Below are 230,686 nucleotides of genomic sequence, written 5' to 3'. Positions count from 1 at the left end.
GATTCAAGAAAACCACGCTTTAAAAAATCATCTCCATGATGTGATTATTGAAACAGAACAATCACGCACTACCGCTCGAATTCAATTAAAACTAGTTGAACAAATGAATCAAACCTTTTCAGCAATTGTTTCTAATAATCTAAACAATATTATGAAAATTTTAACTTCTCTAACGATCATCTTAACGATCCCGACCATCATTGGTAGTCTATATGGAATGAATATCAAGCTTCCTATTGCAGGAAGGGACGATGCGTTTTTATGGATTATTCTACTGATGATTTTTATCAGTATTGCTACTGCTTATTATTTAAAAAAGGGAAAGTTTTTGTAACCGTCCCCTTGTGAAGAAAAGTAAAAGGAGTTAAACTAAAGACAACTAAAAAATTTCGAGGTAAAAATTATGCGCGAGAATAAACAAACAAGTACTTTTTCAAAAATCACTAAATTCGTTGTTTGGACCATGTTGATCTTAACGATTGGTTCAGTTGTCTTGACTGCAGTTATGAGTGTCATGTAAGAATGGCTTAAAAACCAACAAGTCCCGCACTTCCCAAAAAGAAGTGCGGGACTTGTTTTTTACCTTGCTAGGAAAGAATGTTCGCTTGCTAATGGTTCGTTTTTTATAAGAAAGCCAAGTGTCGTTTTAGTTGCTGCCATACAAGTAGCATCTCTGAGTCAAATAACTGTTCATTCTAAGATATCCTCTTCTCTTAGACTGCTCAGGCTTCTACCTATTTTTCTATTTACTTGCTAAGCGTAATAATTCTTTGGCATGCTCGACTGTTAGTGGGGTAATTTCACTTCCTGCTAACATTCGGGCAATTTCGGTCTCTCGTTGTGTGGGTTGTAGTTCGGTAACCGATGTTTGGGTACGCCCATCAATGACTTCTTTTTGAATATAGTATTGAAAATCGGCAACTGCAGCGACTTGCGGTAGATGGGTGATACACAAAACTTGTGAGTGACATGAGATCTGTGAGATCTTATCTGCAATCGCTTGGGCAACTCGACCGCTTACTCCTGTATCCACTTCATCAAAAATGATACTAGTCACACCTTGTTCTGAAGAAAAAATAGTTTTTAACGCCAACAACATACGTGATAGTTCCCCACCTGAGGCAACTTTTACTAATGGCTTCAATGGTTCTCCAGGATTTGTGGTTATGTAAAATTCCACTTGGTCCAATCCATTAGCATCTAATTGTCCATTTTTTTCAGATGAAAAACGGACTTCAAACTCCGTGTTTTCCATATATAGACTTTTTAATTCCGTTAAGATTGATTTTTCTAGTTCTTTAGCGATTTTTTTTCTTGTTTTATGCAGTGCTAATGCTTGTTCTTGCAAGAACGTTTCTTTTTTAGTTAATTCCAGTTGCATTTTTTCTAGTTGACCTTCTGAGAAATCAGAAGAATCCAGTTCTTTAGTGATTTCTTCGTAATAATCAAGGATTGCTTCCACTGACTCCCCATATTTGCGTTTCAACTGACGAATCAATTCAAGCCGTTGATTGACTTCTTCTAATCGGTTTTCATCCAATTCCAGCAGATCGATTTGGCGACTCATGTCACCAATGGCATCTTGAAGTAAATAATAAGCACTTTGAACATTCTCAACGATTGCTTCATATTCATTATCTAGATGAGCAATGCTTTGTAGTTCAGAAACAGCTAAACCAACGTTATCCACACTACTGGGTTCTCCCGCACTCAATGCACTATAACCACTAGCAAAACTATCCACGATCTTTTGATAATTGCTTAATTTTTCTCTTTCCTCGCTTAACTGTTCCTCTTCGCCAACTTGTAAATCAGCTGCTGCGATTTCTTCTTGTTGAAAATGAAGCATGTCGATCCGTTGAACAAATGATTTTTCATTTTGTTGGACTTTCCGCATTTTTCGTTCGAGCTCACGATAGATAGCATACTCTTTTTGATATTTTTTCTTTTGTTGTTGAAAAGTACGATCACCAAAACGATCCAATAAATTTAAATGGGCTTCTGGTTGTAATAGCTCCTGGTGTTCATTTTGTCCTTGAATATCAACTAGATAACTTCCGATCCTTCTAAGGTTTGCCAGCGTAACAATATGTCCATTGACTCGGCAGACATTTTTACCCGTTAATGCCATATCACGACGAACAATCAAGTTATCACCATCTGATTCGATGCCAAGTTCTTCCATCAATTCAGTAAATCCTTCTTGACTTGGCCATTCAAACAACCCTTCTAAGATACACTTATCGGCTCCTTGGCGAATATAATCACTGGAGCCTCTACCACCAGCCAGTAATCCAAGGGCATCAATGATAATCGATTTACCTGCCCCGGTCTCTCCAGTTAGAGCTGTCATTCCTTTATGGAAAGACAAATGCAATTCCGGAATAATCGCAAAATTAGTAATACTGATCTCTTGTAACAAGGCAATCACTCCTCAACTCAAAGGTAATGTAAAAAATCCATTTTCAATGCAACTGCATCTTCTTCTGTTCGTGTGATCATCAACACATTATCGTCATCATTAATGATGGAAAACAATTCTTTTTTATATCGTTTATCAATTAAATTAGCCGCAGCAGAAGCGTTGCCTGGTAAAGTTTTTAAAATGACGAATTTTTCCATTTGATCAACAGCCACAAATGCATCTTTCAATAACTTTTCTAATTTCGTACTAACGTCTTCAGTAGTTTCTGCAGGAAGACTATAGCGATAACCTCCATCAGCTGCAGGAACTTTGATGAGTTTGAGTTCTTTGATATCTCTGGAAATCGTTGCCTGCGTCACTGAAATCCCTTTGTTTTTCAGGATCTCCACAAATTCTTCTTGTTTTCTGATATCATTTTCATTTAGTAGCCGGGTAATCAAACGATGCCGATCTTTTTTTCGCATACGTTCTTCGCTCCTTTACGTATTCTTCCTTACTATGATAGCTTATTTCAAACGCTTAATAAAGAAGAATCCGCTGTCTTCTTTATTGCTTGCCCGTCATTATTTGTGGTTAAACTGGTTGTGGGCTTCTTGGACGATCTTTTCAGGTGCCACATCTGGAGATAACGTTCCTTGATCAGAAACTTTTTTCAAATGGGCTAAAAATTCAATGTTCCCCTCTCCACCGGTTATTGGTGAATAACTTAAATCTAATACATCATACCCATGCATCGCAGCAAAGTGTAAAATATCCTCAATCACTTGTACATGCGTTTGAGGGTCACGAACGATCCCATTCTTGCCAACTGCTTCTTTCCCCGCTTCAAATTGTGGTTTGATCAAAGCAATCACTTCGCCACCGTCAACTAAAATTTCGTGTAATGGCACTAACATCAAACGTAAAGAAATGAATGATACATCGATGACGGCAATCTCTGGGGTTCCTTCTTGAAAATCTTCTGGTTTGGCATAACGAAAATTCGCTCTTTCCATTACTACAACTCGTTCATCTTGTCTGATTTTCCAAGCTAATTGATTATACCCAACATCCAGAGCATAACTCATTTTTGCACCATTTTGTAAAGCCGCATCGGTAAAACCACCCGTTGATGCTCCAATATCCAATAATATTTTACCTTCTACAGATAAATCAAAGACCTTTAGCGCCTTTTCTAATTTCAATCCTCCACGAGAAACATAAGGTAATTTTTTGCCTTTGATCTGTAATTCACTACTTACAGGGATTTTTTCCCCTGGCTTATCGAAACGTTCATTTTTTTCGTTATAGATCAAACCAGCCATAACTGAACGTTTGGCTTGCTCTCTCGTTTCAAACAAGCCTTGCTTGACTGCTAAAACGTCTACGCGTTCTTTTTCCATTTTTTTCTCCATTTCTATACACTGAATTGCTGAACTAATTGACGTAAAAGTTGTCCATCGAATGAACATACCGTTTGTTCTAACTGATCAATCATTCGATTCGCCGCATCAATCTCATTTTCAAGTGCGCTTTTTGTTTCTTCGATACCTAATAAACCTGGATAAGTCGTTTTTTCCATTTTAGCATCTTTACCAGCTGTTTTACCTAATACTTCAGTCGTGCTAACCACATCGAGCAGATCATCACGAATTTGAAAAGCAAGGCCTAGATGACTGGCTAATTTTTGTAGGCTAGCTAAAACTTCCTCCGGTTGGTTTGCTAATACTCCTCCCGCTAATAAAGCGTAGTGCATCAAGCGACCAGTTTTTCTTTCGTGGATAAACATTAATTCCTCTAATGTTAATTGTTTTGTTTCTCCCTCGATATCCGCTGCTTGACCAGCAATCATCCCTTGGGTACCAGCATTGATTGCTAATTGTTGCAGCAGTAAAAGTTTTGGTGAGTTCGCTAAATGAGCCATACTGATGAGTTGAAAGGCACCTGTCAATAACCCATCTCCTGCTAAAATAGCCAGTGCTTCCCCGTAGACTTTATGGTTTGTTGGTTTTCCGCGGCGTAGATCATCATTGTCCATTGCCGGAAGATCATCGTGAATCAACGAATACGTGTGGATCATTTCCAAAGCAGCTGCTACTTGATAAGTTGTTGTATTGATCGATTCGCCAAACGCAGCTACTGTACTAAGTAAAAGCAAAGGACGAATCCGTTTGCCTCCAGCGCGAACGGAATAAAGCATACTTTCTTTCAACTGTTCATCAGAAGTGTAGTCATTTAGAAAAGAAACAATTTCTTCTTCTACAGAAGATAGATGGATCGTTGAAAAATCAGCCAACTTCATTATGCTTCCTCATTTCCTTCAAAAGTAACTTCTTCATTTGCCTCTGACATCATTTTCGTCAAGGTTTTTTCAGCTTTAGTTAAAGTATCTTGGCAATGCTTACTTAATTCCATTCCTCGTTTAAAAGCATCTAAAGCAGATTCTAAAGGTACATCACCTTGTTCTAATTCCATGACAATTTTTTCTAATTCTTGTAATGATTCCTCAAATGTCGGATTTTCCATATTGATCATTCTCCTTCTTCTACTTCTTGTACCGTAGCATTCACTTGTCCGTCTTGGTAATGGATCGTGATCGTATCCTCAGGCTTCATTTCTGTCACACTTTTCACGACACGACCTTCGATTGTTGTGTAATTGTATCCTCGCCCCATGATTTTTAACGGACTAAGCAAATCTAATGATTGAATCGCTTGTTGGAAACGTTGCTGCTGGCTCTGCATATATTGTTCCATTTTTTCAGCTAACCGCTTCTCTAAGTAGTCTGTTTCTTGCTTGGCAGATTTCACTCGATAAGTCGGTGCAACTTGTGCCAACTGATGGTTCAAACGAACCGTTTGTTTTTCTTTCAAATGATAAATTTGTTGTGTCGCTTGGAACAAGCGCTGTTTGAACTGATCAAGCTTAATTGTTTGTCCTTCATACAGACGTTCCGGTTGACGGAAAACATATGATTGTTTTGCTCGTTCAAAACGTTCTTGTTTGCGTTGAATTTGACGCAAAAAGGCCTGTTCAAGCCTTGCTTGCCGTTCTTTCAGCTTCAATAATACTTCAGATAAAACAGGAACAGCTAATTCAGCTGCCGCCGTCGGTGTGGCTGCTCGTACATCTGCTGCTAAATCAGCAATAGTAGTATCCGTCTCATGTCCAACTGAAGAAATCACAGGTGTTCGTGCCTCAAAAATGGCACGTGCTACTCTTTCTTCATTAAATGGCCACAAGTCTTCAATCGATCCGCCGCCACGTCCAATGATCATCGTGTCGAAATCTCCCAGTTCTTCAACACGACGGATATTTTCAACGATATTGTCAGCTGCTTGATTTCCTTGCACCACCGTTGGGAATAGGACGAGTTGGGCGATGGGGTAACGTCTTTTGACAGTTGTGATGATATCTCGGATAACTGCACCGCTTGGACTGGTCAAAACTGCAATTCTTTTTGGAAAACGTGGAAGAGCTTGCTTATGTTCCGGCTTAAAAAGACCTTCTTTTCGCAATTTTTCTTTTCGTTCTTCTAATTCTTGATATAGCGCTCCTACACCATCAGGTTCCATGTGTTCAACGTAAATCTGATAAGAACCAGAAGCTTCATAAAGAGAAATCCGTCCGACAACTAATACTTTCATCCCTTCTTTAGGTTGAAAACGTAATTTTTGAAATGCACCTTTGAACATGATTGCTGAGATTTTCGCATGGTCATCTTTTAAACTAAAATATTGATGTGCATTTGCTCTCAAACGAAAATTCGAGATTTCACCTGTTAAATAGACCCTTTCAAGATAAGGGTCTACATCAAATTTCCTTTTTAAATACTTGGTTAATGTGGTTACTGTTAAATATTCTTGTGTCATCTACTCACCTGCTTCAGCAGCCAGCACGGTTTGATACATCAGCATCGTAATCGTCATAGGTCCTACTCCTTTAGGCACTGGAGTGATATAGCTTGCTAAAGGTTCTACTTCATCAAATTTTACATCACCGATCAATTTCCCATGCTCATCACGATTCATACCAACATCGATCACCACTGCGCCTGGTTTGATAAATTCCTTAGTAACAAAATGGCCTCGCCCAATCGCTACGACTAAAATATCAGCTTCTTTTGCAAGTTCAGCAAGGTTAGCCGTTTTTGAATGAGCAATCGTTACTGTAGCATCTGCCATCAATAATAATTGTGCCATTGGTTTCCCTACAATATTGCTACGTCCGATCACCAGCGCCCGCTTCCCTGCCAAATTGATATCATAAGCTGCGAACATTTTCATGATGCCATATGGCGTACAAGGAATCTTATCGGGGTTACCAGCTAATAATCGTCCTAAATTCATTGGATGAAAACCATCTACATCTTTTTTAGGATCAATTGCTAATAAGACTTTTTCTTCATCAATGTGTTTTGGCAATGGCAACTGAACAAGAATCCCGTGAAAATTTGGGTCTTGATTATATTTTTCGATTTCAGCTAACAACGTTTCTTCAGAGATCGTGCTTGGGTAACGTTCAACTTTTGAATGGATCCCGATTGATTTTGCGGAACGTTCTTTATTACGTACATAAACCTGACTGGCTGGATTTTCTCCTACTAATAAAACGACCAATCCGGGGGAGATCGATTTTGTTTTTAATTCGCTCACTTTTATCGCAATCTCTGCTTGCATTTTTTCAGCTAGTTCTTTTCCATTAATCAATTCTGCCATACGATCACTCCCAGATTTTTTTGTGCTTTCATTCTACCATAGATAAACAAGCTTTTAGAACCCGTTTCCTTGTTTTCATAGAAAAAAGCTGGGACTATGCCCCAGCTTCAATCTCTTTTAAAACATTAGATAATACACCGTTGACAAACTTACGTGATTGATCATCACTAAAAGTTTTGGCTAATTCAATGGCTTCATTCAATGCGACTGCGGATGGTACATCTTCAATGTACTTCATTTCAAAGATGGCGATACGCAAGATGATCAAATCCATCTTAGAGATACGATTGATGCGCCAGTTTCCTTTGAGGTGCTTCTCAATGGTTTGGTCTAATTCGCCTTTTTTCGCACACACACCGCCAACCAATGTATCTAAATAAACAGGAACAAACTCTGACTCCTCTTCATTGATCATTTCTTTGTGATCCAACTCAATTGCATGGAAAATTGCGTCTTCTTTGGTCAAATCAGCATTAAAATCTAATGGAAATAATGCTTGTAAAGCCATTTCACGAATTTCGTGTCTTGATAATTCTTTATTCATTTTCTTCCTCTTCGTCTTCAAAAAGTTCTTCAATTGCTGGTTGTTCTAGTTTTTCCGGTACGACTGCTACCACATGAACATTGACTTCTGCTAAAGCAATGTCTGTCATGAAAAGAACTTGCTGATTCACGCGTTCTTGCATTTCCATCGCTACTCTGGGAACAGAAACCCCATATTCTAAATAGCAATAAAGATCTACTTTTAACCCATCTTCATCATTTACTAAATAGACACCTTTACCATGCGCTGCACGCCCTAATAATTCCGTTACGTTGCTGGCAAATGTTCCACGCATCCCATAAACGCCTTCTACTTTTGAAGCAGCGATACCAATAATCACTTCAATGACTTCTGGCGCAATGACAATTTCACCAAGCTCTTGAGTCGCATTCAAAACTAAATTTTTGTCCTCTGCCATTTTATCTATTCCTCCTTTTGCCTCTACACAGATTGTTGCCTACGAATGAACCGTTCTTTCACTTATTCTTCATTCGAAACGTATAAAGGTAAACTGTTCACTTGCCTATTTGAGAGTCTTTTTCTCAAACAAATTACGCTTTGTTTTCAAAGCTTGCTGTCTTCTATAGTGTATCATTAAATCAAGTGATTTTCTATAACAAAGTCTGAGTGAATGATGCTTTAGGCTACGCTCATCATAAAATAATCAACTCTTTTGGTGAATGCGTCAACACGCGATTTCCATCAGAAGTAATCAATAAATCATCTTCGATTCTAACGCCACCGATACCTGGTAAGTAAATGCCTGGTTCGTCGGTAATAATATTTCCTGGAACAAATTGTTTCTCAGCTCGAACTGAAACATTGGGTCCTTCATGGATCTCTAAGCCAATTCCATGTCCTGTTGAGTGTCCAAAAGCTTCGCCATAACCATGTTTCGTAATGTAATCTCTAGCTACAGCATCTAGTTGCTTACCGGTAACTCCTGGTTTAGCTACTTCCAGAACTGCTAGTTGGGCTTCAAGAACGATTTGATAAATTTCTTTTAATTGTTCTCCTGGGTCACCAATCGCAAATGTTCGTGTCATATCAGAAACATAACCTTCATAGTAGCATCCAAAATCTATTGTGATCAAATCGCCTTGTTCAATGATTTTTTTGCTAGCAACTCCATGCGGCATAGCTGAGCGTAAACCACTAGCAACGATTGTTTCAAAAGAAACACCTGACGCTCCAAGTGAACGCATATAAAAATCTAATTGGTTGGCAACTTCGATCTCTGTCATTCCCGGTTGAATCATCTTGAGAATATGGTCATATGCCAAATCTGCAATACTACAAGCTTTTTCAATAATCGCAATTTCTTCTTCGTCTTTGATTTCTCGAAGTTCTTCAATCATGCCCGAAATAGGAATCAGTTGCGCATCAATGATCTCTTCTAATACCGAATATTCTAAGAAGGAAACAGTTGTTTCTTCAAAACCAAGTTCACGTAGTCCTTCTTTTTGAACTAAGTCAGCTACTTCTTCAAAAATCGGTCCTACATTTTTGATGATCTCAAATCCTTGAGCTTGAGCTGCTGCTTGCTCGGTATAACGAAAGTCAGTAATAAAAAAGGCTTTTTCTAATGTGATGACCGCTAAGCCTGTCGTACCAGTAAAATTAGTCAAATAACGAAGATTATATGGACTAGTGATCAAAAATGAATCTAAATTTTCTTCTTGCATTTTTTTACGCAATTTTTCTACTCGTAGCATCATAAATGAAATTCCTTCTTTCTTTGCTCTCTTTTTTCTATTATAGCAAATTTTCTTTCTGACACAGCAGATAAAACAAATTTTCTTAATAAACTTAGTAAAACAAAAATAGTTAAGACAAATCAGTTTCAGATTTGCCTTAACTATTTACTTCTATCTGCAAAACTATTGGCTAAGCGTTAATCTATTTGATTATGATCGTTTCCCAAAAAAGAATGAAACAACTGCCACTAAAATAACTGCGCCTAAAATTGATGGAATAAGTGCCATACCAGCTGCATGTGGTCCCCAGTTACCAAAAATTGCTTGACCGATACTTGAACCAATCAATCCAGCAATGATATTTGTGATACAACCCATAGAATTTCCTTTACTGGTAATTGCTCCAGCAATGGCTCCGATGACTGCACCAACGATTAAAGTCCATATCCAACCCATACTAATAACCTCCTTCTTTACAGTTTCATTCTAGCATAGGAAAATTATTAGGAGCAAATGATTGAACCAGTGTTGAAGCTGACCTAGATAATGACACCGCACGCAAAAGAAAAAGCGAAACACAAAACAAAACACGAATGACATGCTGCGAAGAGCATCCATTCGTGTTTTTCTACTTGCGTTTGAAGATACTTTTGACACCACGTTTCACTACATCAAAAAAGCTCAAGGATTGAACCATACGACTAGGATCTACGTATTTTCTGATAGCGCGAAGTACTTTTTTGGGTTCTTTAGAAGAAAATGTATATGTACCATTTTTCTTTGTTTGAATGGCATAGCGCGGAATCCATTTTCCTTTGAACATAACGGATGCGATGACGTAATCAATCTCTTCCCAAGGGATTTGAACAAATTTCCGAGTGTCTCTTGCATGATAAAATTCGAATCCTCGGTCTCCAATCATGATTTTCCCATAATCAGTCAAACCAGTAAACGCAGTGGCATCAATTACCAAATCAACTTTTGTATTGATTGATTGAACCATTTAATCACTCCTATTATTTTATCTATCTAGTATACTATCGTTTCAATGTTGAAATCTCAAGCAGCATCCACTTTTTGATAAAAAAAGCTCGGGGCTACGCCCGAGCTAGATTCTTATTATAAAAGACCAACAACATGGCCAACTACACCGACAACGAATAGACCTAAGATAATGACAATTGGAGAAACTTTTTTCTTCAATAACCACATGCATAGTAATGTCAATGCTAAAGCAGCTAACCCTGGGATCAATTGATCTAAGTTATCTTGTAAAGTTGTTACTTTTTCAGGACTAAGTGCTAGACCACTGTTTACTTGTTCAAAAGCACTCTTGATTCCTTCGCCACCAGCAGGTAATTTATCCCACTCAATGTAAGCACCTTTATCTAACTTAACAGTTGATACAACTGGCAAGAATTTAATCGATACCCACCGCTGTACTAAGGCGGCTAATACGAACATCCCTAAGATAGATGCACCTTTTGTTACGTCTTGCAATAATCCACCAGATAAATCATCTGTGATTTTAGAACCAGCTTTGTAACCAAATTCTTGTGTATACCACATGAATGACCAACGAATAATGTTCCAACCTAAGAAGAAGATGATTGGTCCAAGAATATTACCACCCATTGCTAGAGAAGCACCAAGAGCTCCTAACATCGGACGAACAGTAAACCAGAATACTGGGTCACCAACACCAGCAAGAGGTCCCATCATACCAACTTTAACCCCTTGGATCGCTACATCGTCAACAGGAGCGCCATTTGCGCGTTCTTCTTCTAATGCTAGCGTAACACCCAAGATAGGTGAAGCAATATATGGATGTGTGTTGAAAAATTCTAAGTGACGTTTAAGAGCTGCTGTGCGCTCTTCTTTCGTTTTGTATAATTTTTTGATTGCTGGGATCATTGAGAAAGCCCAACCACCATTTTGCATACGTTCATAGTTCCATGAACCTTGAATGAAGGTAGAACGCCATGCAACAGCTAAACGGTCTCTTTTAGATAAAGTAATTTTTTCTTCTGCCATTTTTATTTTCCTCCTTCAAGATTAATAGTCATTCAAAATGTCGCCTAGAGGGTCACCTGAGTTGCTTCCTCCGCCACCATTTGAAGAGCCTCCCATTTTAGAAAGGTTCAAGTAGATAAGAGCTAAAGCAACACCTAAAGCACCTAGGGCAATCAATGTTAATTGAGTAATTGCAGCTACAACAAAACCGATAACGAAGAATGGCCATACTTCTTTAGTTGCCATCATGTTGATTACTAATGCGTAACCTACAGCAACAACCATTCCCCCACCAATAGCCATACCGTCTGTTAACCATGCAGGCATTGATTCTAAGAAAGATTGAACAGTTTGAGCTGGGATGAATAATAATGCTCCAGCAGGAATTGCAATACGGATACCTTGTAAACATACTGCAATGATGTGCCACATTTCAACTTTGCGGATGTTACCTTCTTCAGCAGCAGCATCCATCAAGTGAACGATAGGAACAGCGATTGTACGTACGATCATTGTTAAGAACAAACCAGCAACAGCAAGTGGTACTGCGATAGCAATAGCTGATGGAACGCCTCGAACACCTTGACCACCTAATACTAAAATAATTGCAGATGCAACTGATGCCAATGCAGCATCTGGTGCTACAGCAGCTCCGATATTTGCCCAGCCAAGAGCGATCATTTGAAGAGTACCACCTAATACGATACCTGCTTCAAGGTTACCTGTTACTAAACCTATTAATGTACATGCCACTAGAGGTTGATGAAATTGGAATTCATCCAGAATCCCTTCCATCCCTGCTAGAAAGGCAACGAATACGACTAAAATCATTGAAATAATAGACATGATAAGCCTCCTATAAATATTAGTTTTTTGAATTATGCTTTAGATAATTCAGACTTAGCTTTTTTAAGAATTTCGTCCATATTGTCGCGAGAGTCATTTGGTACTTTACGTACATCAAATTTAACTCCTTTGCTTTCTAGTTTTTCAAATGCCTCTACGTCTTCAGGGCCCATTGATAAAACTTTACTTACGACAACTTTCCCAACTGAGTGGGCCATTGAACCTACGTTTAATTCTTGGATGTCAACGCCGCCTTCAACAGCTGTCAACACGTCTTCAGGATTTTCAAACAATAGCAAAGCTTTTGTATTCCCAAATCTTGGATCTTTAGCAACTTCGATCATTTTAGAAATTGGGATAACGTTTGCTTTAACCCCTGGAGGAGCAGCTTGTTCGATCAATTTCTTACGTAAATCATCTTTTGATACAGCATCTGAAACAACGATGATCCGATTTGGTTGAACAGCTTTTGTCCATGCAGTAGCAACTTGACCATGTAATAAACGTGAGTCAACACGTGCTAAAACATATTTAATCTTACCGTCGCCAACTACTGTTCCTTCAGGTAATGCACCTTTAGGTTGTCCATCAGAAACTTCTGCTTTTGGTGCTTCTTGTGGTTCAAGCTCTTCTGGCTTCACTTTCACACCATCTTTTGCTGTTTCAATGATATGTGCTGCAATTTCTTGAGCAGATTCCATTGAAAAACGTGACGCATAAGCTTCGATCAACATAGGCAAGTTCAAACCACTAACAATTGCCCATTTGTCTTTGTGTTCTTCAAACAATGTGTTTGATTGATTGAACGGTGTTCCGCCCCATAAATCAACTAAGAACAATACTTCGTCTTGATTATCAAAAGAAGCAACAGCCTCTTCTAATTTGGCTCTCAAGTCATCTGGACCTTCGCTTGGTTTTAAAATGACTGCTTTGACGTTTTCTTGTTCGCCAAAAATCATTGAACCTGATTGCAAGATACCTTCAGCAAATTGTCCATGACTTGCAAGGATAATCCCTACCATATTTATACCTCCTACTTCTTTTTGTTGTAACAAATCAAATATTAAAATAATTGCTAACCATTACAACAGATGAATTTGACCATTTTCCAACAACAATATTATGCCTTTTTGGCTTTTGCTAGTAATTCCATCAAAAGGATCTTTCTATCTGCGGGTACTTTGCGAATTTCTAATTCTACACCTTGCTGATTCAAGAATTGGAACGATGCAATATCTTTATGGTCGACTGACACAAAATTTGTGATCATCGTCTTCCCCTCAGAAAAACTCATCCCACCGATATTCAATGAATCCAGCTGTACACCACTTAAGACAATTTTCTCAACGTCTTGAGGATTAGTGAATAAAAGCATCACTTTCGTCGTTGCTAGTAAACCGCTTTGATAAACTTGAATCATTTTTTTCACCGTGATCACATTTGCGATGATTCCCGGTGGAGCAGCTTCTTTTAAAAGAAACTTTCTCAATTTATCTTGGGCTACTAAATCACTAATAACAATGATGCGTTCCACGCCGGTCAATTTTGACCAGACCGTTGCAACTTGTCCATGGATCAAACGATCATCTATACGCGCTAACCGAATATCCATCAGCAAATCTCCTTTTGTTAAACTACTTCACAGAAACCCCTCTCATTTTCTGTGTGTATAACCATCTATTGGCACATTTATATAAAAGCAAGAACCGTGCCAACTTTTTATCAATACACTAAAGGGTTTTAAGGCGTTTCGAAGCAATACACAAAAAAGATACACTAATAACAGTGTATCTTTTTTGTGTATTTTTCATTTAGTGTATTCATTTTTTGCCAATTCATTACGAATCAGCTTTAATGAATAATAAACTTCAGATGAAGGTGTTTCAAATCTGATGGTCTTTTCCAACAGGGATAACAATTGTTGGATAGACGAAAACAATGGATCTTCCATCGCTTTTTCCAGTTCGTCTGATTCAACATTCAATGGCTCGTTTAATAAAATCCGTTCAATCATCCCCACTGTGTGTAAAACTAAATTGATTTTAAAACTATATCCATGATTCTCAATCGATAGCTTCTCAGACACTTGATCACTAAAATTCCATAAAGGATCAATCAATTTGGTTCCATTGATAAATGTAAAATTTTGTTCAATAAATTTCACACAAGTCTGTTTTGCAGTTTCTTCACTCAATGGCACTTCTTCTGTTTCATCTAATTCTGCCTCAAGTAATAATTGATCTAAAATCAACTCGATATTTTGATCGATAAACCGCTCCAATGGAATAAACGGCGCAGCAATCTGCGGATCTGTAATTCCAGTAGTCGCAATGACTTGGTAATTTTCGATTAATTTAGGCAATTCTTTTTCCAATTCTAAAACAGAGAGTGCCAAAACAGTCAACTCGACATCTTGCCGTTTACTTACAGAACGTTCGATCAATTCTTTGATTCGTTGTGCGGTTCCTTCACCAGATGCACAAATAGCTAAGATGGCTTTTTTTCTGAGTGCGGTCGGTTCAGGTGTTTTTTCCATCGAAATTTCTGCATAACCACGGAAATTTTTCAAGGAATCGTATAACATATCTAAATCCGTACCTAACACAGAAACTTTGCGAACCGTCTCTAATACCAAAGAGGTCGTCACCATGTCAACTGTCCGCACAGGAATTCCTGTATCTCGCTGAATCTGAGAATTAAATGAAGCAAGCGAACCCATATCCACTAATAAGATCGTTCCACTGCCTTCATCTACCTCTTGCACCATTCGTTCGATCCGACTAAGCGCCGTTTTAGGATCCATATCCAATGGCATATCGACCGCTCGTACATTGTCTGCATCTAATAATTGTTGGACCACTTGAACCATGCTGCTTGCTGTACTATTCCCATGAGCTGCCACGACTACCCCAATACGACCGCTTGCTTGATTTGCCCTTAGCGACACAAGCAAGACAGTGAGATAGTAATCTTCGCTATCTGGAATCGTTACTTGGAAATACTCCTCAATATACTTTCTAACTTCTTTCGCTACTTCATATTCCACTGGAAAATCAATTGCCATTTCACGTATATTATCATTCGTATGGCGCTCTTCACCGATATTGATTCTTTTTAAAAAAGAACTGATATGCAGACTCATTGCGTAGATAAAATTTTGCTGAAACTCATATGGCAAGGCATTTTTTACCATTATATATATTTGATTGGTGACTTCGATGATTTTAGGATCAACAAACTCAGCTAGTTTATTATCGGCATTGAATGAGAATCCATGATCCTTGTAAAAAGATTTCAAATGGATGTTGATATCCGTTGAAATAAAATGATTGATGGCTTCTTGATCTAATCCGTCAGACTTTAATAGCGCTGCTTTGTCCCCAATAATGTCATAAAGATTATAGGGTAGTTCATAAGAATCAGATTGAATCTTCATGATTGTGTCGTTAGGGTACACCGTAATTTTGGGCTCCAATAGCTTCGATAGTTCGGACATCGCTACTCGATTACTTGCTAATTGGATCAATCCACTTCTAATCCCTTCCGTCAAATCATCGATCGTAATCGAAATTTCTGGAGAATTGATATGATTTAAAAAACCACGAGCGCAAATCAATTGGATATTCGATTTCAACTGACCGATGTTCCCATAGGTTACACTACCGATCAACGCTTTAACAACATCTTCAGTTAGCGAAATTTGCCGCTGGATACGGTTGGCTTCATGGGCGATCATAATTTTAACCAGGTCGATTTTTTCATTTGCAGGGCGTTTTTCAAAAGATGGCAACTTGATATTGATCGGTATTCTTCGAACAAAGGTCTCTAATAGAGAAGAACCAGGATCCTCAGTTGTTGCACCCACGATCCGAACATTTGCTTCATGAGATTTTGTTGTTTCTCCTAATCGACTATAGGTACCATGATCCATGAAGTAAAAGATCATTTCTTGCCCTTCAGGTGGTAACCGGTGAATTTCATCTAGGAACAACATTCCTCCATCTGCTTGGTCAATGATTCCGGTTTTTTCCTCTTCTGCTCCAGTAAAAGCACCTTTGACATACCCAAACAAGTGACTCATCAATAATTCCGGGTTATTAGCGTAGTCGGCACAGTTAAAGACGATCAACTCGTTGTCTTCACTAATGACGTGATTGGCTTTGGCAAAATGAAACATCGCATGTGCAAAGTAGGTTTTCCCCGATCCAGTTGGTCCAGTGATCAAACAATTCAGACCTCTCGGCGGATATAAAATGGCGGCTTTCGCTTGCTCAACCGAGTTTTTCATACTCCCATTTGCGCCAATGATCTTAGCAAAAATATCTTTCGTATCAATCTGAATCCTTGCTTTTTCTACTGGTACTCTTTCTTCTTTATAGCTTATGACATGTTTGGCGGTCGGTTGTTCATAGGCAACATTTTTTTGATATATGTAACGTACAGGTCGTCCATCGGTTTTCAACAATTTTCCTTCACGTACCAACTGATTCAAATCTTTACTACTATTGGTCCGTTGGATTCCTAAAACCTCAGCTATCTCTTTCGTTGTGACCCCTTGATCATATTCAATCGGTTTTAGATGAGCCGTTTTTTCTTTGACATACGTATAAATTCGATCAATGCGCTTCGCCATTTGGTTTCGCCCCTTTTTCATTAACTGGCTTCAAAACATAATACTATAAATTTAATTCCATTTCGTCAACTATTTACAGTAAATATCTCTTATTAAAAGAAGTATTGACTGGATCAGCTACTCTTTGTCTCATTAGAATTATCCAAAAACGTCCCCTTCAACTTAAAGCTTTTCTTTAAAATGATCGGATCGAAGTGCTTGCGCCGATAAACCATTTTATCTATTGTAATGAAACACAGACAAAAAAAGCTCTCCTCTTAATCAACAAGAGAGAACTTTTTTCATTGAGTTTAGTTCATTGTTTATTCAATTTATTCTGTTTATTGAGTGCTCGGATAAACAATCACTTCCAATTCAATATTTTCTAGTGAACTTTTATTAACTCCGATCGTATAACCGAAACACTTGTCTTCTATAATAATACGCTCATCATACCATCTAATTATTCTTCATTTTTACTATCAAGTATGGTCAAAGTACGGTCATAAAAAAAGCTTTTAAAATACCCATTTCCTTTTACCAAATTATCTGTTTTTTCAGGAACATTAAAATAGAGAATTTTGTTTAACGGCTTATGAACCCACTCCATTCTGCACAAAAAGAAAATACATATAGTTACTATTAGAATCGTAATACTCTGCGGTACACCAAAACTTTTAATAAACAAATCCAAATGAAGTTTATCATTCACTATTCTGACGATAGGTATATGCAACATATATATGATCAAGGATAATTCTCCAAAACTCGTAATAAACAGTCGTTTATTACTTATCAAAGCAACCAAACTACTGATTATAAGGAAGACTGCAATATAGTAAATAAATCGGAAAAAACCACCATAAAGATCTACTAATTCGCTTACATTCGCATAAGCATTTCTACCGGTCAAAAATCCCATCGTCAGTGAGGTGCCATATAACTTAAAATAAACGACAAAAAAACTTCCTGACAAAAGGAACAACGCGCACAACTTGATCTTAAAATTGTTTAGATAATTTGACATTTTTTGATAATCAATTAAGTATCCAGCATAAAAAAATGGAAAGAAAGTTAAGATTCTTGAAGAACATAGAAAATCTCCCAAATTTGCATCATATCCTGCCAAACAACCAATTACAACAGCTATGCCTAGCACCCAGTATTTGTCATATCCATCAATAACCATGCTGATTAATTGAAAAGCAAAAATAGCAAAACAGTACCATGGCAGTCCGCTTTCTGTTAAAAAGGAAAAGCTTAAAGAACCTGAAGAGAGAAAAGTGCTAATCAAAAATATAATTTTTAAAATGAAAAACCATTTGAGATATCTAAAACTTTTTCGGAAATCTTTGTTGCGAATTGTATTCTTGCTGAATAGACCAGAAACAAAGATGAATGCTGGCATATGAAACATATATATCCAATAGTTAATTTTCATTAACAAGTCGCTCTTTTGATTCGCCCGATCAATTAAATGACCTACTACAACCAGGAAAATTAATAAAGCCTTTAAATTGTCCCATTTGTACAAACGCTTTGAAACGTTATTTAAATTCATTTTTTCATTCATCACTCCTTCTTAAATCCCAGTATACAATACAACATTCACAAATAGTAGTGATTTTTTCTAATCATATGTTGTTATACTTCAAATGAGAAACGTTTTTTATTTTTTTCAAACCGATCATTTAGAATGACGTTCGTTTTTTAATATGTAATTTCCATTTTAACTAATGATAAGCACAGGATTTTGAATAAAAAAATAAAGAATGGTATTGATTCTTATGTTTAAGCACCTTTTTTGTCAACCGTTTTCATTAAAAGTCATAAAAAAAGCTCTATCCTTTACGTAATAAGGGATAGAGCAAACTGTTCATTAAGCTTCTTGAGCTACTGGATAAACAGACACTTGTTTTTTGTCGCGGCCTTTACGTTCGAAACGTACTACTCCGTCAACTTTAGCAAATAAAGTGTCGTCTCCACCAATACCCACGTTCACACCTGGATAAATTTTTGTACCGCGTTGACGGTAAAGAATTGATCCACCTGTAACTGTTTGTCCGTCAGCGCGTTTAGCACCTAGACGTTTTGATTCTGAGTCGCGTCCGTTAGATGTAGAACCGCCACCTTTTTTGTGGGCAAAGAATTGTAGATTCATTGATAACAACATGGTCTGCACCTCCTATTTATCATTAATTGTTTTAATTTGGATATATTCTGAATTTTCAGCTTCTATCGATTGTAATCCCAACAAGAGATTTTCTAATAGAATCTCGGCAATATTGTTTTGCTCTTGTGTCAATCCTGAAGTGACTTCGGTATATAAATAACCGCCCTCTTCTTCATTCATTTCGACAATTGGTTCAAAACCAGCTAATGAGGCAATCCCATTGACAGTACTGATCGCTAATGCAGAAACTCCTGCACAGACGATATCACTCCCATAAGGACCAGCATCAGCATGCCCTGTCAAAGTAAATGAAACGATTTGACCAGCGTCATTACGTTTAAATGTTCCTTTGATCATTATTCAGGCCTTCTTTCTCAAGCGCTAATTAAGCGTTGATCGCGTCGATAACCACTTTTGTGTATGGTTGACGGTGACCTTGTTTACGGTGTGAATGTTTTTTAGGTTTGTATTTGAAAGTAACGACTTTCTTTTGTTTGCCGTGTTTTTCAACAGTACCTTCAACAGTTGCACCAGAAATAATTGGAGCGCCTACTTTTGTAGTTTCGCCACCTACTAAGATAACTTCGTCAAAAACAACTTTTTCACCTGCTTCAACGTCAAGTTTTTCAACGTAGATTGCTTGTCCAACTTCAACTTTTACTTGTTTACCACCAGTTTTAATAATTGCGTACATGCTATAAAGCACCTCCTTATAATAGACTTAGACTCGCCATCCAGAGTGACAGTTACCTGTACTTACAAACTCGTTCTGTGCGGTTGTAGCTGTGGAGTCCACAATTACAACAGTACTAGATTACCAGAAACTAGCGCATTCGTCAACTCTAGATTCTAGAACTTTTCTTAAGTCAATCAATCGCAATTTTCACTTTTGCTCATTATAATGTTAGTGAAGACGAAGGAGGTAAACGAATGATCTATCCTGATGAATTGGTTCAAGAAGCAACGATTCGTATGCAAGGTCGTGCGGTAGAAGGTTTCGTTGCTGGTCAAGGCCCACTCCACCCAAAACTCATGCTGGTAGGTGAAGCTCCTGGCAAAACAGAAATCGATAATCATATTCCTTTTAGCGGACAAGCAGGCAAAGAACTAATGCAAACTCTTGCTCTAGCTGGTTTGACAAGAGAAGATGTTTATATTACTAGTGCAGTCAGAAGTCGACCTTATCGGACAGTCCAACGACTCAATAAACGAACTCAGCAAGCAGAAACTGTTTATCCGAATCGGACACCAACAAAAGCGGAAGTATTCGCTCATGCGCCGATCCTAGATTATGAAATCGAACATGTCGAGCCCCATTTGATTGCTACATTAGGCAATATCGGTTTGCAACGGTTATTAGGTTCTGCTTATACGATCTCTAAAAATCATGGTCAGCTTTATACTGGGCCTATTTTAAAACTGAATCAACAAAAAGATGCTTACGAGTGGAGTGATAAAAGCTACCAGATCCTCCCGCTTTTCCATCCTGCAGCTATTTTTTACAATCGAACATTAGCTGACGTGATCCGCAAAGACTGGCTTACCTTAGCAAACTATCTCGAGAAAGATCCTAGCAATCAATAGCCACAGCTTCCATAGGTAAAAAATCCCGAAACAGAAAAAAGCTGTTTCGGGATTTTTGAATTTTTATAGCTTATTTTAATTAAACACTGCAAAAAACACTTTGTTTGCCCTGCTTCTCAAAAACATTTCTCCTGCTCATGACTGATTACGTATATTGTTCATGCAGCGCTGAGAGTGCATGCGCTACTGTTTGGTGTTGCTCAAAGCCAGCTTTTTGCCATAAATGCTGTAGTTGTTTTTCTACTTCTGGTTGTAGCGAGGTGTAAATAATTGTTTGTTCTCGCATTTCAGCTTTTTCTTGAAACTCATCAAAAACAGCTCGGGCAGTTAAATCAATACTTGGAACACCACGCATAGAAAAAATGATCCCCTCTTTTTGATTTAGATCAGCTAATGTATTTTTTAATTTTTCAGCAGACATAAAAAAGAGTGGTCCGCTAATATAGACAACTGTCCAATTATCTAATTTTTTCGTTTCTGGCAAATCCATTCGTTCCCAATCGATTGTTTCAACCGAGATCGTGATTGCCGCACTTTTGATCACAAAGAAAATACAGCCACCGATAATACCGATGACGATCGCAATACTTAAGTCAAAAATCACAGTACATCCCATAGTAATCAAAAATAATAAGATGCCAGACCAATATCTCTTAGTGAACAAGACGTTGATCGTTTCCCATTCATTCATGCGCCAAGCAGTAACAATCAACACTCCTGCCAAAGCTGGCATAGGAATGTTTGACATAATTGGTGCAAAAATAATCATAGATAAAAACAAAACCAAAGCATGAATGATACCAGCTAAACGAGTCTGTGCCCCTGATTTAATTGCCACACTTGTTCGGGCAATCGCAGCTGTCGCTGGAATGCCTCCAAAAAATGGTAAAACTAGATTTCCGATTCCTTGCGCAACAAGTTCTTGGTTGCTGTCCAATGGTTTGTTTGCCATTCGTCCCGCAGAAGCACCACAGAGCAAACTTTCCACCATGCCAAGCAAGGCAATGCTAATCGCTGGCACCATCACTTCTTTTAAAGAATCAAGATGAAAGGCTGCAAACGTTAAGCGATCGCTACTGATCAACGTCTGTGGGATTTTTCCCACGGTTGCTATCGGCAAGTGAAACAAGAACATCGCAACCGTTGCAAGAATAATTGCCATCAAAGAACTTGGTATAGTTTGAGCCCATTTTTTGGGGTAGATAATCATTCCGATGATCACTAATAATCCCATAATAAAGGAGGAAAAATTTATCGAAAAGCCAAAGGTCTGATAGCTGAGAAACTTCTCAATCACATTTGCACCTTCTGAATGGACACCAAACAAGTTATCCACTTGACCCAAGGCAATGATAATAGCAATTCCCGAAGTAAATCCAGTAATCACTGGAGCTGGAATAAAAGAGGTCAATGTTCCTAATCTAAAAATGCCTGCCACTAGCAATAATAGTCCTGCTAAAAATGTCGCCAGTAACACCCCAGACATCCCTTGAGTAGCTGCAATCGACATCAAGATCGCAGCCATTGCGCCTGTTGGTCCTGAAATTTGATAAAAACCACCTGACAAGCCACCAATAATAAGTCCAGCAATAACCGCTGTAATTAATCCTGCCGCAGCATTTGCACCACTGGACACGCCAAACGCCAACGCTAAAGGTAAAGCTACTGCAGCTACAGTAATACCAGCTAATAAATCTTTTTGGAATTTTTGACGATCATATCCGTCAAATTCTTCATTTAGTAAAAAAATATACTTTTTGAACAACCTAGAGACTCCTTTTTTATAAAAATTTTATGAAACACGCAACTACTAGAATAGCATATTTTTCTAACTCATGTCAGCTTTTTCACAAAGTTATAGGCGTTTTCATGAAAATTTTTATAAAATAAGATTAACTCAAATCAAAAGAGTCAGTAATCCAATGATTGCCAGACCACCTTGTTTCAAAATAATTAGTTTGTCACTAGTGATACTACCGTAAGCTGCGACCAGTACAATATAAATCAATAACAAACTTGCCATTTCTTTTGGTGCAGACGAAATATAAATGGCATAAAATAAACCAATACCTAACAATCCATTATAAACACCTTGATTTTTAAATAACGTTTGTACCGACGAATTACTTAATTCTTTTTGACTCATTTTAAATACTCTGCCAGTTGCTTTAGAAGTTGTAGCAAAGGTTTCTAAATACATGATATAAAAAAATTCAATTGCAACTAATGTAATGATAATTTGTGAAATAATTGACATATTTTCTCCCCCTATTCATTTCTGCTTATCGGCTTAGAATAAGTATAGCCGAACCGTTCAAAAATAAAAAAACAAACACACTTGTAGCGATTAAAAAAGCCTTGGATCCCCTGATACCAAACATCATCCACCTATAGAGGATGGACTGATTTCTGCTTAAACGAAGTTAAAATACACGAATGTATGAATTTGTAGAGTAAAAATTTTACCTACTCCTTTTACTTAGAAAAACATCCAATATATTCTTTTTTAACACATACCTAGGTCCTACCTGATTAGACTGCGTATCATAAGAATACTTGCTACGTACCCATTTGGTCCAACTACCAGAACAAAGAAAAACCGGTAGAAACTTTCGTTTCTACCGGTTTTGGTTTTTTTTACGTCACAGGAGGGATTCGAACCCCCGACCGTCCGCTTAGAAGGCGGATGCTCTATCCAGCTGAGCTACTATGACAGCTTTTTCGGAACAAAAATAATTATATAGAATCATTTTGGTTCTGTCAATATGAAATAGTTATTTTATCAATAAAAAAGATTGCTCAATAGAAAGCGTTCCTCTTTTACCTAGTGTCCGACAAAAAGCAAGCTTTTTGTCGTAACAAGGTAAATACTCTTAAGGTAGATGAATTTGCTCTTTTTCTTTAGTTATCAAGATCACACCATCACCTAGCGGCACTAATGTGGAAGTCAAGTCTGGATGGGTCATGACGACCTGTAAAAATTCATTTAATTTACGATGAATGGCACGTTTGCCTCTAGGAATCTCTTCATCAGGCAATAAAATCGTTCCGCCTTGAAAAATATCATCAACCATCAATACGCCACCTTTTTTTAGCAGACGTAAACATTCTGGTAAAAACTCAATATATTTCGATTTGGCACTGTCCATAAAAATAAAATCATAAGGCCCAGTTAGTTCTGGTAAAATATCAGCCGCTTGCCCTTCTAGTAAAGTAACTTTTTCGGTTAAGCCAAGTCTTTCATAAGTTGCCTTGGCCTTTTTGATCATAACATCAAAACGATCGATCGTCGTGACGTGACCTTTTTCACTGATTAATTGAGCCATCAAACTAGAAGAAAAACCAATAGCTGCACCAATTTCTAAAACATTCTTTGGTTTTAATTGCCCTAATAAAAACTGCATGAATACGACTGTTTCATGGGGAATGATCGGTACTTCCGCTAAATGGGCTTCTTCTTCAATCAAACCAAGCTCTCCAGACAGTTTTTTCTGTTTTGTCCGCATAAAATCAACTAACTCTTCTTTTACTACCGGACGATGCATCATTTCATTACGCATAATCTGCCTCCTCTTCCAAATTATTATACGAAGAACCTGACAAATCCACAAGTTGCAAACAAATTTACACTCACTTTCCTTTTCGTTGGCTATGAGTAAAAAACCGATTGAAACTTTTCTTTTTTTCAAATTCATCTAACATGTTCCAAGCTGTAATACCGGTCAAACAAAAGGCGATGGTAAAAAATAGCCAGCGCATCCAAGTAAATGCTGACTTTGATAAAAGAATGCCAATATAGGGAATCTGAAAAATGGGCGTTCCAATGATGTATCTTCTCCCCACTACACCGGATTCGGTCTGCGTAGAACTATCTGCTTTAGTATAAAAGTCTTGATGGTCTTTTTCCACTGCGATCACTCGTCGGGTGGTTATTTGCTCTCCTGAGTTTTCATAGTACGTAATCACGTCACCAACCAACAATTCTTCTGGTTTCTTCGGACGTACATAGATCAAACTTCCTTGGCTATAGTAAGGACTCATACCACGATCTTCAATAATATGGGTTGATAGACCAGCTATTTTAGGAAGTAAAATAATGCTCAAAATGATCGCTAAAATAACAATCAGTGTAATTGAACTAATATAGGTTATTTTTTTATAAAATGGCACTAGTTTCCACTCCCTTTACTCATTTCTTCTTTCCCATCATATAATAACGATTTAATTTTATCAATTTTAACTCTATTTCTTCTACAACGAATTGAAAGAATTTTAAAAAAAATCTAAAAAAATAACTCTGGTTATCTAACTTTATGCAGGTTTATGATTGACTAGAAAACAAAAAACGTTTACCCTAAAAAAAATGTTACTTTTAGAAAGGACACATTATGAACTTTTTTAATAACATTGAATATTTTAAAAAAGCGAACTCATTAAAGATAAAATGGTTTTTCACTATTCTATTATCAACGTTATTTTTAATGATAACAGTATATTTCTTTTATTATATTTTTACTCCTTCTGATAGTGGAAAGGTCAAAGAAATAAAAAATTCATGGGAATTTTACTTAAAAAATGAACCTGATTTTCGTTTTGATAGTCATTATATTAGTTACCTTCCAACAGTTGAAAGAAATGAAACTTTTGTGATGGAAACTATATTAAAAGAAGAGATGGATGATTCGAATTTAGTGATTCGGGGAAACAACCAATGGATAAAAGTTTATTTAAATGATCAACTTTTATATGATCGAACAAATGAACAAGACCAACTTCATCCTGGTTTATCTTTGGCAGTTATTGATCTGCCTACACATTATGCTGGTGAACACTTAAAAATCGAAGTTACTTCACCATATGAAAACTATTCGGGTATTCCACCAAAAGTTTATGTTGGAAATACGGGACCAATCATCAGCTTTATTTTTTCCCAATCTGTTCCTCAAGTAGTTACCATGATCATTGCCATCTTTTTAGGAATTGGGATATTGGTGTACGCCATTTTTAAGCTTTACAAAAAAAAGACACTAGATATTTCATTGATCATTCTCAGTTGTTTTGCGTTAGTCTTAGGGTTTGAATCAATCTCTGAAGATATATTAAGCGGCATCCTTTTTGAACCAATCGTCCATTCGATTTTATCTGATACATTTACTATTTTAACTTCAGTATTTCTGGTATTGTATTATTTATCCCGAATGAAACATTATCAAAAAATATATGGTCTCTTTTGTTTTCTGCAAGTCTCCATCCAAATAGGTGTCCTTATTTATTCATTGATGACAGTAGGAGAATTAACTGAACTAATGCCCATTGTTAATGCGGTTAGTGTAATCAGTACATTAGTTACTTCGCTTGTCTGTGTTGGGGAAGCCTATCGGAATAATCGTTTTTTCATTGCTTGTACACCGTGGATTGTGCTGATTGCCATTTTCCATTGTATGCTTTATATCCAACCATCATTAGGTATTTATAATGCAAATATTAATTGGTCTACTATTCTATTTATGATTATTCTGATTATTATCATTTGTTATAATATTATCGAGTACATCATCAGCTTTGATAAGCATCAGCGAACTGTTAATTTCTTGAAAACAAAATCGGATTTACTTGAACAGCATTATGATCAGCTACGTGATCACATTCAAGAAATCAGTACATTAAGAACTGAGTTTATCCAAACTATGGAAAACTTAGAACACTTGGTCAAGGAAGAAGAAACCGATGAAGTACAAAATTATGTGCAAACTATCTTAACTAATGCTCGAAATTTTGAATTTATTTTCTCTTACTCCTCTCACCAACTCACTAATCTTATTTTAGCTCGTTATCAAGAGATTGCATCAAAGCGAAATATCAAAGTGAAGTTTCAAGCCGAACTACCAGAAGTATTGACCGTCAATGATGATGACTTGACCCAAATACTGATTCATGTCTTAGAACATTCTTTTAGAGAAACACATGCCATTGAAGATCCAATGCATCGAAAAATTTATTTATCGATGCAGGAAAAAGAAAATCAACTATTGATTCGTTGTGAACATAGCGCAAACTATGAAACGAATCTCTTTTCACAAGGAATTACAGAAAACTTTGCTGAACAAGAACAGTTTGATTTAAAAATAATCCAAGATGTGGCGGAACGTTATGCAGGAACGTTGACTCAGGAAAAAGATAGTCAGGTAGATCGTTTAATCATCCAATTGACTAAAACAAATCCCAAGAAAAGCATATAATGTCTTTGGCAGATTGGAAAATTGATTCATTGAATGAAGGTTTGAGCGGACAAAATAATATTCGTTCTCTTTCTCAAAAAAAGATAAAAAACAGGGAACACCAATCATTGGTGTTCCCTGTTTTTGACTAATGACTAACATTCGATCAATATAAAAGAGCAAGAAAATCTTCAGCTTCGATCGCACCAAAATACTTTTTGATATCAATCGTTTTTACTACATCACTTAAAACTGATTTATCATATCTTTGTCCAATCAGTTTCTCTTCGACGTCCTTTATCTCTCCTAACCCAAAGAAGTCACCAAATATTTTCACATCATCAATCAAACCATGTGACACATTCAGATGGACTTCGATCGAACCAATCGGATACCGCTTTTGTCTCGAAAAGTTAAAATCAGGTGATTTCCCATAATTCCAATCCCAATTACGATAATAGCGATCAGAGATTTCGTTGATTTTGATCCAGTCTTTGTCTGTTAGCTGATACGTATTAACCTCTGCCAGCGTTGCTACTCCAAATATTTTTAATAGAATTTCATCACGAAATTCTTCTGTTAACATCTCTTGTTTTTCTTTAGGTAAAAATGGTTTGATATTGGTCACACGAGAACGAATCGATTTGATCCCTTTGGACTCGATTTTATCTTTTTTTACTTTTAACGCATTGACCACTTCATTGATGTCAGAATCAAACATGATAGTTCCATGGGCAAACATTCGACCATTCGTTGCATACATTGCATTACCAGAGAATTTCATACCATCAATCACTAAATCATTTCGGCCTTTTAACTCTGCTCCAGATACCCCTAATTCGTGAAGAGCTTGAATAATTGGCTTAGTAACTTTAGCAAAATCACGGAAAGAATCGCCATCATCAGGCATGATAAAACTAAAGTTTAAATTTCCAAAGTCGTGATAGACGGCTCCACCGCCACTTAAACGACGAACGACATGGATGCCCTGTTGTTCAACGTAATCTCGATTGATTTCTTCGATCGTGTTTTGATTACGCCCAATAATGATAGATGGTTCATTGATATAAAACAATAAAATCGGTTCATCAACAGGCATTTCTTGGAGTAAAAATTGTTCAATTGCTAGATTGATACGTGGATCATGCTTGTCATTCGGTACAAAAATCATTGTCTTCCTCCTAGATATCAAATACTTTATCGACTTTTGCTAGTGCTACTTCTACTGTATCACCCGCAGCTTGTTGCGCTTCGTTCTGTAATTGTGTAAGATCCCCAAATTGAGGTAAATGGGTCAATACTAGCTTTTTGACTTTTGCTGCTTTCGCAAGTTCCCCCGCTTCTTTTGACGTAAAGTGCGCTTTGTGTCGTTCATTACCAGCAAACAGATAAGTATCTGCTAGAAATAAGTCTGCATTTTCAGCAAATTCTACAAAACTTTCCAAATAGCCGGAATCACCTGTAAAAACAAAGACTTTGCCAGTCGCTTCTTCGACGATCCGCATGGCATAGCACACCACTGGATGGATGGTTTCCATAAACGTGATTAAAAAAGGACCTACTTTCAATTCTTCTGCCTCAAAATAGCCACGTCCTTCTGACACGTTCGGCATTGTTAACTCATCAAAATGAAAAGTGTCTTTAGTATGTCCATAGATTGGCAAGATAGCTCCTGGTTCTTTTTCAGGATGTAGTTGCCAATAATATTGCAATACACCTAGATCAGCGATGTGATCATGATGGTAATGGCTCAAGATAACCGCATCAAGTTCTAACGGTTCAAGATGCTCTTGTAATTTTATCAAGGTGGCGCTACCAGCATCGATCAGTAGGTTAAAGCCAGCTGACTGCAATAAATAGCTAGTCGTTCCTTGATTTTTATATGGATAGGCGCCTAAGCAACCTAATACAGTTAATTTCATGATCGTTCTCCTTTCAGAATCAATGTAATAGAATCCTGTTTTTTCTGTGAAACCTCTCTCATATTTTATGAAAAATAAGTAGCTGGGGGTTCTTTTTCAAGTCTTGCTTGCTCGTAAAAACCTGCAATGGTCACATTGACATAGGCGATAACCCACAATAAACCAAAGAACAAGGCTAGGGCTCCAACAAGGTACCACCCGATAAATGAAAGTTGTAATAGGATATAAGTACCTAAACGATCTTTTAATAAATACCACGCGTATTGCAAACACTGGATGATTGAAAGTTCTGGGTAATCAAATTTAGTCCAAGCCGCAAATTGAAACAATCCGCCCACAATACTCATCAACAAAAGAGAAACAAAGGTCATGAGCAGGGTGGTCAAAACGTAACTAATGTCCAAAGCATTCCCTGATAACACATCTGTTGAAATTGTGTTTGAATTAAATAGTAATTGTGTATAAGTATTGACACCACCAATCAAAAAACCTGGTAATAAAACAAGGGCATTAATGATCCAATTGATCACAACATTGATCAAATTAATCACTAAAATAGGTCCAAAATATTTTTTTTGAAAGACGGCAAACAATAAATTACTTTTTGCTCTGCCGCCACGAACGACTACTAGCGCAATGTAATATAAGGCATATGAAAAAGCAAATAAAAGGAAATTCTCTAGTAAAAAGCTAACTATTTGTTGTTGCGTGCTATCTACGAAAAAAAATCCCTCAAAAAACATTTGAATCAAACCCGCAACAAACATCGAAAGAAAGACTAGCCAAGCATTGATTCCCCATTGTTGCGCAAGGCTAGCTCGAGCTTTTTTGCGATAATCTGAAAGTGATAACTTTGTTTCCATTAATCATAACTCCTAATCTTTTCAACTGTTTTGTGGTCTAATCGCTTCACTAATTCCGTCACTAATTTCACAGTATTCAAATAATCATCTTCATGGATCACTGAAGTATGTGAATGCAAATACCGCACCGGAACAGTAATCGCCACAGACGGTACCCCATCTCTTGTCAAATGCATCTGTCCTGCGTCTGTCCCACCACCAGTAATGACGGTGTATTGGAATGGTATATCCATTTCTTCCGCCACATCAATCACAAAATTCAACAGTTTTTTATGTGGAATCATTGAAGCATCAAAAATCAAGATTTGTGGACCTTTACCCAAAATCGAATCCGCTTCTTTTGGCGTCATCCCCGGTGTATCTCCAGCTGTTCCTGTATCTAAAGCAAAGGCGATATCTGGATTCACTAAGTGTGTACTTGTGCGTGCCCCTCTAAGGCCAACTTCTTCTTGCACATCGCTCCCTGCGAATAAAACATTGGGATGTCCTTCTTTTGCTAAATTCTCAAGAACTCGTAATGAAACAGCTGTACCGATGCGATTGTCCCAAGCCTTAGCTAGTAAAAATTTACCGCCATTCAACCGTTTATACTCAATATATGGGGTTACCATATCGCCAGGGCGAATACCCCATTCTTTTGCTTCTTTATCGCTTGTCGCTCCAATATCAATAAACATATCCTTGATATCATACGGTTTATTTCTTACTTGTGGGGTTAAAACATGTGGCGGTTTCGAACCAATCACGCCATGGATCACTTTCCCATCTTGCGTTTTGATTTCCACTTGTTGGGCTAACATCACTTGTCCCCACCAACCACCTAATGTTTGAAATTCCAAAAAACCTTTATCAGTGATCTTAGTCACCATAAATCCCACTTCATCCATATGACCGGAAATAAAAATCTTAGGTCCACCACCAGAACCATGTTTGGCGATAATACTACCTAAACCATCATAAAAAATATCTTCCGCAAAGTCTTTTGCATACTTTTTATAGACTTGTCTCACTTCTTCTTCATTGCCTGGTACTCCTTTGGCTGAAGTCAGATCAATCAATAACTGTTCTTCTTTTTTATCCAAAACGTCTCCCTCATTTCTCGTATTGATAGCTAGATTATACCATTTATTAGGTGTGCTTTTCAGCAGAACGATTTTTTCAGTTAGAAAAAAGCCAGGATTCCTCGAAAGTTTACCGAATAACTTTCAATAATCCTGGCTTTTTTGCATAATGCATACGATAGCAATCGCTATTTTCTCTTAAATGGACTGACAGCAGTAAACGAGCGTTTCTTTTATGCACTTCGTGTTCGAAACTCCATTACTGTTGGTTTTCTTTTAAATCATTTGGTGAATGTTTTTGCCAGTCTTTACTATAAAATGATGGATCCAATTGATAGTGACTTGGTTGTTGTTGGTTTTCTAAAAACGGTCTAATCCGTTGATCTGCTGCTAGCCACCCTTTCCAACCTAAATGAATGGTGTCTTCCATAAAATAAGGTTGATCAGCCATTTTTGTAAAATCTGCGATCCGATCAAAGCCTTGACTCTGCAATTGAAATTTGATTTTCTTTGCAAATCCTTGAAGCATTTCTTGAGATAACCCAGTATAATCACTCCATTTTTGATTCACAGGTGGAATGATGAATAATGCTTCTGCCTGTTCCTGGGCTAATTGCTGTAGGACTAATTGAAAATCTGAAAATTCAGGTGAAAAACGATAATCCCAATTTTTTTGAGAATTTTTCAGCTCTTTTAAGTGGTGACGAATGCGCTCTTTATAAAAATCATTTTTTAACTCAAAAGAATTGTCGCTTGTACTTTTTCTCCCAATATTTTCCGCTAGGTTTGCCAGAACTTTTTCTTGATAATTAGCAGGCAACGGCTTCATTGCCTGATCAATTTTGTCTTGTTTACTTTTCAGACCAATATTGCTGAACATTTCATCTTCTCTTTTTAAAATATTCCAGTTCAAGCGCAATTGATTTCGTTTTTCAACAGAAGGAAGTTGACCTTTTTTGATCATTTGTAACATTTCCGTCAATTTTTCATCTTTTTTAACGATAGAAAAATGTAAAAGTCTTCTAGCTAAATAACGATCAGCAGGAGTGATTTTTTTCAATGAGAACAGCCAGTCAAGGGTTTGTAACTGTGAATAATACGTATCAAAATAATCTTTTTTTACGCCATCTTTGACAAACCATTGTGGAGAAATGATAAAAACGATTTTCTTATTTTTCAAATCATCTCCTGCAGAGCGCATCATCATATACTGACTTAATGATTGTGTCCCAGGTGCCCCTAATAAGAAGGGACGATAATCACGATGGTATTTCTCCGCCAAGACGGATGGGTGAAACGGACTGATCCGACTGAGTTCACTTGAACCAAAAAAAGGAACATATTTTTTTTCAGCTAAGGCTTCGTTTTTGATGATATCTCCTTTTAACACATTTTCGGACATGGATGTAGAAGCTTTTTTTATGACTGTTGGGTCGGTTAGATCCACACGATACGAAGAAGTGAAAAAAACTGCTATCAATCCAAAGGCTAAAAGGATTGGACCGAAAATAGCAAATAATTTCTTTTTCATTCTCATCCCTTCAATTCTTGTACTTGTGCAATGATTTTATTCGGTGTGCCCCACTGTTCACGATCAAATTCAGAAACAGGGACTTGAACATCTAATTGTCCATCTAATTCGACTAATAATTGAACAGAAGCAAGTGAATCTAGCAATCCTTCACCAAACAAATCAAGCTCTCGATTTTCTCTTATTTCATCTGTTCCTGTAATGTCTTCTAAAATAGTTAAAATTTGTTCTTCCATAATATAATCTCTCCTTAAATAATCATAATGTAAAATAAATCATTTTTAAGTCTTAGATAATCATCTGCTTTACTTAAACAAAAGTTGGTCTAAAAAGCCCGAAAATATCAATAAACTAAAACAAACTGCTTGGAAAGTCATAAAGACAGCAAAAGCGTGAGTAAACCAATTGGATGGTAGTTGTTTTTTATGTTTTTTCTTGAATCGTAGCCAAACGTCGGTTAAGCAAATCAAAGTAGCATGATACAACCCATACACGATGTAATACCAAGTTAGACCATGCCAGATTCCCATCAATAGGAATAATGCATAATAACCAATATTCGAGGTTACAATTTTACTTTTGAACCATTTTTTCTTCATCAAGAAAAACATCAAGCGCATATAAACATAATCTCGAAACCAAAATGATAACGTCATGTGCCAACGATTCCAAAATTCTTTGATATTCCAAGACAAGAATGGTTTGTTAAAGTTGATTGGTGTTTGGTACCCCATCAAGTAACTCGTTCCCACCGCAAACAAACTATAGCCTGCAAAGTCAAAAAACAGATATAAACTATACACATAGGTATATCCTACTAATGACCAAGAAAAACCACCATGTTGCAAGGCAGCTTTAGAAACGATTGGTAACAACACTTGACCCAAATAATAGCCAATAATAAATTTGTATAAAAAACCTAGAAAAATATTTTGGATACCTTTTTCTAATAATGTCAGATATTTCTCAGTTGCAGGCGGCTGACATTGATCCTTTTCAAATCTTCTATAGCGATCGATTGGTCCAGATGAAATCGTTGGAAAAAAGAGTAAAAATTGAATATAACGAAAAGGCTGATAGTTCTTGATCAATCCATCCCTAATTTCCATGATCATCTGAACAGATTTAAAGGTTAGATAGGAGATCCCTAGAAAAGCTAGAAAAGATTCTTTCCCATGGGCAAAAAACGGTGTGACTTTTGTTAAAAATAATGGGAAAATCGCTAGGATCACCGCTAAGTAAAACCAAATACCTTGATTTTTCTTTTGACGGTAAACGAAGTAAGCCCAAACTAATAATGTCTGCCAAACAACATATGCAATCAAGGCTACACCTTGTTGCCAATAGACACCACCAAAACTGATGAATAAGAAAAGCAAGGTGATGAGTGTTTGATAAATTGGCAATCTTTTCCCTCGAATCAACAATGATAGCACGATCGGTACTAAACCGATGATTAACAGCAGAAAATAATAAGGTTCTGCGTACGGGATCATATGTGGAAAGGTCATTGAGGATTCACCTCAGCTATTAATTTTTTCCGATCGATTTTCCCGTTCACCGTTTGTGGTAAAAGATCAATGTAATTGATTTTTTGAGGGACCATGTAATCCATGACCGAATGTGCCAATTTTTCCTTAATTGATTTAGAGAGTTTAAAACTTGGTTCTGGCGAATTTTCTTCTAATACAATAAAAGCAACTAGTTGTTGAACTTTAGTTCCTTGGTATTTTGGAACAACTATCGCTTGTTTAATCCGTTCATCTAACAAAAGCCCGTGTTCGATATCTCCTAATTCGATACGATACCCATGAAGTTTTATCTGTTGATCCATTCGTCCCTCATAGAACAAAAGACCTTCCTCATTAAGAAACCCAGCATCGCCAGTATGATAACTTTGTTGATCCTGTTTCTTGAAAAAAGCAGCTTTGGTTTTTTCTGGATTATTCAGATACCCCTTGGAGACACTAGGACCCAAGATAATAATTTCACCTGTTTGATTGACCGGTTGCACTTTTTGATCATTCACAATCTGAACCTCGGTATCTTCTTTGATATAACCAATCGGTAAACGTTCATAGCGATCTAAAATACCTTGAGTGATTTGGATACTTGAAATAGCAACCGTGGCTTCCGTTGGTCCATACGTATTATAAATACGGGCTTCAGGGAATCGTTTTAATAATTCTTGCGCTGTTTTTTTGGTTAATTCTTCCCCACAGAACAAGAAAGTGGCTAGATCTGGTACATGTTCCGCATCAAAAGTGGGTTCCATCAAACAGATATCGATAAATGAAGGAGTTGACACCCAGACATCTAATTTCAACTTTGCTAAAGTAGAAAATAATTGTCTAAAGTCTTGAATAACCGCTTTTTCTAAGGGTTTTAACATTCCTCCTGTCACAAGTGCTGGATAAATCGAAAAAACAGATAAGTCAAACGAAAATGGTGCTTGTGCTAAGAAACGTAGACCCTGTTCAAGATGAAATTCCTGGATCGTCCAACGAACAAAGCTCAATAAGTTATCATGACTGATTTGCACACCCTTGGGCTCACCTGTAGTACCAGAGGTAAAAATGATGTAATAATTTTCGTCACCTTTAACTGGATGTGTTGCTTCGTATTGACTCTCTTTTTTCGTGATCGTTGCTAATTCTTCCCGAGAAATCACTGGGATACCATCTGTTTCCATCTGCCAGTCACCGACACTAATGATCAAAGCTGGTTTTGCTACTCGAAGAATTGATTCAATTCGCTCATTCGGCGTATGTTCTTCAATCGGAAGATAGGCATGGCCAGCTTTGGTGACACCAAGAAAAGAAACGATCATTTCAAACTCTAGATTTCCAAAAACCACGATTGGTCCCTGTTTCTGTAGATTTCTGTCTAAATAAGCTGCTAAAGCATCGGACTTTCTTTTTAGCTCACCATAGGTATGCTCTGTGATTTCTGTCTGATAAACGACCCGATCTGGTTCCGTTTGACCAAAAAAATCAATTGATTCAACGATTGTTTGAATATCCATCGTCTTCCTCCTAAAATTCATTATAGATAAAAGATCCGCCTTGGACATTTTTATAATGGTACAAATAAATCAACATAAAAATAATTGCACTATACAATAATGTTCGTACCACAAACGTGCCCCAGTACCTAAATTGAGGATTATTCCACCAATTTTTCAATTTATATTTCCCTCCTAATCGAATCTCAAAACAATTTTACCCATTCTTTTTAAAAAACAACATTTGTTTTCCTAACAGTAATCGCTTTTCTGCTAACAATTTTGTCACAATTTAGATTAACTACAAAAAGACGGTTATTATAATATAAGCATCACCTCAAATAAATAAAGATTTTTTTTAAAAAGCTAAAAAGACTTAAACGATCTATGTAACCAATCGTTTAAGTCTTTCTTCATTCAAATAAAAAAAACAGAGTACTAACCTTTTGCTCATTTAAATATAGCTTGATTTACTCCTCAATAATCCTGCAATATAAGACACTTGTGATGTAATAAAACAAGATATAGATCAAGACAAGTGAGCCACAAATCAGATATGCTAACCCATAATTTGCTGTATCGACATATTGAGTAAATACTTCAATGGCAAAAAAGGTATGCATACTCCCCAAAATAATTGGTGGGAAAAACATGATCGCATTTTGCCCAAAGATGACTCGCTTCACTTTTTTTCGAGAAATCCCTAATTTCGTTAATAATTGATAATTCTCTCGTTCTTCTTCTGCTTCTGCTAATTGACGAACCATCAGCATGCTTCCAGTCGTGACAATAACAATTATTCCAATAAAGATCGAAACATACGACATTAAACCAATTCCTTGTTCAACTGTCCGTTTAAATGGGAAACGTGCAGAAAAGTTAAGACGTGAATCTTCATTATTGTATTCATCAGAAGATTGATCTGAAGCTGCTTTTTCTTGGTGCGATTCATTTTTATGAATCGTTCCAGTTATAGACTCTCCTTTGATCTCATAATCATAATAAATGATGTTCTCATAACTTGTAGGAATCTCTTTGGAAATACGTTCAATGATTTTTTCCTGATCTCCCCCTTGCACATTCCAATTGACCACTTGATAGTTTAGTCCAGATGCTTTAGCAAAATAATCATCACTGACAACGAGTGTCGGACCGAAATACCTCAACGAACCATCTCCTAAAAAATTAGGTAAGGTTGCTTGAATATCTAAAGTTTGATCGGGCAAGTAGAATGTTGAATCATACATTGAAAAATTTCTAAAGATATTTTTCATACTATCTAATACCACAGTGCTGTTATCCGATGTTAAATCAATTTTAGGCATTTTAGGATTGAATTGTCGAAAGGCATGATATTCTTTTTCTGGAATCAAATTTACCAATTGAAATACTTTTTCCTCAGAAATCCCGTCTAACTTATCATTATAGTAACTTCCAATTACTTTGTAATTGATCGTCATTTCTTTTGTGATCGTTTGCCCTTCACTTGCAAGAAGCGGTCGCAGCTTGTCGGCTGTTGCCTTATCCATTTGATAAGATACCGGTGAGACCATCTCCACATTTCGAGACATGATGACAGTCGCACTCATCATTGCGCCAATCATCGTTAAAGCTAGAGCCATGATCAGTGTGATCAACGAATTGATCCGCCAGCTTTTCAGCAGATGGATCTGCGTATTGCCGATCAGCAAGAAGTTGATCCCTCGATACTTAATTCGAGAACGACTCACCAAATCGATTAACACACGTAGGGAAAAACAAAAGAACAGATATGTCCCGATCACACAAAACAGCAGGATCAGAACAAATAATAAGAAAGGAAAGCGAAGATCTTGCGTAAAAATAAAAAGTTTAGCAGCAAATTCCCGATAGTGGACCGCAAAGAAATAACCACTAGAGATCAGCAATAAACCCAATGTTCCTAAAAAACGATGGCGTGTCCGAACTCTTAACTTGCTACTTTCCAAATGATCGTATTCGCCAAAATTTCGAATCGTCGGATAGCGCCAGATTTTCCATAATGAATACAAAGAAACAACAGATAAAATCAAAAAAAACAACAGAAATGTTTCAAAAATCGATGGCACGGAAATGAAGAAAAGACTCGTGATTTGCAAGTTCATCATGCGAATCAAGATCATAGAAAATAATTTTGAGAAAATGATTCCTAAAATAATCCCTGCTGTACAGGCGAATAATCCAATAGCCATTGTTTCCAATACATAGATCAGTGAGATTTGGGTTTTTTTCACACCAAACAACTGATAGATCCCAATCTCTCTTTGTCTGCGGTTAAAGAAAAAACGATTTGCACTAATAACAAAAAAAAGTAATACGATTAAGATAATCCAACTACCCATACCAAAAAAAACATTGAATAAAGAATCTTGCTGTGTCCTTCGGTTCAATAATTGATCATAAGAAATCGTACTAAAAGAATAGTAGATCATCGTTGATAACGTTAGACTAAAAAAGTAAACGAGATACCCTCTTGACTGTCGCAGAAAACTTTTCGCAGCCAACTTATAAAGCATTGAGTTTTCCACCTCCCCCAATGGTCGCCTGCATATCAATCACCCGTTCAAAAAATTCGTTTCTTGAACCTCTGCGAACTACTTCAGAGAAAATCACCCCATCTTTGATAAATAAAATCCGATCACAATAACTGGCTGTATACGGATCATGTGTTACTAATAAGATAGTTGATTTTTCTACTCGGTTCATCGTTGTTAAATAATTTAGTAACTCGGTGGCTGATTTCGAGTCCAGAGACCCGGTTGGCTCATCAGCAAAAATGACTTGTGGTTGAATAACTAATGCTCTAGCAGCCGCAATCCGTTGTCTCTGACCAACTGATAATTCATCTGGATAACGTTTTAAGATTTCTTCGATCCCTAATAATTGAGCAACATGCAACACACTTTTTTCCATCTCTTCTTTCGAGATTCGTTCCACCGCTAATGGTAGTAAGATATTGTCCTTCGCATTCAATGTATCGATCAAATTAAATTCTTGAAAAATAAATCCTAATTTTTTGCGACGGAAGTCACTCAATTCATTATTTTTCATTTTAGTGATCTCATTTCCTTGGATCAACACACTTCCCATCGTTGGTAGATTGATCGTCGAAAGAATATTCATCAAAGTCGTCTTTCCAGCACCACTCGGACCCATGATGCCAACAAATTCTCCTTTTTCTACTGTAAAAGAGATATTATCAAGTACTTTTACCGGCGAAAGCTTATTTCCATAGCTTTTACTTACATGTTTTACCTCGATCATTTTATCCATGGCTTTCCTCCTTGGGTTTTGCTTACTCGCCACACTGACACACTTACCAGCATATTAGCATATTCTTTGGTTTTTTTCTCTTATCTTTACAGCATTTGAGCATTTCTTTTTAGATTTTTATCATTTCACAGACATAACCTTTTTTTAAAAAAATTTTTATTCATCTATTTTATTCACGAAAGCGATATATTCAAAATAAAAATCCTATAAACTTACGTTTTCACTTTTTTTCACAAAGAAATATATACAACATATAGTATAGTTGTTCGTTTATACACCTGTTTGCATACTATATATAGCTAGTATTTAGTTGCTCCTTCGTGGATTTTGTTTTATGATAGACAAGAAGAATTTAGCAGGAGTTGAATAAAATGAGTGTACAAATTGAAGAAAAAGTAACAGATCCCCTTCATTCAGAAGTATCAAACATAACAATCATTAAACGAGATGGTCGACGTGTCGAATTTGATGAAACAAAAATCAATGAGGCTTTAGTCAAAGCTGAAAAGAAAATTCATGGCTCATTGTCTCCACTTACTTATGAAAAAATTCAAACGATCGTGGATTTAGTCGTTCAAGAAATCAAACGACGCTTTACCGACAACGTTAAAATATATGAGATCCAAAATATCGTTGAACACATTCTTTTAGAAAAAAACGAATATGAATTAGCAGAAGAATATATCAATTACCGCACAAAACGTGATTTTGCCAGAAGCAAAGCGACAGATATCAATTTTTCGATCAAAAAATTGATCAATAAAGACCAAACAGTTGTCAATGAGAATGCAAATAAAGATAGTAATGTCTTCAATACTCAAAGAGATTTAACCGCTGGTATCGTTGGAAAATCCATCGGTTTGAAAATGTTGCCCCCACATATCGCAAATGCGCATCAAAAAGGCGACATCCATTACCATGATTTAGATTATCATCCATACACACCAATGACAAACTGTTGTTTGATCGATTTCAAAGGAATGTTGAACAACGGATTCAAAATTGGAAATGCTGAAGTGGAATCACCAAAATCAATTCAAACTGCTACTGCTCAAATTTCACAGATTATTGCAAATGTAGCTTCCAGTCAATATGGTGGTTGTTCTGCTGACCGAACAGATGAATTACTTGCTCCTTTCGCTGAACTGAATTATCAAAAACATTTAGCGGATGCAGAAGAATGGATCGAAACACCTGAACGTCGAGTAGAGTATGCGAAATCAAAAACCAAAAAAGATATTTTTGATGCGATGCAAAGTCTAGAATATGAAATCAATACTCTTTTTACTTCAAATGGTCAAACACCATTTACTTCTCTTGGCTTTGGTTTAGGAAAAAACTGGTTTGAGCGAGAAATTCAAAAAGCAATCTTACAAAATCGGATCAATGGCTTAGGTAGCGAAAAGCGGACAGCTATCTTCCCTAAATTGATTTTCACATTAAAAGATGGCATAAACTTGAACCCAACTGATCCTAATTATGACATTAAACAATTAGCTTTGGAATGTGCAACTAAGCGGATGTATCCTGATATTTTAAACTACGACAAAATCGTTGAATTAACCGGTAGTTTCAAAGTACCTATGGGTTGTCGTTCATTTTTACAAGGTTGGAAAGATGAAAATGGCCAAGAAGTGAACGTTGGTCGAATGAATCTTGGTGTGGTCACACTAAACTTACCTCGTATTGCCATCGAAGCGAAAGGCGATCAGGAAAAATTCTGGCAAATCCTCTCTGAGCGCTTAGCCATCATGAAAGATGCTTTAGTTTATCGTGTCGATCGTTGTAAAGAAGCGATCCCTGCTAACGCACCAATCTTATATATGTATGGTGCATTCGGTAAACGTCTCTCAAAAACAGATGCTGTCGATGAATTATTCAAAAATCGTCGTGCAACGGTTTCTTTAGGTTATATCGGTCTTTACGAAGTGGCTTCTGCTTTTTATGGTGGGGAATGGGAAAACAATCCCGAAGCAAAAGATTTTACCCTTGATATCGTGAAAGAATTAAAAGCCAAAGCAGATGCTTGGGGTGACGAATATGGATATCATTTCAGCGTTTACTCTACACCTAGTGAGAGCTTAACTGATCGTTTCTGCCGTTTAGATACAGAAAAATTTGGCGAAGTCGAAAACATCACTGATAAAGAATATTACACGAATAGTTTCCATTATGACGTTCGTAAAAACCCAACTCCGTTTGAAAAACTAGATTTTGAAAAAGATTATCCGAAGTATTGTTCTGGTGGTTTTATCCATTACTGTGAGTACCCAATGCTTCAACAAAACCCGAAAGCATTAGAAGCCGTTTGGGATTATGCTTACGATAAAGTTGGCTATTTAGGAACGAATACACCAATTGATCATTGCTACAAATGTGGCTTTGAAGGTGACTTCAAACCAACCGAACGTGGCTTTGAATGTCCCGAATGCGGCAATCATGATCCAAAAACTTGTGACGTCGTTAAAAGAACCTGTGGCTATTTAGGTAACCCACAAGCACGTCCAATGGTTCACGGTCGTCACAAGGAGATCTCTTCACGTGTCAAACATATGAAGTAATCTTTCTCTACTATTTCGTTCTAATTCACTCTAAAAAAAAGATAGAGCGATCAGTTATTCCTTAGAAAACAATCCCCTTTCACAGCGTGACTACGATAAATCGAACGGTGTGTGAACCGTGACCGTTCGATTTATTCGCATTTTTTTGAGGCTAGTCCATTATCTTTTCTGAGACTGCTTGCTGTGAAACTGGTTTGAGTTTTAAGTAAATTTTTCATACTTTGATGTTAGAAAGAAGTTTTTTTATGCGAAATCCTAAACCTAAAGAATGGCTGGCACAAGATTACAGCCAAAATTACATTGCTGATTACAAACCATTTAACTTTGTGGATGGCGAAGGTGTAAGAAATAGTCTTTATGTGAGTGGCTGCTTATTTGCTTGTGAAGGATGTTTCAATAAAGCAGCGCAAAACTTCCGCTATGGTAAACCTTTCACACCAGAGCTGGAAGAACAAATCATTACCGATCTCCGCCATGATTACGTTCAAGGACTGACCCTTTTAGGCGGTGAACCTTTTCTAAACACGGACGTCTGTCTCCAAGTCGTTGAGCGTATCCGACAAGAATTTGGACAGACAAAAGATATCTGGTCGTGGACCGGTTATACTTTTGACGAACTACTTCAAGACTCCGAAGACAAGTTAGCTCTTTTAGCAAAAATCGATATCTTAGTTGATGGACGTTTTGAACTAAGTAAAAAGGATTTAAAACTACAGTTTCGCGGTAGTAGTAATCAACGCATCATCGATGTCAAAAAATCGCTAGCCGAAAATAGAGTAGTGATTTGGGAAAAATGCAGCGATGCTACAGAATCGTATGAACAAATCAAAAAACAGGAGTTCATTTAGGTCCTCCCACTCCTTATTGAATAAAAAACAGTAGAAACATATGTTGATTTCCAACACGTTTTCTACTGTTTTTTCATTCCCACAAAGGTAACACAATATTCTCATAAGTCATGGGATCTAAATTCGTTAACGTGATCCCCAAGAGACGTATGCCTTGTTCAATCCCTAAAATTTCTTCCCAAATCAAACTTGCTTGATAAAAGAGCGCTTCTTTCTTATAGATATACTCAGGTAAAGTGACTCTTTTCGTGACTGTCGTATAATCCGTATATCTCACTTTTAACACTACGGTTTTTCCATGTTTTTGGACTCTTTTCAACGACTCTTCGACTTTCTCAGCTAATTGTCGTAATTGTGCTAATACCGCTTCTTCCGTTTGTAGTGGCTGACCATAAGTATGCTCTTTTCCTACAGATTTTCTTTCTCTTGTCACATTGACTGGTGCATCATGGACACCTCTTACTTTTCGATAAAGCGAATAGCCCATCTTTCCAAATTGTTGGATCAACATCATCTCTGTACAATTATAAAGATCTTCTCCAGTGAAAATACCAAGTTCATGCATCTTAGGGACGGTTTTTTTTCCTACCCCATGAAATTTATCAATAGGTAGTGCCTTTAGGAACGTCAATGCGTCTTGAGGTGCAACGATAGTAATGCCTTTAGGTTTTTGAAAATCTGAGGCTAATTTCGCTAAAAACTTATTATAGCTCACACCTGCCGAGCAGGTCAGTTTTACCTCTTCCCAAATGTCTCTTTGGATCAAACGAGCAATTTTGATTGCTGATTTACAATTGCGTTTATTGTTCGTCACATCAAGATAGGCTTCATCAATACTGACAGGCTCAACGATATCCGTATATCGGTAAAAAATCTCACGAACAATTTGTGAGATCTCACTATATTTTTGATGATCGCCTGGTTTAAAAATGGCTTGCGGACATAATTCATATGCTTTTTGCGCACTCATCGCTGAATGGATGCCATACTTTCTTGCTTCATAATTCGCTGTAGTAACCACTCCTCGACCACCAGTATCACTAGGATGTCTGGCAATAACTAAGGGTTTCCCTCTAAATTCTGGATGATCCCGTTCTTCGACAGAGGCAAAAAAAGCATCCATATCGATATGAATGATTTTTCTAGATGTATCATTATGTAAAGGAAACTGTAATTCCATCTCACTCACCCCTATCATGATTATATAGGAACTTTTGTTCGGTGACAAGAAGATGGTTACCCACCGAACGGACCACAAAAAAGAGCCGAAATTTCACAAAAACTGAGACATCAATTTCGGAAATCACGACTTCTAAAATGATCATTCATCACTTGAGACTGTTTAGTAAACCAACCAGGTCATCTGAATCATTCGTTACTCAGTTTCTTCAGTCGCTTGCAAGGATGCATCAGAATGAAGAAAATAAATCAACGTTTGTAATTCATTCGTTAAGTCAACATTTTGAATCAACACGTCTGCTGGCGCATTTAATCGAGCAGAGGTAAAATTCAAGATACCTTTAATGCCCGCTTCAGTCAACCGATTAACTACTTCTTGTGCTCGCTCAGCTGGTATCGTCAATATTGCTACTTCGATTTGTTGGATCTTGATTTGTTCAAACATATCTTCCATAGGGTAAACGGGAATCCCATCCACGATCCGTCCAACGATTGCTTCGTTGACATCAAATGCACAACTTACACGGATACTGTTACTTTGATGGAATTTATATTTTAAAAGGGCACTTCCCAAATTACCGACACCGATCAACGCCACATTAGTCAATTGATCATCATTCAATGTTTTTGCGAAAAAATGCATGAGGTCTTCAACATCGTAGCCATAGCCTCGTTTTCCTAATTCTCCAAAATATGAAAAATCACGGCGAATCGTTGCACTGTCAACTTGAACAGCCTCACTTAATTCAGTTGATGATACTTTTTTCTTACCAGCATTATTTAAGATTCGTAAATAACGGTAATACAAAGGTAGCCGTTTGGCTGTTGCCTTTGGAATAACATGATCTTTCACTTAATTACCTCCACTTTTACTTTAAGTTTACTTTGATTTATCCATCATATCAGTATATATAGGAAAAAATCAATTTGATTGCTTGGATATTGTGAAATTTTATTCTTTATTCATTTTTTTATCATTTCTTTGAACCTCGCAGTATCAAGGAATTTATGGTAGACTACTAGTTGAAAAAGAGATTTATTCTTAGAGAATTCACAAAGTAGAAAAGAGGATTCCATGATATTATTACAAGCCAATCAAATTGCTCGTCACTTCGGTGCAGAGATCTTATTTGAGAATATCCATTTAGAAATCAGCACAGGGGCTCGGATCGCATTAGTCGGCCGTAACGGAGCAGGAAAATCAACACTTTTGAAGATCCTTGCTGGAATTGAACGCCCCGATGAAGGAACAATTGCTAAAAATAAAGCTGCTACTTTAGGCTATCTGGCACAAGATACTGGGTTAGATTCAGCAGAAACAGTCTGGAATGAAATGCTTAAATCATTCGAAACAATCCGTCAAATGGAAAATCGAATGCGCGAACTTGAAATCTTGATTAGTGAAGGAACACCTGATACACCTTCCTATGAGTCACTTTTGAAAGAATACGATAAATTACAACACGATTTTTCAGATAGAAACGGTTATGGCTACGAAAATGAAATACGCTCTGTTTTGCATGGCTTTAAATTTGATCCGTCTTTTTATGATCAAAAAATCAATGAATTGTCTGGCGGACAACGCACTCGCTTAGCGTTAGCAAGAATGTTGCTCCAACATCCAGATATACTGATTTTAGACGAACCAACCAACCATTTAGATATTGAGACTCTCTCTTGGTTAGAAGGCTACCTGCAAAGTTATACTGGTGCCTTACTGATCGTCTCCCATGACCGATATTTCTTAGATAAAGTCGCAACAGAAGTTTACGAATTAAGTCGAAAAAAAATGCGCCACTATAAAGGGAATTATTCGAAGTATCTTGATATGAAAGCTGAACAATTAGCAACTGAATGGAAAGCTTATGAAAAACAACAAACTGAGATCCATAAATTGGAAGATTTTGTCGCACGCAACTTGGTACGCGCTTCTACGACGAAAAGAGCCCAAAGTCGCAGAAAAGTCCTTGAGAAAATGGATCGGATTGACCGTCCTCAAGGAGACGAAAAACAAGCTCACTTTCTTTTCAATGTAGCAAAGCCATCAGGAAATGTCGTATTACAAATCGAAGATGCTGCGATTGGTTATCATAATGAAGTTTTGTCTGAACCGATCAATCTTGATATTCGGCGTCAAGAAGCCATTGCACTGGTCGGTCCCAATGGTATTGGTAAATCCACCCTTTTAAAATCGATCATCCATCAGTTGCCTTTTATCCGTGGAAAAGAACATTTAGGAACCAATGTGACGATCGGCTATTACGATCAAGGTCAAGCGGACTTACACACCAACAAAACTATTTTAGCTGAATTATGGGATGAACATCCAACGACTCCCGAAAAAGAAATTCGTAGCGTTTTGGGTGCCTTTCTATTTTCTGGTGAAGATGTAGAAAAGACCATCCCCTTGCTAAGCGGTGGTGAAAAAGCCCGAGTCGCCCTTGCAAAACTCGCAATGAATCAAGAAAACTTTTTGATTTTAGACGAACCAACCAACCACCTGGACATTGATAATAAAGAAGTATTAGAAAATGCCTTGATTGATTATGATGGTACTTTGTTGTTTGTCTCTCATGACCGTTATTTCATCAATCGGATTGCCACAAAAGTCATCGAATTATCGGAAAACGGTAGTAAAGTTTATTTAGGTGACTATGATTATTATTTAGAAAAGAAACAAGAAGAAGCGGAGATAGCAGAGCTGTTAGCTGAAAAAACACCAGAAGAAGAGCATATTTCTACGAACAAGAAAACCTATTTCCAAAGTAAAGAGCAACAAAAGCTGATACGTAGTTTACAACGTAAAATCACTCAAATTGAAGAAGAATTAGCTATTTTAGATGAACAGATCGAGGCACTAGAACAACAAATGGTGTCCCCAGAGAATTTGGATGACCATCTCAAATTAAATGAATTGAATCAAACACTCGAAGCAACTCGCCAATCTCAAGAAACGAAACTTTCTGAATGGGAAGATTTGAGTATTGAGCTTGAAGAATATGAAAATGAATAAAAACAGATAAATGAATATTCATTTCTGCACTAGAAACGCTCTCAAAACAGTACCCGCTGTTCCGAGGGCGTTTCACTTATCACAACGCACACTATCAAAGCAATCTCAAAGTGCTTGTTTATTCTCTACCTAAATTTTCTTGAACTTTTGTCTCACTAGATTGTGCCTTTGTTTCGATTAAACTGGGTTCCTTTATTTTATCAGTTATACTTTCCATCGTTTGGCATCCATTCGTTTGAGTTTTTTGGTTTGTCTGACTCTCCATCTGATCCCTCCCCTTATTCAATGAGAAATCAGTGATCTTCTTTGTTACTTGAAAATCAATTACCACTTTGTTTCTTTGACAGCCTTTAGGATTTATTCGCCCGAACATTTCTTGATAAGCTTGTTGATTTAGCCGATAATTAGTAATTTCCCCTCCCAAACACCGCGATAAAATTTCACTTTTTATCTTTATATCCTTCGCTAGTTCTTCTTTGATTTCCTTTAAATTTCCTTTCTCGAACATTGTATCCAACTTATATTCCTGTAATTTTGCTTCATTTATTTGTAGCCAGATATTTAAATAATCTGTTAGATAAATCTTTTCTTGACTATGGACTTGTATTTCTTTATGAAAGGCTTCAGTATGAGATTCATAACTGGTTTCACCTTTATTTATTTCTTTTGCATTTTTTTCTCGGTCATACAAGCGGATTAATGCTGTAGTCGCCGGACAAAAGTCTTTCGGTTCATGAATTTTTTTATTTAGCTTAAGTAGCATTTCATTGACTTCTTTATCTTGATTATTTGAAAAATTTTTTCTAAGCCATTGAAACAATCCCATTCTAAACACTCCTATCTATCGCTCTTTTACAAGAATTATATCTGTTATTCTTTTTATTAATAGGTCACTTTATTCCTTTCAACCTAAAAAAAACGACTATTACTAAAAGAGAGACTGAGTAAAAATTTCCTCAGTCTCCTCTATTCATTTCCTACTCATTCATACTAGCTGAACCGAAATTCTGTTTGTTTAAGATACTTGATTGAATTCTTGATTTTTCAGTTCATACACCACATCGCAGCCTTTAGCGACATCCTGTTCGTGGGTGACTAAAATAATACATTTCTTTTGCTCATGTGCAATCTCTTGGAAAAGTTTAACGATCTCGCTGGAAGTTGCTTCATCCAAGTTTCCAGTCGGTTCATCCGCAACGATTAGATCGTGTTCACAGCATAGGGCTCTAGTGATTGCTACTCGTTGCTGCTGACCACCAGATAGCATCGTAACTTTTTTATCTGCTAAATCCTTAGTGATTCCGACTTTTTCCAAGTTCGCTAAGGCGTAGGCTTTTTTATCTGTCTGTTGGCTTTGAGCAATCTCCATCGCTGTTACCACATTGTCTACTGCCGATAAATACGGCAGTAGATTATAGGCTTGGAACACAATTGATACATCTTTACGACGATATTCCCGCAATCCAATTTTTTTCAACGATTTGTCGTCATAGAGAATTTCTCCGCTTTTTGGTGTATCTAATCCTGCGATCAGGGATAAAAAAGTCGTTTTCCCTGAACCGCTCGTACCTAAAATTGCATACATTTTGCCTTTTTCAAAAGTTAAATTAACATTTTCGAATAATCGTCGGTTGTCTTCATACCAGTAACCTAAATCTTTTGTTGATAGTGTCATTAAAAATTCCTCCTTTAATTAGGAAATCAATATTTTCTTCGGATTCAGTCGTAGAATTCCTGCTGATGAAAGGACAATTGAGAATAAACTAATCCCCAGCCCAATTCCTGCAAGACTTAAAATCTCGGTTGGCTGCATTGAAATATTTAGTTCTTGAATTTCTTTTGATTGTGTAAATGGATTGCTTCCCATTTGACCACCACTAGGACCACCGTTTCCGCCACCAGGTGCTTGTCCTTGGTTACCTTGATTTGGACCGCCGTTTCCTGCCGTATTCGCTTCTTGTCCATCTGCATTTTGCGAAGTTGTTTGCTGACTTAACAACTGATTGCCGACTGCATTGCCAACAACATTTCCGCTAGCTGCAGCGATCCCTAAAGCGAAGATCATGCAGACAAAAATCTCAACGAAAAATTGTGAAATAACTTTGACCCGTGATTCACCTAATGAAAGTAATACACCGATCTCATATTTACGTTCACGAATCGACAGCATAATAATCAATGTCAAAATAATGACTCCGGCTACTGCTACTAAAATCACGATATTCTTCGCAAAGCTTGATACATTATTCAATGGTTGAAGCATTTGCTGATACATTTGATCATTGGTTTCTAAGCTGAATGTATCCGTATCGATCAATTTATTCGCTGCTTCTACAAAGCTGTCCATGTCTTTGGGATCATCTAAGTTATAAACTGCCGAATCGATCGTTTTTCCTTCCGATCCAGTTAAGGTGTTAACCAGTGTATAAGAAGAAAAAATCGTGTTCGCTGGATTCATAAAGTTGAAGCGAGCACTCATACTGTTGCCAGAATCACTTGTTTTGTAAATACCTTTAATAGTAACTTCAACATCTTTATCATCGGTATCTTTAATCTTAAATTTGTCCCCGACACTTAGATCGTTTGCTTCCGCTAAACTTTGCTCGATCAGTACATTATTCGTCCCTTCATCATCCGAAGTGATTGCCTTGCCTTCAACTAGGCTAGCTGTTCCTGATGAAAAATCACTGTAAGAATTACTTTCGGAAACACCTTTAATTTGGAAATCCCCTTGACTCATCCCACCAGGTGCTTTCTGTCCACCAAATCCAACAGCTTGTTCATCCGAAGATTCCTCTTCACTGTCACTATCACTCGAGATCGGTGTAATCCCTGTGCCTTTATCCGCTGAAGTACTTGCTTCAAATGAATACGATTTAACATTCGCTAATTCTGCGATTTTTTTTGCATCACTCAAGTTGACGGGTGTCTGTTCAAAGCTACCTGGATCTGGACGACTGCTTTCATCATCTGAATCTGAATTTGATTGCTGTTTGAACATTGCCTCTCGGTTCGTTGATAAGGTGACGGTTGCCCCGACACTTTTTTTCGCATTCGTGGTCGCCAGTTCAGCGCCGCTGCGGATCGTTAACCCCGCTAATACAAAAATTAATATGGCAGAAAAGACGGTGATCATAATGATGCTGCGTCCTTTTTTGGCCCAAAGGCTTTGAATCGCCCGTTTGATATAATTCATTTTGGTTCCTCCTTCATTTGTCTGTTTATAGAATAGGCAAATTGGCTTAACCGAAGCTTAAACGAGATAAAAAAGTTTTTAAGGTTGTTTTAGGAAAGCGTGGTAAACTGAGTAAGTAATAGATGAAAAAGGAGAAAATCAATGATAAACCTTTTAATAGTAGAAGATGAAGCGACACTTTCAGATAATATAAAAGAAATCTTGTCGGATTTAGGTGAGATCACACAGATCTATGATGGGGAAGAAGGCTTATTTGAAGCAGAAACTGGTGTTTATGATCTAATATTGCTGGACCTGATGCTGCCAGGGAAAAACGGCTACGAAATCTTAGCAGAATTACGAAAAAAAAATATCCAAACCCCTGTGCTGATTCTAACTGCCAAAGATGGCCTAGAAGACAAAATCAATGGATTTCAAAAAGGTGCAGACGATTATTTGACGAAACCTTTTTATCGCGAAGAACTGATTATGCGGGTCAAAGCGTTATTGAAGCGTTCGTTAGGATTGTTTTCTGAGAATCAAATCGTCTATAAAAATATTACCTGCAACCTTGCGACGAAAGAAGTAACCATCGACGATGAGATCCTATCAATTCAAGGAAAAGAATTTGATCTCTTGGTTTATTTCATCCAAAATAAGGGCGTGATTTTAACAAAGGAGCAAATCTTCGATCGGATTTGGGGATTTGATTCCGATACGACCATTACAGTTGTAGAAGTATATATGAGTCACTTAAGAAAACATTTGAAGCCGTCAGGTGCAGATCAGCTCTTTAAAACACTGAGAAATGTCGGCTACATCTTACAAAAGGATTAATGCTATGAATACCGAAATATCAAGAAAACAACGATTAAAATTTTTCTTCTTAAATGTAGCCGCTTTTGCAAGTATCTTCCTATTATTAGGATTTATAACTCTACAACTGCTGCAAAGCTCGGCCTACCGCCAAACAGACCTGTCACTAACTCAAATGGCGGAAAATGAACATCTTATTCAGATGGAAATCAACCGGTACCAACAAAGCAATCCCTTTCTGGCACAAATGCCGGGCGAGCAGCTGAGAGAGAATAGACCAGAAGGCAATAATCAGTTCAATACTCAGATCATTTTATGGTCAAAAGAAGGAACGATTCTCAACAAAGACACGATTGGTGGACGGTTCACTGAACTGGAAAATTTAACCTTAGATAAGAAAAATCTCGATTCTGTTCAAGCATTAAGTTTAAAAAATGCAGGCTATTCTAGCCAAAAACTTTCCTTTCATTCGTATACAATCAAAGCAGATAAAGGAGGAGACATCGCCTATATTCAATTTTTAGCCAATACCAATCAAATCGCAGACTCCATGAAAACCTTCAAGACAACACTAATTATCTGTATGGTCGTTTTTTGGCTGATTTCGATTGGAATAAGCTTTTACATTTCAAAAATGAATATGCAACCCATCATGCTCTCATGGCGCAAACAACAGGAATTTGTTGAAAATGCCTCTCACGAATTACGCACGCCACTAGCAATCATTCAAAACAGCCTGCAGCAATTGTTCACCCGACCCAATCACACCATCTTGGAAGAGTCTGAACCAATTGCCCAAGCCCTGAATGAAACACGGCGAATGAAAAGCCTGACTGAAGACCTGCTAACCTTGGCACGCAGTGATTCCAATCAGTTGCTTCTGCAGAAAGAATCAGTTAATCCCAAAGAATTTATTCGTCAATTAGCCCAGCCCTTCCAGGAAATCGCAGAAATAAACGATCAATATTTTGTCTTGGAAAACTTTGCCGATCAACCAGTGATAGTCGACGAAAAACGTATCCACCAAGTTCTAGTTATTCTGCTGGACAATGCGCTAAAATACACAGAAGCTAAAGAAAAAATCGTCCTGCAATCTGAAATCTCCAACGATAATTGGCTGATTGAAGTCAAAAACAACGGGCCATCTATTAGCGATGAAGACAAAAGACGAATTTTTGAACGCTTCTACCGCGAAGACCGCTCTCGTTCTAAAGAAACTGGTGGCTATGGTCTTGGTCTCGCAATTGCCAAACAAATCATCACTCAGCATAAAGGCAAACTGTCCGTAAGAGACTGGGAACCTAGAGGAGTCGTTTTTCAAATACAATTGCCAATGAAATAGATGACAAAATGACTAAAATTGCGATCAGATGACAGAGTTTTTATACCTGTATATAATTCCTTCTCTTTTGTTTCTATACTTTGTGTGACTGAGCCAAAACTTGTCTCAGTCTCTTCTAGTATCTCTAAAAACGAATAAACGCTGAAAAAAAGACACCTTGAATTCCTTTATAATTAGTTTAACGAACCAATTCATAGGAGGATTCAAGATGTCTGATACTCAGCTTATCAAACATATCCTAAATATTCTAAACCTGATTATCGATTTCGCGGAAAATTGTTTAACCAAATAAAAAGAACAGAAAAAAGTATTTCTTCTTTCTCTTAGATTCTTCGCATTCTTTCAGTAAGATAAAAGGATTCAGCTTTTTAACACTTAGGCAATTTGCAATGTATCAACTTTAAATTGTTCGTCTACGTATTTGGCATAGGTTTTGTGTTTTTGAACAAGCTCAGCGTGTTTTCCTGAACCGGTTACTTTTCCTTTTTCGATAAAGTAGATTTTATCAGCATCCACGATCGTTGATAGACGATGTGCGATCACTAATGTTGTCCGACCTTTCATCAGATTTGTCAAGGCTTGTTGGACTTTTGCTTCTGATTCAGAATCAAGACTTGCTGTTGCTTCATCCAACATCAAGACCTTTGGATCTCTTAAGAACGCTCGAGCGATTGCCAGTCGTTGCCGTTGGCCTCCAGAAATTTTCGTACCACGTTCGCCCACTTCTGTATCTAAACCATTGGGCATCTCTTCCACAAATTGACGTGCATAGGCTAATTCTAACACTTCCCAAAGCTGCTCATCTGTGTAAGTATCCGCTAATCCATAAGTTAAATTATAACGGATCGTTCCTGCCATAATAGCAGAATCTTGGGAAACATAGCCAATTTGACTACGATAATTGGACAACTTGATCTTTTGGATCTCCGTTGTGCCAAATTTGATCGTACCTGCTGTTGGCTCATAAAAACGTTCTAATAAACTGAATGTAGTCGATTTCCCTCCACCAGAAGGACCCGCAAAAGCAATGATCTCGTTAGGTTTAGCTTCAAAAGACACATTCGTTAAAATCGGTTCCTCAGGTGCATCACTATAAGCAAAGTCCACGTTAGAAACACACAATGTTTTGTTCGATAAATCCACTTCTTCACCAGATTCAAAGTCTTCAGGTACTTCATTCAATAATTCTTGTACACGGCGTGTCGAACCAGCAGCTTTTGCCATTTCAGAAAACAATGTGGCAATCGTTGGCATCGCGCCGATCAGATTGAAGAGATACATGAGAAAACTCATCAATACCCCGATCGTCATCGCTCCAATCGCAATACGATGCATTCCATAAGCTAACAAACCAAAGACCATGCTCATAAAAACCATCATCATGATCGGTTGCATTGCAGCATCAAAGACTGCTTCTTTTTTACCAACGCGAAACAAACGATCGACTTCATTTGCTGCCCGCTCTTGTGCTTGTTGTTCGGCATTCGACGTTTTTACTAAACGAATTTCTGACAACGTTTCTGTTGCGATTCCATTGAAATGACTCATAGCATCTTGACGGATATGACTGATCTTTGAACCAAAGGTCATCACAGGAATCATCAATAAGATAACGACGGGAACAGCAATAACCATGGCTAGCGACATATGCCAATCCATTCTGATCATCATATAAACCGTTCCGATCACGGTAATGATGCTCGCAATCGTTTGTGGAAATGTCACAGCCAACAGCTGTTTTACCTGGGACGTATCATTCGTTACTCGGCTGGACATCTCACCCGCCTTCACCGAATCAAAATAGGTGACTTTCAGTATCGTTAATTTATTCCATAAACGTTTTCGCATATTTTGAATGACGTTTTCGCCAAAAATTCCTAAAATCGTCCCACCAATCGCTGAAATTACAGCTGAAAAAACGAACATCCCCACGACTCTTCCTAATAAAGCATAATCGATCCCCTCTTGAAAATGATTAACTAAATTAGCAGCCAATTTAGGAACATAAACTTGCACAGCTGATGAACCTGCTAATAAGATCATCCCAATCGCCAGTAAGGGATAGCGCGGTTTTGTTTGTTTGATTAAACTAAGAAATTCTTTCAAAGAAAATCTTGTATTCGTTTGTTTCATCGAGATACTAACGGGTCTTCCGCCTCCACCTTGTGCCATTATTTTCTACGCCCTTTCTTCCATCCTTCAAAGCCACCGTAATGTCTATCAAATCGTCCATCGAAGGCATCTCGATCAAAGCCACCTCGACCAAAACCACCGAACCCACTGCGATCCATCATCTGTTCACGTGCTCTGCCAAAATGCGCACTCATCTTATTGAAACGTTCCCAGCGTTGATCATCGCCGAAAACTTCAGCTAATTTTTCTTGAAATTCAGGACGATTGATATTTTCATTCATTCGTTCAAGATAGGTATTCAATTGTGCTAACTCTTCTTCTGCAAAACCTTTAAATAAGACATCTTTTAACGTTGTACTGATTGAACCACGCTCTTGCAGACTTTCTCGACCTTTATCAGTAATCTTGACCAAAGTCACTCGGGAATCCGTTGCTGATTTTTCCCGCATGACCGCCCCAGCCTCTTCTAATTTTTTGATGATTTGTGTCACACTAGACGGTTTAATATCTAGCACTTCAGCTAACCGTCCTGCCGTCACATCGTCCTCAGCCACTAAAATTTTTAATGTTTCAAAAGCATTGTCTGTCTTTTCTTCCACTTGATAAGCAAAAATCAAAAACGGTTGATGCGCAATCTCTAACAGATTTTCTAAAATTTCATGATTATTCATAAGATGACCTCCAAAATATTTACTTAGTTTATATCGATATCAACAAAATAAATGATAAACTATTTATTTTGTTTGTCAACAGCTAAACTAATTAAATAGTTAAAAAAATAGTTAGCCAAAAAAATCTAAAATTGACTAACACTTGATAAGTGAGTTGGTTTGTTTTTTTCAATACGCATTATCCCTTCTATTTTTTTATTTTCAAACAAAAAAATAGACTCAGTTCTTTTTGGATTTTCAAGAAAATAACTAAGTCTATATGCTATAATCATTTGTGACAGTAAAGTTTAATGACGGTGGCTTTCCATTCTGAAAGCGAGGTGGTGCTTATGCACATAATCTCACACTTTAGAGAAAGGAGATGCCTTTTTGTCCGCATACGAGACAATTCAAACCATTCTTGGGTTTGGTATGTTTACCATTTCTTTGATTGGCTTGGTTGTATCTATGCTTAAACATGACAAAAAGAAATAGCCGTCACTTTAGCGAGACGACTGGCTATTTCTTTTTGAAATATTTAGTTTAATTGCCACCGTCTTTAGCGGTGCTGTCAAAAGGGAACTGTTGACGCAGTTCCTTTTTTCGTATTTATTATAGCATACCTCTATTCTTCTATTCAATAAAAAACAAAAGAACGGTTATTTTTTAAAGCAATGATCCCTAAGTCTATATGCTATAATCCTTTATGACAGTAAAGTTTAATGACGGTGGCTTTCCATTCTGAAAGCGAGGTGGTGCTTATGCACATAATCTCACACTTTAGAGAAAGGAGATGCCTTTTTGTCCGCATATGAGACAATTCAAACCATTCTTGGGTTTGGTATGTTTACAATTTCTTTGATTGGCTTGGTTGTATCTATGCTTAAACATGACAAAAAGAAATAGCCGTCACTTTAGCGAGCAGACTGGCTATTTCTTTTTGAAATACTATTAAATTCGCCACCGTCTTTAGCGGTGCTGTCAAAAGGGAACTGTTGACGCAGTTCCTTTTTGCACGATTATTATAGCATGACTCTATTCTTCTGTTCAATGTTAATTTCTAGCATCTTGATGAAAGATTAAAATTGACTTCTATCAATTCATATAAACACCAAAAATTCTGATATCAAGGCATTTTTGAGTAAATAGCTTACTAGCAAACCCTAACTGATCACAGTAGTACGATAGTCAAAGAGGATATTTTTAACTAAATTGATTTATCGTATAGTGTGATAGAGGGAACTAGTTCTATTTACTTATGCAATAAAACATATCTAAAGAGTTTTATTTGAAAAAAATATATTGACATTTTATACTTGAATTATCAAATAAAAAGGACGTGAAGATAAATGTCAAATTTAGAACATAAAGAAGAAAAAACTTTAGACAAAATTATTGCTACGGTTAATAAACTGGATAAAGAATTAGACGAACTTGATACGTTATCTGAAAATCCAGAAAAAAAACATAACCTAAAAAAATGGTTAGTTGAACGAAAAGCGATTCATGAAATTAAAAAAATCCTTCATGAAGCTGGTAAATATGAGAAATATGATGAAAAAGAACTTGATAAAGAATTTAAAGAAATTAATGATTTATTACAATAATTGATTTATACGACTCATTTTGAGTCGTTTTTTATTTATAATAAAGCATTCCTTTCAAGAAGATAAAACAAATGAGAGTCATTGTTTAAGTTTAGTTTGTATATAAAGTCTATAGCTATTTTTAAATTCAATATCTGCTATTTTCATTACTTTTTTCATTGCTTCATCTGAAGAGCCAAAATGGTACCTGTTCTTTTCGAATCCATCTTCAACTATCGTGTATCGTTCTTGGTCATAACAAATAAATACATAGCGATCTTTTTTGAATGTAAGAATTTTTAAAGCGAAACAGTTCTTTGACTTAAATGTTTTTTTCAAATATTGTTTTAATTGCTTTTTATAAATCATGTTCATTTTACGGCACTTCTACTTTCTTCATCGACTAGCCATTGATTTTTGTTGAATCGATTAACCAACTTATTTACTTCCTTATCAAATAAAAATTTTTTCAACGTTCGACTAATATAAAAAACTTGCACCTTTTTGCCATCTATTCTAAAAGCAATTCGAAAATCTTCCTTTCCTAAATGGATTTTCATTTCATAAATAGAGTATTTTGCAGATGAATGGACAGGTTTGATGCGATAAAAATTATGTGTCAAATACTCATTCACTTTATATACGATTATTTCTTGGTATTTTTTTGATTGATTCTCAGAAAATACATCGGAAAATTCCTTGCTGAACTCTACAGAGTACATAACTATACCTTCTTTGTTAGATGATTTATGTAAAGGATAGGATAGAATACAAATACAATAGAATGTCTCATACATCACAATATAATTATAGTTGATAAAACAACCTATTTCTATTCATATTCATTATATCAACTATAAAAAATAGCCACCAAAAGGCGACTGAAAAATAGGCTTTTATTTGTAAGTTACCTTACAGGCATTAGACTAATCCAACCAATGCCTATCAAAAACATATCATACTTGTTGCATCACTATTTCGTCTATTTTCTCTGGTAGAAAATCGCTGGTAGAAAAGATAAAATAACACAAAAAAAGCGCCTAAAAAGACGCTTTTGGTAGAAAATTGGAAAACTGAGTATCAGAAAGTACGTGAAATAGGCTATTTTAAGATTGATTTTCTCCCAATTTCACTAAGTTTTACCAGCTTTTCCGATACATCTTGAACTCTAAGAACAAGTCGTTATAGATTCCTAAAAACTTAGGTCCAAGGTCTTCATAAACTTCTAGATGAGAGATGGTTTCATCAGAGGGATAGAATTGTTCATCTTGGGAAATTTCTTTTGGTAAAAGAGCTTTCGCTTTTTTGTTAGGTGTTGAGTAGCCAATGTATTCAGCATTTTGGGCAGCATTTTCTGGTTTCAACATAAAGTTGATGAAATCATACGCACCTTTTTTGTTCTTGGCTGTTTTCGGCATCACAATATTATCAAACCATAAATTCGAACCTTCTGAAGGGATCACATAATGAAGATGTTCATTTTCAGACATCATGTCTGCTGCTTCTCCAGAAAAAGTTACTGCGACGGATGCTTCTTCATTGATCATATACATTTTGATTTCATCAGCTACGATCGCTTTGACATTAGGGGTTAGTTTGTTCAGTTTATCTGCAGCTGCATTCAATTGATCCATCTCTTTGCTGTTCAACGAATAGCCCAAACTGTTCAACGATAGCCCCATCACTTCTCTGGCACCATCGATCAACATCAAACTATCTCTTAATTTCGGTTTCCAAAGATCATTCCAGTGCTGGATTTCCTCTTTATTGAAAACTTTATCATTATATACGATCCCCAAGGTTCCCCAAAAGTATGGAATCGAATAGGTATTTTGGGGATCAAAGTCTAAATCCAAAAAACGCTCATCAATGTTCGCTAATCCTTTGATCTTGGAATGGTCTAAAGGAAGCACTAATTTTTCTTTGATCATCTTTTGGATCATGTATTCACTAGGAATGGCTATATCATAATTTGTGCCACCTTGTTGGATCTTAGTAAACATGGCTTCATTGGAATCAAACGTTTCATAATTGACCTTATACCCATATTCTTTTTCAAATTTTGTGATCAAGCTAGGATCAACGTAATCGCCCCAATTATAGATCGTAACGATTTTTGCTCCACTCATTCCGCTTGCTTGTTCTAATTGCCGTACACCAAAGAGCAAGACCAAGATGATCACAACGATACCCACAAACAGTGATTGTAATTTTTTCATCGTAAGCGTGCGACCTCCTCACGTCCTCGGCGATTTTTTCTCAGTTTTTTGGAACGATTTTCTTTACTAATAAAATAATAACCGATCACTAAAACCATCGAAAATAGGAACACTAATGCACTTAACGCATTGATTTCTAAACTGATTCCTTGACGAGCACGAGAATAGATTTCTACTGACAACGTAGTGAATCCATTACCTGTCACGAAAAAGGTCACCGCAAAATCGTCTAATGAATAAGTAAATGCCATAAAGTAGCCTGCAATGATGCCAGGAGACAGGAATGGTAAAATAATATTTTTTACGACTTGAAAATTATTTGCACCTAGATCTCTAGCGGCATCAACCATCGAATCATTCATTTCTTGTAATTTAGGTAATACCATCAATACAACGATTGGGATACTAAAGGCAATATGAGAAAGCAAAACACTTTGGAAACCTAATCCAAAGCCTAAAAAAGTAAAGAAAATCAAGAAACTGGCACCAATAATTACATCTGGTGAAACTAATAAAATATTATTCATACTTAGTAATGTCGTTCTTGCTTGACGTTTTTTAGTATAGTAAATCCCCATTGCCCCAAACGTTCCGATAATCGTTGCGATCAGTGCCGATAAAAAAGCTAACATAAAGGTGTTCAATACAATAATGATCAATCGTGTATCTTCAAAAACTGCCTGATAATGGTCCCAAGTAAAACCGGTAAATTTGTTCATGGTACCACCGTCATTAAAGGAGTAGAAAATCAAATAAAAGATAGGCAAATATAATAGTAGAAAAACAATAAAGAGGTAAAGGTAAGACCACTTAAATTTTTTCATCATGCGCGGCCTCCCTTCTTCTTCTCACCTGTCAGCAACATCACAATAAACATTGCAATAATCAAAATAACTCCGATCGTCGAACCCATCCCCCAATTTTGAGTCACGAGAAAATGTTGTTCAATTGCTGTTCCTAAAGTGATCACACGATTTCCACCAATCAGTCGTGTCAACATGAACAATGACAGTGAAGGAATAAACACTGCTTGAATCCCACTTTTTACACCATTCAATGACAATGGGAATACTACTCGGCGAAATGTTTCAAAATTATTAGCTCCTAGATCACGGCTAGCACTGATCAATGACGGATTCATTTCTTCCAATGCATTGAATATCGGCATAATCATAAATGGAATCTCGATATAAGTTGCCACAAATAAAAAACTAAAATCGGTAAACAAAATTTGTCTTGGAGCAATCCCTAAAAATTCAAAAAATTGATTCACACTTCCATGGATACTAAAAATACCAATAAACGCATAAGCTTTTAGTAATAAATTCACCCATGTTGGTAAGATGATCAGCATCAACCACAACTGTTTATGTTTTAATTTAGTTAAAAAATAAGCAGTCGGATAGCTGATGATTAATGTAAAAAAGGTAATCAAAAAGGCATACCAAACAGAATTTAACGCCATGAAAAGATTCGTTCTAGACGTCAAAAAAGTAGCATAATTATTTAAAGTAAAGTGTCCATTCATATCAAAAAAAGATTGGTAAATGATCATCAAAACTGGTGCGATCACGAATAGACCAAGCCAGAGTACATAAGGAACAGAGTAGATTCTACGCATTGCTTTCATTGACTATTCCTCCTTACTCTTCATAACTATCAAGTCGTGCATCAAATTCTTCTTCTGATTCATTAAAACGCATGACATGGATATCTTCTGGATCAAAGGCTAGACCAACTTTGCTACCCTCTTTTGCTTTTTTCGTTGAATGAACCGTCCATTCATTTTGTTGCTCATCGTAACAGACAATTTCATAGTGGACCCCACGAAACAGTTGCGTATCAACAGTCACAACCAGTTTTCCCTTATCAGGGGTAGTAATCGTTAAATCTTCAGGGCGCAAGACGACTTCAACTGGTTCATTGGGACGCATTCCACCATCAACACATTCAAATCGTTTGCCAACAAACTCTACAAGATTATCGTCGATCATCACACCATCAACGATATTGCTTTCACCCACAAAATCAGCCACAAAATGATTGATCGGTTCATCGTAGATATCGACAGGTGTTCCACTCTGCACGATTTTCCCCTTATTCATCACAAAGATTTCATCGCTCATCGCTAAAGCTTCTTCTTGGTCATGTGTCACAAAAATAAATGTAATTCCCAAACGTTGTTGCAGCTCTCTTAATTCATACTGCATATCCGTTCGCAGCTTTAGATCCAGCGCAGACAGAGGTTCATCTAACAACAATACTTTAGGTTCATTAACGATAGCCCGCGCGATAGCCACACGTTGTCTTTGTCCACCAGACATTTCGCTAATTTCTCGATTTTCGTACCCAGGAAGTTGCACCATGCGAAGTGCATCTTTGACTTTTTTCTCAATATCGACTTTATTCATTTTTTTGATTTTCAATCCAAAAGCGACATTGTCGAATACATTCATATGAGGAAATAAGGCGTAATCTTGGAAAACCGTATTTACTTGCCGTTTATTAGCTGGCACATCATTTAATCGTTTTCCCTCAAAATACATTTCGCCTTCAGTAGCATCTGTGAAACCAGCAATAATTCGTAAAATCGTTGTTTTTCCACAACCCGAAGGACCTAATAAGGTATAAAATTTCCCTTGTTCGATCTCAAAACTCACTTTTTTCAAAATCGTTTCATCATCATAGCGTTTGACCACCTGATCAAATGAAATAATTGGTTTTCCCACTTTTTAACCCCCTAAAATTACAAGTACGATTCAGTAGCGACAATCAATGCCCTCGTACGTTTTGATTGATGATTCTTCAATTGGTGGTGCTTTGTTGCTTGGTAATAGATCGATTGACCTGCTTTGGCAATATATCGCTCTTCACCTAAGCTTAACTCTAATTCCCCCTCTAACACAAAAATAAACGTTTCTGATAAAGAAGGTTCAAATAATTTATACTCTCCTGCTTCATTGAATGTCAGTAAAACAGGTTCCATTTCTTTTTCATTCGAATCAGAGACCAACCATTCAAGTTGATAACCATTTTCTTCATCTAAATAAACGGTATGATCTTCTTTAGAATAAACAACTTGTAGATTCACTGTTTCTTGATGAAAAAATTCTTCAGGGGAAACACCTAATACTTCAAGAATCGAAAAAAATGTTTCCATGGATGGCGAACTCAAGTCACGTTCTAATTGAGAGATATAGCCTTTTGATAAATCCGTACGTTCACCTAATTCTTCTTGTGTCAAATTTTTCTGGATACGTAAATTTCTTAACTTCTCACCTATTTCCATCTCATTCCTCCTCCATGAAGTTTTCTAATAGTAAACATCAAGTTTACTCTCACTCGTACTAGTATACAAATTTTGATCAAAAACACAACCCTTTTTATTTTAAATTTCACGAAAAAAATCTTTTTTATTTGAAAGAATAAGTTTCACTTTTTTTAGACACTAATCATCAGCAAATCACCATAAAATAGATTGATTTATGGTATGATAAAAGAAAAATTTTGAGAGGAGTTCTGTTTTTACATGAATAAATTTAAAGCGTTTCAAGTAAATAATGTTCCGCATTTCCATACTTCGATCATCGACCAGGAAATGCCCCATTTATCAGCGAATGAAGTGTTAGTCAAAGTTGCTTATTCTGATGTTAATTATAAAGATGCACTAGCTAGTAGTGAATCTGGTGGCGTCATCCGCTCTTACCCTATGACACCTGGGATTGATCTTTCAGGAACCGTTGTCGAAAGTCGAGATGAGCGTTTCAAAACAGATGATTCTGTTCTCCTAACTGGTTATGGCTTGGGCGTCACTCAACCTGGAGGCTATAGCCAGTACCAGAAAGTTTCTGGTGATTGGTTGATCCCACTTCCGAAAACCTTGTCACTTCGTCAGGCAATGGTATTAGGAACCGCTGGCTTTACTGCACTTTTATGCGTGAACGCCCTCATATCAAAAGGGATGAAATCGAGTGACCGTATTGTTGTAACTGGAGCATCTGGCGGAGTAGGCAGTACCGCTGTAGCAATTTTAAAAAAAATGGGTTTTACTTCGATCATCGCTCTTTCACGCAAAAAAGAATCGGTGGAATGGCTGAAAAAATTAGGGGCGAATGAAGTCCTATCCCCAAATGAATTTCTTCCTGAAAAGACAAAACCTTTAGGAAAGCAACAAATCGATTATGTCATTGATACGGTTGGTGGTGACTTATTGACCCAACTCCTTCCTTTGATCGCCTATGATGGTGCTGCGGCATTATGTGGAAATGCTGGAGGAATCCAATTGACCACTACTGTATTACCGTTTATTTTGCGCAATATCCAGTTGATCGGTATCGATTCAGTCAATGTTCCGCATGAAAAACGTTTCTCTTTATGGCAACAATTAGCTGATCTTGCTATTGCTGATGATCTTTTCGTTAAAGAAATCGCCTTGGAGGAATTGCCCAAAGTGATTCAACGATTGTTAGCTGGGCAACATCAGGGAAGAACACTAGTTAATGTAGGTGAAATGAAATGAAGATATTGATTACGGCTGGTGGCACAAGCGAAAAAATTGATCAAGTCCGTTCAATCACAAATCATTCGACTGGGCAGTTAGGTAAAAAGATTGCTGAAACATTGGTAGCTGATTCAACAGTAATGATCGACTATGTCACGACAAACAGTGCTGTCAAGCCAACGTCACAGGACAATATTCGCTTTCATCTAATCGAGTCCACTCAAGATTTATTTGAAACTTTGGAAAGATTACTGACAAGTGACTCTTATGATGCCATCATCCATAGTATGGCAGTGAGCGATTTCACTCCTGCTTTTAGCCTATCTGAAGAACAATTGGCACAGAGCATTGACCAAACACCGCTAACGCCAGAACACCTTTCTTCATGGTTCCGAGACCATGAAATAAATCCTAATAAAGCTGAAAAAATCTCTTCTGACACAGAACACTTGTTAATTGCCTTGAAAAAAACGCCTAAGATCATCAGCTATCTAAGAAAATGGCAACCAGAAGCAACCATCATCGGCTTTAAGTTATTAGTCGATGTTTCAAAAACAGAACTTTTAGCAGTCGCCAAAAAAAGCATCATGAAGAATCAGGTAGACTACATCCTTGCGAATGATCTGACACAAATCGACGGAACAAACCATCACGGCTATCTATTAGGGGCAGACGGAACAATCAAAGAAGCTCAGTCCAAGGAAGAAATTGCTAAATTATTAGCATCGGTTATAATAGAACCAGTTTCCTTTAACCAATGAAACGCTGAAAAGAATTCTCTGATTTATTTCTTAAAACACAAAAGTTAAGCTTGATTTTAGCAGGGAATGAAAGGAGTAAACAATTATGAAAAAAATTCTATTGGGGGTTACTGGCAGTATCTCTGCTTATAAAAGTGCGGATATTACCAACCAACTCGTGAAACTTGGCTACCAAGTAGACGTAATCATGACAGAAAGCAGCACTCACTTCATCACGCCTCTTACGTTACAATCCTTATCAAAACGTGCCGTCCATACCGATGTCATGCAAGAAAAAGAACCTTCAGTGATTAATCACATCGAACTGGCAAAACAAGCAGACTTGTTCTTGATTGCTCCTGCTACGGCTAATATTATCGGTAAATTAGCAAATGGATTAGCAGATGATCTGCTCTCAACAGTCGCAATGGCACTCCCTGCAGATACTCCGAAGTTGATTGCTCCTGCAATGAATACAAATATGTATCAACATCCACTCAATCAAAGGAATTTAAATACGTTAAAATCAATCGGCTATCAAGAAATCGAGCCAAGAGAGTCGTTGTTGGCTTGTGGTGATTTTGGCAAAGGTGCTTTAGCTGATACCCAAATAATCATTGATCAAACGGTACAATTGATTAATGAAAGAAACGCTTAATATAAAAGGAGTCATTATGAAAAACACACGTACTTTTGCTTTGACTGCTATGTTTTTAGCAATCATGATTTTATTAGCGGTCACACCGCTTGGGTTTATTCCTATTGGTCCAATCAACGCTACGACCATGCATATCCCAGTGATCATTGCATCAATCGTTTTAGGCCCACGTTTAGGTGGCTTTCTAGGAGGGACATTCGGCTTGATTAGTATGATCCGTAGTACGGTCATTCAAACGCCTTTATCATTCGTCTTCTCCCCATTCATCCCAGTGATTGGCACAGACCACGGAAGTTTGAAAGCATTATTGATTGCTTTTATTCCAAGGATATTGATTGGTGTTGTTCCCTACTTTGTCTATAAAGGAATACTACGGCTAAGTAAAAACAAGTTTCAAGGTGTTTCTTTGTTTCTAGCAGGCTTAGCTGGTTCTTTCGTGAATACGATCCTAGTGATGAATATGATCTATTTCTTATTCCAACAAGATTATGCTCAAGTGGTCGGAAAAAGTATCCATGCGTTATATACTGCTATTTTAGCTGTTATCTTTACGAGTGGTGTTCCAGAAGGAATCATCGCTGGAATTGCTACAGTCGCTGTTGGTAGTGTCTTGCTTCGTTTGATGCATGCGACACCCCAACCTAAATAAGACAATTAGCTGATAGCGAACATGATCTTCTTTGAATCAAAACATCCATCCCAATTTTTGTTGAAATTGGTAGATGGATGTTTTTTACTTAAAAATCATCAATAGTATGAAAGCTTCTACTCCTTGGAGCAAGCCTGAATTTGTCCCATCTAAGTTCCCCATGCTGTTTATTATCCTATCCACGGCGTTCTCAGAGCTGACCTTCGGCAATAAGCCTGAATTTTTCAAAATATGTGAAGCTATTTTAAAAAATTCTTTCTTATTGTCTTCGGAGCTATCGATGCTTTCATAACCTCTTTCTCGCATTTTTTTTGTTTAGTGTTATGATTGATAGTGATTATTATAAGAAAGGATGATTAAAATGAAAATTTTTGTTGTAGGTGCTAATGGCCAAATTGGTCGGCATTTAATCAAAGACCTTGCAACTACTAGACATCAAGTGACAGCAGGTGTTCGCGAGGTTGCAACACAATCTTTAGTAAAAAAAGATAATGTCACTTATGTTTCTTTCGATCTTACTTGGACAATTGAAGAAATGGCAGATGCTTTTAAAGGTTGTGATCTCGTTATTTTTGTTGCGGGTTCGCAAGGGAAAAACTTATTGCAGATCGACTTAGACGGTGCGATCAAGACAATGATAGCAGCCGAATCAGCACATGTTTCTCGCTACTTTATGATTAGTGCTGTTTTTGCCGAGGATCGCAGCAAATGGCCAGATTCTATGATTGATTACTACATTACGAAACATTATGCTGATGAGTGGCTGAAACAACAAACAACTTTAGATTATGTAATCATCCAGCCAGTGTCATTAACAAATGAAGAAGTCACTACAGTCCAACTGGCAAAACCAACCGAAGCCACTGCTAAAACCGTCTCTCGTCAAACGGTAGCTGCTGTTTTGACAGCTTTAGTGGAACAACCAACTATAACTAAAACAACGCTAGTACTATCTGAAGGAACGCAGGAAATTTCAACTGCGTTGCAGCAAATAGTCGAGGAGGAATAAGAAATGCGAGCCATCACGATCAAACATCCCGGTTCTGCCGAAGTACTACAAGAGATCGATGCACCAAAACCAATAGCGAAAAAAGGACAATTACTCATTAAAGTCCACACAGCGGCAATCAATCGAACGGACATCATGCGGCGAGAAACAACGAATCAACAGACTCCTTACCCAATTCTTGGCGTAGAAGTAGCTGGAGAAGTTGTTGAAAACCGAAGTGATAACCCAGCTTTTGTACCAGGTACAAGAGTATGTGGGTTAGTCAATTTAGGCGGTTATGCCGAGTACGCAGTGATGCCAGCTGACCGTGCAATTTTACTGCCTGATACATTGGATAATGTTGCAGCGGCTGGTATTGCAGAAGTTTTTCTAACAGCTTACCAAACACTCTATTGGCTAGGAAATTTACAAGAAGGTGAAACTGTTTTGATCCACGCTGGAGCGAGCGGTGTGGGAACGGCAGCCATCCAACTAGCAAAACAACTTACTAAGGCAACCGTCATCGTCACTGCTGGTTCATCAGAAAAACTAGCTTTTTGTCAAAAACTTGGTGCAGATGAACAGATCAATTACAAAACACAGGATTTTTCAACCGAAGTAGCAAGAATCACCAATGGAAAAGGTGTCGACGTCATCTTAGATTTCATCGGAGCTTCTTATTGGGAGAAAAATTTAGCTTCTATTGCTATTGATGGACGTTGGGTATTGATCGGAATGTTAGGTGGAACAATTGTACCAGAGATTAATTTAGCTACCTTGATCACCAAACGAATCCAATTGATCGGCACTTTGTTGACTCCTCGAAGTGATCAGTACAAAGCTCAATTGACTCAAGAATTTATGCAAGTAGTTGGACCTTATCTAGCTGACCAACGAGTCAAACCGATTATTGATCGTACCTTTACATTGGCGCAAGTCCAAGAAGCTCATGAATATATGGAAGCGAATAAGAATATCGGAAAGATTATTTTGACGATAACAGAATAACCAACTTTTAAATGCAAATAGCAATCAAAAAAAGCCGTAGAATCTCAAAAATAGGAGCAACTATTTTTGGATTCTACGGCTTTTTTTATTTAGCTAGTTTATTATGACTGCTTTATTTCTTTCTGTTTAATAGATGCAACTAATTGATTTTCCTTTTTTATTCGTAGATAGAGACAGAGACTATAAGGAATAATAAAAATAATGAGTGTCACATAGGCGTGAAAAAGAAGCACGACTCCAATCAATTCAGGTAAAATATTTAAAAAATAATTGGGGTGCTTGACCCGTTGGAACAACCAATGTTCAATCAATTGATGATCTGGTTCAAAAATCAATTTCACTGACCAATATTTTCCTAATAATTTCATGACCCAAAAGAGCATGATAAACGAAAATAGGATGAGACAAAATCCAATCCAGCTGACCCAATTAATTTGTGTTTTTTGAATGCTTCCCTCAAAGAAAGCAGAAAAATAAAACAGCGTATGTAAGATAGCTAACCATTTCGTAGTTGTTTTTCCATACTCAATCGCTCCTTCATGTAATAATTGGTTCGCATGCTTACTTGAAATTTTTAATACATACAATCGTACGAATGCGATTATCAAAAAGAAATAATATAATTGTTGACTCATTCGTTTCACTCGTTTCTATTTTTATTTATTATCATCTGGAATGACCTGCAAAAGTCACTTATTTTCTATCAAATAATCATTTATTCAAAGTAAAGGAGTAGAACCATGATCGCATGTTCTTCACAGTTTGATAAAAAATATAGGAGAAAACTAACTTTTGACATGCTAGTTTTCTCCTAATTGACCGTCCATTTACTTTATATTTACGTTCTTAATTTTCACTGACGAATTTTGCTGCCTGTTGTCCAGCTTGTCGTCCAAAGATAATAATCTCAGCAACCGAATTACCACCAATCCGATTATTCCCGTGTAGCCCACCAGTTACTTCACCAGCAGCATACAAACCAGTGATCGGCTGATTTTCTTTATTCAACACTTCTGTCTTCGTATTGATTTTCACGCCACCCATTGTGTAGTGGATACCTGGTGCAATTTTGATCGCATAGTATTTAGGTTCTGTCAGCCCATTATCCATCGCTGTCGTCCGATTAAAAGCGTCATCCTTTTGAGCATCGACTGCTTTATTCCAGGATTCAAGTGTTTGAGCCAAATTGTCTGCAGGCACATTTACTTTTTCAGCTAATTCTGCCAGATCGTCTCCTGAAGTCACGTAACCCTTTTGCTCATAGAAATCAATTGCTTTTGCTCGATCTCTTACTCCTTGATCAAAAATCAAATAAGCAGATTTTTCCGGTAAAGCTGTAATAGCTGCGGAAACTTTGTCTCTTGTATCTAATTCATTCACAAATCGTTGTCCTTCTTGGTTGACTAAAATAGCTCCCTCACCTCGAACAGCTTCACCAATCAAGACGCCTTCATCTTGTTGGACTGTTGGATGTATCTGGATTTTATCCATGTCAACCGTTTGACCACCTAATTTTTCAATCATCGTGATTCCATCACCAGTTGAGCCTACTTGGTTAGTAGTGACATAGCCTGCTAAATCAGGACGGTATTTTTCAATCACTTCTTGATTGGCACCATACCCGCCAGTTGTCACTACAATTGCGTTCCCTTTGATTTCCTTTGGCTCTTCGCCTTGGACTTGTACAGTCACCTCATTGACTTTACCACTATTTTCTTTGATATCAGTTACATCTGTATTCACAAAAATAGGAATTTTACGTTCATGTACATTTTTTAACAATCCGTCAACTAAGTAACCACCAATAGCTGAGCCATCTGAAGGACGGTGGGTTCTTTTTTCACTCATTCCCCCAGTAATTGTTAAATTATCCAATTTGATTCCATTTTGATCCAACCAATCAATCGCAGCGGCTGAATGATCAACGAAGTAGTGGAGTAATTCTTGATCATTGGTGCCACCTCCGCCTTTTAATGTTTCTTCGTAGAACGCTTCATTGGAGTCATTGATTCCGTCAGCTTGTTGGAATTTAGTGGCTGATGCATTCATTCCACTTGAAGATTTTAAGGTATTCCCACCTGCTACTGGCATTTTTTCAAAGATGACTGGGTTCAATCCAGCATCTTTTGCTTCAATCGCTGCTGTCATCCCTGCTCCACCTGCACCAACAATGATAATATCATAAGAATCTTTCATTTCAGCTGGGTTGGTATACGTTTGTTCCGATGCACCTGAAGATACCTCTGTTTTTTCAGATGATTTCGTGCTTGTCGTCGTTTTTTCTTTTGAATCTGCACTACAAGCTCCCATTGTTAAAACTGATGTAATAACCACCAAACTTTTTAGCACTTTTTTCATTCTTTTCCTCCTAAATTTTAGTACTCCTTTATTTTAAGTGAAAAAATTCACAATTCCAACTATTTTTTTATTCTTTTTATCAATAAACAATGACTTTTTCATCTAGCATCTCTAGATAACTACTTTTGCTATTTTTTGTTGGCTGTTTTCTTATTCATTTAGGCGTTTTGGTACAAATAATTTTGGTTTGCGCTTTTACCCTAGTATAATCTTTACTATAGATAAAGGAGTTATTTTATGAACTATCTGAAAATGTTTTTTATGAATGGTACCAAAACCGCTGGAAGAATTACCCATGCGTTTTATATTCTTCTACGGGTCATCGTTACAGTAATGTTAGTCGATCAAATTTTTCAGCAAAACATGGGAAATACTTTTCTCTTATTGCTAACTCTAGTTTTATTTGAAATTCCTTATCTTCTAGAAAAAATGTTAAAGATCGAAATCCCGAATATGTTAGAAATCATTATTATTTCATTTATTTTTAGTTCAACTGTTTTAGGAGAATTAAGTGACTTCTACGGGTATTTCTCAATGTGGGATACTATCTTACATGCTTTAACTGGTTTTTTAGCTGGTGGGGTTGGTTTTTCACTTGTCTACTTACTGAACAAAAACACGAAAACAATGAATCTAACACCATTATTGTTAGCTATCGTTTCATTTTGTTTTTCAATGACAGTCGGTGTGATGTGGGAATTTGTTGAATTTTCAGCTGATCATATATTTCAACTGGACATGCAAAAAGATAGCCTTGTCCAACAAATCAATAGTGTGGAGTTAAGTAAAGATGGCAATACTGTCCACTCGATCCCTAATATCGAGCAAACCATCGTGGAATATAAAGATTCAGCTGGAAATACAGAAAAATATGTGATTTCTGGTGGTTATCTTGACATAGGGATTATTGACACGATGAAAGACCTATTCGTCAATTTTATTGGAGCCTTGACGTTTAGTATCTTTGGATATCTTTATAGTCAGAATGATTATCGGAAGTTTACTTTTATCCGTAACTTCATCCCCAGAAAAAAGAGAGAATCACGAACTGAAAGAAGAAAAGCACCTTCGAAATAAGAAAAATAGTCTACTATATAAAAGCGGCTCTTCGTCAAATGATTTTGGTAAAGAGAAATCTTAGAATAATTTGAGCAGAAAGAAGAAAAACTTCTTTCTGTTCTTTTTATTTGGTTAAAATAGTTTTACCGTAGCAGATCATGATTCGTCGTTTGAAATGATAAAAATTTCGAAACCCATAAGCATTGCGTTTTAATACTTTAATATGGTTGTTTAAACATTCTAGTGGTCCGTTTGAATAACTGTAGCGGAGGGCATTTCGGATCTGTGGCAGAAACTTTTTAAATGTTCGCAAAGTTGTCGAATAAGTTTCAGGTAGCTGGCTGACTTCTCTGGATAAACAGTCCTCAAATAGGGAATGTTCTCTTTTCTTTACTGCATAAAAAACATCTTGATATAACTGATAGCCTTGTCGCAAGTTGGGACAAGTGGCTAACAGTCGGTCGACAATCTCACTTTCAGTTAAGTAATCTTTGAAACTGGCACGCCAAACCCGTTTTCCGTAGTTCAACTTTGCTTCTTCTTTTTGACTGAGCATTTGGGAAAAGCTTTTTAACCAATAAAACATAAGGCACATACCTATCAATAACAATGAATTCAACAGCTTTTCGAGTCGCTAAGGACAATCGAGAAAAATAGCGTTCTAAATAAGGCAATCGTCGGTTTGAGACAATGTGGATACTCTTCGGGCGTGTATTGAAGAGTACCTTTGTAAATCAAGCAAATTTGCCCTTTATATCTTTTTTTGGTTAAACAATTTTCCTCCAAATAGATAGTTAGGTCTAGAATATTTAGGGAATCTTTGATAAGCTGAGTATAAGACATCTTGAATCCTCCTATGAATTGGTTCGTCAAATTAATTCTAAAGGATTTCAGGGTGTCTTTTCTATGTTTTTACATCAAAAAGTATAGAGCCCTTTATTTCAATAAATTAGATGGGTGCTTTTTTGTGGAAATATTTTTGCTCAACTTTTTAAAGTAAAAGAAAAAAAGAAGAAAACTATATTTCAAAATTTATGATAAAAATGTTTAATACAAAATGGAAGAAACAAATTTTGTTAAATCACTTAACATTTTATTTCCAAATTTCGAACCTTTTTTCATACTAGAAATATTACTTTTCCCTAATATACACTTTTGCCCCCCACTTACTGAGATATTGCTAATCCCAGAAATTGCAGCTTGTGCTGCTCCTTGATCTGACGCAATTTTCCCCATCTATCCCTCTCCTCTTTTTCTGAAATAATAAAAGGGATCTTCATTCTTTATTATCCCTGTATCTTCTGTTTCCGTATTTTCTTCAACTTCAGATTCAGGATTTTTTAGTGGAACAGTTGATCTACTATTTATTTGTGAGAGTAAATTTTCTAAAAATTCCTTGTCTGTTTCATTAGAAAAACCTTCAAATAAAACCTCAACTATTTGCTCTGGGCCAATTGAAAAAACCTCTTGAGAGGGCACATCACCAAACGGATGTGGCGCAACTTTATAGCGAGAAAAAATTTCTCCCTTGTCATTTTTTGAAATTGCTCGAGCAACGATAAAATAATATAATGAGTCGTTTTCTGTTTCTTTTAATTTTAATACACTTCCCAATGGTAAAAATGGTGTTGTCAATTCTATACTCATTTAGTCACCTCTGTTGGAACTACAATTTTATCCAATGTTTCCTCTTTCAAACTATGCAAAACATTTTTAGGTACAGAAACAGACTTGCCACTTCTAAAAAATAAATGGAGTGATATTCACAATTTTCACTTTCATCCAACTTTTCTCCTAAAAAAGATCGTTAGCACAATTCCTGCACTAACGATCTCTTATTTACTAATTAGAATCCGAAAGAGCCCGCATCTTGACGGTCACGTTCTGCTACAGTCTCTGCATATTTGTTCAATTGTTGGTTAATACTTTCCAATAATTGTTCCAGCTGTTTGACATTACCTTCTAATTGATTATATTGTTCTAGATAAGCTTAACTTTACTATAAATAACGAATGTATTTGATTCAGTTTTCGTGTTTTATTCTAATTTTTTTGAGTTTTTAAAAAAATGAGAATAAAACAATTCGATCCTTACATAAATTTATTTTTCCTTAGTTTACAGAAACTGTTTGGTTTTCAGCCAATAAGTTGCCACTTCCATCATAGAAATTCATTGTTACTTGATCATCAGCTTTGATTAGGTCTGGCTTCACATAATAACTGATTGCCCCATCCTTAAAGCTCCCACCTTTACTGATCAGTTTACCATTGACAAACAAGTGTCCTTGGTGGACTTGGGTATCAGAGCCATAGGCTCCTTTGATCGTTTGTGTGCCGATTTTATAAGTCAGTTCGTTGATTTCAGCTGTTGGTGTTTGAATAGTGACATCAATCTCTGATCCTGGAATTTGTTGTCCTCGATTGTTGGCACCCATCAAGACTACCTGATCATCTTCTGATACTTTAAGGTTTCCTACATAATAACTGAACTTGCCATCTTTGAAGCTACCGCCTTGACTAACTTTTTCGCCATTGACCAACAAGATTCCTTGGTAAACATCGCCTGTGTAGCTTCCTTCGATCACTGTACTGATTCCCACACGATGGGCTTCTGTTAATTGACCCAGTTGTTCTCCTATAGTTACCGGTTGTGGGTCCCCTAGTGGTGTATTGAATTTATCATAGCCTTGAATCGTTGCTTGATCCCCTGCTTTGATGATTTGAGAGTTCACATAATAGCTAAACTTACCATCTTTATAGGTTCCGCCCCAGCTAACGACTTCTCCGTTCACTACTAGTTTTCCTTTATGGATATCCCCCGTGTAAGTTCCAGTAATCGTTGAATCCCCCAACTGATACGCGTCCACTTGATCAATTGATCCTGAAGATTCGGAAATCACTTCAATCTCTTTGGAATCCATCAATTTCTTCTCTTTGTTGTAGCCATCTAATACGACTTTGTCGCCGACTTTTAATTTGCCAACACCGACATAATAGCTGAACTGACCATCTTTGAAGCTACCGCCCCAGCTGACCACTTTGCCATTAACGGTTAATCGGCCGAGAGACATATCCCCTGTGTAGGTTCCAGTAATATTGACATCTCCTACATGATATTCTTGTGGTTTCAACTCACTTTTCACTAGTTCTGCCACATAAGTTCCTGCCGTTAAATCCCCAGTGCCGTAATTTGTCATAAAGTCAGCAGGTGAATAGCCTTTGGACTGACCATCTTCACGAATCCAATTTCCTGTCAGCTGATCTCCATCGTTCAATGCTTTCGGTGCTGATAAACCAGTGTCTCCAACCGCTTTAAAGTGATCGCCTAGTGTTAATTTATTAAGTGAAGTATCAGCAAACATATAACCCATATCTGTTACTTTGCTAGTGTCAAAGTTGCTTAAATCTAGACTTGTTACGCTACCCATACCTCTAAACATATAACCCATATTTTTTACGTTACTGGTATCAAAGCTACTTACATCTAAACTTGTTACACTGCTAATATTGCGAAACATATAACCCATATTTGTTGCTTTACTAGTATCAAAGCTACTTACATCTAAACTTGTTACACTGCTCATACCATAAAACATATAACTCATATCTGTTACTTTACTGGTATCCAGTTGACTTAACCCTTCGATTTCAGTTACATTCGTAAGATCCTTTCCAACGGTACTTGTACTAAATAAGTATCTAGAATCTTCCGGAGCAACTACTTTCCCAGCCAAGACAATTTTTTTGATTGCTTCATAATCCACTTTTCCACTGTTCCATGGTGATTCTTTATAGCCACTTAACTCACCTGCTCCGATTGTTAACGTTCCTGTATCTTCATCAAACATATACGGACTAGTACCCCACGTGTCTGTTTCAACGGAAACATACGTGCCAGCAGTCAAATCACCAGTGCCATAGTTTTTCATGAAATCTTTTGCTGAATAAAACGTCCCTTTGCCATCTTCTCGCTTCCAAGCAGAAGTAAGACCTCCTTGTCCATTAACAAATTTAAATGTGTCTCCTAGTGTTAATTTCTTAAGTGGAGTACCAGCAAACATATTACCCATATCTGTTACTTTGCTAGTTTCAAAGCTGCTTACATCTAGACTTGTTACACTGCTCATACCATAAAACATATAACTCATATCTGTTACTTTACTGGTATCAAAGCTACTTACATCTAAACTTGTTACGCTGCTCATACCGTCAAACATAGAACCCATAGTTGTTACGTTACTAGTATCAAAGTTGCTTACATCTAAACCTGTTACACTGCTCATACCATAAAACATAGAAGCCATATCTGTTACGTTACTGGTATCAAAGCCACTTACATCTAGACTTGTTATGCTACTCATATCTTTAAACATTTTCCACATATCTGTTACGTTACTGGTATCCAGTTGACTTAACCCTTCGATTTCAGTTACATTCGTAGGTTTTTCAGCCGTGGTATTTCCACTAAATAATAACCTAGAATTTTCTGGAGCAACTACTTTTCCAGACAAGACAATTTTCTTGATTGCTTTAGCATCTACTTTTTTGTTTTCGAACCATGGCGATTCTTTATAGCCACTTAATTCGCCTGCTTCAATCGTCAATGTCCCTGTGTTTTCATCAAAATTATACGGACTGGTACCCCACCATCCTGTAGCAGAAACGTACGTGCCAGCAGTTAAATCACCAGTGCCATAGTTGTTCATGAAATCTTCTGCTGTATAAGCCTTACCTTTGCCATCTTCTCTCTTCCAAGCAGAAGTAAGAGCTCCTTGTCCATTTACAAATTTGAATGTATCTCCTAGAATTAATTTCTTAAGTGGAGTATCAGCAAACATATTACCCATATCTGTTACTTTGCTAGTGTCAAAGTTGCTTAAATCTAGACTTTTTACGCTACCCATACCTCTAAACATATAACCCATATCTGTTACGTTACTGGTATCAAAGTTACTTACATCTAGACTTGTTAAGCTACTGACAAAATTAAACATAGAGTGCATATCTGTTACATTACTGGTATCAAAGCTACTTACATCTAAACTTGTTACACTGCTCATACCATAAAACATATAACTCATATCTGTTACGTTACTGGTATCAAAGCTACTTACATCTAGACTTGTTATGCTACTCATACCGTCAAACATATCTCCCATATATGTTACTTTACTGGTATCCAGTTGACTTAACCCTTCGATTTCAGTTACATTCGTAGGTTTGTCATCCGAGGTATTTCCACTAAATAATAACCTAGAATCTTTTGGAGCAACTACTTTCCCAGACAAGACTATTTTCTTGATGGCTTTACCATCTACTTTTTTGCTGTTCCATGGTGATTCTTTATAGCCACTTAACTCACCTGCTCCGATTGTCAATACTCCTGTATTTTCATCAAAAGTATACGAGCTGGTACCCCATGTTCCTGTTATCTTGGAGGCAGCTGCCACGTTCGCTTTTTGCGCTACTTTTGGCGCTTCCGCTGTTGGATTAGTTGCATCCCCTTCACTTTCAGCAGTCGCTGCTGTTGCTTTCTCTTGTTCTTTTGCTTGTTCCTGGGTGTTCTCAGTTGTTTCATCCGTTGTTTCATCCGTTGCTTCATCAGTTGTTGCTAATGAATCACTAGCTGTAGTTGTTGAATCCGTTGGGTTTACTAACGGATCTGTGACGTTTTGTATCGTTTGATCGATGACTTCTTTTGCTTCATTCGCCTGTGTTTGTTCAGTAGCAGTTTCAGCTGTTGGTGTCAAAGTATCCGCTAATGCCATCGTTGGTGCAATTCCAGTATTTCCCATCACACCAGCCACCGCAAACATCGTTAATAGCTGTTTTTTACGTTTTGCTGTTAATTTTTTCTTACTCATATTTACTCCTTTTTTTCTCTTATTTTTGATCATTACTTTCTCGTCAATACCACTTCATCAGCTTTAGGTGTTTCCCCTGTTTTCAATTGATGTCTCTTTCCAATGTCCATTTTGTTACCGAAGCTGACAAAATCGTATTAATCATCTCCCCTGTAGCGTTTATTTTACTTGTTCTAAGCAAGCATAAACGCTCAATATTCCCAATTAATATTCTTGAATTTTGAGCGTTTACCATAACGTTTTTTTGTATATATTTCTTTCATTGATCGAGGAAATCAATCAAGCTTCTTCTACTACTTATCATCTGAAGAAATATTTCACCTACATGTTACGCTTTATGTAAAGGTCAATAGGTAAAAGAAAAAAGTCAGACAAAAATGTCTGACTTTTATTTACTCAACTAATTTTACTACTCTAAGGTGTCACTTTTCTTTTTAAATGGCAAAAATTTTTAGTAATAAATGACAATTTAGAGAGTGTCTTATTCTCCTTGTTTAACCAACTATAGGGCTGATTAACTCAAAATGATCTTAAAATCGTTATATGAACACTAAATACTATATTATTTTCTACATTCTACATAGATTCTCTTACCTGGAATAATTGATAGTCCGAATTTCTGCTTTGCTGGATCAATATATTTGAGTACGACTTGATCTAAGTTTACAAGTTCTAAATTATTTAGTATCCATTGCTTAAGTATCTCTTTTCCTTCTTCAAAAGTTCCAACTTCTTTTTGCGATTGAACAGACCAATTATCTTCTTCAATAACAAAAAAGCGTTGTATGGGTTCTTTTCTACCAGTTAAAGCTTCCATCCCCACTCTAGTTATTACTAAAGTTTTTCCAAATAATCTGATTTCCCCTTCAGGTATTTTGTTAGGATATTTTTTCTTCATTTGTCTTACATATCCTGAATCATATCCCCATCTTAAACTAGCTTCAGTCGCAGTCATCAAATCGTTGTCATGTAAATCATATTTCATTTTCGACATGTTACTCTCCTTTTGTACACTATAAAGATTATTAATAATGATATTCTTTATAGTGTATAAAAACAAGTGTTTAATTTGAGTGTACCCTAAATAGACACTGACGTATCATTGAAAAATCTAGTTTCTAAGTGTGTGATTAGGGTGTATTTTAAATAGATCGAGAAAGTAGGTTAAAAATTGAAAGTTGCTTATATTCGAGTGTCATCGATTGATCAAAATGAACAACGACAAATTACAGAAATGAAAAAGTTCGGTGCAGAAAAAATTTTCATCGAGAAACAATCTGGAGCAACGATCACCCAACGACCGATTTTTCAAGAAGCTTTAGAGTTTGTCAGAGAACAAGATATTTTTATTGTCGAAGCCATCGATCGATTAGGCAGAAATTATGACGAAATCATTGATTCAGTCAATTACCTCAAAAAGAAAAATGTACAACTAATCATCACTAGTTTGCCAATCATGGCTGAAGCAATCGGAAATCCTCTCCTAGATAAGTTCATCAAAGATTTAATCATTCAGATTCTAGCTATGATTGCAGAGCAGGAACGTACGGAGTCTAAACGACGCCAGGCACAAGGAATTAAGATTGCTAAACCGAAGGGAGTTTACAAAGGACGCCCTAAGCTCTATAGTGCAGACACAAAAGATCCTCAACGGCGCCTTGTTTATAAAAGCATCGTTGAAGATCTTAATAAGGGAGTTGCTATTTCTAAGATTGCTAAATACTACAATGTGACGAGACAAACCGTGTATAGAATAAAAAAAAACAGCATGATCAATAATGAATAGTTAATCATACTGCTGTTTCTATTTTATTTAGTTACTTTTTGAAATACTGTTCTAACTTTCATTAATAACTCCTCAACCAAACTATCATGTGCTTTTTCCAAGAAAATACACTCTCTGGCTTCATAATCAATTGTTGTTAGTTGATCTAATAATACTTTTCCTGTTGTCTTCATTTCATATTTTGAATTAATATTTATATATAATGGATAATTTCTAGTTGTATTAGAAATCGGAACAACTGTAACAACGTTACTATAATCTGCAATAATATCATGACTTAAAACAATATAAGGTCTTTTTCCTGTTTGTTCGTGTCCAGATCGAGGTGCTGTATTCAATAATAGAATATCACCTTGTCTAGGTTTTCTCACCATTTTTCATTACCTACTGCTTCACCTAAGTTTTGAATTGTCACATGATTTCTTTCATCAGTGTAATTTTCAAATAACTGTTCAATTGTTAATTCATTTTCTAAATTAGCCGCTTCGATGATTAGACGCTTTTGACCATTTACTTCTTCTTGTATTATCTTCACTTTATCTTCTGTATGAATTCCAAGATATTCCATAATATACTTTGGTAATCTAAGAGCATTACTATTTCCCCATTTTTTTATAGGTAACATTTCCATATTAGACACCTCTTTCTGTATATACATAGTATAACATATCCAAGAAATTATGTATATACATAATTATCCTTCCCAGTTAAATTAGATTAACATTCTATGAATTCTTGAACCGATAGAAATCTTACTTTTATAGAGATTTCTTAAGTATCAAAAACTCTTAAGTTTTTGATACTTTATCTTTTATTTCTCTTAATCAACTTCAATGGTCTTTTCTAAATTAAGTTTTTCAGCAGCTAAACAGAACGGACAAAAAAGCATACCCTATCAGGATTTTTGTATACTTTCCTTAATCACTAGGAAGAGTCTGTCCAAAATTCGAAAACAAACATATTGCTTCCCCTAGCATTGCTCCTGATCGGTTACAAGTCTTTTTTTGATTTTTTAGTTAGAAATTACTTAAAATAAAACTTAAAAACTATTTAGTATCGTTATTTCAAATATGGAAGATTAGTGGTATATCAGTTTTTCAGAACAAATAAATAGGAATGATTTTTTATTGCAATTATGCTTTCAAAACAACTTTTTATGATATAATTATCAAATTTTTCTAAAAATTATTTATAATTATTTTAGAAAAAGGTGGTATTGATTTATGAGAAAAAAAATATTTAGTTTAGCTCTTATTGGAATATTTGGGTTAGTTGTGACAAATTTTGGTACAAAAGTTGATGCAGCTACGCGTTCATATGGTAATGGTGTTTATTGTAATAATAGTAAATGCTGGGTTAACTGGGGAGAAGCTAAAGAGAATATTGCAGGAATCGTTATTAGTGGCTGGGCTTATGGCTTGGCAGGTATGGGACATTAATACTATGAAAAGTAATAAATCTTTCAACAAAGTTCTAGAATTAACTGAAACAGCATTAGCCACCCCAGAAATTAAAAAAGATAAAAATCTATGTGAAATTTTAGAAAAAATAAAAGATAGTGCTGCTAAAGGTGAATTTTATTATGATTACAAGAAAGAATTTCAACCTGCAATTAGTGGATTCACTATTAGAAACGGCTTTTCCACCCCAAAGGTTTTATTGGAGTTACTTGCTGAAGTAAAAACTCCCAAAGCATGGTCGGGACTTTGAGTTGTAATAAGTGCCATTATATTTTTTTGTAAGAGTATCTAATTGAGTCTAGGTACTCTTACTATATATGTTCAATTATTTATTTTTGTAATATCTATGTTTTTATATCTTTTGTTTTTGACTATAAATTATTGTGAAAAATACAATTAAACAGAAGATGATTTTAGTTTTTTGATTTATTATGATAAATTCTAAAAATTGTATTTAGTAGATAGTTGGGTTCCTTTTGAAAATAAAGCGAATGATTTAAGAAAAAAATGTGGTGTATCTTTAGATGAAAATGAATTAAAAAAATTAATTACGATTTTGATTTTAATGATTTCAAAAAATCAAAAGGTTATGAAGTTGTTTATAAATCAGGAAAATTTGCAGAGTAGAAAAGAGCCATTAACAGCTATTTGGTTGTTAATGGCTCTTTTTTAGTCTTTGTTTTTTGCTCAGTTTATTATTTCTTTATCAGTTATTCATTTATGTCCATATAGAAGAACACTTTAGGGGACTGGGACAAAAGTTGTCTCAGTCTCTTCTAGTATCTCTAAAAACGGATAAACGGCGTTCAAAGAACTGACCTTCGGCGATAAGTCAAAAAATCTCAAAACATGGGGAGCTGTTTCGAGATTTTCATCCTTAATGCTCCTGCGATTACTCGTCGCAGTTTTTACTTGGTGAGCGCTCAGGTCAAGGCGCTCTTTTCACGACCTCTTGTTCACGGTGAGACAAAAGTAGCATCTTCGGAAAATTTGCCAAAATTTACCAAAAATTTGAGAAGCACCAAGTAGGTAACAATCAACATCAAAAACTAGTTTTTGTGTTTCTTGTCAATTTTCGGAAATTTCTTCTTATTTCTTGATGCTGAACACGTTTGTCTCAACCTTTTTTTGTTGGGTATAAAAACAAATAAAATGTGTTCAGGAATTGTACTACTTACACTTATTAAAGAGATCAGATAAACCAGCTAGCAGTGGTTCCACGCTTCAGGGGATATTTATTGAAAAAATGGTCCAAAAGCGATAGGCGTCGAAGCTAATCCTCGACCTAATTCTTGTTCAAATCGCCCTATCGTAGAAATTTTTAAATAAAAAGCTGCGACTGGTGGTGTCAATTGACTATTGATTGCTAAAGGGCGTAGTTGATATTCCAGATCTTTCATTACTCTTGGAAAATATTCTTGTTTTTCTAGTTTGTTTTTAGCCTCGATTAATGATACTCTTTCCCTTTCTTTGACTTCTTTATTAAGAATCAAGTCGTATAATTCTACTATAATTTGATTGATTTCTTCTGTTTTCTTCATGATATCGCTCCCTTTAATATCATTTGGCACATCTTTCTCAAAGCTTTAATAAATATTAAATGTATTATAGTCTAGATTTACCTCTTCAGGTCATTCATTTCCTAAATAACTGTTTTCCATTCATAATTGTATCCTATAATTATTTTGATATATATTCTTACATTTCAGCCTAAACCTATTTGAAATGAAACCAGTAGGTCGGAAAAAAGAAAGCCGAAATAACCATGATCACAGAAAATAGCTGATTCTACTTTCCATTATCACGGTTATTCCACAAAAAGAATGTTAGTCTTTTTTAGCTTTTATATTCAATTTTTCCAAAGTGTCCATTGCTAAGGGATACTCGCTATTGGGACGTCCATCAAAATTCTCAGCGATAATCGTAAACCCTAGCTTTTGGTATAGTTGAATGGCAGGATGACTCCAAGTTTGCGTATGCAGATACACTGGTCCATGAGATGCCAGCTTTTGGAAAATACGCAATACTTCGATCGTTAATGCTTTGGCAATCCCTTTTCCTTGATGCCTCGGATCTACTGCCAGCCAATGAAAAAGCGGATAGCTTCCATCCTTCCGTTTTTTGAACCAAGCGGTACAAGTCGCGATTTTTTCACCTGTATCAGTTACAACGAAAAGCATTCGTTGCTGAAGTTCTTCTTGATAAGGTAAAAAAGCTCTCTGAAAGTAAGCAAGTGCTTCTGTTTCTGTTACGAACTCTCCGACTGATTGTTCGATTCTTGACCATTCGGTTTCATCGCCTAGACGGTAGTACTCAAAATGATACCCAGTCGCTAAAGATTGCGTAGGGAGACTGTCACTTAATGGACGAGTCATCCAAATCTCGGCATAAGGAACATGTTTATCTAGCATGAGCTAACTTCCTTTCTAAACAGAATAGCTCTTTCTATCTGTTTTATCACAAAAATTTGAACATCTCACTGTAGTCATTGATGGCTAGTTCATTCAACTAGCAATGGTTACATGCTTGCATCCACTGTTTTTGCTTCGCCAATGATCCGTACTTCTGTTTCCAAAGACACATCAAATTTTTCTTTGATCACTTCTTGGATATGCGCGATCAATTCTGTATAATCCGTAGCGGTCGCATGATCAATATTGACAATAAAGCCAGCATGTTTTTCAGAGATTTGAGCGCCACCCCATTTTAAGCCTTGTAATCCAGCTTCTTGGATCAATTGACCAGTAAAATGCCCCACAGGACGTTTGAATACACTCCCACAAGAAGGATATTCCAATGGTTGTTTCGATTGACGTAATTCAGTCAGCTCGTCCATCCGCCCTTTGATTACTTCATGCTCTCCTGCAGTTAATTGGAAACGTGCTTCTAAAACGACTGCATCCATTTCTTGGATTTTACTATGTCGATAAGAAAACGCCATTTCTTCGTTGGTTAGAGTTTTCAACGTACCATCTGCTAATAAAACATCCACTTCTGCTAATACGTCTTTGATTTCACCGCCATAGGCACCTGCATTCATATAAACAGCGCCTCCGATACTTCCAGGAATGCCACAAGCAAACTCAAACCCGGTTAAAGAAGTATCTAACGCCGCATAGGTCGTATCGATCAATTTTGCTCCAGCTTCAGCTGTGACCATCGTCCCAGAAACTCGGATTTGTTTCATCTCAGTCAACATGATCACCATGCCACGAATCCCACCATCTTGAACAATCAAATTACTGGCATTACCTAAAACCATCCAAGGTACATCATGGGTTCGGCAATAATCCACTACTTCTTTTACTTCATTTTGTGTTTTTGGGAAAACGAGAACATCCGCTGGACCGCCCGTTTTGGTAAACGTGTAATTCATCAATGGTTCATCAAACAATAGATTGAGTGCTGGTAAATTTTTAACTAAGTCTTCTTTATTCACTGAGGATTTTCCTTTCTATATCAAACATCCCCATTATTCTATCACGCTTAAAACAAACTTGCCAGTTTCCCTCACATTTGTTGTCTTGTATGTTTACGTAGCATTTCTTCACAAAGTGCATGACTTTGCATGATCTCCTGTTGCTTTAATCCTTCCATTGAAGGTTTTTCTTTGCTGATCTCTGCGAAAAATGTTTGAACCATTGGCTCAAAACCGCGTTTGACTAACGTACTTTCCCAATCGCCAAATTTTTCTATTTCGATACCAGATGCTCGTTGGATCGTCATATCCGTTAATTCCGCCACTTCATAAGTACCACTTTTACTAGTGATCTGATAGTTCTCGCTATTTGCTCCACTTAAAAGATCCATTGTTAAAATTGCTGTTTGATGGGCTGTTTCCAATTGTAAAACCGCAAATTCCAAAAATTCTTTTGTTTCACGGATCTGATATTTCGTACGCAAGATCGGTTCGTCCAAAAGATATACCGCCGTATCAACAAGATGTAAAAACAAATCATAGATCACAAATTCCGTTGTTTCCTGAGCTGCAATTCGATTTTTTTGTAACTGGATTAGCCGCTTCTCGGGGACTTGTTTCAAACGTTCGACCATTGGAGCAAAACGTCGATTGAATCCAACCATTAAGACAACTTGATTTTTATCTGCCAGTTCTTGTAATTCGTTGATTTCATTAAGGTCAACACTGAGTGGTTTATCGATATACACATGCACCTGATTTTCAAGACATTTTTTGGCTAATTCATAATGTACCTTTGTGGCTGCATGAATCATACAAGCCTTGATATCCTGAGACAGTAGTTCATCAATTGATTCATATAGATGGTCAAATCCATACATTTCATGGATTCGTTTTTTCGTTTCTTTGTTTCTAGTCGCAAAGTAGAAATCAATCTTTCCTTGATTTTTTGCATAAGTAGGTAAATACGCTTTTTCTGCAATATTACCCACACCAATCACACCAATTCGCATGTTCGTTCCTCCAATCCATTCATTACTCTTATCTTACACTATTTTTTAGTAAAATAAGGTACAATAGAACCACAAATGCTAATCTAAGATCCAAAAGAAAGGATGCGTATTTAATTGAAATTTATCTCCTGGAATGTGAATGGCCTACGTGCAATCGTCAATAAAAATTTTTTAGACGTCTTTCATGAATTAGATGCCGACTTTTTCTGTCTTCAAGAAACCAAACTACAAGCCGGTCAAATCGAATTAGACTTACCTGGCTATCATCAATATTGGAATTATGCAGAAAGAAAAGGCTATTCAGGCACAGCGATCTTTGCCAAAGAACCCGCACTAAATGTCTCTTATGGAATGGGCATTGATTTACATGATCAAGAAGGACGTTTGATCACACTTGAATACCCTGAATTCTTTCTAGTTACTTGTTATACACCTAATTCCCAAAATGAATTAAAACGCTTGGACTACCGTTTACAATGGGAAGAAGCCTTTTACCATTACTTAGAAGAACTAAAAAAACAAAAACCAGTCATTGTGTGTGGCGACTTAAACGTTGCCCACCAGGAAATTGATTTGAAAAATTGGAAAACCAATCAAAAAAATGCTGGCTTTACGATGGAAGAACGAACTGCCTTCTCACACTTGTTAGCAAATGGCTTTATTGATACCTTCCGCTATTTCTATCCTGAACAAACTGGTATTTATTCTTGGTGGAGTTATCGTTTCAATGCTAGAAAAAACAACGCAGGTTGGCGTATCGACTATTTCCTAACTAGTGACGAGTTGAAGTCACGCTTGGTGGATGCAAAAATCCATACCTCGATTATGGGAAGCGATCATTGTCCCGTAGAACTAGACTTGAAATAATCTCATTGTTAGCCATCGTCATCCTAGGCAGGGCTGAATATTTTTATTAAAAAGAATGAAGAAAGATCAGCAAAGATGCTTCTTTTTTGAGCGTGGTCTTTCTTCATTTGATTGATTTTTTTTACATATCCATCACTTTCTTTTCTTCACTTTTTATGTTAGTGTTTATTTTTTAAGGAGGTTTTATGCACATGAATTTTGTTGCAATGGACTTTGAAACAGCCAACCATCAATCCCACAGTGCTTGTTCATTAGCATTGGTTATGGTCCAAAATAGCCAAATTGTTGATGAATATTACACACTCATCCAGCCAGAAACACCTTTTTTCTGGAGAAATGTTCAAATTCACGGTATTCATCAAGAAGATGTTCGTACCGCACCCAAATTTCCTGAAGTTTGGCAAACGATTCAACATTATTTCCAAAAAAACCGCTTAGTCGTCGCTCATAACGCAGCTTTTGATACGAAAGTTCTAGCTGGTTGTTTAGATTATTACAATTTGCTCCAACCTCATTATTTATCTTTATGTACGGTAAAAACCAGTCGTCGTTTATTTCCAGAGATGCCAAATCATCGATTGAATACTGTCTGTGAAAATTTAAATATCACTTTAGCGAATCACCATGATGCATTAGAAGACAGTCGTGCCTGTGCAGAGATTTTACTTTATCAAGAAAAACACTTTGGAACAGATCCTTTGAAAAAATTAGTTACCCTAAAATGAGCTACTAAAAAACAGGTAGACAAAAAATCCATGGTTGCTTTTTACAGGTAACCATGGATTTTTTGATCGCCTTTTTTAACCTTTTCAAGAACCTTTATCCCCTTCATTCCAACCATTCACCAATTTTTTCTGATTATTTGAAAAGATGTCCTCCTAAATCTAAGATCAGTCAATCAATAAAGACATCCTATAGACATCCAAAAAGTCCCCATCATCTGTTCGGGCCCCTCTTTTCATAAGCGCTTCGATTTCAAAACCCATTTTTTGATACAAGTGAACCGCTCGTTCATTTCGAGTTTGCACATCTAGTTCTAGTCTAAAAAGTACACCATTTTCTTTCACCCAAATCAATACTTCTTCAAGCAACATCGTTCCTAATCCCAAACCCCAATAGTCCTTTAAGATGCTGATCCCAACCTCTCCCACATGAGAGATGCGGTATTGTTCGCCTGCTTTAACAGAAACAACCCCGATGATTTTTTGACCCATACAAGCTAAGAGTAAAAGATTATTGTTGCTGTCTTGTAGATATTCGATGGATAAAGCTAAGGCTCCAGGTGTTAGCTCCATTCCTTGTTCATCCATAACCAAAAAGTCAGTCTCTTCCTCTACTTGTTGCATCATTGCTAATAATTCACTGGCATCATTTGGCTGAGCTTCTCGAATGGTCAATGAGATCTCTTCACTCATTGTTTTGTCTCCATTGTTCCATGATCCGTTGTTTGAAAGCTTCACTTTGCTCCCCATATGCTTGAAATTTCACATATCTATATTCTAAATCTGTATCACTTTTTTCTAAAATCAGTTCCAAATAGTCTTCTGGTAAGGCTTCTTCTAAAAGATTCCCCCATTCAATGACAGATAAACCCTCTCCTTCAAAATACTCATCTAAACCAAGATCCGCGCCGCTAGTTGCTACACGATAAATATCCATATGATAAAGCGGCAATCTACCTTGATCATATTCCCGAATAATTGTATAAGTGGGGCTCTTGATCATTTGTTCGATTCCTAATCCGCGAGCAATCCCTTTGGTCAGCGTTGTTTTTCCGGCTCCTAAGTCACCAGTTAATACTAAATTATCCCCAGGCTGTGCCACTTCACCGATGACTTTTGCCAATTCTTCTGTCTTATCTAAACCACTTAATTCAATCATTCTAACTTACTCCTTCATCTAGCCTTTTGTGACAGTATATCGTGGATGCAAAATTTTTTAAAGCAAAAAAAGCTTGGGACAAAGGTCGTCCCTAGCTTTTTCATATGTGTCAAAATGAATAAATATTTTCCAATCATCAGCTCCTTGCAATAAGTCTAAATTTTTCAAAACATGAAAAATATTTCAAAAAAATCAGCGCTTATACGTTCGGAGCCGATCGCTTCTTTCACGAACTCTTATTCATTTAGTCTTAGATCTTAATCTAATAATGTTTGGGCTGCAGTAATGATTGCTAATTTATACACATCTTCTTCGTTTGCTCCACGAGATAAATCAGAAACTGGCTTATTCAATCCTTGTAAGATCGGTCCGATCGCTTCAAAGTTACCAAAACGTTGAGCAATTTTGTAACCAATGTTTCCAGATTGCAATTCTGGGAAAACAAAGACAGTTGCTTGTCCAGCTACATCAGAATCAGGTGCTTTTAGTTGAGCCACTGAAGGAACATAAGAAGCATCAAATTGTAATTCGCCATCAATTACATATTGAGGCGCTAATTTTTTAGCAATTTTAGTTGCTTCGACCACTTTATCCACTTCTGGTGCTTTCGCAGATCCTTTAGTTGAAAAACTCATTAATGCTACTTTAGGATCAATATCGAATAATTCAGCAGTCTTTGCTGATTCTACAGCGATTTCTGCTAATTCTTGGGCATTGGGATTGACATTGATAGCACAATCTGAAAAGACATATTTTTCTTGGTCACGTCCACGTACCATGATCATCGCACCACTTGTTCGGCTGACGCCTGGTTTTGTTTTGATGATTTGTAACGCTGGACGAACAGTATCTCCAGTTGAGTGAATCGCACCAGAAACCATCCCGTCAGCAATTCCCATATATGTCAACATCGTACCAAAGTAATTGACATCTTTTAAGATGCTTTCTGCTTGTTCCTTGGATGCCTTTCCATTACGACGTTCCACAAAAGCTTCAACCATTTCATCCCATTTATCATAACGATTTGGATCAATGATCGTAAAACTTGAAGTTTTAATTCCACGAGCATGAGCAGCAGCTGTGATTTCTTCTTCGCTGCCAATCAAAATAGGTTCCACTAATTCTTCCGCTTTCAAACGAGCTGCTGCACCTAAAATTCTTGCATCAGTTGCTTCAGGAAAAACGATTTTAATGCTGCGACGTACAATTTTGAATCTCAAACTATCAAACAATTCCACAAGATGACCTCCAGATATTTTCTATGTATCCATCATACACTATTCCCAAAAAAAAGAACAGTTTATTTTATCTGTATCAGTCAAAAAACCATTAGTAATGAAGTCTTTCACATAACATACAATCTGACATATAACAAGAAAACGCTGTCTTACTACACTGTTTCAGGTAATTGCCAATCGATCGGTGTTTCCCCTAACGCCATCAGTGCATCATTGGTCTTAGAAAAAGGTTTAGAGCCTAGGAATCCTCGATGAGCTGATAATGGACTAGGATGAGCAGATGTTAAAATGATATGCCGACTTTTATCAATCATTTTCATTTTTTCTTGAGCTGGTTTCCCCCATAAAATAAAAACGATTGGTTTTTCTCGTTCGTTTAATTTTTCAATGATTTTATCCGTCAATATTTCCCAACCTTTGCCACGATGTGAGTAAGCTTGACCTTCTCGGACCGTTAGTACCGTATTTAATAGTAAAACGCCTTGCTTAGCCCAAGAAACTAAATTGCCATGTTTGACCGGCGAAATACCTAAATCACTTTGCAATTCTTTATAGATATTGTTTAATGATGGTGGAATTTTAACCCCTGGTTGCACAGAAAAAGATAAGCCATGTGCTTGATTGACACCATGGTAAGGGTCTTGACCTAAAATCACAACCTTTACTTTTTCGTAAGGAGTCAATTCCAACGCTTCATAAATATGATACATATCTGGATGAATTTTCTGAGTCGTATATTCTTTTTTTAAAAAGTTTCTTAACTTTTGGTAGTATTCTTTTTCAAACTCATCTGTTAAAATCGTTTGCCAACTGTTATGAATGATTTCTTTCAATCGTTCCACCTCCAACAATCAGGATAACTCACAAATTCTTTCTTAACAAGGGGCAATCTTCGCACGCAGTGTCATCTGGATATGGTAAACTAAGAAGAAGAGAAAGAAAGGAACGATGAGAGTTATGATCAAATTAATCGCATCAGATATGGACGGTACTTTATTAGATGCCCATATGAGTATATCACCCGAAAATGCCGAAGCGATCCGCTTTGCCAATGATGCAGGGATTGAATTTATGGTTGCGACTGGTCGCAATTATCAAGAAGCACGTGCGGCTTTAGATGAAGTTGGCATTGATTGTGCCATGATTACGCTAAATGGTGCGCAAGTTTTCGACAAAACAGGAAACTCCTTGTTCACTGTTCCAATACCGACTCTAAAAACTGCAACTGTCTTAGATATCCTTGATCAAAATGAGATTTATTATGAAGTATCGACCAATCGAGGGCTTTATTCTGAAAGCCAAGCCAAAAGAATTGAAAGCTTTGCCTCAATGATTGGTAGTCATCTCCCCCATTTAACATATAAAATGGCGATTGCGATGGCTTCAGCCAACCTTGAACTTTTGCATATCAATTATGTTGATAGTATTCGTGACTTGCTCCAAGACGAAACATTAGAGGTATTAAAAGTGATTTGTTTCCATACGGAAGGTCCGCGAGTATTGGGTCCAGTTGGAAAAGAAATCAGTGAACTGGGTGACTTAGCTGTTACTTCGTCTGGTCAAAACAATATCGAGGTCAATCACAAAAATGCCCAAAAAGGAATTGCTGTGGCTCATGTCGCACATGACCGAGGAATCGAATTAGACGATGTCATGGCGATTGGGGATAATTTTAATGACGTTAGTATGTTACAAGTGGCTGGTGTTAGTTTTGCGATGGGAAATGCTGAAATCGAAGTCAAAGATTACGCAAAATTTGTCACTGATACTAACTTGGAGTCTGGGGTCGGCAAGGCAATCTTACGGGCAATTTCCGAAAATCTATAATTTTCGAGAAAAGAGGGAGAAAGATGTCAGAATTTTTCATTCAAGAAAAGCATCTCAGTCGTGTCACGAGGACTGTTGTTAAAAATGAATCTGGTAAATCCATCTTCTTAATGGTTGGTCGTTGGGGAACAAAAGGAGATGCTTTGTCTCTTTATGCAATGAACGGAAATCTTGTGGCACATATTAAACAAACGAGTCTAACTTTCGGAACCCGTTTTGAACTTTATAAGGATTTTAAAAAAGTAGGAACGATGCAAAAAATCTTTAACTGGCCCGGGGATTTTTACTATGTACGTCGTCTTCATTGGACAGTTCAAGGAGATATCTATAACCATCAATATCAAATCCATCATTTTAATCAACGAATCATGAAAATGGATAAAGCAACGCTTTTTTCTGGAGATTATTATGTACTTGATATTCCAATGGAAGAAAATGCGCCTATCTGTATCTGTATCGCAGCTGTATTAGACTACTGGTTATATCGTAAAAACCATGACAAAGATACACCTCTTTCTTACCGATTAGACACAAATTAACTTGCTCCTTCTTATAATCAGAATAACTTCAAGAAAAAATAAGCCATCCTCTAGGAAACAAGACCCGCTAGTCAGAGCAAACGAACTTAGCAGATACGCTTCATGTAGGAAGGCTTATTTTTAGTTGGCTCAGTCAAACACTTGATGAGCCTTTATTTATTCTTCTTATTTATGCTTCTTTCTTCTCATAAATCCCACAATAACAACTAACACAATAATCATTCCACCAACAATTGCTAACCATTTATTGGAAGCACTATTTGTTTTTGGCAAAACTTGCGAATCTTGATCTTGAAAATCCATTGACCGCGATTCATCGGTTACGTTAGTTGTTTCATTTGTAGAACTGTTAAACTCATTTCTATCTAAATCAGTACCCTTCCCTTGTTGTGGGATGGTGCTATTCATTCCATTTGATTGATTAGTTTTATCATTATTATTAGGATACACCTGATTGGTATCCTCTCCGCTCATACTTGGATCAATATGAAATGGAGTTGGCGTGTCAGTATCACTATTACCATTTGTTGGGTTAGTACTACCGTCACTGCTTGTTGTGTCCGTACTGCTGTCACTGCTTGTCGTATCGGTATCACTGTCACCACTTGTTGGGTTAGTGCTACTGTCACTGCTTGTCATATCCGTACTACTATCACTGCTTGTGGTATCTGTACTGCTATCACTGCTTGTTGTGTCGGTACTGCTATCACTACTTGTCGTATCCGTACTGCTGTCACTGCTTGTCGTATCCGTACTGCTATCACTGCTTGTGGTATCAGTATCACTGTCACCACTTGTTGGGTTAGTGCTACTGTCACTGCTTGTCGTGTCCGTACTGCTGTCACTGCTTGTTGTATCCGTACTGCTGTCACTGCTTGTCGTATCCGTACTACTATCACTGCTTGTCGTGTCCGTACTGCTATCACTGCTTGTCGTGTCCGTACTGCTATCACTGCTTGTGGTATCTGTACTGCTATCACTGCTTGTTGTGTCGGTACTGCTGTCACTGCTTGTGGTATCTGTACTGCTATCACTGCTTGTGGTATCTGTACTGCTATCACTGCTTGTTGTGTCGGTACTGCTGTCACTGCTTGTCGTGTCGGTACTGCTGTCACTGCTTGTCGTGTCCGTACTGCTGTCACTGCTTGTTGTGTCCGTACTGCTGTCACTGCTTGTCGTGTCCGTACTGCTGTCACTGCTTGTCGTGTCCGTACTGCTGTCACTGCTTGTCGTGTCCGTACTGCTGTCACTGCTTGTCGTGTCCGTACTGCTGTCACTGCTTGTCGTGTCCGTACTGCTATCGCTTGATCCAGAATTATCTGGATTATCAGCAAGGAAAATTTCGTTAGGGTCCCAACGATTGGTTGCTGCATTTAGCGTAACATTTTTTCCGATGATTGTTCCATCCATATTTTGATTGGCTGTGACATCTGCTCGTGGCGCAATAATGGTACCTTGAAAAGGTGCATTTATCGCCAAGTTCGTTACATTACTTGGAAAATTCCATGAAATATTTGCGTCAGAAAAATCTTCCGTTTCATGATTTGCTCGATTATTGTAATGAATTTGTGACTGGATCGTGAAATCAGTTGGTGCATTGATGACATTCATAACCAAAATTTTATTTTCAGAATTTACAATATTCAGTGGTGTATTCATTGATAACACTGAAGCATCCACATTGATGATTACAACATCTGAACTTCCCATTCCTGTTACATCAATCGTTCGATTATTCATATCAGGAAAATCACTTGAAAGATAGGTTTTAGCAGGAGTAATCGACATCAAACTTTCCGAAGCTCCTTCTAATTTTGCAAATTCCGTGTCAAAATCAATATAAGTATTCCCAGGTCGATCTTGATAAAGTTCTGAAGCAGATAAATGGTCGATCCTTGAGCCATTCACCACTGCCCGATCATTTTCGATCCCTGTACTAATTGAAGAACCTACAACAAATTTATTTACTCGGTTACTATCTCCCGAAGTAAAGGATGAGCCAATCAAAGAATCAGTTGCTTGAACATAGTTGATTTCTAGTTGGAGGTCACCCGTGATGATATCTGTCCCAAAATTATTGTTTGCATCTAGCTCTTTTGTTGCAACATTACCATTTGTATGCGCGTTTATCGTCGTTTTTTCTTTTGCGAATATATGGAATTGAGAAGCAATCCCTAATATTCCATAATCACCAGTTAAATCATCATAGATGCTACCAGAATCTTGAGGCGTATAAGTTTCCGCTATTGCAGGTAGAGCAACAAAGAGATTTAAAAATAATAGCATAACACCAAATATATTCCCAATTTTACTTCTTAACATTTCAACGGTCCTTTCCTGTCTCCAAGCCCAGTGACGAGCGATAGAGCATATTTTAATACTTAAAAAAAGACCCGTCATTACAGAATAATTGAAAATAAATGAAAAATATTTTCATAAAATAGAGATTATAACAACTATCATTTAATATATACAACTGACAATTATGAAAACAAAACAAAAAAAGAGTGAAAAACCTTGTTTTCACTCAACATTTTATCAAATAATAGTTACAACAATTTAAATGTCTTTATTAAAAAATAATAAGTTTGGTTTAATTAAGAAACCATTAAATTTCCTTTTGCATGTGATCATAGAGATGATCACTGATTTTCCTTTTGCCTACTACTTTAAATCCGTGACGTTCATACAATCTTTTGGCGTTAGGATTTTGTTCATCTACACTTAAACCAATAACATTTCGCCCAGTTTTTTTAGCTAATTTAGGTAAAGCTTCAAGTAAGTGTGAACCTATTCCTTGTCCTCTAAAAGCTTCCGAAACGGAAATGGAATCCAAATACCATTCTTTAGGAAATGTTTCTTGATCTACAAATAATTGTTCCTTATCTGTAATTCCATGTTTTTCTAAAATTACTTCTAAGGGTTTATCGATAAATGGCTCTTCTTCATCTGTGTAGCCAAATGCTACACCAGCTATCTTGCCATCAATTTCTTCAACAATCCCTCTTGTATAACTGTAACGATAATCGGGATCCATAATGGCTTCTTCTAAGATTTCAATTGTTTTTTCTTTCCCATACTTTTGTAAAAAAGGTAATTCCATATCATTTAAAATAACTAAAATAAGCGGAGCAATCGCTTGCGCATCCTCTTTTTTTGCAAAACGAATCATTTCATTCTCTCCTTTTTTTCATTCTATCACTGAAAAATAAAGATCAAAAGAGTTATTTTAAATAATCCTCGATTTTTTGGGTAACAAAATAACCATGTGAAACGATGCGAGCAGCTTCTGTCCGGCAATAAGGACAAACGATCGGCATTTCTTTATCAACATGTTCAACTACATTGTTGACTTCTTCATAAGTAAACTTTTTCCCGCAATTTGGGCATTTCATCTTTTCCATAGCAATGACTTCCTTTCTTTTTTACACATTTAGCTTACTCTTATATTGTAAAAAAGAAAAATGATAGCTATTGATTTTTAGGCACGAATCAACAAAACAGATTCTTCATTATCCTCTGCTAATTTGATCTCATAGTATAATTTGTCGCTTTTCATTAGCAAAACCCAACTTCTTACTTTAGCATTGCGCTTTCCACTTTGTTTAACAGCTTCTTTCATTGCCTTTTGAGGAGATTTGCTTGAGTAGATCTTTTTGATGTCAAAGAATGGTTGGTTTTCAGCTAATTTACTCGAACGAACAGCTGGCTTTCCGGTTGTAGGATTGACAACAAGCGTTTGTTCAGAATCTACGAAAAGATATTGAAAGGTATTGTTTGTTTGTTGTTGGACATCCTCTTTTGGTACAAACTGAACCATTTGAACTTTTGTTTTATTTGTTTCTTTTTTAAAGATTCCCACTGCTTTTTTCAGTGAGATTTGATATTCTTGTTCACTAATATCATCATAACGAAACGTAGCAGTCAATAATCCTAACGAAGCCGTTAGCCCAATAAGTATGAGAATAGCTGACCCAAATAAAATTTTTTTCATCTTCATCAGTGTCTCCCTTTTCCTTTTTTTACTAGCATACCAAGATTTTTTATTAAAAAAAATCGAATGACAGAAAGAAAAAGTGACAATTTTGTTACTTATTCATGTAATTCTAACGGCAAGCCATCTGGATCAAAGAAAAAAGTCATTTTTTTCCCAGTAAATGTATCGATTCGAATTGGCTCAGTTTCGATCCCTTTTAAACGAAGCTCTTCAATGACAGATTCAATCTGTTCCACTTTAAAAGCCAGATGTCTTAATCCACATGCTTCTGGATAACTTGGACGTTTAGGCGCATTAGCTACCCCGAATATTTCTAATTCAGCTGTTCCAAGCTTTAAATCTAATTTATAATCTTCTCTTTCCGCGCGATAATTTTCACGGATTACTTCAAAGCCTAACTTATCAACGTAAAATTCCCGTGATTTTTGATAGTCAGATACAATAATTGCGACATGATGGATAGCAGATAAATTCATTTTTTTACTCCTTTAATCTTTTATTCTTTTTCATATTTTAACATTTTCTTTGGTCAAAAGTTTTTTATAAAGAAAAAAATGGAAAGTTCACCTACGTCGGTTGACTTCCCATTCTTTCATCAATTCAATGTAAAGTTTTCATGTTTCCAGAAAACAAAGCAAAAAGTATCATAACACATATTATTTTAAATTGAAAGACTAGAAATATTTTTTGAAAGTAATACAATAGGTTGTGTCAACAAATCGAACACATACTATATTTAGTGTTTAAAGGAGCTTTTATCAATGATAAATTATTTTCGCTTTTTAGCACACCAACTCAAAGGTTGGCCTCAACAAAATTACTATCTTTTCTTTTTTAGTCTTGGGTGTCAGATTATGACCCTTGTGAATAGCCCTATTACTTGGTTAGCGGTGATCACTTTTATCGGTACTACACTTGGTGTCTTGTGTATCTTATCAATCAATGCAGCGAAATCTGTTAATGGTATTTTAGGAATTTTATCAGCTATTTGTTTCATCATCGTTGGTTTTTCTGCTAAAAATTACTTGAGTATCGGCGAACAAATCGCCTATATGATCACCTTAGATATCCCTGTTTTATTAAGTAAAGAATGGAATCATAATATGGCAGCAAAAATCCGTAAGTTCAATGGAAAAACATGGTTAGTTGCAATTTTTGCTACGATCTTGGTTTATGCTATTTCAGGTTTCTTGATTGGGTGCTTAACAGACGATCCACGTCCTTGGATCGATGCTATTGCCTTTTCAATCAGTTTGACAGCTGGTGTGATCAGTTTCTTGCGTTACAATAACCAATATTATTGGTGGTTGGCTTCAGGATTAGCACAGATGGTTCTGTGGTACATCTCATTTAGACATGGTTCAGCTAGTTTAGCTATGTTTGTCAATAGTTCCGTTTACCTATTGAATGATGTCTTGGCTTTCACAGTTTCTCCTTGGTATAACCAAAAAGAACGTGAACGAATGCTAAAAATGGAAAAAGAATATGATCAAGAGCATGAAAAGAGTGTGCTGATTTAAGACCGTGCCATGATCATTTTGATCTGAATATAATCGACAGACTTCTGGTAAAGCATGTTTCGATGTTCCCTTTTTCTTGGTACTTATCTAAATAAGCTAGCTGCCGCCAACAATTGATTGGTGGTAGCTAGCTTATTTTTACCCTATCGACTTTCACAATAGTCTTTTTAATAATTGCTTAGTTTTTGAATTTTCTGTTTGCAAAACTTTTTCTAATTGTTGGAAATATTGTAACGCATGTTGTTGTTCTTTCGATAAGGAATAGTCATTTTCATTTAGTTCTGTTAAAATGGTCATCACTTTTTTCGTTTTCAACTCAACAGCAATTTTATCCCATACTTCCTCGGTGACTACCTTTTTCTGTGACACATTTTCGTTGGCTATCACTGTTTGCTTCATTTCTTTTTCTTTTCGTAAGACCTTCAAGAAACCATTTCTCATGACTCTAGGAATACTATCAAAGAAGCCTTCTGTGAAACCATAACGACAATATTGCTGCCAGATGAAAAGATACACCTCGGATTGGATAAATCGCTGCTTGCGTGCATATTCGGTCATTTTACTCTGTTGTTCTGGAGTTTGTTGGCGTCCAGTTGCTCTTAATTGCTGGATGAATGTTTCAAAGAAGGTCAATGATAGTTGTTCACCCCCGTCAACAGCGATCAACGCCCAGTCTTTTTGCAAAAAAGTTCGGTAATTCGTTAAAAAAGTCTCGACATCTTTCACTAATTCTTCTGAAAAATCTTCAAATAGTTCTTTCTTCCCACGAATTTTTTTAGGGGTTTCCTCTAATTGCGTTGCAATACGTGAGATCTCTTGTTTCAGCGCTTGATAATCAGCAAGATAAATTGGCATATCTGCTTCACGAAAATCCACAACCCTGGCAACTAGTTTTTGATCAGGCAAATAGGGATTTTTTAATTTTCGATTTTGGTAGAGCATAAAACAATATTCTTGCCATAAATCTTCTGGAAACGCCACGTTTTGCTGTTTCAGCCACAATAATTCGTCTAGTGCTAAATCGACTTTAGTCATCCCTTGATTGATAGATGTTGCGATTTGCGGGCTTACGTGTAAATGTTCAGCAAAGTGATTGATCCCTAAAGAAAGGCTCTTACCGGTCTTTGGTGAATGAACGATATATTGCACTTTTAATTCACGACCGCATTCGCAATATAATTTTTGTTGTCGCCGTTTGGTACGAAAAAAAGGATTGATTTTAAAATCGGAAAAGACCCAATCAGTCGCTGCTAAATAATTTTCTTCTATAAATTGGGAATTGATCAAGTAGCGTCGATGTTGATCAACTAATTGACGTTGTTTCGTCGTCAACTTTTCATAGATTTCCCAACGCTGATTACTTGTATACTGTTTTGATATCTTAATTGGATAGACTTGATTGATTTCTTTGGGATACCATTCTTTAAATACCTTTTGCCAGTCGTTCATTACTTATGTTTCCTTTCAAAAAAAGAATCGACTGGTCTGATTCGACCAGTCGACACAATGATTTGTTTTTCACTACATTATTTGTAAAAATTAGTGAGTTGTTCCTGCATTGCCAGCAATGTCATGATCATTTGTTACGGCTGCTTCTACTGCATAAGTCAAAGAAGCGGCAATATCATCTAATGACATTGATGGTGTGCCTACTGGACGATCAATCACTTGATCAGGTGAAAATGGCACATGGATAAATCCGCCACGAATCGTTGGGAATTTTGTCTCAATCAAGTGAAGCAAACGATACATGATGTCGTTGCAAACAAAGGTACCAGCTGTATACGAAATGTAAGCAGGTAATCCATGTTCATGGACATTTTTTGTCATTGCTTTAATCGGTAAAGAAGTGAAATAAGCAGCTGGTCCATCTGGTTCTAACGCTGTATCAAAAGGTTGGTTTCCTTCGTTGTCAGCAATTCTAGCTTCTGCTAAATTGATTGCTACTCGTTCGAATGAAACAGCTGAACGTCCACCAGCTTGTCCAACACAGATGACGATTTCCGGTTGATGTTCTTCGATTGCTTTTTCCACAACTTGGCTGCTTTTAGCAAAAACCGTTGGGACTTCCACTTTGATAATTTGTGCTCCAGCAATTTCATCAGGCATTTTTTTCACTGCTTCATAAGCAGGATTCACTTTATCTCCACCAAATGGATCAAAACCAGTTACTAGTACTTTCATTTTACATTCCTCCATTATTCTCAATATAAACTAACTATTATTATAGAGTTTTTTCTTATTTAAATAAAATCATATAAACGATTTGGAACACTAACATGAAGATCGCTACGAATAATTGGTTCTTGATCACGCCGTATTTGTCTTTCATCTCTAACATTGCCACAGGCACGACATTGAAGTTTGCAGCCATCGGTGTTAACAAGGTTCCACAGAACCCACAGGTCAGAGCAACCATTCCCACTAGTGCTGGATTTGCGCCGTGACTGAATACAAACGGTGCACCGATCCCTACAGTCATTACCGTAATCGCTGCAAAGGCGTTCCCCATGATCACCGTGAAGATAACCATACCCAATGCATAGATTATAATACCGACATTCACATTACCTTCGGGAACGATTTGCCCGACTGCATTAGAAATAACTGTCCCTACTCCTGCACTTGTAAAAACCGCTCCTAATGATGCCAAGAGCATTGGTAACATACTTAAAGGTCCTACTGTTCCTAGCATATCCGCAGCATCATCTAAGAAAGTAGTTGGTCGATTGTCTCGTGAGAAGAACATCATGATCACCATCGCGGCAAAAACACCGACACCAACACCAACTAATGCGCCAAGCTTAGTAAAGAGTGCGAACAAGATTGCAAAGATCCCAATACTCAATGCCGGAATAAAGATTTTCATTCCTAATTTATCAGACATTTTTTCCATGTATTGTTTAGAAGGTAAGCGACTTTCTCCTTTGCTGACTTTCTTTGCAATCGCTGGAACTGTCATGGCAAAAATCAAAAGACCGTTGACGATCGCAGGTAACCATCTTCCACCAGCAATTACGATTCCTAATACTGTCCAGAAAAAAGCAGAACCGTATCGATGAGGATTCGTTTTATCGTTAATATTTCTGATTCCTGTATAAATCAGAACTAACCCCATGATGATATATAATATTTCTAATAATTTATCCCCTAATAAAATTTCAGGATCTGTAAAAAAGCTCATATTATTGCCCCTTTCCTGAATAATATTTTTTCGCTAATTTTTTCTCTCTTAAGTAGAAATAAATACTTGCAACAATCAGTGCAACGATAGCAACTGGTACTTCAACCAAAGCAAGTTGTCCTAGTGTCACTTCATAACCCAGACCTTTTAAAGTCGATTGAACTAACAACGCACCTGCTCCACCAACGAATAATACTTGACCAAAGAACCAACAAATATTTTCCATCGCAGAAGACATGCCTTTTAATTCTTCCTCATGTTGTGGATCAATTTCCAGGCCTTTTGATTCGACTGTTCCTAAAGCCATTGGCATGATGATTGGGCGAACAAAACCGGCAACTCCACCAAAGCTGACATTGAACGCTGCAAAGATCATACGGAAGACCCCATAGATATCAATGATCATCCCAGCTGATACTTTCTTAAAGCGCTTAATAAGCGAAGCTGCTGATTCTTTCAAACCATTACGTTCCAGTGTACCTGTTGCCAACATAATAATGATAAAAATAGCCATTCCTCGATTATTGACAAAACTTGTTCCTAAAGTTTCTAACATTCCTTCAATTCCTAAACCGCCTGTCAATGCGGTGACAATCAGTGCGACCATTACGATCAAAATTGAATCTAATTTTAGTGCAAAACCGATAATGACGATCAAGACACCTAAAAGACTAAGATAGTTCTCCATTTGACTTCCTCCTTAAAATTACAAGATATTTTTTTATTATAAATCAAAAAGCCATGAAAATATAGATAAAATCCAATTATCTCATTGTATTTTTTAAAAATTCAGTCAATTCAATAAAAAAATTAGAAAAATCACTTACGATTGAAACAACTCGTTTACAGTTCAAATTTATTGAGATCTTATTTTTGTTAACTAACAAATGAACAAAAAACAAACAAAAACGTGCTTCATTATCTAAAATAACACTTTAGCGTAGGTGTTTTCCTCCAAAAAACGACTTCTAAATCGAATGGCCGATTCAAATTGGTTCACGTTTTAGCTTATCACTACCCTTATTTTTTATTCTGTGTTATCCTTTCAATTAACAAAATAATGACACAACTATCGCCGGGTAGTATTAAGAGGATAAGCATTCCATTAGGTCTTTGGAGGAATGCTACTCCTCTTTTTTGTGTAAATGGAGTGATTAATATGGCATGGTTTGAATTAATCTTAGCGGGAATCTTGGAAGTTTTTTGGTCTACGATGATGAAATGGAGTGATGGTTTTTCTAAATTGAATTATTCTTTCTACACAGTCATTGGCATGATCGCCAGCTTTTATCTCTTATCAAAGGCGATCAAACAGTTACCAATGAGTTTATCCTATCCTATTTGGACCGGAATCGGTGCCGTTGGTTCAGTGATCATTGGTGTCGTCTTGTTTCATGATAAACTGACATTAGCCACTTGGTTTTTCGTTGGCTTATTATTGATTAGTCTTGTCGGAATCAAAATAACCAGTGGACATTGATCCTACATTATCAGGAATGGTTAATCAGACCAAAACAATAGTAGGTGCATGAACACATCAAAAAAAGCCAGATAACCGGTTTTGCTAACGATTCTTTTATTAGAATCATGAATTACCGTTTATTTGGCTTTTTTAATGACTTAATTTAACATATTTGTGTATTTAAACATGTAAAACGCCTGTAGCAAATAGAATCATTGCTGTTAGTCCGATCATTGTGACACCGACTAATAAAAATTTATCTAAGTGAAGATGAGGGATTGGCTCATTTTGTTCTTTCCGGGCTCTTAAATAAAAGAAGATCCCAGGTAAGAAGAGTACTAACACTAACATCACTTCATTGAAAGCAACCACGAGCATTGCCCAGACTTGAAATGCACTGGCTAAAAAGCCAATAAAGAATTGCCCCCATTCTTTTCTTTGATAAGATAGTTTCATCTGATAAAGACCTAAGAATAACCAAGTAAAGAATATCGCTGCTGTCCCAAGTGTGTAAGCAAAATTATACGCACTATCCGTGAACAATAAAGAAAGTAAGAAAACATTAGTACAAATCGTCGTTAAGACAATAGCATATGTTGGCGCACCTTTTTTATTGACTTGACCCCAGCGTTTCGGTAATAAGTTAGCATCTGCCATATTCCTCATGGTTTCAATCGGTAAAATCGTCCAAGATAACCAGACACCGACAAGCGAAATGATCAAACCACCGTTGATCAAGATTGCTCCCCATTTTCCTACCATCATTTCAAACACATAGCCCATCGCTGGCTGTGTTTGGATTCCTTGCAATTCTTTCATTGACATTGTCCCATAAGGTAACATCGAAACTAAAACATAAATGATGATTAAACCAAAAATACCAAGGATCGTTGCTTTCCCTACATCTGATTTTTTCTTTGCACGAGAACCAACCACAGAAGCTCCTTCGATCCCAACAAACACCCATAACATCACCATGATACAGCTCAATATCTGACTAGAAAATGGCACGGGCTGGCCATTCGCACTCAATATGATATCACTAGAAAAATTATCGATAAATTGTTGCAGTGAAAAGGTACTGATTGCTACAACAATAAATAAAAATAGTGGGACAAGTTTACAGATCGTTACAATAGCGTTCACATAACTTGCATTTTCGACCCCACGATTGACTAGCCAAGCATATCCCCATAAAAACAAAGTGCTCATAACGATCGAAGCGATATTCTGACCTCCGTCGAATACTGGGAAAAAGTAACCTAAAGCACTCATTAGCAACGTAGCAAAGGCTACGTTCCCCAACCAACAAGTAAGCCAATAACCCCAACCACTGATAAATCCAGCAAAACGTCCGAAACCAGCTTCTGCATAGCTGAAAATACCACCTTCCAGCTCTGGACGTTTTTTATTGATATTATTGATTGATAACGAGAGCATCAACATAGCTGTTCCAACTAGCACCCAACTAAAAATAGCTGGGGCACCAGCCGATCCGGAGATGTCCGTCATAATACCAAATACGCCACCTCCTATCGCTGACCCAATCACTAAGGCCGCTAGTGGAAACAACCCTATTCCTTTGTTCTGTTGCTCTGTATCCATTTTAAGCATCCTCCAAAATAAACCGCTTTTACCAAAAGTATAACAAATCTTCACCTGTTTTACTTTATTCATAAAAATTCTAATAGAAATATAATTGTAACTATTTTTTTCTAATTATACAAGAATCTTGCATATTCATTTAGGGAAAACCTTTTCCAAAAATTGATAAAAAAATGCTATACTGGAGACAAGAATTGGAGGAAATGTAATGAACATTCTATATATATCGATCTCTGGAAACACACGAGCTTTCGCTAAAAAACTTGCTGAATATGCTGCGAACCAACATGAGTTAAATCCTCAATTACCAGAAATCACGCTAAAAGAAATTCATGAAAATAGTGACTTTCAACAAGAGAGTGAACCTTTCTTAACTTTTGTACCCACTTACTTAGATGGAGGAAATGGGTTAGATAACGGTGATACAGAAATTTTAACAGAAACCATGCGTGAATATCTGGAATACGAAGACAATCATACGCTTTGTCTGGGTGTCGTAGGGAGTGGAAACAAAAATTTTAATAATCAATATTGCTTAACCGCTAAACAATACGCCAGCCGATTTGGCTTCCCTTTCCTCGCCGACTATGAATTACGGGGAACCCCAGCAGATGTTGAGCGAGTATATCAAAAGTTAGTCGAAACAGCTAACCAATAATTTCTAAAAAATTCGATCAAAACAGAGAACAGAGAGGAAACTTAGTTGGTAAGTTTCCTCTCTATTTTTCTTTTTTAGGCTTTATACTCATTCAGTAATCCGCTTATCGAATATCCTTCATCCATCACTTGCGACTATTTTACATTACAATAGAAGTAAACTGTGTCACCTCCAACACTGTGATTTATTGTGTGAACTTGTTACGAAGCTCTGGCTAAGATAAAACACTCGTCATCCACATGATGCCCCATTCATAGACTTCCGTTATAAAAAGTTATCGTATCAGATTCTAATTCTATTTCAATGGATCTCCCCTTCATTTAGATTACTTTTGTCAGAAAAATTTGTTATCAAAAACTTAAACATAGACAGTTCGAAAGAGAATCACTAGTCAAAATGGAAGAAATAAAATTCCCCATACTCTTTTTAAAGCTATTCAGTTCAAATAATCTTAATATAACCAAGCATATTGCAAACGTTAACTTAACAGAACAAAAAGGAAAAGGTATAATAAAAATAGAAATATCCAGATTTTTTATATGTTATTTTATATTTTTTGACACTAGATTATAAACAAGGTGGTGAAAAAACATTAAAAAAAAAGAAATTTCTTGTTGTGTTATTTTCAATGTTTTATTTATTATTTTTAGGTGCTTGCAAGCAAAAGAATGATCCTGTGGTTTCTTTAGAAGAAGTCGATAAAGCAGTGATTTTTGTTAAAGATGACGAAGGAAAAGAAAAAAGTTGGAAAGCTACAGACCCCAATTTTTTAAAAACATTAATAGGAAACCTTAATGTTCTGTTTAATAAATCGGATCAACATGCTCAACGTTATGATATGAAACTGACATCAAAGCAAAAAAGATGCAACTATCAAATAAAGTTTTATAAAAACAATAATGTTGTACAAGAGATTCAGATTTCAAAAGTAAATAAGGTAACTATAGACAAAGAGGAATTCATGATTGGAAAAGAGAAAGAAAACGAACTAGATAGTTTGAAAAATCATTTATTACTTGTTGCTAAATAGATAGGCGATGTTGGGACAATCATCTACCAAAAATGAAATAAGCCTGATTTTACTTTTAGTACATACCATCAAAATCGGGCTTATTTTACTATTCTAGCCACTTTGTCTTCGTGTATTTCTTCTAATTTCTCCAATTGAACTTTTAGCTTGGTTCACCAGTGATTTATCGTCTTAAATGAATCAAACTGTTTCTCTTACAATTATTTTTCCCTCTTATTAATCATAGAAAAGAGCCTGAGACCGCACTTGGTCCCAGGCTCGAATTTTCTCTATTCTTTATCTGTTTTTACTTCGTTCAATTTTTTGTAGCTTCAACAGTCATGACCTTCGCTTTGGCTTTTGTCTCACCTGTTTTTTCTAAAACGAAATTTTTTACTTTCTCCATATTGGTAATTAAAACCATCATCGAAGTTTCTTTACCGGCAGCTTTGATTGCTGCTAAATCGACTTGAGCAACAAGTGTATCGGGTGTCACCAACTGACCTTCTGTTACCTTCACCTCAAATGGTGCACCACCAAGGTCAACTGTATTGATCCCCATGTGAAGTAACACTTCTAATCCGTTAGCGGTTGTGATGCCAATCGCGTGTTTAGTGGGGAACACTGAACTGATTGTTCCACTTACTGGTGAATAAATCTGCCCATTGATTGGCTCAACAAAGTAACCTTCTCCCATCATTTTTTGAGCAAATACGGGATCACTTGCCTTTTCAAGTGATTCAACTACTCCATCAACTACAGCAGCTAATGAAATTTCACTTGTGCTGACTGCTCCTGTATTTTCCGTCATTGGTGTCATTTCAGTTGTTGTTTCTTCAGCTAATTCTTCTTTCTCCAATTGCTCTTTAGGAATACCAAAGAAGAATGTTGCTAGGAAACCACCTGCGTAAGCAGCGAGTAGCCCTAAGACATACCCTAACCATTTTCCATCTGAAATCAATGGGATCAAAGCAGCACCAGAAGGCCCGATCGCAATAGCACCTACATTTCCAATCATCCCAACAACAGCACCACCAATACCACCACCGATACAAGCGGTAATGAACGGACGTCCTAACGGCAGTGTCACACCGTAGATCAATGGTTCACCGATTCCTAAGATTCCTACGGGTAACGCACCTTTGATCATTTCAGTCAATTCTTTATCTTTTTTACAACGAACCCACAATGCTAATGCTGCTCCGACTTGTCCGGCACCAGCCATCGCCAAAATAGGTAATAATAGTGTTTTTCCTGTTTCATCAATCATTTGGACATGGATCGGTGTTAAGATTTGATGCAATCCGAACATAACCATCGGTAAGAATAGTGTCCCCAAGACAAATCCTGAAAAGGCACCACCTACACCTAATACCCAGTTGATTCCGCCAACCATTCCATCTGAGATGAAACCAGCGAGTGGCATGATGAAGAAAATTTCGACTAAGCCAATAGCAATCAATGATAATGTAGGGGTAACAATAATATCAATGGAATCTGGTACAACTTTATGCAATTTTTTTTCAACGATTGCTAATAACCAGACAGCAAAAATAACTCCTAAAATCCCACCTTGACCTGCAGCTAATGCTTCACCAGTGAATAAGTTTTTAAGTGGCGCTTCTGGATTCATGCCTGTTAATAAGACTACCGCACCGATAACTCCACCAAGAGTTGGTGTTGCACCAAAAACTTGAGCTGCATTGATCCCTGTATAAATCACTAAGAAACTGAACATACCATTTTTTAGAATGTTCATGATATCAATGTATTGTTGCCAAGTTGCTGCATCTAATGTACCCGCTGTCACTAAGTTTGCTAGTACCGCAGCAATCCCTGCCACAATCCCAGTACCGACAAATGCTGGGATCATAGGGACGAAAATGTTCGAAATATCTTTCAAGATTGATTTGATTTTTGATGGTTTTTGTTTATTTTTTTGAGCAGCTTTCATCGCTTGCGCTCTCTCATTTACCAAATCTTTTCCTGAGGCTGACGACTTATCAGAAGTTCTATTTCCTGAAGAAATCTGTTCTCCTAATTTTACACCTGCTTGATCTACCATCGTTTGTGCTACTTTGTTCACTTTACCAGGACCGATGATCACTTGCAGTTGTTCGTCCTCAACAACGCCTAATACACCAGGTATCGCTTTCAATTTTGCAACATCGACAAGCTCATCATTAATGATCTTCATTCGAACACGGGTCATGCAGTGGACAATGCTTTCGACATTGCCCATTCCGCCTACACCAGCATAGATCCGCGTTGCTAGTTCTTCTAAAGTCAATTCATTTTTAGCCATTGGTTCTTCCCCCTCATAAGGTTCCCTTTACAAAGCCGTTTGCTTCAACTAATTTTTCTTCTGCTGTCGCTTTATCACTATTGGTTAAAATCATCACGATCGCTAATTTCACATTTTTATCTGCTTCATTAAAATACTTCTCAGCGGTTTGATAGTCAACCTCTGTTGCTTGCATAATGATTCGTTTTGAACGCTCAATCAATTTTTCGTTGGTCGGTTTCACATCGACCATCAAGTTATTGAACACTTTGCCAATCCCGATCATACTAATTGTTGAGATCATATTCAAAATCAATTTTTGTGCTGTACCAGATTTTAGACGAGTTGAACCGGTTAGAAACTCAGGTCCTGCATCAACTTCGATCGGATAATCGGCATGTTGACTGATTTCAGCATTTTTATTACAAGAAATTGTAGCAGTAGTCGCTCCGATTGTACGAGCATAATCTAAACCGCCAATCACATACGGTGTACGACCACTTGCGGCAATCCCGATGACCATATCATTTTCAGTTAATCCTAAGTTTACTAAATCTTCTTTCCCTAACTCTAAAGAGTCTTCTGCTCCTTCAACCGCAACTGTCATGGCTGCTTCACCACCAGCAATCAAGCCAATGACCATCTCAGGTTCTACACCAAATGTTGGTACACACTCTGCAGCATCTAGCACACCTAAACGGCCACTTGTACCGGCACCCATGTAGATCAATCGACCACCTTGTTGGAAAGATTTAATCGTCTGTTGGATCACTGGTTCGATGCTAGCCAATTCTTTTGAAACGGCTTCGGCTACTTTATGATCTTCTTGGTTCATTAGCTGAACTGCTTGGGTAACACTCATTTCATCAAGTCCAAATGTTTGTTGATTTCGTCGCTCTGTTGTTAGATTTTCTAAATTAATTTGCTTCATTTGTTTTTCCTTCTCTTCTAATTATTTTAAAATTTACCCCTGCACGGATTTGCTCAAGTAGCGGTAACTCGGCTTCGCTTATTTGAGCGACCCGATTCACTTTTTCATCTGCTGGTAAATCCTTTTTAGTAATTTGAATTTCCCCCATGTAACGAAGATATCGTTCATTATCTAAAGTAATCGTTCCTTTTGCTCGTTCTTTCGTATCACGAGGAGGAATTTGAGGGATGTTTCTAAACCGTGCATCTGCACTGCGGATAACATCTCTTGCCTCATCTTGCCGATTCATATGGTTTCCTAAAATATACTCGTAAAACTGGGCATCAATTACTTCAGCATGTAGTAAAATTGTTTGTTCTCTTTGATACATGGCAAATTGTTCTTGAACTTCTTCTGAAAGTCCGCCATCACCGATATAAATCAAATCTGTATCGCATGACATCAAATCTAGCGCAGCAGCTAAAGGATGGACATGTCGATGACTTTCTAAAGTAGGTAAACCTTGATATAACGGACCACGTAAGGCTTCGTCGCCTGCCACAAAACCTTGGATTGTAAAGCCTTGTTCTTTTAGCCAATGATTTTTTTCTTGATACCATTTCCGATCTAATCCGGTTTCGGGACGCGGATAGTAATTATGCCATGCTTCAAGTTGAGAAAAATCTGCATTAGCGACTTGTAATTCTGTGACATCTTGTGGAGTGATCGTGCTGGCGTTTAAACTGATTTTGATTTGATGGCTCCAATTCGCAATTTGTTCATTTGAAAGATGATAATCCATTCGTAACCCAGTAACGCCAATCTTTTTTAATGGCTCTAAATCTGCCATCGAAAACCCAGCATGTTTTAAAGCATCTCCAGAAATATCTACCATTAGATCCAATTGATTTTCTTTGGCACATTCGCCTAGTTCTGTTAACCGTTTTTTATATAAACTAGCATCATCTTCAGGAATATGCATAGAAGTAAATATCCCATCAAACCCATTCTTTGCCATCTTTTGGATATAAGCTTTTTTTTCTATCGTTAAAGCTTCATTCATAAAGATCGAAAAACCAAACATCTGTCTCCCCCTCACGCGATGTATCCGTATTCATTTCTATGAACAGAGTATACCTCTTGTGAAATAAAATTTCAACATTTTTATAAAAATAAATTAATTTTATTTCTAAAAGCGTTTTCGTTGATTGATAATGATAGGCGATTTCAAAGATTAATGGCTAATTATATAACTAAAGAAAGAACAACACACCGACTAAAAAGTGTTTCATGCGCTGAATGACAGAACAAAAATACGCATCAATCATTGGTTCATTCTGACCTCTATTTGATTTTATACAACTCATCAGTCCTTATTGACAAAAAGCCACGTAAATAAACGGAAGAATGACAAAAATAGCAAAAACTATTTTTGTCATTCTTCCGCTTATCGGTTTCAGAAATCAACTATTTTTTTGATTCATGATACGAATGTTTGACTCCGCTGCTACCCGCCAAAAATGAGTTAAGACTTTATAGTGTTCAGCTCATGTTTACTGGGAAAAGTAACTAATTCCGTATTTTCAACAAAAAAATCAAAGAATGTCTCATTTGGCATAGGATGGAAATAAGCGTTCATGATACGAATCAACGCATTATGACAAACTAATAGGTAGACATTCTCTTCATCAGCAAGACATTCTTCGATCAATGGAACAACTCGAGCATAAACATCTAACACTGATTCACCATTTGGAAAACGCACCGCAAATTCTTGTCGTGCTTCTTGAAAGATTGTTTCATGACTTGGCATCCCGTCGTATTCCCCAAAATCCATTTCGATTAATCGTTCATCTACTTCCATTGGCAAGTGAAGTTTATCGGCAACGGCTTGCGCTGTATCTTTTGCACGTTGTAAAGGGGAATGGATAATCTTCGTGACTGGGATTTGTAATTCTGAAACTTTTTCAGCCAATTTCTCCGCTTGTTTTTGCCCTTTTTCTGTTAATGGGGCATCCGCTCTCCCGCAGACCCGTTCTGCTGCATTCCAAGTTGTCTCGCCATGTCTAGTTACATATAACATTATTCAACGCTCCTTTGTTTGTTCTGGCTCGATTGTAACATAACTAATGAGCAAAACAAGTTTCACTACTTATTGATGACAATGAGTTATTTGAGTGAAATGAGTCGATCAGCTATTTTATTTAAGAAGACTTGGTCATGATCCACAACCAACATTGCAGGTTTAAACGATAAAATCAGTTGCTCCAACTGGACTTGATTGAAGACATCTAAATAGTTCAACGGTTCATCCCAAATATATAATTCCGCTTCTTGAGAAAGTGACTTGGCTAGTTCAACTTTTTTGCGTTGCCCCATACTCATCTGTTCAATTCGGTTATGAAAGACTTCTCTTTCCATCCCTAACTTGCGGAGATTATTTAAAAATGTTTGATAATCAACTTTTTGCTTTTCTGCAAATTCACTGAGCGTACCGCGATTATCTTCATAATTCTGACGCACGTAACTGATCGTTAGTTGATTAGGCTTATGGATCGTACCTGCAGTTATTCCATCAAAATCGTCTAAAAGATAATGGATGATCGTAGATTTCCCTATACCGTTTGCCCCTGTCAACGCCACACATTCGTTTTGGTCGATCGTAAAATTAACGGGCGAAAAAAGCAGCTGTTGATACCCCAACTGTAAATTCTCCACAGTCAGCAATCGTTTATGATGTGTTTTTTTGACATTCATTGTCAAAGGCTCTACATATTCGATATCCTTCAATAATTTTTCTTTTTCCCCGATTTGCGTTTCCATCCGATTCACGATTGCTTTCGAGCGTTTCATCGTTCGAGCGGCATCCGCACCAATTGCACCACGATTCACTCTACGATTTTCAGTATCGATAAACCCAACGCTTTTTTTCGTCTTATCTCCCTCACGAGATCGGGACCACTCTGCTTTTTCTGCTGCAGTTTTCTTCAAGCGCGTGACTTCTTTTTTGATTTTTTCATTTTGGGCAATCTCAAACTCATTTTTTAACTGCTTTTGCTCTTCATATACTGAAAAGTTCCCCTGATACAGTTCTAATTGGCTTTTTTCAATGGCTAATACATGATCGACCACTTCATCGATAAATCCGCGATCATGGCTGATCACGATAAATCCTTGATTTTTTTTCTGCAAGTAATTAGCTACTTGTTTTCTTCCGACTAAATCCAAATGATTCGTCGGCTCATCGATCAAAGGAAAATGCTGATCATCAACAAAAAGCAGTGCTAAGAGTACTTTTGTTTTTTCACCACCAGACAGTGTGTGAAATGGTCGCCACAAAATCTCTGGGTCAGTTTCCATTAATTGTAGTTCTCTTTCGATTTCCCAAAGTTCGACATCAGCTATCTCATTCAACGCATCATAAGTAAATTGTGCTTCTTCTCCAATTTCTTGAGGGAAATAGTTAAATTCTTGCTGATGGATAATCTGTCCTTGATAAGGTAGTTTATCTTGTAAAATGTTCAATAATGTCGTTTTTCCACGTCCATTCCGACCGATCAATCCTAATTTCCAAGTGGTATCAAAATTCAACGTCGCTTGATCAAATAAGGGTAGCACTTGATTGTCATAACCAAAAGTTAAATTTTTAATTTCTATCTTCGACATTTATATCCTCCTATAAAAAAGACCAGTCCTATTTTCAGAACTGGTCGCCAAAGAAGGGATACAAAAAGAGACCCCACCAATGAAAACTCGCCAATTCTGAAAATCTGCCTGCTACTTTTTAATGAGTAAGTGTTTTTTACATTATTTTCTGCACAAGAAAATTTCAACGGACAATCGTTAGACCGTTTCTCTTCACTCAAACATCGTGCTTAATGTAATTTATGCACTTTTCTCATTAATAAAATAGCCTTAATGCAGCTTTCAATCATTGACTTAGTTTTTCAATGGCAAGATCCCTCACTTCGTTTTATTTGTCATTAGGTTAACATAATTATTTTTAAACTGTCAACTAAGATAAATCATCTTCCACTAATCGGCTGAGATTATGTGTCATAATCGCTACTTTTTCGAGGGTTTCTTGACGATTTAAGGCTTTTTTCAATTCAATCGGTCCTAGCTGGATACTAAAAACACTTGGCAGAAATTCATCTAATCGTCCAAGATTTTTTTCGCGACTGCCACATAACGCAATGACTTTTTTCCCATGTTTCTTTGCCAGTTTAGCTACACCATATGGTACTTTCCCATTGATCGTCTGCTGATCGATTCGTCCCTCACCTGTGATCACGAGATCTGCTTGTTTGATGGCTTCTTCTAAACCAATCAGTTGAGCAACAAGTGAAAAACCAGAAACCATTTTACCACCGACAAGCAATAACGCTCCACCGATTCCACCAGCAGCCCCACTTCCAGAAACAGCATTTAAATCAATATTAGTCGTTTGTTTTATCTGTTCGGTTAAATTCGTTGCCTGTTTGTCAAGAAATGCTAAAGTTGTTTTTGTACCACCTTTTTGCTTACCGTAAATTTGAGCTGCTCCTTGTGGGCCACTGTAAAAACTTGTCACATCAGCAGCAACTAGCAATTGAACCTTTTTGAATTTTTCACGGCTTTTGCCCCACTCGATTCGTTTCGTCGTCAGCAGTGGATTTCCCTCTGTAGCCCCAACTAACTTGGCTCCTAGCGACTGCAACAGACCTAAGCCACCATCTGAACAGCCACTCCCACCTAATGTGACAATCACCTGATCAACCTCTTGTGTCAAAGCATCTTTCAAAAGTTCTCCCAAGCCAAAGCTAGAAGCTGATCGAATCGTTTGATCAGTTGGCTCCTTTAATAAATCAAGACCGATTACTTCAGTTGATTCAATCACTGCCAGGCGTTTTCCCGCATAAACCGTGAGTAAATATCTGCAACTTACTTTTCGAAAAAGCAGATCTACCCCTTCGATTACCCGCCATTGACCACCTAAAGCATGATAGATCGCCTCTGCTGTTCCTTCTCCTCCATCAGCAATCGGGCGATTGATTTTTTCTCCTTTTTTTGAAAACCAGCCGTTCAAAGCTGCTTGATTTAATTCAAACGATGAGGCACTTCCTTTAAATGAATCAATGGCTGCTAAGATCGTCATTGTCGTTCCTCCTCTGTACGTTGCTCTCATTACTAGTAAGACATGTTTCTCTTTTTTTGACAACCAATACAAGTTGAAAATTTGCAAAAAACAATACTCGGATGGAACTTAGAAACCATTGATGTTGTTTTCTAAAAACAGAAAAGTGACGTTCAAGAATTCACTTCCTTCTTGAACGCCCACTTTCGATTATTGCTATTTGATTCTTGCTGTTTATAAGTGCTTTTTATTTGAAACAACCGACCATGTGGTATTAAGATGCTCATATTTCCTGTTCAAAGAAATTGGTATCACCCTCGTGTTTTCAGTGTCAAATCCACATTGATATACAGTATAATCACAATACACGATTCTGTGCGTAAAATACAAGCATTCATCTGGTAATTCTTCTAACGAATGATAAATCATTGGATTCAATTCAGTATATTCATTCATTTCGGACATGAGTAGTTCACGATAAAAAATTTGCTTTACAACACTAGGAGCCACAATGAAAATTTCAGTAGGTTGTTCTTCTTTTTCGTCTGTAATCAATGTCATACTTTTGACAAATTTTCTGATCAAGTTGTGATTCCATCTTACTTTTGGATAGTATGTTTCCTTCCAATCATTGAGAATAACTATGATATCCTCATACAGTTTTTTTTCTGCAGTAGTTAATAAATAGATTTGATCAGGGAGAAATACTTGACCATCTGCCCAGATCGTACGAATAAACTGTAAAAATGATTTTTTTAAAATAAAATCATTTTTACAATTTTTGTCAATTCTAGTTACAATTTTTTCGATTAGCTCATGGAGACAAGGCGTGTTTTCAATGAAACTGGTATAAACAACTTCAAAATCTTTTTTCAATAATTCCATATTTTCGTTCGTATAATTTCGTGTGTTAAATAACGAAAAAATATAATACACGTCTTCTTCTTGTATATCTAAATGTTCTTTTTGTTCAGCTAACCCTTGGCTAACAATATGAAATAAAGGCTTTTTTTCAGCTGACTTTTTATCTTCTTCATCAAAATAAAGAGGATATTCTTTACGTCCAATCGCTATTTCAATTCCTCGAACAATCAAAAATCTATCTTCCTCAGAATATCTTCGTTTGAAAAAATGTGTTTCGACAAAATCAATCAATTGGTGACAAGCATCTATTACTTGATGATTTTTATTTTCATACCCTTCCCAATTAATGTATCTCACTAAGGAAAGTAAAAGATTTCGCACGTCAAATTCAGGAATGATAATTTGTTTATTTCTTAAATAGGAATTAGCTTTAAAGAAATCTAAGACTGTCTTTTTGATCGTATAAACTTTACTTAAAGAGATAAACTCAAGATCTGATAATTCCGTACTAGTGAATTGCCCTCTAAAATAATAACTTAAAAATTTTAAAAAATACGATTGTCCATATAAAAACTGTGTTAACTCTGATAATTCAATACCATGTTTAAATATGACTCTATAGATATGCTTTTCTCGCTTAATGTCTTCGATACAATATTCTAAACATTCGGTGATACTTTCAAGATCGTGTAACACAGTAGGCATTGTCACACCTAACATTTTGGCAATATATTCGATATCTATTTCTTGAAATTCAAATAATTGCTCACAAAGATAGACTTTTCTCGAAATATTCCGCTCAATGTAATTTTCCAACATGCCTTTTTCGCTCCTCTAATTTATATATATACTTATTTAAACATATTACTTAAAACCCATTTTTTTTATTTCCTTAAAAGGAAAACGTTTACAAAAACAAAATAAAAAAGTCTGAGCTGGGAAAAAGCTTCTTCCCAGCCCGAACAAACCAATCATTAACTATAAATAAATGACAGTGAAGCATTTTTTGCATCGAGTAAAAAAGATTCAACTAAGGAGGAATCTGTCTTTCATCATTCTGCTTAATACTTTCTCGCTAATTTTAGTCAAAAATATCAACATCGAGTTTTTCGACAACATCTTTTAAAAGTTGGATTCCGGCTGCGCTATTACCAAAAGCATCTAATGCTGGGCTGAAAACACCCATGCCATAATAATTAGGAACAGCTACCATTAGGCCCCCACCGACACCACTTTTAGCTGGAACACCGACATGAACAGAAAATTCCCCTGATTCATCGTACAATCCTGCAGTTGTCATAATTGATTTGACAATCGTTGCGCTTTCTTCTGTAATGATTTGTTGTCCACTCCAAGGAGCAATACCTTTATTCGCTAAGACAGCGCCTAACTTGGCAATCCCTTTAGCAGTCACATTTACTGAACATTGTTTAAAATACACATCGAGGATTTCTGATACATCTCCGTCGATCATTTGATTACCTTTCATGTAATAAGCCAAGGAGCGATTAATATCCCCAGTTCTTGATTCAGAACGATAGATTTCTTCGTTCAATGTAATTTGAGGATCATCACAAATTTCTTTCATAAAAGCTAAAATACGATTGAATTTGTCCTCTGGATCTTTTCCGGCAATCAAAGAAGTGGTTGCAATCGCACCAGCATTCACAAATGGATTCATTGGATGATGACGATGATTGAGTTCCATATTCAAAATCGAGTTAAAAGCAAAACCTGTTGGTTCTGTATTGATCGTTTGAAAGACTTTATCGATGCCATTATCTTGGATGGCTAATAATAATACGGGTACTTTTGACATGCTTTCAATCGCAAAACGAACTTGCGAATCACCCGCTTCGATTAATTGATTTTTCTTCAAATCATAAATTGCCATTCCTAATTGTTCCGGATTTACTTGCGCAAGCGCTGGGATATAATCTGCTACATGTCCTGTTTGATAGTAGTGGAAATTTTTCCCAATCAATTGTTCTAATTCTTTGACATCCATTTTAATAACCAGCTTTCAATTTTTATTTATTATTTGCATGTTGAAATTTATGACGACATGCATAAATCGTAAAAGGAATAACTGCAACAATGAGATATGAAATGACTAAAATCGTTTCATAGATTCCATGTTGTCCTGCAGCAATACTTGAAGGTGGTACAAAAGAAATACAAAAGGCAAATAGTGAAGTCAATAATCCTAAACAAGCGACAATAGTTTTGACAACTTTTCCACCTGGCACTTGATAAGCCCGTTCTAATGAATCATCTTTGTAAACTAATTTTAAATAGCCAATAAAAAACATAAAATACAGCATCAAATAGATAACTACTGTTAGTGACATAGCTGCAAGGAAGGATAAATTATTTCCGCCACCACTTAATGTAAAGACAGTTGCCCAAATGGATGCAACGATCCCATTAGCAATCATTAAGTTTGCCGGTACACCATAAGCATTTTCTTTCGCAAAATGTGCGGGTAATAAACCTTCTTCGGCAGCCACATGTAAGGCTTTAGATGGTGAAGTGACCCATGATGCAATTTCTCCAATAACCCCTAAGCACACTAAGATAGCAAGAATTTTTGCAATCCAAGCAAGACTGGGATCAATGTGTCGCAATAAAAATTCAAGAGATTGAATAACCCCTGTATTGAGTGATAATCCTTGTTGAGGAACAGTTGTTGCCACTGTCAATCCACCAAACGTATCCAAAATAATCGCTAATATAACTAATACGAACATCGCTAGTGGATAATTCTTTTTAGGATTTTCCATTTCATTTGCATGACTAGCAGAGGTTTCTACCCCCATATACGCTAAAATAAATGAAACAAAAACGACTAATGTTGGTAATTTTGAGAAATCAGGTATCAATGTTTTCATTGATAGTGTCGTTTGTAAGGGTGCGCCAGAAGCCACATAGTGGATACCTAATCCGAATAGAACTAGTGCTGGTAACAAGATCCCTGCAATAAACCCGATCCGAGCAATCAATGAAGTATATTTTGTCCCTCTTAATTGAGACAATAAAATAGCCCAAAAAATAATTAAAAGAATCGCTAATTTCAAAAACTTATTATTTTGAATCGCAGAGATTCCTGTTGCATAAGATAATGCTCCTGTCAGGAAATACAGCATCGTTAAGTAACCAACTGTGATTTCAAACCATTGGAAAAAGATAGCAGCAAATCCAAATCTTTTACCTAGCGTGCGACTTACCCAAGTGTAGACACCGCCTTTTTCCCAGCCTTTAACAGTTGCCATTTCAGCCGCACATAATGCTACCGGAATAAACCATAACAAACCGCCTAGCAACAGGAAGAAAACCAAACTAAAGCCCGATGTCGCAAATGTTGGGTACTCATAAAGTGAGACAACCATTGAGATCGTCATGGCTAAAAAGCCAAAAAATGTTAATTTCTTCGCAGGAATTTTCGCTTTGCTTTCTTGCATGAAACTTCCTCTTTTCTACTATATTTAATTTATTTATTTTCAAAAAACGTGAAATCTAATCCTTCTTCTTGTTCTTCTTTCGTCGTCGTGATGATCGTTAGACACATGATGCTCTTTAAGATACCTGCTGTGAGCGCATAAGCGTATAAGGCAACTAGACAAACACCGATGATTTGAACACCTAATAGGAACCAGCTGTGTGAATCAGAGAGCAAATGAGCATTTGTAGCAAAAAGCCCAATTAAGATGGTTCCAGTAAAACCACCCATGCCATGTACACCCCATACATCAAGTGCATCATCCCAATTTTTCTTCTTACGAAATGCAACAGCATACTGACAAACAATTCCGGCAATGATTCCGATGATGATGGCACTTCTTGGATTAATATAGCCTGCACACGGTGTAACTGTTGCAAGTCCAGCGACAGAACCAGTTAAAATGTCGACAAAATCAAAACCATTCCCTCTGATTTTCGCTAAGATCAACCACGTCATCATCGCAAATGCCAACGCAACAAAAGTTGAACCAAAAGCATTGACCGCTTGGTAATCTGCTCGGAGTGCCCCTCCAGCATTAAATCCAAACCAGCCAAACCAAAGAAGACCTGTTCCAATAGCTGCTGCCATCAAACTACTATGTCCTGATCGTTCAGAAGCAGGAATCTTTCTTTGTCCAAGTGTCAAAATACATGCCAGCGAGCCGAACCCTGCAGTCGTATGGATGACAGCACCACCAGCAAAATCTCGGAAGCCTAATTGTGCTAAAAATCCGCCTCCCCATATCCAGTGACAAACAGGGAAATAAATCAGAAGATTCCAAAAAATCAAAAGCAAAACATAACCTTTAAGATTCAATCTTCCAGCAAAGGCCCCCGTCATCAATGGAACGGTGATTACGATGAACATCAATTGATATAAAAAGAACATCAAAAAAGGAATCGTTGCTCCATGTAATAAATTAGGTGCGTTAGAGACATGCTTCATTAAAAAAAAGTCAGCTGGATTACCAATTAGTCCACCGATATCTCTACCGAAAGCTAATCCAAAACCACCAAATATCCACATCAAAGTTGTTATTCCTACTGAAAGAAACGACTGTGCCATAATGGTTGTTATGTTATTTTTCCGTGCCAGCCCGCCATAAAAAAATGCCAAGCCAGGAGTCATCAAGCAAACCATTGCGGTACATAAAATCATAAATGCTGTATCACCTGTATTGATAGGTAAATGATTCATTCGTTTTCACCTCTTTTCTATGGTTTGAGTATAAGAAATTTTAACATCTGTTTTTTGTTTATCTTTTTGCGTTTTGTATCGTCAAATCCGAAATAAACTAAAATATTGGTCTAATTACTTCTTAAAAGTCTTACCTTATTTAATATGTATCCGTTTTTTTAATCACTTTATCTAGCTGTCTGATGGATTTCCAGAGAAAATCCGCACAAAAATAATGCTGTTTTTTGTTTTTTTATTTTGTTATCGTTCAACTTTTTGAACAAAAATAAACTTTCTCTTTATTTTTTTCATTAAACTGAATCATTAGTAAACAAAACAAAAAAGAGTCTGGATATCAATCCGACTCTTTCTATGTAATACATATAAATATGATGTTCGATTTGCACAGAATTGCTTCACACGTTTAAACTCTATTCAATTGCTTTAGTGTTAATCCAAAGATTGGTCCAATCGCTAGTACACATAGAAGTGTTCCGATACCAATAGGGGCACCTAATAATACGCCTACAACGACCATTAGTGCATCTAAACCGATCCGAATAAAAGTTAAACTGAATCCCGTAAATTTATAAAGCAATTGAGTCAGTGCTTCTAGTGCGGCAGATCCTTTATTTGAAGAAACATATAATCCCGCTCCAACCCCAAATAAAATAGGAGCTAAAAGAACTGCCATGATCGAATAGCCAGTCATGTTAACTGAAAGTTTATTTAGCCATGGTTCAATCTGTCCAATCAGTAATCCCAATCCAAAACCATTGATTAAACTACCGATCCCTAATTCTTTTCGATTGAAGATAGCAACGATTCCTAACACTACTGCATTAAACAACAAACTAGCTACCCAAAAGGGAATATCGATCAACGTCAACATTCCTAATAAAAAAACACTGATCGTATCTGCGCCTTTATGTGCAGTGATCAATAATGTGATCGCTAATGCAATCATACTGGTCCCTAAAATCACTTGTATTATTTTTTTTCGTTCTAATCTATTCATTTTTCCTCCATCAAACCAAAAGATCCGCTTGTTGAACGATCAGATATTAAACAAATGACGATACATTTATTATATCTGATACGCCAACTAAACCTATGGAGCCTATTTTACTATTAAATAGGAAGAAATAACTATCAACTATTACGGCTACCACTGAAATAATTAACGTAAAAGGAAGCGATTTATCTGGTATAATGAGAAAAGGTTTACATCGTTAAAAGAACGACTGTTTTTCTAAAAATTTCCCCCGCTTTTTCACCCATACATTCTTAATCTTCTTTATGATACTCATATTTTTCAAAGTCTACTTTATCTAGCCATAAAAACCTTTGAGCCCAATTATTGACATCAAAAAAGTTTAAGATGTTCGGATCAACTGGCTGAAAAGGTGAATGCAGGAATTCCGGCAATTCATCCAAATTTCGTTCCTGAAGTAAAAAGATATTTTGAGGATTATAAAAATAGTAGCTTTTAATTGCTTCATTGTCAGTCACTAACTTTTTCTCAAAAAAACTAGATTCAAAAGTTCGTAAAGTGACTCCTTTTTGTCCTGCTCTCATGAGTTCTAAAATTCCTTGTGATTGTGCGGTCAATGCTAAATAATCTGCGTAAGAAAGATAATTCGCCTGCTCATTTCCTCGTGAAGGTAAAATATAATAATTGGTTGTAAGTCCACGTTGTTCAAATTCCTTGCGATAGCTCTCTGCTAGCTCCTTACGACCATTATCAGTGGCACCAAAAAACAAATCAGAAGTGACTTCCACCTGAGGAATCTTCATCTTTTTAGAATAAAATGAACTATTGTGGCGTAATCCAAGTTTTTGCGCCTCTATCCGGTCAAAATGGTATATTTCATCGACGGCCGATTCGTTTTGTGCTTGTTGAAGCATTCTAAAGTGTTCCTCTTCTTTCAAATGATTCCAAAAGTATAAAACGATTTTAGCTGTTGTATAAGGGCGGATCTTCGCAGCTATTTCCGTTTCGAATCCATAATCTAAAAAAACGATCAATTCATATTCTTTCAATTTGGGGTGGAAAAAATTAAAATACACTGGATCTAATAAATCTTTTCCCGAAATGACATCTAATGAATCAATCGAGGGTAAAAAATACAACGCTTTATCTTTTGCAACCAATAAGATAGGCAATTTTGACATTCTGGTTTCCTCACTTTCCTATGACCATTATGGTTCATTTGATTAATTCAATAGTAACATGAAAATTAGTGATTTTTTGCTATCATAATTTCTTCCCTTAGGAAAAGACAAACAAAACGCTCTCTTATTAGGGTTTGCTCCTACTATCAAGTTTTACGCTTACATAGGAAATTTATGACAAACATATGATGTTTTCATTAAAGTAGAAATTTTTATTTACAGAATTGTTGAAATTGTCAGATAATTTGCTATGATATAAAAAGTTATTTTTCTACTTAATATAGTTATCAATCATTTGACTGCGATTGTTTCGTCGTCAATAGTTTAGTCTTAGAAAAGGGGTTGCTTATGGAGAAAACTGAAACAAACAAACTAAAAAAACAACTAAGTTCCAGACACATCACGATGCTAGCACTGGGGGGTGCTATTGGTGCGGGACTATTTAAAGGAAGTGGCGAAGCTATTGGGATTGCCGGTCCTGGTGTCTTGATTGCTTTTTTGATTGGTGGGGCTGTTTTATTCATCGTAATGAATGGTCTTGGTAAATTAGTTTTAGATGACGGGGATACCCAGCATGGATTATCGGGGCTTGTTCGACCTTTTTTAGGTGCCCATTCTGCTGACTTTATCGACTGGGTTTACTATTCATTATGGACGATCAATATTATTGCCGAAGCTGTAGCGGCAGCATCCTTCTTACAATTATGGTTTCCAACGATTCCACCTTGGACCTTTGTCTTAATTCTAGCCGTGTTGACAACGTTGATTAATTTATATTCTGTGCGGTTATTTGCTGAAACTGAGTATTGGTTGGCATTTGCTAAAATCAGCGTAATCATATTGTTGATTATCTTCGGGATATACCTGGTAGGTCATCAAATGTTTGACATTGGGGTCTTTCCTACACTAAACAGCATTACAGATCATGGTGGCTTTGCCCCTCATGGTATGAAAGGAATCGTCAACTCGTTACTCGTAGTTATTTATTCTTATGGTGGTTCAGAATTGATTGCGATCACAGTAAGTGAAGCCGACAATCCCAAAAAAGCGATTCCTAAGGCAATTCGTGGAGTAATGGGACGAATCATTTCATTTTATATCATTCCATTGTTCTTGTTGTTAATCATTTTCCCTTGGGATACCTTGGCAAACTCATCTGCTAGCCCATTTGTGATGGTATTTGAAAAAATGCATATTCCATTTGCCGCTGATCTTGTAAACTTTGTGATCATCTTAGCGCTCTTTTCATCCATCAACTCAGGTGTATATGCTTCTTCACGTTTGCTGTATTTCCGTTTAAAAGACAAAAAAGGTGCAGCAAAAAAACTATCTGTTTTAAATAAACACCATGTTCCACAACGTTCCGTATTATTTTGCGCAAGTGTTTTATATTTAGGCGTTGTTCTTTCTTACTTTGTTGGTGACAAACTATTTGGCTATTTGGCTGGTTCTCTTTCCTACACTGTCTTAGTCATCTGGCTTATGATCAGTATTGCAGCCTTTATCCTTGCATTAAAGAAAGGTTCTCTTTTTGAAAAAGGGGTAAACTTATTAGCAATCGTAGTTTTAGGATTGATCTTTGTGGGAATCTTCTTCACTAATTCAATTGGTGTGACATTATTGACTGCCCTTCTTTACTTGGTGATTTTCTTTAGCTACCGCAAGAAAAATGATATCTTTGCTTAAAAGCCCTATAAATAGCTTGAGTTCCTTAAGCCAAAAACAAGCAACTAAGTTGTACCAAACAATTTAGTTGCTTGTTTTTTTGTAAGCTGAGAAGATAAAAGTTGGGGGAAAAATAAAAGGAGTGTTTTTAAATGAAAAAGTATTGGAAATTTTTATTAATGATTGGGGTATCGACCGTCATCATGTTTGGTATGATGTATTTGAATGTCTACTCGATCGATCATCTTTTCTTTAGTCGTACACGGGTGTTCATGGCATTGATGATGGGCGCTGTAATGGCGATCATCATGCTCTTATTTATGTGGAAAATGTATGAGAATAAAACATTGAACAAAATCATTTTAGGGGTAAGTGTCTTAGTATTTGCCGGTTCTTTGTTTATGGTCCGTAGTCAAACAACAGTCAGTGATGTCGCTTGGATGAAAGCCATGATCCCTCATCATTCGATTGCTATTTTAACCAGTAAACGTGCCAATTTGAAAGATCCTGAAGTCAAGAAATTAGCAAACGACATCATCGAAGCGCAAGAAAAAGAAATCGAACAAATGAAGAAGTTGATTGAAGAACAAAAATAAGTATATCGTAAAAAAACGCCCGAAACATTGCTGTTTTGAGCGTTTTTTTGATTCAAATATTCCGAGAGTTTATTCGTTTGTATCGATACCAAGCGTTCCATTCGGCTTTTCGTCTATTTTTTCGATCCCTAATCCAGTAAAGGCGCTAACCATTGAAAAAACTGGTGAGAGTAAACTGAAAAAGACAAATGGTAAGTATGTGAGGGTTGGAATCCCAAAGGTACTAGCTACAAAGCTGCCCGCAATTCCCCAAGGTACAAGGTAATTGATCACTGTGCCACCATCTTCTAACGTTCTACCTAAAACAGTTGGGTCAAACCCAGCTTTCTGGTAAGTTTCTTTGAACGCATTCCCAGGTAAGATAACTGATAAAAATTGTTCTCCAATAAAGAGATTGACACCAATACTTGTCATCAATGTGGTGAAAATCAATTTTGGTGTATTGGTCATTTTCTTAGAAACGACATCCATAACAGTTGAAATCAAACCGAATTCAATGAGTAATCCACCAAGTGATAATGTTAAAATGATCAAAGAAACAGTTGGCATCATACTTTCGATCCCACCACGACTAAGTAATGAATCAATTTGTTGATTGCCAGTAGTTGCAACGAATCCAGATTCAATCACTGTCGCTAAACTACTAAGAGAAGTTTGCGGATTCTGAATAAAGATCATCCCCACCGCCACAGCTATATTTAATAGAATAGTCAAGATAGCTGGTACTTTTTTCCAAGCACATAATAACATTAAGAACAAGGGAATCAACGACCAAAAAGAAATTGTAAAGTTTGCTTCCAGAATATCAGTGACTTCTCGGATAGCCGTTAGACTAGTTTCTCTATTTGTGTGTCCAAGAACCATGAACAAAAAGAAGGAAACGACAAAAGCTGGAACCGTAGACCACATCATATGTTTGATGTGCTTGAATAAATCGGCATCAACGATTGCTGCGGCTAGATTGGTTGACTCTGACAAAGGAGACATTTTATCTCCAAAAACAGCACCTGAAACAATTGATCCCACGACTAACGCTGGATTAATTCCTAATGTCGTACCAATACCGAAAAATGCGATCCCAATCGTTGACATGACAGTAAAAGCACTCCCTACTGCACTACCGACGATAGCACAAACAACAAATACAGAAGGAACAAACCACTTGACACTTATCAATTTAAAACCAATAACCATAAGTGTCGGGATAATTCCTGCTTGGATCCACACCGCAATCAGTGCGCCGACTAATATAAAGATAAAAATCGGAATGATTCCCGGTTTGATTCCATTGATAATTCCTTCATGTAACCACTCTGTTGGGTATCTTTTCACTACAGCGTAAAGCATGATCATTCCAATTGCTGCTAAGATCGTAATGTTTGGTGATAATTTTAATCCGACAACCCCAATTGCTATACTTGCCACAATCACCAATAAGACAAATACAGCTTCTTTAAAACTCGGTTTTCCTTTTTTCTTCATAATCATTCTCCTTTTTTAGTTAATCGAAGTACTAAAAAAGAATAGATATCGAATGACTCCGCCACAATTCATGGGCATTTCCCCCTCTAATCAAACAAAAAGAACTATTTTCAACTAAGGACGAATGACTCCGCGGTACCACCTTAATTAAAAACAGTTCTGTTTTTCACTTTGATTTAACTATTTAGTTTTTATTCCTTTTCATGTAATTCGACATTTCGGCTTGATCGGTTCGCAGCTACCACCGACTTTCTGAACAAAACACCTGAAACGCTACTATGTGAAAAGTTGACTTTCATGAAGTTTACCTTCTGCGAGATTTTTTGTCAATACAAAATGACTATTTTTTTTCAAATCATAAATCATTATTTATTTAAAAAGTCGAACCAGTTAACTGACTTTTTTCTAAAAGTTGTTGGTGTTCTTCCTGAATCTTTGTCAATAAAGCTGGTTGTTCGAATAAATCTAAAGCGGTAGCCGCTAATAGTTCTGCTGCAATGGCGATCGATGCCAACCCTTTTTCACTTTTTGCGGCTGCTTTAAACTCTTCCGAATGTCCAGCGATATACTCATCTGAAATCGAAATAGTTGGTTGAATCGTCGGAATCACTTGACTGACATTCCCTACATCAGAGGACCCTAAGCTGGTCTTTTCTGTTACATCGATTTCCGTTTCTGGAACTCCAGCTGCTTTTGCATGTGTAAAAAACAACTCATCGAAAGAAGGTGTCGGAATCATATGATCTACCGCATTTTGAAACAAACCAAATTCATAGCTTGTGCCCGTACTTAACGCAGCCCCTTTCACGATTTGTTCCACTTTTTTAAAGACTATATCTAATGTTTGGCGATTGCCAGCACGTAAATAAAAACGTCCTGAAGCATATTCAGGGATGACGTTAGCAGCAACTCCGCCGTTAGTGATGATCCCATGGATATTGACATCTTTAGGTAATTGTAATCGTAGTGCGTTGATACCATTAAAAACTTGGATCAGTGCTTCTAATGCGTTTACTCCCTTTTCGGGTGCTGCAGCAGCGTGAGAAGCAACTCCATAAAATTTGATATCAACTGGATCATTAGCTAGCGATTCGGTTGTTTTTCCGTAACGGTAAGCTGGATGAGCACATAAAGCAGCCGCCACATCGTCAAATAATCCCTCACGAACAAAGCTCCCTTTCGCTGAACCATTCTCTCCTCCTTCTTCCCCTGGTGTTCCATACACTCGGATCTCACCACCAATTTCGTCAATTTGTTTCTTAATGATACTCGCGGCTAATACGGAATACGTTCCAAAAAGATTATGTCCACACGCATGTCCAATTCCAGGAAGTGCATCAAATTCAGCTAAAAATGCAATCGTCGGACCTTGTTTATCTGAGCGATAGCTAGCAGCAAATCCTGTACGGTGTCCAGCGACCTCCTTTTCAACTGTAAAGCCTTCTTTTTCTAACTGGCGAATCAATGCAGCAGATGAATAAAATTCGTAATTGCTCACTTCTGGATGTTGATGGATATCCAAGGCAAGTGCTTGATATTCTGGTAATCTTTCTTGGATCGCTTCTTTCAATAAACTGGATCGATTCGTTGAAATAGTTGATGTAGTCATAAAAAAATTCCTCCTTGTATGCTGGCTTCCGATAAAAATTTCTAGTTCATTTGAGCTGTACTTTCTGATGATGCTCATTTACGACCAAAGGTTTTCCATGCTGGAACACTCGAACCTTTTGACGTTTCTTCAATGACTTTAGCAGTTGCTTCAGTTTGATAAGTATCAACGATTTTTTGATACGTACGGTTTGTTACATCTTCTTTTCGGGCAACAATGATGTTGACATAAGGGCGGGCACGATCATCCACTGGTTCTAAGAAAATTGCATCTTTCGTTGGTGTGAACCCTGCATCGACTGCTACCCCACTATTGATGACCGAAAGACTCACATCGTTTAGCGCACGTGCTGTTTGCGAAGCATCCAATTCTGTGAGCTTAAGTTTTTTATCGTTTTCTGTCACATCAGAAATCGTCGGAGTCTGTCCCTTCGATGGATCAACTTTGATCAGCCCCGCTGATTGAAGAAGAAGTAAAGCGCGTCCCCCATTGGTTACATCATTAGGGATGGCTACTTTTGCACCTTCTTTTACTTCCTCAATCTTTTTGATCGTATTGGAATAGATTCCTAATGGGGCATTTACGGTGTTTCCGATTGAAACTAGATTTGTGCCATGTTCTTCATTATAGTTATCTAAAAAGAACTGGTGTTGAAAGGCATTCAAATCAATTGAGCCATCAGCTAAGGCCGCATTTGGTTGATTATAATCGGTAAACTTTACATATTCTAATTCAATATTCTCCTTTTTTAGACGTGCTTTTACATCGTCCCAAACATCTGTATCTTCACCAATCACCCCTAATTTGACAGTTGTTTCTTTTGTTTTTGTATCTGCCTTTCCTTGACTACAGCCTGCCAACCAAAATAATGCGACGAATGTCACTACAGCAAATCGAATCACTTTTTTCATTTTTTCTCCTCCATTAATGTGATATTTTTTTAATTAGAAAATTACTGATAAATTGACTTAAAAACACCAATGCCAAAATCAATAATGTCGCAACAACCGTTACGTCTGTTTGAAATCGATTATAGCCCCGAGAAATAGCTAAATTTCCTAAACCACCAGCTCCTACAGCACCTGCCATTGCGGTTAAGCCAATAACATTGATGATCGTTAAAGCTGAGACACGAATGATACTAGGTAGTCCTTCCAGTAAATAAACACGAAAAATGATACCCAATGGACTCGTTCCCATTGCTTGTGCAGCTTCGATAACACCGGGATCAACTTCAAGCAAGGCATTTTCGATTTGTCGAGCAAAAAAAGGAACGATGCCGGCAATCAAAGGAACTAGTGCTGCCGTTGCTCCAATTGTTGTTCCGACAATAAAACGAGTCGTCAATGCAAGTAAAGAGAGTAAAATGATAAATGGAATGGATCGTACGATATTGATCACCTTATCAAAAAGTTCAAAACATAAGCGGTTTTCAATTAATCCTTTAGGGCGGGTAACGACTAAAACCACCCCTAATATAATGCCCAAGATTCCCCCAATCAAAGCAGACCAGAAAGTCATATATAGTGTTTGCTTTGTTGCTTCAATGAATTCATCTGGGATCAAATAAACATTTGGCAGATAGCTTTTGAGCCATTCGTTCATCTTAAACGCCTCCTTCAACGAGTTTGCTTCTTTCTTGTGTTTCATGTTTTTGTAAGAGATTGACTTTGACACCTAATTGGATCAAATAATCTAGAGCTTTTTGTTTTTGAATGCTATCTCCCGCTAAAGTTACCACCAAGCTACCTATCGGTGTTTCTTGCAGCCATTCGATATTGCCATAAAGAATGTTTGCTGTTACTTGGTATTTGCTATACAACTGGGCAATCAATGGTTCATTCGTTTGGCTCCCCACATAACTCAGTTCAACTAGCCATTTATCCGTAAGCTCTTCTGCAAAGCCTTGCTGTCCAGTAATCTTTTCCAATGCTTGATCTAAGTGAGTCGCTGTACGTATAAAATCTTTCGTTAGTTCTTCTTTTGGATGACTAAAAATTTGAACACTACTTCCACTTTCGATGATTCGTCCAGCTTCCATCACCGCCACTTTATTACAAATTTCTTTCACTACTTGCATTTCGTGGGTGATCAAGACGATCGTTAATCCTAATTGGCGATTTAATTTTTTGAGCAACGCTAGAATTTGATGAGTCGTTTTTGGATCAAGGGCACTCGTCGCTTCATCACAAAGCAATATTTTGGGATCATTTGCTAAAGCTCTCGCAATCGCTACTCGTTGTTTCTGTCCTCCAGATAATTGGTTGGGATAGGCAGAAGCTTTTTCCTTTAACCCTACTAAATCCAGTAAGTCACTTACTTTCTGACGACGTTCCTGTTTTGATTTCCCAGTATACTTTAAGGAGAAATCAACGTTGTCAAAAATTGTGCGACTTTCCATTAAGTTGAAATGTTGAAAAATCATACCAATCGTTTTCCGTTCTTTTCTTAATTCTTTTGGTGTGAGATCACCTAAATTCGTCTGTTGGATGATTACTTCCCCCTTCGTTGGTTTCTGTAAGAAATTCATCACACGAACTAATGTGCTTTTTCCTGCCCCAGAGTAGCCCACAATGCCATAGACATCTCCTTGAGCAACTGATAAATTCACTTCATTGACAGCTGGGATGTCTTTACCTTTTTGCTCAAAATGGACACTGATATTTTTTAACTCAATCATTCGTTCTCCTCCTTGTTGTATAATAAAAAAGGCATCCTCAAGAAAATGAACTCAATCATTTCCTTGAGGACGCCTTTTTGCGTGTTACCACCTCATATTCAAGCCACATTCACATGTCGCTCCTCTTCAAGTACAAACATACTCTAGCGAGATACCGGTCGCAGCCGTTACCGCCTCACAAAATGCTTGGGGTAAAATGCTCAGTAGCCATTTTCCAATCGTTCCTCTTTGCTTCTTCTCAGCTCCCGAAGCTCTCTGTTAAAAGATTTCCAACTGTACTTACTACATCATTGCAAAAAAATATATAAAAAAAATCCTCTTACCAACAAAAAATGTTAGTAAAAGGACGACGAATCGTGGTACCACCTTTATTCGGAAGTTTCCTTCCCTCTAGCCAACGTCTCATTCCTGAGAGATTGGGGTTCAGTTTAACGGTTGAACGACGACCGAATTTATCTACTTATCGACAAATTATTCTCCAAGGCCATTTTCAACTTTGCGGATTTGACTCTTTTCACCAAACAGAGCCTCTCTAAGAAATCGTTCAAGTTTACTTTCCTTATCAACGAATAAACTTATTTAGTTGTTGCGAATAATTTACCGTACTCATAATTAAAAGTCAAGGAAGAAGTTTACAAAAAAATGATTGAATTATTTTGTTGTTTTTTTATCTAACATTTCAATAACAGTTCGTAAGTCGTTTCCTTCAGCAAGTAAATTTAATTTTTCTTTTTCTTCTGCTGTATAATTTCGTTCAAAACTAGTATCTGGAATTAAAACAACGCCCATCCCAGCTCGGGAAGCAGAAGTAGCTCCAACTAAAGAATCTTCCACTGCAAATGCTTCTGAAGCAACTAATTTTGTTCTTTCTAAAGCGGTTAAGTAAGGAACAGGTGAAGGCTTGTTTTCACTTACTTCATCACCGAATGTCATCGTATCAAAATAATTAGCCAAATCAAATTGGGCTAAGATATCAGTCGCTCTTTTAGTAACTGTCGTTGTTGCTAATCCAAGTCGTAAGTCTCGTTTTTTTAATTCAGCTAAAACTTCTTTCGCATAGGGTTTTAATTGTATCCCACCGTTATGAAGCTGTTGATAAAAATATTTTTCACGCTTGGCACGAACTTCTTGAACTTTTTCAGGGCTTCCAGCTGCTTTCACTAAAATGTCAAAACTTTGCTTCCAGTTTTTACCTCCCCAAGCATCTACTACTTCTTTGGGAATCGCTAAATCATACTGTTGGAATCCCCATAACCAACCATCACGATAAGTTTTCTCCGTGTCAACTAATAGTCCATCTAAATCAAATATTGCGCCTTTCATTTTTCACTATTCCTTTCAGAAAACAATATCCATAGTTTAGCATGTTTCATTGTTATTTGCACAGAACGAATCATATTTTCCTTTCATAATAAAATGAAAGGTGTAGAAAAAAATGAGTCCGAGGCACTTTTGAAGTGCCCCGAACTCATGATTAGAGGTGAGAACGGACGGGTAAACGGTGTTCATTCATCAACTCCTTGCAATAAGCCCGAATTTTTCAAAACATGAGAAGCTGTTTTAAAAAAATTCTTTCTTATTGTCTTCGGAGCTAACCGATGACTTCACAACCTCTTTTTCACGGTGTTCATTCATCAACTCCTTGCAATAAGCCTGAATTTTTCAAAACATGAGAAGCTGTTTCAAAAAATTCTTTCTTATTGACTTTGGAGCTACCCGATGACTTCACAACCTCTTTTTAAATGGTATTCATCAACCATTACAATAGTTCACCAAATTTTTTAATATAGAATTTTTTGACCATTGTCACTAATGTCAAGTAAGCTAAAATCGTTACGACTAACCAAGTCCAGTAAGTTCCTGGTAACGGCATCAAACCTAGTTCTGCACCAAAGCCTGTAAATGGCAGAATCGAACCTACAACGATTCCTAATGTCGTAATCGTAAACATCGCAAATGTCGCATTGCTTTGAATAAATGGAATCTTTGGTGTCCGTAGTGCGTGTAGGACTAATGTTTGTGACCATAATGATTCAACGAACCAACCTGCATGGAACAACGCAATAAATACGATCTTTTGTTGTGCATCTAATGTATGGAAATCTCCACCTACAACTGCTGGACAAATGATAAAGTACATCAATAAGTAGGTAGTGATATCAAAAATCGAACTCGTAGGTCCAAAATACACCATAAATTTCCCAATGCTTGATGCTTCCCATTTTTTAGGCTCATGTAGATATTCTTTATCCATTTTATCCCATGGAAGTGAGATACAAGACACATCGTAAATCAAATTCAAAAAGAGAATTTGCAGTGGCAACATTGGTAAAAATGGTAAGAATGTGCTGGCAACTAAGACAGAGAACATATTCCCAAAGTTTGAACTTGCAGTTGCCTTGATGTATTTCATGATGTTCCCAAATGTTTCTCGACCAGATAAAAGACCTCTTTCTAAAATCGTTAAATCTTTTTCTAGTAAGATCACATCGGCTGATTCTTTTGCGATATCTACTGCTGTATCAACCGAAATACCGATATCCGCTACTTTCATTGCCGGTGCATCATTGATACCATCACCTAAAAAGCCCACGGTATGGCCATTTTGCCGTAAAGCAGTCGTTAAACGAGCCTTTTGTTGAGGATTCAATTTAACAAATACTTCATGATTTTCAGCAACTTGTGCTAATTCGCGATCATCCATTTCTGAAATCTTTTCGCCAGTGATCAATTCATTAATTTCCAGACCCACTTGACGACAAACCGAACGAGTGACTAATTCATTATCACCAGTTAAGACTTTGACTGCGACACCATGATCTTTCAATGCTTTTAGTGCTTGTTTCGTCGTTTCTTTTGGAGGATCAAGGAAAGCAAGGTATCCAATCAATACCATATCTGATTCATCTTTCACTGAAAATTCGCCAACTACGCTTGGGTTTGTTTTTTGGGCCACTCCGATTACACGTAGACCATCTTCATTTAAATCTCTCACTTTTGCAAGAACTGATTCTCTTTTTTCATTGGTTAATGGACTAACGATCCCATCAATGTCGATGTAATTAGAGATACTCAACATCTCTTCGATCGCACCTTTGGTAATCATTTGTGTTTTACCTGCGGTGTCCTCTACAACGACACTCATCCGACGACGTTCAAAGTCAAATGGAATTTCATCCACTTTGCGGTAATTGATTTTATCGGTTGCTAATGTTTGTTTGGCTTCATCAATAATTGCTACATCCAACAGATTTTTTAATCCTGTTTGATAGTAACTATTTAAATACGCATGGCGTAAAACACGATCATCTTCTTTACCAGAACAATCCATGTGGTATTCTAAAATGATTTTATCTTGAGTCAATGTCCCAGTTTTATCCGTACATAACACGTCGATCGCACCAAAGTTTTGGATCGCATTCAAATTTTTGATGACCGTTCCTTTTTTCGCCATCACACTAGCACCTTTAACTAAGTTCGTAGTAACAATCATTGGTAACATTTCAGGTGTAAGACCGACTGCTACAGATAAACCGAATAGAAAAGCTTCCAGCCAATCCCCTTTAGTCAACCCATTGATAACGATAACTGTTGGTGCCATTAAAGCCATGAATTTGATCAATAACATGGATGTTTTATGAATACCAATTTCAAAGCTTGATTTGATCGGCTTTTCAGAGAGCGTTTGAGCCACATGTCCAAATAATGTTTCATTACCAACAGATACAATAATACCTTCAGCACTCCCGCTGATAACGTTACTTCCCATAAAAGCCAAATTTTCATAACTAGTTTCACTCAAAGTCTCATCATCGTAAACAATCGCTTGCTTTTCGACAGGGTAACTTTCACCAGTTAAGGCAGCTTGTGAAATAAATAAATCTTTGGCTGACAACAGGCGCATATCTGCAGGAATCATATCACCTGCTGATAATCGAACAAGGTCTCCACAAACGATTTCTTCCATTGGAATCTCAGTATAATCACCGTTACGTTTAACTGCTGCGGTTACTTTTACCAATGATTTTAATTTTTCTGCGGCTTGGTTAGAGCGAACAGATTGAACCAACGTCATCGTTCCACTGACGATGACCATCGTAAAGATGATAATTACTCCAAATAAATCTTTATCCCCAGGAGCGGCTAACACGTATTCTGTGATAAATGAAATCACTCCGAGTGCAATCAATACCAAGGTGAATGGTGTAATATAAGCTTTTAAAGCTTCTACAATAAAGGGTGTTTTCTTCCCATAAGAGATTGAATTTTCACCATATTTTTCTCTTGATTCTTCAATTTGTTCGTCTTTCATTCCTTGATCAGTCGAATGAAAGAAGTTCAATAATTCTTGTTTTGTCTTTCCTGCAAATGCAGCATACATTTTTTGTGTATCTCTCTTTTTTTCCATCTCATTTTTCTCCTTAGACCCAGTAAATATAAGCAACACTTATTTAAGCTGGGTTATTTTTAGTTAGTTGAGTAATGGAGAAAATGCTGTATTTAAAGGGGCTGAAAACAGATAGATAATAGCCTCAGCCAGCAATTTCTCTCGCATTATTTTCTTCGCAGGACTGTCATCCATTTGTTCTCATCTCCTTTAACTTGATAGAATTGTTCTTGTTTCTCTTTCGTTTTAAAAGCATCAACTTCCCAACGAAACCACCTCCATTTTTTGTTTGTTAGGATTGTTTCAACACAAAAAGACCTTTCATCAAAAATTCAGCGAAAGGTCGAAAAAGCACATAAAAAAAAGCTTCTTTGATCTCATCGTTGAGTTTTGACACTGTACAACGTAAAAAGCAATTCCTTGCTTTTAGCTACCTTATGAAAAGCCTTGTCTCGACAATTCCTGTTCTACCCATTGGCGTCTCTCGACGTTTTTGGGCAGTAGCCTGTGTTTGTATAGGAGCCTCACCTAACAAATCCTATTTAGTTTTCCTTCGTAAATATAACAACTTATGCACCGATTGTCAAACTTATTTTTTGCTTTTTCCAAACATTTATGGTAAATAAATTGTTTTTGATTGATGGGGTTAGAAAATTCTTATTGTACTTAATAGCTCGTATGTTGATCAGCTTTTTCACTTTGATTGTGGGTTTACTCAGACACCAGTATAATAAAGGTATAACAAAAAAAGGGGTGTATCAGATGGAACGTACATTGGTCATTATCAAACCGGATGGTGTCAGACGTCATTTAATTGGGCGGATCATCCAACGATTTGAAGAAAAAGGATTAGCAATTACTGAAATGAAGTTTGCAACAATGACAAAAGAACTCGCACAAGAGCATTATCATCACTTAAGTGGTCGGAGCTTTTTCGATGAATTGATTGATTATATGACCTCGGGACCAGTAGTCTATCTTGTTTTAGCTGGAGAGGATGTCATCGATATCGTCCGTAAGATGGTCGGTGCAACTAAAGCTGTAGATGCTGTTCCTGGAACGATTCGTGGAGATTATGCCTTACCTGGAACTGAAAATATCATTCATGCATCTGATTCAAGAGATGCTGCAACCAATGAAATCAATCGTTTTTTCCCATTATTCGATACAAAAAAGCAAAAATCTGAGATCGTTCATCCTGAATGACCAAACAGATTTGCTCTTACTGATAGTTGAGTGAAAGAGCAGAAAAGTACCTGACAGTTCGTTTAGTCAATGATTGTTGCAAGGTCTTTTCTACTCTTATTCACTTGTCTTACTTATTCTTGTTCTATCTTGGCAATCTGTTCAAACAGCATTATTTTTTTCTCTTCTTCTTTTATCACTTCCAAGAGTTTCTCTTCAAGACGTTTGCGCTCTTTCTTGCCTAGGGTATATTCGATGACCGTAAAAAAAGTATTCAGCTCTTTTGAAAGTGGCTCACCTAAGGCTTGTGCAATCAGCTTTCTGTAGTATTCTGTCATCAAACTTTCATAAATGATTGTTGATTTTTCTTTGTGTGCCAAACTGCGAGACATATCGAGGTTGATACTACGCGCTTTTTTGAAACGTTTTTTATCGATATAATAAAGCGTGAGATTCATTAAAAATGTAAATAAATAGTCTTCATTCAAAGAATCGGTCATTTGTCGCATTCTTTTTTTGATTTTCAAGTAATGATTGTCTAGAAATGAATCACTGAAAATATAGGGATACTTGGAAAGAATGTCTAACTCAAAATGACCATATTCCCTGATTTTCATAAAGTATTCTTCAATCGTACGACACTCATATCCTAGAAATTCTAATTGCAACTCCATTTTTCCATTCGTCTGCCAAAACATCTGTAGATTTAACATTAAATAGTATAAATCAGCTGTTTTTTTATATTGCTTTCGGTTGTTGGCGATTTCCTTATAAGGATCAAAGTTCTCTTCTTGGATTTTATTTAAAAGATGCCGACTTTTCTTCGTTTTTTTGGGTTCTTCAAGCTGATTACGTAACCATTCATATTCGGCCAAAGAAATATTTAAGCGTTCCAAGAAGGCTTTTAGTGTACAAAAAGAGATCTTCTTTACGGTATGATTTTCGATTCCTACTAGAGATGTTTTAGAACAGATTCCCTTTGCTAACTGTGTTTGTGTCAACTTTCGATTCACTCGAAGTTGCTTGATTAATTCTCCATCATACATAATTGATCGTTACCAAAACCAATAACTGAGTGAGTGCCATGTACGAAACAGTTGATCTTTCATCCTTCTTGTAACACTTCTACAACACGTATCACATGACCGTTTGTATGATAAGAAATGTTTAGCCAAAGTGTTGAAAAATAAATTAGCTGCTTGGATCTGTGCTTCTATATGTACATGTTCGTTCATTGCCAGTTGTTGTTTTGATTAAACGTTTCCCCTCCTTGTTGTTTCTGATTTTTATTCTTCGGTCAACCTATAGCTGACAAGTTTATCCTATTTTCCTTTTCTATTTTTATTTGATTCAACTGAATTCAGCCATCATTTTTTACACCTATCCAAATTTCCTCGGATTTTTCACTTCCAAAAGAATCGCTGTAAAAAATTTGTTTCCTTCACTAATTACATACGCTAAAATAAAAAAGTTTACGAATTATATAAAAAAAACTTCCAAAAAAGTGAAAACAAATCGACTTTTTTGGAAGTTTTATCAACTATTCATTTAATTATTCTCATCTGTTTCTGCAGGGTAAAGGTTAGTCGTTGTTTTATTTCCATTTTTAGAATAAACACTCGTGGACTTGCTTCCTTTTTGTTTTTCAATGGTTTCATTTTTCTCTGCATCATTTTTATAATCATACTTTTTGGGATCAATCGTTTTAAAGTTATCTGGTACATAGAAACGTAATAGATTCTCTTGATTCAACTTATCAGATAAACTTAAAGCCGTTTTGACTTGATTCTGATCTTTTTCCACTTCTTTTTGGATACCAGCTTTTTTAGGATCAATGATTTCCCCTGTTTGGTTATTATAAGTTTTTCCATCTAAAACGGTATATTTAGGTGTCACAAAATTACCATTTCTAAAGGCAACCAACTGATCATGCTGTGGTGAAAGCAAATCTGTACCAAAATGGATATAGTCTTTATCATTGATTCCTACTAAGTGTAACAGGGTAGGTAACACATCAATTTCGCCACCATATTCATGATTGATCTCACCTTTTTTATAACCTGGAATGTGGAACATCAATGGCACTCGCTGCATTTGAGCATTATCAAAATCATCCCAAGTAGCAGGGTCTTTTCCTAAGGCTTTCGCCAAGTCTTTATTATCCGTATTGGATATTCCAAAATGATCTCCGTAGATGACAAACATCGAATTTTGATAGATACCGGATTTTTTCAAATACGTAAAGAATTGTTCCAACGATTGATCTAAATAATGAGCTGTCCGGACGTAATCATCTACTCTGCTATTGCCAGTCTTCAATGATGGGAAATTAAAATGTTTATCGTCTGTATAGTATGGCGTATGATTGGTTACCGAAAGAAACTTAGTATAGAACGGTTGTTGTAAATGTTCCAAATATTTAGCTGATTCTCTGAATAAGTCCTTATCTAAAATACCATATCCCAACGTTTCATCTGAACTATTGAAATAAGAACGATCAAAGAAGTTGTCATAGCCTAAATTTTTATACACATGATCTCGGTTCCAGAAGCTCCCGACATTCCCATGGAAAACCGCGCTCGTATAGCCTTGCTGTTGCGCCAAGATTGCTGGAGCAGCTTGGAACGTGTTATCTGAACCTAGCTCGGTAAACAAAGAACCTTGTGGTAAACCAAAAGTTCCCGTCTCTAACATATTTTCTGCATCACTTGTTTTTCCTTGCCCAACTTCATGGAAGAAATTATCAAAGCTGATCGTTGATTGATTCTTATAGATACTATTTAAGAATGGCGTTACTTCTTGACCATCTACCTTCATATTGATTAGAAATTGTTGGAAGCTTTCTAAATGCAAGACAATGATGTTTTTCCCTTTAGCCACGCCAAATGTTGCTGGATTGGGAGCAGCATAATGATTTTCGGTGTATTTTCTCACTTCTTCCACACCATTACTACTTGCATGCGCACGAACACTGCTTGTCATCCCTGTTTTGATAGCATCGTAAATAGTATAGGCATCGATTCCCAAATATTTGACGATGTAAGAACGGTCAAACGTCCGTTGCAACAATTGGGGACGATTTGCTTCACTAAGCGCTAAATTTCCTGAAAAAATCAACGCTGACAGACAAGTGACTGCGATCGCCACTGGTTTAGAGACTGCAGGACTTTTTACTGGTATTTTTTTAACAAACATCCAGATGATGAGTCCTACAAATACTAATATATCCAACCAATACAAAATGTCATGAGGTCTCATTAATGCAAAGGAACTTCCTGATAAACCTTGTGAAACTTTAGAAAAGCCTAGAATAGACTTTACGGTCACGAAATCTGTAAATTCTCGATAAAAAATAATATTCAAATAAAGCAAAAGCGTATTTAAAATATCAATGATTAAAAGAACAATCAATGCGGGTTTCAATTTTTTTATATATAATGCTAAACCAAAAAACAACAATGTCGTTGCAATTGGATTAATCCACAGAATAAAGTATTGGATGCTGCCTTCAACGCCCAATGAAAAATCAACGTAATAGGCAAAGATCGTTTTCAGCCAAAAGAAAAAACTAGCTGTCAAAACAATCAGCAAACGATTTTGGCACAATTTTTTCAAATGTGTCACAAGTATCACTTCTCTCTTTTATTTTTTTTTATTCTGCTCCTAAAAAATGAAAATTTCCTAAAAAAAGGGTTATTTTAAGATTTTTTTTAGAAATGAAGGGAGCAATTATGGATATCTATGCCAAAAAAAAGAACCCCTCAGACTAAATATGTCCATCTTGAGGAGTTTTTGTTAGCTGTTTTTGTTTTGGTCAACCTGAACTACAATAGTTCTAGTTATCGAATGAAGCAAGAACAATCAGTCAAAGATTCAGCAAAAAACAGTAACTTAGTAAAAACAAATGAACTTCCATCATTTCAAACGAATGACTATCATGCACCTTTCAGTACTTGAGCTGGAAAAGACGTGTTGCCCCATCTATTTCACAGTTTGCGTACTCTTACTAAAATACTCGTGTTACTTTGCCTTCTGTTGCTGACTTGCTTTGCTGTTTTTTGTGCTATTTTTAGTTGTACGACTCGATTGCGTCTTGGACTTACTTTGGGTCGTACTTTGAATTGTTTCCGAATGTTCAGAAGAACTTTCCTGAGTCGGCTCAACCTGAGTCGTATCAGAATTTTCTTTGACTTCTTTATTCATTTTTATCCAATCTTTCAGACGGGTACTAACAACCTCACGATTCACCTTATCTGAATAGCTGGTTATTACTTTTCCGTTCTTTAATCGAGCTAGTTTTTCTCCGTCATTGGTTAAAAGTAAGACGGTCAAATGTTTATCGTTGAATTGATATTGTCTTAACGAAATAGCACTTAAGACATCATCAATATTGATAAACTGATTACTTTCCTTGTCTTTTGGCAAATAAAGCTCTAATTCTCCCTTATCATAGTTGGCTACTATCTTGTAATCCTTCCACCAATAAGTAGAAAATTCTTTTTTAAATTTATCTACTGATTCTTTACTTGCAATGATTTTTTCTGTTTCTAGTTGAGCGATATCTGCTGTCATTTTTCCTGAAACTGCGGCTGATAAAAAAAGCAGTAAGAAAAAACCAACTAACCAAAAGAGAAGAAAAGGACGTTTTTTTCTCATACCTTTCTCCACTCCCATTCAAATTTGCCTATTCCATTATATACAAAAAATGAAGAGTAAAGACAAAAAAGTAAAAAAAGATATTAAATAACGAAAATTTTTTTATAAATAACCCATACTGATGGATCGTTTTATAAAAAAGGTTGTAACTAAATTTATAGTAAAGCAAATTTAGAACGTTTCTAAGAACATACTTTCACCAAAAAAACGTTATACGTACATTGAAAATAACCTGAAACTTACAACACTTGAGACTGTTAATCATTTACAACAATTACCTTTTGGATTAGTTTTGATAAACAATTTTGTTAATTGCATGCTTCGATTTATTTACCTTCGTTTTGGCTTGCTCTTTTCTTGAATAGACTTGAATAGACAGATTTCACTAATTTCTGTCCCCCTTGTTTACTTGATTACCCGAAAGTTATGATTTACTTCAGCATGAATTTGTTGATGTTTTCTTAAATAATCAGCAATCAGTTCAGTCATATCGATTTGGATTTCACGAATGATTTTATTGGCAGAGAACATGTGATAATTCCCACCACCGACCGCTCTGTACTGATTCATGACTACTTCCAGCTCTTCATCAGGATGGATCGGTTTGCCTGCTCTGGCTAATTTAGTGATCCTTTGCCCTACTGGTTGACGTAAATCGATCTCATAATCAATGCCCTCATACATGTCATAATTATAATACTGTGGTTTAGGTTCAATGAACGCAGGATTAAATACGATCTCGCCTGATTCTATTGCCAAGAAGTTTGCTGTTTGTTCTAAGGCATCTCTTAGATCCTGCCCTGTAATTTTAAGAACTGCTAAAGTATTAGGATAAATATAATTGGTAATAATTTCTCTCATTGTAATAGTTTCATTGAATCCTTGACCTTCATTGTTGAACAGAGCCGTTCCAGAAATCGATACTCCGCTGGCAGCCATTTGCACCCGATTAATAAACTCAATATAAGGATGTTCCACGATTCGTGCTTGCATCGGATCAGTGATTTTCATGTCTCCTTGTACCTCTCCCACTGGTTGATCAAGCCATGTTTGCAATTCATTTTCTGTTTTTTGAACAAGTGAAAGAATGTCTTCATCTGCCTCGTCAGTTACTAAGGAAATCAGTTCTGCTTTTCCGTCCGAAACACGATAACCATTAACCGTTCGTTCCAAGGATAATTCGATTTTACCTAAAAATTCGCCACGATAGCCCGGTTGGATAATCGGCACACTATTTACCTTCGCAGCAATCACTCGATGTTGGTGCCCAGTAATCAACGCATCCATCCCAGCTACTTCTTGAAGTAGTTGGAAGCCTTCATTTTCGCCAGTCAATGCTTCGGTGGGTTCGCCAGTCTCTAAATCTTTCTCGAATCCACCATGATAAGCTACAACCACTACATCTGCTAATTCTCTAAGTTTAGGTACATATTGTTTTGCTGCTTCAACTGCAGAAACAAATTGTAGGTCTTTAATTGTTTCAGGTTGTTCCCAATGAGGAATATATTGCGTGGTCAACCCTAAAATTGCCACTTTGATCCCTTGTTTTTCAATCATCACATAGGGCTGTCCAAAATAAGGATCGCCTTTGCTCGTTAAAATATTAGCAGATAAGACAGGATGATGATAACTAGCGATAGCTTGTTCTAAGTAAGATAAGCCATAATTAAATTCATGATTTCCTAATATACTAGCATCCACATCCATTTCATTTAAGACATTCGTTAATTCTGAGACGTGGTGATCTTGTTGTTTTGCTAAGTAGTAACTAAAAGGTGACCCCTGAATGAAGTCACCGTTATCAATGACATAAAGAGGGTCTGGGCTAGTTTCTCTGATTTGTTTTATCCTACTGGCAATTTTAGCATAGCCATAAGGTTGTTCTTGATCCGTCGCATAGTTCGTTGGATAGATATACCCATGGACGTCACTAGTTGCTAACAATGTTATTTTCATACTTGTCTCCCATTTCATGAGACTGAACCAAAACTTGCCTCAGTCTCTTTTAGTCTCTCTAAAAACGAATAAACGGCGTTCAAGAATCAACTCCTCAACAATAAGCGATGATTTTCTAAAATATGAGGAACTATTTTAAAAAATCCTCTCTTATCCGCTCGGAGCTAAACGCTTCTCTCACAACCTCTTGTTCACAGCGAGACAAAAGCAGCATCTTCGAAAAATAAGCCGAAATTGACCCAAAATTTGAGAAGAAAATTTCGGAAACTCCTTCTTATTTCTTGATGTTAAACACTTTTGTCTCAACCGCCTAAAGCAAACAAGCTAACGTTCTGAACGTTCTTTCGTTCGATTGTTTATTGATTCCAAGCATCTTCCAATTGAGGAACGGAATCTTTTATCAGTTTCTTCGTATCTTGATTCGTATTCGATAAAATGTTTTCCATGATCGAACGTACCTCATTATAAGCAGGATCTGCGTTTTCAATCACAGAGATCGAGAATAGATCAGAAGTAGCTGCTTCTAAATATTGTGGTACTTTTGTTTCTGTAGAATTCTTGTATTCATCACTTTCAAGAACCGATTCAACGATTGGCATATAACCAGTCATATTTGCCCAATACAGTTGGTTTTCCGGTTGTGCTAAAAATTTCATATATTCAAAAGCAGCTGTGCGTTTTTCAGCACTGGCACTACTGAACATATAGATATCCGTTCCTTGTTGCAAATTGATTTTTTCAGGACGTGGCGCAACGCCATACTCAAATTTTCCTTCAGTATCTTTTTTCACATAACCTTCTCCAGCAATCGAGCCAACAAACATTGCCACTTGTTCATTTGCAAAAGGACCTGACAAGTACTTATCCGATCCAGCAATTCGGAAATAACCATCTTTGACGCCCTCAGCATAGTAATCGATCACTTTTTGTGATTCTTTCCCATCTAAAGCTAAGTCTTTGTCAAAATCAACACCTTGATTTTTCATACCAATCGCATAGTAGTTATTCAATGAATCAAACCCAGCACCCACCACTTGCCCATCTGATTTTTCATAGATCGTTTTTGAAGCTTCTTTTAATTCTGCTAGTGTCGTCGGTACTTCAACGTCATATTGTTTTAATAGATCCGCATTGTAGAAAAGCATTTCCGTTGATTTGTTAAAAGGGATACCATATTGTTTGTCATCAATTTTAGCACCTTCTAATAATGAATCACGGATTTCTTCCTGATCTTTCCAGCCAATCGTATCATTTTCGATATAAGGGTCTAAATCGACTAACATCTCATCTTGAGCAGCATTCCATAGCCAACCTGGGTAAGCTTGAGTGATTGTCGGCAGATCCTTAGGTGAAGGTAATGTCGAATTGATTTTTGCTTGAAGATCCGAATATTGCGATTGATTTTGCAACTCTACCTTGATATTAGGATTTTCTTTCATGAAGTCATCTGTAAGTTTAGTTAATGCTTCTTCTTGCGCACCATTCATCGCATGCCAGAAGTTGATCGTTGTCTTTTCATTGATTTCTGTTACGATATCCTCACTTGAACTATCTACCTTTTCATTCTTTCCACAAGCACTTAACGCAAATACTGCTGCTGCAGCCACAAACACAGAAACCCATTTTTTCATTTTCATCTTTTTTTTACTCTCCCTTTTCTCTTATAAAATAATTTGTTCGCCACGTTTTGGCAAAATTCTTTCTCCATAAGGATTGACTAATTTCTCAGGTTTTAACGTATGGATCGGCACTAACACTTTTGGTTGTATCTTGTCGATGATTTCAGCTAAATCAGCTGGAAATGCGTGTCCAGACAGCGATAATCGAACAAATTCAACTTGCTTTTCAGCTAAAATCTTTAAAAAGACAGCATATTGTGGATCAAAATCTCCCAATGGTTGGGCATCACTATGAATGTATAAACCTCCTCCTTGCAAGTTTTCTATATTATCAACGACTTGCCAAACAAAAGTTGTTTCATCGTTGCGTAAAACTTCGTAGGGATATTCTAATTCTGACTGAAGAATCGGAATGACTGGACTATCCGTTAAATAGTAATAGGGCACATCCATTCCTAGAACTTCTTTCATTAATGCAGCCATATTCGCTTCTAAAACCATCGTTCGCGGGGATTGTTTCACCAGCATTTCAAAGCGTTTAAGGTTTGCTGGGTACCCATTGAAAGTAATTTGACGATTAGGATATTGATCGACCAGTTCACAAAAGCGCTGAACTAGCTCTTCTTCCGTAGCAATTGGCGTTTGTTCGCTTATTTCTCGGTCAGGAAAACTGATGCTGACGCCTTCCATCATCAATAAGTCAGTCTGAAATGATTTTTGACAAAACGTTTCTGTCATTTGCCGGTCATATCCATGAAGACGCAAGTCACCAGTGTAAGTCAAGAATCGGTCAGGCGTTTTGATTAGTAAAGCAGCTGCACCATACGCATCATGATCGACTGGTAGTATCTCCACACTGATTTCTCCGATCTGGACAGTTTCATAAGGAGATAATCCATTCATTTCACGTACAAACCCTTCTTTTTCAAAAGGAGAAGGAATCAAGAAATCGTTGTTTCGATGAAGGGAATGTAAGATTTGCTTCGTTTCATTTAAAGTGTATAAAGGAATTGCTGGATCAAGATAATTGATCATTTTTGAATGATCCAAATGAGCGTGAGATAAGAAAACGGCTGTATGCTGATACGGCTCTCTTTCTCCTACTTGTATGTGCTGTACTTGATCAAACAGCCTTGGATCATATAATCCATTCAAGTCAGGAATCAATCGATGTTCAAGCAATGTATTTAAAGATTCATCAGCTAAGTCTAATTCTGGACGGTACTCTGTGCCAAAATCAAAAAAGATGTGTGAATCGTGGTAGGCAACTTCAATGATCGTTCCACCGATCGTTAAGATTCCACTATGGAAAGTAATCACTGTTTTATCCTTTGATTCCATTTTTCGCCACTCCTCGTATAATTTCTTTTCTAAAAATCAAATAAATAATCAAAATCGGGATAACTGTTAACGTCGCCGCCGCCATTTGTAAATGAACGTCACTCCCACTTTCAGAGGTAAAAGCGGCTAAACCATTATTTAACAGGCGGAATTTTTTCTCGTTCGTCACAAGCAGTGGCCATAAAAATGAATTCCAACTTGAAATAAACGTCAAGATACCCACCGTGACTAGTGCTGGTTTAGACATCGGCACTAAAATTTTCCAAATATACTCTAGATCACTGGCACCATCGATTTTAGCTGCTTTATAAAAGGTACTGGAAATACTCTTTAAATACCCGTTCAAATAATAAATATAAAAAATACTGGTCAAGAAAGGAATGATCAATGCACTATAGCTGTTTAGTAATCCCATTCGTGAAATCGTATTATAATTCGTAAAAATAATGGACTCATAAGGAACCATTAGTAATGAGATCATGATCCCGATAATCAATTTTTTAAAACGAAATTCCAGACTTGTTAACGCAAAAGCCGCTAAAACAGATGTGATGACTGTAGCGATCGTAGTTACTAACGAAACAAAGACGGTATTGAAGAAATAACGTAAAAATGGTGCTTTTGCAAATACCTCCGTATAATTTCCCCATTGAAATGATGTTGGCAGTAAGGTTGGCGGAATACTCGTTGCCTCACTATATGTCATCAACCCAGCTAAAATCATATAAATAAATGGAAAAATCGTTACGATCCCTAAAATTCCGATAAATAGCAATGAGAGTCCTGTAACAACTTTTTTCATCCTCTTCTCCCTACTTTCTTCAACAATTTATTTTGAATAAATGTGATCAGTAAAATGACGAGGAACAAAATGACCGTCGCCGCCATAGCGATCCCTGGTCGACCAGCGATGTGGAATTTATCGTAAATATAAAAGACCGCTGTCGTAGCACTTTTGGCGATCCCTGGCTGCCCACCAAACAAAGCATAGACTTGAGTATAGACTTTAAACGCTCCGATGATATTGACAGTCAACAAGAAGGTGATCGTTGGGATCAATTGAGGAAACGTGATCCGACTAAAAATCTCCCAAGCATCTGCTCCAAACATTCGAGCGATTTTATAATGCTCTTCGTCAATATTTCTTAAACCAGCCAATAAGATAATGATATTGAATGCGAGACTGGTCCAAACCCCAAAGATGATCAACGTTGTCATACTCATCGAAACATTATCTAACCAATTGATTGATTCAAATCCTAAAAAATTCAGCAAATAATTAATGAGCCCATAGGACCCGTTGAAAAAATAGCGAAAGACGATCCCGATAGCAATCGTACTTGTCACATAAGGCATGAAAAAAATCGTTTCAAAAAAAGTCTTATGTTTCACTTTTTCAAAAATCACCCAAGCGATTCCCAGTGAAAGGAGCAATGAAATAGGAACAACTGTAAAAGCAAACAATGCGGTGTTTCTTAATGCTTTGATAAAGACTGGGTCTGACAACACACGCTGATAATTCTCAATTCCTGCAAATTGTTGATTGATTAAGGAGCCTTTTTGAAAGCTCATCGCTAGTGAACGGAACAACGGATAGATACTGAACAAAACAATAATGACCAATGATGGCAGTAAGAAGAACCAAGCTTTCGGTTGATTTTCTGGATCATATGCTTTTTTGAACATTAGTACACCCGCTCCCCTTCTTCATCGAAAAGAAACATTTTATGGTACTGAAAATCAAAAGAGAGTACCGTATCTTCCTCGATGAGCTTTTCAATACTAACGATCGATTTCAGACGTTTCGCAGCGAGCGAAAAATTCAAAATCTGTTCACGTCCGATCAATTCAACTCCAGAAACTTGTACTTCGAACAATCCGTTAGTCGTTGGAAAAACGTCTTCTGGTCGAATCCCTAAGATATATTTTCCATCCACTAATGGTTTTCTTAATTGAGCGGATTCCAGTTTCGTCAGAGGAATTTGAAAATCCGTATGGCTGATTTTCCCTTCACGAACATTGACCTCGACCGGTAACGTATTGATGATCGGGTTACCGATAAAATTGGCAACAAACAGGTTAGCCGGGTCTAAGTATAAATTCTGCGGAATATCATTTTGTTGAATCACACCTTCATTCAGTAAAATGATTTTGTCACTAATCGAAAGTGCTTCTTCTTGATCATGCGTCACAAAAATCGTAGTGATTCCAACTTCTTTTACCAAACGACGGATTTCTTCTCGTATCTTTAATCGCAAGCGTGCATCCAAATTACTTAAGGGCTCGTCTAATAATAAAACTTCTGGTTTCTGGACTAAGGCTCGTGTAATAGCCACACGTTGTTGTTGTCCACCTGATAAAGTCCCTGGTTTTTTATCTTGGAGTTCTTCGATATTCGTTAGTTTCATATATTCCTGTGATATTTTTTTAGCTTCCGCTTTTTTGATTTTATTTTCGCCAACCGTCAATGGAAACATAATATTCTCAACCACAGTCATATGCGGGTATAAAGCATAATTTTGAAATACAAAACCAATATTCCGATCTTTCGGTTCCGTTCGTACCACCGACTCTCCACTAAAACGAATGTCCCCATGACTAGGGCTTAATAACCCCGCAATCAAATTCAAAATCGTTGATTTTCCACAACCACTAGGGCCAAGCAAACAAACCAAATCCCCTTTTTCGATTTGAAAATCAACAGACTTCAGTGCTTCAAACCCATTATCGAATACTTTCTTCAGATTGATAACCTCAATCATTTTTCATAGCCCCTCACGTAATAAAATTTCTTTTTACAAATGTTAATAATTTCTACCTTATAATCAATGCTAACGCTTCTATGTGTAGATTGATTTAATTCTGTGTAAATATCTTGAAAAGAAAACCATCTGCTCACACTTCCTCCAAAAAAAGATAACGTTCGTATTTTAATCATATAGAAACGGTTACAATTGATAAAAACTAAAAAAATCACTTAAAAAGCATACTTACTTTATAAAGATATCAAATAACATTCTTTATTTATATATATTCAAAAGCGTTTTCATTGTATTCTAATTTTTCAAACAAACAAAAATATTCCTCTTGACCGTTTATTAAACGGATCAAGAGGAACGTTGACTTTTTTATATTGTAAATTGGTTGGTATCAGATAGTTTTTTAAACCAGTGACCAGATTTTTTGATTGTCCGTTTACCATCATTCGCTAAATCAACGGAAATAAATCCATAACGATTTTTGTAAGCATTGGTCCACGACCAGTTATCCATACACGTCCACATATGATACCCCAAGCAATTAGCACCTTCTTCGATTGCTTGGTGAACATATTTTAGATGTTCTTGGACAAATTCAATGCGATAATCATCGTGGATCATCCCATCTTCTTCGATAAAACGTGCTTCATTTTCAACACCCATACCGTTTTCAGAAATGAAACAGTCAATATTACCATAATGGTCTCGAACATTGATTAAGATATCATAAATTCCCTTTTCATAAATTTCCCAACCACGATAAGGATTCATTTTACGATTTGGCATTTCATAATTATCAAAATAATCTTCTGGCATTGGTCCATTTTCATGATCAATCGGTGTTTCTTTTGCTTTGACTCTTCTTGGTTGGTAATAATTGATCCCTAATAAGTCAATGGTATTTTCTTTAATGATCGCTAAGTCATCTTCTTGCATCGCTGGTACCATGTCTAATTCTTTCACAATGGCGATCAATTCTGGTGGGAACTCACCTTTAACTGCTGGATCAAGAAACGAACGATTAAAAAAGGCATCAGCTAATTTAGCTGCTTTGACATCTTCTGGGTTGTTTTCATCCCGAGGATAGCTTGGTGTTAGATTCAAAATGATTCCGATTGAGCCATCTAATGCCATGGAATGATACGCTTTGACGGCTAATGCAGAAGCCAGCGCTTCATGATAGCCTACTTGGATCGCCTTTTTCATATCGGACTCTTCCGGGTAATGCCAACGGTAAAGATACCCAGCTTCAACTGGCACGATTGGCTCATTATGGGTAAACCATTTTTTGATTTTCGTCCCAAATAATTCAAAACAAATCTTAGCATACCTTTCATACGCTTCAACCGTTTCCCGATTGAGCCATCCGCCTTTTTCTTGCAAAGGCATCGGCATATCAAAATGATATAAATTCACAAATGGTTCAATGCCATTAGCGATCAATTCATCGAAATACGAATGGTAAAAATCAACAGCTTGTTGGTTCACTTCGCCAGTCCCTTCAGGAATCAGGCGACTCCATTGGATCGAAGTACGAAAACTATTGTGTCCAGTTTGTTTCATTAATTGAACGTCTTCTTTATACTTCGTGTACACTTGTGATGTCTTTTCAGGACCTACTTGATCAAAGAACTTTTCTGGTTCTTGGCTAAACCAATAATCAAAAATATTCTCTCCTTTACCATCGCCAGCAATACGACCTTCTGTTTGTGGGCCACTTGCGGCTGATCCCCACCAAAAATTACTTGGAAATTGATAATTTGTCATCCACTCACACCTTCTATTAAAGAGTTCAGTTTATTTGCTAAATAATACTTGTTCCCTACTCAATATAGCAAACGTTTACACCAGTTACAAGTTAATTTAGCAAACGTTTTATTTAGTTGAAACGACTCGTACACCCCTACTTCATTTGCTGTACTGAGCAAACCAGTCCTTTTGAAGGGGAGTTGACATCTGTAAAGAAATGAGATTGAATAGAAGAGACATAAACACCTTTTTTCAATGGAATAGACAAAAGCTAGTATTCCTAAATCTTATAATAGAAGCTATACTAATTTATTAGTCACAGTAAACGCAACGACAGAAACCCAGCCAACTTGGTTGACTAGAGGATTCACACCGTTTGTAGTTAAAGCTGTATCATACAATGGAGGAAATATTTTGAAGAAATTAGTCATCATGGTTCTTTCGCTTGTCAGCTGTTTTACTTTATCAGGATGCAGCCTATTCGGTGGATCTGGTAATTCAGCAGACCAAACGACAGATTCATCGACTCTACAAGCTGAAAAAGAGGATATCAGTAACAGTAACTATTCATTAAAAGTCCGCAAAGACATGAATTTAGTCAGTGGGCAAATCATTTTTAGCGATCATAAAATGGAATTGACACGTACCTATACAGGAACTGAAAAAGATACCGCAAGTACTTCTCAAGAAAAAACAGTACTCAATGATATCAAGATCAAGACCGAAGCAGACACTTATACCATCTCTGGTAAAGAAGATGGTAAAGAAGTATCCGTTACCTTCAAAAAGATCGGAAACTACCGAATCGAAGATCAGGATGGAAATATTTATAGTTTGTAAAAGACCTAAAAAGACCGACTTGACCTGATCAGTAAAGGAAAAACTTTTAGAACAGCTTTTATTTTTGAAAAAACTTGCAACTGTTCTGGCTGTTTTCTTGTCACTTCGTACAAAAAAACGAGAGCTGACATGGCTCACTCGCTAGGAATTAACTGAAATTAAGAGAAATTGTTAATTTCTCTTAATTTTTTTGTTTCTGCCATTTCTTTCTGGTATATTGGGTAAGCACAATGTGATAAAGGAGAAAAAAATGAGTATATTTGATAGTCATGATTATTGTACTTGTACAACCAGTAAAAATATTCATACCGAATTTAGTGATCAAGGAAGCTTAAGTATTTGCGATCACTGTCATAAAACTGTAAAAGATTCATTTAAGTCATTTGAATCCTATACGAAAGAAAGACATGCGGATGTTTTAACTGTTAAATAAAGTCTCGGCCTTATTTTGTATAAGTATGGCAGGATACCAATAGGTCAAAAGATTTGAAGATGTCAAAAGACACGTTCAAATCTTTTGATCTATTTTTACTATCTTTTTCACTTAGCCAAAAACAGCTTTTTCCTTGATAAATTGATTACTATCGAACTGTGTTCTTTCGAATCATGGCTTTTCAGGAACCGCTCTATCAAAAACAAGCTGGAAAACCTCCAAATCGTTTCGACTATCTTGGAGGTTTTCCAGCTTGTTTCTTAAAATGAACGATGTCATCATCTTTTTAAAATGGAACGTTATGACTGTTTACTGACCCAGTCCTTGTCCTTTTGCATGTTGATTCTCAGTAAAGTATTTCCCTGCCTCTACATCGCTTAATTCTGCTAATTTTTGTTGGATTTGTTCAATGACCTCTTTTGCATGTTCTGGCTTTTCAACAAAATCGAAGCGGTCACCATCGATTTGAATCTTCGGACAAACATCAAAATCTTCATACCATTGATCATAACGTTGATTTAAAGAGCGATAATAGTCATAAAGTGTCTCATCACTTTCCAGCTGTTCATAATCACGACCCCGTTTTTTGATGCGATCCAACATTGTATCCAAGGACACTTTGATATGAACCATCAAGTCTGGACGTTTCTTAGGAGCAACATCGTCTAACTCGTTAAGCATCGTATCCAATAAATTATCATATTGTTGCACTTCAATATCGGTCACTCGACCTAGATCTGCATTTAAATGAAATAGCAGGCTATCTTCATAGATCGAACGGTCTAACACGTTATCATCATCCACTAAAGCATTTTTCATCGCTAAAAATCGTTTATTCAAAAAGAAAATTTGCAATAAAAAAGCATACTGTTCTGGATTTGAATAAAAAAGTGGTAACACTTCATTATCCTCAACACTTTCATAAAATGGTTTTGAGTCGATTTCTTTCGCAAGCATATCTGTCAAACTGCTTTTTCCTGCACCAATCGTTCCTGAAATTAATATCACTGACATGCAATCCTTCCTCTTTCTATTTCTATAAGTACTCGCCTACGTATTTCGTTACTGGTAATGTTTTAAAATCGTAGTCACGTACTTCGTCAACTGTTTTTAAATAAGTATGCAAACTTTGAGTAATCATCAAATTAGTTGGAACAGTCTCTTCTTGGAAAACAATCATTGGTTTTTTCATCATTGTTGCTGCCCCTAATTCATAAGCTGTCCCTGGATCAATGATTTGATGTTCATAATCTAAAATAGCTACTACGTAATCAGCTGCTGTTAGTTCTGCCATATCTTTTTCATAAACTTCTTGTGCCCAACCTGCACTAAACATTTCATAATTACTTTCTTGATGATGTCTTGGTGAATAAAAACCAGTCACCGTTGGATTTTCTTCCAATGCTTTTTCGATACGAGCAACACGCTCAACTTGCTCCTCTGAAAAGAATGGACCTGCTAAATAAATTTGACTCATTAATTTGCCTCCTCTAATAATAGTTGTGTTTCACTTACTTCTGCGCGTAATAAATCGACTAGTTCTAATGGGTTATTTGAAAAAAAGACGTAATCCAGCCATTTGGCATCCATAAATTCTTCTTTGGCAAACGTTTCTAATAACGTCTTTAAACCTTCATAATATCCTCCGATATCTAAAATACCAATCGGTTTCTTCGCTGTTAAATCAATGGCCATCCAAGATAAAAGTTGAGAAAACTCTTCTAAGGTTCCCAATCCTCCAGGAAAGATCAAAACAGCATCTCCTTGTTCAAATAACAATACTTTTCGTTCGTCGATTGTCTCGGTAGGAATAAAAGTTGTTACATTTGTATTCGGTAACTCAGAATCAAAAAGCCCTGTTGGATAGATACCAGTGACTTTCCCATTGTTTTCTAGTAAAGTCTGACTGAAAACTCCCATGATACCCGATTCTGATCCACCATAAACCAGCTCAATCTCTTCTTGAGCCATATATTTTCCTAACGTTTGGGCAATAAATTTATAGCTTTCTTTATTACCAAAACGGGAGCCACAAAAAACTGTTAGTTTCAAAAAAACACATCCCAACTCAAAAGTCTAACTTCATTTTACACTTGTTTTTTTAAAATAAAAGACTAGATTTTGTGATTTTTTAGTGGTATATAATAAAACAAACACTATATCTAGTGTTTGTTGGCGAAAACTTTTTTAATCTTTTTTATTTTAAAAAAACATTAAATAACATAAATGTTTAAATTTGAAACGACTTTCTTAATTAAGAAAGCTTGCTTTCATCGTGTTCTGACAATAACATTCACTCATTTAACGAGAATCTAGCATCATTCTTTTCTCGAAAAAAATTTGATAAAATAATTGTTATGTTTCATTATCTGTAAATGTTTCGCTAAAAATTTTATGTACATGAACTCCCCAATCAAATGTTTTCTTGAATTGTTCTATTTTCTGATATTCATCACATTTTGACAACCAATAAGAAAGACCAACTTTTTATCTAATAGCAAAAAAATAAGCCAATACTTGAAAGATAATCTGCACTCCTTCAATATATCGGTTTTATCTCATGGTACGACGGCTCACTCAATTATTGTTCTGATCTTGAAAAACGATAGAAACAGCCAAATGCTTTTATTCTAAAACATGTGCTTTTTTATGTTCCTTGAAAAAGCCAAAACCAACATTGACACACTTTACTCGCCCAAGTAAACTCTCCCCTATTTGTTGCACTTGCTATCTTCATTTTACTCGTTATCCTCAGGTGTATGTTTTTGGATAAAAAAATGGACTGGACACATCGTATCCAATCCATTTATGGCACAGTAAATAAAACACATGTAATTCATCTATTTTTCTCATCAAAAAAGGTAGATTTCTCCTTTAAGATTCGATACAATAAACGAAGTTGATGGTTTCCATTGACTATGGCAAACTTGATTGGTCAATGTGGTTGACTTTTTCAAGACCTCTGTTTCTGGCTGCCACTAGAAATGGAGGTGCCTTTTTTATTCGGCTGTTTCTATCTGTTCCTTATAATACTGATCGCTTACGTGGTAGTCAAGAGAAAACGAAAACCTACAAAAAACTGTACTGTTTTTCTCCCAGATTTTTGTCAAAAATATTTCTCCTTCTTTTAGACCCTAAAAACAACAGAGAAAGTTAGCGATCTAAAACGACCGCTACAGTTGCAACTCTATTCAATCCTTTCTGGATTTTTACCTTCTGCTTGATAAACTCTTGGCTGATCTGCTATCTACTAAAAGCTAACTTTTAATATTTCAGACGATGTCAAAAAGTCTCGAAACACTGATTCCCATTTCAAGACTTTCTTAACGCTCCGATGCATTTTATTTCGTCCATTCATCGCAAGACTATTTCTTAGCGAATCAAATCGACATCTGGCGCATCTAGTAATTGTTGAACCTGTTTTCTAGTTGTGAGCGGAACATCTCCTTGGATTGCGTGAGCCAAACGAGCATTTCCTGTTGCAAACTCGACGGTTCTAGTCAATGACCAGTTGTCCGCATATCCTAATAATATCCCAGCCGCAAAAGCATCCCCTGCACCAATTCGGTCTAAAACAAATAACTCGTAAAAAGGTGTTTCAGCGTCTTCTGTGACGGTGATCAAATATCCTTTTAATTGTTTTCTTCCTTCATGGCTGGTTCGTTTCGTACCAGCAAACCATTCGATGTCATAATAAGCTAAAAAGGATTGGATATAGGCGATAGGATTTTTCGTTGAATCGCTTGTTCGCCATTCTAATAATTCCGTCAAATCACGGATCGAGCCAAATAAAATCGTACAATAAGGTAAAATTTCCTCATAGCGTTGTTTCAAGATGTTTCTTTGATCTTGTTCCTGGTTCAATGTTGGCCGAAAGTTGAAATCAAAACATACTTTTTTTCCCTGAGCATGTGCTTTCTTGGCAAGAGAAATCGCTGTTTCGGCACACTGATCAGACAAACTCAAACTGATCCCGCAAATATGCACAAGATCTACTGTTTCAATAAACGCCTGTAATTCATAGTCATTTTCTTGAGACAATCCAAAAGAACTATGTTTTCGATTTTGGTAAGTAACTTCAGTAGGACGAACACCATACCCCATTTCTGCGAAATAGGTACCGATATGTTGTTCTTGTTGGATTACATACTTCGTTTCAACACCGATACTTTTTAAGTTAGCTAATGCAGCACTGCCTAAGCGATTATCGGGCAGAGCCGTCAATAGATAACTCTCCATATCAAAATGAGCTAGATTACCAACTAGATTCACACCTGTTCCGGTATATGCCAGTCTTAATGTATGGGTTTGTTCTAGCATCAAGTGTTCTGGAGGTGTCAATCGCAACATCACTTCTCCGAATGCCCCAAATTTCATTTTCTCACCTTTTTTCATCTTAGCTGACAACTTTTTTCATGATTTGTAGTAATGTCCGGACATCCTCTGGCTTCGTATTGCCCGTTTCAGGGTCAATAATCGAGCTGTAGACATGAGGAATAATCTTTTTCACCTTGGCATCGACAGCGATTTGAAGGATCTCTTCAAAGTTGGTTAAATCAATTCCTCCTGTTGGTTCTAATGCAAAATCATAAGTGGCACAAGCTTGCGCTACCGCCTCATACTCTTTTTGATGTGCTAACCCTTTCATTGGAAAATACTTGATTGATGTTCCTCCCATATCTTGCAGTAAGCGAATCGCTGTTTCAATCGTGACTACGCCTGCTGTACCTTGAGAACTTAAAGGACCGGTTGCAATATTGACATACCCTTCTTTACCTGTTGGTGAAACTAATCCATTGACCACTGTTTCATTTTGACCTAACACAGCTCGTGAAGCACCCACTCCAGTAAATACTTGGTTCACATGTTGTGGTTGCAAGACTTTTGCCAAACGAGTCACCATTTGACTCTGGTTTGGATCACCTGCTCCCAAGCCAACTGATAGCGCATTATTCGTTGCTGCTTGATACTTTTTCATGTCAGCAATCGCTGCTTCGTCTGTTTTATAGTTTTTTGAAAGCACCCCTAACAAAATATGTCCTTCAGCTGCTTCATAACACTCCACCGCATTTTCAACAGAATTAGCTAAAACATTCAAACAAACTTGATCGTGTAAATAGTTAGGAATTCGTGACATTTTTTTCTCTCCTTTTTCACTCAAGATAATTTTGTTTCATTCATGATTTCTTGCAGGCGAACAATGATTTTTTGCATTTCTTCTTGATTGACCGAACGTATGTCAAATTCAATGATACCATGATTCGCTTGATAATCTCGTGTATAGACTGCTGGATTTTTTTCTTTTAGTGCCTGAATAACTGAATGTGCAGAACGATCACTGATTTTAACACTCGCTCGATAAATCTCTCGACCAGCTGGATCTTGAACAATAGTTGCTGACAAATGATCAATGTGATTCAACTCTTCAACAAATGGTTGTAAACGGTGCTTCATTGACTCACCAGATTCACTGCCATGTTCAAGATAATCGGTGACCGCTTGAGTAAACCCTAAAATATTCTCTTTACCGATTTTCATCGAACGACCGATCCCTTTTGATTGTAATCGCACCCATGGTATATAAGGATTCTTTCCAATCACCATTCCTGCACTTGGACCTTCGATCGCCTTTGCACCCGAATAGATCACTAGGTCCGCTCCTAGTTTAGTGTATTTGAATAAATCCTCTTCTGCTGCTGCATCAACAATCAACGGGATTTCATGTTTTTGGGCAACTGCTACTGCTTCTTCTACTGACAACATACTTTTTTGAACCGTATGGTGACTTTTGACATAAAGAATCGCTGCGGTATTTTCAGTGATACAGCTTTCAAGATGTTCAGTGCTACACATATTGGCATAACCTGCCTCGATTACTTGCCCCCCACCTTGTTGAATCATTAATTCAACGGATGTGCCGTAATCAACATTGTGTCCTTTGGGTAAAATAATTTCCTTTTTCTTGATAGTTGTTGAATAAGGATGATAAACATGAGTTAGACTTCCTTTGCCAATAACCGCTGCCACTGCTTGAACAATACCTGCAGAAGCACAAGAAACGATCTGAACATCCTCAACTGCTAAGAGATTCGCCAGGTAAGCACCCGTTTTTTCACTCAGGTCTGACATTTCAAAAAAATGTTCGCCGCCAAAGCGTTGCGCTGCCAAAACAGATTCCGATACTTTGGAAACACCTAAAATCGTCATCCGGCCTGAAGCATTGATCACTTCTTTTAAATTGAATTTATCATAACTTACACTCATAACTCTTTCCCCCAATAATTACGCTAACTGGTTTGATTTGTTGATCGATCACTTGCTGTTGTCCATTCGAGTCAGTAATCATCTTTTCTTGGTCAACAAATTCAAATATTGTAAAATCCGCATCAAAACCTACTTCTATCTGACCTTTCGTTCCTAAATGGAAATTTTTAGCCGGCACACAAGTTACCTTTTCTAAAATTTCTGACCAGGAATAGCCGATAAAATGCAATTTTTCCATCGTTGTCGCTAAATCGTAAACGGGGCCGTTCTTTCGATTACGAATATAGATATCCGTGCTAATAGAGTCCGCTTTGATTCCTTGGTCATAGGCTGCTTTTGCCACCTCAAAATTAAAACTGTCAGTGCCATGACCAATATCGAAAATCACCCCTTTGGCTAAGGCATCTTTGACAAACGGTTTAATCTGATGAGTTTCTTTCTCCATAATCCCGTTATCTTTCCCATTAAAACAATGGGTCAGGATATCGCCTTTTTCCAGAAGCTGTAAAATTTCTTCTAAATGTGGTGGGGCAGAGCCAATATGCACCATCAAAGGAATTTGATGATTCTCTTTTTGAATTTTTTTCGCCCATTCCAGCGGTGTCAATCCATTATTCCCAACCACGGTTTTGCTCATTCTGGCTTTGATTCCCACGATAAATTCTGGAAATTCAGTTAATTTTTCTTTGACCAAATCCGCCTGTATCTTGGTTAAATCAGCTAATTCATCTTGTTCTACGATGCCCCACTTTGAAATATTCAACAAGGCATATACATTGGTTTTAGCTTTTTTTGCTCGTTCATAAAATTGATGGATATTTTCGGCACCTGTTGTTCCTGCATCGATAACCGTTGTTACCCCTTTACTCACACCAATCTGGTCTGGGTAATCATAATATAAAGTCATTTCCTCAAAACAATGGACATGGTCATCGATCCAGCCAGCAGAAAGATAGTGCCCTGGCTGCAACGTTTGTTCTGTTTTTCCTTTTTCTGGGATACTTGTTGCGATTTTCTGGATTTTTCCATTATTGATCCCAATATCCATTGTTTCGCCAGTTAATCTACGAGCATTTCTGATCACTAAATCGAACATCACAACGCCTACTTTTCTATAAATTTGAACTTCGACCATGGGTGGATAAAATCTAGTAAGAGATGTTCTTCTGGTACAATTGCACCAACTTTATTTTTCCTTGCATCCCGATGTGGTTCTAAAACAATTTGAAGTTCATTTTTGTATTTGCCAAATGTATCATTTCCAATGACTACATCACCAATTTGAAATTCATTTTCATTGTCATGGGCTTCATTTTTTGCATCTTTATATTTTTTTCGAACTTCAGTGGAACGAATGACCTGTTCAGTGATATCTCCTCGACGAACATGTTGTTCTCCTAGTACAATTTGTCGTTCTACTTCATGAGCAGCTGTCTGCCACTCGATCGTAAATACTGTTTGATAGCGATCCATTTCTCCTAACATACGCAACTCTTCTTCAGATGCGTAGGCATTTCCAATAATGACATCATCGATCAACCCACTAGCAAACAAATGTTTTGCTGCTACATGGACCGGTAAATGACGGTGCATCTCTAACGTAGTCAACCCATCATTGATATCCCACGGTCCGATTGTTCCCACCTGAGAAGAAACAAAAGCAGCCGTTCGTAACCCTTGTTTTTTAAATCGTTGGCTGCAAGACTCAAAAAATCGGTAAGGTAAGCCTGTTCCTTCTTGAGGATAAAAATTATGACACCCATAGAGAAAGGGTTTATTTGCTTGATGAGACAAAATATTATCCAAATAAGCAACATCATTACTCATATTCAACTCAATCGCTAAATGATAAGGGTTATATGACAGCAAAGCTTCTTTTCCGCCGTCAAATCCTAAATCAAGACGGATTCCATCTGCACCAGTTTCGTGGAAAAAACTTAAGTCGTCATACGAAATGTCCAACTGTTCAAAAATGTTGGGAGCAACATCTAAAATCGTTTCAAATCCCAATTCTTTCGCAAAATGAATCAATTTTTGAAACTTTTGTTTTACGATCAGGGGATCTTCCGTTACTTCTAACATACTCATAAAAATACGGGTAAACCCATAACGTTGTGCTAATTGCAAATATTCCTGGTCTTTGATTGGATCACTATGATCTGGGTAAAGTGAAATCCCTAGTGCACGTTTCATAGCCACTAACCTCCATTTTTTATTATGCTTGTTCCTCGGTAACGCCCGTCACCATTGGTGCTTCTTCTTGCGCTTGTTCTTCTGCTTCACGAGCCAGTTGTTGTTTTTCGAATACTTTGAAGAACGGATAATAAATAGCCAATGTGATCAGGAAGTTAGCAATAACTAACACGCCAGCTGCTACGCTCCAGTTTGTACTCATCCAAGCGGCGATTGGCGAAGGAATAGCAAATGGTAACCGAGCCGTCATCATTGGGATGAGACCACTAACCGTTAAGACATATGACAAAGTAGTCGTTACTAACGGTGCAAGAATGAACGGAATCCCTAATACCGGGTTCATTACAATCGGTGCCCCGAAGATCATTGGTTCATTGATGTTGAATAGTCCTGGTAAAATCGATAATCGACCTAAACTCTTTAAATATTTTGATTTGGAGAACATGAATAAAACCACTAAAGCCAAGGTTGTTCCTGCGCCACCAATCCACACGTACCACTGTAAAAACTGTTCTGTAAAAATATTCGGCATATTATGAGCATTCGCACCAGCGTTGAAAGCATCAATGTTTTCAGCAATCGAAATATCCCAAAATGGGCGAATCACTGGTCCCATAATGGCTGGGCCATGAATCCCAAGAACCCAGAAAAAACAAATCAAGAAGACTGTTAATAAACCACCAAACAAACTATTCCCTGCAAGTATGCCTTTTAGCGGCATCAATAACTCACTTAAAAACCCATTCAGATCAAAACCAAGCATATGGCGGATCACCCAGAAGAAAATCAAAATCACCGCTCCAGGAATCAATGCAACAAAAGAGTTTGTCACTTCTGGTGGCACCCCATCAGGCATCTTGATTGTAATTTTCTTTTCAATGAAGAAACGATAAATCTCGACAGAAATAATTGCTGTAACAATGGCACCAAATAATGAACCTGATCCTAGATTCGCAATATTGATATAACGTCCTGCTGTGATTCCTTCCAAGTCTTCTACTACCTGTGTCGGTGGTGCTGCCACGATCAGAAAAGACATCAATGCTAATATACCAGCCGTCAAGGAATCAACTTTATAACTTTTTGCTAATGATGAAGCAATCCCAAATGTTGCGTATAATGCCAAAATCCCTATCGTATAACGAAAAGGAATATCCAAAATTTGCCGATAGGGTTCTATCACTGCTGCCACAGATTCAATCGGAATGTTCAGTAAAATCGTAAAAAATGAACCGACGATCGTTAGTGGCATCGTTGCAATAATTCCTTTTCTAATTGCCGTCATGTGCCTCTGTGTTCCAATTCGGTTAGCTACTGGCATAATCTTTTGTTCAATCAATCCTACAAACTTATCCATTGCCGCTCTCTCCTTTTATAACATTATAATGTTTATCAAAGTGATCGTACCATATTATGCTAACTTTGTAAACGATTTCTATAAATAGTAAAAATTTTTCTACTCTCTAAGGAAGCTTATCCTAAAAATACACAATCCTTCCCCCATCACAAGAAACCACCTGCGAATATCTTGACCCATGTATCTGATGGCTTCTGCGGTAATAACGGCGTGCCTTACAAAATATGAAAAGCTATTTTCTAAGGCTCGCCGTTATTACTTGAAGCAGAACATCGTTCAAACAACCTTATGTTTCATAGTCTATATGATAAGGATGCAGATTGGTCTCGTAAATTGCTTCTGAATATTCGATTGTTTTCCCCAAGTGAGTCTTTGATTGTCGCGTTCTTTTAATCGCGATCTCTGAGGTAGTTTTTAAAATTTCCCGTTCATCCTTTGTTAGAAACACAGCGGAAAAATCATCGGCAAAGGAGTCGATGGCATAACCTTTTTGGGTCAATAAACGATATAAAGACTCTTCATCAAATACTTTGCGCTTGATTTCTAACAAATCACTTGGCAGATAATGCGTAAAGTAAATATAAGGACGGTCGTTTAAGTAGTATAATCGCTTAAAACAGACAGCCGTTGAACCAAAAGAGGCAAATAATGGGTGATCTTTTTTTAAAGTGATTTTCTTTAATTCCAACGTTTCTTTGTGAACTGTATGTTGTGAGTTTTCTAGAATCTGTGTAAAACTTGCCGCTTTTGACAAACGATTGTATGGACGATTACTTACTACCGTCGTCCCTCGTCCGCTTTTCTTTTCGACATATTCATCTGTTGCTAATAATTCAATGGCCTTACGAACCGTGATCTTACTTACTTGAAACATTTCTTCTAATTCATTTTCTGTAGGCAACATGGTGCCGACAGGATACTTTCCTGAAAAGATATCTTCTTTGATCTTGTCTGCAACTTCTAGGTATAGTACACGTGTCCTTTTCATAACTTCACCTTTCGATTTTATTACTAGAATCATAGCACATAAAAAATAAAAAAAGAATATAAACGACATGGATTAGCTATGTTGGTGGATTGAGGATTAAGACAATAGTTCTTCTTTTTTATCTATAAAATTATAATAGGAAGAAATTATTTTATCAGTTACAAAAAACACCAAAGTAAGCAAAACGCAAACTTCGATGTTCTTATTAGTCTTCTAACTTATCGATCAACATGCTTATTTTCAATGATGCTTATAGCTTGCATAGTAAAACCCTGATACGAATATTGCACCGCCGACAATGTTACCGATATAAACTGGGATAAAATTCAAGAGAAATTCTGTCCAAGTTGCTTGTCCTTCAAAAATTGCGGCTGGGATCACAAAGCAGTTAGCCACACTATGCTGAAAGCCGATGGCAACAAAAATCATTACGGGGAACCAAATAGTCAATACTTTTCCAGCTGCATCTTTTGCTCCATAGGATAGCCATAATGCTAAGCCGACAAACCAGTTACAACCAATTCCCGAACCAAGTGCTTGCCACCAAGAAGCTTCAATCTTATGATCAGCAATATGGATGACTTGGTCCAAATAAACGCCTGAATGAGTCAATCCGACAAAGTGTCCAAAGAAATATGCAACAAAAATGGCACCCACGATATTAGCTAACGTGATAATTGTCCAATTTTTAACTAATTGTGAAAAAGTTACTTTTTTATCCATAAAAGCAATTGCAACCGCCATCATATTTCCAGTAATTAATTCCCCACCACCAAGCAGGATCACCAATAGTCCGATAGGAAACACAGCCGCCCCTACTAAACTAGTTAAACTCGCCAGTGATTCTGGAATCGAAGCTGAAACTCTGATGTAGGCTAAATAACCTAACGAGATCATTGCTCCTCCGATAAAACCTAGAATTAATTTCGCAAGAATTGGCTTTTGGATCTTTTTCGTTCCAAGATGGATACTGATATCCATAATTTCTTCTGGTGTATACATAGATGTTCAAACCCACACTTCCCATATTTTTTCAAAAACAATAGTGATTTATTTCACATTTTCATTTTAGATTATATCATCTTCCATTCCTAATCCCTATGATTATTTTAAAATAACCGATATTTTTTTATCATTCTATGACAGGGTACACAAGTGAGACTTTCCCACATCTCGTGATTTTTTTCTTTAGAACAACGAGAGTAAAATGAATCGCTCGATCAAATAGAAAAAAGACCATTTTCGACAGTGATTTGTCAAAAATGACCTTATTTTCTTTATCAGAAATGAACTATTCTTAATTTCTTAGTAAACAACGGTTCTATCATGAATACAGACTTACAGTTCTTCTCCATTGGTGGCGATGACTTTTTGATACCACTCAAAAGATTTTTTCTTTGAACGATTTTTGGTTCCGTTCCCTTCATCATCCAAATCAACATAGATAAATCCATAACGTTTACTCATTTCACCAGTCGAAGCACTTACCAGATCAATACATCCCCATGGCGTATATCCCATGAGTTCTACTCCATCAGCCACAGCTTCTCCCATTGCTTCGATATGCCGACGTAAGTAATCAATACGGTAATCGTCATTGATGCGCCCGTCTTCTTCTACCTTATCAATTGCGCCTAACCCATTTTCAACAATAAACAATGGTTTTTCGTAACGGTTGTACAACTCGTTTAATGCAATCCGTAACCCTTCTGGATCAATCTGCCATCCCCATTCACTGGCTTCTAAGAACGGATTTTTAACTCCACCTAAAAGATTACCGGCTGAGGCCGCTGCATCTGGGTCCGTTTCGTTGACTGCAGTAGACATATAATAGCTGAAACCGATATAGTCGACTGGATATGCTTGCAACAACTCAAAATCTTCAGTCGTTTGTTCTAATTTGTCACTATCTACGCCATATTTTTCATACGTGCGGTTTGTGTATGCCGGGTATTTGCCCCGTACTTGAACATCTGCACAGAAGAAATTGAATTCTTGGTTCTGGATCAATGTAGCTACTTGATTGATTGGATTAGCATCTATGCTATACGTCGTTGCATAGATAATCATACAACCCACTTGGCTATCCTCCCGTAATTCATGAGCGATTTTTACTGCTTTACTACTTGCTACAAATTGGTTATGCCATGCTTGGAAGATATTTTGATAATCAGCCGCACCATTACTTTTTACTAATCCTTGACTCAAAGCTGGAAAATGAAAAGCTGAATTGATCTCATTGAACGTCATCCAATATTTGACTTTATCGCTGAATCGTTCAAGCACCACTTTAGCAAAGCGTTCGTAAAAATCAATCAGTTCTCGGTTTTTCCACCCGCCATATTTTTTTGCTAGATTTAATGGCATCTCGTAATGGGAAATCGTGATCACAGGTTCAATCCCATATTTCAAACATTCATCAATCACTTCTTCATAAAACGTTAAACCTTTCTCATTCGGTGTTACTTCGTCTCCTTGAGGGAAAATCCGAGTCCAAGCAATGGAGAAACGATAACATTTAAAGCCCATTTCAGCAAAAAGCGCAATGTCTTCTTTAAACCGATAATAATGGTCGATCCCTTGATGGTTAGGATAGGTATATTTATCTGGTTGGATCGTCCAATCAAAGTCTTCACTGCCAATAACTGCAAATCGTTGTTTCCCCCCAGGCATCGCGTCAGCAACTGAGAGCCCTTTCCCATCTTGATCGTAAGCACCTTCTAATTGATTGGCAGCTGTAGCGCCACCCCATAAAAAATCTTTTGAAAACTTTGTAGTCATCTGCTATTTCCTCCTTATTTGACAATTGCTAGAAAATCTTCACTAGCAATCAGTTCTTCTTGATTTAATTCCAACACATCAGCAAAATGTTCCGTATTTGTAATAACGATTGGCGTGATCACACTGTATCCAGCGGCTTTAATCGCTTCAATATCAAATCGAACCAATAAATCACCAGCTTTTACTTGATCCCCTTGTTTTACAAAAGTCTCAAACCCTTGTCCTTCAAGCTCAACGGTATCCATACCGATATGCATCAAGATTTCAATCCCATCTTTCGTTGTTAAACCAACCGCATGACCTGTTGGGAAAATGGTCGTGATCTCCCCATCCGCTGGCGCAATCAATTCACCTTTTTCCGGATCAATCGCAAGCCCTTTTCCCATCGCTCCAGAAGAGAAAACTTTATCCGGAACATCAGATAATGGCAGGACTTTCCCGCTTAAAGGACTTTTTAGATTATGTCGAGCAGAACTAATCGTGTCACCTGCTGTTGTTTGTTGGTTTGTTTCTAGTTTTTCATCTTGGACGGTTTCATCAAATCCAACGATCAGCGTACCTACGAATGCTAAGACAAATGAAAGAGCTGTCGCAAGGATTGCCATGGTCACATTGGATTCAACTGCTTGGTTCGTACTAATAAACGTTGGGATCGTTAACAAGCTTACTAACCCGCTAGAGAAAGCTTTCACACCAGCAAAACCAATCATTGCGCCTCCGATACCGGCTGACAGACAAGCAACGACAAACGGTTTCTTTAACGGTAAAGTTACCCCATAAACAGTTGGTTCCGTAATGCCAAAAAGTGAGGTAATTGTAGATGAAATACCTAATGAACGAAGCTTAGTATCTTTGGTACGAATCGCCACTGCTAAGGCTGCACCACCTTGAGCTAAAACGGCTGGTAAAAGCATTGGAACCATGACGTCAAACCCATATTGTTCAATATTCAAGAACATGATCGGTACAAATCCCCAGTGCATCCCAAACATTACGAACACTTGCCATAAACTTCCCATAATCAAGCCCGCAACTAATGGACTAAAGCTGTAAATCGAATTAAATAGACTACCTAACCCATTACCGATAACTGTCCCGATTGGACCTAACAGTAAGAAAGTTAATGGCACCATCACCAATAAAACGATCATTGGTACAAAAATCATTTGTAAAAATTGTGGAATCACTTTTTTCACCAGCGGTTCAAATTTGCTTTGGACCCAAACAGCCAAAATGATCGGAATCACTGAAGATGTGTAACCTGATTGAGCTAACACGATTGGTAATCCAAAGAAATCCACTGCCCCTCCAGCTCCAGCTAGTTGCGTGATTGCTGGATAAACTAACGCCATAGCAATTGCCACAGATAAAAATTGGTTCGTTTTGAATTTTTTGGCTGCAGTAAAAGCTAACATCACTGGTAAAAAGGTAAAGACACCATCTGCGGCTGCAAATAGAATTTGGTAAGCCCCAGTATCCGCAGAAAGCCACCCTAACACCGTTGCCAAAGATAAAAATCCTTTTAAGATCCCTGCAGCTGCCATTGCGCCTAAAAATGGCGTGAAAATACTAGAAATAATATCAATCAAGCGATTCAAAGGATTTTTTGACTGATCCTCTGTTCCTGATTGATCTGTCAGACCTTGCTCATCAACGATTGCTTGGTAAACGTCAGCCACATTACTACCGATAACTACTTGGTACTGACCACCACTTTGTACTACTTGAATCACATCTGGATCCTGTTTTAACTTTTGTGTGTCTGCGACCGATTCATCTTTTAATTTGAAACGTAAACGTGTCGCACAATGTACTAAACTATTGACATTCTTTTCACCTCCGACTGCCTCCCATACTCTTTTACCAACTGCTTGATTATCCATCTTATTTTCCTTCTTTCTAGTTGATTTAATCAAATAAAAAACCTAGATTGAAAAAACGGTCACGAAAATTCGTGCCCTATTTTTCAATCTAGGTTTTGCCTGCTTTACCAGTAACAATCCTTAAGATTGGGTACTTTGTTTTTCACTCACTACACGTTGGATGTGAATCGTTAAATAGATTTGTTCTGCGACTCCCATTGGTTCCTGTTGCGTTTTTAAGAGATAGTCATTGATCCGTTCCGAACAGCGGAAGGCTTTTGGATATTTCCCTTGAACGAGCGCATAGAGAAATTCATCCTGCTCATCCGAACTTTCGCCTTTTAAATAGCGTTGTGTAAAAAATTGTAAATGGGTGATGATTCGTTGGTAATTCAACGATTCCTCGTCAAATGTCACACCAAAGAACTTACTAATAATGCTGAGAATATCTCTAACGATCGTCGTTGCAGTCATCGTGACTTGCATATCCCCATTTCCTTGTTGGCTATTCACTAAATGAAAAGCGATAAATCCTGCCTCGTCAATCGGTAGACTGACTCCAACTTTTCTCTGGATCAATTGCAATACTTCTTTGGCCACCAAGTATTCTTTCGGATAAAATTTCTTTGTTTCAAAAAGAAGCGGATTTGGTAACTGGATATTTTCGTTCGCTCGACAAATCGCATAATGGATATGATCGGTCAATGTCAAATAAATATTTGACGACAACGAAACGCCTAATCGTTCTTCCGCCACATCAACGATCTGTTTGACTAATTCTACTTCTTCTAATGGGACATCCGCCATCAGCTGTTGAAATTGATTGGTTGCTAAGGAATCTTTTAAAACAAATTCTTTTTGAACTGCTGTTTTATCAATCCTATCACCAGGTCTTTTTTGAAACGCGAGGCCTTTGCCCATACAGATAATCTCTTCACCTCGTTCGTTTTTTGAAATGACGACGTTATTATTTAAGACTTTTTCAATAACCATTTTCCCTCGCCCTCTCATAAAAAAAAATAAAAAAACCTAGAATCCCCCTGTACTTTAGGTTGAATTCTGGTTTTGCCTGCCGAACAGTAACAATCCATCGATTATCTGAACCAAGCATAGCACCCTTCTTTTATTTTTGCAAGCCTTTTCAACTTTTTTTTTTTAGTAATTGTAAAAATGAGAAATTAAAAAACCGACGAAAACTATTAGCTGTTCGAGCGAACTAGCAATCGTCGGTTTTTCATTAACTATTTTCTTCTAAAATGTTCGTGTTTCCATATTGAATGCTGCCTTCATTTCTTTCGTCGCTTTTTTCATTGGTGTAACCTTCTCTAATTCACCTTGAACGACTAATCGAGTCACCGCATTCATATCTCCGCACGTAATCAACGTAACGAGCGATTTTCCTTCTTGGATATTTAACAGCTGGGTCTCCGTCGGTGCCACTTTTTCTTTAAAGGTTGCTTTATACGTATAGACATTTTCCAAATCTACCAAATAGATTTTATCTCCTAATGATAAATTTTCTAGTGGCGTGAATAATAGTTGTGGATTGCTCGAACGATGACTCGCTAAAGCATAATTTCCTTTTCCCATTTGCTGATTAGGATCTAGTGTCCCCGCACCATAAAGCAAGTTCGCATTATCTAAACCTCTAAAAATCGGGATATTGATTGCCACTGAAGGAACAGCAATACTACCAATAACTGGTAAGTCCGTTCGATTCAATTGGGCACGCAACACACTTTCCGTACTCATTGACTCCACTGCATCAAAATCAAAACTTGCCTCTTTTTCGTTGTTTTTCTTAATTTCATCTTTTGTCACATTGGCAATTGCGTATTTATCTCCGGTATTTTTAACAAAATAATCTTTGATCTGTTCATTAAAAATTAACGCTAATCCAACCAATAATAGTAAAAATAAGAAAAAATTGGCGATCCATCTTTTTACTCGACCTTTGCTTGGTTTTTCCTTCATTCACTTGCCTCCCTTATTTAGCTAAAATAAACGCAACCTGTAGTTTCACACTTAAAGTTCTGTATATTTCTTTCGTTGTCCTCGACTTGCTTCTACTGGATATTTCAATTTATTTTTTGCTAATTTTTCTTCAATAATTTCATCAAGATCCAACTGTAAATTGTCAGCCATCATGTAAGAATAGATCAAGACATCTGCCAGTTCTTCTTTGATCCGCTCTAATGAAGTTTCCTTCACTTCTTCTGGTTGCTTCCATTGAAAAAGCTCCAGTAATTCAGAAGCTTCTAAGGAAATAGAAATTGCAAGATCTTTTTCGTTATGAAATTGTCGCCAATTTCTTTCGTCTCTAAATTGATTGACTTTCGCCATACTATCCATGAACATTCACCTATTTCTTTATTCGATTACTAATAATCATACCATGTTTTTAATAGAAAATAAGTATATTTACCTAGATAAAATAAAATATACGTATTTATTTAACGATCTTTTTATAAAGCAAAATGATAACGAATGTTACTTATCCACTGATAACTTACACCAATGGATGTTATTCTTGTAAGCTGAATTTTAATTCTTTTACACCAGTAAGTGTCCACAAGACCACTAGACTGACAAGATAAATACTACTTAGAAAAATAATCACAGCAGATAATTGATAATGATCCATCAAAAAGCCAATAATGATCGAAGAAAATCCACCTACAGCTCTACCTAAATTCATAATAAAGTTATTGGCTGTTGCACGGATCTCAGTAGGATACAGGCTACTAATGATTGCACCATAGCCGCCATACATGCCATTGATAAAGTAACCAACAACCACCGCTGCTGCTACTAAACTCCATTGACTACGAGCTAAAACGAGTAAGAAGACCGAGAGCGCTGAACAAATCAAGAATAAAGTAAAGGCTGTTCTGGGACCTAATTTATCCATGATGATCCCAAAAGTCAACATACCTAATGACATCCCCACAATCGTACTCACCATCCATAAAGACGAACCTGAAACGGATAATCCTAGTTGTGCTTGCATGATCGAAGGTAACCAATTCATCAAACCAAAATAACCAGCAATTTGGACAGTCACCATAAGACTCAAGCCAATCGTCTGCCAAGTAAGTTGTTTCGTTTCAAATAGATTGCGTAACTTTGTCGCCTTTTTAGTTGCTTTCGCAGCTTGAAATGTCTCCGGTTCTTTTAAGCCATGTCGGATGACTAAAACTAATAATACAGGTAATACACCAATCACATATAACATGCGCCACCCGAGCCATGGAATGACGATTGCCGCCAAAATAGCAGCGAGAGCCGCGCCTACTTGGGCTCCAATACCAGCAATGGACGAAGCTCGTCCAATTTGTTTTTTTGAAAAAGTTTCAGAGATCAAAGACATACAAGCGCCATACTCGCCCCCAGCCCCGATTCCGGCAATAAACCGAAACAAGTAGACTAAATAAATCGTTGAAGAAAAATACATCAATAATGAAGCAATTGAAAATAAGATAACCGTTTGAGAGAACACCTTTACTCGACCATATTTATCCGCCATCAGACCAAAAAAAATACCTCCAACGAGCATCCCCAGATTAGTGATCGTCGCAATCATTCCCGCTTGCGTTCCACTAATATGAAAAGTTGCAATCATTGAAGATAAAGAAAAAGCTAGGAACATGATATCCATATTCTCTAATGCAATCCCTGATGATGTTGCTAATAAAACCTTCCGTTGATACTTCGTCATTTTTGTTACCCCTTTTCTTTCATTTTTACCCTAAATTGTTAAAATCATATATAAAAATTAAGAAAAAAGCAAGGACTTTTGTTTTTTTATGTCAATTCATTCACTCAACTGATCTACGCTGTTTTTGAGAACTATCACTTGCTCAATAATTACGAAATCGCTACACTTATTTTGTAATCAAAAAATAAAGCTTTTTTCTAAACCGCTTATTTGTCTGAGCAAGCAATTTATCTTAGATAACCGTTATCTAAGTAATCACTTTTTTGCTATCATTCGCATAGCCTTAGCTCTTTGCGAAACGTTTTTGTGAAACTGAAAAAAAAACTATAAAGGAGAAAATCAGAATGGACAAACAATTATTCTTAGAAAAAATTGCTGGTGGGCTGATCGTTTCCTGCCAAGCCTTACCTGGAGAACCTTTTTATACAGAAGAAGGTAGTTTGATGCCTTATTTTGCTTTAGCTGCTGAAAAAGCAGGAGCTGTTGGTATCCGTGCGAACTCAGTACGGGATATTATGGCGATCAAAGAAAAAGTGGCCCTGCCGATCATCGGTATCATTAAACGTGATTATCCTCCTGAAGCGCCATTTATCACAGCAACCATGCGTGAAGTTGATGAACTAGTAGCCACAGGGGTTGAAGTTATCGCTTTGGATTGTACTTTACGCAAACGCCACGATGGTCTGACCATCAATGAATTCATTGCTAGAGTCAAAGAAAAATATCCACAGCAATTATTGATGGCTGATATCGCCACTTTTGAAGAAGGAAAGAATGCTTACGAAGCAGGAGTTGATTTTGTGGGGACAACTTTAAGCGGCTATACAGAAGAAAGTGTGAAACAAGCTGGTCCTGATCTCCCACTCATCCAAGAACTGATCCAAGCTGATATATGCGTTATTGCAGAAGGTCGGATCCACACGCCACAACAAGCCAAACAAGTCAAAGATCTAGGCGTAGCTGGCATCGTTGTAGGTGGTGCGATCACACGCCCTCAAGAGATTGCTCAACGCTTTATCGAAGCATTAGATTAAGAGACTCCTTCATTTTTTCAGGAGAAATGCTTTTTCGTCCTTCTAACTAAATCAGCTAAATATAACTAACCAAAAACAGCCAGAACGAGACTGAGCCAAAATTTGCCTCAACCTCATCCTGGCTGTTTTTCAGTTCATTATTCCAACTTTATTCACAGCCTCTGTCTCACCAGATTCTCAGATCCGCTTAAAATCGACATCAGATGACAGGGGGACCTACTGTTCAAAACAAAGGATATGACTCAGATCAACAGTTATAGAAAGCTGATCCTCCCTGGTTTCTCAACAATAAATCATCAGATGTGAAGGAAGAACTTTTAGTGTGACAGGCAGCTTGACACCTTCATCGCCATCCACATTTGTTGCCAATTCTTGGTCTTCATCCAAAGCAATCTGGATCGTTTCACAGGTTTGATAAGCCAGATGATCGGTAGAAGAATCAACACCTTTTAACAAATCAGGCAATGTTTTTAACGTATCTAACAATGAAGTGTCTTTTAAATAAACCAAGTGCAATTTGCCATCATTTACTTTAGCATTAGGTATCAATGTTTCAAAACCACCAATTGAATTAGTTAATCCTACCAGCAATGTACTACTTTCAATTTGTTTTTCCTGCCCATCAATGACTAACTGGAATTTATAAGATTGGGTTCCAGCCAATTGCTTGATTCCTGAGATAAAGTAAGCAAACTTACCATATTTTGTTTTCTTTTCTGGATCTACATCATTGATTGACTCAGGAATGGTCCCGATCGCCACGACATTCATAAAATATTGGTCATTGATTTTCCCAATATCTAATGGTTGCAACGCATCCATTGAAAGATGAGCGATAGCTTCTTCGGGTTCTAACGGTATGCCTAAAGCACGGGCTAAGTCGTTGACTGTTCCTAACGGAATAAAACCAAAATTTGGACGATGTGCTTGTTCAGCGATCCCATTGATTCCTTCATTAACAGTACCATCTCCACCCATGACAAACACGCTGTGATACCTATCCACTGCTGCTTCTCGAGTAAAATTCTTGGCATCTCCAGCTTTTTTCGTATGAAGAACAACGACTTCATCAAACATCGTGGTTAACTTTTGATGGGCCAGTTTTTCATATTCTTGTGCTTGTTCTCCTCCAGAACTTGGATTAACGACCAACAACGCTTTTTTCATCCTGTTTCCCCCTTCGTTTCACAACATGACTTTGACTAAACTATAGCACAAAAAAACTCAGAACATCTAGTTTCAGACATTCTGAGCTACATCAGCTGATTGGCTATCTTATTTTACGAATCAAATAATAACCCACCGATCCGACGATCATCGTTCCCAGAAAGACCAGAATGGACGAGGAATGTTCATTTGTTTTTGGTAAATGTTCCGCTTCAGAATCAGTCGAAGATTCAGAAGCAATCTGGAGCATCGCCTCTTTTTTAGTTGTACTTGGTCCAGAGTTTCTTAAGTCGATGGCACTTGATTCGGTCATACTTGATTCTGTTGTGCTTGGTTCTGTTGTGCTTGGTTCCGTGGTACTTGATTCCGTTGTGCTTGGCTCCGTTGTGCTTGGCTCCGTTGTACTTGGCTCCGTTGTGCTTGGTTCCGTCGTGCTTGGCTCCGTTGTGCTTGGCTCCGTTGTGCTTGGTTCTGTTGTGCTTGGCTCCGTTGTGCTTGGCTCCGTTGTGCTTGGCTCCGTTGTGCTTGGTTCTGTTGTGCTTGGTTCTGTTGTGCTTGGTTCCGTTGTGCTTGGTTCTGTTGTGCTTGGTTCGGTCGTTTTTTTCGTATTCGTGATCACAAAAGAATTGCCATTATTGGTTACGTTACTCTCAAATTCATCAGGTACATTCACTTCCGCTACTTGATAAGTAAAGTCTTCTCCTTGATTATTGTATTTTGGTAAGACCGCTTTTTCGTTTCCCACTGGCAGTTCCTTGATCGTCGCTTGATAATTATCTTGTTTTCTTAAAGAAAGCACCGCTGAACTTTGCCAACTCGTAGGATCAACGACCGAACTCCTGCGAATCACATAGTCAATAGTCTCTGGGATCTCGGATGCCGCTACATTTTTCCATTTTTTTGCTACTTGGATTGTGGTTGTCGGTGCCTTGATTGAAGGGATTGGAAAATCAAATAATTCACTTTCATTTGTTGGTGCTAACGTTGTCCGTCCATTACACAAATACCAAGTTTCGCCTTTAAAATGAGTATTTTCAGTGTTTAAACGAACTTGATAGGTACACGTAAGCCGTTCATTTTCCCCTAATGCAATATTTGCAATCGTAATCGTTTGGTTCGCTTCCGATACAACTACATCAGCCACTACATCATTGGCTTGTTCCCAATTTCCTTGTTCATTTTTTCGCCAACCGACTAATTGATAGGAACATTCATTAAACTCACCCGCTCCCTGGAGTAAAATGTCTTGCCCCATAGGATCAGTGATCGTACCATTAGGAATCGTTTTATCAATTTGGTTGGCAATCTCTGTTAAGGCAGAACCCAAACCGCTTAGATTTTCATCGGTTGTAAGGTATTGTTGCGGTTTAGAAGCTAAGTTTCGCCCAATATATTCCCCTCGAGCAGAAGGTGCTGTCGCTATCGAATAACAGGTAAAACCCGAATGCTTGAGAGAAACAATCGTTCCTAAGGTCGCATCTGTCACAATTGAACTACTAACAGAAATTGCATTGGGATCAGAAGGGTTACTGTTCGTCGTATAGTATTTGTCAGAATCAGTTTGAAAATCTTGAATATAACGATCGGTATGGTAGCCATTATAATCAATGATCTCTCCCTCATTTGGATACTCTTTCGCTCCTTGTACTGGAAGATAACTACGATTGGCACTGTCATCACCAATATGAATAAATAGTTTTTCCGCTTCTGGCCGACTTTTCTCCAATAATAACCGTTGCCCTGCTAATAATCCTTTTTGCATAAATGTTCCCGAATGTGACTCAGCGGTATATTTCAAGAAGTTCTCTAAGTCATTCATATTACTTGAAAAACCATTTGTTGAATAAACCTCTCGATTGTATGCTACGATCCCCACGCGGATATTCCCATTAGCTAACGAATCCGCTAATTCATTGCCAAATTGTTGTAATCCGATTAAAGCATTGGTTAATTTTTCGCCAGTCATGGAGGAAGAATAATCGATCACCAAAACTAAATCAATCGGTGTTCCGATCTGGTTACCTTTCACATCTAACGTGACGTCAAATAAACCTTGTGTCTTGCTATCTTCTGTGACACTCTTTTTTAAATATGCACGGTCGGCGTAATTAACATAATTTTCTTCGTCAAATACGGCTTCTGGTGCATGGCCATAATCATAATTATAGGTATTCCCTACTGCTGTTCCATTTGTTAAACGTTGTCCCGTAGAATCGGTATAAGCAAAATCAACCGTCTCCGCAAATGATTTTTGCATCCCTATTCCCAGTAAAATACTCATTAATCCTACGAATAAAATCACTATCTTGAAATAGCTGTCTTTTCTCGTTTTCATCATTTCTCTCCTTTTCTACCAACAGATTTCCCCATCCTTATTAAAATCCTAGAATTTTTTCAACAATTGCTAGTATAAATTTCCTGGAATCTTTTCTGAGCTAAAAAAATGTACATTTGGAATACATTAAAATCCTCTTTTTATGATAAGATGGCATCAAGTAACAGCTAAGAATCGAGGGAAATCTTTGGTTAGGAGTTTTTTTATGGAAATATTCAATGATTTTTTTGGAAATGATGTCAAAAAAGAAATCGAACTTTTGCATTTTTTATATCATCAAAAGCGCTTTGTAACGATTGAAGAAATGAGCCAAGCCCTCAATATGGATCGGCGTTCGATCTACAAATATTACGATGTCCTAAGCAATCATTCCCTAATGACAGATGAAAGTCGTGAACCAATTTTTCATACAAAACATGGTCTCGGCTATAAATTCACAGGAACCAAAACAGACTATAAAACGGTGATTCGTAAAATATTACAAGAAAATCCTTTTTTCAATTTATTTGAAACTTTATTGTTGGAAAATGAAGTGAATCTAGTCAAATTCGCCTACGAGAATTATTTATCCGAATCTACTGTACGAAAGCGAAGCTATGAACTAGAAACGCTACTACAGCCATTGGGGTTTACCGTAAAAAAAAATAAAGGAACGCTCTATTTAGTCGGTGATGAACCTCGTATTCGCTATTTTATGGTTGCTTTTTTTTGGAAAAATTTTTCTGGTCTTCACTGGCCATTTCCAGGTATTTCTCAACAAAAATGTGAAATGCTCGCCCGACACTTTTATGAAATCAATGAAATTCCTTTCAATGAGATTGAACTAAAAATTACTACTTATGTACTAGCCGTGACGATTATTCGGTTTAGAAAAGGCAAAAAAATAACATCTGAAATGATCACTTTAGCTCCTGATCTACCGCCTAAAGACCAAGAAATCTTCCAACAATTGACGGACCAGCATTCATCACTCTTAAAAAAACTGACAGATGAGTTGAGTGAACACTTCTTACTCGAAACAATGGAGAGCCATTTTATTTTCTTGTGGCTACGATCAAATCTGGATCTCACTTTTTCTAAAGAGCAGTTAGCTGATTATTTTGCCATCCAAGAGGAAAGCGTTCAAAATCGTTCTTATTTGCAAGCAATCATCCATTTGTTACTGAAAGATACAGACTCTCAACAATTGTCTACCAGAAAAAAGAACTTGATTTTGCGAACGATTCTTTCTGGAATTTTGTCCGTCGAACTATTTGGAGAGACGATCCATACCTTGACCGGCTATAATCTACAGCACTATGTCTCGCAGAATTTTCCCAACCTTTTGATGCGTTCTGAACAATTGTTAGATCAAATTGATCTTTACTCATCCTCAGATAGCAAACGAAAAGGACTTGCGTTACATGTAGCGGTTGCTTGGACCTTGGTTTCACCACCATCCACCTTTATGAAAAAAATCAACCTTAAACTCGAAACAGATTTACCTTTGGCACTTTCTTTAACAATCAAAGAACGTATCGAGTCTTCTTTTCAAAGCTACTACCATCTGGATATTCGCAGCCATTTTGAAAACGAAGACTATGATCTCTGCCTTAGTACCGCTCCTTTAACAGAAAGTTTTGAAACCGTCCCCGTTTTACTGATCAATGCCCAAGTCACATTAGCCGATCTGCTGGCAATCAAACAAGTACTTGAAGAGCTGGTGTAGTAAGAGCAGAAGAAATGGAATGTTCATTATTTGAACTGCGAATAACACTTCTTCGATCATATTTATACTTTTTCAATTCATAAAAATAGCCTAAGATTTGTGGGAAATAAAAGCAAAAAAACTGAGGTTGAGACAAAAGTGTTCAGCATCAAGAAATAAGAAGGAATTTCCGAAAATTGCTTCTCAAATTTTTGGTAAATTTCGGCTTATTTCCGAAGATGCTACTTTTGTATCACCGTTTATTCGTTTTTAGAGATACTAGAAGAGACTGAGACAACTTTTGGTTGGCTCCCCGTCAAGTGGACACGGAAATATAATAAAATTTTTAGAGAGCTGTTTGCTAATTTTGTGGCAAACAGTTCTTTTGTTTTTCATTGTTTAAACCTCGGCTGCGCTTGGTTGGCGTATCCCTCAGATGTGCGAAACAAAGGACATTTCACCCATCTAAGAGATACGATTATTACGCTGCCATTAAAAGCTGTTGGTGAACTTGTAATGGCGTTTTGGATTTCAAGCATCGTTGATAACGGCCATTGTTATAGTAGTTGATGTAATCTTCGATCATCGATACGAGATCTTCGCGTCTTGTAAATTTACGACGATAGTATTTTTCACGTTTCAATGTTCCCCAGAACCCTTCCATTGGCCCATTATCAATACAATGGGCTACACGAGACATGCTTTGTTTCATCCCTTGATTTTTGATTTTATTTCTCATGTTTTTACTGGTGTACTGAAACCCTCGATCGCTATGGAATAGCGGATGAGCCACAGGTTCAAGTCGAATCGCTTCGTCAAAGGTATCAAAAACCAACTTATTATCATTTCTATCGCTAATGACGAAAGAAACAATACGCCGATCTGCTAAGTCTAGAATGGCACTAAGATAAATTTTTTTTACTTGGTTTCCTAGAGTGTACTTGAATTCACTGATATCAGTTAGCCATTTTTCATTTGGTTTATCTGCATGGAAATTTCTATTTAGATAGTTCTTGGCAATATGATAAGGATTATTGGACGCTTTAGTAATTCCGCTTGGCTGGTGTTTGACGGTAGATTTAATTTGAAGACTACGACAAATCCGCAAGACTCTTTTGTCATTGACGTGCAAACCAAAGTTTTGAACCAAATCGTCACGGATTCTCCGATACCCCTTGTCGTTATCTGCTTCATAGATGTATCTTATTAGGTCTGCCAGGTGCTCGTTAAAGATAGTTTGAGCTGATTTTGGTTGCTTTAACCAACGGTAATACGCTGATCTGGAGACGTGTAAAAAATCACACATTAATTTTATCGAATAATTTTTGAGATCATGGAGTTCCTTAATTGCTTGGTATTCAAAGATATGACGGATGAGGTCTAGTCCCACTTCCTTTCTAACTCCCTGACTTTTTTTAAGAGGTCATTTTCCATTTCTAACAGTTTAATTTTGCGTTCTTGTTCAGCCAGTCGATCACGCATTTCTTCTTCTGGTGTCCGACTGGGTTCTGTTCCAGCTCGATGTCCTCGACGATCTTTTAAGCCGGCTTCGCCCATTTCCTTATATTTTAGTACCCAATTACGTACTTGTTGGTACGATACCTGATACTTGATAGCCGTTTTGCCATAGTTATGATCATGCACAATACAATAGTGGACAATTTCCACCCGTTCTTTGAAGGTTGTTTTTCTTGATTGACTCATTTGACTTCCACCGCTTTCTGTTTTGAAGTTTCCATGAGTATTATATATCTTTATCCAATTTCGTAGTTGTTTAGACTGTCTTAGTCCGTATTTCTTAGTAATTTCCGACAGACTCCCTAAACCATTTAGGTAATCATTTACAGCCTGAATCTTTGTTTCAATCGTATAGTGTGTATTCTTTCGTCTTGCTAATAAGCCAGTAGGCCCCTCATTCTCATAAAGCATAACCCAGTTACTTAAAGCAGCCCAACTAATGCCTGCAGTGCGAGCTAGGCTGGTCATACTGTCTTCACCATTCAAATAGCTTTCTACTAGTTCTACTCGTTTTTCTGGAGTGAGTTTCATCTTTCTTTTCGGCATACAAAATCCCCCCTATACAGGACTTTTATATTTCAGTGTCCTATATAGGGGGAGCATATCATTTTGTCTCAGTCCCAGACTCTTAGTCAGTACTATATTTCTAAAGTTAAAGATCTTATTTTTTTAAAGCCAGACTAGGTGATAGGTTGACCAATCGATAATTAACAAAACCAGTTATGCCAAAAACTAAACCAATATTTACTAACACCAAAAGCAGCCCTAGTTGAAAATTAAACTCTAGATTATAACCAAAGTTATGGCTATATACAGTATTAAAAATAAGAAGCCATATACTACTAAATAAGACGGATAGTAGACAAAATAGAACGGTTTCTCTTCTCAATATCTTAGAGATATTTCTGGTACTATATCCTAAGCAACTTAGTATACCAACTTCAGAATATCTAGTGATAGAAATTCGATAGATTATAATAAAACTAACAGAGATAAATAGGAGTAAAAGTAAATTGGATAATATGGTGAACAACTTTATAGTATCAGCAAAACTATTTTTAAAAGCACGAATGTCTTTTTCCTTAGTGTATATATCGTACCCCTTACTTTTCAGCAGGCGATGAATTTTGGGAATGTCCTCAAAATTTTTCACACTAAACGCTATAGCAGAAGCCTCACCTTTAGCTACTTCTTTATAAATTTTCTTTTCCAGCTTCGTACTCATTGTAAAGTTATCAAAAGTATCGTTTGAGATACCACTCACTTTCATTTTTATTTTATGTTTTTGTCCCTCCTTATCAAAGTATTCAAAGTCAACGTACTTTCCAACTAATTGATTAATATTCTTACTCAAAGACGAGGCAACACTTAAAGATAGACTGATTTCATTCCTATTATCTTTAGGCATGTCCCCATAAATCATCGAAAGATTGGAAGAAATCAACGTTGGCGATTTAGTATCTAAGTGTTTATTCTTATGATCATATTTAAGATGAATATTTTGGAGATTATATTGGTAATACACATCCTTAACGTTTGGTAATGTTTGTAAATAAGTAAGCCCTTCAGATAAAGGCTTTTTTGAAAAAGCAATTGATCCTTTACTATAGTAATCATTTTTTTCTTTAAATGACTGTATTTCATTTTTTATTGTATTTTTTATTCCTAACGTTGAAATAAAAGAGACCGTTCCTAATGAAATCAATACGATAGCAAGTAAATTTTTTAAAAAATGTATTCTAAAATTCCTGATTGCTATCCAAAAAAGTAATTTTGAGTTGAGTTTTGGGACAATCTCTTTAGCTTTTTTCGCTGTGAAAGTCTGACTTTCCTTACTATAGTCTAATTCATATCGCTCTTTTTCTTTAACTATTTCTATTGTATGATTTTTTAAACAGACTATTTCATCGGCGTACTTTGAAACTTTTTCACTATGTGTAATAACAATCACGGTTCGATTCCTTGCCAACCTTTTTAGTATCTTCATGACACCATCACTATTTAATTCATCTAAAGCAGCCGTTGGTTCATCTGCAAGAATTATTTTAGGATCGTTCATTAAGGCTCTCGCTATAGATGCTCTTTGTTTTTGACCACCGCTTAACTTATGGACCATTTGATTTGCCTTGTTTTTTAATCCCAGTTCCGTTAATAAATTCAATGCTTTTTCGATTTTCTCTTCTTTCGTTAGTTCAGAGTCTAAATGTGCCCCCATTATGACATTTTCAAGTACTGTATATCCATTTAAGAGATGATAATCTTGAAAAATAAATCCCACATTGTTGAATCTATAATTAGACAAGTTTTTATTTGAGAAATTTTTTTCCTTAAAACATAAATTTTCAATTTTCCCATCATAATCTATGTCTAAGCCTGCTATTAAATTTAATAATGTTGATTTACCAGCTCCACTATTCCCTAATACACAAGTTAACGTACCATCTTTAAATCGATAATTGGCATGTAGTAGTATATCCAAATCTTTGTACTTTTTACTGACATTATTTAAGTAAATCATTCGAATCACCTTGTTTCATTTTATGAGTAGGATTAGTTTTAAGAAATAATAAGTAGGATAGGATACTGATTATTATTGATTGGACAAATGGTAGCAACAATACCAAAACTAAGTTATTAGTAGATACTATATATATACTAAATAATTTTTGACTTAAAAGACTAAGCATTGGGAAAGTTATCAGAAATAGAAGAGAAGACATTATTCCAAGTATAAAGTATTCTGAAATGATTAAACTTAAAATATTTTTATTACTGAAACCATTGAATTTGAAAAAACGAAATTCACTTTTCTTTATATAAAAATTGAACAAAGCCAGAACAATACTAATTGTTAGTGACAATACAAAGAATATCAAACTGATGGTAACCCCTTGCTCCTCATTTTTCTTTCTCAATCGGAGCATATCTTCAATCATGCTAAAATCTCCAGAAGGTTGTAAACCTGATTGTTGTAGTTTATTCACGATAGGTAAAATATCATCTAATGTTTTTGCTCTTACGTTATAACTTATCGATTTCTCAATGCCTGCTTGTTGGCGCATTTTTTTGATAGCTTCTACACTAAACAACAACGGGCCATCCGTTAGTTTCCCGTCACGTCTTCCTAAAGTGCTGGTAATTGCTCCACCTTTAGGATTATTTTCAATGACTCCCACTACTTTTACATCATTTAATGAGACCTTTGATCCTGTAATTTCATTGCTTCCCATCTTTGGATTTACGTCTATAAGTCCTGTCATATTTAAGTTTTTCCCGATTACGTCGGTGGGTTTTAGACCTAGTAAATCCAGTAACCGTTTAGGAACAGCCACTTCTATTTCTCCAATTGAAGGGTATCTTCCAGCTATCAATTTCGTAATTGCAGGAAAGTTAAAGCTATCCTTCACTTCATAATTTTTAATCAAATCTCCTACGTTTAGTTTCAAATCACCCACTATTTCCAAGGGTGCCACAAAATCTACTCTGGGATCATCTTTTAATAAATCTACTGCTCCTGAAGTATCTTGTTTTAGAGAACCAGAAGGACCACCACCTGTCGATTCTTTTGACAAAGAAATATCTTTGATCGTCTCTCCTCTTTCTTTAACGAGACGGCTAAAATTATCATCTTGTTTTTCTTTTATTTCCCCACTCAAATTAATCAACATAAAAAAGGAAGAAAGTATGAGTAAAATAATCGTTAATATAGAATATATGGATGCGCCTTTTAGAATGTTAAAAGATTGAGAGATACAATTTTTTAAAGATAAATAAGGAGGTTTATTCAATCGATTGTTTTTCCCATCATCTTTTGAGTGTTGTTTACTTTGCCCTACTAATTTTAGTTGTCCTTGCTCCATGCTATAGACATTTGCGTCTTTTTCAATTAAACCTTTATCATGAGTGACTATTATCACTATTCTTTCTTTAGCGATTTTTTTTAGCTCCGTCATTATTTTATTAGCAGCTAAAAGATCTAATGCTTTAGTTGGTTCATCTGCTATGATTATTTCTGGATCTTTTACTAATGCTCTAGCTATCGCTACTCGTTGTTTTTGTCCGCCAGATAATTTTGCCACTTTCATTTTAGCTAATCCAGATATTCCTAGTTCCTCTAATACCTTTGCTACTTTCATTTTTCGTTCTGCTTTATTTAAGTTCGATAGGCTTAGAACTAAATCAATGTTACATTCTACACTTAAGTATTCTATCAATTGGTAATCTTGCCAGATAAAACCGATTGAATTGTAATAATAGTCGGATAGTTCTTTTTTCGTAAAACGTTTCATCGACTGATTGTTAAAATAAACATCTCCTTCAAAATTTTGATCCATACCACTAATGATATTTAATAGTGTTGTCTTCCCACTACCCGATGGACCGTAAATAAAATTGAGGCCTTTTTGGAAATCTCCTGATAAATGATTCAATACTATTTCATTTCCAAATACTTTTTTTATTTCGATTAAACTTAACATAAGAATCTCCTTTTATAACGAATTTGGGTTATTGCTCTGCTAGAATAAACTGTAACGTTACGTTACATTCAAGGAGGTAATTATGAATAATTATTTAACAATCAGTGAATTTGCAAAATACGTCAATTTAAGTAGAAGAACCTTAATTTATTATGATCAAATTGATTTATTCAAACCAAAAAAAATATCTACTCATGGTTATAGATATTATACTTGTGACCAATGCTTTGAATTAGACGTTATACTAACCTTGAAATTTCTTGATGTACCTTTAGAACAGATTAAATATTTTCTCGATAATCGAAACATGGATGACACGCTGACAGAATTTAAAAAGCGAAAAGAAATTTTAGATGAAAAAATCAATGACTTAAAACATATGCAGACGTTTTTAGAAAATTATATCGATCGGTATACAACATTGAAAAATATAAATTTTGATATAATTACTCATTCTTATAGAGAAGAAGAATCTTTTATTTGTTCTGATTTAATGCATTCTCATTACTACGACTCCATCGATTCTTTATCTAGTTATAGTGATTTTTATTTATCCTTAGATCAAAAAGATTTATTTAATGGCTATCCTATAAATTTTTTAGTAGAAGATTCTATTTTTTCTGACATTCAAAAAACTCCTTTTAGGTCACTAATTAAAATAAACAAGGAACAAAGTCATCTTTACGACGCAGAGAAAATTATAACCAGATCGAATGGAACATATGTCTCTTTCTTCATAGAGGATTCCAATTATAATAAGCAAGAAATCAATCAGAAACTACTGAACTATTTTCAAAAAAATAAATTTATTCCAGAAAGATTTTTTTGGAAAATATTATGGCAAGATGAAATTACTACCACGATTCCTGAAAAACGTGTATTTGAAATCTTGATACCTGTAAAAAAGAATTAATCGTTTACTGAAACTAAGAAAGTTCCTTATTTCCCCTTCTTAAAACAACCTCTTAAAAATGATTCGATTTGTATATATATGCATTATTGTTTTAAAATATACTTAAAAGGTACCTAGGAGATTTTTATGGGCTTGGGAAAACTATGAAAAGATCTCACCCACATCTGGCTTCCTCTAATGGTTGAATCACCAAGCTGATCGTCAGCTAATGATAGTTAATGAAACAAAAAAAAGAGATTGGGACAAAAGTTGTCTCAGTCTCTTCTAGTATCTCTAAAAACGAATAAACGGCCGTCATTGATCAGGTCAGTAATCGAATTTGCTGCTTTGGGCTTTGGTCAATTGTTCATGAGCAGCGTCGCCTAAAATTCCACCCAATGCGATGACAATTTTTGAGATAAGCCTCCACCTATCTTTGCGGTTGTTGTTGTGTGATACAGTGAATATTTCCACCACCGTATACGATCTCAACTGTATTTACGCCTACGACTTCTTTATCTGGAAAGAATTCTGCTATTTCCTCAAGTGCCAGCGCATCATTTTTATCTCCATACTGAGGAACGATCACACCGTTGTTCGTGATCAGAAAATTCATATAAGAAGCAATACAAATGTCGCCATCTTCACGTGGCATCGTTCCTTCTACGTAATCGATCTTGAAATCCCCATTGATCGTGACATTCTCTACTGGGCAACAAAGCTTATGAACTTTTAATTTGCGACCTTTGGCATCGGTCATTTCATTCAAACGCTTGTAAGCAGCTTGAGCCGCTTCATAAAATGGGCTGTTTTGATCTTCAGTATAGATACAAGCCACTTCTCCGGGACGAACAAAACATGCCACATCATCCACATGCCCATTGGTTTCTTCCGGATCGATCCCGTCACCTAACCAAAGTACTTTCTCACAGTTTAAGTAGTCACATAATTTTTGTTCGATCTCTTCTTTTGTCATATGAGGATTCCGACCTTCACTCAATAAACACATCTCAGTCGTTAAAACAGTGCCTTCTCCATCAACATGAAAGGAGCCCCCTTCTAAAATAAAATCCTCCGTTCGATACGAATCCACGTGCTCGATTTCACAGATCTTTTGTGCAATCAAATCGTCTTGATCCCAAGGGAAATACAAGCCATCGACTAATCCGCCCCAAGCATTGAATCCCCAGTCATTGCCTCGTAATTCACCATTGTCGTTGATGACAAAGCTAGGACCACAGTCACGAATCCAAGCATCGTTGTTCGACATTTCATAGACAGTGATGTCGGCAGGCAATTGACGACGGCAGTTTTGATATTGCTGTTGCGACACGACCACATTCATTGGCGTGAATTTGCTGATCGCTTTTGCAACTTCGGCAAATGCTTCTTGAGCCGGTTTGCCTCCATCACGCCAGTTATCCGGACGCTCTGGCCAAATCATCCATACTTTCTCTTGTGGTTCAAACTCTCCAGGCATTCTAAACCCGTCTTGTTTCGGTGTGGTCTTTTCGATTCGCTTTGCCATGATACAGCACTCCTTCTTTTTTGATTTTTTTGATCCAGATAATGATTTCACCAACGAGGGCAAATATAATTGCTCCAATCGTGATTGGTAATTGCTGACTCAGCGATTCAGCATCAAACTGCAAAGGAATCGCTGTGAAAATCAATGAGATCACGATCATGATCATCGGTAGTGCGACTAATACCTTCAAGAACAAGTCGCTGCCGCTCACCTTGAAAGGTCGAGGTGTTTCTGGATCGATTTTGCGCAATTTATAAAACGCAGGAAAAACAGGTACATATGATAGTAGGAACATTACTAGGTTCAACGAGAAAAATGCCCAAAATAAATCTTGATTTGGTAAAATTGGTGCGATGATGACAACGATAGAAGCAACAATACCATTCATAATCGCCGCACCAGTAGGCATGCCGTTTTTTTTGCTGCGTTTGGCAAATACTTTCGGCATATCGTCATTTTCGGCTGCATAACAAGCAGTATTGTTAACCCCTAACGACCAAGAAATCATATTGCCAAACAATGTCAGTAAGAATAAAAAGGCCATCGAAATAATGAACCAGCCGCCTGTTGATCCTGTCAATAACTTAAAACTATCCATCAATCCACTGCCTGTACTAATCTGATCCGTAGGAATTGCTACACCGATCCCGAATGCAGAAAAAATGTAAATGGCTGCAATCACCAGTCCACCGGCAATGATCGATTGAGGGATTTGCTTTTTAGGATTTTCCATATCATTCGCGAATGTACAAATCACTTCGAATCCTAATAAGTTAAAAATGATTACTGAAATAAAGGACAAACTCTTTAAATTGAAACTTGGTAGCATGGAAGAAAGAGTAAACTCATTCGCCACACCCTTAGTAAACGCAGTATAGAGACCTAAGCCACCGATCAAGATTGCCAGCAGCATTTTGATAACAGCTGCTCCATTCAAAATCCACACACTGTCACTGACCGGATAAAAACTGATCCAAACAATGATCCATATAAAGATCAGTTCGATCATGATAGCAGCAGCTGTTGAAAATTCGCTGCCTGTGATCGTCATCAATAAATCAGGGCAGACTACTGCTAGAGAAGCTAACCACAGTGGATAATTGATCCAGTAATACCAAGAAACGCGAGATCCCCAGCGATGTCCGAAGGCTTGTGTCACCCAATCATAGATACCTCCATCACCGATATAAGTTGTTCCTAACTCTGACGAGATCAATCCATAGGGCAAAAGGAATGCAATCAATAAAAAGATCCACCAAAAAAATTGTGAATTTCCGATTGCTGCTACCGGTGCAGCCGCTTCTGCCACAAATACAACACAAATAACAGATAATATAGCACTCATCAAACTAAATTTTTTCTTTTCTCCCATTGTTTTCTTCCTTTCCGGTACAAGGGAATAAGGTTGGACCAACGATTGAACGATTCTTGCAACCAGCGGACTCATCTCACATGAATCCTGGTGTGGCATAAAAGCTGCATTAATGTGAGATCAAGATTCTGCTAGAAAGAATCGATTTTCAGATCGTTAGCCCTCCTCTAGAACAGAGACAATCCTCACGCATCGTCATGATACGCAGATTATTTCCTTTCCTCATCTCTTGCGTCTAAAATGTTTCACCTAGCAAAGCTTCCAAGTCTTTTTTAGCCGCTGCTTTTTTGGTCTCATCGATTGGATTTTTTTCCGCATAATCCCGCATCAAGTACACTAAGAGACCGCGAATCGAAGTCAACCGATTTTCTGCTTCATCAAAACAGATCGAGTTCGGTCCATCCATGACTTCATCTGTGACTTCTTCCCCACGAGTGGCAGGCAAGCAGTGCATAAATTTCGCTTGTTCCCCAGCACGTTTCATCAGGTCCGTATTCACTTGGTATTTAGGATAAAAAATACGCATGCGTTCCTCTTCTGATAGTTCAGCTTCATACAGTCCATACCAGACGTCTGTATAAACAAAATCCGAACCTTCAATAACATCGATTTGATCGGATATCGTATAGGAGCCGCCAGAATCTTTGCAAATTGCGTCTAGTCGGGCGCGATGGTCTTCGTTTAACTGGAACCCTTCTGGTCCAAATTGAACGAATTCCATTCCCATTTTTGTTGCAATCAATCCTAAAGAGAAACAGACTTGTGTGGCATCTCCAATAAAGGAAACCTTGCAGTCTTCAATTTTTTTGCCTGCTGGAAGATGTTCGATCATGGTGCAAAGATCGCCAATTTCTTGCGTTGGGTGGTTGAAGTCAGACATACCGTTAATAACTGGGATCGTGGCATTCGTTGCTAAGTCATACACACTATGATGACGTTCCACACGAGCCATCAAAATATCAACTAAACGAGAAAGAACTCGGCTCGTGTCTTCTATCGTTTCATGACCACCCAATTGAATTTGCCCTGGTGCTAGATATTCTGCGTGCCCCCCTAATTGTGTCATTGCTGTTTCAAACGAAACCCGCGTTCTGGTAGAAGACTGTTGGAAGATCATCCCTAACACTTTGTTCTTTAGCAAAGGAGGATAAAAACCATTCTTGATGGCCGCTTTGATTTTCAATGACAGGTCAACAATTTGTTGAATCTCTTCCTTCATGTAATTTTCAGTTGTAATAAAATCTTTTTTTCCCATAATGAAACCCCCTAAGTAATTTGTTTGCTTTGCATCTTCACTTTAGGAAAAAAAGTGAGAGTTTACGATAAGCTATTGATTGTAAACGTTATCATTGTCGATCTATACGTGCTACAGGCTGGTTTATTTTTGGATATAAACCATTTATTTTCCAAGGGTTTACAAAAGTTTAGAAGGAAGTTTATAGGAATTAAAAGTAAAGATAAAAAAATCGGTGTTATAATTAAAATAAGAAATTTGAGGTAAGGAAAAAAATGAAAGGGGATTCAATATGATAGCTATTTTTGTTTACAACATTCTATTGATCATTCTATATTCAATCACGATGACTTTTGCTATTTATGCTTATTTAAAAGAAAAAAACAACTTATTTCTCTGGATCAGTTTGTATTTGGCATTCTTCATTTTTGATAACACGATTATTTATATGACGGAGTTCCTCAATTCCTTTGCACAAAGTTATGATCAAGCATTTATGAGTGCGCCAGCAGTTAAAACGATTATTTTTATGGGAAACGCCTTTTTTTCCATTTCTATTCTTGCCGAACTACAAAAAGAAAAACTTTCCCCTCTCCATTATGCTTTACTGCTTGCTTTGGCTGTTTGGATGATTACCATCCCACTGATGGATAATTCAGCCTTTAAAGTCTGGCTCTATTATCTGGGCAATCAACTCTTCCTGTTTTACCTAGGAATTTATTGTTGGCGAGGAACAAAAAAGGATGTACCTTTGCTGAACAAACACTATTTAAAGCAATTGATGTTCATCAATCTCTTCTTTAGTATTTTGATCATTATTGAAGATAGTTTCGTGATTTTCAATGTCGATCAATATAGCTCCTTAGTGACAAAAATTTATAATCGTAGTGTCTCAGAGGATATTTTTTCGATTGTTATATGTGTTTTATTACTGCACTTCTTTATCAAAAAATATCAACCTCAGAAAGAAAAAACACAAAAGCAAGACACCTCTCTCTTGATTCAAGACTTTTGTCAGGATCACCAGTTTACTCAACGAGAAACGGAAATTTTTATATTGCTACTGTCACATCGAACCAATCAGGAAATTGCTGACCAGCTCTTTCTCTCATTAGGAACGGTTAAAACTCATGTCCACAATATTTTTATTAAACTTGACATTAAAAAGCGCACGCAAATTATCCCCCTTTTTGAAAAGTATAAAGAAGCCATTGAGTCAACCGTTTAAAAAAGTCCTGAAAGTATCCCTTCCAAGTTCTCAGTCTGTAGACGAGTCTGGGACATTAATCAGAAAAAATCTAATTAATGTCCCACTTTTTTATGCGGTTAATCATAAAATAAAAAAATGGAGAATGAGACAAAAGCGGCATCTTCAAAAAATTTTGATGCTGAACACTTTTTTCTCAATCTTTCACCAATCATTCTAGAATTTCTCTTTGCCAACATCATTTGACAAAGGGTCTCTTTTTTGTCCAAAATTTTGAACAAAACTAGATAAAAAGACATTCCAAACTCAAATTACAAGTTTGAAATGTCTTTTATCTATAGTCTGATCAGAGAAATATTTCTTTGGCTTCATCACTCATATATTTTATCTTACTCATCTTCATCATCGTCATCACTGAAAATCCGTCCATTCACATAACAAATGTTACTTGTAGCAGATTCGATTAATGAAAGTTCTGTTCCAATTAATTGACTGTTAATGAAGTCAATCACCATTGGCATGTTCATGCCTGCGTATAAGTCAATTACTTGACCCTCGAGAATTATTTTTGAAACTACATTACACGGAGTGCCACCCATTAAATCTGCTAATACTACGAAATCATCTAAATTGGCAATTACTGTTTCAAACTTTTCACGAAAATCTTCCGCTGATTCAGAAGGAAGAAGGCTTACTGTGTGAATACTTTCCTGAGGCCCCATTATCATTTCTGTACTTTTTTTCAATTCTTCACAGAAAAGTCCATGACTAATTAAAACTAATTGTTTTCCCATTGAACCACTCCTCATCACTAATTGGAATCAGCCTGACTTATTTTGAAATCACGCCTAAAGCTGATAATGCTACACAAACCACTAATACTATGAAAATTGCCTTAGTAGAAGTCATATTCTTTTTGCCAAGCATCCAATAAATTGCTGCAACGATACCGGCTGGTAATAATCGTGGTAAAATCATATCCAGGTTGTTTTGCATGTTTAACGTCACATCACCAATACTTGGTGCCCAAGACAATTTTACATTAATCATGGTAGCGACCAACGCTCCAACCATGAAGACCCCTAACAAAGTTGCAGCATCTGTCAAGGCAGTTAAGCGATGTTGCATCGTGGTAACTAAAGAGATTCCTTCACGATAAGCAAATTCTAATTGTTTCCAACGGAAAATCATAACAGCGATTTGTGCGATAATCCAAATAAAAATTCCAGTTGGGTTGCCATTAATTGCCATATTGGCTGCTAAGGCTCCAAAAATTGTTGGAATTAACGCTGCGAAAATCGAATCACCAATTGCTGCAAAAGGCCCCATCAACCCAGCTTTTAAACCTGAGACAGTGTCTTTACCATCAATACCTTCCTTTTCCTCAATAGCCAAGTCAATCCCAGTAACGATAGTATTGAAGAAGTTTGATGTATTAAAGAATTGTGTATGAGTTTTCATCATTTCTTTTAATTCAGGAGAATTATCACCATAAAGCTTGCGTAATTGCGGCAGAATTGTATAAAGATAGCCTGATCCTTGCATCCGTTCATAGTTCCAGCCTAATTGGAAAGTAAACAAGCTTCTGCGATTGATCTGCTTAAAGTCTTCCTTCGTTAACTTATAATTAGATTTCGTCATCTTCAATCTCTCCTTCATCTGAATCATTCGATGTAACATCTTTAGGTGCTGGTGAATGTGGTATCAGCTGTCCATTTTTGTAACTGATGGCTGCTAAAGAAAATCCAACTAGTGCAATTGCTAACATTGGAAGTGAATTAAATATTCCTTCGAAATTCTTCACAACCCCTGCAACACCCGTTCCTAAAACCTGCATGTTAGTAAAGACGGTTCCTAGTAATGCCGTTAACGTAAATCCTAAAATTAGGTAAGGGAAATGCTTTTTAACTGGCAAGTAACGTAGTAGAATAGCAAAACCGACAGCTGGTAAAACTGCTCCAGCTACTGATAATCCATCGCCTAACCACTTCAAATCACCATTTAGCACGGCTACCACTTGTTCTACTAGTCCTCCTCCAAATGCTAATGCTAGAAAAACGGGAATCATACGAGAAAGTGACCAAGAGAGGGCTCCCATTAAGAAATTACGTTCGATCCCTTTGTAGTTCATATCTTCAACTAATTTATCAATGCGATGCGCAAAATACGTATTCGCAAAACGGGCTAATATATCTAATTGAATCATCAAGCTAGCTACTGGTACCGCAATTACGGCAATTGCTTGCTCTGGGTTCATTCCTAGCGCTACTGAGAAAGCTGTCGCTAAAATCGTTCCAGAGTTGGCATCAATTTTTGATGCACCCCCAAAGGTACCAACACCAAGTACAGTCAATTGCATACTACCACCAATAATAAGTCCTGCTTTTAGATCCCCCATCACTAGACCAGCAAATAATCCGGCAAAAACGGGTGCACTCAACGATGAATAAATTTGTAACTCATCTAAAATTTGATACCCTGCGTATAATGTTAATAATAAGATCTGCCACCATAAGATATCCATTTATTTATCCTCCTATTTCGCTAACAAAGCCATAAAATTTTCTGCTTTATCACTTGGAACCATCTGCGCTACTAAGCGAACACCTTTAGCCTGTAATTTGTTAAATACTTCTACATCTTGATCAACCACATTGATTGATTTAGTAATGGACCGTGTTTCATTCGTCTGTGACATATTCCCAACATTAATTTCTTCAATTGGGACTCCTAATTCTACCAACTTCAATAAACGATCCGGCTCCCGAGCAATAATCAATAATCGTTGAGAATCATATTTTCCTGCTAAAATATTATTAGCAGCTTTTTCAATCGGCAATACACTTAATTTAACTCCTGGTGGAGTTGCCAGCTTTAATCCACTTTTTTCAATATCATTTTTTGCAACTTCATCATCTACAACCATAATCCGTGTGATGTTCAACTTGGTTGTCCATAAGTTGGCTACTTGTCCATGAATTAAACGTCCATCAATTCTTACTCCGATAATACTCATTGTTTATCCTTCTTTCATTTCTTTATATAGTGGTGCTTTTACTAATTGGATCTCTGGTTGGAAAGTTCCTTCTGTTTCAAAAATCACTATTTCATTGTTTCCTTTTTTAAATAAGCTTTTCGGAATATATAACGAAAGTGTTGGCCCAACTTCCCAAAAACGTCCAATATTGGTCTGATTAACAAATACAACACCTTTCCCAAATTTTGATAGATCAATGAAGCTATCCTCCACTTCATCAAGTGTTACTTCATAGCGATAAAAACTTGGCTGGTTAGGATGCCATTCCTTTGAAAAATCAACCTTCTCACATGACTCTAGTGGTAAACAATACTGATTCCAATCAGTGATAAAATGTAGATCAGCCATGACCCCTGTACGAATTCCCTTTTTTTGTGTATCGGCTAATAATTTATGACCATAATTAACACGCCCCATATTTTCAATTAGAATATCTAATTGATTGTCTTCCTGAGGCATTGGAACAATGATATCTTCACCAATTTCTGTCTGATATTGTGTAGCTTGCAGTTTTTGATTTAAAAATAGTTGGCTACGGTCTCTTCCATCGATTACTCTCAGTCTTTCATGTTCTGCATCTTTTTTTATTGAGGTGCGATACAGAATATAACCTGTATTTTGTCCTAACGTTTCCATCGTTTCTGGATATTTCATTTTTACTGATTGACTAATTGTATCTAATGTTGAAAATAAGCTGACTTTATCAATTAATGGAATATCTTTCATTTCCATTGTGTCTTTTGTCAAAGGTTCCATTTGTTGGATATCAGGGAACGTTTCATGAATCATTGTCTGGATTGCATAATATTTTTCGGTTGGATTTCCTTGCTCGTCTAAGAGTGCTCCGTAATCATAAGAAGTAATCTGTGGCAAATCAATCACTCCTCTAGCTGAGCAACCATTCATAAATCCAAAATTTGTTCCTCCATGGAACATATACAGGTTAATACTTCCTCTCAGCACGACCTCTTTGATTGCCTCAGCTAATTCTTTTGCATCACGTTGTACAATCGGTTCCTTCCAACGATTAAACCAACCATCCCAAAATTCCATACACATTAAAGGCCATTTTTTCCCATGCTCATTGAAGAAAGCTTCCATTGAAGAAAAATTTTCTTCAGCCTTTGAACCAAAATTTCCAGTAACTAAAATATCTTCATCAATCATGCTGCCTGCTCTGAGTGTCGCACGCCATGGTCCATCCGAAGTGAAAAATGGCACTGTTATTCCTCTGTCCAACATTAAATCACGTATCGAACGTAAATAGTCTTTTTCTTCTCCATAAGAACCGTATTCATTCTCAATTTGAATCATTAAAATATTTCCACCATTTGTCAGCTGATGCGGCACGATTTTTTTTATTAAAACATCATAATAATCTGCCACATGGTTCAAATAAACGGTTTCATTTGTTCGGATCCGAGTTCCCTCATTAAGTAACCAAGCAGGAAAACCACCAAACTCCCATTCTGCACAAATATATGGAGATGGTCTAACAATCGCGTATAGTCCTAATTCCTCAGCAATGGACAAAAAATGTTCTAAGTCCAAAATTCCCTCAAAATGGAAATCACCTTTTTTAGGTTCATGTAGATTCCATGGTACATAAGTTTCAACTGTATTAAATCCCAATGCTTTCAGATTATATAACGAGTGATACCAATCGGCTGAATCCACTCTAAAATAGTGGATAGCTCCTGAGAGTATCTTAAAGGGCTTACCGTTTAGAAGAAAATCTTCTTTAATCTCAAATGTGTTCAAAAGCTCCCTCCTTAAATAAAAGCGTTTTCAATATATTGATATATCAAATAATTTGAAATAGAAAGTCAACCCTATCCAACATAACAGAACGTGTTAAAATCAAATTATACATACAAAACCAAAGACTCTAACGAAAAGTTTAATTCTTTGATGTTGTTTGAAGGGTTAATTTAGACATCCCAAAATGGCAATAAACTTTATACAGAAGCAGAATTAATATAAATTTTTAACGTAAGCTCTATTACAGTCATTCGCTCCCTGAATGAATAAAGGATGGATTCATAATTCGTCATCAAGGTCGTGACTCATTTGTTTCACGTAAAGAAAAACTGGTCTAGTTTTCTGACATTGAATTATTCACTATCAGTAATGATCAAGTCCAAGTTTTATCAATCGCTCGAGGGAATGATCCACACTATTTAAACAAGCTTAAACTGCCAGCCTTAGCATTTTATGATTACATCAGACATTTACGAAAAACTAAAAAACTGCATATATCTATCAGCAAACTTATTTGCCCGAACAATATGTGGATCCTAATTCTCAAGAATTGTGTTATTACAATTCCAGCTGTCAGCGCTTTAAACAAGACTACAATATCCACATGAATGAGGAATATTTTACGGAAACAAATAAAATTATATTTCCAACTCCTTTAAATGTTGCGAAATTATTAAAGATTCTTACCGATGAAACGACCGTTCTGCAAGTCCGAGTGACGAAACGTAGAGGTTCACAACAACTACTGGAGTACGTTGAATCCTACAAAAAATGGAACTTCTACCAAATTGAGTTGGTCTCAAAAAATCATTGATTTTATCTAGATCGATTTTTTCACTCAATCTTTTTTACAGTTATTTTTTCAATATGCGATTGAATATTCACCGGTGAAACATGACCTGTTTGTCCTTCTTGTGCATTAGCCATACCAGTAGCCATACAAAACTTCAAAAGTTCTATTTCATCCATTTCTTGTGATAGGCCGTAGGCAAATCCAGCGACTGTAGCATCTCCTGAACCAACTGGGTTGACTGCTTTTATCGTAGGGAGCGTAACTCGATAAAAACAATCTTTATGTTTTGCGAGAGCTCCAGCTTTTCCTAGAGAAACAATGATCCATTCAATACCTGCGAAGATAGGTTGAATCAATTCTTCCTGGACTTCTTCTAATCGATCAATCGAAAATGAATGTCTCAGTAGTGTCGATAATTCCTCAAGATTTGGTTTGATTAAAAATGGCTTCTGTTTGCCAGCTAAAACCTGATGCAAGCTTTCCCCAGAGGTATCGACAAGAACCTTTGCGGACTGCTCTTCTGTCAATTGGACCAACGTTTGGTAAAAATTTGATGGCAATCCTTTTGCAAGACTACCTGAGATTGTGACAATCTTTGCTTTTTTTATTAGCTCCTTGAAGTTTTCTAGGAAATTCTGCTGTTCTTCATAGGAAACTGTTGGTCCCGCTTCCAAAATCTCAGTTTGATTTCCTTCATGCAAAATAGCGATTGAATCTCGGCTTTCTTCTTTGATCTCTGTAAATTTCTGCTTAATACCGGCATGCTTTAATTCATCTGCAATAAACGCCCCATGAAACCCACCGAGAACTCCTGTAGCGAGTACATCCCCCTTTAGATCATGGATTACTCGGGTTACATTAAGTCCTTTTCCACCTGCTGTTTTACTAACTTGATCTGTTCGATTGACAGTATCCACATTCAAGGAAGCAAGCGGATAGGAAATATCAATTGACGGGTTCATCGTTACAGTTACTATCACGAGCTCTCCTCCTAGTTCACAGCTGCTTCTTTTTCAACTTGGACTTTGTCATACCAAGAACTGGCTGTTTGTGCCAAAACGTTGTTCAAGCTTTCGATATTTTCACGACCTTCACTTTTCAGCCAGGCACGAGCAGATTCCTCACCAGATTTGATAAACGGCTTCACACCATTTTTCCAAGTAGCTCTACCACAAAGCACACCATTAAAGGTCGAACCTGAATCTTTAGCAAAAAACAATGTTTGTTGGAATAGCTTCGTAGAAACACCGGCACTCAAGAAAATAAAAGGCAAATCTGTCGCTTGACTTTGTTCCAAGAAGTACTTTGCCGCCTCCTCTTTGGTATACGCTACTTCATCTGTACTGAAACCCTCTACAAAATTCATATTGACAGGAACTTCTACCTTTAAAACATCTACTTTGTACTGTGGTTTCGAAAATTCCTTCATCATGCTATTGACTTTATGCGGTTTTACTTTGGCATATTCAAGTGAATGAACATCTGAAATTTGGGTATCATATGATAGCAATTCTAAATAGAATGGCAAATCTTCTTCGGCACACTCGCTACCTAAACGTTCTACGAAGACATGCTTCTGATGATTGATTTCCGGATCTTCATCTACGTCATAATAAAGTAGAAACTTAATCGAATCGGCTCCTTGCTCTTTTAATCGTAAAACTGACCAATCTGCTAATAAATCAGGCAATCGTCCCGGTGTTGTTACATCATAGCCGGTTTTTTCATAGGCCAACAACAAACCAGCATCTTCATGTCGTGCACTTGCAGCAGGAAGACCATATTCTGGGTCCAATAAAATAGAAGATGCATAAGGGGTTAATTCACTAGAAACTAACTCCTTGAAACGCTCAATCTGTTCATCATTTAATTCTACATTTAAGGCTTTGATCATTTTTTTTAATGCTCCGCGTTGATCAATCGCTAAGGCACTGATAATACCATCTTTTGTCGATAAACGATCCATTGCTGCTTTTTTTCCTCTGGTTAATGTAATCATGGTTCTTCCTCCCAGTTTATTTTTACTTATATTTGTGAATCGTTACACCTTTTACAACTCGGTTAACTGTTCCTGTTGGTGATGGTGTATCTGGTTTATTATTCACTTTAATCGATGATAACAAAGCGACTATTTGGGCAACCATGATATAGCTTAGTGCTAAATAGCCATCTGGCAATAATTCGGCCTCAGTTGTAAACTCGAATTTATCGCCAGTGAAATTCCGTTGCCCTGGTTGAGTAATGGCGAACACTCCGGAAGCGATTTCATCTCCACGCACTTCTTCTAAGACATCCAAGTCGTAATCACGCGTGTAAGGATTATTATTAACAAAACCGAACATGATTGTTTTTTGATTAATAAACGACTTTGGACCATGGCGAAAGCCCATTGATGAATCAAAGATGGTAGCAATTTTTCCGGCTGTCAATTCCAGAATCTTCAATTGCGCTTCCCTTGTTAATCCAGCTAGACTTCCTGAACCAACATAAACAATGCGTTCAAAATCAAGCTGAACGATTTTTTCAATTTCATTTACTCGGTTAATTACTTCATTTCCTAAATTACTTAAAACCTTCAGATATTGTTGTTTCTTCACTAATACTGTTTGATCGAATGTCAACAAAGCTCCTAAAGTCATGCAGGAAAAGCTACCAGTCATAGCAAAGCCACTATCATTGGAACGTGCTGGCATCAAGAATAAAAAACTATTGGAATCGGATTGACTAATTTGAGCTAGTTTTCCTTCTACAGCACACGTAATTGATAAATGATAGATCGTATCAACCACCTGATTTGCAATTTCAACTGCTGCCAAGCTTTCAGGACTGTTTCCACTCCTCGCAAATGATACAAGTAAAGTTGGTTCTTCTTTAATTAAATACTCTTCAGGTTCTGCGACAATATCAGTCGTTCCAATACTTTCAAAGCTAAATGCTTGGCGATCACCGTTCTTGCGCAAATAAGGAACTAACGTGTCTCCTACATATTGAGATGTTCCTGCACCAGTGAAGATTACACGTGTTCGCTGACCATTTGCCTTTTCTTTAACTATTGCAAGAAAATTATCTAATTCCTTTTGAACTGTTTGATAGTGATCAAGGGTTTCTTCCCAAAGTTCCGGCTGTTGGCGTATTTCGCGAGTCGTGATCTCAGCACCCAGCTGATCCAGTTTTTCTTTTCCTACTGTAAACATGTTTCGATTCTCCTAACTATTTCGAATATGGCGGATCTGATAATGAAATTGATCCGCACGGGCGACACTTAAAGTAAATTCGATAATTTCATTTTTCATATTATAGGTTTGACGTGCTAAATGAAGGACAGGTGCTCCTTCTGAGATTATCAGCTGTTTCGCATCTTCCTTTGAGGCAACACTTGCATATAGCTCTTCATCTGCCAATCGAACGGTCTGATTAAAATCCTCGGAAAACAGATCATATAGAGGTTTGCTTCTTAAAAGCTGATCATTTAATGATAAGAAAAATTTGACTGGCAAATAGGTATCTTCGATCATAAGCGGTTCCCGATCAGCTATCCGCAATCGACTTAATTTGAAGACTACTTCTCCTAATGAAAGATTCAATTGTTTTGCAATAAATTTGTCCGCTTCAATTTTTTCAAAAGCTAAGATCCGCGTCTCAGCAGTTCTACCTAAACTTTTCATTTGTTCAGTAAAGCTATAAGTTCCTGCTAAATCTGCTACGTTCTTTTTGATATCGGATACAAATGTTCCTTTTCCATGTCTCCGATAAATATAACCTGTATTTTCCAACTCTTTCAAAGCTAATCGAACCGTTGTCCGACTAACTCCGTATTGAGCAGTTAATTCTCGTTCAGAGGGTAATTTATCATGGGGTATCATGTTACTTTCCATCTGATTTTTAAGTAAATCTACCAACTGATGATACAAAGCTTTGTTTTTAAAAGAATTTCCCATAGGTTTCTCCTTCTTTTAAACTGGTTATAACCACAAACTAATGGTAAGATGGTTTTTTTATTTTTGTCAACAAACAATCTGGAAAAAATTCTACAACCGTCTTAAATCGTTGATTTAGCAATGATTATTTTATTGAAATAATAAAACTATCCATTTTTAAGAAATTGTTCCTAGCGAAAATAACAGTCATAAGTGCTTAAATCTGATACCAGTTGAAAAAAATAGGAAATAAAAACCTACTAATCTGAGTATCTTTATTTGCTTAAAAAAGTTTTACCGTGACGAATCAAAATTCGCCGTTTGAAATGATAAAAATTTCGTTTAAATACTTTGATAGGCTTGTTTAAACATCCTAGTGGTCCATTTGAGTAATTGTAGCAGAGGGCATTTCGGATCTGTGTCAGAAACTTTCTAAATGTTCGCAAAGTTGTCGTATAGGTTTCGGTTTCTCTGGTTAAATAGCCCCCAAATAGTGAATAATGTCTTTTCTATACCGTTTAAATCATAAAAAAGATATTGGCGAATTTCGCCAATATCAAAAAGTGTAGAGCCTAAAAAAGCTTCTGCTTTCGTATAGGTAGTACAACTCTCCATCCAATCTATATATTCTTCCTATCTGTATTTAATCTAGAAAAAAAGAATCAATCCCTTATTCGTTGGGATTGATTCTCTATCCGTCTCTTTTTTAACTTCTGTAGGCAATTTTTGTTTTATACTCTGAATCTTTCAGCTAACCTCAGCTCTCATCAAAGAGCTCCCTTATTCACTTTTTCTGACTAACTAAATTTGTTACAACTGATTCTCTGTATAATTCATTTCGATAAAACTGGCATTATGGTAATTGGCATCTAATTTTCTCTGACATAAGTCAAAAAACTGGCGGTTATGGGTGGAAAAGATGATCTGTGTTCCTAGCTTAAATGCAAGGATTCTTAATAGATCAATAAAGGATAATTCATTAAGACTATCTAAGTGTTGGATTGGATCATCCATGAAAATCGTATTCACTTTGTCTGTATTCTCTAGAGCGGTTCCTAGAAAAATACTTAAAGACAATATATTTACTTGGGCAGAACTTAGATATAAAATCGGGGCATCCTCTTCGTCCTCTGTTCGTTTGCACATAATATCCAGTCCTAATTTATCGGGATTTGCTTCATTGATTTTAAAACTAATCTTACGAAAATCAGGGTGAGGTTCGATCATTTGAAAAATCTGATTGACGGTATCTAAGTTAAATGTACTTTTGATTTGCTTTTTGATCTCGGTTAATTTACTGTCTTTTAATTCTTTTAGTTCTTGTACTTTTCTACTTAAGTGGTCATAGATTTTTTTTACTTTTGCTTGTTCGCTTCTTTTCTCTTCGATACCTGTTTCAGAGATAAAATCACTGGTAAGCCCAGATAGTTGACCCAACAGTTGATTTTTTTCATTTAATTTGTAAATAGCTGTAGTCAACTTTTGCTTATTTTTTTCCAATTCTTCTGGTGCAATGATTACTTGGTCAAACAGTTGATAAGATATCTTTTCGATATATTTCCTCCGTACAACGAGCTGCCGAATCTGCTCTGCTTGGATTCGTTGTTCTTCTACTAATTCTGTTTTACTTTTCCCATTTACTTGTTCTAGTCGTTGTTCTTTTTCAGCAATAAGCTTGGTTTCTTGTTCATTGATTTTTTCTAACTCGCGTTTACATTGCCTTTTAAAATCAGAGATAACAGAAATACCAAGTGCTTCATAAAACGCCTGTTCTTGCTGATAATATTGATACTGTTCGTTTCCTTTTAGATCATTTAAGCTTTTTTTTGCTTGTTGATAATGTAATTCGATCGTTTTGAGTGTATGAGTATTCTTGACATTCAGCTGTTCATTTTGATTGATTTTTTCTTTGATATTTTGGTATTCATTCGTTAATTTTACCAATTCCTCCTGTAGTGACTTTACTCTTTTCTGGGTTTCTTCAGCAATTTTTTCACAGTCAATCCCATATTTTTGGCTGTATTCATTTAACTTGTACCAGTGTTTCTCATTGGTTAAATACGCTTCTTCTTGTTGTTTTAATTTTAAGGTTACTTGTAACAGATCTTGGTCAAGTTGGTTGATTTCAGTTTCCTTAATCGTTATTTGTATCTGAATCTGTTGTTTTACTCCAGAAACTACATCAGTTAACCGCCTAGTTGATTCATCGATCATTCCTTCTAAGTGGCTGATTTCCTTCGTCAGTTGCTCAATCGGTAAAAGATCTGCCGTACTAGCTTCAATTTTTTGGATGATATGTTGAAATTCTTGATGATCATGGAGACATAATGGACAGACAGACGAAGACGTATCCGTTACGATAGAATAACCTAATTTTTTCAACTGTTCTAACTGACTGCCCAGATCTTCTAAAGAGGAACGTTCCTTCTTCTTTTGTGCTAAACCAACTTCCAATTTTTTTCTTTCTTGCCAAATGTCATCAAGTTGGCTTATCTGTTCCAACAAAAATGAATAATCAGGATCTTTTGAATAGTCTTTTTGGCTTAACTGATGATCGTCTAAGTTTAGTAATGAAAACAATTTTGTCAACGTTAGCTTTATCTTACCTAACTTGGCTTCCAAATCTATTTTTTTCTTTTTCTGTTGTTTGATTTCATGATCAAGTAATTGTCTTTTCGCTTTAACATCGGAATAACTGTTTAATTCTTTGATTTCTGTTAATTGATTCGTCCGCAACGCTCGTTTATTTTGACACTCACTTAATGTTACTTCTTGCTCTTGATGCTCCTTTTGTAAAGTAATCAATGCTTGTTCACATTTTTTTCGTTGATTGATCCATTCATTGATTTCTCTATTACTGTTTTGTTCAGCCATTTCTAGTGCCTGAAAATCTGCTTCATGATTGATAAGAAAGTTACAACGCTTGAGATGGTTGCTCAAGTCTATTTTTTCGTCAAACAGTGCTTTCTTTTTTTCTTCGATTGTCTCAATTTCTGTCAAATGGGCTAACTTTTCGTTGACATCAGCAACCTGCTTTTCAGACCATTCGATCTGCTGCGGTATTTGTCGATACTCTTGGGTCATTGTGATTAAATTTTCTAGCTGTTGTCGCTCCTCTTCAAACTGGTTCAATTTTATTTGATTATTGCTTTTTAATTTGTTCGATTCGATATACAATTCTTGTAAACCTAATTGATTCTTTAACAATGGATCTTTTTTACTATTCTTTCCGTTTAACTTGGCATAATTTTCTTTTAGCTGGTTGATTGTTTGCCATATTTTTGCATTACTTTCGAGTTTTTCAATCTCTTTTGTTAGCTGATTCATTTTAGTTTCTTGTTGTCCTAATGCTTTATTCATTTCATTGACGAATAAGACTAGATTTTTATAATCCTCAGATACATTTTCTTTGTCCCAAAAATTACTTAAAGCATCATATCTTCCTTCGGCACTCTGTGATCGCAAAAAAGCATCGATTTGATTGTGTGTCAATAAATTTTTTTGTCGTAAAATCTTTAATTCTTTCGCTGTTAAATCAACCGTTTTTTTGGTCTCATTCCCTTCAACGTAATCCGTTGTTTGCTTTCCATTTAACTTTTTCGTTGTTAATGCATAAAAACTGCCATCATCAAATGCTAGTTCCACACTGCCCACTTCGGCTGAGGAATATTTGTTCTTTAAAATATACTTTCGCTCTTGGGAGGCGATATCACGGACATTTTTATTTTCATTCAGTCGACTGATTTCGCCAGTCAAGCTCCATTCGATGGCATCAAAAAAAGAGGTTTTTCCGGTTCCATTTGGCGCATACAAAACAATCAAATTTGATATTTCATTAAAAACAGGATTCACACAATCAAAATATTTTTGCCTTTCAAATGCTCGAAACGAATCAATTTTTATCCCTTTCAATTTAAGTCTCATCGGTTCCTTCCTTTACGTTAAGATTTGACAGCTCATGTTTTATATACTCTTGTATTCGTGCTTTTTTCTCTTTTTTAGCCATCGTTTTTAATTCTGCTAACAAATGGATGATTTTCTCATCATTTTGCCGCTCATTCTTAGCCAGTTTCTTTAATGGTTTTGTCTGTTCCAGATTCAATAATAATCTTTCTTGAATTTTATTTTTTTGTGCTTCTTTTTGTGCTTCTTTTTGTGCTTCTTTTTGCGCATCATTAGTACCAGATTCTCGAAAATTATCCACGATCACCTTTCTGGTTGCATACTTGTCTTGTTCAATACTGGCTTTGATTGGCTTCGCTACTTTGGCTTTGACAAAAAGAAAAAAATAAATATTCCATCGTTCAATCTTCCTTTTTAATTGACTTTGAAAACTGTAGGCAATCTGGTCGTTGATTTCTTCATAGTTGGCTAATAATTCATCTTGATTATCAAATATATAACAAAAAAAATGGAGTCGATACTTTTCGTTTGCTTGTTGGTACGTGTAACAGGTCAATCCCGTCGTTTTTTCTATTATTTCATACGTAGTGATTTCTTTTAATATCTCTACCATTGTTATCTACCTCCATTAGTTTGCAATTTCTTCAAACAAACGAGTTAACTCCTCTGGAAACCTCTGAGAAAACTCAACGGCTGTTAACCCTTTTGTGTCGTGTAAAATCTGATCAATTTCATTTTCGATATAATCGATATGAACAATAGGAAATAATTTTTTTTCATTGGGATTATCAATCGTTAACCGATCAGAAACTTCTGGATGATCGATGTTCACGACGATTCCCTCAATTTGTTCTCGCTTGGCAATACTCCCACCCCGAAATTTTCTCCTTTGATTAGTTACAAACAAAACATCTTGTTTATCTAGCTTGTCATAAAGTGTACTTCTAAATAAACTCCCAATGAAACGGTCAAGTGTTAGATGATTTGTAAATAATACATGGATACCAGCTCTTTCCTTTTCCTGAGTGAGTAATTTGAAACAATCATCAATCTCAAAAGCAATATTTGTTTGTAATAACTTGTAAAGCAATATCTCCAGCCAAGCGATCCACAAGAATTTATTGGTATAATCCTCATTTTTCTGAGAAGGAAGAAACAGATAATCACTTAACCGATTATGGATCAATTTAGGTGTTATGTCGGAAAAACATTCACGATAACATTTTTCAATCAGAAAAATCAGCTTATTTTCTTGTCCACCTACTTCTCGTAATTCATTTATGATAGATGTCAAATATTCACTAAAATCATTCAAGCAACGAGGTACCAGCATGATATCAAACTCTTCTAAAAAGAAAGCAACAATATGTGCGATATGAATCCCTTCAACAATTCCTTGTTGCCCCGCTGACTGAAGTTTCGTAATAATCCCAGTCAAATAACACTTACCTTCTCTTTCGACGTACACTCCTGATCCTGAGCAACCTCGCATGTTCTCATACTCCGTGTTGTTAGACGATCCTATTTCATTGTCCAGTACCAATTTAAAAATATCTGGCTTACTGATTTGAGTTGCCTTTCCTCGATAAGGAGTTCCACCGTCTTCTTTCATACACTCTGGATAACCATAAAATACGATTTCTTGCTTATTTTCTGGTTCCATTATAAGCAGTTCAGGATAACCTTTTTTTACCTTCACTTTGATAATCGATAAATCTAGACTATCTGAGCATCTTGGTGGTTCTAAGATTTCTAGTTCAGATTGGGTATAATCAAATAGTTTGAAGTCATTAATTGTTTCCCCAACCACACAATGTTTGGCGGTGATCACAAAACCCGTTTCACAATCCTGCTGATACAATAAACCTGAACCATAAGTATTGGTTCCTCTAATATTCACTGATAACTCTTCAAAATCATTCATATGTCAATCGTTAGTACCCTCTCATTCATTTTTTTCTTGATCAATTGAATCCCGTATTTTTTTATTTCTTCATTTGTAAATAACCCCTCACTCGCATCAGAATAATTAAAATAAAAATTGGTTGGTCGTTTTTTTGTGTAGTTGTGGTAAACAATCCTTGATAAGGCTTCTTTGTGCGGAAAACCATGACGATTCCCCTTATTTGAACTAATCAAATAATTTTCACATTCAATCTGTTTTAATAAATCGTCACTAGTATTCGCTTTACTCCCATGATGAGCCACTTTTACCAAGTCAAAATGCAGCTCTTTTTCCCCATATAGTTCTTTTAACTTCGCAGTGACAGTACTTGGATGAGCATCTGCTAACATCAACAGTCGTTTGCCTTCATACTCCAATATAAAGCTAATACTACTCCCATTTGCGACAGCGCGATCTTCTTGGAAAGCTTTTTTGATCAGTTCTTCTACGCTTCCCTGATGATTGACATTTCGACCGCTGATCAGTTGATCCCTGGTTTCTTTTTGAATTGCCTTTTCCCAATCTGTATATAATTTCCTTAGACTTGCTTCATCAGGTGTCAAAATCGTCATTTTTGCCCCATTGAGTAACTTGGGCTGACAAGAATTGTCAATAACTGTCATCTTTTCAATCATCAAATCCTCCAAATACCGATCGAAAGACTCCCCTTGTTTAAAACTAATCTCTGACTTTTCTTGAACGATCTCCAGTTGATCATCATAAACAACCTTTGTATCAAACTTTTGCGATAACAGCTTTCTAGAATTAAAAAACACTCGTTTAATGCATGACTTGTCAAAACTCGACTGAGAAAACAAACTCAAAAATCCCCGAATATGATCGGCATCAATATGTGTCAAAATCAGTAAGTCAATGCACTCGCCTTTCTGGCTAATTGTTGCAATTTCCTCTTTCAACTGCCTAACAACTTGTTGTCCTTGACCACCATCGACAAACAGATTCGTCCGTTGATCTTCTTCTCCATACTGAATAATCAAACAATCGCCATCATAAGCAGGTAAAGCTTTTACTGTAATCATTTCTCTTTCATTGCAGTCATATCCCTGCAATCTCCTCCTTCTTCTGCTACCTTTTCACTGATCTTGTTATTCTTTACTAACCAAAATCACACACAATAAACTCCTATTCATTTGTTATTGGCGCTAGAATTTAACTGACAAGAAGAGCTTTCAGTCCATTAGTTAATTGCGCGAAATACACTCTCTTCTTTCTTATCTTACTCCCCATAACATTGTTATTGTAAATAAATTTTGATTTTTAAACGCCAATCATTCTCATAATCAGAAATAATTGCTTGATTCATAACTCGCCAAATAATTGAGAAGGCGACAAAAAAATATCGCAAGCAAAAAAAGCCAGCAAGACCGTTTTAAGGCTTGCTGACTTCAATTCTTGATTGTTAAAATTTAGCACTATACAGACAAATGAAGCTCAAATGATCACTCAATTCCCAAAAAATACTGACTCTCACTGGTTCTTGAGTTCAATTACCATTGCTTTAATTCTATCTCTTGTTTTTCTAAAAGCTGATGCTATTTCTGCTTCGGTTCCAACTGCTTGTGCGGGGTCTGTTAAATCCCAATGAATGTGCTGAACACCTACAGGAATCGTCGGACATTTATCTTTTGCATCTCCACAAAGCGTAATAATCAAGTCTGCTTGTGTAAAATAATCCTGATCGATCAAATCAGACGTTTGGTTTGAAATATCAATTCCATCCTCAGCCATAACCTGAACCACTCGTGGATTCAGTCCATGAGTTTCAATACCTGCGCTTTTAATTTCCACATCCGAGGCAGATAATAATTGACGTGCATATCCTTCCGCCATTTGGCTACGACAAGAATTTCCCGTACATAAAAAATAAATTTTTTTCATTCTTATTTCTCCTCCTGGATATGAGCATTCAATATAGCTCGGTCATTATTTTATTCTCTAACTAAAAGCAAGCATACAGGAATTTTTGTAGGAAAGCATCAAAAAAGAGTGAAATGATTGAAAAGTTACGTCATCAATTATCAGTTTGGTATGTTTTGGCCATCAGTTCTGATCTTCTTTTTACCTGACAATTAATAAATGTCATTATCCATGGATCGTCTAAAATTGAAGAAAATTCATCATATTCGATGTCATGAATCATTTCCTAAAAGAATTTTTTTACTAACGAATGCTAAATGAACGCTTTGTTTTAAACGGCAGTTTGACGAACCTTATTCTATTGAAAGAAGCTAGAATAACCGTAGCTATTAGCACCCCACCCATAATTTCACTACATTTGGTTTTATACTAAAAAAATGAAATAAATTGATTGATTGGACACATTGAAACCTAAACTTGTTCCTTTAAACTTAAATTGTAAGCGAAGATCGTTTACATAAATTATATTAAAGGGAGGAATACCATGAAAAAAAAATTACCATTGGTCAGCCTATTGTTTGGTTTCATTGCTTTAATGTTTTTCTTACCACTAACCAAAACACACGCTGATGTCACCGTAACAAACGATTGTACAGATCCGTCACATTCATTTACAGCTTCCATTAACGCAGATAATGGAAAAGATGTCTCGTCAGACTACTACAAAGTAACAGTTGGACAAACAGAATCTTGGCGCAGAAATGATCCTAGAGGCCATATTTTAGCCATTGTTTATTTAGAACAACTTAGGACCTACTATACTCCAACTAACGCCGCCTACTCTTTTAAAGATGGAAAACTTTATTCCCAAGGTAGCACAACAGAAATCACTCCGTTAAAAGTTGAAACAAATTCGCTTGTTACGCGAAGTATGAACGTTAACATGATTAATCTTTCCACAAGTCTTACAACAGTATCGTTAAGTAAATGGAAAAGTGGCGGATCGACAGACTACTTTACGCTAAACCACCTTGATAGTGAAACTTGGAGCAGAAATGATGATCCAAGAGGCTTTTTAGTTTCAGTCCTATATAATAGCGGATTCTCAAAAGAATACATATATTATTTACCTAGCATACAATACCTAGGCTACAAAAATTTTCTGACAATCAGAAAAGATGCTATCTATGATTGGGATGAAACACAGAAATTAAAAGTAGTTAATGTGATTGACTACTAAGCATGAAGAACCATTAAAGCGATCAAATAATAATTAATGATGAGCCTAGGGAGAAAAGATGCCCTAGGCTTTTTCATTAAGTACAAAAATAAATAACCAGTGTTTTTGAAGTTAATCTTCACACAATAGAAATACCGTCGTATAAAGTATAAAAAACGTTTATAAAGGCTATCCGCTTATTCACTCATCTTACAGTACTTTTTCCAACCTCTTGCTAAATTTCAGCCAGCTCCTCCGATATTCAAGAACTGATCGATATCCCAAAGAAAATTCCACTATACTTGACTCTAAAATAAAAAAAATGAATAAAATAGTAAATTAGAATCATTGAAAAATAGTCTGCATCCTTTAGACTTAAATTGTAAGCGAAAACGTTTACGACTATATTATATTAACAGGAGGAATATCATGAAAAAAAAATCATCACTGGTCAGTTTATTAATAGGAATGGTCGCTTTAGCCATCTTTTTAATCCCGACCAAAGCAGCACATGCTGACATCACTGTAACAAACGATTGTACGGACTTTTCAAGTATTCAGGTTTCAGTTAGTGCAAATTCTACAGGAAAGGGTAACACCGACTACTTCAATATCACACCTGGTCAATCAGACTCTTGGAGTAGACTTTCTCGTAGTGGATTTATCTTGGCGATTGTCCATAACGGAATGCTTAGAACCTATTATACGCCAACAAGTGCTTCTTACTCTTATAAAGATGGTAGCCTTTATCAACGAAACAGCTCAACTGAAATCACACCACTGAAAAAAGTAGTCTACTCTGATACAAAAGGAACTAAAATTGTAAATATGGTCAATCTCTCTGATGGAACTGTTCAGGTTGCATTAAGCAAATGGAAAACTGGTGGATATGCAGATTACTTTGAACTTGCTCGTCCAGCTGTAGAGAGCTGGAGCAGAAACAATGATCCAAGAGGCTTTTTAGTTTCAATGAAAGCCAAAAGTGAAATGAATGAATACATATATTATTTACCTAGCATTGAATATATCGGTGGAAATTATTTAACTATTAAAAACCAAGCAATCCTTGATTGGGATGAAAGAACTCCATTAAAACTTGTAAATGTTATTAAATATTAATTTATAAGCAAATAAACCAAAAGAGACTGGGCCAAAAAATTGACGGCTCTATAATTTATGGGACTGAAGAATCAAAATTGATTCTTCAGCCCCATTTTCATTTTTGCTATAAAAAAACATATCGTTCTCTAGTATGATTAAATCACCATAAGATAAACAACTGAGAGGATGATATGCTCTATGAACGATTCTATCAAAAAGATGGCGAGATTAGTAGATAAAATATAGAGAAAGTAAAATAACAAAAAATGAGACAGAATGAGCTTCACTCTGACCCAAATTGGATTTTACACAACTTATCAGTCCTTATTGACAAAGATCCCTTAAAAATACAAATAAAAAAATACTCGAAACGCTTTAATATAAACGTTTCGAGCAATGAAATAGTTATTACCCCACAGACCCTTCCAATTAATTTATTGGTAATCAATAGGTTATAATGAGTATTAGATCAAAGAAATTGATGAGATTATTTTTGATCTTATATATATCGTAATCAAAAAGCACAAATAAAATAGCATTTAATTTGGCATTAAATTTTGAGGAGCTATTTCAAAAATCAGACTATTTCTATCCAGCTATTTTCTATCAATTTCATTTTATAATCCAAAGTAATATCTTTTTGTGGTATCGCAATAATAATAAGATATTTAGGTCTGCTCAAGGCTACGTAAGCTAATTTCAATATAGATTTAATTTTATCTTTATCTTGGTGACTATCATAATTAAACCTGCTGCCAATTAAAAATGGTTTAATTAAATGAAAAAAATCATTATTATTCGTACTACCATAATTTAAAGAAGAATCCATTATTAACATTGTAGATCGATGTGTCTCACCTTTAACTCCATGTATAGTATTTAATACATATTTTTCATTTTTATCTAAGCCTTCCATATTGTTTTTCTTTATATTATTAACTTGACAGATAATTTCTTTTGCAAGTTGTTTTACATCTACATTGGTCATCTCAACAATAATTCTACTTAGTATGTCCTCAACTTTAATTTTATTAACATTACTATAACTTAACTCTTTTAATAGAATTGAAGATAATTTACTTTTTTCTTTATCTTCTGTTAAAAATAATTTCATTTCACTCCTGCTTTTTTGGTATATCACAGAAAATTTATTCACCAAGTAGTTGAATAATGAATGATAATTATACTTTATAAACGTTTGCGATTTTTTTTCTTTAGTATATGAAGGAAAATATCTTTCTAGGTTAGCATGCATATCAGATACAATAACATCCTTTTTCTGACAATCTTTAAAGCTTTCATTGGTTTCTTCACACTTTTTGATTAGCTTTTTGTATTTTATAATCAGCTCCTCTTTAGATTCAAACACCAAAAAGTATGGACTGAGTGAGTCCACTATTTCTAAAGATCTAAAATGATCATAATTTTCCATACAAACATTTTTTACAACATTACAGATAGTAGTTCCGAATCTTGTGGTTTCTGCAATTTCTTTAACTTGAACGCCCATACTAACTTCAAAGTTAGGCGACCACGCATCTCTTGAATCTCTTTCATAAATTGAATACAAAGATTGATAAGGATCTCCATACTTTTGAAATTTAATATTTGTTTTACAAGTTAATTTATTTAATAGAGAATATTGCAAAACACTTGTATCTTGTGCTTCATCCAATATGATATAAGAAAATCTTTCCTCCAAGGCTTTGCTCAGTGGAATAATATGCCTATTTATATACCATTCAGATAATTCTAAACATTGGTGATTAGTCACAAAGCCGTTATAAAAAAGTCTTTCTAAACAATCATTGAGCTGACTTTGATAAGATGTTTTTGCATCATTTGTAAAATAAACACATCCTTTTTCATTTACTTTTAAGCAAACATTCTTTTTTTTCAAATTAGGAATGTTCCATTCGTCTTTATACCAATCAACACAGCTCCTAAAAATAGGTTCTAATTTCACTTTGTAATCTTCATCGTCTAATATTCTAATTTTTTGTCGCCCACTTAATATTTTAAATGCTTTGATGGAGAAAAAATAATTGAAGAATTCTTGTATTGTTCCAATGAAATTAGGGTACTCAACTGAGTTTATACCTACTTTTCTTAAACTTCCAATTACTTCTTCTACAGCAACATTAGTATGAGTAATCAAGCAAATTCCTTTATCCATATATTTTCTATTTAACAACAAATTTGCAATTTTTGCTGTTAAAACCGTGGTTTTACCTGAACCTGGCCCAGCAACAATATTATAGCTTCCATTTGATTGCAAAACTTCCTTCTGTTCTTGACTAAAATAACAATTTTCAGGTAAAAGAATCTTTTCAATGGAACTAAAATTATTATTCATTAATTTCTACCTCACTTTTTTGTCTCCCTGAGGCATGAATAATTGCACTTATTAAGTAATCAGTATATTGATCAGTCAAGATTTGTTCGCGTAACTCCCTTTTTTCTTCCTCTGATAAATTTAGTATTTTACTTGCTAGCCTTTGAGCAACTATTGCTTTCGATACTTGTTTATCATTAAGTCTCTTGAATAATAAATAAATAGCAGTACTTTTTTTCTCAGGATTTTTTAAATCAGCTTCTATAGAATCAATTGTTTTCTGTGTACTACTTCTAAACGGTTTTTTATATTGTGTCTCTAGGATCGAATCCTTTAATAGCTTCTGCAAAGGACTTTGTAACAAACAATATTCTAAAGTCCATTCTGGAGAAATAGAAATGTTTAAATTGGCATTGTATTTAGCATACTTCTCTTGTACACTTTTCATTTTTCTTTTTATTTCTTCTTTAATTGCTTTATCGCTAGGAGTTTGTTTCGTAATTTTAGTTAATTCCTTTCGAGAGACTGAATCTTCAATCTCAAAAGCTTCCATTAAAGATTCTATTGAAGTATATTCAGTTTCATTTCCGTCGTAATCTATAAGAGATTTCCCTATCAAAATTTCTACTTCTTGTATATTACCATTATTTATTTGATAAATTAATTTATCTTCATTTTCAAAATAAATTACAGGCCTAACATCCACGTCAGTCACCAAAGATATAGGTAAATTTATGCTGGGGCTATCGTTTGTAGAAAATAGTTTTATATATCTTTCAAATGAAGTTCCGCCTATATTTACCAAAGATATACCATACTGATGCAGAGGAAGTCCAATTAACTCTGCAATAGCAGGAATTAACAACATTTCTGAGTCTCCTTCTACCAATATAAGTCCTTTAGCAAAAAATAAATTGCTTTTTGTGGAGTCTAAAAACCTTTCTAAAAATTCATAATCCTCATTTTCCAATAACGTATATTGATGTGATAAAGGGTATGCATTACCGTTGTTTAGATAAATCAAATTTTTGGGACTTATCGAAGATACTAAATGAGTACTATGTGATGTTAGAATAAATTGTGTTGTCTCTCCTTTTTTAACTACTTGTTCAAGATATTTAACTAGCCTTATTTGTGCTTGAGTGTGTAGATGAGCTTCTAACTCCTCAATTAAAGTAACATGTGGTCCCACAGAGTTAATTGAGGCACTGTTATTTAGCAATAGTAGCTCAGTTGCAATAAATAGCAAATTCATATTTCCTAAACCAAGATTTATACTATTTGAATTTAAACTTAATTTATTCAATATTGACTTTAAATTTGCGGGTGTCACGGAAAAATCTGTATTAGCTTTACCACTATCTTTTACATCATAAAATTCAGATAAAATACTCTCTATATCACTTTTTATTGATTTTCCTTCCTCATATTCTTCTGAAAAATAACTTTCAATCTCGAAATTAGCCTTTTCCATAACACTCTCTAATGCATGTTTTTCTTCGGGTAATTGTTTAAAAGAAGAATGCGCTCTCAAAATTTGCGCAAGTCGTGATTTAAAACCTGGCCTGAGTTCACTATTAGCATCACGTAGAGGTTTTAAATAAGTTGCTCTTAGTAATGATCTAGCTCTACTATCTATTTTAGTTTCACAGTTCTTTTCGCCAGCTAATAATTGTCGTTCAATAAATTCTTGACCATTATCATTCTTCTTTTTAGTTACCTCCAATATTAACCTTAACTGATAATTTCCTTTTTCATTGAAAGAAAGCCATTCAAGAAATAGTCCTGCTTCATTAGTATCTAAATCATCAAAAATGCCTTCAATAAAAAAATTTTCACTAAAAAAACCTTCTGAGTTGCAATAAAAGTCTTCATCTTGAATTCTATCAAAGTCCTCACTAACGGTTCCTAATAATAATTTTATAGCATCAATAATAGCTGTTTTGCCAGAATCATTTTCGCCTACTATAACATTTAACCCAGGATGTAAATTAACTTCTAAATCATTCTTACTTGCATCCCCTCCAAACTTTCTGAAATTTTTTAAAGTTATTTTTTTTAAATACATTTCTCCACCCCAACGTTTATCTCATCATAAGACTATCATAATTTACATCTAACAACTCTTTTATACCAATTAATTGTTCTAACTTTATATGTTGCTTACCACTTTCAATTTTAACAAGTGTTTCTCTTGTAATCCCTACATTCATTAACTGTAGTTTTTTTACTAATTCAGTCTGTCCTATTCCTTTTTCCAATCTTATTCTCCTAATGTTACTGCCAATAATATTTTCATTATCTATAATCTTTTCTTCTCCCAAGACTAGCACACTTTCTGGACTAAAATAAGTCCTTTTTCATCTAATCTTAGTGGAAAATTATGGTATAATGGGACCAGTACAAGTCCACAAAAGAGATTTCATATGAATAATTCTTATACTAAAGTAATATTTTCAAAGATATTTCTGTCAATCATTATAGGCGTATTACCATTACAACACTCTCAAAGTTCTACTTTAGGAAAAATATTCTTATCTTACCTTGCTTTTTCTATTATTTATTTTTGTTTTGCAATTTCAAAAAATTATCTGATTACTTTAATATTACTTATACTGGTTATCTCTGGTTTTACTTATTTAAATGATTTATCTCAACAAGAAAGAATACCTGCATTCATTTCACAATACTTAATTATTGAAGTAATTTTAACACCTTTCATTTATGACTTTTATATTATTATTTGCCTTATTCTAGATAAGGTAAAATCACACAAATATTAATTTAAAAGATCACCAAAAAAACTCTGAGCAATTGATATGTTCCCCCTATATAGGACACTGAAATATAAAAGTCCTGTATAGGGGGGATTTTGTATGCCGAAAAGAAAGATGAAACTCACTCCAGAAAAACGAGTAGAACTAGTAGAAAGCTATTTGAATGGTGAAGACAGTATGACCAACCTAGCTCGCACTGCAAGCATTAGTTGGGCTGCTTTAAGTAACTGGGTTATGCTTTATGAGAATGGGGGTCCTACTGGCTTATTAGCAAGACGAAAGAATACACACTATACGATTGAAACAAAGATTCAGGCTGTAAATGATTACCTAAATGGTTTAGGGAGTCTGTCGGAAATTACTAAGAAATACGGACTAAGACAGTCTAAACAACTACGAAATTGGATAAAGATATATAATACTCATGGAAACTTCAAAACAGAAAGCGGTGGAAGTCAAATGAGTCAATCAAGAAAAACAACCTTCAAAGAACGGGTGGAAATTGTCCACTATTGTATTGTGCATGATCATAACTATGGCAAAACGGCTATCAAGTATCAGGTATCGTACCAACAAGTACGTAATTGGGTACTAAAATATAAGGAAATGGGCGAAGCCGGCTTAAAAGATCGCCGAGGACATCGAGCTGGAACAGAACCCAGTCGGACACCAGAAGAAGAAATGCGTGATCGACTGGCTGAACAAGAACGCAAAATTAAACTGTTAGAAATGGAAAATGACCTCTTAAAAAAAGTCAGGGAGTTAGAAAGGAAGTGGGACTAGACCTCATCCCTCATATCTTTGAATACCAAGCAATTAAGGAACTCCATGATCTCAAAAATTATTCGATAAAATTAATGTGCGATTTTTTACACGTCTCCAGATCAGCGTATTACCGTTGGTTAAAGCAACCAAAATCAGCTCAAACTATCTTTAACGAGCACCTGGCAGACCTAATAAGATACATCTATGAAGCAGATAACGACAAGGGGTATCGGAGAATCCGTGACGATTTGGTTCAAGACTTTGGTTTGCACGTCAATGACAAAAGAGTCTTGCGGATTTGTCGTAGTCTTCAAATTAAATCTACCGTCAAACACCAGCCAAGCGGAATTACTAAAGCGTCCAATAATCCTTATCATATTGCCAAGAACTATCTAAATAGAAATTTCCATGCAGATAAACCAAATGAAAAATGGCTAACTGATGTCAGTGAATTCAAGTACACTCTAGGAAACCAAGTTAAAAAAATTTATCTTAGTGCCATTCTGGACTTAGCAGATCGGCGTATTGTTTCTTTCGTCATTAGCGATAGAAATGATAACAAGTTGGTTTTTGATACCTTTGACGAAGCGATTCGACTTGAACCTGTGGCTCATCCGCTATTCCATAGCGATCGAGGGTTTCAGTACACCAGTAAAAACATGAGAAATAAAATCAAAAATCAAGGGATGAAACAAAGCATGTCTCGTGTAGCCCATTGTATTGATAATGGGCCTATGGAAGGGTTCTGGGGAACATTGAAACGTGAAAAATACTATCGTCGTAAATTTACAAGACGCGAAGATCTCGTATCGATGATCGAAGATTACATCAACTACTATAACAATGGCCGTTATCAACGATGCTTGAAATCCAAAACGCCATTACAAGTTCACCAACAGCTTTTAATGGCAGCGTAATAATCGTATCTCTTAGATGGGTGAAATGTCCTTTGTTTCGCACATCTAAGGGATACGCCAACCAAGCGCAGCCGAGGTTTGAACAATGAAAAACAAAAGAACTGTTTGCCACAAAATTAGCAAACAGCTCTCTAAAAATTTTATTATATTTCCGTGTCCACTTGACGGGGAGCCAACCATCTTTATTTTTATTATCCCACAGACCCTTCCATCTCATAACTGATCAAACGGTTGAGTTCGACTGCGTATTCCATTGGGAGTTCTTTGGTGAATGGTTCGACGAAGCCCATGACGATCATTTCGGTGGCTTCGGATTCGGATAGGCCTCGGCTCATAAGATAATAGAGTTGTTCTTCTGAGATTTTTGAGACTTTGGCTTCGTGTTCCAAAGAGACTTGGCTGTTGTGGATCTCGTTGAATGGGATCGTATCGGATTTTGAGTATTCGTCCATGATGATCGTGTCGCATTCAATGTGAGAGATGGAACCGGCGCTATTTTTAGCGAAGGTTACTTGTCCTCGATAATTAACTTCTCCACCGTCTTTTGAGATGGATTTAGAGACGATGGAGCTTGAAGTGTTTGGCGCGTTATGGATCATTTTCGCCCCAGTATCTTGGATTTGGTTTGCGCCAGCAAATGCGATGGAAAGCATCGTACCACGCGCACCTTTGCCGTCTAGGTAAACACTTGGATATTTCATCGTTGTTTTAGCTCCTAGGTTGCCGTCGATCCATTCGACTGTGGCACCTTCGTAAGCTTTGGCTCTTTTGGTTACTAAGTTATAGACATTGTCTGACCAGTTTTGGATCGTGGTATAGCGACAATAGGCGTCTTTTCGGGTGAAGATTTCAACGATCGCTGCATGAAGACTGTTACTTGAATACGTTGGTGCTGTACAGCCTTCGACATAATGGATGCTGGCTCCTTCGTCAACGATGATCAATGTTCGTTCAAATTGTCCGGTATTTTCGGCATTGATCCTAAAGTATGTTTGTAATGGAACGTCGACTTTTACCCCTTTAGGTACATAAATAAATGTTCCTCCTGACCAAACAGCTGAATTTAAAGCAGCAAGTTTGTTGTCAGTTGGTGGGACTAATTTGGAAAAGTATTCTTTGAATAACTCAGGATATTCTTTCAATGCAGAATCAGTATCGGTGAAGACGATCCCTAATTTTTCAAATTCGTCTTTCATGTTGTGGTAAACGACTTCTGATTCATATTGAGCAGAAGCACCTGCGAGGTATGCACGTTCTGCTTCAGGAATCCCGATTTTTTCAAAGGTTTCTTTGATTTTATCAGGTACATCTTCCCAATCTCGGGCGGGTTTATCACTTGGTTTTTGGTAATATTTTATGGCATTGAAGTCGATGTCTGACAGGTCTGGTCCCCACTTTTGCATGGGCATTTTATTGAATGTTTCCAAGGATTTCAAACGAAATTCTAACATCCATTCAGGTTCACCTTTGATTCGAGACATTTCTCGAACGACTTCTTCTGTTAAGCCTTCTCCTGTACTGAAAACTGGTTCCACATCATCGTGAAAACCAAATTTATATTCTTCTAATTCTGGTACACCCATGTTCTCACTCCTCTTCCTGATGCACGTGATGGAAGGTTGCAGTGCCGTTTTCTTCCATTGCTTTTTCTAAGGCTTTCCAGCCTAATGTGGCACATTTGATTCTTGCGGGAAATTTGGCTACGCCACTGAGCATTGCTGCATCGCCTAGTTGGTCGATGGCTTTGACTTCTTTTCCTTGGACTAATTGCGAGAAATCAGTGATCAATTGTTGTGCTTCTTCAACAGATTTTCCCATGACAGCATCGGTCATCATGGATGCGCTGGCTGTACTAATGGAACAACCGTTACCGTTGAATGCGATATTCTTGATGATTCCTTCTTTGACTTCGACTTGTAATTCGATGACATCGCCACAGGTCGGATTATTCAATTCGATTCGTCTGGTTGATTCAGTCAATGTACCTCGATGATGAGGATGCGAAGAATGATCAAGTATGACCTGGCGATAGAGATTATCTAGTTTAGAGAGTGCCATGTTGGAAAAACTCCTTCGTTGCAAGAATTGCTTCGACTAAACGATCTGCATCTTGTTTCGTATTATAAAAATAAAAGCTTGCTCGTGCAGTCGCCGAGACTTCTAAATAGTTCAATAAAGGTTGGGCACAATGATGACCTGCACGAACAGCGACACCTTCCATATCTAAAGCAGTAGCTACATCGTGAGGATGTAAGCCATCTAGATTAAAGGCGATGACCCCTGTACGAGTAGCGGGATCTTGTGGTCCATAAATGGTCAACCCATCGATTTGTTGTAGTTTAGGTAAGACATAGGCAATTAATTCTTTTTCATGATCATGGATATTGTCCAACCCAACGTTTTCGAGATAGTCAATCGCTTGACCTAGTGCGATGGCTCCAGCGATATTAGGTGTGCCGGCTTCGAATTTCCATGGAAGTTCTTTCCAAGTACTATCGTACAAGTCGACAAAGTCGATCATTTCGCCACCAAATTCGACTGGTTCCATTTGTTCTAACCATTTTCGTTTGCCATATAAGACTCCGATCCCAGTCGGTCCACACATTTTGTGTCCGCTAAACGCAAAGAAATCACAGTCTAATTCTTGGACGTTGATTGGCATATGGGGAGCGGATTGTGCGCCATCTACAACTAGTACCCCACCTTGCTCATGGACAAGTTTTCCTAGTTCTTTGACGGGATTGATCACACCTAAGACATTTGAAACATGAGCAATCGATACGATTTTTGTTTTGTTAGTGATCAATTGTTTTGCTTGTGTCATGTCTAAAAATCCGTCGGTAGTCAAGTCAATATATTTTAATGTTGCTCCTGTCTTTTTGGCTAATTGTTGCCAAGGAATGACATTGGAATGGTGTTCCATGTAAGAAAGTAAGATTTCATCCCCTGCTTGCAGAAACTGTTCACCAAAGCTGCGAGCGACCCAGTTCAAACTCGTAGTAGTGCCACGAGTAAATAGGACTTCAGCAGTTTCAGCTGCATGGATAAACTTTCTGACCTTTTCCCGAGCGCCTTCGTAGGCAAATGTTGCTCGTTCGGCTAAGGTATGGACTCCTCGATGCACATTGGCATTATCTTGTTCGTAGTATTTTTTTATTGCTTCAATTACTGCTGTTGGCTTTTGCGTAGTGGCTGCATTGTCTAAATAAACGAGCGGTTCATCATTGACTTCTTGAAATAATATTGGAAAATCTTCGCGAATGGTTTCTTTCAGAATCATACATTCAACTTCCCTTCAATAACCTCCACTAACTCTTTTCGGACTGCTTCTACTGGAATTGCTGTTAACACAGAGCCAAGGAAGCCTCGAATAACCAATCGTTCTGCTTCTTCTTTATGAAGACCACGGCTCATCAAATAATACATTTCTTCAGGATCGACCCGACCAACACTGGCAGCATGTCCTGCAGTGACTTCATTCTCATCAATAAGTAAGATCGGATTGGCATCTCCTCTTGCTTTATCTGAAAGCATCAATACTCGACTTTCTTGTTGGGCGTCGGCTCCTTTTGCGCCCTTTAAGATATGTCCGATCCCGTTGAAAGTCAACGTCCCTTTTTCTCGGATCACACCATGTTGTAAGATATGTCCGATCGTATGAGGTGCTTTGTTCGTGACACGCGTATCAATTCCTTGGATTTGTTTTCCTGAGCTAATGGCGACGATTTTCACTTCTGCATGGGCGCCTTCGCCAACTAAATCAGAATCAAAATCAGCAATTACATGTCCATCATTCATCACGCCGATTGCCCAATCTACAGAAGCATCACGTAAAATATGACCTCGGCGGTTGATATAAGAAGTGATATTTTCTCCTAATTGATCGACAGCTGAATATTTGATTTTTGCTCCAGCTTTAGCGATTACTTCGACAATGATATTACCAGAAGCTTTTTGGATTTTCTCTTTGGTCGTTTGGAATCGTTCCAAGTAAGAGAACTCACTATGTTCCTCTGCGACGATCAAGACATGTTTAAAGAAATGCTGTGCTAATTTGCCATCTTGGATGAATAAGCTCTCAATTGGCTCATTGATGACAACATTTTTAGGAACATATAAAAACACTCCGCTGTTCATGAAAGCAGCATGTAAAGCGGTCAATTGATCTTCATCCATTTTCACTGCTTTTTCCATATAGTATGGTTTGATTAAATCTGGATGCTCTTGGAGCGCTGTGAAGATATCTGTAAAGATCACGCCTTTTTCCATGAGTTCCACTGGTAATTGTTCAAAGATCGTATTTGTTCCTTCCTGCACCAACACAGGGTTATCTTTCATTACGTCAAACCCAGCTACATTTCCTGTCTCACTAAAGTGGTCTGTGAACTCATGGATATCGAATAATGGCCAGCGATGGAATTTTACACGATCGATCTGAGGAAGTGGTAATTGATTGGCTTTTTCTAACGCTGCTTGACGTAATTGGGTCATCCATTCAGGTTCCCCTTTGCTTAAAGAAAAATTGGTAACTGCGTCAAGTTGGTCGAGCCAGTTCGTTTCTTTCATTTTCCGCTCCTCCTTACGCTTCTTCTTCTTTATAGTCGATTCCTAGTTCTTTGCTGATGCCAGCATACCCTTCTGCTTCAAGTCGTTTTGCTAGATCTGCATTCCCAGTCATCACGACACGTCCTTCCATCATGATGTGGACGACATCCGGAGTGATATAATTCAATAATCGTTGGTAGTGGGTGATAATCAATGCGCCAAAGTTTTCGCTACGCATTTCATTGACCCCTTTTGCTACGACTTTCAATGCATCGATATCTAACCCAGAATCAATTTCATCTAAAATGGCAAAAGTTGGTTCTAACATCAATAATTGTAAGATTTCATTTCGTTTCTTTTCGCCACCAGAAAAGCCTTCATTCAAGTAACGTTCGGCCATTTCTTCTGGCATATTTAACAGCGCCATTTTTTCATCTAATTTTTTCAAGAAAGTCAAAACAGACATTTTATCGTCTTCATCACGTTTGGCATTGATCGCTGCACGCATAAATTCTGCATTCGTGATCCCAGGAATTTCGCTTGGGTATTGCATCGCTAAAAATAATCCTAGACGTGCCCGTTCATCGACCTCTAAATCTAAGATATTTTTTCCGTCAAATAAGATCTCGCCTTCAGTGACTTCATAGTTTGGATTCCCCATAATAGCGGCTGACAGCGTCGATTTCCCTGTTCCATTTGGTCCCATAATGGCATGGATCTCGCCTGTTTTCATCGTTAAGTTTACGCCTTTAAGAATTTCTTTCTCTTCAATTGAGACGTGTAAATTTTTTATTTCTAAGACAGACATGCAAATTCCCTCCAGATTCTGTTTCGTTCTCACTTATTTTAGACTAATTGAGAATAGATCGCAATGTTATAACCCACTAAAATCAAAACTTTTTTCACGAGTTATCATTAAATTAATATTACTAGATAATAATATTTATAAAGAAACTTCTGTTTTTAGCATTCATAGATCACTGGTTATGTTGTTTTGTTTTATGTAAAACGATAGGTAAACGTTGGCTTGCAGAATGATGTCAGTACGCATCTCTTGATTACCGCTTACCTGTTCTTAATAAATGCTTCTTGAAAAATGCCATAATAAAGAGAGTTCTCTATTGGTTACATAGCTAATTTATTCACTATTCACTCTACAAAAAAACATCAAAGCTAGTAAAATCAACTAACTTTGATGTTTCTGATGACTTGATTATTTTTTAGATGAACATTTGATTTTGTTCAACTCTATTTTTTGAAGTGCTTATTTAGCATCAGCTGCGACAGGTTTGACTGAACCGCCCCATTTGTCTTCGATCCATTTTTGAACGTCTTCACGGTGTAAGACTTCAAGTAATTTTTTGATTTTTTCGCTATTTTCATCACCTTTACGTGTGGCAATGATATTCACATATGGTGAGTTGTCTTCTTCTAATAAGACAGAATCTTTCAATGGATTCAAACCAGCACCATAAGCAAAGTTTGCATTGATCGCTACTAAGTCACCTTCATCATTTTGATAAGTAGAAGCTAATAAAGAAGGATCAATCGAATGATTGAATTTTAAGTTTTTAGGGTTTTCAGCGATGTCATCAAACGTAGCTGTTTCTAGATCTACGCCATCTTTTACCTTAACTAAGCCAGCATTTTGTAAAATAGTGATGATTCGTCCCCAGTCAGATTCTGAATTTGAAGTAATCACTGTTGCGCCGTCTTTTAAATCAGCAATGTCTTTGATTTTCTTTGAGTACAAGCCCATTGGTTCAATATGGACAGCACCCGCATTGACAAAATCATAGCCTTTTTCTTTGATTTCTTTATTTAGATAAGGAATATGTTGAAAATAATTGGCATCGATATCGCCTTCTGCTAAAGATTGATTTGGTAAAATGTAGTCATCGAATTTCACGATCTCTAAATTAATGCCTTCGTCTTTCAATAGCGGTTGGACGTGTTCCAAGATTTCTGCATGAGGTGTTGGTGATGCGCCTACTTTTAAAGTTGTATCGTCACTTTTTGATGAAGCACCTTTACTATCGCTATTATTGCCACAAGCTGCTAACCCTACAGTCAGCAAGACCGCTGCTGCAAATCCAAAAATTTTCTTTTTCATATCCTTTATCCTCCTATTTCTTCTTATCTTTTATCTGTTTTCTTTGTTAAAAAGTCCCCGATTCCTTGAACAATAAATACAATGACTAGTATCACTAACGTTGCCACAAATGTCACGGTCAGATTACCACGTTGGTAACCTTCTTGCCAAGCAAGACCTCCCAAACCACCAGCTCCGATCGCACCCGCCATCGCAGTAAAGCCGATCATCGAAATGGTAGTAACTGTCAATCCGGAGATCAGTGCAGGCACGCTTTCTGGTATCAAGACTTTCCAAATGATTTCCCAGTAGCTGGCACCCATCGCATCCGCCGCTTCTAAAACTCCAGGACTAACTTCACGAAAAGCAATTTCAACTAGACGAGCATAAAATGGGGCAGCTGAAAGTACCAAGGCAGGAATAGCAGCTTGCGCCCCTAGCATGGTTCCGACGATTGCTTTCGTGAAAGGAATGATCAAGACCATCAAGATCATAAATGGTGTAGATCGAAAGATATTACTAATAATCGAAACAATGCCATAAATGATTCGTGCATAAGGTTTATTTTTTCGTCCAATCGAATACAGGATCAAACCTAGGACTAAACCAATGATGGTCACTAATACCATGGACACCAACGTCATATAAAGCGTATCGATGAATGCTTGTTTCATCGTTTCCATGTTGATTTGACTAAAATCTAAATACGTTTCTGCAAAGCTTTTATCCACGGTGGATCACCTCCACTCCAACACCTTGTTCTTTAATAAACCGCTCTGCTTGATCCAATTCGTTCTCTGACCCAGTCATCAGTGTCGTTAAGGAACCAAAAGAACCTTCTGCTGTTTGTTTGATTTTACCGTAAACGACATTGATGTCGACGTTATACTGACGAATGGCTTGAGAGATGACTGGCTCGTTAGCATTTTTTTCGTTGAACACTAATGTCACTAATCGACCTTTTGGATTTTCTTTGATCAATTCAGCCAATAATTCTTTTGAGTCTGCTTCTGGTTCGATATCTTGTTGCACGAAACGTTTTGTTACTTCTTGTTTTGGATTTTTGAAGACTGTCAAAACATCGCCTTCTTCCACAACTTTTCCTCGTTCCATCACAGCTACCTTGTTACAGATTTTACGAATCACGTTCATTTCGTGCGTGATCAATACGATCGTTAAATGTAATTTCTTATTGATAGCTAATAAAAGATCCAATACTTCTTCAGTGGTTTGTGGATCTAGCGCACTGGTTGCTTCGTCACAAAGTAAGATCTCGGGATCGTTTGCTAACGCTCGAGCTATCCCAACTCTTTGTTTTTGTCCTCCTGAAAGTTGAGAAGGATAGGCATTTCCTCTACCCTCTAATCCGACTAATCCAAGCAATTCTTCCGCCCGTTCTTTGCGTTGGGCTTTAGGTACGCCTGCTAATTCTAATGGTAGTTGGATATTTTCTAAAACCGTCCGTGACCATAACAAATTGAAATGTTGGAAAATCATACCGATTTTTTTACGAAATGTTCTCAGTTCTTTATTTTTTAGTTTGGTAATCTCTTGGTCATTTACAACAACCGTTCCGCTAGTAGGTAGCTCTAATCCATTCAATAAACGGACAAGTGTACTTTTACCTGCTCCAGAATAGCCAACGATGCCGTAAATATCACCCTTTTCAACAGTTAATGAAACATCATTTACCGCTTGGATCGTTCCATTTTTGCCACCAAATGTTTTCTCAACATTGGTTAATTGGATCAATGACATATCGCTCACATCTTTCTTTTATTTTTTACATGGAGATCAAGTAGGAAACAAAAAAGCTTCCGCCCCCTTGCTTTAGCAAAAGGACGAAAGCTGAAACTTCCGTGTTACCACCTTGATTTGCTGCTATCTCACAATAACAACCTTTACCAGTACTTGGGTCATCGTTCTTTCATCATAATCATGCCCGTATACCGTTGTGCTGTAACGGGCACCCCCGTAGTAAGTTTGCAAGGCTCACCTACTCTGCTCTAAGACCATCTTCCATCTCATTTCCGTTACCCTTTTTCAGCAATCAGGGCTCTCTTTGAACGTCTGTGACATGTACTCTTCTTTTCAAAGCTTTATTTATGATTGTTCTGATTATAGCAGTTGGAAAATAACGTGTCAACATTTTACCGGTTACTTCTTTAAAATTTTCTGAAAATTGCTAACTCTTATAATTTCTCAAATTCTGTTGGATCGACTTCTTTAAAGCTTAAAAGCCAAGCATTCATTTCATCTTGATCATTTAAGACATTGATATCTTCATTGATTTTTTCATTCACGGAAGAAACCGTACCGCTTAACGGGCTAGCAAATTCACTGACCGCTTTTTCAGCTTCCACTTCGATCAAAGGCTCCCCGCTTTGATAAGACTGACCAGCTTTTGGCAAATTGGCAAATGTGATATCACCTAATTCTTTTTGTGCTTCATTAGTTAAACCGACACAATATTCTTTCCCATTAAATAAGATCCAAAGGTTATCTTTTTTCTTCAAGTGTTTCCCAGCCATTTTATATCAATACTCCTTCGTATATTTTTTCATTAAAACCGATTGCGACGAGTTGTTTGCCTTTGACGATCAGGGGACGTTTGATCAACATCCCATCACTTGAAAGAATGCGACTAGCTTCATTGATCGAAAAATCAGCCACTTGGTCTTTTAGCCCCATTTCCCGATACTTCATGCCACTCGTATTGAACAGACGACGTAATGGAATCTCATTATGTTCCAACCAGTCTGTGATCATTTCTTCCGATGGTGGACTAGCAATCATATCAATTACTTGATAATCAACATGATGCGCATCCAACCAAGCTTTCGCTTTTTTGCAAGTGGAACATTTCGGATACCAATAAAAACGATACAACAGTGTTACCTCCTAGAAGTTTTCGCAGGTGCCTCATTTTGATACCTCATGGATAATATCAAACCGATACCAATCATATTTCCAAGGATCGATGACCCACCTTGACTAATGAATGGCAGGGGAATCCCTGTTAATGGTAAGAGTCCAATATTAGCACCAATATTTTCAAATACATGGAACAAGAGCATCATGATCAAGCCGCTGGCGATATAAGCATAAAATTCATTGTTCGTATCAAAGCAGACACGAATCATACGATAAATCAAAATAAAATACAAGAAGATGACGAATGCGCCACCGATAAACCCAAAATTCTCACCAATCACGGTGAAAATCATATCTGATTCACGAACAGGTACATAGATATTACTTACATTAAATCCTTTACCTAATAATCCACCAGTTCCTATTGCAAGCAACCCTTGTGCTGGCTGATAGCTCATCCCAGTCGTGTCATGGAATGGATCAAGCCAAGAATCGATACGAGCAAACTGGTAAGATTTAAACCCGATTTTATATAATAAATCTCTTCCGCCTTCTGTGGTAACTAAAAAGATCGTCCCAGCACCGACAATCGCTGCCAAAGCAATTACGGGCACGATAATGCGCCAAGAGATACCAGACATTAAGAAAACTCCACCAAAAATTGCTAAGAATACCAGCATGGTCCCAAAATCATCTTGTGCCATAATCAAGGCTAAAACCGGGAGCGTCACAATCAACATCTTGGCGATCAACCAAAAATCTGATTTGAGCGTTCGTTCCTTCATCTGAGTATTATGTTTTGTCACGATCAGCGCCATCATTAAAATATAAGCAATTTTCATTAACTCTGCTGGCTGAAACGTCAAGGAACCAAAACTAAACCAGTTTTTGGAACCGGTCGACTGGGCGAGGTTGCGGTCATAAAACTTTAACAAGAGTCCCATTACAATTAGACCAAACCCATAGAGATAAGGTGTTAATTTCCAGATCCATTTGGAATTCAAATGCATAATCACGACAATAGCAATTGAGCCCACGATATACCAAATCGCTTGCATCCCAACACCTCTTACTACTGAAGGGTGGTTAGGATCATGACTCAGCGCGACATATAAAGAAAGCAATCCAATCAAACATAATAAGAAGACTGGTAATATGACGCCATAATCAATGCGATTATCACGATTATTATTAGAAGCTTTTATTTTTTTTTCCATGTTTCATCCCTTTTCTTAAAAACCATACTGTTCTATATTATAGCGGTCTAACGGCATAATTGAAAGCCAAAGCAAATACATTTGGGAAAACTTAAAATTATTCTTATCTAATCATCTGCCTTGCTGCTCTTCAGTCAGACCCATCATCGAGATAACAGATAACGTTCTGACGAATCATTTTTGATAGCGTTCATTATATCTCAAGATCTCTTTACCAATCGCTTGTAAATTCTCTGAAACTAAATTTGTTCGCTGGATCAAATAAAAATTTCGATGATACGCTAATTTCTCGGTTGGTATTTCTGGTGGCACCGCACGTTTTGATAAAATCGAACGTCCCACTCCTTCCTTTAAAAGAGCGGCAATGACTTCGTTACTTTTTACTAACAACTTTTTCCCATGGATATTTTTTTCTTCAAAATACCGTTGCGTATAATGAAAAACTCCAGAAGTTGTTTCTCGAACTAACCATAACTGACTGTCAGGATCCCCCGCAATCACTAGTTCATCCTCCATCAATGAAAACCTTTGAACACCAGAAGTTTCTAAAGGTTTTTCGATAAAACCAAAGTCAGCCTCGTGTTTTGCTACTTGTTCCAACGCATCATGAGAATTGGCATAGGCAATCACAAAATTAATTTTAGGATATTTCAAAAGCAAATCTTTCAACAATTTTGGTAACAGATAGACGGCAAAAGTGTGAGAAGCAACGATTCGGCAAACTTCTTCTTCATTTTGTTCATCTAGTAATTGTTGTTGTGTTTCTTGCCACTCCTCTAATAAAACTAACGCTCGTTCGTAGAGTAGATCTGCTTGTTTTGTCGGCTTCATTTCTTTCCGACCATTTCGCTCAAAGAGAATCACTCCTAATTCTCTTTCCAGCTGTTTGATTTGATTTGAAACAGCAGGTTGAGATAAGAAAAGTAATTCGGCTGTTCGAGAAAAATTTCTTGTTTCGTATACGACACGAAAAGTTGTTAACAATTTCAGCATGCGATCACTTCCATAATTTTTTATTATAGTAACTATATCAACTATTTGATTTAAATATATCATGAAATGACTATAATAGTAAATGTAACGCACAATATATGAGATTGAAAAGTAACGAATGTTTCGATCTCGCTCAGACATAAAAAGATCGTTACTTGTATTCTTAATGATCAGTCAGGGCTACCGATTTGTTTATTTCCCAATAAATAGTCATTCATAATTATTTATGCAACCTACTATCAACCTTTCCACCTGACTGATCATTTTGTTCTGAGCTTTAGACAACACACTCATCTTATGAAAAGGAGAATTCAATTAATGAAGAATTTTTTAAAACTTATTCCTGTCCCGATTTGTGGGCTCATTCTAGGTTTAGCTTCGCTAGGTAATCTGTTTAAAGAATATCATTGGATTCATCTAGGGAATATCATTGGTGGGATTAGTATGATTCTCATGATCCTAATGTTTAGCAAATTATTCCTGTTATTTGAACATACGAGACAAACATTACATGATCCAATCATTGCCTCGGTTTCACCGACTTTTACGATGTCATTAATGGTTATTTGTACTTACTTTGTACCATTTACGCACCTCTTACCAATCGTTCGGATCATCTGGCTTGGCGCTGTCCTTCTACAAGTGATTTTAGTTGTTTACTTTACTTACCATCATGTAATCAAAGCGGATTTATCACTGGAAGTCATTTATCCAAGTTGGTTCATTATTTATGTTGGTTTCGGGGTAATTACAGTAACTGCTGGAAACTTTTTCCCATTCATTGGCCAACTATTCTTTTGGCTATCTCTAGCTTGTTACGTTTTCTTATTGCCAATCATCATCCATCGGGTATTTTTCGTGAAAAACATGGCACATCCTACACTACCATTGATCACGATCGTTGCAGCTCCGGGATCGCTTTGTTTAACTGGCTATTTGAAAAATTTTGCGCAACCTTCCTTTTATTTAGTCGTTGCCTTATTTATCCTTTCGCAAACGTTATATTTTATCGTGCTATCTCTTTTACCACGATTACTTAAACTACATTTTTATCCAAGCTACGCTGCTTTTACCTTTCCACTAGTTATTTCTGCAACTGCTATGTTTTGTGCTGTAAATTACTTTCATTCATTAGGGATCGCTACTGGCTTTTTAACGGTCTTGAAACTGGTTGAATTAGTAATCGCTACTGGAATGGTGCTTTATGTATTAGGTCATTATATCCGCTTCTTGTTCAAAGAGCATGGAAACACAAATAAATATGTCCCTAAAGAAATTTAATTAAGATGTTATTCTTCTGTCTTTTTCAAATTTAGAAAAAGGCAGAAGATTTTTTGCGTTTTTAAACTTTGTCAATCAAAACGAATAGTGCTACTATTATCAAGGATATTCTTGAGTTCAGAGTCGTCGTCCTCTAAATACGAGTACCCGTTTTTCAACTCTGAAACATGTGCACAGATAATGAAAGGAATTTTTAGAACATGAATCTACAAGTAACCATTAATCAATTTAAAAATCAAGGCTCACGAAGAATCTTACCTGGATTACTTCTTGCTTTTTCAGTAGCAGTCATGAGCAAACTTCTCGCATTGTTGCTCCCACAGCTTGGTGCTGCCACGATCGCCATTTTATTAGGGATCTTGTTAGGTAATACTTTTTTCAAACAACCTTCTTTAGCCATTGGAACAAAATTCGCTGAAAGCAAATTATTGGAATGCTCCGTTTTCTTATTGGGAGCAACGGTTACGGCTCAAACGATTGCTCAAATCGGCATCAAAGGGATTGCCTTCGTCTTGTTGCAAATGAGTGTGACGATCGTCGGTGCCTATTGGATCGGCAAAAAATTGTTGTTTAGTGATACAGCTTCCTTGATGATGGCAGGAGGAAATGCTGTTTGCGGTTCTTCGGCTATTGCAGCGATCGCTCCAGTGATCCATGCTGAAGAGGAAGAAAAAGGACAGATCATTACATTAGTTAATTTATTAGGAACGATCATGATGCTTTCTTTACCTTTTCTTGGCTTACACTTATACGGAGATCACTTAATTGAAAAAAGTGCCCTTTTAGGTGGAACACTTCAATCTGTTGGACAAGTAGTCGCTGGCGCCAGTTTGCTTGATGCTTCAGTTGTTCAATTTGCCATGCTCTTTAAAATTTTAAGGATCATGATGTTAGTTGCTGTTGTCTATTTATTTGAAAAATTTATCCAAAAAAAGACAGCTTCTGCTGAAACGATTTCGTCTGACAGTTCCAAGAAAAGAAGATTCCCATTACCATGGTATGTTTTAGGCTTTTTAGTTTTCTGCTTGCTCAACAGCCTATTTACGCTCCCAACTTTTATCGACAAAGGGGCTCACTTTATTAGTAATTGGTTTGAAATCACTGCTTTAGCCGCAATTGGTTTACGTTTAGATTTCGCTAAATTCATGAAAGAAGGACCTCGATTCTTATCTTATGGTCTAGCAGTTGGTTTACTGCAAACTGTTGCTGCGCTGCTATTCATTTGGTTAACAACACTATAACTACCGGATGCCACTGGTATAAGCGGTCTGCCTTTGTTGGCTTCATAAAATTTTCCAGACTTAAAACCACCTCTTCGTCCCAAAATAGTCACTTCTATTTCAGGGCGAAGGGGTGGTTTTTAGGTCAAATAATTCCAGTTCTTTTTTATTCAGATAGTGCTTTTTCTAATACAAGTAGTTGACGTTTGATCAATAAGCCAGCTTCCGCATTTCCCATATACCCGGTTAATTGACCGTTTTGTCCAATCACTCGATGACATGGAATCACGATTGGTAATGGATTCATGCGATTCGCTTGTCCGATTGCTCGGACCGCTTTGGGATGATCAATGGTTTCTGCTATTTTTTTATATGTGCGTAATTCTCCATAAGGAATCTCTTGCAATGCTTGCCAAACCTTTTGTTGAAAAATCGTGCCTGTGTTAATTGATAACGGAAGTTGAAAGTCTTGCCGATTGCCCTCAAAGTACTCAGCCAATTGACGTTCTGTTTCAAGTAGGATTTCTTGTTTCTTTCCTTGATCCTGTGCACCATTTACCGCCATTTCTTCAATCGGATAAAACGAAACCTTCGTCAACCCATTCTGATCTGCATCTAACCATAGTTCTCCAATTGGCGTATTTATTTTCATTTTCATCGTCTAATCCTGAATGAACTAGACTTGCCCTCCTCTACCGTTCTACTATTTTATTTATCTTGTATTATTTTAGCTAAAAATGCAATTTAAAGTTTTATTAAGTGTCAGCTTAATGATAAACTAAAAATGATGATTACTTAAGTAACAGAAAATACAGTTTATTTACTATTCTGTTCGAACAAATAATATTTGCTTGAAAGGATTTATCATATGAAAATATCAATTGTTGTCCCTTGCTATAACGAAGAAAAGACTGTACCGCTTTTTTTCGATGAAGTAGAAAAATTCAAAGACGGACACGAGTTTGAATACTTGTTTATTGATGATGGCTCCTCAGATGGTACGCTACAAGCTATTAAAGCATTAGCGAGAAAATATGAATATGTGAGATTCGTTTCTTTTTCTCGAAATTTCGGAAAAGAAGCTGCCCTCTATGCGGGTTTACAAGCTTCGACCGGGGAGCTAATCACAGTAATGGACGTTGACTTACAAGATCCTCCAGAATTACTACCACTCATGATTGAAAAAATCACGACAACTGACATTGATTGCGTAGGAACGAGACGCTCAACAAGAGAAGGAGAACCAGTGATTCGGAGTTTCTTCGCTAAACGGTTCTATCAGTTGATCAATAAAATCAGTGACACAGAAATGGTAGATGGTGCAAGAGATTTCCGCTTGATGACTCGACAGATGGTTGATGCTGTTTTAGAGTTAACCGAGTACAATCGTTTTTCAAAAGGATTATTTAGTTGGGTCGGTTTCAAAACAGAGTATCTTTCCTTTGAAAACCGTGAACGAGTGGCTGGTGAAACCTCTTGGTCCTTTTGGAAATTATTCAATTATTCGATTGATGGAATCGTCAATTTTTCAGATGCACCACTAACGATCGCCTCTTTCACTGGCGCTCTTTCTTGTATTGGTTCGGGAATTGCTATTTTATTTATCATTGCACGAGCATTATTATTTGGTGACCCGACAGCCGGCTGGCCTTCAATGGTATCGATCTTTTTATTTATCGGCGGCATCCAATTACTATGCCTAGGGATCATTGGCAAATACATTGGTAAAATTTTCCTTGAAACCAAACAACGCCCCGTTTATATCATACGTGAAACAGAACAAACCATCGTTTCTCGTGAAAAAGAATAAATCGTGAATACTGACCGTTGTGAGAATAGCTATTTCTATTTCGAGATGTTCTCCCTTCGTGCCCAAGGTTGTCTCTATAAAAAAACACCTGAAATGAGCGTTTGATTTCAGGTGTTTTTTTATTTTTCTAGTTAGAAAATACATTACTTCTAAACACAACAATAACATTCCGATAAAGCTATTGAATAAATCTCTGTCACATTATAGGCAGGTAAAAGAAAAAAGACTAGGTGGTAGAGGAAACATTGGACGTTTCCTTTTGATTTACGACATTTTTTTCGCTGATGCATTGTTTAATTTGTTTAATTAGTTCTTGCCAATTATGATTGTTGGGCAATCGTTGCCATAAGATATGGGTACATTGAAGGTTTCCTAAATGAAAGTCAGAAATATAGATATCCGTTTTCGAAGAAATAACTTTTTCAATGACTATTTTTCCAGCTAAGGAATATTGGAGATGTTCTGCAATAAACTCTTCATACGCTTTTCCATAAGAAAAATCCAACGTAATATAAACAGCTTCTTCAACTACTTCTAAGGGAAAATTTTCAATCAATTCCATCATATAGTACATGTATAAATCTGCTTTTTCTTCTTCATTAAGTAAAATAGAACGAGCTGTTTCCATAATGGTTTCATTGACTTTCTGATCAAATAAAGGATATTCTTCTCTTAAAAATTGAAAATTATGGATATTTCCAAAACGATGATGGATATCGGGCATAAATAACAACCGTTCATGTATCGGTTGCACATTTTTCAATAACACTTTAAACAGACGTTGATCAACAAAAGTTGAATCAGCAATACCTTTTAGCATACTTGAATAATTATTGTTAAAAATTGACAGTGTCGGATCTAGTTCAGAAAAATCTAGACAAGACTTCTTATCAATGATCCGATTAACATATAAATAGGCATACAAGACTGAAGCTTCTTTTACTGCTACTGTATCTGATATTTGGTACTCTGTCTTCAATTTTCCTGCAAGTTTTTGAACCAATATTGAGGTCTGATCAACTTTGATCGTCAGATGTGCTTCATCCAAATACGCTTTTCTCTGAATCCGAAGCGCACTGATTGATAGAAATAAAGATAATTTATAACGTAAACTATTACGGATTCTAATTCTAAAAAATTGTTCGATCCAAAATACAAGCCGATCACTTTGGTTTTTTTGTTGCTCAGTAAAAGGGGAATCAATCCCATTCAAATTATGGAGAATGCCATACCCTACCGAGCGAATCTTCCATTCATTCCCTACTATCTTATTTTTCTTAATAATGAGATGATCTTTTTCTAACAATTTATTGATTCGTTTTTTATAAAGATATAAAGAAGAATTTGAAATGTAATGATCGGTCGTAAATTTATTAATCGGTCGGTTTGAAAACAGCAGGAAAATAAGCAGCTGATAAGTTAGCGAACTATTTAAATAGTGCTGACGTAATTTAAGAATGTTCTCATCACAAATAAAAGAATATACTTGAATAACGCCCCGCTTTACGACAAAAAAATCATTTAAGCATAATTTCTGTTCTAGCTCCATTTTCAACTCATGAATTAATTTACTTAATTTAAATTTAGATATACCTGTTTTCTGCGCTAAAAAAGAGATTTCTACTCTTTCACCAAGTTTTGTCTGAATAAGTTCCAAAAGTTTAATTTTCATTTTTGAGTTTTCATCTAGCAACTGAACGATATCCATTTCGCCATTCCTTTCTCTAATTACTTCCAGTAGATGAATTCAATACACTAGAAGTATGTTAATTATTCAGTTTTGCTCTTTTTCCAAAAGATCTGATAGTCTTCAAGAGCATTGAATCCTATTCCAAACATTTCGAATCAGAGGCTAGAAAGGTTCTTTTCGTTCGTTTTTGACAAACTTCGTTGTTTTATTTGTTGCTGTGTAGTTGGTTTTATTTGCTGTTTTATTTGCTGATGAACTTGATAAACGATCTGTTTTACTTCATTTTTATTTATATTTTGAGTTTCAACAAGCTCTTTATTTTGAAGTTGACTAGGAATTTTAGGCGCTTCATTTATCGTTATTTTATGGTAAACATAAGTAACTGGTTGATACTGATCATTCAATACATCCATACGCTCATCTGAAAACTTGCTCTCATCCAAAAGATTTCTTTCAAGTGTCGCTGCGTAAGCAAATGTTGTCCCGTTAGTAAGAACCTGACCAACAACTAACCCCATCACCAATACCTGATAAATTTTTTTCTTTTTCATTTTTCCCTCCTAATTTAAAATAAATTCAAATATATAATTAGAATAGAGTGTTTTTTATTGAATAAACACCAATTTTTTCCGTTTTTTTCTATTTTTTTCACTTTTAAAATAAAAAATAATAGTATTATGAAGATTTGCTGATGTTTGCATATAAATATGAAAAATAAATAACTAA

Annotated in this window: 212 protein-coding genes, 1 tRNA gene, 3 pseudogenes, 1 riboswitch and 4 other annotated features (1 of these 221 cut by a window edge); of the genes and pseudogenes, 49 read left to right on the top strand and 167 right to left on the bottom strand. The window is 36.7% G+C overall.

Annotated elements, in window-relative coordinates:
* Positions 1–334, top strand: the end of a protein-coding gene (locus tag IGK21_RS03830; protein WP_010719786.1) for a magnesium transporter CorA family protein. It extends 623 nt beyond the left edge of the window; the window shows 334 of its 957 coding nt (coding positions 624–957); its start codon lies off the left edge, out of view; its stop codon occupies positions 332–334.
* Between the two features lie 69 nt (positions 335–403).
* Positions 404–520, top strand: coding sequence for a DUF4044 domain-containing protein (locus IGK21_RS03825; protein WP_010719787.1), 117 nt, complete (start codon positions 404–406; stop codon positions 518–520).
* Between the two features lie 222 nt (positions 521–742).
* Here the strand turns inward: IGK21_RS03825 and recN are convergent, their stop codons facing one another.
* The 21 genes from recN to rplU form a co-directional block, all read right to left on the bottom strand.
* Positions 743–2,422, bottom strand: a complete 1,680-nt coding sequence (gene recN, locus IGK21_RS03820) for a DNA repair protein RecN (RefSeq protein ID WP_010719788.1) — start codon at positions 2,420–2,422, stop codon at positions 743–745.
* 17 nt (positions 2,423–2,439) lie between these two features.
* On the bottom strand, positions 2,440–2,889 hold the full coding sequence (gene argR / locus IGK21_RS03815; protein ID WP_010719789.1) for an arginine repressor: 450 nt from the start codon (positions 2,887–2,889) through the stop codon (positions 2,440–2,442).
* Positions 2,890–2,988: 99 nt separating this feature from the next.
* On the bottom strand, positions 2,989–3,807 hold the full coding sequence (locus IGK21_RS03810) for a TlyA family RNA methyltransferase (protein ID WP_010738204.1): 819 nt from the start codon (positions 3,805–3,807) through the stop codon (positions 2,989–2,991).
* 14 nt (positions 3,808–3,821) lie between these two features.
* Positions 3,822–4,706: a polyprenyl synthetase family protein gene (locus IGK21_RS03805; protein ID WP_438718934.1), complete on the bottom strand. Its 885-nt coding sequence runs from the start codon at positions 4,704–4,706 to the stop codon at positions 3,822–3,824.
* Positions 4,706–4,930, bottom strand: a complete 225-nt coding sequence (locus tag IGK21_RS03800) for an exodeoxyribonuclease VII small subunit (RefSeq protein ID WP_010719792.1) — start codon at positions 4,928–4,930, stop codon at positions 4,706–4,708. The genes IGK21_RS03805 and IGK21_RS03800 overlap by 1 nt, the downstream gene beginning before the upstream one ends.
* Positions 4,931–4,935: 5 nt before the next feature.
* The gene (xseA, locus tag IGK21_RS03795; protein ID WP_034698802.1) at positions 4,936–6,276 is read right to left on the bottom strand and encodes an exodeoxyribonuclease VII large subunit; all 1,341 of its coding nucleotides are present in this window, start codon (positions 6,274–6,276) and stop codon (positions 4,936–4,938) included.
* Positions 6,277–7,122, bottom strand: coding sequence for a bifunctional methylenetetrahydrofolate dehydrogenase/methenyltetrahydrofolate cyclohydrolase (locus tag IGK21_RS03790; RefSeq protein WP_010738206.1), 846 nt, complete (start codon positions 7,120–7,122; stop codon positions 6,277–6,279).
* 94 nt (positions 7,123–7,216) lie between these two features.
* A complete protein-coding gene (gene nusB / locus IGK21_RS03785) occupies positions 7,217–7,666 on the bottom strand; it encodes a transcription antitermination factor NusB (RefSeq protein ID WP_010719795.1) in 450 nt (149 codons plus the stop codon).
* On the bottom strand, positions 7,659–8,084 hold the full coding sequence (locus IGK21_RS03780) for an Asp23/Gls24 family envelope stress response protein (RefSeq protein WP_010719796.1): 426 nt from the start codon (positions 8,082–8,084) through the stop codon (positions 7,659–7,661). The genes nusB and IGK21_RS03780 overlap by 8 nt, the downstream gene beginning before the upstream one ends.
* A gap of 235 nt (positions 8,085–8,319) precedes the next feature.
* The gene (locus tag IGK21_RS03775; protein WP_010719797.1) at positions 8,320–9,384 is read right to left on the bottom strand and encodes a M24 family metallopeptidase; all 1,065 of its coding nucleotides are present in this window, start codon (positions 9,382–9,384) and stop codon (positions 8,320–8,322) included.
* A 189-nt stretch (positions 9,385–9,573) separates the two neighbouring features.
* The gene (locus IGK21_RS03770; RefSeq protein ID WP_010719798.1) at positions 9,574–9,819 is read right to left on the bottom strand and encodes a GlsB/YeaQ/YmgE family stress response membrane protein; all 246 of its coding nucleotides are present in this window, start codon (positions 9,817–9,819) and stop codon (positions 9,574–9,576) included.
* Between the two features lie 172 nt (positions 9,820–9,991).
* The gene (locus IGK21_RS03765; protein ID WP_010719799.1) at positions 9,992–10,366 is read right to left on the bottom strand and encodes a DUF956 family protein; all 375 of its coding nucleotides are present in this window, start codon (positions 10,364–10,366) and stop codon (positions 9,992–9,994) included.
* A gap of 116 nt (positions 10,367–10,482) precedes the next feature.
* Positions 10,483–11,397, bottom strand: coding sequence for a PTS system mannose/fructose/sorbose family transporter subunit IID (locus IGK21_RS03760; protein WP_010738207.1), 915 nt, complete (start codon positions 11,395–11,397; stop codon positions 10,483–10,485).
* A gap of 21 nt (positions 11,398–11,418) precedes the next feature.
* Positions 11,419–12,222, bottom strand: a complete 804-nt coding sequence (locus IGK21_RS03755) for a PTS mannose/fructose/sorbose transporter subunit IIC (RefSeq protein ID WP_010719801.1) — start codon at positions 12,220–12,222, stop codon at positions 11,419–11,421.
* A gap of 32 nt (positions 12,223–12,254) precedes the next feature.
* Entirely contained in the window at positions 12,255–13,244 is a 990-nt protein-coding gene (locus tag IGK21_RS03750; protein ID WP_010719802.1) for a mannose/fructose/sorbose PTS transporter subunit IIA, read from the bottom strand.
* A 98-nt stretch (positions 13,245–13,342) separates the two neighbouring features.
* A complete protein-coding gene (locus IGK21_RS03745) occupies positions 13,343–13,834 on the bottom strand; it encodes a mannose/fructose/sorbose PTS transporter subunit IIB (protein WP_010719803.1) in 492 nt (163 codons plus the stop codon).
* Positions 13,835–14,029: 195 nt separating this feature from the next.
* Entirely contained in the window at positions 14,030–16,855 is a 2,826-nt protein-coding gene (locus tag IGK21_RS03740) for a sigma 54-interacting transcriptional regulator (protein WP_034698796.1), read from the bottom strand.
* Positions 16,856–17,297: 442 nt separating this feature from the next.
* Entirely contained in the window at positions 17,298–18,407 is a 1,110-nt protein-coding gene (locus IGK21_RS03735; RefSeq protein ID WP_034698793.1) for an acyltransferase family protein, read from the bottom strand.
* Between the two features lie 306 nt (positions 18,408–18,713).
* Positions 18,714–19,007, bottom strand: a complete 294-nt coding sequence (gene rpmA / locus IGK21_RS03730) for a 50S ribosomal protein L27 (protein WP_010719806.1) — start codon at positions 19,005–19,007, stop codon at positions 18,714–18,716.
* 12 nt (positions 19,008–19,019) lie between these two features.
* The gene (locus IGK21_RS03725; protein ID WP_010719807.1) at positions 19,020–19,364 is read right to left on the bottom strand and encodes a ribosomal-processing cysteine protease Prp; all 345 of its coding nucleotides are present in this window, start codon (positions 19,362–19,364) and stop codon (positions 19,020–19,022) included.
* Positions 19,365–19,392: 28 nt separating this feature from the next.
* The gene (rplU, locus tag IGK21_RS03720; RefSeq protein ID WP_010719808.1) at positions 19,393–19,701 is read right to left on the bottom strand and encodes a 50S ribosomal protein L21; all 309 of its coding nucleotides are present in this window, start codon (positions 19,699–19,701) and stop codon (positions 19,393–19,395) included.
* Positions 19,702–19,720: 19 nt separating this feature from the next.
* Positions 19,721–19,796, bottom strand: a sequence feature (ribosomal protein L21 leader region).
* Between the two features lie 141 nt (positions 19,797–19,937).
* Between rplU and IGK21_RS03715 the strand changes: the two genes are divergently transcribed.
* Entirely contained in the window at positions 19,938–20,591 is a 654-nt protein-coding gene (locus IGK21_RS03715) for a uracil-DNA glycosylase (protein ID WP_010719809.1), read from the top strand.
* A gap of 145 nt (positions 20,592–20,736) precedes the next feature.
* On the opposite strand, the gene IGK21_RS03710 is transcribed toward IGK21_RS03715, so the two are convergent.
* The 5 genes from IGK21_RS03710 to IGK21_RS03690 all read right to left on the bottom strand — a co-directional run bounded on the left by IGK21_RS03710 (position 20,737) and on the right by IGK21_RS03690 (position 24,761).
* Positions 20,737–22,356 (bottom strand): SulP family inorganic anion transporter, encoded by a 1,620-nt coding sequence (locus tag IGK21_RS03710; protein WP_034698791.1) that lies wholly within the window; start codon positions 22,354–22,356, stop codon positions 20,737–20,739.
* Between the two features lie 132 nt (positions 22,357–22,488).
* Positions 22,489–22,848: a DUF1304 domain-containing protein gene (locus IGK21_RS03705; protein ID WP_034698788.1), complete on the bottom strand. Its 360-nt coding sequence runs from the start codon at positions 22,846–22,848 to the stop codon at positions 22,489–22,491.
* Positions 22,849–23,231: 383 nt separating this feature from the next.
* Positions 23,232–23,305 (bottom strand) — tRNA-Arg (locus tag IGK21_RS03700).
* A 159-nt stretch (positions 23,306–23,464) separates the two neighbouring features.
* Positions 23,465–24,151 (bottom strand): O-methyltransferase, encoded by a 687-nt coding sequence (locus tag IGK21_RS03695; RefSeq protein ID WP_034698785.1) that lies wholly within the window; start codon positions 24,149–24,151, stop codon positions 23,465–23,467.
* A 70-nt stretch (positions 24,152–24,221) separates the two neighbouring features.
* A complete protein-coding gene (locus IGK21_RS03690) occupies positions 24,222–24,761 on the bottom strand; it encodes a signal peptidase I (protein WP_010719813.1) in 540 nt (179 codons plus the stop codon).
* 218 nt (positions 24,762–24,979) lie between these two features.
* Here IGK21_RS03690 and IGK21_RS03685 point away from each other — a divergent pair, with 218 nt between their 5' ends.
* Positions 24,980–26,830, top strand: a complete 1,851-nt coding sequence (locus tag IGK21_RS03685) for a GHKL domain-containing protein (RefSeq protein WP_034698783.1) — start codon at positions 24,980–24,982, stop codon at positions 26,828–26,830.
* A 145-nt stretch (positions 26,831–26,975) separates the two neighbouring features.
* Here IGK21_RS03685 and IGK21_RS03680 read toward each other — a convergent pair whose 3' ends face one another.
* From IGK21_RS03680 to IGK21_RS03630, 11 genes are all read right to left on the bottom strand, one after another.
* Positions 26,976–27,980, bottom strand: coding sequence for a lipoate--protein ligase (locus tag IGK21_RS03680; protein ID WP_010719815.1), 1,005 nt, complete (start codon positions 27,978–27,980; stop codon positions 26,976–26,978).
* Between the two features lie 10 nt (positions 27,981–27,990).
* Positions 27,991–28,731, bottom strand: a complete 741-nt coding sequence (locus tag IGK21_RS03675; RefSeq protein WP_010719816.1) for an MBL fold metallo-hydrolase — start codon at positions 28,729–28,731, stop codon at positions 27,991–27,993.
* A 65-nt stretch (positions 28,732–28,796) separates the two neighbouring features.
* Positions 28,797–29,594, bottom strand: coding sequence for a DUF975 family protein (locus IGK21_RS03670; protein ID WP_010719817.1), 798 nt, complete (start codon positions 29,592–29,594; stop codon positions 28,797–28,799).
* On the bottom strand, positions 29,594–30,676 hold the full coding sequence (locus tag IGK21_RS03665) for a M42 family metallopeptidase (protein ID WP_034698780.1): 1,083 nt from the start codon (positions 30,674–30,676) through the stop codon (positions 29,594–29,596). Before IGK21_RS03665 ends, IGK21_RS03670 begins: the two co-directional genes overlap by 1 nt.
* A 238-nt stretch (positions 30,677–30,914) precedes the next feature.
* On the bottom strand, positions 30,915–32,186 hold the full coding sequence (gene dltD, locus IGK21_RS03660; RefSeq protein WP_053766126.1) for a D-alanyl-lipoteichoic acid biosynthesis protein DltD: 1,272 nt from the start codon (positions 32,184–32,186) through the stop codon (positions 30,915–30,917).
* 2 nt (positions 32,187–32,188) lie between these two features.
* Positions 32,189–32,422 carry a D-alanine--poly(phosphoribitol) ligase subunit DltC gene (dltC, locus tag IGK21_RS03655; RefSeq protein WP_010719820.1) on the bottom strand — a complete coding sequence of 78 codons (234 nt, stop codon included), beginning with the start codon at positions 32,420–32,422 and terminating at the stop codon, positions 32,189–32,191.
* Between the two features lie 69 nt (positions 32,423–32,491).
* Positions 32,492–33,697 carry a D-alanyl-lipoteichoic acid biosynthesis protein DltB gene (gene dltB, locus IGK21_RS03650; RefSeq protein ID WP_010719821.1) on the bottom strand — a complete coding sequence of 402 codons (1,206 nt, stop codon included), beginning with the start codon at positions 33,695–33,697 and terminating at the stop codon, positions 32,492–32,494.
* On the bottom strand, positions 33,694–35,211 hold the full coding sequence (dltA, locus tag IGK21_RS03645) for a D-alanine--poly(phosphoribitol) ligase subunit DltA (protein WP_010719822.1): 1,518 nt from the start codon (positions 35,209–35,211) through the stop codon (positions 33,694–33,696). The genes dltB and dltA overlap by 4 nt, the downstream gene beginning before the upstream one ends.
* Positions 35,212–35,221: 10 nt before the next feature.
* Positions 35,222–35,371 (bottom strand): teichoic acid D-Ala incorporation-associated protein DltX, encoded by a 150-nt coding sequence (locus IGK21_RS03640; protein ID WP_014834217.1) that lies wholly within the window; start codon positions 35,369–35,371, stop codon positions 35,222–35,224.
* A gap of 289 nt (positions 35,372–35,660) precedes the next feature.
* Entirely contained in the window at positions 35,661–37,724 is a 2,064-nt protein-coding gene (locus IGK21_RS03635; RefSeq protein WP_181914852.1) for an ABC transporter permease, read from the bottom strand.
* Positions 37,714–38,481 carry an ABC transporter ATP-binding protein gene (locus tag IGK21_RS03630; RefSeq protein ID WP_034698771.1) on the bottom strand — a complete coding sequence of 256 codons (768 nt, stop codon included), beginning with the start codon at positions 38,479–38,481 and terminating at the stop codon, positions 37,714–37,716. The genes IGK21_RS03635 and IGK21_RS03630 overlap by 11 nt, the downstream gene beginning before the upstream one ends.
* Before the next feature lie 371 nt (positions 38,482–38,852).
* On the opposite strand from IGK21_RS03630, the gene nrdD reads away from it, so the two are divergent.
* Both nrdD and nrdG read left to right on the top strand, forming a co-directional pair.
* Positions 38,853–41,042, top strand: coding sequence for an anaerobic ribonucleoside-triphosphate reductase (gene nrdD, locus IGK21_RS03625; RefSeq protein WP_010719825.1), 2,190 nt, complete (start codon positions 38,853–38,855; stop codon positions 41,040–41,042).
* Positions 41,043–41,287: 245 nt separating this feature from the next.
* On the top strand, positions 41,288–41,890 hold the full coding sequence (gene nrdG, locus IGK21_RS03620; protein WP_010719826.1) for an anaerobic ribonucleoside-triphosphate reductase activating protein: 603 nt from the start codon (positions 41,288–41,290) through the stop codon (positions 41,888–41,890).
* A 73-nt stretch (positions 41,891–41,963) separates the two neighbouring features.
* Here the strand turns inward: nrdG and dinB are convergent, their stop codons facing one another.
* Complete coding sequence (gene dinB / locus IGK21_RS03615; RefSeq protein WP_010719827.1) at positions 41,964–43,070, bottom strand: DNA polymerase IV; 1,107 nt, start codon at positions 43,068–43,070, stop codon at positions 41,964–41,966.
* Positions 43,071–43,265: 195 nt separating this feature from the next.
* A complete protein-coding gene (locus tag IGK21_RS03610) occupies positions 43,266–43,922 on the bottom strand; it encodes a redox-sensing transcriptional repressor Rex (RefSeq protein WP_010719828.1) in 657 nt (218 codons plus the stop codon).
* A gap of 222 nt (positions 43,923–44,144) precedes the next feature.
* On the opposite strand from IGK21_RS03610, the gene IGK21_RS03605 reads away from it, so the two are divergent.
* On the top strand, positions 44,145–46,082 hold the full coding sequence (locus tag IGK21_RS03605) for an ABC-F family ATP-binding cassette domain-containing protein (protein WP_081127881.1): 1,938 nt from the start codon (positions 44,145–44,147) through the stop codon (positions 46,080–46,082).
* 118 nt (positions 46,083–46,200) lie between these two features.
* Here IGK21_RS03605 and IGK21_RS03600 read toward each other — a convergent pair whose 3' ends face one another.
* The 3 genes from IGK21_RS03600 to IGK21_RS03590 all read right to left on the bottom strand — a co-directional run bounded on the left by IGK21_RS03600 (position 46,201) and on the right by IGK21_RS03590 (position 49,278).
* Positions 46,201–46,908 (bottom strand): hypothetical protein, encoded by a 708-nt coding sequence (locus tag IGK21_RS03600; RefSeq protein ID WP_096709315.1) that lies wholly within the window; start codon positions 46,906–46,908, stop codon positions 46,201–46,203.
* A gap of 189 nt (positions 46,909–47,097) precedes the next feature.
* Positions 47,098–47,757, bottom strand: coding sequence for an ABC transporter ATP-binding protein (locus IGK21_RS03595; protein ID WP_010738281.1), 660 nt, complete (start codon positions 47,755–47,757; stop codon positions 47,098–47,100).
* A gap of 18 nt (positions 47,758–47,775) precedes the next feature.
* Complete coding sequence (locus tag IGK21_RS03590) at positions 47,776–49,278, bottom strand: ABC transporter permease (protein ID WP_010738282.1); 1,503 nt, start codon at positions 49,276–49,278, stop codon at positions 47,776–47,778.
* A 141-nt stretch (positions 49,279–49,419) separates the two neighbouring features.
* Here IGK21_RS03590 and IGK21_RS03585 point away from each other — a divergent pair, with 141 nt between their 5' ends.
* Positions 49,420–50,094 (top strand): response regulator transcription factor, encoded by a 675-nt coding sequence (locus tag IGK21_RS03585; protein WP_096709316.1) that lies wholly within the window; start codon positions 49,420–49,422, stop codon positions 50,092–50,094.
* 4 nt (positions 50,095–50,098) lie between these two features.
* Positions 50,099–51,415 (top strand): sensor histidine kinase, encoded by a 1,317-nt coding sequence (locus tag IGK21_RS03580; protein ID WP_096709317.1) that lies wholly within the window; start codon positions 50,099–50,101, stop codon positions 51,413–51,415.
* A 375-nt stretch (positions 51,416–51,790) separates the two neighbouring features.
* Here IGK21_RS03580 and IGK21_RS03575 read toward each other — a convergent pair whose 3' ends face one another.
* Both IGK21_RS03575 and IGK21_RS03570 read right to left on the bottom strand, forming a co-directional pair.
* Complete coding sequence (locus IGK21_RS03575) at positions 51,791–53,587, bottom strand: ABC transporter ATP-binding protein (RefSeq protein WP_181914850.1); 1,797 nt, start codon at positions 53,585–53,587, stop codon at positions 51,791–51,793.
* The gene (locus IGK21_RS03570; RefSeq protein WP_088745141.1) at positions 53,587–54,219 is read right to left on the bottom strand and encodes a MarR family winged helix-turn-helix transcriptional regulator; all 633 of its coding nucleotides are present in this window, start codon (positions 54,217–54,219) and stop codon (positions 53,587–53,589) included. The genes IGK21_RS03575 and IGK21_RS03570 overlap by 1 nt, the downstream gene beginning before the upstream one ends.
* Positions 54,220–54,588: 369 nt before the next feature.
* On the opposite strand from IGK21_RS03570, the gene IGK21_RS03565 reads away from it, so the two are divergent.
* The 3 genes from IGK21_RS03565 to IGK21_RS03555 all read left to right on the top strand — a co-directional run bounded on the left by IGK21_RS03565 (position 54,589) and on the right by IGK21_RS03555 (position 55,805).
* Complete coding sequence (locus tag IGK21_RS03565; RefSeq protein ID WP_014834224.1) at positions 54,589–54,693, top strand: putative holin-like toxin; 105 nt, start codon at positions 54,589–54,591, stop codon at positions 54,691–54,693.
* Between the two features lie 306 nt (positions 54,694–54,999).
* Positions 55,000–55,104 (top strand): putative holin-like toxin, encoded by a 105-nt coding sequence (locus IGK21_RS03560; protein ID WP_014834224.1) that lies wholly within the window; start codon positions 55,000–55,002, stop codon positions 55,102–55,104.
* Positions 55,105–55,547: 443 nt separating this feature from the next.
* Positions 55,548–55,805, top strand: a complete 258-nt coding sequence (locus IGK21_RS03555; RefSeq protein ID WP_010738287.1) for a hypothetical protein — start codon at positions 55,548–55,550, stop codon at positions 55,803–55,805.
* A gap of 78 nt (positions 55,806–55,883) precedes the next feature.
* Here IGK21_RS03555 and IGK21_RS03550 read toward each other — a convergent pair whose 3' ends face one another.
* From IGK21_RS03550 to IGK21_RS03520, 7 genes are all read right to left on the bottom strand, one after another.
* Positions 55,884–56,159 carry a hypothetical protein gene (locus IGK21_RS03550; protein WP_053766137.1) on the bottom strand — a complete coding sequence of 92 codons (276 nt, stop codon included), beginning with the start codon at positions 56,157–56,159 and terminating at the stop codon, positions 55,884–55,886.
* Positions 56,156–56,506: a type II toxin-antitoxin system RelE family toxin gene (locus IGK21_RS03545; RefSeq protein WP_010738289.1), complete on the bottom strand. Its 351-nt coding sequence runs from the start codon at positions 56,504–56,506 to the stop codon at positions 56,156–56,158. The genes IGK21_RS03550 and IGK21_RS03545 overlap by 4 nt, the downstream gene beginning before the upstream one ends.
* 417 nt (positions 56,507–56,923) lie before the next feature.
* Complete coding sequence (locus tag IGK21_RS03540; protein ID WP_181914848.1) at positions 56,924–58,003, bottom strand: ABC transporter substrate-binding protein; 1,080 nt, start codon at positions 58,001–58,003, stop codon at positions 56,924–56,926.
* Positions 58,000–58,827 carry an ABC transporter permease gene (locus IGK21_RS03535; RefSeq protein WP_034699851.1) on the bottom strand — a complete coding sequence of 276 codons (828 nt, stop codon included), beginning with the start codon at positions 58,825–58,827 and terminating at the stop codon, positions 58,000–58,002. Before IGK21_RS03535 ends, IGK21_RS03540 begins: the two co-directional genes overlap by 4 nt.
* On the bottom strand, positions 58,827–59,633 hold the full coding sequence (locus IGK21_RS03530) for an ABC transporter permease (RefSeq protein ID WP_010719842.1): 807 nt from the start codon (positions 59,631–59,633) through the stop codon (positions 58,827–58,829). The genes IGK21_RS03535 and IGK21_RS03530 overlap by 1 nt, the downstream gene beginning before the upstream one ends.
* A 13-nt stretch (positions 59,634–59,646) precedes the next feature.
* Positions 59,647–60,732, bottom strand: coding sequence for an ABC transporter ATP-binding protein (locus tag IGK21_RS03525; RefSeq protein WP_010719843.1), 1,086 nt, complete (start codon positions 60,730–60,732; stop codon positions 59,647–59,649).
* 17 nt (positions 60,733–60,749) lie between these two features.
* Positions 60,750–61,292, bottom strand: a complete 543-nt coding sequence (locus tag IGK21_RS03520; protein ID WP_010719844.1) for a helix-turn-helix domain-containing protein — start codon at positions 61,290–61,292, stop codon at positions 60,750–60,752.
* Between the two features lie 240 nt (positions 61,293–61,532).
* Between IGK21_RS03520 and IGK21_RS03515 the strand changes: the two genes are divergently transcribed.
* The 6 genes from IGK21_RS03515 (at position 61,533) to IGK21_RS03490 (ending at position 66,547) form a co-directional block, all read left to right on the top strand.
* Positions 61,533–62,522 carry an acrylyl-CoA reductase family protein gene (locus tag IGK21_RS03515; protein ID WP_181914847.1) on the top strand — a complete coding sequence of 330 codons (990 nt, stop codon included), beginning with the start codon at positions 61,533–61,535 and terminating at the stop codon, positions 62,520–62,522.
* Positions 62,519–63,265 (top strand): phosphopantothenate--cysteine ligase, encoded by a 747-nt coding sequence (locus IGK21_RS03510; protein WP_010719846.1) that lies wholly within the window; start codon positions 62,519–62,521, stop codon positions 63,263–63,265. Before IGK21_RS03515 ends, IGK21_RS03510 begins: the two co-directional genes overlap by 4 nt.
* Positions 63,266–63,350: 85 nt before the next feature.
* Positions 63,351–63,902: a phosphopantothenoylcysteine decarboxylase gene (gene coaC, locus IGK21_RS03505; protein ID WP_010719847.1), complete on the top strand. Its 552-nt coding sequence runs from the start codon at positions 63,351–63,353 to the stop codon at positions 63,900–63,902.
* Positions 63,903–63,918: 16 nt separating this feature from the next.
* A complete protein-coding gene (locus tag IGK21_RS03500; protein ID WP_010719848.1) occupies positions 63,919–64,551 on the top strand; it encodes an ECF transporter S component in 633 nt (210 codons plus the stop codon).
* Between the two features lie 361 nt (positions 64,552–64,912).
* On the top strand, positions 64,913–65,560 hold the full coding sequence (locus IGK21_RS03495) for an SDR family oxidoreductase (RefSeq protein ID WP_010719849.1): 648 nt from the start codon (positions 64,913–64,915) through the stop codon (positions 65,558–65,560).
* A 3-nt stretch (positions 65,561–65,563) separates the two neighbouring features.
* On the top strand, positions 65,564–66,547 hold the full coding sequence (locus tag IGK21_RS03490) for an NAD(P)H-quinone oxidoreductase (protein ID WP_181914846.1): 984 nt from the start codon (positions 65,564–65,566) through the stop codon (positions 66,545–66,547).
* A gap of 101 nt (positions 66,548–66,648) precedes the next feature.
* Here the strand turns inward: IGK21_RS03490 and IGK21_RS03485 are convergent, their stop codons facing one another.
* Both IGK21_RS03485 and IGK21_RS03480 read right to left on the bottom strand, forming a co-directional pair.
* Entirely contained in the window at positions 66,649–67,182 is a 534-nt protein-coding gene (locus IGK21_RS03485; RefSeq protein ID WP_096709322.1) for an isoprenylcysteine carboxyl methyltransferase family protein, read from the bottom strand.
* 211 nt (positions 67,183–67,393) lie between these two features.
* Positions 67,394–68,905, bottom strand: a complete 1,512-nt coding sequence (locus IGK21_RS03480; protein WP_081127864.1) for a flavocytochrome c — start codon at positions 68,903–68,905, stop codon at positions 67,394–67,396.
* A gap of 237 nt (positions 68,906–69,142) precedes the next feature.
* On the opposite strand from IGK21_RS03480, the gene IGK21_RS03475 reads away from it, so the two are divergent.
* The gene (locus tag IGK21_RS03475) at positions 69,143–69,982 is read left to right on the top strand and encodes a hypothetical protein (protein WP_010719854.1); all 840 of its coding nucleotides are present in this window, start codon (positions 69,143–69,145) and stop codon (positions 69,980–69,982) included.
* A gap of 106 nt (positions 69,983–70,088) precedes the next feature.
* Here IGK21_RS03475 and IGK21_RS03470 read toward each other — a convergent pair.
* The 6 genes and pseudogenes from IGK21_RS03470 to IGK21_RS03445 form a co-directional block, all read right to left on the bottom strand.
* Positions 70,089–70,807, bottom strand: a pseudogene (locus IGK21_RS03470) (transposase).
* A gap of 204 nt (positions 70,808–71,011) precedes the next feature.
* Positions 71,012–71,200 (bottom strand): hypothetical protein, encoded by a 189-nt coding sequence (locus tag IGK21_RS03465; protein ID WP_181914845.1) that lies wholly within the window; start codon positions 71,198–71,200, stop codon positions 71,012–71,014.
* Positions 71,201–71,611 (bottom strand): DUF4176 domain-containing protein, encoded by a 411-nt coding sequence (locus IGK21_RS03460; protein WP_181914844.1) that lies wholly within the window; start codon positions 71,609–71,611, stop codon positions 71,201–71,203.
* Positions 71,612–71,810: 199 nt separating this feature from the next.
* Positions 71,811–71,954, bottom strand: a pseudogene (locus IGK21_RS03455) (WXG100 family type VII secretion target); the annotation flags it as partial.
* A gap of 120 nt (positions 71,955–72,074) precedes the next feature.
* Positions 72,075–75,827, bottom strand: coding sequence for a BspA family leucine-rich repeat surface protein (locus IGK21_RS03450; RefSeq protein WP_181914843.1), 3,753 nt, complete (start codon positions 75,825–75,827; stop codon positions 72,075–72,077).
* A gap of 562 nt (positions 75,828–76,389) precedes the next feature.
* Positions 76,390–76,821, bottom strand: coding sequence for a helix-turn-helix domain-containing protein (locus IGK21_RS03445; RefSeq protein WP_207428337.1), 432 nt, complete (start codon positions 76,819–76,821; stop codon positions 76,390–76,392).
* Between the two features lie 177 nt (positions 76,822–76,998).
* Between IGK21_RS03445 and IGK21_RS03440 the strand changes: the two genes are divergently transcribed.
* A complete protein-coding gene (locus IGK21_RS03440) occupies positions 76,999–77,613 on the top strand; it encodes a recombinase family protein (protein ID WP_181914841.1) in 615 nt (204 codons plus the stop codon).
* A 23-nt stretch (positions 77,614–77,636) separates the two neighbouring features.
* Here the strand turns inward: IGK21_RS03440 and IGK21_RS03435 are convergent, their stop codons facing one another.
* Entirely contained in the window at positions 77,637–77,987 is a 351-nt protein-coding gene (locus IGK21_RS03435) for a type II toxin-antitoxin system PemK/MazF family toxin (RefSeq protein ID WP_181914840.1), read from the bottom strand.
* The gene (locus IGK21_RS03430) at positions 77,981–78,244 is read right to left on the bottom strand and encodes an AbrB/MazE/SpoVT family DNA-binding domain-containing protein (protein WP_181914839.1); all 264 of its coding nucleotides are present in this window, start codon (positions 78,242–78,244) and stop codon (positions 77,981–77,983) included. Before IGK21_RS03430 ends, IGK21_RS03435 begins: the two co-directional genes overlap by 7 nt.
* A 592-nt stretch (positions 78,245–78,836) precedes the next feature.
* Here IGK21_RS03430 and IGK21_RS03425 point away from each other — a divergent pair.
* The 3 genes from IGK21_RS03425 to IGK21_RS03415 all read left to right on the top strand — a co-directional run bounded on the left by IGK21_RS03425 (position 78,837) and on the right by IGK21_RS03415 (position 79,746).
* Positions 78,837–79,052, top strand: a complete 216-nt coding sequence (locus IGK21_RS03425; protein ID WP_220381014.1) for a class II bacteriocin — start codon at positions 78,837–78,839, stop codon at positions 79,050–79,052.
* 4 nt (positions 79,053–79,056) lie between these two features.
* Positions 79,057–79,323 carry a bacteriocin immunity protein gene (locus IGK21_RS03420; RefSeq protein WP_181915169.1) on the top strand — a complete coding sequence of 89 codons (267 nt, stop codon included), beginning with the start codon at positions 79,057–79,059 and terminating at the stop codon, positions 79,321–79,323.
* 198 nt (positions 79,324–79,521) lie between these two features.
* A complete protein-coding gene (locus tag IGK21_RS03415) occupies positions 79,522–79,746 on the top strand; it encodes a hypothetical protein (RefSeq protein WP_242690588.1) in 225 nt (74 codons plus the stop codon).
* 562 nt (positions 79,747–80,308) lie between these two features.
* Here IGK21_RS03415 and IGK21_RS03410 read toward each other — a convergent pair.
* From IGK21_RS03410 to IGK21_RS03395, 4 genes are all read right to left on the bottom strand, one after another.
* Positions 80,309–80,614, bottom strand: a complete 306-nt coding sequence (locus IGK21_RS03410) for a bacteriocin immunity protein (protein ID WP_181914838.1) — start codon at positions 80,612–80,614, stop codon at positions 80,309–80,311.
* 285 nt (positions 80,615–80,899) lie between these two features.
* The gene (locus IGK21_RS03405; protein ID WP_181914837.1) at positions 80,900–81,484 is read right to left on the bottom strand and encodes a GNAT family N-acetyltransferase; all 585 of its coding nucleotides are present in this window, start codon (positions 81,482–81,484) and stop codon (positions 80,900–80,902) included.
* Between the two features lie 107 nt (positions 81,485–81,591).
* Positions 81,592–82,512, bottom strand: coding sequence for a UDP-N-acetylmuramate dehydrogenase (gene murB / locus IGK21_RS03400; RefSeq protein ID WP_010719857.1), 921 nt, complete (start codon positions 82,510–82,512; stop codon positions 81,592–81,594).
* Positions 82,513–82,583: 71 nt separating this feature from the next.
* On the bottom strand, positions 82,584–83,504 hold the full coding sequence (locus tag IGK21_RS03395) for a Gfo/Idh/MocA family protein (RefSeq protein ID WP_161651915.1): 921 nt from the start codon (positions 83,502–83,504) through the stop codon (positions 82,584–82,586).
* Positions 83,505–83,618: 114 nt separating this feature from the next.
* Here IGK21_RS03395 and IGK21_RS03390 point away from each other — a divergent pair, with 114 nt between their 5' ends.
* Entirely contained in the window at positions 83,619–84,371 is a 753-nt protein-coding gene (locus IGK21_RS03390; protein WP_161651917.1) for an exodeoxyribonuclease III, read from the top strand.
* A gap of 191 nt (positions 84,372–84,562) precedes the next feature.
* The gene (locus IGK21_RS03385) at positions 84,563–85,096 is read left to right on the top strand and encodes a 3'-5' exonuclease (protein ID WP_010719861.1); all 534 of its coding nucleotides are present in this window, start codon (positions 84,563–84,565) and stop codon (positions 85,094–85,096) included.
* A 165-nt stretch (positions 85,097–85,261) separates the two neighbouring features.
* Here the strand turns inward: IGK21_RS03385 and IGK21_RS03380 are convergent, their stop codons facing one another.
* The 4 genes from IGK21_RS03380 to IGK21_RS03365 all read right to left on the bottom strand — a co-directional run bounded on the left by IGK21_RS03380 (position 85,262) and on the right by IGK21_RS03365 (position 88,323).
* A complete protein-coding gene (locus IGK21_RS03380) occupies positions 85,262–85,786 on the bottom strand; it encodes a GNAT family N-acetyltransferase (RefSeq protein ID WP_161651919.1) in 525 nt (174 codons plus the stop codon).
* On the bottom strand, positions 85,779–86,252 hold the full coding sequence (gene tsaE, locus IGK21_RS03375) for a tRNA (adenosine(37)-N6)-threonylcarbamoyltransferase complex ATPase subunit type 1 TsaE (protein WP_161651920.1): 474 nt from the start codon (positions 86,250–86,252) through the stop codon (positions 85,779–85,781). The genes IGK21_RS03380 and tsaE overlap by 8 nt, the downstream gene beginning before the upstream one ends.
* 257 nt (positions 86,253–86,509) lie before the next feature.
* Positions 86,510–87,490, bottom strand: coding sequence for a phosphate acetyltransferase (pta, locus tag IGK21_RS03370; protein WP_010719866.1), 981 nt, complete (start codon positions 87,488–87,490; stop codon positions 86,510–86,512).
* 152 nt (positions 87,491–87,642) lie between these two features.
* Entirely contained in the window at positions 87,643–88,323 is a 681-nt protein-coding gene (locus tag IGK21_RS03365; protein WP_010719867.1) for a uracil-DNA glycosylase, read from the bottom strand.
* A 124-nt stretch (positions 88,324–88,447) separates the two neighbouring features.
* On the opposite strand from IGK21_RS03365, the gene IGK21_RS03360 reads away from it, so the two are divergent.
* On the top strand, positions 88,448–89,317 hold the full coding sequence (locus IGK21_RS03360) for a Cof-type HAD-IIB family hydrolase (protein ID WP_010719868.1): 870 nt from the start codon (positions 88,448–88,450) through the stop codon (positions 89,315–89,317).
* Positions 89,318–89,340: 23 nt separating this feature from the next.
* Entirely contained in the window at positions 89,341–89,856 is a 516-nt protein-coding gene (locus IGK21_RS03355) for an LURP-one-related/scramblase family protein (RefSeq protein ID WP_010719869.1), read from the top strand.
* Positions 89,857–90,021: 165 nt separating this feature from the next.
* On the opposite strand, the gene IGK21_RS03350 is transcribed toward IGK21_RS03355, so the two are convergent.
* The 5 genes from IGK21_RS03350 to gloA2 form a co-directional block, all read right to left on the bottom strand.
* Positions 90,022–92,178 carry a collagen-binding domain-containing protein gene (locus tag IGK21_RS03350; RefSeq protein ID WP_301554819.1) on the bottom strand — a complete coding sequence of 719 codons (2,157 nt, stop codon included), beginning with the start codon at positions 92,176–92,178 and terminating at the stop codon, positions 90,022–90,024.
* A 286-nt stretch (positions 92,179–92,464) separates the two neighbouring features.
* Positions 92,465–93,028 (bottom strand): GNAT family N-acetyltransferase, encoded by a 564-nt coding sequence (locus IGK21_RS03345; RefSeq protein WP_181914835.1) that lies wholly within the window; start codon positions 93,026–93,028, stop codon positions 92,465–92,467.
* Positions 93,029–93,080: 52 nt separating this feature from the next.
* Positions 93,081–93,260, bottom strand: a complete 180-nt coding sequence (locus IGK21_RS03340; RefSeq protein WP_010738307.1) for a hypothetical protein — start codon at positions 93,258–93,260, stop codon at positions 93,081–93,083.
* A 77-nt stretch (positions 93,261–93,337) separates the two neighbouring features.
* The gene (locus IGK21_RS03335) at positions 93,338–93,856 is read right to left on the bottom strand and encodes a hypothetical protein (RefSeq protein ID WP_010719875.1); all 519 of its coding nucleotides are present in this window, start codon (positions 93,854–93,856) and stop codon (positions 93,338–93,340) included.
* 92 nt (positions 93,857–93,948) lie between these two features.
* Positions 93,949–94,329, bottom strand: a complete 381-nt coding sequence (gloA2, locus tag IGK21_RS03330) for an SMU1112c/YaeR family gloxylase I-like metalloprotein (protein ID WP_010719876.1) — start codon at positions 94,327–94,329, stop codon at positions 93,949–93,951.
* 285 nt (positions 94,330–94,614) lie between these two features.
* Here gloA2 and pnuC point away from each other — a divergent pair, with 285 nt between their 5' ends.
* Entirely contained in the window at positions 94,615–95,373 is a 759-nt protein-coding gene (gene pnuC, locus IGK21_RS03325) for a nicotinamide riboside transporter PnuC (protein WP_181914834.1), read from the top strand.
* 153 nt (positions 95,374–95,526) lie between these two features.
* On the opposite strand, the gene IGK21_RS03320 is transcribed toward pnuC, so the two are convergent.
* The 4 genes from IGK21_RS03320 to IGK21_RS03305 form a co-directional block, all read right to left on the bottom strand.
* Entirely contained in the window at positions 95,527–96,822 is a 1,296-nt protein-coding gene (locus tag IGK21_RS03320) for a hypothetical protein (protein WP_181914833.1), read from the bottom strand.
* A gap of 90 nt (positions 96,823–96,912) precedes the next feature.
* Entirely contained in the window at positions 96,913–97,557 is a 645-nt protein-coding gene (pcp, locus tag IGK21_RS03315) for a pyroglutamyl-peptidase I (RefSeq protein WP_010738311.1), read from the bottom strand.
* 55 nt (positions 97,558–97,612) lie between these two features.
* Complete coding sequence (locus tag IGK21_RS03310; RefSeq protein ID WP_010719880.1) at positions 97,613–98,557, bottom strand: DUF979 domain-containing protein; 945 nt, start codon at positions 98,555–98,557, stop codon at positions 97,613–97,615.
* Position 98,558: 1 nt separating this feature from the next.
* Positions 98,559–99,245, bottom strand: coding sequence for a DUF969 domain-containing protein (locus IGK21_RS03305; protein ID WP_181914832.1), 687 nt, complete (start codon positions 99,243–99,245; stop codon positions 98,559–98,561).
* 471 nt (positions 99,246–99,716) lie between these two features.
* Here IGK21_RS03305 and IGK21_RS03300 point away from each other — a divergent pair, with 471 nt between their 5' ends.
* The gene (locus IGK21_RS03300; RefSeq protein ID WP_010719882.1) at positions 99,717–100,037 is read left to right on the top strand and encodes a DMT family transporter; all 321 of its coding nucleotides are present in this window, start codon (positions 99,717–99,719) and stop codon (positions 100,035–100,037) included.
* A 162-nt stretch (positions 100,038–100,199) separates the two neighbouring features.
* Here the strand turns inward: IGK21_RS03300 and IGK21_RS03295 are convergent, their stop codons facing one another.
* The gene (locus tag IGK21_RS03295) at positions 100,200–101,624 is read right to left on the bottom strand and encodes a basic amino acid/polyamine antiporter (RefSeq protein WP_010738312.1); all 1,425 of its coding nucleotides are present in this window, start codon (positions 101,622–101,624) and stop codon (positions 100,200–100,202) included.
* 208 nt (positions 101,625–101,832) lie between these two features.
* Between IGK21_RS03295 and nrdI the strand changes: the two genes are divergently transcribed.
* Together nrdI and IGK21_RS03285 are read left to right on the top strand one after the other, a co-directional pair.
* Positions 101,833–102,282 carry a class Ib ribonucleoside-diphosphate reductase assembly flavoprotein NrdI gene (gene nrdI / locus IGK21_RS03290; protein WP_034699770.1) on the top strand — a complete coding sequence of 150 codons (450 nt, stop codon included), beginning with the start codon at positions 101,833–101,835 and terminating at the stop codon, positions 102,280–102,282.
* A gap of 556 nt (positions 102,283–102,838) precedes the next feature.
* Entirely contained in the window at positions 102,839–103,312 is a 474-nt protein-coding gene (locus tag IGK21_RS03285) for a hypothetical protein (RefSeq protein ID WP_232622359.1), read from the top strand.
* Positions 103,313–103,607: 295 nt separating this feature from the next.
* Here IGK21_RS03285 and IGK21_RS03280 read toward each other — a convergent pair whose 3' ends face one another.
* From IGK21_RS03280 to IGK21_RS03225, 12 genes are all read right to left on the bottom strand, one after another.
* Complete coding sequence (locus tag IGK21_RS03280; protein ID WP_034699767.1) at positions 103,608–105,596, bottom strand: glucose PTS transporter subunit IIA; 1,989 nt, start codon at positions 105,594–105,596, stop codon at positions 103,608–103,610.
* 13 nt (positions 105,597–105,609) lie between these two features.
* Positions 105,610–106,506 (bottom strand): N-acetylmuramic acid 6-phosphate etherase, encoded by an 897-nt coding sequence (murQ, locus tag IGK21_RS03275; protein WP_010738315.1) that lies wholly within the window; start codon positions 106,504–106,506, stop codon positions 105,610–105,612.
* The gene (locus IGK21_RS03270; RefSeq protein ID WP_010719888.1) at positions 106,493–107,569 is read right to left on the bottom strand and encodes a DUF871 domain-containing protein; all 1,077 of its coding nucleotides are present in this window, start codon (positions 107,567–107,569) and stop codon (positions 106,493–106,495) included. Before IGK21_RS03270 ends, murQ begins: the two co-directional genes overlap by 14 nt.
* A gap of 441 nt (positions 107,570–108,010) precedes the next feature.
* Positions 108,011–108,568, bottom strand: coding sequence for a histidine phosphatase family protein (locus IGK21_RS03265; RefSeq protein ID WP_010738316.1), 558 nt, complete (start codon positions 108,566–108,568; stop codon positions 108,011–108,013).
* Between the two features lie 86 nt (positions 108,569–108,654).
* Positions 108,655–110,151: an Lsa family ABC-F type ribosomal protection protein gene (locus IGK21_RS03260; protein WP_034699765.1), complete on the bottom strand. Its 1,497-nt coding sequence runs from the start codon at positions 110,149–110,151 to the stop codon at positions 108,655–108,657.
* 349 nt (positions 110,152–110,500) lie between these two features.
* On the bottom strand, positions 110,501–111,622 hold the full coding sequence (locus tag IGK21_RS03255) for a glycerate kinase family protein (protein WP_034866328.1): 1,122 nt from the start codon (positions 111,620–111,622) through the stop codon (positions 110,501–110,503).
* A 213-nt stretch (positions 111,623–111,835) separates the two neighbouring features.
* Positions 111,836–113,284 carry a hypothetical protein gene (locus tag IGK21_RS03250; RefSeq protein ID WP_034866326.1) on the bottom strand — a complete coding sequence of 483 codons (1,449 nt, stop codon included), beginning with the start codon at positions 113,282–113,284 and terminating at the stop codon, positions 111,836–111,838.
* Positions 113,285–113,546: 262 nt separating this feature from the next.
* On the bottom strand, positions 113,547–114,473 hold the full coding sequence (gene glsA, locus IGK21_RS03245) for a glutaminase A (protein WP_034699759.1): 927 nt from the start codon (positions 114,471–114,473) through the stop codon (positions 113,547–113,549).
* Positions 114,474–114,495: 22 nt separating this feature from the next.
* The gene (locus IGK21_RS03240) at positions 114,496–115,926 is read right to left on the bottom strand and encodes an amino acid permease (RefSeq protein ID WP_010738322.1); all 1,431 of its coding nucleotides are present in this window, start codon (positions 115,924–115,926) and stop codon (positions 114,496–114,498) included.
* Between the two features lie 29 nt (positions 115,927–115,955).
* Positions 115,956–117,164, bottom strand: a complete 1,209-nt coding sequence (locus IGK21_RS03235; RefSeq protein ID WP_010738323.1) for an ammonium transporter — start codon at positions 117,162–117,164, stop codon at positions 115,956–115,958.
* A gap of 403 nt (positions 117,165–117,567) precedes the next feature.
* The gene (locus tag IGK21_RS03230) at positions 117,568–118,161 is read right to left on the bottom strand and encodes a YczE/YyaS/YitT family protein (RefSeq protein WP_010719897.1); all 594 of its coding nucleotides are present in this window, start codon (positions 118,159–118,161) and stop codon (positions 117,568–117,570) included.
* A gap of 269 nt (positions 118,162–118,430) precedes the next feature.
* On the bottom strand, positions 118,431–119,318 hold the full coding sequence (locus IGK21_RS03225) for a hypothetical protein (protein WP_010738325.1): 888 nt from the start codon (positions 119,316–119,318) through the stop codon (positions 118,431–118,433).
* Between the two features lie 348 nt (positions 119,319–119,666).
* Between IGK21_RS03225 and IGK21_RS03220 the strand changes: the two genes are divergently transcribed.
* Both IGK21_RS03220 and IGK21_RS03215 read left to right on the top strand, forming a co-directional pair.
* Positions 119,667–121,004: an amino acid permease gene (locus IGK21_RS03220; protein WP_010719900.1), complete on the top strand. Its 1,338-nt coding sequence runs from the start codon at positions 119,667–119,669 to the stop codon at positions 121,002–121,004.
* Positions 121,005–121,135: 131 nt separating this feature from the next.
* Positions 121,136–121,579, top strand: a complete 444-nt coding sequence (locus IGK21_RS03215; RefSeq protein WP_034699754.1) for a DUF305 domain-containing protein — start codon at positions 121,136–121,138, stop codon at positions 121,577–121,579.
* A 69-nt stretch (positions 121,580–121,648) separates the two neighbouring features.
* On the opposite strand, the gene nhaC is transcribed toward IGK21_RS03215, so the two are convergent.
* The 7 genes from nhaC to mgtA all read right to left on the bottom strand — a co-directional run bounded on the left by nhaC (position 121,649) and on the right by mgtA (position 131,758).
* Positions 121,649–123,061 carry a Na+/H+ antiporter NhaC gene (nhaC, locus tag IGK21_RS03210; RefSeq protein ID WP_010738327.1) on the bottom strand — a complete coding sequence of 471 codons (1,413 nt, stop codon included), beginning with the start codon at positions 123,059–123,061 and terminating at the stop codon, positions 121,649–121,651.
* A 373-nt stretch (positions 123,062–123,434) separates the two neighbouring features.
* Positions 123,435–124,670 carry a M20 family metallopeptidase gene (locus tag IGK21_RS03205; protein ID WP_034699752.1) on the bottom strand — a complete coding sequence of 412 codons (1,236 nt, stop codon included), beginning with the start codon at positions 124,668–124,670 and terminating at the stop codon, positions 123,435–123,437.
* Between the two features lie 74 nt (positions 124,671–124,744).
* A complete protein-coding gene (locus tag IGK21_RS03200) occupies positions 124,745–125,581 on the bottom strand; it encodes a MetQ/NlpA family ABC transporter substrate-binding protein (protein ID WP_034699750.1) in 837 nt (278 codons plus the stop codon).
* Between the two features lie 13 nt (positions 125,582–125,594).
* Entirely contained in the window at positions 125,595–126,275 is a 681-nt protein-coding gene (locus IGK21_RS03195; RefSeq protein WP_034699748.1) for a methionine ABC transporter permease, read from the bottom strand.
* Position 126,276: 1 nt separating this feature from the next.
* Positions 126,277–127,350, bottom strand: a complete 1,074-nt coding sequence (locus tag IGK21_RS03190; protein WP_034699746.1) for a methionine ABC transporter ATP-binding protein — start codon at positions 127,348–127,350, stop codon at positions 126,277–126,279.
* A gap of 62 nt (positions 127,351–127,412) precedes the next feature.
* Positions 127,413–127,650: a binding site (T-box leader), on the bottom strand.
* Between the two features lie 39 nt (positions 127,651–127,689).
* Positions 127,690–127,925: a binding site (T-box leader), on the bottom strand.
* Positions 127,926–128,001: 76 nt separating this feature from the next.
* On the bottom strand, positions 128,002–128,673 hold the full coding sequence (locus IGK21_RS03185; protein ID WP_034699744.1) for an HAD family hydrolase: 672 nt from the start codon (positions 128,671–128,673) through the stop codon (positions 128,002–128,004).
* Positions 128,674–129,109: 436 nt separating this feature from the next.
* Positions 129,110–131,758 (bottom strand): magnesium-translocating P-type ATPase, encoded by a 2,649-nt coding sequence (gene mgtA / locus IGK21_RS03180; RefSeq protein ID WP_010738332.1) that lies wholly within the window; start codon positions 131,756–131,758, stop codon positions 129,110–129,112.
* A gap of 347 nt (positions 131,759–132,105) precedes the next feature.
* A riboswitch (M-box (ykoK) riboswitch) is annotated at positions 132,106–132,280 on the bottom strand.
* A 219-nt stretch (positions 132,281–132,499) separates the two neighbouring features.
* On the opposite strand from mgtA, the gene ndk reads away from it, so the two are divergent.
* Positions 132,500–132,943, top strand: a complete 444-nt coding sequence (gene ndk, locus IGK21_RS03175) for a nucleoside-diphosphate kinase (protein WP_010719910.1) — start codon at positions 132,500–132,502, stop codon at positions 132,941–132,943.
* A gap of 113 nt (positions 132,944–133,056) precedes the next feature.
* Here ndk and IGK21_RS03170 read toward each other — a convergent pair whose 3' ends face one another.
* Both IGK21_RS03170 and IGK21_RS03165 read right to left on the bottom strand, forming a co-directional pair.
* The gene (locus IGK21_RS03170; RefSeq protein WP_081127822.1) at positions 133,057–133,968 is read right to left on the bottom strand and encodes a helix-turn-helix domain-containing protein; all 912 of its coding nucleotides are present in this window, start codon (positions 133,966–133,968) and stop codon (positions 133,057–133,059) included.
* Positions 133,969–134,470: 502 nt separating this feature from the next.
* Positions 134,471–136,546 carry an LTA synthase family protein gene (locus IGK21_RS03165; protein ID WP_034699739.1) on the bottom strand — a complete coding sequence of 692 codons (2,076 nt, stop codon included), beginning with the start codon at positions 136,544–136,546 and terminating at the stop codon, positions 134,471–134,473.
* A gap of 117 nt (positions 136,547–136,663) precedes the next feature.
* Here IGK21_RS03165 and IGK21_RS03160 point away from each other — a divergent pair, with 117 nt between their 5' ends.
* A complete protein-coding gene (locus tag IGK21_RS03160; protein WP_010719914.1) occupies positions 136,664–136,879 on the top strand; it encodes a hypothetical protein in 216 nt (71 codons plus the stop codon).
* A gap of 63 nt (positions 136,880–136,942) precedes the next feature.
* Here the strand turns inward: IGK21_RS03160 and IGK21_RS03155 are convergent, their stop codons facing one another.
* From IGK21_RS03155 to IGK21_RS03120, 8 genes are all read right to left on the bottom strand, one after another.
* The gene (locus IGK21_RS03155; RefSeq protein WP_034699736.1) at positions 136,943–137,578 is read right to left on the bottom strand and encodes a hypothetical protein; all 636 of its coding nucleotides are present in this window, start codon (positions 137,576–137,578) and stop codon (positions 136,943–136,945) included.
* 405 nt (positions 137,579–137,983) lie between these two features.
* On the bottom strand, positions 137,984–139,534 hold the full coding sequence (locus tag IGK21_RS03150; protein ID WP_034699735.1) for a bifunctional metallophosphatase/5'-nucleotidase: 1,551 nt from the start codon (positions 139,532–139,534) through the stop codon (positions 137,984–137,986).
* Positions 139,535–139,890: 356 nt separating this feature from the next.
* Entirely contained in the window at positions 139,891–141,171 is a 1,281-nt protein-coding gene (locus IGK21_RS03145) for an extracellular solute-binding protein (RefSeq protein ID WP_181914831.1), read from the bottom strand.
* A gap of 24 nt (positions 141,172–141,195) precedes the next feature.
* Positions 141,196–142,494: an MBL fold metallo-hydrolase gene (locus IGK21_RS03140; protein WP_010738339.1), complete on the bottom strand. Its 1,299-nt coding sequence runs from the start codon at positions 142,492–142,494 to the stop codon at positions 141,196–141,198.
* A complete protein-coding gene (locus IGK21_RS03135; RefSeq protein ID WP_010738340.1) occupies positions 142,478–143,296 on the bottom strand; it encodes a carbohydrate ABC transporter permease in 819 nt (272 codons plus the stop codon). Before IGK21_RS03135 ends, IGK21_RS03140 begins: the two co-directional genes overlap by 17 nt.
* Positions 143,293–144,180, bottom strand: coding sequence for a carbohydrate ABC transporter permease (locus tag IGK21_RS03130; RefSeq protein WP_010719920.1), 888 nt, complete (start codon positions 144,178–144,180; stop codon positions 143,293–143,295). The genes IGK21_RS03135 and IGK21_RS03130 overlap by 4 nt, the downstream gene beginning before the upstream one ends.
* Complete coding sequence (locus IGK21_RS03125) at positions 144,180–145,256, bottom strand: ABC transporter ATP-binding protein (RefSeq protein ID WP_010738341.1); 1,077 nt, start codon at positions 145,254–145,256, stop codon at positions 144,180–144,182. Before IGK21_RS03125 ends, IGK21_RS03130 begins: the two co-directional genes overlap by 1 nt.
* Before the next feature lie 366 nt (positions 145,257–145,622).
* Positions 145,623–147,020, bottom strand: coding sequence for a glycoside hydrolase family 1 protein (locus tag IGK21_RS03120; RefSeq protein WP_010738342.1), 1,398 nt, complete (start codon positions 147,018–147,020; stop codon positions 145,623–145,625).
* A 396-nt stretch (positions 147,021–147,416) separates the two neighbouring features.
* Between IGK21_RS03120 and IGK21_RS03115 the strand changes: the two genes are divergently transcribed.
* Both IGK21_RS03115 and IGK21_RS03110 read left to right on the top strand, forming a co-directional pair.
* Positions 147,417–147,842, top strand: a complete 426-nt coding sequence (locus tag IGK21_RS03115; protein WP_438718891.1) for a hypothetical protein — start codon at positions 147,417–147,419, stop codon at positions 147,840–147,842.
* Positions 147,843–148,092: 250 nt separating this feature from the next.
* A complete protein-coding gene (locus IGK21_RS03110) occupies positions 148,093–148,275 on the top strand; it encodes a hypothetical protein (protein WP_010719924.1) in 183 nt (60 codons plus the stop codon).
* 309 nt (positions 148,276–148,584) lie between these two features.
* On the opposite strand, the gene IGK21_RS03105 is transcribed toward IGK21_RS03110, so the two are convergent.
* The 17 genes from IGK21_RS03105 to IGK21_RS03025 form a co-directional block, all read right to left on the bottom strand.
* The gene (locus tag IGK21_RS03105; protein WP_010719925.1) at positions 148,585–149,289 is read right to left on the bottom strand and encodes a deoxynucleoside kinase; all 705 of its coding nucleotides are present in this window, start codon (positions 149,287–149,289) and stop codon (positions 148,585–148,587) included.
* A gap of 22 nt (positions 149,290–149,311) precedes the next feature.
* On the bottom strand, positions 149,312–149,752 hold the full coding sequence (locus tag IGK21_RS03100; protein WP_010719926.1) for a nucleoside 2-deoxyribosyltransferase: 441 nt from the start codon (positions 149,750–149,752) through the stop codon (positions 149,312–149,314).
* Complete coding sequence (locus IGK21_RS03095; protein ID WP_010719927.1) at positions 149,752–150,327, bottom strand: TIGR00730 family Rossman fold protein; 576 nt, start codon at positions 150,325–150,327, stop codon at positions 149,752–149,754. Before IGK21_RS03095 ends, IGK21_RS03100 begins: the two co-directional genes overlap by 1 nt.
* Before the next feature lie 1,320 nt (positions 150,328–151,647).
* Complete coding sequence (locus IGK21_RS03090) at positions 151,648–152,652, bottom strand: sugar kinase (protein ID WP_034699846.1); 1,005 nt, start codon at positions 152,650–152,652, stop codon at positions 151,648–151,650.
* A gap of 19 nt (positions 152,653–152,671) precedes the next feature.
* Complete coding sequence (gene dagF / locus IGK21_RS03085; protein WP_010738344.1) at positions 152,672–153,412, bottom strand: 2-dehydro-3-deoxy-phosphogluconate aldolase; 741 nt, start codon at positions 153,410–153,412, stop codon at positions 152,672–152,674.
* A 20-nt stretch (positions 153,413–153,432) separates the two neighbouring features.
* Positions 153,433–154,539: a DgaE family pyridoxal phosphate-dependent ammonia lyase gene (locus IGK21_RS03080; protein WP_010738345.1), complete on the bottom strand. Its 1,107-nt coding sequence runs from the start codon at positions 154,537–154,539 to the stop codon at positions 153,433–153,435.
* The gene (locus tag IGK21_RS03075) at positions 154,523–155,635 is read right to left on the bottom strand and encodes an amidohydrolase/deacetylase family metallohydrolase (RefSeq protein WP_034699842.1); all 1,113 of its coding nucleotides are present in this window, start codon (positions 155,633–155,635) and stop codon (positions 154,523–154,525) included. The genes IGK21_RS03080 and IGK21_RS03075 overlap by 17 nt, the downstream gene beginning before the upstream one ends.
* An 8-nt stretch (positions 155,636–155,643) precedes the next feature.
* Positions 155,644–156,732: a DUF871 domain-containing protein gene (locus IGK21_RS03070; RefSeq protein ID WP_034699727.1), complete on the bottom strand. Its 1,089-nt coding sequence runs from the start codon at positions 156,730–156,732 to the stop codon at positions 155,644–155,646.
* Between the two features lie 22 nt (positions 156,733–156,754).
* Complete coding sequence (locus IGK21_RS03065) at positions 156,755–158,089, bottom strand: PTS sugar transporter subunit IIC (RefSeq protein WP_034699724.1); 1,335 nt, start codon at positions 158,087–158,089, stop codon at positions 156,755–156,757.
* Between the two features lie 286 nt (positions 158,090–158,375).
* Positions 158,376–159,077, bottom strand: a complete 702-nt coding sequence (locus IGK21_RS03060; protein ID WP_010719934.1) for a GntR family transcriptional regulator — start codon at positions 159,075–159,077, stop codon at positions 158,376–158,378.
* Positions 159,078–159,317: 240 nt separating this feature from the next.
* A complete protein-coding gene (locus tag IGK21_RS03055) occupies positions 159,318–160,079 on the bottom strand; it encodes a formate/nitrite transporter family protein (RefSeq protein ID WP_010719935.1) in 762 nt (253 codons plus the stop codon).
* 336 nt (positions 160,080–160,415) lie between these two features.
* Positions 160,416–161,858, bottom strand: coding sequence for a glycoside hydrolase family 1 protein (locus IGK21_RS03050; RefSeq protein WP_181914830.1), 1,443 nt, complete (start codon positions 161,856–161,858; stop codon positions 160,416–160,418).
* A 14-nt stretch (positions 161,859–161,872) separates the two neighbouring features.
* Positions 161,873–163,741, bottom strand: coding sequence for a beta-glucoside-specific PTS transporter subunit IIABC (locus IGK21_RS03045; RefSeq protein ID WP_034699718.1), 1,869 nt, complete (start codon positions 163,739–163,741; stop codon positions 161,873–161,875).
* A 120-nt stretch (positions 163,742–163,861) separates the two neighbouring features.
* Complete coding sequence (gene licT / locus IGK21_RS03040; RefSeq protein ID WP_010738350.1) at positions 163,862–164,713, bottom strand: BglG family transcription antiterminator LicT; 852 nt, start codon at positions 164,711–164,713, stop codon at positions 163,862–163,864.
* Positions 164,714–164,971: 258 nt separating this feature from the next.
* Complete coding sequence (locus tag IGK21_RS03035; RefSeq protein WP_010738352.1) at positions 164,972–165,694, bottom strand: class A sortase; 723 nt, start codon at positions 165,692–165,694, stop codon at positions 164,972–164,974.
* Positions 165,695–165,745: 51 nt separating this feature from the next.
* On the bottom strand, positions 165,746–166,072 hold the full coding sequence (locus IGK21_RS03030) for a nucleotide pyrophosphohydrolase (protein WP_010719940.1): 327 nt from the start codon (positions 166,070–166,072) through the stop codon (positions 165,746–165,748).
* A 172-nt stretch (positions 166,073–166,244) separates the two neighbouring features.
* Positions 166,245–167,438: an MFS transporter gene (locus IGK21_RS03025; protein ID WP_181914829.1), complete on the bottom strand. Its 1,194-nt coding sequence runs from the start codon at positions 167,436–167,438 to the stop codon at positions 166,245–166,247.
* A 344-nt stretch (positions 167,439–167,782) separates the two neighbouring features.
* Here IGK21_RS03025 and IGK21_RS03020 point away from each other — a divergent pair, with 344 nt between their 5' ends.
* Positions 167,783–168,472: an N-acetylmannosamine-6-phosphate 2-epimerase gene (locus IGK21_RS03020; protein WP_034699713.1), complete on the top strand. Its 690-nt coding sequence runs from the start codon at positions 167,783–167,785 to the stop codon at positions 168,470–168,472.
* 282 nt (positions 168,473–168,754) lie between these two features.
* On the opposite strand, the gene IGK21_RS03015 is transcribed toward IGK21_RS03020, so the two are convergent.
* Both IGK21_RS03015 and IGK21_RS03010 read right to left on the bottom strand, forming a co-directional pair.
* A complete protein-coding gene (locus tag IGK21_RS03015) occupies positions 168,755–169,639 on the bottom strand; it encodes a diacylglycerol/lipid kinase family protein (RefSeq protein WP_034699710.1) in 885 nt (294 codons plus the stop codon).
* Positions 169,640–169,742: 103 nt separating this feature from the next.
* Positions 169,743–171,974 carry a VWA domain-containing protein gene (locus tag IGK21_RS03010; protein ID WP_258925175.1) on the bottom strand — a complete coding sequence of 744 codons (2,232 nt, stop codon included), beginning with the start codon at positions 171,972–171,974 and terminating at the stop codon, positions 169,743–169,745.
* 205 nt (positions 171,975–172,179) lie between these two features.
* Between IGK21_RS03010 and IGK21_RS03005 the strand changes: the two genes are divergently transcribed.
* Entirely contained in the window at positions 172,180–173,682 is a 1,503-nt protein-coding gene (locus tag IGK21_RS03005; RefSeq protein ID WP_053765885.1) for a helix-turn-helix domain-containing protein, read from the top strand.
* A 460-nt stretch (positions 173,683–174,142) separates the two neighbouring features.
* Here IGK21_RS03005 and IGK21_RS03000 read toward each other — a convergent pair whose 3' ends face one another.
* The 4 genes from IGK21_RS03000 to IGK21_RS02985 all read right to left on the bottom strand — a co-directional run bounded on the left by IGK21_RS03000 (position 174,143) and on the right by IGK21_RS02985 (position 179,657).
* Positions 174,143–175,051, bottom strand: a complete 909-nt coding sequence (locus tag IGK21_RS03000; RefSeq protein ID WP_197538272.1) for an IS3 family transposase — start codon at positions 175,049–175,051, stop codon at positions 174,143–174,145.
* Entirely contained in the window at positions 175,042–175,725 is a 684-nt protein-coding gene (locus IGK21_RS02995) for a helix-turn-helix domain-containing protein (protein ID WP_034700759.1), read from the bottom strand. The genes IGK21_RS03000 and IGK21_RS02995 overlap by 10 nt, the downstream gene beginning before the upstream one ends.
* A 115-nt stretch (positions 175,726–175,840) precedes the next feature.
* Positions 175,841–177,697 (bottom strand): ABC transporter ATP-binding protein/permease, encoded by a 1,857-nt coding sequence (locus IGK21_RS02990; RefSeq protein WP_181914826.1) that lies wholly within the window; start codon positions 177,695–177,697, stop codon positions 175,841–175,843.
* Positions 177,681–179,657 carry an ABC transporter ATP-binding protein/permease gene (locus IGK21_RS02985; RefSeq protein WP_181914825.1) on the bottom strand — a complete coding sequence of 659 codons (1,977 nt, stop codon included), beginning with the start codon at positions 179,655–179,657 and terminating at the stop codon, positions 177,681–177,683. The genes IGK21_RS02990 and IGK21_RS02985 overlap by 17 nt, the downstream gene beginning before the upstream one ends.
* Positions 179,658–179,739: 82 nt before the next feature.
* Between IGK21_RS02985 and IGK21_RS02980 the strand changes: the two genes are divergently transcribed.
* Positions 179,740–180,570, top strand: coding sequence for a MerR family transcriptional regulator (locus IGK21_RS02980; RefSeq protein ID WP_010719950.1), 831 nt, complete (start codon positions 179,740–179,742; stop codon positions 180,568–180,570).
* A gap of 409 nt (positions 180,571–180,979) precedes the next feature.
* Here IGK21_RS02980 and aguA read toward each other — a convergent pair whose 3' ends face one another.
* From aguA to ptcA, 3 genes are all read right to left on the bottom strand, one after another.
* The gene (gene aguA / locus IGK21_RS02975) at positions 180,980–182,077 is read right to left on the bottom strand and encodes an agmatine deiminase (RefSeq protein ID WP_034699699.1); all 1,098 of its coding nucleotides are present in this window, start codon (positions 182,075–182,077) and stop codon (positions 180,980–180,982) included.
* Complete coding sequence (locus IGK21_RS02970; RefSeq protein ID WP_034699696.1) at positions 182,031–183,449, bottom strand: APC family permease; 1,419 nt, start codon at positions 183,447–183,449, stop codon at positions 182,031–182,033. Before IGK21_RS02970 ends, aguA begins: the two co-directional genes overlap by 47 nt.
* Before the next feature lie 235 nt (positions 183,450–183,684).
* Entirely contained in the window at positions 183,685–184,704 is a 1,020-nt protein-coding gene (gene ptcA, locus IGK21_RS02965; protein WP_034699693.1) for a putrescine carbamoyltransferase, read from the bottom strand.
* A 271-nt stretch (positions 184,705–184,975) separates the two neighbouring features.
* Here ptcA and IGK21_RS02960 point away from each other — a divergent pair, with 271 nt between their 5' ends.
* On the top strand, positions 184,976–185,911 hold the full coding sequence (locus IGK21_RS02960; RefSeq protein WP_034699687.1) for a response regulator transcription factor: 936 nt from the start codon (positions 184,976–184,978) through the stop codon (positions 185,909–185,911).
* A gap of 368 nt (positions 185,912–186,279) precedes the next feature.
* Here IGK21_RS02960 and IGK21_RS02955 read toward each other — a convergent pair whose 3' ends face one another.
* The 15 genes and pseudogenes from IGK21_RS02955 to arsC form a co-directional block, all read right to left on the bottom strand.
* Positions 186,280–186,684, bottom strand: coding sequence for a PTS sugar transporter subunit IIA (locus IGK21_RS02955; RefSeq protein WP_010719955.1), 405 nt, complete (start codon positions 186,682–186,684; stop codon positions 186,280–186,282).
* Between the two features lie 37 nt (positions 186,685–186,721).
* On the bottom strand, positions 186,722–187,531 hold the full coding sequence (locus IGK21_RS02950) for a PTS system mannose/fructose/sorbose family transporter subunit IID (RefSeq protein ID WP_010719956.1): 810 nt from the start codon (positions 187,529–187,531) through the stop codon (positions 186,722–186,724).
* Positions 187,518–188,414: a PTS mannose/fructose/sorbose/N-acetylgalactosamine transporter subunit IIC gene (locus IGK21_RS02945; protein ID WP_010719957.1), complete on the bottom strand. Its 897-nt coding sequence runs from the start codon at positions 188,412–188,414 to the stop codon at positions 187,518–187,520. Before IGK21_RS02945 ends, IGK21_RS02950 begins: the two co-directional genes overlap by 14 nt.
* Before the next feature lie 12 nt (positions 188,415–188,426).
* A complete protein-coding gene (locus IGK21_RS02940) occupies positions 188,427–188,906 on the bottom strand; it encodes a PTS system mannose/fructose/N-acetylgalactosamine-transporter subunit IIB (protein ID WP_010719958.1) in 480 nt (159 codons plus the stop codon).
* 3 nt (positions 188,907–188,909) lie between these two features.
* Entirely contained in the window at positions 188,910–190,688 is a 1,779-nt protein-coding gene (locus IGK21_RS02935) for a glycoside hydrolase family 35 protein (RefSeq protein WP_034699684.1), read from the bottom strand.
* An 834-nt stretch (positions 190,689–191,522) separates the two neighbouring features.
* On the bottom strand, positions 191,523–192,461 hold the full coding sequence (locus IGK21_RS02930) for a hexose kinase (protein ID WP_034699681.1): 939 nt from the start codon (positions 192,459–192,461) through the stop codon (positions 191,523–191,525).
* 11 nt (positions 192,462–192,472) lie between these two features.
* Positions 192,473–193,480 (bottom strand): tagatose-bisphosphate aldolase, encoded by a 1,008-nt coding sequence (gene lacD, locus IGK21_RS02925; RefSeq protein ID WP_010719961.1) that lies wholly within the window; start codon positions 193,478–193,480, stop codon positions 192,473–192,475.
* Between the two features lie 22 nt (positions 193,481–193,502).
* Complete coding sequence (agaS, locus tag IGK21_RS02920) at positions 193,503–194,675, bottom strand: SIS domain-containing protein (protein WP_034699678.1); 1,173 nt, start codon at positions 194,673–194,675, stop codon at positions 193,503–193,505.
* A 12-nt stretch (positions 194,676–194,687) separates the two neighbouring features.
* Positions 194,688–195,419 (bottom strand): GntR family transcriptional regulator, encoded by a 732-nt coding sequence (locus IGK21_RS02915; RefSeq protein ID WP_010719963.1) that lies wholly within the window; start codon positions 195,417–195,419, stop codon positions 194,688–194,690.
* Positions 195,420–195,673: 254 nt separating this feature from the next.
* A pseudogene (locus tag IGK21_RS02910) lies at positions 195,674–195,907 on the bottom strand (transposase); the annotation flags it as partial.
* 301 nt (positions 195,908–196,208) lie between these two features.
* A complete protein-coding gene (locus tag IGK21_RS02905; RefSeq protein ID WP_181914824.1) occupies positions 196,209–199,322 on the bottom strand; it encodes an AAA family ATPase in 3,114 nt (1,037 codons plus the stop codon).
* A complete protein-coding gene (locus tag IGK21_RS02900; RefSeq protein WP_034699670.1) occupies positions 199,312–199,914 on the bottom strand; it encodes an ABC-three component system middle component 1 in 603 nt (200 codons plus the stop codon). The genes IGK21_RS02905 and IGK21_RS02900 overlap by 11 nt, the downstream gene beginning before the upstream one ends.
* A gap of 15 nt (positions 199,915–199,929) precedes the next feature.
* Positions 199,930–201,201: an ABC-three component system protein gene (locus tag IGK21_RS02895; protein WP_232622358.1), complete on the bottom strand. Its 1,272-nt coding sequence runs from the start codon at positions 201,199–201,201 to the stop codon at positions 199,930–199,932.
* Positions 201,202–201,221: 20 nt separating this feature from the next.
* A complete protein-coding gene (locus tag IGK21_RS02890) occupies positions 201,222–202,316 on the bottom strand; it encodes a ComEC/Rec2 family competence protein (RefSeq protein WP_141639397.1) in 1,095 nt (364 codons plus the stop codon).
* Positions 202,317–202,734: 418 nt separating this feature from the next.
* The gene (gene arsC / locus IGK21_RS02885; protein ID WP_034699667.1) at positions 202,735–203,145 is read right to left on the bottom strand and encodes an arsenate reductase (thioredoxin); all 411 of its coding nucleotides are present in this window, start codon (positions 203,143–203,145) and stop codon (positions 202,735–202,737) included.
* Between the two features lie 523 nt (positions 203,146–203,668).
* Between arsC and IGK21_RS02880 the strand changes: the two genes are divergently transcribed.
* On the top strand, positions 203,669–204,364 hold the full coding sequence (locus tag IGK21_RS02880; RefSeq protein ID WP_010719970.1) for a hypothetical protein: 696 nt from the start codon (positions 203,669–203,671) through the stop codon (positions 204,362–204,364).
* Between the two features lie 408 nt (positions 204,365–204,772).
* Positions 204,773–205,462 (top strand): hypothetical protein, encoded by a 690-nt coding sequence (locus tag IGK21_RS02875; RefSeq protein WP_228011830.1) that lies wholly within the window; start codon positions 204,773–204,775, stop codon positions 205,460–205,462.
* Between the two features lie 559 nt (positions 205,463–206,021).
* On the opposite strand, the gene IGK21_RS02870 is transcribed toward IGK21_RS02875, so the two are convergent.
* Genes IGK21_RS02870 through IGK21_RS02860 form a run of 3 tightly spaced genes read right to left on the bottom strand, consistent with a single transcriptional unit; the run spans position 206,022 to position 210,112 of the window.
* Entirely contained in the window at positions 206,022–207,800 is a 1,779-nt protein-coding gene (locus tag IGK21_RS02870; protein WP_181914822.1) for a UvrD-helicase domain-containing protein, read from the bottom strand.
* Positions 207,793–209,847: an ATP-dependent nuclease gene (locus IGK21_RS02865; RefSeq protein ID WP_181914821.1), complete on the bottom strand. Its 2,055-nt coding sequence runs from the start codon at positions 209,845–209,847 to the stop codon at positions 207,793–207,795. Before IGK21_RS02865 ends, IGK21_RS02870 begins: the two co-directional genes overlap by 8 nt.
* 16 nt (positions 209,848–209,863) lie before the next feature.
* On the bottom strand, positions 209,864–210,112 hold the full coding sequence (locus tag IGK21_RS02860) for a helix-turn-helix domain-containing protein (RefSeq protein WP_181914820.1): 249 nt from the start codon (positions 210,110–210,112) through the stop codon (positions 209,864–209,866).
* A 93-nt stretch (positions 210,113–210,205) separates the two neighbouring features.
* On the opposite strand from IGK21_RS02860, the gene IGK21_RS02855 reads away from it, so the two are divergent.
* From IGK21_RS02855 to IGK21_RS02845, 3 genes are all read left to right on the top strand, one after another.
* Positions 210,206–210,562: a hypothetical protein gene (locus IGK21_RS02855; protein WP_181914819.1), complete on the top strand. Its 357-nt coding sequence runs from the start codon at positions 210,206–210,208 to the stop codon at positions 210,560–210,562.
* Between the two features lie 93 nt (positions 210,563–210,655).
* Positions 210,656–211,339 (top strand): helix-turn-helix domain-containing protein, encoded by a 684-nt coding sequence (locus IGK21_RS02850; RefSeq protein ID WP_438718876.1) that lies wholly within the window; start codon positions 210,656–210,658, stop codon positions 211,337–211,339.
* Positions 211,330–212,238 carry an IS3 family transposase gene (locus tag IGK21_RS02845; protein WP_438718875.1) on the top strand — a complete coding sequence of 303 codons (909 nt, stop codon included), beginning with the start codon at positions 211,330–211,332 and terminating at the stop codon, positions 212,236–212,238. Before IGK21_RS02850 ends, IGK21_RS02845 begins: the two co-directional genes overlap by 10 nt.
* A 191-nt stretch (positions 212,239–212,429) precedes the next feature.
* On the opposite strand, the gene sufB is transcribed toward IGK21_RS02845, so the two are convergent.
* The 12 genes from sufB to IGK21_RS02785 form a co-directional block, all read right to left on the bottom strand.
* Positions 212,430–213,821, bottom strand: a complete 1,392-nt coding sequence (gene sufB, locus IGK21_RS02840; RefSeq protein WP_034699640.1) for a Fe-S cluster assembly protein SufB — start codon at positions 213,819–213,821, stop codon at positions 212,430–212,432.
* Between the two features lie 4 nt (positions 213,822–213,825).
* On the bottom strand, positions 213,826–214,296 hold the full coding sequence (gene sufU, locus IGK21_RS02835) for a Fe-S cluster assembly sulfur transfer protein SufU (protein ID WP_034699638.1): 471 nt from the start codon (positions 214,294–214,296) through the stop codon (positions 213,826–213,828).
* A complete protein-coding gene (locus tag IGK21_RS02830) occupies positions 214,283–215,518 on the bottom strand; it encodes a cysteine desulfurase (protein WP_034699635.1) in 1,236 nt (411 codons plus the stop codon). The genes sufU and IGK21_RS02830 overlap by 14 nt, the downstream gene beginning before the upstream one ends.
* Positions 215,515–216,804 (bottom strand): Fe-S cluster assembly protein SufD, encoded by a 1,290-nt coding sequence (sufD, locus tag IGK21_RS02825; RefSeq protein WP_034699632.1) that lies wholly within the window; start codon positions 216,802–216,804, stop codon positions 215,515–215,517. The genes IGK21_RS02830 and sufD overlap by 4 nt, the downstream gene beginning before the upstream one ends.
* Positions 216,805–216,817: 13 nt before the next feature.
* The gene (gene sufC / locus IGK21_RS02820) at positions 216,818–217,591 is read right to left on the bottom strand and encodes a Fe-S cluster assembly ATPase SufC (RefSeq protein ID WP_010738387.1); all 774 of its coding nucleotides are present in this window, start codon (positions 217,589–217,591) and stop codon (positions 216,818–216,820) included.
* A gap of 456 nt (positions 217,592–218,047) precedes the next feature.
* Positions 218,048–218,896, bottom strand: coding sequence for a MetQ/NlpA family ABC transporter substrate-binding protein (locus tag IGK21_RS02815; protein ID WP_010738388.1), 849 nt, complete (start codon positions 218,894–218,896; stop codon positions 218,048–218,050).
* Between the two features lie 23 nt (positions 218,897–218,919).
* Positions 218,920–219,606, bottom strand: a complete 687-nt coding sequence (locus IGK21_RS02810) for a methionine ABC transporter permease (protein WP_010719980.1) — start codon at positions 219,604–219,606, stop codon at positions 218,920–218,922.
* Complete coding sequence (locus tag IGK21_RS02805) at positions 219,599–220,633, bottom strand: methionine ABC transporter ATP-binding protein (protein ID WP_010719981.1); 1,035 nt, start codon at positions 220,631–220,633, stop codon at positions 219,599–219,601. The genes IGK21_RS02810 and IGK21_RS02805 overlap by 8 nt, the downstream gene beginning before the upstream one ends.
* Before the next feature lie 76 nt (positions 220,634–220,709).
* Positions 220,710–220,979, bottom strand: a binding site (T-box leader).
* Between the two features lie 88 nt (positions 220,980–221,067).
* The gene (locus tag IGK21_RS02800) at positions 221,068–221,406 is read right to left on the bottom strand and encodes a glycine cleavage system protein H (RefSeq protein ID WP_034699629.1); all 339 of its coding nucleotides are present in this window, start codon (positions 221,404–221,406) and stop codon (positions 221,068–221,070) included.
* A gap of 1 nt (position 221,407) precedes the next feature.
* Positions 221,408–221,764: an arsenate reductase family protein gene (locus IGK21_RS02795; RefSeq protein ID WP_010719983.1), complete on the bottom strand. Its 357-nt coding sequence runs from the start codon at positions 221,762–221,764 to the stop codon at positions 221,408–221,410.
* Positions 221,765–221,769: 5 nt separating this feature from the next.
* On the bottom strand, positions 221,770–222,966 hold the full coding sequence (locus IGK21_RS02790; protein ID WP_034699627.1) for an FtsW/RodA/SpoVE family cell cycle protein: 1,197 nt from the start codon (positions 222,964–222,966) through the stop codon (positions 221,770–221,772).
* Between the two features lie 174 nt (positions 222,967–223,140).
* Positions 223,141–223,959 (bottom strand): LysR family transcriptional regulator, encoded by an 819-nt coding sequence (locus tag IGK21_RS02785; RefSeq protein WP_010719985.1) that lies wholly within the window; start codon positions 223,957–223,959, stop codon positions 223,141–223,143.
* Positions 223,960–224,277: 318 nt separating this feature from the next.
* Between IGK21_RS02785 and IGK21_RS02780 the strand changes: the two genes are divergently transcribed.
* Both IGK21_RS02780 and IGK21_RS02775 read left to right on the top strand, forming a co-directional pair.
* Positions 224,278–225,240, top strand: a complete 963-nt coding sequence (locus IGK21_RS02780; protein WP_034699625.1) for a TDT family transporter — start codon at positions 224,278–224,280, stop codon at positions 225,238–225,240.
* A gap of 200 nt (positions 225,241–225,440) precedes the next feature.
* The gene (locus IGK21_RS02775) at positions 225,441–226,481 is read left to right on the top strand and encodes a YeiH family protein (protein ID WP_034699623.1); all 1,041 of its coding nucleotides are present in this window, start codon (positions 225,441–225,443) and stop codon (positions 226,479–226,481) included.
* Between the two features lie 145 nt (positions 226,482–226,626).
* Here the strand turns inward: IGK21_RS02775 and IGK21_RS02770 are convergent, their stop codons facing one another.
* On the bottom strand, positions 226,627–227,112 hold the full coding sequence (locus tag IGK21_RS02770; RefSeq protein WP_034699824.1) for a methylated-DNA--[protein]-cysteine S-methyltransferase: 486 nt from the start codon (positions 227,110–227,112) through the stop codon (positions 226,627–226,629).
* Positions 227,113–227,328: 216 nt separating this feature from the next.
* Here IGK21_RS02770 and IGK21_RS02765 point away from each other — a divergent pair, with 216 nt between their 5' ends.
* Positions 227,329–228,270 carry a glycosyltransferase family 2 protein gene (locus tag IGK21_RS02765; protein ID WP_034699620.1) on the top strand — a complete coding sequence of 314 codons (942 nt, stop codon included), beginning with the start codon at positions 227,329–227,331 and terminating at the stop codon, positions 228,268–228,270.
* A 226-nt stretch (positions 228,271–228,496) separates the two neighbouring features.
* Here IGK21_RS02765 and IGK21_RS02760 read toward each other — a convergent pair whose 3' ends face one another.
* Positions 228,497–229,978, bottom strand: coding sequence for a helix-turn-helix domain-containing protein (locus IGK21_RS02760; protein WP_181914817.1), 1,482 nt, complete (start codon positions 229,976–229,978; stop codon positions 228,497–228,499).
* Between the two features lie 137 nt (positions 229,979–230,115).
* Positions 230,116–230,511 carry a hypothetical protein gene (locus IGK21_RS02755; RefSeq protein ID WP_034699615.1) on the bottom strand — a complete coding sequence of 132 codons (396 nt, stop codon included), beginning with the start codon at positions 230,509–230,511 and terminating at the stop codon, positions 230,116–230,118.
* Positions 230,512–230,686: the final 175 nt, after the last annotated feature.

The organism is Enterococcus sp. DIV1421a (assembly GCF_051711025.1).
In the GTDB taxonomy this organism is placed as follows: domain Bacteria; phylum Bacillota; class Bacilli; order Lactobacillales; family Enterococcaceae; genus Enterococcus_B; species Enterococcus_B hirae.
The sequence above is the reverse complement of the archived record's forward strand: the minus strand, read 5'-3'. Positions and strand labels throughout refer to the sequence as shown.

Excerpts from the sequence above, each read along its gene's own strand:
- IGK21_RS03745 (WP_010719803.1), bottom strand. The coding sequence starts at position 13,834 with ATGGATATTCGGTTAGCGCGTATAGATGATCGTTTGATCCATGGACAA.
- IGK21_RS03310 (WP_010719880.1), bottom strand. The coding sequence starts at position 98,557 with ATGAGCTTTTTTACAGATCCTGAAATTTTATTAGGGGATAAATTATTA.
- IGK21_RS03780 (WP_010719796.1), bottom strand. The coding sequence starts at position 8,084 with ATGGCAGAGGACAAAAATTTAGTTTTGAATGCGACTCAAGAGCTTGGT.
- IGK21_RS02940 (WP_010719958.1), bottom strand. The coding sequence starts at position 188,906 with ATGAGTATTATCGGAGTAAGAATTGATGGACGTTTAATTCATGGACAA.
- IGK21_RS03810 (WP_010738204.1), bottom strand. The coding sequence starts at position 3,807 with ATGGAAAAAGAACGCGTAGACGTTTTAGCAGTCAAGCAAGGCTTGTTT.
- IGK21_RS03380 (WP_161651919.1), bottom strand. The coding sequence starts at position 85,786 with ATGAGTGAAGAGATCTCATTGACCATTCGAGAAGCTCAGCCAAATGAT.
- IGK21_RS03110 (WP_010719924.1), top strand. The coding sequence starts at position 148,093 with ATGAGTATATTTGATAGTCATGATTATTGTACTTGTACAACCAGTAAA.
- IGK21_RS03740 (WP_034698796.1), bottom strand. The coding sequence starts at position 16,855 with ATGGCGAAGCGCATTGATCGAATTTATACGTATGTCAAAGAAAAAACG.
- IGK21_RS03475 (WP_010719854.1), top strand. The coding sequence starts at position 69,143 with ATGAACTATCTGAAAATGTTTTTTATGAATGGTACCAAAACCGCTGGA.
- IGK21_RS03775 (WP_010719797.1), bottom strand. The coding sequence starts at position 9,384 with ATGATGCTACGAGTAGAAAAATTGCGTAAAAAAATGCAAGAAGAAAAT.
- IGK21_RS03200 (WP_034699750.1), bottom strand. The coding sequence starts at position 125,581 with ATGAAAAAAGTGATTCGATTTGCTGTAGTGACATTCGTCGCATTATTT.
- IGK21_RS03025 (WP_181914829.1), bottom strand. The coding sequence starts at position 167,438 with ATGACGAAGTATCAACGGAAGGTTTTATTAGCAACATCATCAGGGATT.
- IGK21_RS03305 (WP_181914832.1), bottom strand. The coding sequence starts at position 99,245 with ATGGAGAACTATCTTAGTCTTTTAGGTGTCTTGATCGTCATTATCGGT.
- IGK21_RS03790 (WP_010738206.1), bottom strand. The coding sequence starts at position 7,122 with ATGGCAGAATTGATTAATGGAAAAGAACTAGCTGAAAAAATGCAAGCA.
- IGK21_RS03680 (WP_010719815.1), bottom strand. The coding sequence starts at position 27,980 with ATGATTTTTGTACCGAATGACAAGCATGATCCACGTATCAATCTAGCA.
- IGK21_RS03490 (WP_181914846.1), top strand. The coding sequence starts at position 65,564 with ATGCGAGCCATCACGATCAAACATCCCGGTTCTGCCGAAGTACTACAA.
- sufD (WP_034699632.1), bottom strand. The coding sequence starts at position 216,804 with ATGAAAGAAACGAACTGGCTCGACCAACTTGACGCAGTTACCAATTTT.
- IGK21_RS03420 (WP_181915169.1), top strand. The coding sequence starts at position 79,057 with ATGAAAAGTAATAAATCTTTCAACAAAGTTCTAGAATTAACTGAAACA.
- IGK21_RS02830 (WP_034699635.1), bottom strand. The coding sequence starts at position 215,518 with ATGATTCTGAAAGAAACCATTCGCGAAGATTTTCCAATATTATTTCAA.
- gloA2 (WP_010719876.1), bottom strand. The coding sequence starts at position 94,329 with ATGAATTTATCTGCTATCCATCATGTCGCAATTATTGTATCTGACTAT.
- glsA (WP_034699759.1), bottom strand. The coding sequence starts at position 114,473 with ATGGATGTCAAAGAATTAGAACAATTGATTGGGAAAAATTTCCACTAC.
- argR (WP_010719789.1), bottom strand. The coding sequence starts at position 2,889 with ATGCGAAAAAAAGATCGGCATCGTTTGATTACCCGGCTACTAAATGAA.
- IGK21_RS03240 (WP_010738322.1), bottom strand. The coding sequence starts at position 115,926 with ATGCAAGAAAGCAAAGCGAAAATTCCTGCGAAGAAATTAACATTTTTT.
- IGK21_RS03160 (WP_010719914.1), top strand. The coding sequence starts at position 136,664 with ATGCCAAAAAAAAGAACCCCTCAGACTAAATATGTCCATCTTGAGGAG.
- IGK21_RS02875 (WP_228011830.1), top strand. The coding sequence starts at position 204,773 with ATGAAAAAAAAATCATCACTGGTCAGTTTATTAATAGGAATGGTCGCT.
- IGK21_RS03195 (WP_034699748.1), bottom strand. The coding sequence starts at position 126,275 with ATGAACGAATGGCTCAAAAGCTATCTGCCAAATGTTTATTTGATCCCA.
- IGK21_RS03355 (WP_010719869.1), top strand. The coding sequence starts at position 89,341 with ATGTCAGAATTTTTCATTCAAGAAAAGCATCTCAGTCGTGTCACGAGG.
- IGK21_RS02760 (WP_181914817.1), bottom strand. The coding sequence starts at position 229,978 with ATGGATATCGTTCAGTTGCTAGATGAAAACTCAAAAATGAAAATTAAA.
- IGK21_RS03515 (WP_181914847.1), top strand. The coding sequence starts at position 61,533 with ATGAATAAATTTAAAGCGTTTCAAGTAAATAATGTTCCGCATTTCCAT.
- IGK21_RS03350 (WP_301554819.1), bottom strand. The coding sequence starts at position 92,178 with ATGTTAAGAAGTAAAATTGGGAATATATTTGGTGTTATGCTATTATTT.
- dltC (WP_010719820.1), bottom strand. The coding sequence starts at position 32,422 with ATGGAAGAACAAATTTTAACTATTTTAGAAGACATTACAGGAACAGAT.
- IGK21_RS03725 (WP_010719807.1), bottom strand. The coding sequence starts at position 19,364 with ATGATCAAAGGAACATTTAAACGTAATGACGCTGGTCAAATCGTTTCA.
- IGK21_RS02995 (WP_034700759.1), bottom strand. The coding sequence starts at position 175,725 with ATGCCGAAAAGAAAGATGAAACTCACTCCAGAAAAACGAGTAGAACTA.
- IGK21_RS02815 (WP_010738388.1), bottom strand. The coding sequence starts at position 218,896 with ATGAAAAAGAAAATTTTTGGATTTGCAGCAGCGGTCTTGCTGACTGTA.
- IGK21_RS03080 (WP_010738345.1), bottom strand. The coding sequence starts at position 154,539 with ATGAGTGTAAGTTATGATAAATTCAATTTAAAAGAAGTGATCAATGCT.
- IGK21_RS03530 (WP_010719842.1), bottom strand. The coding sequence starts at position 59,633 with ATGAAAGCAATGCGTAGAATCTACTCTGTTCCTTATGTACTCTGGCTT.
- IGK21_RS02785 (WP_010719985.1), bottom strand. The coding sequence starts at position 223,959 with ATGCTGAAATTGTTAACAACTTTTCGTGTCGTATACGAAACAAGAAAT.
- IGK21_RS03250 (WP_034866326.1), bottom strand. The coding sequence starts at position 113,284 with ATGTTGGAAAATTACATTGAGCGGAATATTTCGAGAAAAGTCTATCTT.
- IGK21_RS03060 (WP_010719934.1), bottom strand. The coding sequence starts at position 159,077 with ATGAAAAGGACACGTGTACTATACCTAGAAGTTGCAGACAAGATCAAA.
- IGK21_RS03225 (WP_010738325.1), bottom strand. The coding sequence starts at position 119,318 with ATGTCAAAATTGCCTATCTTATTGGTTGCAAAAGATAAAGCGTTGTAT.
- IGK21_RS02790 (WP_034699627.1), bottom strand. The coding sequence starts at position 222,966 with ATGGAAAAAAAAATAAAAGCTTCTAATAATAATCGTGATAATCGCATT.
- lacD (WP_010719961.1), bottom strand. The coding sequence starts at position 193,480 with ATGATTACATTAACCAGAGGAAAAAAAGCAGCAATGGATCGTTTATCG.
- murQ (WP_010738315.1), bottom strand. The coding sequence starts at position 106,506 with ATGAAGCAAATTAATTTAGAAAATCTAACAACAGAGCGACGAAATCAA.
- IGK21_RS03465 (WP_181914845.1), bottom strand. The coding sequence starts at position 71,200 with ATGGGGAAAATTGCGTCAGATCAAGGAGCAGCACAAGCTGCAATTTCT.
- nrdI (WP_034699770.1), top strand. The coding sequence starts at position 101,833 with ATGAACATTCTATATATATCGATCTCTGGAAACACACGAGCTTTCGCT.
- IGK21_RS02770 (WP_034699824.1), bottom strand. The coding sequence starts at position 227,112 with ATGAAAATAAATACGCCAATTGGAGAACTATGGTTAGATGCAGATCAG.
- IGK21_RS03460 (WP_181914844.1), bottom strand. The coding sequence starts at position 71,611 with ATGAGTATAGAATTGACAACACCATTTTTACCATTGGGAAGTGTATTA.
- IGK21_RS02985 (WP_181914825.1), bottom strand. The coding sequence starts at position 179,657 with ATGTTAAGTTTAATCGAAATAAAAAAAGTATTTGGAAATGAAATAGTA.
- IGK21_RS03585 (WP_096709316.1), top strand. The coding sequence starts at position 49,420 with ATGATAAACCTTTTAATAGTAGAAGATGAAGCGACACTTTCAGATAAT.
- IGK21_RS03550 (WP_053766137.1), bottom strand. The coding sequence starts at position 56,159 with ATGAACATGATTTATAAAAAGCAATTAAAACAATATTTGAAAAAAACA.
- coaC (WP_010719847.1), top strand. The coding sequence starts at position 63,351 with ATGAAAAAAATTCTATTGGGGGTTACTGGCAGTATCTCTGCTTATAAA.
- IGK21_RS03385 (WP_010719861.1), top strand. The coding sequence starts at position 84,563 with ATGAATTTTGTTGCAATGGACTTTGAAACAGCCAACCATCAATCCCAC.
- IGK21_RS03035 (WP_010738352.1), bottom strand. The coding sequence starts at position 165,694 with ATGAAGGAAAAACCAAGCAAAGGTCGAGTAAAAAGATGGATCGCCAAT.
- IGK21_RS02950 (WP_010719956.1), bottom strand. The coding sequence starts at position 187,531 with ATGACGAAATCTAATTATAAGTTAACGAAGGAAGACTTTAAGCAGATC.
- IGK21_RS03345 (WP_181914835.1), bottom strand. The coding sequence starts at position 93,028 with ATGATTCGTTTTGCAAAAAAAGAGGATGCGCAAGCGATTGCTCCGCTT.
- IGK21_RS03395 (WP_161651915.1), bottom strand. The coding sequence starts at position 83,504 with ATGCGAATTGGTGTGATTGGTGTGGGTAATATTGCAGAAAAAGCGTAT.
- nrdG (WP_010719826.1), top strand. The coding sequence starts at position 41,288 with ATGCGAAATCCTAAACCTAAAGAATGGCTGGCACAAGATTACAGCCAA.
- IGK21_RS03265 (WP_010738316.1), bottom strand. The coding sequence starts at position 108,568 with ATGTTATATGTAACTAGACATGGCGAGACAACTTGGAATGCAGCAGAA.
- IGK21_RS03435 (WP_181914840.1), bottom strand. The coding sequence starts at position 77,987 with ATGGTGAGAAAACCTAGACAAGGTGATATTCTATTATTGAATACAGCA.
- IGK21_RS03205 (WP_034699752.1), bottom strand. The coding sequence starts at position 124,670 with ATGACTACATCAACTATTTCAACGAATCGATCCAGTTTATTGAAAGAA.
- IGK21_RS03295 (WP_010738312.1), bottom strand. The coding sequence starts at position 101,624 with ATGGATACAGAGCAACAGAACAAAGGAATAGGGTTGTTTCCACTAGCG.
- dltA (WP_010719822.1), bottom strand. The coding sequence starts at position 35,211 with ATGGATATTCAAACAATCGTTGAATCAATTGATTTTTTTGGTCAAACG.
- IGK21_RS03105 (WP_010719925.1), bottom strand. The coding sequence starts at position 149,289 with ATGTCAGTGATATTAATTTCAGGAACGATTGGTGCAGGAAAAAGCAGT.
- IGK21_RS02880 (WP_010719970.1), top strand. The coding sequence starts at position 203,669 with ATGAAAAAAAAATTACCATTGGTCAGCCTATTGTTTGGTTTCATTGCT.
- IGK21_RS03480 (WP_081127864.1), bottom strand. The coding sequence starts at position 68,905 with ATGAAAAAAGTGCTAAAAAGTTTGGTGGTTATTACATCAGTTTTAACA.
- ndk (WP_010719910.1), top strand. The coding sequence starts at position 132,500 with ATGGAACGTACATTGGTCATTATCAAACCGGATGGTGTCAGACGTCAT.
- IGK21_RS03755 (WP_010719801.1), bottom strand. The coding sequence starts at position 12,222 with ATGTCTATTATTTCAATGATTTTAGTCGTATTCGTTGCCTTTCTAGCA.
- IGK21_RS02980 (WP_010719950.1), top strand. The coding sequence starts at position 179,740 with ATGAATAATTATTTAACAATCAGTGAATTTGCAAAATACGTCAATTTA.
- IGK21_RS03670 (WP_010719817.1), bottom strand. The coding sequence starts at position 29,594 with ATGGAAACAAAGTTATCACTTTCAGATTATCGCAAAAAAGCTCGAGCT.
- IGK21_RS02945 (WP_010719957.1), bottom strand. The coding sequence starts at position 188,414 with ATGGATATCTTATGGTGGCAGATCTTATTATTAACATTATACGCAGGG.
- IGK21_RS02915 (WP_010719963.1), bottom strand. The coding sequence starts at position 195,419 with ATGGGAAATTCTTTTAAAAACAAAGCTTTGTATCATCAGTTGGTAGAT.
- IGK21_RS03145 (WP_181914831.1), bottom strand. The coding sequence starts at position 141,171 with ATGAAAATGAAAAAATGGGTTTCTGTGTTTGTGGCTGCAGCAGCAGTA.
- IGK21_RS03120 (WP_010738342.1), bottom strand. The coding sequence starts at position 147,020 with ATGACAAATTATCAATTTCCAAGTAATTTTTGGTGGGGATCAGCCGCA.
- agaS (WP_034699678.1), bottom strand. The coding sequence starts at position 194,675 with ATGTTTACAGTAGGAAAAGAAAAACTGGATCAGCTGGGTGCTGAGATC.
- rpmA (WP_010719806.1), bottom strand. The coding sequence starts at position 19,007 with ATGTTGTTATCAATGAATCTACAATTCTTTGCCCACAAAAAAGGTGGC.
- aguA (WP_034699699.1), bottom strand. The coding sequence starts at position 182,077 with ATGGCAAAGCGAATCGAAAAGACCACACCGAAACAAGACGGGTTTAGA.
- IGK21_RS03590 (WP_010738282.1), bottom strand. The coding sequence starts at position 49,278 with ATGAATTATATCAAACGGGCGATTCAAAGCCTTTGGGCCAAAAAAGGA.
- IGK21_RS03030 (WP_010719940.1), bottom strand. The coding sequence starts at position 166,072 with ATGGATAGTATGGCGAAAGTCAATCAATTTAGAGACGAAAGAAATTGG.
- IGK21_RS03360 (WP_010719868.1), top strand. The coding sequence starts at position 88,448 with ATGATCAAATTAATCGCATCAGATATGGACGGTACTTTATTAGATGCC.
- IGK21_RS03500 (WP_010719848.1), top strand. The coding sequence starts at position 63,919 with ATGAAAAACACACGTACTTTTGCTTTGACTGCTATGTTTTTAGCAATC.
- IGK21_RS03090 (WP_034699846.1), bottom strand. The coding sequence starts at position 152,652 with ATGAAATTTGGGGCATTCGGAGAAGTGATGTTGCGATTGACACCTCCA.
- IGK21_RS03570 (WP_088745141.1), bottom strand. The coding sequence starts at position 54,219 with ATGAATAATCATGAAATTTTAGAAAATCTGTTAGAGATTGCGCATCAA.
- IGK21_RS03430 (WP_181914839.1), bottom strand. The coding sequence starts at position 78,244 with ATGGAAATGTTACCTATAAAAAAATGGGGAAATAGTAATGCTCTTAGA.
- IGK21_RS03280 (WP_034699767.1), bottom strand. The coding sequence starts at position 105,596 with ATGGCTAAAAATGAATTGACTTTAGAAGAACTAGCAACGCGGATCTAT.
- IGK21_RS03050 (WP_181914830.1), bottom strand. The coding sequence starts at position 161,858 with ATGACTACAAAGTTTTCAAAAGATTTTTTATGGGGTGGCGCTACAGCT.
- IGK21_RS03055 (WP_010719935.1), bottom strand. The coding sequence starts at position 160,079 with ATGTATACACCAGAAGAAATTATGGATATCAGTATCCATCTTGGAACG.
- IGK21_RS03760 (WP_010738207.1), bottom strand. The coding sequence starts at position 11,397 with ATGGCAGAAGAAAAAATTACTTTATCTAAAAGAGACCGTTTAGCTGTT.
- dltB (WP_010719821.1), bottom strand. The coding sequence starts at position 33,697 with ATGACCTTTCCACATATGATCCCGTACGCAGAACCTTATTATTTTCTG.
- rplU (WP_010719808.1), bottom strand. The coding sequence starts at position 19,701 with ATGTACGCAATTATTAAAACTGGTGGTAAACAAGTAAAAGTTGAAGTT.
- IGK21_RS02805 (WP_010719981.1), bottom strand. The coding sequence starts at position 220,633 with ATGTCATTGATCCAATTAACCAATGTTGAGAAAACATTTGGTGGCAAA.
- IGK21_RS03070 (WP_034699727.1), bottom strand. The coding sequence starts at position 156,732 with ATGAAACGTGCACTAGGGATTTCACTTTACCCAGATCATAGTGATCCA.
- IGK21_RS02850 (WP_438718876.1), top strand. The coding sequence starts at position 210,656 with ATGCCGAAAAGAAAGATGAAACTCACTCCAGAAAAACGAGTAGAACTA.
- IGK21_RS02800 (WP_034699629.1), bottom strand. The coding sequence starts at position 221,406 with ATGGCTGGGAAACACTTGAAGAAAAAAGATAACCTTTGGATCTTATTT.
- IGK21_RS03705 (WP_034698788.1), bottom strand. The coding sequence starts at position 22,848 with ATGTCAATTATTTCACAAATTATCATTACATTAGTTGCAATTGAATTT.
- sufB (WP_034699640.1), bottom strand. The coding sequence starts at position 213,821 with ATGGGTGTACCAGAATTAGAAGAATATAAATTTGGTTTTCACGATGAT.
- dagF (WP_010738344.1), bottom strand. The coding sequence starts at position 153,412 with ATGTCACGAATTCCTAACTATTTACACGATCAAGTTTGTTTGAATGTT.
- IGK21_RS03825 (WP_010719787.1), top strand. The coding sequence starts at position 404 with ATGCGCGAGAATAAACAAACAAGTACTTTTTCAAAAATCACTAAATTC.
- IGK21_RS02960 (WP_034699687.1), top strand. The coding sequence starts at position 184,976 with ATGATAGCTATTTTTGTTTACAACATTCTATTGATCATTCTATATTCA.
- IGK21_RS03425 (WP_220381014.1), top strand. The coding sequence starts at position 78,837 with ATGAGAAAAAAAATATTTAGTTTAGCTCTTATTGGAATATTTGGGTTA.
- IGK21_RS03605 (WP_081127881.1), top strand. The coding sequence starts at position 44,145 with ATGATATTATTACAAGCCAATCAAATTGCTCGTCACTTCGGTGCAGAG.
- IGK21_RS03255 (WP_034866328.1), bottom strand. The coding sequence starts at position 111,622 with ATGACGATCTTAGCAGCCATTGATTCATTTAAAGGAAGTGCCTCATCG.
- IGK21_RS03445 (WP_207428337.1), bottom strand. The coding sequence starts at position 76,821 with ATGTCGAAAATGAAATATGATTTACATGACAACGATTTGATGACTGCG.
- IGK21_RS03155 (WP_034699736.1), bottom strand. The coding sequence starts at position 137,578 with ATGAGAAAAAAACGTCCTTTTCTTCTCTTTTGGTTAGTTGGTTTTTTC.
- nrdD (WP_010719825.1), top strand. The coding sequence starts at position 38,853 with ATGAGTGTACAAATTGAAGAAAAAGTAACAGATCCCCTTCATTCAGAA.
- licT (WP_010738350.1), bottom strand. The coding sequence starts at position 164,713 with ATGGTTATTGAAAAAGTCTTAAATAATAACGTCGTCATTTCAAAAAAC.
- IGK21_RS03545 (WP_010738289.1), bottom strand. The coding sequence starts at position 56,506 with ATGTACTCTGTAGAGTTCAGCAAGGAATTTTCCGATGTATTTTCTGAG.
- IGK21_RS03715 (WP_010719809.1), top strand. The coding sequence starts at position 19,938 with ATGATCTATCCTGATGAATTGGTTCAAGAAGCAACGATTCGTATGCAA.
- IGK21_RS03005 (WP_053765885.1), top strand. The coding sequence starts at position 172,180 with ATGGAAATATTCAATGATTTTTTTGGAAATGATGTCAAAAAAGAAATC.
- IGK21_RS03630 (WP_034698771.1), bottom strand. The coding sequence starts at position 38,481 with ATGGATAAAATGATCGAGGTAAAACATGTAAGTAAAAGCTATGGAAAT.
- IGK21_RS03335 (WP_010719875.1), bottom strand. The coding sequence starts at position 93,856 with ATGAAGATGAAAAAAATTTTATTTGGGTCAGCTATTCTCATACTTATT.
- IGK21_RS03215 (WP_034699754.1), top strand. The coding sequence starts at position 121,136 with ATGAAAAAGTATTGGAAATTTTTATTAATGATTGGGGTATCGACCGTC.
- IGK21_RS03020 (WP_034699713.1), top strand. The coding sequence starts at position 167,783 with ATGGACAAACAATTATTCTTAGAAAAAATTGCTGGTGGGCTGATCGTT.
- IGK21_RS03675 (WP_010719816.1), bottom strand. The coding sequence starts at position 28,731 with ATGAAATTAACTGTATTAGGTTGCTTAGGCGCCTATCCATATAAAAAT.
- IGK21_RS03010 (WP_258925175.1), bottom strand. The coding sequence starts at position 171,974 with ATGAAAACGAGAAAAGACAGCTATTTCAAGATAGTGATTTTATTCGTA.
- IGK21_RS03685 (WP_034698783.1), top strand. The coding sequence starts at position 24,980 with ATGAACTTTTTTAATAACATTGAATATTTTAAAAAAGCGAACTCATTA.
- IGK21_RS02780 (WP_034699625.1), top strand. The coding sequence starts at position 224,278 with ATGAAGAATTTTTTAAAACTTATTCCTGTCCCGATTTGTGGGCTCATT.
- IGK21_RS02865 (WP_181914821.1), bottom strand. The coding sequence starts at position 209,847 with ATGTATTTAAAAAAAATAACTTTAAAAAATTTCAGAAAGTTTGGAGGG.
- IGK21_RS03735 (WP_034698793.1), bottom strand. The coding sequence starts at position 18,407 with ATGAATGAAAAAATGAATTTAAATAACGTTTCAAAGCGTTTGTACAAA.
- IGK21_RS03805 (WP_438718934.1), bottom strand. The coding sequence starts at position 4,706 with ATGAAGTTGGCTGATTTTTCAACGATCCATCTATCTTCTGTAGAAGAA.
- IGK21_RS02765 (WP_034699620.1), top strand. The coding sequence starts at position 227,329 with ATGAAAATATCAATTGTTGTCCCTTGCTATAACGAAGAAAAGACTGTA.
- IGK21_RS02900 (WP_034699670.1), bottom strand. The coding sequence starts at position 199,914 with ATGGTAGAGATATTAAAAGAAATCACTACGTATGAAATAATAGAAAAA.
- IGK21_RS03125 (WP_010738341.1), bottom strand. The coding sequence starts at position 145,256 with ATGATTGAGGTTATCAATCTGAAGAAAGTATTCGATAATGGGTTTGAA.
- nhaC (WP_010738327.1), bottom strand. The coding sequence starts at position 123,061 with ATGAAGAAAAAAGGAAAACCGAGTTTTAAAGAAGCTGTATTTGTCTTA.
- IGK21_RS03765 (WP_010719799.1), bottom strand. The coding sequence starts at position 10,366 with ATGGTTCAATCAATCAATACAAAAGTTGATTTGGTAATTGATGCCACT.
- pcp (WP_010738311.1), bottom strand. The coding sequence starts at position 97,557 with ATGAAAGTACTAGTAACTGGTTTTGATCCATTTGGTGGAGATAAAGTG.
- IGK21_RS03150 (WP_034699735.1), bottom strand. The coding sequence starts at position 139,534 with ATGAAAATAACATTGTTAGCAACTAGTGACGTCCATGGGTATATCTAT.
- sufC (WP_010738387.1), bottom strand. The coding sequence starts at position 217,591 with ATGTCTGTCTTAGAAATAAAAAATTTACACGTCTCAATTGAAGAGAAA.
- IGK21_RS03140 (WP_010738339.1), bottom strand. The coding sequence starts at position 142,494 with ATGGAATCAAAGGATAAAACAGTGATTACTTTCCATAGTGGAATCTTA.
- IGK21_RS03185 (WP_034699744.1), bottom strand. The coding sequence starts at position 128,673 with ATGAAAGGCGCAATATTTGATTTAGATGGACTATTAGTTGACACGGAG.
- IGK21_RS02870 (WP_181914822.1), bottom strand. The coding sequence starts at position 207,800 with ATGAATAATAATTTTAGTTCCATTGAAAAGATTCTTTTACCTGAAAAT.
- IGK21_RS02855 (WP_181914819.1), top strand. The coding sequence starts at position 210,206 with ATGAATAATTCTTATACTAAAGTAATATTTTCAAAGATATTTCTGTCA.
- IGK21_RS03770 (WP_010719798.1), bottom strand. The coding sequence starts at position 9,819 with ATGGGTTGGATATGGACTTTAATCGTTGGTGCAGTCATCGGAGCCATT.
- IGK21_RS03220 (WP_010719900.1), top strand. The coding sequence starts at position 119,667 with ATGGAGAAAACTGAAACAAACAAACTAAAAAAACAACTAAGTTCCAGA.
- IGK21_RS03635 (WP_181914852.1), bottom strand. The coding sequence starts at position 37,724 with ATGCTTTATAAGTTGGCTGCGAAAAGTTTTCTGCGACAGTCAAGAGGG.
- nusB (WP_010719795.1), bottom strand. The coding sequence starts at position 7,666 with ATGAATAAAGAATTATCAAGACACGAAATTCGTGAAATGGCTTTACAA.
- IGK21_RS02755 (WP_034699615.1), bottom strand. The coding sequence starts at position 230,511 with ATGAAAAAGAAAAAAATTTATCAGGTATTGGTGATGGGGTTAGTTGTT.
- IGK21_RS03535 (WP_034699851.1), bottom strand. The coding sequence starts at position 58,827 with ATGAAAAAATTTAAGTGGTCTTACCTTTACCTCTTTATTGTTTTTCTA.
- tsaE (WP_161651920.1), bottom strand. The coding sequence starts at position 86,252 with ATGATTGAATTAAGTGGTTTAGATAAGACAGAAGAATTGGCAAAAGTC.
- IGK21_RS03485 (WP_096709322.1), bottom strand. The coding sequence starts at position 67,182 with ATGAGTCAACAATTATATTATTTCTTTTTGATAATCGCATTCGTACGA.
- IGK21_RS02905 (WP_181914824.1), bottom strand. The coding sequence starts at position 199,322 with ATGAGACTTAAATTGAAAGGGATAAAAATTGATTCGTTTCGAGCATTT.
- IGK21_RS03575 (WP_181914850.1), bottom strand. The coding sequence starts at position 53,587 with ATGGCACAAGGTGGAGGCGGAAGACCCGTTAGTATCTCGATGAAACAA.
- dinB (WP_010719827.1), bottom strand. The coding sequence starts at position 43,070 with ATGGAATTACAGTTTCCTTTACATAATGATACATCTAGAAAAATCATT.
- IGK21_RS03100 (WP_010719926.1), bottom strand. The coding sequence starts at position 149,752 with ATGAGTCAAATTTATTTAGCAGGTCCATTCTTTTCAGAGGAGCAAGTT.
- mgtA (WP_010738332.1), bottom strand. The coding sequence starts at position 131,758 with ATGGAAAAAAAGAGAGATACACAAAAAATGTATGCTGCATTTGCAGGA.
- IGK21_RS03800 (WP_010719792.1), bottom strand. The coding sequence starts at position 4,930 with ATGGAAAATCCGACATTTGAGGAATCATTACAAGAATTAGAAAAAATT.
- IGK21_RS03540 (WP_181914848.1), bottom strand. The coding sequence starts at position 58,003 with ATGAAAAAATTACAATCACTGTTTGTGGGTATCGTTGTGATCATCTTG.
- IGK21_RS03190 (WP_034699746.1), bottom strand. The coding sequence starts at position 127,350 with ATGATTGAGTTAAAAAATATCAGTGTCCATTTTGAGCAAAAAGGTAAA.
- IGK21_RS03410 (WP_181914838.1), bottom strand. The coding sequence starts at position 80,614 with ATGAAGAAAACAGAAGAAATCAATCAAATTATAGTAGAATTATACGAC.
- IGK21_RS03450 (WP_181914843.1), bottom strand. The coding sequence starts at position 75,827 with ATGAGTAAGAAAAAATTAACAGCAAAACGTAAAAAACAGCTATTAACG.
- IGK21_RS02990 (WP_181914826.1), bottom strand. The coding sequence starts at position 177,697 with ATGATTTACTTAAATAATGTCAGTAAAAAGTACAAAGATTTGGATATA.
- IGK21_RS03135 (WP_010738340.1), bottom strand. The coding sequence starts at position 143,296 with ATGAAAAAAGTTGTTACAGGACTCTCATTGCTATTTATCGGAATTTTA.
- IGK21_RS03045 (WP_034699718.1), bottom strand. The coding sequence starts at position 163,741 with ATGGATAATCAAGCAGTTGGTAAAAGAGTATGGGAGGCAGTCGGAGGT.
- IGK21_RS02955 (WP_010719955.1), bottom strand. The coding sequence starts at position 186,684 with ATGGGAAAACAATTAGTTTTAATTAGTCATGGACTTTTCTGTGAAGAA.
- IGK21_RS03230 (WP_010719897.1), bottom strand. The coding sequence starts at position 118,161 with ATGAATAGATTAGAACGAAAAAAAATAATACAAGTGATTTTAGGGACC.
- IGK21_RS03065 (WP_034699724.1), bottom strand. The coding sequence starts at position 158,089 with ATGGATAAGTTTGTAGGATTGATTGAACAAAAGATTATGCCAGTAGCT.
- IGK21_RS03075 (WP_034699842.1), bottom strand. The coding sequence starts at position 155,635 with ATGTTCGATTTAGTGATCAGAAATGCTCGTAGATTAACTGGCGAAACA.
- IGK21_RS03260 (WP_034699765.1), bottom strand. The coding sequence starts at position 110,151 with ATGTCGAAGATAGAAATTAAAAATTTAACTTTTGGTTATGACAATCAA.
- IGK21_RS02775 (WP_034699623.1), top strand. The coding sequence starts at position 225,441 with ATGAATCTACAAGTAACCATTAATCAATTTAAAAATCAAGGCTCACGA.
- arsC (WP_034699667.1), bottom strand. The coding sequence starts at position 203,145 with ATGAAAAAAATTTATTTTTTATGTACGGGAAATTCTTGTCGTAGCCAA.
- IGK21_RS03520 (WP_010719844.1), bottom strand. The coding sequence starts at position 61,292 with ATGGAAATAGGTGAGAAGTTAAGAAATTTACGTATCCAGAAAAATTTG.
- IGK21_RS03750 (WP_010719802.1), bottom strand. The coding sequence starts at position 13,244 with ATGGTAGGGATTATCCTTGCAAGTCATGGACAATTTGCTGAAGGTATC.
- IGK21_RS03170 (WP_081127822.1), bottom strand. The coding sequence starts at position 133,968 with ATGTATGATGGAGAATTAATCAAGCAACTTCGAGTGAATCGAAAGTTG.
- IGK21_RS03130 (WP_010719920.1), bottom strand. The coding sequence starts at position 144,180 with ATGTTCAAAAAAGCATATGATCCAGAAAATCAACCGAAAGCTTGGTTC.
- IGK21_RS03600 (WP_096709315.1), bottom strand. The coding sequence starts at position 46,908 with ATGGGATTGTTTCAATGGCTTAGAAAAAATTTTTCAAATAATCAAGAT.
- IGK21_RS03495 (WP_010719849.1), top strand. The coding sequence starts at position 64,913 with ATGAAAATTTTTGTTGTAGGTGCTAATGGCCAAATTGGTCGGCATTTA.
- IGK21_RS03580 (WP_096709317.1), top strand. The coding sequence starts at position 50,099 with ATGAATACCGAAATATCAAGAAAACAACGATTAAAATTTTTCTTCTTA.
- IGK21_RS03235 (WP_010738323.1), bottom strand. The coding sequence starts at position 117,164 with ATGAATCATTTACCTATCAATACAGGTGATACAGCATTTATGATTTTA.
- IGK21_RS03695 (WP_034698785.1), bottom strand. The coding sequence starts at position 24,151 with ATGCGTAATGAAATGATGCATCGTCCGGTAGTAAAAGAAGAGTTAGTT.
- xseA (WP_034698802.1), bottom strand. The coding sequence starts at position 6,276 with ATGACACAAGAATATTTAACAGTAACCACATTAACCAAGTATTTAAAA.
- ptcA (WP_034699693.1), bottom strand. The coding sequence starts at position 184,704 with ATGGGAAAAAAAGATTTTATTACAACTGAAAATTACATGAAGGAAGAG.
- pnuC (WP_181914834.1), top strand. The coding sequence starts at position 94,615 with ATGATAAATTATTTTCGCTTTTTAGCACACCAACTCAAAGGTTGGCCT.
- IGK21_RS03015 (WP_034699710.1), bottom strand. The coding sequence starts at position 169,639 with ATGAAAAAAGCGTTGTTGGTCGTTAATCCAAGTTCTGGAGGAGAACAA.
- IGK21_RS03270 (WP_010719888.1), bottom strand. The coding sequence starts at position 107,569 with ATGTTTGGTTTTTCGATCTTTATGAATGAAGCTTTAACGATAGAAAAA.
- sufU (WP_034699638.1), bottom strand. The coding sequence starts at position 214,296 with ATGGCACTCTCTAAACTAGATAATCTCTATCGCCAGGTCATACTTGAT.
- IGK21_RS03555 (WP_010738287.1), top strand. The coding sequence starts at position 55,548 with ATGTCAAATTTAGAACATAAAGAAGAAAAAACTTTAGACAAAATTATT.
- IGK21_RS02970 (WP_034699696.1), bottom strand. The coding sequence starts at position 183,449 with ATGGGAGAAAAGAAAAAATTTAGTTTGATGAGTGCTATATTATCTGTT.
- IGK21_RS03510 (WP_010719846.1), top strand. The coding sequence starts at position 62,519 with ATGAAGATATTGATTACGGCTGGTGGCACAAGCGAAAAAATTGATCAA.
- IGK21_RS03595 (WP_010738281.1), bottom strand. The coding sequence starts at position 47,757 with ATGACACTATCAACAAAAGATTTAGGTTACTGGTATGAAGACAACCGA.
- IGK21_RS03340 (WP_010738307.1), bottom strand. The coding sequence starts at position 93,260 with ATGGAAAAGATGAAATGCCCAAATTGCGGGAAAAAGTTTACTTATGAA.
- IGK21_RS03300 (WP_010719882.1), top strand. The coding sequence starts at position 99,717 with ATGGCATGGTTTGAATTAATCTTAGCGGGAATCTTGGAAGTTTTTTGG.
- IGK21_RS03405 (WP_181914837.1), bottom strand. The coding sequence starts at position 81,484 with ATGCTAGATAAACATGTTCCTTATGCCGAGATTTGGATGACTCGTCCA.
- IGK21_RS03320 (WP_181914833.1), bottom strand. The coding sequence starts at position 96,822 with ATGAACGACTGGCAAAAGGTATTTAAAGAATGGTATCCCAAAGAAATC.
- dltD (WP_053766126.1), bottom strand. The coding sequence starts at position 32,186 with ATGAAAAAGAAATTATTTGCTATTTTCGGTCCAATCCTTTTAGCCTTT.